The 230,686-nt window shown below is 41.8% G+C and carries 175 protein-coding genes, 10 tRNA genes and 1 riboswitch (2 of these 186 only partly in view); of the genes, 80 read left to right on the top strand and 105 right to left on the bottom strand.

Annotated elements, in window-relative coordinates; genetic code table 11:
* The 3 genes from dacB to R2Q66_RS03790 all read left to right on the top strand — a co-directional run.
* On the top strand, nt 1-1,212 hold the 3' portion of the coding sequence (gene dacB, locus R2Q66_RS03780) for a D-alanyl-D-alanine carboxypeptidase/D-alanyl-D-alanine-endopeptidase (RefSeq protein WP_316746668.1). It extends 204 nt beyond the left edge of the window; the window shows 1,212 of its 1,416 coding nt (coding positions 205-1,416); its start codon lies beyond the left edge, outside the window; its stop codon occupies nt 1,210-1,212.
* A 77-nt stretch (nt 1,213-1,289) separates the two neighbouring features.
* Nucleotides 1,290-3,248, top strand: a complete 1,959-nt coding sequence (locus R2Q66_RS03785; protein ID WP_316746669.1) for a beta-N-acetylhexosaminidase — start codon at nt 1,290-1,292, stop codon at nt 3,246-3,248.
* Between the two features lie 4 nt (nt 3,249-3,252).
* Nucleotides 3,253-4,053 (top strand): tRNA pseudouridine synthase A, encoded by an 801-nt coding sequence (locus tag R2Q66_RS03790; protein ID WP_316746670.1) that lies wholly within the window; start codon nt 3,253-3,255, stop codon nt 4,051-4,053.
* Here R2Q66_RS03790 and R2Q66_RS03795 read toward each other — a convergent pair.
* Nucleotides 4,046-4,705: a TetR/AcrR family transcriptional regulator gene (locus R2Q66_RS03795; protein ID WP_316746671.1), complete on the bottom strand. Its 660-nt coding sequence runs from the start codon at nt 4,703-4,705 to the stop codon at nt 4,046-4,048. The genes R2Q66_RS03790 and R2Q66_RS03795 overlap by 8 nt on opposite strands.
* 814 nt (nt 4,706-5,519) lie before the next feature.
* On the opposite strand from R2Q66_RS03795, the gene R2Q66_RS03800 reads away from it, so the two are divergent.
* Nucleotides 5,520-5,969 carry a DoxX family membrane protein gene (locus tag R2Q66_RS03800; protein ID WP_316746672.1) on the top strand — a complete coding sequence of 150 codons (450 nt, stop codon included), beginning with the start codon at nt 5,520-5,522 and terminating at the stop codon, nt 5,967-5,969.
* A gap of 70 nt (nt 5,970-6,039) precedes the next feature.
* The gene (locus tag R2Q66_RS03805; RefSeq protein WP_316746673.1) at nt 6,040-6,438 is read left to right on the top strand and encodes an acyl-CoA thioesterase; all 399 of its coding nucleotides are present in this window, start codon (nt 6,040-6,042) and stop codon (nt 6,436-6,438) included.
* On the opposite strand, the gene R2Q66_RS03810 is transcribed toward R2Q66_RS03805, so the two are convergent.
* Genes R2Q66_RS03810 through R2Q66_RS03825 form a run of 4 tightly spaced genes read right to left on the bottom strand, consistent with a single transcriptional unit; the run spans nt 6,435 to nt 9,698 of the window.
* Entirely contained in the window at nt 6,435-6,941 is a 507-nt protein-coding gene (locus R2Q66_RS03810) for a shikimate kinase (protein WP_316746674.1), read from the bottom strand. The genes R2Q66_RS03805 and R2Q66_RS03810 overlap by 4 nt on opposite strands.
* 2 nt (nt 6,942-6,943) lie before the next feature.
* Nucleotides 6,944-8,002, bottom strand: a complete 1,059-nt coding sequence (locus tag R2Q66_RS03815; RefSeq protein ID WP_316746675.1) for an ABC transporter permease — start codon at nt 8,000-8,002, stop codon at nt 6,944-6,946.
* A 2-nt stretch (nt 8,003-8,004) separates the two neighbouring features.
* Nucleotides 8,005-9,156, bottom strand: coding sequence for a BT_3928 family protein (locus tag R2Q66_RS03820; RefSeq protein WP_316746676.1), 1,152 nt, complete (start codon nt 9,154-9,156; stop codon nt 8,005-8,007).
* Complete coding sequence (locus tag R2Q66_RS03825; RefSeq protein WP_316746677.1) at nt 9,156-9,698, bottom strand: DUF1599 domain-containing protein; 543 nt, start codon at nt 9,696-9,698, stop codon at nt 9,156-9,158. Before R2Q66_RS03825 ends, R2Q66_RS03820 begins: the two co-directional genes overlap by 1 nt.
* Before the next feature lie 56 nt (nt 9,699-9,754).
* On the opposite strand from R2Q66_RS03825, the gene folP reads away from it, so the two are divergent.
* Together folP and cdaA are read left to right on the top strand one after the other, a co-directional pair.
* The gene (gene folP / locus R2Q66_RS03830; RefSeq protein WP_316746678.1) at nt 9,755-10,612 is read left to right on the top strand and encodes a dihydropteroate synthase; all 858 of its coding nucleotides are present in this window, start codon (nt 9,755-9,757) and stop codon (nt 10,610-10,612) included.
* A gap of 27 nt (nt 10,613-10,639) precedes the next feature.
* Nucleotides 10,640-11,431, top strand: coding sequence for a diadenylate cyclase CdaA (cdaA, locus tag R2Q66_RS03835; RefSeq protein WP_265843151.1), 792 nt, complete (start codon nt 10,640-10,642; stop codon nt 11,429-11,431).
* A gap of 91 nt (nt 11,432-11,522) precedes the next feature.
* Here cdaA and R2Q66_RS03840 read toward each other — a convergent pair whose 3' ends face one another.
* Nucleotides 11,523-11,933 carry a BrxA/BrxB family bacilliredoxin gene (locus R2Q66_RS03840; protein WP_316746679.1) on the bottom strand — a complete coding sequence of 137 codons (411 nt, stop codon included), beginning with the start codon at nt 11,931-11,933 and terminating at the stop codon, nt 11,523-11,525.
* Nucleotides 11,934-12,261: 328 nt separating this feature from the next.
* Between R2Q66_RS03840 and R2Q66_RS03845 the strand changes: the two genes are divergently transcribed.
* The 3 genes from R2Q66_RS03845 to R2Q66_RS03855 all read left to right on the top strand — a co-directional run bounded on the left by R2Q66_RS03845 (nt 12,262) and on the right by R2Q66_RS03855 (nt 13,771).
* Nucleotides 12,262-12,338, top strand: a tRNA-Asn gene (locus tag R2Q66_RS03845).
* 189 nt (nt 12,339-12,527) lie between these two features.
* Nucleotides 12,528-13,022 (top strand): hypothetical protein, encoded by a 495-nt coding sequence (locus R2Q66_RS03850; protein WP_316746680.1) that lies wholly within the window; start codon nt 12,528-12,530, stop codon nt 13,020-13,022.
* Nucleotides 13,023-13,063: 41 nt separating this feature from the next.
* Nucleotides 13,064-13,771, top strand: a complete 708-nt coding sequence (locus R2Q66_RS03855; RefSeq protein WP_316746681.1) for a hypothetical protein — start codon at nt 13,064-13,066, stop codon at nt 13,769-13,771.
* Between the two features lie 34 nt (nt 13,772-13,805).
* Here the strand turns inward: R2Q66_RS03855 and R2Q66_RS03860 are convergent, their stop codons facing one another.
* The gene (locus R2Q66_RS03860) at nt 13,806-14,897 is read right to left on the bottom strand and encodes a hypothetical protein (RefSeq protein WP_316746683.1); all 1,092 of its coding nucleotides are present in this window, start codon (nt 14,895-14,897) and stop codon (nt 13,806-13,808) included.
* A gap of 300 nt (nt 14,898-15,197) precedes the next feature.
* Between R2Q66_RS03860 and R2Q66_RS03865 the strand changes: the two genes are divergently transcribed.
* The 3 genes from R2Q66_RS03865 to ahcY all read left to right on the top strand — a co-directional run bounded on the left by R2Q66_RS03865 (nt 15,198) and on the right by ahcY (nt 21,343).
* Nucleotides 15,198-16,061: a type II CAAX endopeptidase family protein gene (locus R2Q66_RS03865; RefSeq protein ID WP_316746684.1), complete on the top strand. Its 864-nt coding sequence runs from the start codon at nt 15,198-15,200 to the stop codon at nt 16,059-16,061.
* A 114-nt stretch (nt 16,062-16,175) separates the two neighbouring features.
* Nucleotides 16,176-19,610 carry a pyruvate carboxylase gene (locus R2Q66_RS03870; RefSeq protein WP_316746685.1) on the top strand — a complete coding sequence of 1,145 codons (3,435 nt, stop codon included), beginning with the start codon at nt 16,176-16,178 and terminating at the stop codon, nt 19,608-19,610.
* A 416-nt stretch (nt 19,611-20,026) separates the two neighbouring features.
* Nucleotides 20,027-21,343, top strand: a complete 1,317-nt coding sequence (gene ahcY / locus R2Q66_RS03875; protein ID WP_316746686.1) for an adenosylhomocysteinase — start codon at nt 20,027-20,029, stop codon at nt 21,341-21,343.
* A gap of 94 nt (nt 21,344-21,437) precedes the next feature.
* Here the strand turns inward: ahcY and R2Q66_RS03880 are convergent, their stop codons facing one another.
* Complete coding sequence (locus tag R2Q66_RS03880; protein WP_316746687.1) at nt 21,438-23,015, bottom strand: mechanosensitive ion channel family protein; 1,578 nt, start codon at nt 23,013-23,015, stop codon at nt 21,438-21,440.
* 70 nt (nt 23,016-23,085) lie between these two features.
* Between R2Q66_RS03880 and R2Q66_RS03885 the strand changes: the two genes are divergently transcribed.
* From R2Q66_RS03885 to R2Q66_RS03905, 5 genes are all read left to right on the top strand, one after another.
* Entirely contained in the window at nt 23,086-23,805 is a 720-nt protein-coding gene (locus R2Q66_RS03885; protein ID WP_316746688.1) for a pyridoxine 5'-phosphate synthase, read from the top strand.
* Nucleotides 23,806-23,854: 49 nt separating this feature from the next.
* Nucleotides 23,855-24,427, top strand: coding sequence for a hypothetical protein (locus R2Q66_RS03890; protein WP_316746689.1), 573 nt, complete (start codon nt 23,855-23,857; stop codon nt 24,425-24,427).
* 75 nt (nt 24,428-24,502) lie between these two features.
* Nucleotides 24,503-27,382, top strand: a complete 2,880-nt coding sequence (gcvP, locus tag R2Q66_RS03895; protein WP_316746691.1) for an aminomethyl-transferring glycine dehydrogenase — start codon at nt 24,503-24,505, stop codon at nt 27,380-27,382.
* Between the two features lie 93 nt (nt 27,383-27,475).
* Nucleotides 27,476-28,066 carry a YceI family protein gene (locus R2Q66_RS03900; RefSeq protein WP_316746692.1) on the top strand — a complete coding sequence of 197 codons (591 nt, stop codon included), beginning with the start codon at nt 27,476-27,478 and terminating at the stop codon, nt 28,064-28,066.
* A gap of 142 nt (nt 28,067-28,208) precedes the next feature.
* Nucleotides 28,209-28,625: a response regulator gene (locus R2Q66_RS03905; protein ID WP_316746693.1), complete on the top strand. Its 417-nt coding sequence runs from the start codon at nt 28,209-28,211 to the stop codon at nt 28,623-28,625.
* Here the strand turns inward: R2Q66_RS03905 and R2Q66_RS03910 are convergent.
* Nucleotides 28,612-29,376: an MBL fold metallo-hydrolase gene (locus R2Q66_RS03910; RefSeq protein ID WP_316746694.1), complete on the bottom strand. Its 765-nt coding sequence runs from the start codon at nt 29,374-29,376 to the stop codon at nt 28,612-28,614. The two genes, R2Q66_RS03905 and R2Q66_RS03910, sit on opposite strands and share 14 nt — an antisense overlap.
* Nucleotides 29,377-29,554: 178 nt before the next feature.
* Between R2Q66_RS03910 and recJ the strand changes: the two genes are divergently transcribed.
* The 4 genes from recJ to R2Q66_RS03930 all read left to right on the top strand — a co-directional run bounded on the left by recJ (nt 29,555) and on the right by R2Q66_RS03930 (nt 34,066).
* Entirely contained in the window at nt 29,555-31,255 is a 1,701-nt protein-coding gene (recJ, locus tag R2Q66_RS03915; protein WP_316746695.1) for a single-stranded-DNA-specific exonuclease RecJ, read from the top strand.
* 41 nt (nt 31,256-31,296) lie between these two features.
* A complete protein-coding gene (gene lptB / locus R2Q66_RS03920; RefSeq protein WP_316746696.1) occupies nt 31,297-32,031 on the top strand; it encodes an LPS export ABC transporter ATP-binding protein in 735 nt (244 codons plus the stop codon).
* 18 nt (nt 32,032-32,049) lie between these two features.
* A complete protein-coding gene (locus tag R2Q66_RS03925) occupies nt 32,050-33,564 on the top strand; it encodes a GH3 auxin-responsive promoter family protein (protein ID WP_316746697.1) in 1,515 nt (504 codons plus the stop codon).
* Between the two features lie 73 nt (nt 33,565-33,637).
* The gene (locus R2Q66_RS03930; RefSeq protein WP_316746698.1) at nt 33,638-34,066 is read left to right on the top strand and encodes a CBS domain-containing protein; all 429 of its coding nucleotides are present in this window, start codon (nt 33,638-33,640) and stop codon (nt 34,064-34,066) included.
* Nucleotides 34,067-34,174: 108 nt separating this feature from the next.
* Here the strand turns inward: R2Q66_RS03930 and R2Q66_RS03935 are convergent, their stop codons facing one another.
* Nucleotides 34,175-36,217 carry a M13 family metallopeptidase gene (locus tag R2Q66_RS03935; RefSeq protein WP_316746699.1) on the bottom strand — a complete coding sequence of 681 codons (2,043 nt, stop codon included), beginning with the start codon at nt 36,215-36,217 and terminating at the stop codon, nt 34,175-34,177.
* 66 nt (nt 36,218-36,283) lie between these two features.
* Nucleotides 36,284-36,742: a GyrI-like domain-containing protein gene (locus R2Q66_RS03940; RefSeq protein ID WP_316746700.1), complete on the bottom strand. Its 459-nt coding sequence runs from the start codon at nt 36,740-36,742 to the stop codon at nt 36,284-36,286.
* 389 nt (nt 36,743-37,131) lie between these two features.
* On the opposite strand from R2Q66_RS03940, the gene R2Q66_RS03945 reads away from it, so the two are divergent.
* From R2Q66_RS03945 to R2Q66_RS03975, 7 genes are all read left to right on the top strand, one after another.
* Nucleotides 37,132-38,262, top strand: coding sequence for a metallophosphoesterase family protein (locus tag R2Q66_RS03945; protein WP_316746701.1), 1,131 nt, complete (start codon nt 37,132-37,134; stop codon nt 38,260-38,262).
* Nucleotides 38,263-38,327: 65 nt separating this feature from the next.
* A complete protein-coding gene (locus tag R2Q66_RS03950) occupies nt 38,328-38,936 on the top strand; it encodes an RNA polymerase sigma-70 factor (RefSeq protein ID WP_316746702.1) in 609 nt (202 codons plus the stop codon).
* A 35-nt stretch (nt 38,937-38,971) separates the two neighbouring features.
* Nucleotides 38,972-39,952: a FecR family protein gene (locus R2Q66_RS03955; protein WP_316746703.1), complete on the top strand. Its 981-nt coding sequence runs from the start codon at nt 38,972-38,974 to the stop codon at nt 39,950-39,952.
* A 108-nt stretch (nt 39,953-40,060) separates the two neighbouring features.
* Entirely contained in the window at nt 40,061-42,706 is a 2,646-nt protein-coding gene (locus tag R2Q66_RS03960; protein WP_316746704.1) for a TonB-dependent receptor, read from the top strand.
* A gap of 17 nt (nt 42,707-42,723) precedes the next feature.
* Entirely contained in the window at nt 42,724-43,518 is a 795-nt protein-coding gene (locus tag R2Q66_RS03965) for a DUF4249 domain-containing protein (RefSeq protein ID WP_316746705.1), read from the top strand.
* Nucleotide 43,519: 1 nt separating this feature from the next.
* Entirely contained in the window at nt 43,520-44,413 is an 894-nt protein-coding gene (locus tag R2Q66_RS03970; protein ID WP_316746706.1) for a sterol desaturase family protein, read from the top strand.
* A gap of 163 nt (nt 44,414-44,576) precedes the next feature.
* Nucleotides 44,577-45,857: an acetyl-CoA hydrolase/transferase family protein gene (locus tag R2Q66_RS03975; RefSeq protein ID WP_316746707.1), complete on the top strand. Its 1,281-nt coding sequence runs from the start codon at nt 44,577-44,579 to the stop codon at nt 45,855-45,857.
* Between the two features lie 158 nt (nt 45,858-46,015).
* Here R2Q66_RS03975 and R2Q66_RS03980 read toward each other — a convergent pair whose 3' ends face one another.
* The 3 genes from R2Q66_RS03980 to R2Q66_RS03990 form a co-directional block, all read right to left on the bottom strand.
* The gene (locus R2Q66_RS03980) at nt 46,016-46,297 is read right to left on the bottom strand and encodes a GNAT family N-acetyltransferase (protein WP_316746708.1); all 282 of its coding nucleotides are present in this window, start codon (nt 46,295-46,297) and stop codon (nt 46,016-46,018) included.
* 47 nt (nt 46,298-46,344) lie between these two features.
* Nucleotides 46,345-47,235: a pirin family protein gene (locus R2Q66_RS03985; protein WP_316746710.1), complete on the bottom strand. Its 891-nt coding sequence runs from the start codon at nt 47,233-47,235 to the stop codon at nt 46,345-46,347.
* Between the two features lie 127 nt (nt 47,236-47,362).
* Complete coding sequence (locus R2Q66_RS03990) at nt 47,363-47,983, bottom strand: NAD(P)H-dependent oxidoreductase (protein WP_316746711.1); 621 nt, start codon at nt 47,981-47,983, stop codon at nt 47,363-47,365.
* 216 nt (nt 47,984-48,199) lie between these two features.
* Between R2Q66_RS03990 and R2Q66_RS03995 the strand changes: the two genes are divergently transcribed.
* On the top strand, nt 48,200-49,111 hold the full coding sequence (locus tag R2Q66_RS03995) for a LysR family transcriptional regulator (protein ID WP_316746712.1): 912 nt from the start codon (nt 48,200-48,202) through the stop codon (nt 49,109-49,111).
* A 79-nt stretch (nt 49,112-49,190) separates the two neighbouring features.
* Here R2Q66_RS03995 and R2Q66_RS04000 read toward each other — a convergent pair whose 3' ends face one another.
* The 3 genes from R2Q66_RS04000 to R2Q66_RS04010 all read right to left on the bottom strand — a co-directional run bounded on the left by R2Q66_RS04000 (nt 49,191) and on the right by R2Q66_RS04010 (nt 50,649).
* Nucleotides 49,191-49,520, bottom strand: coding sequence for a multidrug efflux SMR transporter (locus R2Q66_RS04000; protein ID WP_316746713.1), 330 nt, complete (start codon nt 49,518-49,520; stop codon nt 49,191-49,193).
* Nucleotide 49,521: 1 nt separating this feature from the next.
* On the bottom strand, nt 49,522-50,409 hold the full coding sequence (locus R2Q66_RS04005; RefSeq protein ID WP_316746714.1) for a DUF3078 domain-containing protein: 888 nt from the start codon (nt 50,407-50,409) through the stop codon (nt 49,522-49,524).
* A 163-nt stretch (nt 50,410-50,572) separates the two neighbouring features.
* Nucleotides 50,573-50,649: transfer RNA gene (locus tag R2Q66_RS04010), tRNA-Asn, on the bottom strand.
* 145 nt (nt 50,650-50,794) lie between these two features.
* Here R2Q66_RS04010 and R2Q66_RS04015 point away from each other — a divergent pair.
* On the top strand, nt 50,795-51,715 hold the full coding sequence (locus R2Q66_RS04015) for a PfkB family carbohydrate kinase (protein ID WP_316746715.1): 921 nt from the start codon (nt 50,795-50,797) through the stop codon (nt 51,713-51,715).
* Nucleotides 51,716-51,823: 108 nt separating this feature from the next.
* On the opposite strand, the gene R2Q66_RS04020 is transcribed toward R2Q66_RS04015, so the two are convergent.
* The 4 genes from R2Q66_RS04020 to murB all read right to left on the bottom strand — a co-directional run bounded on the left by R2Q66_RS04020 (nt 51,824) and on the right by murB (nt 54,587).
* Nucleotides 51,824-52,054 (bottom strand): cytochrome b5 domain-containing protein, encoded by a 231-nt coding sequence (locus R2Q66_RS04020; protein ID WP_316746716.1) that lies wholly within the window; start codon nt 52,052-52,054, stop codon nt 51,824-51,826.
* Nucleotides 52,054-52,725, bottom strand: coding sequence for a lycopene cyclase domain-containing protein (locus R2Q66_RS04025; protein WP_316746717.1), 672 nt, complete (start codon nt 52,723-52,725; stop codon nt 52,054-52,056). Before R2Q66_RS04025 ends, R2Q66_RS04020 begins: the two co-directional genes overlap by 1 nt.
* Before the next feature lie 145 nt (nt 52,726-52,870).
* A complete protein-coding gene (locus tag R2Q66_RS04030; protein ID WP_062546813.1) occupies nt 52,871-53,401 on the bottom strand; it encodes an RNA polymerase sigma factor in 531 nt (176 codons plus the stop codon).
* Between the two features lie 169 nt (nt 53,402-53,570).
* Nucleotides 53,571-54,587 carry a UDP-N-acetylmuramate dehydrogenase gene (murB, locus tag R2Q66_RS04035; RefSeq protein ID WP_316746718.1) on the bottom strand — a complete coding sequence of 339 codons (1,017 nt, stop codon included), beginning with the start codon at nt 54,585-54,587 and terminating at the stop codon, nt 53,571-53,573.
* A 153-nt stretch (nt 54,588-54,740) separates the two neighbouring features.
* On the opposite strand from murB, the gene R2Q66_RS04040 reads away from it, so the two are divergent.
* The 5 genes from R2Q66_RS04040 to R2Q66_RS04060 all read left to right on the top strand — a co-directional run bounded on the left by R2Q66_RS04040 (nt 54,741) and on the right by R2Q66_RS04060 (nt 61,756).
* Nucleotides 54,741-55,355 (top strand): TetR/AcrR family transcriptional regulator, encoded by a 615-nt coding sequence (locus R2Q66_RS04040; RefSeq protein WP_316746719.1) that lies wholly within the window; start codon nt 54,741-54,743, stop codon nt 55,353-55,355.
* A gap of 121 nt (nt 55,356-55,476) precedes the next feature.
* Nucleotides 55,477-56,082 (top strand): TetR/AcrR family transcriptional regulator, encoded by a 606-nt coding sequence (locus tag R2Q66_RS04045; RefSeq protein WP_316746720.1) that lies wholly within the window; start codon nt 55,477-55,479, stop codon nt 56,080-56,082.
* A 48-nt stretch (nt 56,083-56,130) separates the two neighbouring features.
* Nucleotides 56,131-57,465 (top strand): TolC family protein, encoded by a 1,335-nt coding sequence (locus R2Q66_RS04050; RefSeq protein ID WP_316746721.1) that lies wholly within the window; start codon nt 56,131-56,133, stop codon nt 57,463-57,465.
* Nucleotides 57,462-58,526 carry an efflux RND transporter periplasmic adaptor subunit gene (locus tag R2Q66_RS04055; protein WP_316746722.1) on the top strand — a complete coding sequence of 355 codons (1,065 nt, stop codon included), beginning with the start codon at nt 57,462-57,464 and terminating at the stop codon, nt 58,524-58,526. The genes R2Q66_RS04050 and R2Q66_RS04055 overlap by 4 nt, the downstream gene beginning before the upstream one ends.
* Before the next feature lie 38 nt (nt 58,527-58,564).
* Complete coding sequence (locus tag R2Q66_RS04060) at nt 58,565-61,756, top strand: efflux RND transporter permease subunit (protein WP_316746723.1); 3,192 nt, start codon at nt 58,565-58,567, stop codon at nt 61,754-61,756.
* A gap of 150 nt (nt 61,757-61,906) precedes the next feature.
* On the opposite strand, the gene lpdA is transcribed toward R2Q66_RS04060, so the two are convergent.
* Nucleotides 61,907-63,313 (bottom strand): dihydrolipoyl dehydrogenase, encoded by a 1,407-nt coding sequence (lpdA, locus tag R2Q66_RS04065; RefSeq protein WP_316746725.1) that lies wholly within the window; start codon nt 63,311-63,313, stop codon nt 61,907-61,909.
* A 148-nt stretch (nt 63,314-63,461) separates the two neighbouring features.
* Between lpdA and R2Q66_RS04070 the strand changes: the two genes are divergently transcribed.
* The 3 genes from R2Q66_RS04070 to R2Q66_RS04080 all read left to right on the top strand — a co-directional run bounded on the left by R2Q66_RS04070 (nt 63,462) and on the right by R2Q66_RS04080 (nt 67,856).
* Nucleotides 63,462-65,336 carry a CocE/NonD family hydrolase gene (locus R2Q66_RS04070; RefSeq protein WP_316746726.1) on the top strand — a complete coding sequence of 625 codons (1,875 nt, stop codon included), beginning with the start codon at nt 63,462-63,464 and terminating at the stop codon, nt 65,334-65,336.
* 7 nt (nt 65,337-65,343) lie between these two features.
* Nucleotides 65,344-67,002 (top strand): M1 family metallopeptidase, encoded by a 1,659-nt coding sequence (locus R2Q66_RS04075; RefSeq protein WP_316746727.1) that lies wholly within the window; start codon nt 65,344-65,346, stop codon nt 67,000-67,002.
* Nucleotides 67,003-67,064: 62 nt separating this feature from the next.
* Complete coding sequence (locus R2Q66_RS04080; RefSeq protein ID WP_316746728.1) at nt 67,065-67,856, top strand: head GIN domain-containing protein; 792 nt, start codon at nt 67,065-67,067, stop codon at nt 67,854-67,856.
* A 60-nt stretch (nt 67,857-67,916) separates the two neighbouring features.
* Here the strand turns inward: R2Q66_RS04080 and R2Q66_RS04085 are convergent, their stop codons facing one another.
* The 8 genes from R2Q66_RS04085 to R2Q66_RS04120 all read right to left on the bottom strand — a co-directional run bounded on the left by R2Q66_RS04085 (nt 67,917) and on the right by R2Q66_RS04120 (nt 81,178).
* Nucleotides 67,917-69,746 carry a RagB/SusD family nutrient uptake outer membrane protein gene (locus R2Q66_RS04085; protein WP_316746729.1) on the bottom strand — a complete coding sequence of 610 codons (1,830 nt, stop codon included), beginning with the start codon at nt 69,744-69,746 and terminating at the stop codon, nt 67,917-67,919.
* 21 nt (nt 69,747-69,767) lie between these two features.
* The gene (locus R2Q66_RS04090) at nt 69,768-73,199 is read right to left on the bottom strand and encodes a TonB-dependent receptor (RefSeq protein ID WP_316746730.1); all 3,432 of its coding nucleotides are present in this window, start codon (nt 73,197-73,199) and stop codon (nt 69,768-69,770) included.
* Between the two features lie 169 nt (nt 73,200-73,368).
* The gene (locus tag R2Q66_RS04095) at nt 73,369-74,613 is read right to left on the bottom strand and encodes a FecR family protein (protein WP_316746731.1); all 1,245 of its coding nucleotides are present in this window, start codon (nt 74,611-74,613) and stop codon (nt 73,369-73,371) included.
* A gap of 65 nt (nt 74,614-74,678) precedes the next feature.
* On the bottom strand, nt 74,679-75,278 hold the full coding sequence (locus tag R2Q66_RS04100) for an RNA polymerase sigma factor (RefSeq protein ID WP_316746732.1): 600 nt from the start codon (nt 75,276-75,278) through the stop codon (nt 74,679-74,681).
* Nucleotides 75,279-75,441: 163 nt separating this feature from the next.
* Nucleotides 75,442-76,662 carry a 2-oxoglutarate dehydrogenase complex dihydrolipoyllysine-residue succinyltransferase gene (odhB, locus tag R2Q66_RS04105; protein ID WP_316746733.1) on the bottom strand — a complete coding sequence of 407 codons (1,221 nt, stop codon included), beginning with the start codon at nt 76,660-76,662 and terminating at the stop codon, nt 75,442-75,444.
* A 19-nt stretch (nt 76,663-76,681) separates the two neighbouring features.
* Nucleotides 76,682-79,474: a 2-oxoglutarate dehydrogenase E1 component gene (locus R2Q66_RS04110; protein ID WP_316746734.1), complete on the bottom strand. Its 2,793-nt coding sequence runs from the start codon at nt 79,472-79,474 to the stop codon at nt 76,682-76,684.
* A 64-nt stretch (nt 79,475-79,538) separates the two neighbouring features.
* Nucleotides 79,539-80,417 (bottom strand): MerR family transcriptional regulator, encoded by an 879-nt coding sequence (locus tag R2Q66_RS04115; protein WP_316746736.1) that lies wholly within the window; start codon nt 80,415-80,417, stop codon nt 79,539-79,541.
* A 56-nt stretch (nt 80,418-80,473) separates the two neighbouring features.
* Nucleotides 80,474-81,178, bottom strand: coding sequence for a LytTR family DNA-binding domain-containing protein (locus tag R2Q66_RS04120; RefSeq protein ID WP_316746737.1), 705 nt, complete (start codon nt 81,176-81,178; stop codon nt 80,474-80,476).
* A 336-nt stretch (nt 81,179-81,514) separates the two neighbouring features.
* On the opposite strand from R2Q66_RS04120, the gene R2Q66_RS04125 reads away from it, so the two are divergent.
* Complete coding sequence (locus tag R2Q66_RS04125; RefSeq protein WP_316746738.1) at nt 81,515-82,003, top strand: hypothetical protein; 489 nt, start codon at nt 81,515-81,517, stop codon at nt 82,001-82,003.
* Between the two features lie 18 nt (nt 82,004-82,021).
* On the opposite strand, the gene R2Q66_RS04130 is transcribed toward R2Q66_RS04125, so the two are convergent.
* Nucleotides 82,022-83,314 (bottom strand): DASH family cryptochrome, encoded by a 1,293-nt coding sequence (locus R2Q66_RS04130; RefSeq protein WP_316746739.1) that lies wholly within the window; start codon nt 83,312-83,314, stop codon nt 82,022-82,024.
* A gap of 152 nt (nt 83,315-83,466) precedes the next feature.
* Between R2Q66_RS04130 and R2Q66_RS04135 the strand changes: the two genes are divergently transcribed.
* The gene (locus R2Q66_RS04135) at nt 83,467-84,384 is read left to right on the top strand and encodes a TIGR01777 family oxidoreductase (RefSeq protein ID WP_316746740.1); all 918 of its coding nucleotides are present in this window, start codon (nt 83,467-83,469) and stop codon (nt 84,382-84,384) included.
* Between the two features lie 2 nt (nt 84,385-84,386).
* Nucleotides 84,387-85,694, top strand: a complete 1,308-nt coding sequence (locus R2Q66_RS04140) for a deoxyribodipyrimidine photo-lyase (RefSeq protein WP_316746741.1) — start codon at nt 84,387-84,389, stop codon at nt 85,692-85,694.
* 14 nt (nt 85,695-85,708) lie between these two features.
* On the opposite strand, the gene R2Q66_RS04145 is transcribed toward R2Q66_RS04140, so the two are convergent.
* The 10 genes from R2Q66_RS04145 to R2Q66_RS04190 all read right to left on the bottom strand — a co-directional run bounded on the left by R2Q66_RS04145 (nt 85,709) and on the right by R2Q66_RS04190 (nt 99,212).
* On the bottom strand, nt 85,709-86,617 hold the full coding sequence (locus R2Q66_RS04145; RefSeq protein WP_316746742.1) for an FKBP-type peptidyl-prolyl cis-trans isomerase: 909 nt from the start codon (nt 86,615-86,617) through the stop codon (nt 85,709-85,711).
* A 10-nt stretch (nt 86,618-86,627) separates the two neighbouring features.
* Nucleotides 86,628-87,095, bottom strand: a complete 468-nt coding sequence (locus R2Q66_RS04150) for an FKBP-type peptidyl-prolyl cis-trans isomerase (RefSeq protein ID WP_316746743.1) — start codon at nt 87,093-87,095, stop codon at nt 86,628-86,630.
* 150 nt (nt 87,096-87,245) lie between these two features.
* The gene (locus R2Q66_RS04155; RefSeq protein WP_316746744.1) at nt 87,246-89,036 is read right to left on the bottom strand and encodes an acyl-CoA dehydrogenase family protein; all 1,791 of its coding nucleotides are present in this window, start codon (nt 89,034-89,036) and stop codon (nt 87,246-87,248) included.
* Nucleotides 89,037-89,045: 9 nt separating this feature from the next.
* Nucleotides 89,046-90,224, bottom strand: a complete 1,179-nt coding sequence (locus R2Q66_RS04160; protein ID WP_316746745.1) for an acetyl-CoA C-acyltransferase — start codon at nt 90,222-90,224, stop codon at nt 89,046-89,048.
* A 26-nt stretch (nt 90,225-90,250) separates the two neighbouring features.
* A complete protein-coding gene (locus R2Q66_RS04165) occupies nt 90,251-92,656 on the bottom strand; it encodes a 3-hydroxyacyl-CoA dehydrogenase/enoyl-CoA hydratase family protein (RefSeq protein WP_316746746.1) in 2,406 nt (801 codons plus the stop codon).
* A 4-nt stretch (nt 92,657-92,660) separates the two neighbouring features.
* Nucleotides 92,661-93,095: a MarR family winged helix-turn-helix transcriptional regulator gene (locus R2Q66_RS04170; RefSeq protein WP_316746747.1), complete on the bottom strand. Its 435-nt coding sequence runs from the start codon at nt 93,093-93,095 to the stop codon at nt 92,661-92,663.
* A gap of 77 nt (nt 93,096-93,172) precedes the next feature.
* The gene (locus R2Q66_RS04175; RefSeq protein ID WP_316746748.1) at nt 93,173-94,009 is read right to left on the bottom strand and encodes a DUF6266 family protein; all 837 of its coding nucleotides are present in this window, start codon (nt 94,007-94,009) and stop codon (nt 93,173-93,175) included.
* A gap of 275 nt (nt 94,010-94,284) precedes the next feature.
* Nucleotides 94,285-95,601 carry a DUF6089 family protein gene (locus R2Q66_RS04180; RefSeq protein ID WP_316746749.1) on the bottom strand — a complete coding sequence of 439 codons (1,317 nt, stop codon included), beginning with the start codon at nt 95,599-95,601 and terminating at the stop codon, nt 94,285-94,287.
* A 124-nt stretch (nt 95,602-95,725) separates the two neighbouring features.
* Nucleotides 95,726-97,462, bottom strand: a complete 1,737-nt coding sequence (ggt, locus tag R2Q66_RS04185; RefSeq protein WP_316746750.1) for a gamma-glutamyltransferase — start codon at nt 97,460-97,462, stop codon at nt 95,726-95,728.
* A complete protein-coding gene (locus tag R2Q66_RS04190; RefSeq protein ID WP_316746751.1) occupies nt 97,428-99,212 on the bottom strand; it encodes a long-chain fatty acid--CoA ligase in 1,785 nt (594 codons plus the stop codon). The genes ggt and R2Q66_RS04190 overlap by 35 nt, the downstream gene beginning before the upstream one ends.
* 407 nt (nt 99,213-99,619) lie before the next feature.
* On the opposite strand from R2Q66_RS04190, the gene R2Q66_RS04195 reads away from it, so the two are divergent.
* Nucleotides 99,620-100,099 carry a hypothetical protein gene (locus R2Q66_RS04195; protein WP_316746752.1) on the top strand — a complete coding sequence of 160 codons (480 nt, stop codon included), beginning with the start codon at nt 99,620-99,622 and terminating at the stop codon, nt 100,097-100,099.
* A 101-nt stretch (nt 100,100-100,200) separates the two neighbouring features.
* Here R2Q66_RS04195 and R2Q66_RS04200 read toward each other — a convergent pair whose 3' ends face one another.
* Nucleotides 100,201-101,988, bottom strand: coding sequence for a M61 family metallopeptidase (locus R2Q66_RS04200; protein ID WP_316746753.1), 1,788 nt, complete (start codon nt 101,986-101,988; stop codon nt 100,201-100,203).
* A 239-nt stretch (nt 101,989-102,227) separates the two neighbouring features.
* On the opposite strand from R2Q66_RS04200, the gene R2Q66_RS04205 reads away from it, so the two are divergent.
* Genes R2Q66_RS04205 through R2Q66_RS04220 form a run of 4 tightly spaced genes read left to right on the top strand, consistent with a single transcriptional unit; the run spans nt 102,228 to nt 108,648 of the window.
* Nucleotides 102,228-103,304, top strand: coding sequence for an efflux RND transporter periplasmic adaptor subunit (locus tag R2Q66_RS04205; RefSeq protein WP_316746754.1), 1,077 nt, complete (start codon nt 102,228-102,230; stop codon nt 103,302-103,304).
* A 9-nt stretch (nt 103,305-103,313) separates the two neighbouring features.
* On the top strand, nt 103,314-106,448 hold the full coding sequence (locus R2Q66_RS04210; RefSeq protein ID WP_316746755.1) for an efflux RND transporter permease subunit: 3,135 nt from the start codon (nt 103,314-103,316) through the stop codon (nt 106,446-106,448).
* Nucleotides 106,435-107,775 (top strand): TolC family protein, encoded by a 1,341-nt coding sequence (locus R2Q66_RS04215; protein WP_316746756.1) that lies wholly within the window; start codon nt 106,435-106,437, stop codon nt 107,773-107,775. Before R2Q66_RS04210 ends, R2Q66_RS04215 begins: the two co-directional genes overlap by 14 nt.
* Nucleotides 107,776-107,793: 18 nt before the next feature.
* A complete protein-coding gene (locus R2Q66_RS04220; RefSeq protein ID WP_316746757.1) occupies nt 107,794-108,648 on the top strand; it encodes an N-acetylglucosamine kinase in 855 nt (284 codons plus the stop codon).
* 33 nt (nt 108,649-108,681) lie between these two features.
* On the opposite strand, the gene R2Q66_RS04225 is transcribed toward R2Q66_RS04220, so the two are convergent.
* Both R2Q66_RS04225 and R2Q66_RS04230 read right to left on the bottom strand, forming a co-directional pair.
* Nucleotides 108,682-109,197 carry a GAF domain-containing protein gene (locus R2Q66_RS04225; protein WP_316746758.1) on the bottom strand — a complete coding sequence of 172 codons (516 nt, stop codon included), beginning with the start codon at nt 109,195-109,197 and terminating at the stop codon, nt 108,682-108,684.
* Nucleotides 109,198-109,586: 389 nt separating this feature from the next.
* Nucleotides 109,587-109,778: a hypothetical protein gene (locus R2Q66_RS04230; RefSeq protein ID WP_316746759.1), complete on the bottom strand. Its 192-nt coding sequence runs from the start codon at nt 109,776-109,778 to the stop codon at nt 109,587-109,589.
* An 87-nt stretch (nt 109,779-109,865) separates the two neighbouring features.
* Between R2Q66_RS04230 and R2Q66_RS04235 the strand changes: the two genes are divergently transcribed.
* Entirely contained in the window at nt 109,866-110,876 is a 1,011-nt protein-coding gene (locus tag R2Q66_RS04235) for a type IX secretion system membrane protein PorP/SprF (RefSeq protein ID WP_316746760.1), read from the top strand.
* Nucleotides 110,877-110,933: 57 nt separating this feature from the next.
* Here R2Q66_RS04235 and R2Q66_RS23885 read toward each other — a convergent pair whose 3' ends face one another.
* On the bottom strand, nt 110,934-111,431 hold the full coding sequence (locus tag R2Q66_RS23885) for a gliding motility-associated C-terminal domain-containing protein (protein ID WP_410479380.1): 498 nt from the start codon (nt 111,429-111,431) through the stop codon (nt 110,934-110,936).
* Here R2Q66_RS23885 and R2Q66_RS23890 point away from each other — a divergent pair.
* On the top strand, nt 111,430-111,480 hold the full coding sequence (locus R2Q66_RS23890) for a hypothetical protein (protein WP_410479381.1): 51 nt from the start codon (nt 111,430-111,432) through the stop codon (nt 111,478-111,480). The genes R2Q66_RS23885 and R2Q66_RS23890 overlap by 2 nt on opposite strands.
* A gap of 3,156 nt (nt 111,481-114,636) precedes the next feature.
* Here R2Q66_RS23890 and R2Q66_RS04245 read toward each other — a convergent pair.
* From R2Q66_RS04245 to R2Q66_RS04255, 3 genes are read right to left on the bottom strand one after another with little or no spacing between them, the layout of a single operon-like run.
* A complete protein-coding gene (locus tag R2Q66_RS04245) occupies nt 114,637-116,631 on the bottom strand; it encodes an OmpA family protein (RefSeq protein WP_316746763.1) in 1,995 nt (664 codons plus the stop codon).
* 11 nt (nt 116,632-116,642) lie between these two features.
* Nucleotides 116,643-117,638, bottom strand: coding sequence for a PorP/SprF family type IX secretion system membrane protein (locus tag R2Q66_RS04250; protein WP_316746764.1), 996 nt, complete (start codon nt 117,636-117,638; stop codon nt 116,643-116,645).
* Nucleotides 117,639-117,655: 17 nt separating this feature from the next.
* Entirely contained in the window at nt 117,656-128,587 is a 10,932-nt protein-coding gene (locus R2Q66_RS04255) for a putative Ig domain-containing protein (RefSeq protein ID WP_316746765.1), read from the bottom strand.
* 301 nt (nt 128,588-128,888) lie between these two features.
* Here R2Q66_RS04255 and R2Q66_RS04260 point away from each other — a divergent pair, with 301 nt between their 5' ends.
* Nucleotides 128,889-131,411: a hypothetical protein gene (locus R2Q66_RS04260; RefSeq protein ID WP_316746766.1), complete on the top strand. Its 2,523-nt coding sequence runs from the start codon at nt 128,889-128,891 to the stop codon at nt 131,409-131,411.
* Nucleotides 131,412-131,493: 82 nt separating this feature from the next.
* Here R2Q66_RS04260 and R2Q66_RS04265 read toward each other — a convergent pair whose 3' ends face one another.
* The 5 genes from R2Q66_RS04265 to R2Q66_RS04285 all read right to left on the bottom strand — a co-directional run bounded on the left by R2Q66_RS04265 (nt 131,494) and on the right by R2Q66_RS04285 (nt 137,388).
* On the bottom strand, nt 131,494-132,267 hold the full coding sequence (locus tag R2Q66_RS04265) for a LuxR C-terminal-related transcriptional regulator (protein ID WP_316746767.1): 774 nt from the start codon (nt 132,265-132,267) through the stop codon (nt 131,494-131,496).
* A gap of 926 nt (nt 132,268-133,193) precedes the next feature.
* Nucleotides 133,194-134,054, bottom strand: coding sequence for a glucose-1-phosphate thymidylyltransferase RfbA (gene rfbA, locus R2Q66_RS04270; RefSeq protein WP_316746768.1), 861 nt, complete (start codon nt 134,052-134,054; stop codon nt 133,194-133,196).
* Between the two features lie 7 nt (nt 134,055-134,061).
* Entirely contained in the window at nt 134,062-134,925 is an 864-nt protein-coding gene (gene rfbD / locus R2Q66_RS04275) for a dTDP-4-dehydrorhamnose reductase (protein WP_316746769.1), read from the bottom strand.
* A complete protein-coding gene (rfbB, locus tag R2Q66_RS04280; RefSeq protein WP_316747040.1) occupies nt 134,915-135,973 on the bottom strand; it encodes a dTDP-glucose 4,6-dehydratase in 1,059 nt (352 codons plus the stop codon). The genes rfbD and rfbB overlap by 11 nt, the downstream gene beginning before the upstream one ends.
* 23 nt (nt 135,974-135,996) lie before the next feature.
* Nucleotides 135,997-137,388: an undecaprenyl-phosphate glucose phosphotransferase gene (locus R2Q66_RS04285; RefSeq protein WP_316746770.1), complete on the bottom strand. Its 1,392-nt coding sequence runs from the start codon at nt 137,386-137,388 to the stop codon at nt 135,997-135,999.
* Between the two features lie 270 nt (nt 137,389-137,658).
* On the opposite strand from R2Q66_RS04285, the gene R2Q66_RS04290 reads away from it, so the two are divergent.
* Genes R2Q66_RS04290 through R2Q66_RS04300 form a run of 3 tightly spaced genes read left to right on the top strand, consistent with a single transcriptional unit; the run spans nt 137,659 to nt 141,729 of the window.
* On the top strand, nt 137,659-139,068 hold the full coding sequence (locus R2Q66_RS04290; RefSeq protein WP_316746771.1) for a UDP-glucose/GDP-mannose dehydrogenase family protein: 1,410 nt from the start codon (nt 137,659-137,661) through the stop codon (nt 139,066-139,068).
* A 12-nt stretch (nt 139,069-139,080) separates the two neighbouring features.
* Entirely contained in the window at nt 139,081-140,160 is a 1,080-nt protein-coding gene (locus R2Q66_RS04295; RefSeq protein WP_316746772.1) for a mannose-1-phosphate guanylyltransferase, read from the top strand.
* Nucleotides 140,161-140,178: 18 nt separating this feature from the next.
* Nucleotides 140,179-141,729 carry a capsule assembly Wzi family protein gene (locus tag R2Q66_RS04300; RefSeq protein WP_316746773.1) on the top strand — a complete coding sequence of 517 codons (1,551 nt, stop codon included), beginning with the start codon at nt 140,179-140,181 and terminating at the stop codon, nt 141,727-141,729.
* A gap of 121 nt (nt 141,730-141,850) precedes the next feature.
* Here the strand turns inward: R2Q66_RS04300 and R2Q66_RS04305 are convergent, their stop codons facing one another.
* The 17 genes from R2Q66_RS04305 to R2Q66_RS04385 all read right to left on the bottom strand — a co-directional run bounded on the left by R2Q66_RS04305 (nt 141,851) and on the right by R2Q66_RS04385 (nt 161,782).
* A complete protein-coding gene (locus tag R2Q66_RS04305; protein ID WP_316746774.1) occupies nt 141,851-142,957 on the bottom strand; it encodes a DUF1972 domain-containing protein in 1,107 nt (368 codons plus the stop codon).
* A 6-nt stretch (nt 142,958-142,963) separates the two neighbouring features.
* Nucleotides 142,964-143,686: an SGNH/GDSL hydrolase family protein gene (locus tag R2Q66_RS04310; protein WP_316746775.1), complete on the bottom strand. Its 723-nt coding sequence runs from the start codon at nt 143,684-143,686 to the stop codon at nt 142,964-142,966.
* A 39-nt stretch (nt 143,687-143,725) separates the two neighbouring features.
* Entirely contained in the window at nt 143,726-144,421 is a 696-nt protein-coding gene (locus tag R2Q66_RS04315) for an acyltransferase (RefSeq protein ID WP_316746776.1), read from the bottom strand.
* 73 nt (nt 144,422-144,494) lie between these two features.
* Nucleotides 144,495-145,586: a glycoside hydrolase family 99-like domain-containing protein gene (locus tag R2Q66_RS04320; RefSeq protein ID WP_316746777.1), complete on the bottom strand. Its 1,092-nt coding sequence runs from the start codon at nt 145,584-145,586 to the stop codon at nt 144,495-144,497.
* 129 nt (nt 145,587-145,715) lie between these two features.
* The gene (locus R2Q66_RS04325; protein ID WP_316746778.1) at nt 145,716-146,921 is read right to left on the bottom strand and encodes a glycosyltransferase family 4 protein; all 1,206 of its coding nucleotides are present in this window, start codon (nt 146,919-146,921) and stop codon (nt 145,716-145,718) included.
* Between the two features lie 25 nt (nt 146,922-146,946).
* Nucleotides 146,947-147,831: a glycosyltransferase gene (locus R2Q66_RS04330; RefSeq protein WP_316746779.1), complete on the bottom strand. Its 885-nt coding sequence runs from the start codon at nt 147,829-147,831 to the stop codon at nt 146,947-146,949.
* A gap of 72 nt (nt 147,832-147,903) precedes the next feature.
* Entirely contained in the window at nt 147,904-149,163 is a 1,260-nt protein-coding gene (locus R2Q66_RS04335) for a glycosyltransferase (RefSeq protein WP_316746780.1), read from the bottom strand.
* Nucleotides 149,160-150,305 carry an O-antigen ligase family protein gene (locus R2Q66_RS04340; protein WP_316746781.1) on the bottom strand — a complete coding sequence of 382 codons (1,146 nt, stop codon included), beginning with the start codon at nt 150,303-150,305 and terminating at the stop codon, nt 149,160-149,162. The genes R2Q66_RS04335 and R2Q66_RS04340 overlap by 4 nt, the downstream gene beginning before the upstream one ends.
* A 184-nt stretch (nt 150,306-150,489) precedes the next feature.
* Nucleotides 150,490-151,731: a polysaccharide pyruvyl transferase family protein gene (locus tag R2Q66_RS04345; protein ID WP_316746782.1), complete on the bottom strand. Its 1,242-nt coding sequence runs from the start codon at nt 151,729-151,731 to the stop codon at nt 150,490-150,492.
* A gap of 26 nt (nt 151,732-151,757) precedes the next feature.
* Nucleotides 151,758-152,765, bottom strand: a complete 1,008-nt coding sequence (locus R2Q66_RS04350; protein ID WP_316746783.1) for a nitroreductase family protein — start codon at nt 152,763-152,765, stop codon at nt 151,758-151,760.
* Nucleotides 152,766-152,863: 98 nt separating this feature from the next.
* Entirely contained in the window at nt 152,864-154,411 is a 1,548-nt protein-coding gene (locus R2Q66_RS04355; protein ID WP_316746784.1) for a hypothetical protein, read from the bottom strand.
* Nucleotides 154,412-154,428: 17 nt separating this feature from the next.
* Nucleotides 154,429-156,771 (bottom strand): polysaccharide biosynthesis tyrosine autokinase, encoded by a 2,343-nt coding sequence (locus R2Q66_RS04360; RefSeq protein ID WP_316746785.1) that lies wholly within the window; start codon nt 156,769-156,771, stop codon nt 154,429-154,431.
* A gap of 34 nt (nt 156,772-156,805) precedes the next feature.
* Nucleotides 156,806-157,621 (bottom strand): polysaccharide biosynthesis/export family protein, encoded by an 816-nt coding sequence (locus tag R2Q66_RS04365; RefSeq protein WP_316746787.1) that lies wholly within the window; start codon nt 157,619-157,621, stop codon nt 156,806-156,808.
* A 101-nt stretch (nt 157,622-157,722) separates the two neighbouring features.
* Nucleotides 157,723-158,451, bottom strand: a complete 729-nt coding sequence (locus tag R2Q66_RS04370; protein WP_316746789.1) for a tyrosine-protein phosphatase — start codon at nt 158,449-158,451, stop codon at nt 157,723-157,725.
* Between the two features lie 223 nt (nt 158,452-158,674).
* A complete protein-coding gene (locus tag R2Q66_RS04375; RefSeq protein WP_316746790.1) occupies nt 158,675-160,270 on the bottom strand; it encodes a S8 family peptidase in 1,596 nt (531 codons plus the stop codon).
* A gap of 189 nt (nt 160,271-160,459) precedes the next feature.
* Complete coding sequence (gene cobA / locus R2Q66_RS04380) at nt 160,460-161,251, bottom strand: uroporphyrinogen-III C-methyltransferase (protein WP_316746791.1); 792 nt, start codon at nt 161,249-161,251, stop codon at nt 160,460-160,462.
* A 93-nt stretch (nt 161,252-161,344) separates the two neighbouring features.
* Nucleotides 161,345-161,782 (bottom strand): Rrf2 family transcriptional regulator, encoded by a 438-nt coding sequence (locus tag R2Q66_RS04385; protein ID WP_316746792.1) that lies wholly within the window; start codon nt 161,780-161,782, stop codon nt 161,345-161,347.
* Nucleotides 161,783-162,124: 342 nt separating this feature from the next.
* On the opposite strand from R2Q66_RS04385, the gene R2Q66_RS04390 reads away from it, so the two are divergent.
* Together R2Q66_RS04390 and R2Q66_RS04395 are read left to right on the top strand one after the other, a co-directional pair.
* Complete coding sequence (locus tag R2Q66_RS04390; RefSeq protein WP_316746793.1) at nt 162,125-162,436, top strand: hypothetical protein; 312 nt, start codon at nt 162,125-162,127, stop codon at nt 162,434-162,436.
* An 89-nt stretch (nt 162,437-162,525) separates the two neighbouring features.
* Nucleotides 162,526-163,854 carry a sigma-54 dependent transcriptional regulator gene (locus R2Q66_RS04395; protein WP_316746794.1) on the top strand — a complete coding sequence of 443 codons (1,329 nt, stop codon included), beginning with the start codon at nt 162,526-162,528 and terminating at the stop codon, nt 163,852-163,854.
* 5 nt (nt 163,855-163,859) lie between these two features.
* Here the strand turns inward: R2Q66_RS04395 and R2Q66_RS04400 are convergent, their stop codons facing one another.
* The 5 genes from R2Q66_RS04400 to R2Q66_RS04420 form a co-directional block, all read right to left on the bottom strand.
* A complete protein-coding gene (locus tag R2Q66_RS04400) occupies nt 163,860-166,379 on the bottom strand; it encodes an ATP-binding protein (protein ID WP_316746795.1) in 2,520 nt (839 codons plus the stop codon).
* Between the two features lie 72 nt (nt 166,380-166,451).
* Nucleotides 166,452-167,726: a YeiH family protein gene (locus R2Q66_RS04405; RefSeq protein WP_316746796.1), complete on the bottom strand. Its 1,275-nt coding sequence runs from the start codon at nt 167,724-167,726 to the stop codon at nt 166,452-166,454.
* 426 nt (nt 167,727-168,152) lie between these two features.
* Nucleotides 168,153-168,623, bottom strand: coding sequence for a hypothetical protein (locus R2Q66_RS04410; protein ID WP_316746797.1), 471 nt, complete (start codon nt 168,621-168,623; stop codon nt 168,153-168,155).
* A gap of 139 nt (nt 168,624-168,762) precedes the next feature.
* Entirely contained in the window at nt 168,763-168,927 is a 165-nt protein-coding gene (locus tag R2Q66_RS04415; RefSeq protein WP_316746798.1) for a hypothetical protein, read from the bottom strand.
* Nucleotides 168,928-169,080: 153 nt separating this feature from the next.
* Complete coding sequence (locus tag R2Q66_RS04420; protein WP_316746799.1) at nt 169,081-171,462, bottom strand: hypothetical protein; 2,382 nt, start codon at nt 171,460-171,462, stop codon at nt 169,081-169,083.
* A gap of 195 nt (nt 171,463-171,657) precedes the next feature.
* Between R2Q66_RS04420 and R2Q66_RS04425 the strand changes: the two genes are divergently transcribed.
* Nucleotides 171,658-172,971, top strand: a complete 1,314-nt coding sequence (locus R2Q66_RS04425; RefSeq protein WP_316746800.1) for a hypothetical protein — start codon at nt 171,658-171,660, stop codon at nt 172,969-172,971.
* A 73-nt stretch (nt 172,972-173,044) separates the two neighbouring features.
* Here the strand turns inward: R2Q66_RS04425 and R2Q66_RS04430 are convergent, their stop codons facing one another.
* The 20 genes from R2Q66_RS04430 to R2Q66_RS04525 form a co-directional block, all read right to left on the bottom strand.
* On the bottom strand, nt 173,045-174,730 hold the full coding sequence (locus R2Q66_RS04430; protein ID WP_316746801.1) for a LamG-like jellyroll fold domain-containing protein: 1,686 nt from the start codon (nt 174,728-174,730) through the stop codon (nt 173,045-173,047).
* 2 nt (nt 174,731-174,732) lie between these two features.
* Nucleotides 174,733-176,682 carry a M60 family metallopeptidase gene (locus tag R2Q66_RS04435; protein WP_316746802.1) on the bottom strand — a complete coding sequence of 650 codons (1,950 nt, stop codon included), beginning with the start codon at nt 176,680-176,682 and terminating at the stop codon, nt 174,733-174,735.
* A gap of 2 nt (nt 176,683-176,684) precedes the next feature.
* A complete protein-coding gene (locus R2Q66_RS04440; protein ID WP_316746803.1) occupies nt 176,685-178,400 on the bottom strand; it encodes a LamG-like jellyroll fold domain-containing protein in 1,716 nt (571 codons plus the stop codon).
* Nucleotides 178,401-178,422: 22 nt separating this feature from the next.
* On the bottom strand, nt 178,423-180,090 hold the full coding sequence (locus tag R2Q66_RS04445) for a DUF5008 domain-containing protein (RefSeq protein WP_316746804.1): 1,668 nt from the start codon (nt 180,088-180,090) through the stop codon (nt 178,423-178,425).
* 29 nt (nt 180,091-180,119) lie between these two features.
* Nucleotides 180,120-180,827 carry a fasciclin domain-containing protein gene (locus R2Q66_RS04450; protein ID WP_316746805.1) on the bottom strand — a complete coding sequence of 236 codons (708 nt, stop codon included), beginning with the start codon at nt 180,825-180,827 and terminating at the stop codon, nt 180,120-180,122.
* A gap of 11 nt (nt 180,828-180,838) precedes the next feature.
* Nucleotides 180,839-182,356: a RagB/SusD family nutrient uptake outer membrane protein gene (locus R2Q66_RS04455; protein WP_316746806.1), complete on the bottom strand. Its 1,518-nt coding sequence runs from the start codon at nt 182,354-182,356 to the stop codon at nt 180,839-180,841.
* 18 nt (nt 182,357-182,374) lie between these two features.
* Nucleotides 182,375-185,521, bottom strand: a complete 3,147-nt coding sequence (locus tag R2Q66_RS04460) for a SusC/RagA family TonB-linked outer membrane protein (RefSeq protein WP_316746807.1) — start codon at nt 185,519-185,521, stop codon at nt 182,375-182,377.
* 35 nt (nt 185,522-185,556) lie between these two features.
* Complete coding sequence (locus tag R2Q66_RS04465; RefSeq protein ID WP_316746808.1) at nt 185,557-186,576, bottom strand: DUF5007 domain-containing protein; 1,020 nt, start codon at nt 186,574-186,576, stop codon at nt 185,557-185,559.
* A gap of 6 nt (nt 186,577-186,582) precedes the next feature.
* Nucleotides 186,583-187,212, bottom strand: a complete 630-nt coding sequence (locus tag R2Q66_RS04470) for a hypothetical protein (RefSeq protein ID WP_316746809.1) — start codon at nt 187,210-187,212, stop codon at nt 186,583-186,585.
* A gap of 68 nt (nt 187,213-187,280) precedes the next feature.
* Nucleotides 187,281-188,852: a RagB/SusD family nutrient uptake outer membrane protein gene (locus R2Q66_RS04475; RefSeq protein ID WP_316746810.1), complete on the bottom strand. Its 1,572-nt coding sequence runs from the start codon at nt 188,850-188,852 to the stop codon at nt 187,281-187,283.
* 31 nt (nt 188,853-188,883) lie between these two features.
* On the bottom strand, nt 188,884-191,856 hold the full coding sequence (locus R2Q66_RS04480) for a SusC/RagA family TonB-linked outer membrane protein (RefSeq protein ID WP_316746811.1): 2,973 nt from the start codon (nt 191,854-191,856) through the stop codon (nt 188,884-188,886).
* Between the two features lie 540 nt (nt 191,857-192,396).
* On the bottom strand, nt 192,397-193,296 hold the full coding sequence (locus R2Q66_RS04485) for an alkaline phosphatase family protein (protein WP_316746812.1): 900 nt from the start codon (nt 193,294-193,296) through the stop codon (nt 192,397-192,399).
* 335 nt (nt 193,297-193,631) lie between these two features.
* A tRNA-Glu gene (locus R2Q66_RS04490) sits at nt 193,632-193,703 on the bottom strand.
* A 40-nt stretch (nt 193,704-193,743) separates the two neighbouring features.
* Nucleotides 193,744-193,819, bottom strand: a tRNA-Met gene (locus tag R2Q66_RS04495).
* 61 nt (nt 193,820-193,880) lie between these two features.
* Nucleotides 193,881-193,952: transfer RNA gene (locus R2Q66_RS04500), tRNA-Glu, on the bottom strand.
* Nucleotides 193,953-193,991: 39 nt separating this feature from the next.
* Nucleotides 193,992-194,067: transfer RNA gene (locus tag R2Q66_RS04505), tRNA-Met, on the bottom strand.
* A gap of 67 nt (nt 194,068-194,134) precedes the next feature.
* Nucleotides 194,135-194,206 (bottom strand) — tRNA-Glu (locus tag R2Q66_RS04510).
* Between the two features lie 39 nt (nt 194,207-194,245).
* Nucleotides 194,246-194,321 (bottom strand) — tRNA-Met (locus tag R2Q66_RS04515).
* Between the two features lie 70 nt (nt 194,322-194,391).
* A tRNA-Glu gene (locus R2Q66_RS04520) sits at nt 194,392-194,463 on the bottom strand.
* Nucleotides 194,464-194,503: 40 nt separating this feature from the next.
* Nucleotides 194,504-194,579 (bottom strand) — tRNA-Met (locus tag R2Q66_RS04525).
* Between the two features lie 111 nt (nt 194,580-194,690).
* On the opposite strand from R2Q66_RS04525, the gene era reads away from it, so the two are divergent.
* On the top strand, nt 194,691-195,569 hold the full coding sequence (gene era / locus R2Q66_RS04530) for a GTPase Era (protein ID WP_062546744.1): 879 nt from the start codon (nt 194,691-194,693) through the stop codon (nt 195,567-195,569).
* A gap of 47 nt (nt 195,570-195,616) precedes the next feature.
* Nucleotides 195,617-196,918 (top strand): ribosome biogenesis GTPase Der, encoded by a 1,302-nt coding sequence (gene der, locus R2Q66_RS04535; protein WP_265843278.1) that lies wholly within the window; start codon nt 195,617-195,619, stop codon nt 196,916-196,918.
* Nucleotides 196,919-196,926: 8 nt separating this feature from the next.
* Here der and R2Q66_RS04540 read toward each other — a convergent pair whose 3' ends face one another.
* Nucleotides 196,927-198,501 (bottom strand): S41 family peptidase, encoded by a 1,575-nt coding sequence (locus R2Q66_RS04540; protein ID WP_316746813.1) that lies wholly within the window; start codon nt 198,499-198,501, stop codon nt 196,927-196,929.
* A gap of 184 nt (nt 198,502-198,685) precedes the next feature.
* Between R2Q66_RS04540 and murQ the strand changes: the two genes are divergently transcribed.
* From murQ to R2Q66_RS04570, 6 genes are all read left to right on the top strand, one after another.
* Nucleotides 198,686-199,492, top strand: a complete 807-nt coding sequence (gene murQ, locus R2Q66_RS04545; RefSeq protein WP_316746814.1) for an N-acetylmuramic acid 6-phosphate etherase — start codon at nt 198,686-198,688, stop codon at nt 199,490-199,492.
* Nucleotides 199,493-199,504: 12 nt separating this feature from the next.
* Nucleotides 199,505-200,074 carry a hypothetical protein gene (locus R2Q66_RS04550; protein ID WP_316746815.1) on the top strand — a complete coding sequence of 190 codons (570 nt, stop codon included), beginning with the start codon at nt 199,505-199,507 and terminating at the stop codon, nt 200,072-200,074.
* A gap of 55 nt (nt 200,075-200,129) precedes the next feature.
* A complete protein-coding gene (locus tag R2Q66_RS04555) occupies nt 200,130-200,882 on the top strand; it encodes a Bax inhibitor-1/YccA family protein (RefSeq protein WP_316746816.1) in 753 nt (250 codons plus the stop codon).
* Between the two features lie 246 nt (nt 200,883-201,128).
* Nucleotides 201,129-201,239, top strand: a riboswitch (SAM riboswitch).
* 115 nt (nt 201,240-201,354) lie between these two features.
* Entirely contained in the window at nt 201,355-205,014 is a 3,660-nt protein-coding gene (gene metH, locus R2Q66_RS04560) for a methionine synthase (protein WP_316746817.1), read from the top strand.
* 34 nt (nt 205,015-205,048) lie between these two features.
* Nucleotides 205,049-206,005, top strand: coding sequence for a methylenetetrahydrofolate reductase (locus tag R2Q66_RS04565; RefSeq protein ID WP_316746818.1), 957 nt, complete (start codon nt 205,049-205,051; stop codon nt 206,003-206,005).
* A gap of 74 nt (nt 206,006-206,079) precedes the next feature.
* Nucleotides 206,080-206,511 carry an META domain-containing protein gene (locus R2Q66_RS04570; protein ID WP_316746819.1) on the top strand — a complete coding sequence of 144 codons (432 nt, stop codon included), beginning with the start codon at nt 206,080-206,082 and terminating at the stop codon, nt 206,509-206,511.
* Here R2Q66_RS04570 and thrC read toward each other — a convergent pair.
* From thrC to thrA, 3 genes are read right to left on the bottom strand one after another with little or no spacing between them, the layout of a single operon-like run.
* Nucleotides 206,489-207,808 carry a threonine synthase gene (gene thrC, locus R2Q66_RS04575; RefSeq protein WP_316746820.1) on the bottom strand — a complete coding sequence of 440 codons (1,320 nt, stop codon included), beginning with the start codon at nt 207,806-207,808 and terminating at the stop codon, nt 206,489-206,491. The genes R2Q66_RS04570 and thrC overlap by 23 nt on opposite strands.
* Nucleotides 207,809-207,813: 5 nt before the next feature.
* A complete protein-coding gene (locus R2Q66_RS04580) occupies nt 207,814-208,749 on the bottom strand; it encodes a homoserine kinase (RefSeq protein ID WP_316746821.1) in 936 nt (311 codons plus the stop codon).
* The gene (gene thrA / locus R2Q66_RS04585; protein WP_316746822.1) at nt 208,746-211,193 is read right to left on the bottom strand and encodes a bifunctional aspartate kinase/homoserine dehydrogenase I; all 2,448 of its coding nucleotides are present in this window, start codon (nt 211,191-211,193) and stop codon (nt 208,746-208,748) included. Before thrA ends, R2Q66_RS04580 begins: the two co-directional genes overlap by 4 nt.
* A gap of 431 nt (nt 211,194-211,624) precedes the next feature.
* Here thrA and rsgA point away from each other — a divergent pair, with 431 nt between their 5' ends.
* Genes rsgA through R2Q66_RS04600 form a run of 3 tightly spaced genes read left to right on the top strand, consistent with a single transcriptional unit; the run spans nt 211,625 to nt 213,357 of the window.
* A complete protein-coding gene (gene rsgA, locus R2Q66_RS04590) occupies nt 211,625-212,545 on the top strand; it encodes a ribosome small subunit-dependent GTPase A (RefSeq protein WP_316746823.1) in 921 nt (306 codons plus the stop codon).
* Between the two features lie 31 nt (nt 212,546-212,576).
* Nucleotides 212,577-213,029, top strand: coding sequence for a D-aminoacyl-tRNA deacylase (gene dtd / locus R2Q66_RS04595; protein ID WP_316746824.1), 453 nt, complete (start codon nt 212,577-212,579; stop codon nt 213,027-213,029).
* Between the two features lies 1 nt (nt 213,030).
* Nucleotides 213,031-213,357, top strand: a complete 327-nt coding sequence (locus tag R2Q66_RS04600; RefSeq protein WP_265843291.1) for a nucleotide pyrophosphohydrolase — start codon at nt 213,031-213,033, stop codon at nt 213,355-213,357.
* A gap of 4 nt (nt 213,358-213,361) precedes the next feature.
* Here R2Q66_RS04600 and R2Q66_RS04605 read toward each other — a convergent pair whose 3' ends face one another.
* Nucleotides 213,362-213,829 carry an Lrp/AsnC family transcriptional regulator gene (locus tag R2Q66_RS04605; protein ID WP_182957938.1) on the bottom strand — a complete coding sequence of 156 codons (468 nt, stop codon included), beginning with the start codon at nt 213,827-213,829 and terminating at the stop codon, nt 213,362-213,364.
* Nucleotides 213,830-213,986: 157 nt separating this feature from the next.
* On the opposite strand from R2Q66_RS04605, the gene R2Q66_RS04610 reads away from it, so the two are divergent.
* Nucleotides 213,987-215,117: a histidine decarboxylase gene (locus R2Q66_RS04610; RefSeq protein WP_316746825.1), complete on the top strand. Its 1,131-nt coding sequence runs from the start codon at nt 213,987-213,989 to the stop codon at nt 215,115-215,117.
* A 331-nt stretch (nt 215,118-215,448) separates the two neighbouring features.
* On the opposite strand, the gene R2Q66_RS04615 is transcribed toward R2Q66_RS04610, so the two are convergent.
* From R2Q66_RS04615 to rsmA, 4 genes are all read right to left on the bottom strand, one after another.
* A complete protein-coding gene (locus tag R2Q66_RS04615) occupies nt 215,449-215,856 on the bottom strand; it encodes an HIT family protein (protein ID WP_316746826.1) in 408 nt (135 codons plus the stop codon).
* 20 nt (nt 215,857-215,876) lie between these two features.
* A complete protein-coding gene (gene greA, locus R2Q66_RS04620) occupies nt 215,877-216,350 on the bottom strand; it encodes a transcription elongation factor GreA (protein ID WP_265843295.1) in 474 nt (157 codons plus the stop codon).
* Nucleotides 216,351-216,508: 158 nt separating this feature from the next.
* On the bottom strand, nt 216,509-217,438 hold the full coding sequence (locus tag R2Q66_RS04625) for a 2-hydroxyacid dehydrogenase (protein WP_316746827.1): 930 nt from the start codon (nt 217,436-217,438) through the stop codon (nt 216,509-216,511).
* 13 nt (nt 217,439-217,451) lie between these two features.
* Nucleotides 217,452-218,234, bottom strand: a complete 783-nt coding sequence (rsmA, locus tag R2Q66_RS04630) for a 16S rRNA (adenine(1518)-N(6)/adenine(1519)-N(6))-dimethyltransferase RsmA (protein ID WP_265843297.1) — start codon at nt 218,232-218,234, stop codon at nt 217,452-217,454.
* Nucleotides 218,235-218,448: 214 nt separating this feature from the next.
* On the opposite strand from rsmA, the gene pdxA reads away from it, so the two are divergent.
* The 10 genes from pdxA to R2Q66_RS04680 all read left to right on the top strand — a co-directional run bounded on the left by pdxA (nt 218,449) and on the right by R2Q66_RS04680 (nt 227,424).
* Nucleotides 218,449-219,528 (top strand): 4-hydroxythreonine-4-phosphate dehydrogenase PdxA, encoded by a 1,080-nt coding sequence (pdxA, locus tag R2Q66_RS04635; protein WP_316746828.1) that lies wholly within the window; start codon nt 218,449-218,451, stop codon nt 219,526-219,528.
* Between the two features lie 64 nt (nt 219,529-219,592).
* Nucleotides 219,593-220,129: a DUF177 domain-containing protein gene (locus R2Q66_RS04640; RefSeq protein ID WP_316746829.1), complete on the top strand. Its 537-nt coding sequence runs from the start codon at nt 219,593-219,595 to the stop codon at nt 220,127-220,129.
* An 18-nt stretch (nt 220,130-220,147) separates the two neighbouring features.
* Nucleotides 220,148-220,339: a 50S ribosomal protein L32 gene (gene rpmF / locus R2Q66_RS04645; RefSeq protein WP_073238280.1), complete on the top strand. Its 192-nt coding sequence runs from the start codon at nt 220,148-220,150 to the stop codon at nt 220,337-220,339.
* 101 nt (nt 220,340-220,440) lie between these two features.
* A complete protein-coding gene (gene plsX / locus R2Q66_RS04650) occupies nt 220,441-221,379 on the top strand; it encodes a phosphate acyltransferase PlsX (RefSeq protein ID WP_316746830.1) in 939 nt (312 codons plus the stop codon).
* Nucleotides 221,380-221,390: 11 nt separating this feature from the next.
* Entirely contained in the window at nt 221,391-222,380 is a 990-nt protein-coding gene (locus R2Q66_RS04655) for a beta-ketoacyl-ACP synthase III (protein ID WP_316746831.1), read from the top strand.
* 71 nt (nt 222,381-222,451) lie between these two features.
* Entirely contained in the window at nt 222,452-222,928 is a 477-nt protein-coding gene (accB, locus tag R2Q66_RS04660; protein WP_316746832.1) for an acetyl-CoA carboxylase biotin carboxyl carrier protein, read from the top strand.
* 60 nt (nt 222,929-222,988) lie between these two features.
* Nucleotides 222,989-224,329 carry an acetyl-CoA carboxylase biotin carboxylase subunit gene (gene accC, locus R2Q66_RS04665; protein ID WP_316746833.1) on the top strand — a complete coding sequence of 447 codons (1,341 nt, stop codon included), beginning with the start codon at nt 222,989-222,991 and terminating at the stop codon, nt 224,327-224,329.
* Between the two features lie 136 nt (nt 224,330-224,465).
* On the top strand, nt 224,466-225,356 hold the full coding sequence (gene tatC / locus R2Q66_RS04670; protein WP_316746834.1) for a twin-arginine translocase subunit TatC: 891 nt from the start codon (nt 224,466-224,468) through the stop codon (nt 225,354-225,356).
* Nucleotides 225,357-225,390: 34 nt separating this feature from the next.
* Nucleotides 225,391-225,813 carry a ribose 5-phosphate isomerase B gene (gene rpiB / locus R2Q66_RS04675; RefSeq protein WP_410479377.1) on the top strand — a complete coding sequence of 141 codons (423 nt, stop codon included), beginning with the start codon at nt 225,391-225,393 and terminating at the stop codon, nt 225,811-225,813.
* A gap of 21 nt (nt 225,814-225,834) precedes the next feature.
* Nucleotides 225,835-227,424, top strand: coding sequence for a M28 family peptidase (locus R2Q66_RS04680; RefSeq protein ID WP_316746836.1), 1,590 nt, complete (start codon nt 225,835-225,837; stop codon nt 227,422-227,424).
* A 175-nt stretch (nt 227,425-227,599) separates the two neighbouring features.
* Here R2Q66_RS04680 and R2Q66_RS04685 read toward each other — a convergent pair whose 3' ends face one another.
* The gene (locus R2Q66_RS04685; RefSeq protein ID WP_316746837.1) at nt 227,600-228,136 is read right to left on the bottom strand and encodes a GIN domain-containing protein; all 537 of its coding nucleotides are present in this window, start codon (nt 228,134-228,136) and stop codon (nt 227,600-227,602) included.
* A 297-nt stretch (nt 228,137-228,433) separates the two neighbouring features.
* Between R2Q66_RS04685 and R2Q66_RS04690 the strand changes: the two genes are divergently transcribed.
* Together R2Q66_RS04690 and R2Q66_RS04695 are read left to right on the top strand one after the other, a co-directional pair.
* On the top strand, nt 228,434-229,822 hold the full coding sequence (locus tag R2Q66_RS04690) for a LutB/LldF family L-lactate oxidation iron-sulfur protein (RefSeq protein WP_316746838.1): 1,389 nt from the start codon (nt 228,434-228,436) through the stop codon (nt 229,820-229,822).
* 2 nt (nt 229,823-229,824) lie between these two features.
* Nucleotides 229,825-230,686, top strand: the beginning of a protein-coding gene (locus R2Q66_RS04695; RefSeq protein WP_316746839.1) for a dehydrogenase E1 component subunit alpha/beta. 1,118 nt of this gene lie beyond the right edge of the window; the window shows 862 of its 1,980 coding nt (coding positions 1-862); its start codon is at nt 229,825-229,827; the stop codon falls past the right edge of the window.

The following is a 230,686-nucleotide window of genomic DNA, read 5'->3' on the forward strand; positions in this document are numbered from 1 at the left end:
GCTACGGCTTCTACCCTAAAAACCATTACCTCGGCCACGGCGTTCAGTATGCTGGGCAAAGATTTTCAATACCAAACCACACTTGCCTATAGTGGCAACATTACTGCGGATGGCACCTTACAAGGCGATTTGATCATTGTTGGCGGCGGAGATCCGACTTTAGGCTCCTGGCGCTACGCGAATACGAAAGAAAACTACATCCTGCAACAATGGGTCACTGCGATTCAGCGTGCAGGAATTAAAAAAATAGCGGGTAAAATCATTGGAGACGACAGCATCTGGGGAACTCAAACTACTCCTGATGGCTGGATCTGGCAAGATATCGGCAATTATTATGGCGCTGGTCCATCAGCACTCAGCTGGCGCGAAAACCAGTTCGATATCCACCTGAAAGCGAACAACACGCCTGATAAATCGGTATCTATCTTAAAAGTGGTTCCGGAAATGCCTTACCTTAAAATCAGGAACGAGCTGACGGCTGGTGCGGAAGGCAGCGGAGACCATGCTTATTCTTACCTTCCTCCGGATGGCAACGTGGCTTACCTACGTGGAACCTGGGCATTGGGAATTTCCAAACCGGGGGTTTCAACGGCCGTACCAAATTCTGCTTTTGATGCTGCTTACCGTTTACAGGATACCCTGAACCGCATTGGCATTCCTGTGGAACAGCCAGCAACCACGGCAAAATTACTGGCCATAGATCAGCAGAGCGTACCTGCGATTCAGCAGAAACTGATTACCATTACCTCCCCTACCTTATCAGAAATCGTTTATTGGTTCAATAAAAAAAGCGTCAATTTATACGGGGAGCACCTGTTGAAAACACTAGCCTGGAAAACGGGGAAAGTACCGACTACGATCAACGGCGCACAAACGGTGATCAATTTCTGGGCAGAAAAAGGTCTGGACAGATCTGCATTGAACATTACGGATGGCAGCGGATTATCGCCAGCCACCAGAGTGACACCAATGGCAATGGCAGAAATCCTGTTTCAATCACAAAAAGAAACCTGGTTTCCGGACTTCTATAAATCCCTGCCGGATAACAATGGCATGAAACTAAAAAGTGGCAGCATAGCCGATGTTTCTGCTTATGCGGGCTATCATACCGATAAAGGGGGCAACAAATACATCATTGTCATCAACATCAATAACTACTCCGGAAGCGGCATTAACAAGAAGCTCTTCAAAGTGCTGGACGCGTTAAAGTAGGGTCATTGCCGGATTATTTGCCTTTTTATGGTTAAATTGCGCGAGTTTTTAAATACATAATACGCTTACCCCCTGCTATGAAAAGATTATTCCTGTTCGTATTGTGCGGTCTGATCAGCGTTGCTGGTTTTAGTCAGGCACCAAATACTGAAAGTGCTGCTGAGCTGTTCCCATCAAACCCGCTTCCTACCGAAATTGCCATCATTCCAGAACCCGTTTCTGTGATTAAACAGGATGGTCATTTCATTTTACCGAAAAATGTAGTGATCCAGTCGCCGGCAAGTGCGGAATTGAAACAGGTTTCCAGCTTTTTACAGGAACGCTTAACTACCCCTACGGGAAGTTATGTGTCTATCGTAACTGGTCATACCGGAGATCATGCACAAATCAGGCTCCTGTTAAATGAAAAGCCGAATCCGCTTTTAGGAACGGAAGGTTATCAATTGACTGTAAAAGCCAATCAGATTCTGATCAGAGCCAATAAACCGGCCGGCTTATATTATGGCGCACAGAGTCTGGTGCAGTTATTCCCTAAAGAAATAGAAAGTAAAGATCCGGTGTCGAATATCCGCTGGTCTGCCCCATGCGTAGAAATCACCGATTACCCACGTGTGGGTTGGAGAGGATTAATGCTGGATGTAGCGCGTCATTTTTTCAGTAAAGAAGAAGTGAAGCAATACATCAATGCGATGGTTCGCTACAAATATAACCTCCTTCATTTACACCTCACCGATGATGAAGGCTGGAGAATAGAAATCAAGGGCTATCCGAAATTAACGGAAGTTGGTGCCTGGAGTGTGAAGAAAACCGGAGAATTTGGAAACTTTATTCCGCCTACCGCAGACGAACCCCGTACTTATGGTGGTTTTTATACGCAGGAAGATTTAAAAGAACTGATTCAATATGCTCAGGATAGATTTGTAAATATCATGCCCGAGATTGATGTTCCAGGTCATAGTTTAGCAGCGATTGCTTCCTATCCGGAACTTTCCTGTACGCCTGGCGCAGAAAATTACCGGGTTCGTTCCGGCGAAAGAATTATGGACTGGTCCAGAGGAGCGCCACCAACCGCTTTGGTTGATAACACGCTTTGTCCGGCAAATGAAAAAGTATACAGCTTTTTAGATACCGTGATTACCCAGGTTGCCGCACTCTTCCCTTTCGAATACATCCACATGGGTGGCGATGAAGCCCCTTTTAACTTCTGGCAGAAAAGCGATGCCATCAAAGCATTGATGCAAAAAGAAGGATTAAAGAACATGCACCAGGTACAGGGTTATTTTGAAAAACGCGTACAGAAAATTGTAGAATCTAAAGGTAAAAAGTTCATGGGCTGGGATGAGATCATGGACGGTGATCTTTCTCCAAGTGCAGCAGTAATGAGCTGGAGAGGCATGAAATACGGTACGGATGCTGCAATGAAAGGCCATGAAGTGGTCATGAGCCCGAGTACCTATGCCTACCTGGATTATATGCAGGCCGATCAGATTACGGAACCAAGGGTATATGCTTCGCTACGTTTGAGCAAAGCATATGAATTTGACCCGATTCCTGCCGGAGTAGATCCAAAATACATTAAAGGTGGACAAGCCAACTTATGGACGGAGCAGGTGACCAACATCCGCCAGGCAGAATACATGACCTGGCCAAGAGGAATGGCGATTGCCGAATCGGTCTGGTCGCCGAAAGAAAAGAAAAACTGGGAAAACTTTTTCGGACGCGTAGAACAGCATTTTCAAAGGCTGGACATTGCGGAAACTAAATACGCACCAAGTGTGTATGATCCGATATTTAAGGTGAGCAGATCTGCGGATAAGCAGCTGGTTATCGAATTGACAACAGAAGTAGCCGGACTGGATATCTATTACAGTTTTGACAACTCTTTTCCGGACCGTTTTTATCCGAAATATACGGAGAAACTCAACCCGCCAAAAGATGCGAAAATGTTAAGAGTAATTACTTACAGAGGCAAACAGCCGATTGGAAGGATGATGAATATGCCAATAGAAGAGTTAAACAAGAGAGCAAGAAGATAAGAAATTGAGGTATTTTGTACATATAGGCTACCATGGCCTTCATTTTAATGGCTGGCAGAAACAACCGGGGGTGATGAACGTTCAGGGCGTCATAGAAAATGCGCTGACACAGATTTTGAAAACACCGGTATTTATCAATGGCTGCGGCCGTACGGACGCGCATGTTCATGCCAGTCAGTTCTTTTTCCACATGGATATTGAACAAGCCTGGGATTTCGACCTGATCTTCCGTTTAAACAAGATCCTGCCGGGAAGTATTGCTGTTTTCGACATTATTCCAATGGAAGGTTTACCGCATGCCCGTTTTGGTGCCGTGCAACGCAGTTATGATTATTTTATCCATACGTATAAGAGTCCTTTTCTAAATGGATTGAGTGCTTTCTACCTGTTGGAGAACCTGCAATTTGATCAAATGAAAAAGGCAGCAGCCCTGTTGCCGCTATACAATGATTACCGTGGATTCTGCACCAGTCCGGAAAAATACGAGCATACGATCTGTTACGTGAAGTCGGCCGGACTAACCGTAGACAGCAGTGGCGACCGTTTACGCTTCCAAATCTCTTCTAATCGCTTTCTGGGCAAAATGATCCGCATCATTATGGGACAGTTGCTGAAAATCGGAAAAGGAGAACTGACTGTGGATGAATTTGAAAATTATCTGATCAATAAAGAAACACCGCGACTGATTACCCCTGCCCAACCGCAAGGGCTATATTTATCCAAGGTAACTTACCCTTACCTGGATCTGGCACCAAGAACCACCTTTTCGGCGATTCTACAGCCCCAGTTTGAAAGCTTTACGTAGTTTTATTTTTAGCTTTCCCTGCCTGAAATGCCCATTCGACAATGTGTCGGATGGATTTGTGCACTTCAGCTCTGCCTTCTTCGGACCTGATATCGAGTCCGCAGATGGTGCTGTCGTTTTTCTTAGCATGAAGTACCATATAATAAATTCCGGAAACCAACAGCGCTGATACCCCTCTTAAACTTACCGGAGAGTTTTTGAAATAGGGATCTGACATCTCCAGCAATACATCCCCTTGTTCCGCACGCACTTTACACATACTTTCCAGCAAGACTGTACGCTCAGATAGTTCCCATAAAATAATCTTTTGCATCTCTTCTTCGTTCCAGAAATACTCAAATTGTTTTTCAAGAAGCGAGGATATGGTGTCTATTAAGACGCTTTTTTTGTTGATCCCTTCAATATCACTCGAAATACTCTTTTTATAAGTTAGCCAGTAGTCCTTTTCGATCACATAAGTTTCAATCAGGCGGTCTACATTTTCAAAATACCGGTAGATTAATTTCTTGGTGACTTTTGCTTCTCTGGCGATTTCATTGACGCCCAATGCACGGTAACCTTTGGCCTTGATAATCGCACCAACGGCATCAATCAGCTTACGTTCCGTCAATAAACGGCTTTTAATTGCTTCTGTGGGTTCTTTTTTTACCATATCAACGGGGATTCTTATAAAGGACAAATGGAAAATAGCTAAAACGAAATGGCGTAGAAGAATATTTTAATACAAAAAATAAATATTAGACACAAATACAAAAACCATGCAATAAAAAGGAACTTTATTTAAAAACACTTTGATTTTTTTGGAAAAATAATAATAATTAATTATTTATTTAGTTAAAGTGACGAGTAAAGTTCCACAAAAACATGGCCTGGACTACCAAATGACTGATTTTCATTAGGGTATATTAATATATAATTTGTGATAAAGAGTTCATAAATAGATACAAAAGCGATAAAGGGCTAAAAAAAAACTCCATGGCGTTCCTACCGAATGCCATGGAGAGGGATAATTCAATATAGGGGGGACATATTGAATGGTTATTATTATGCGTTCTAATCACCCGTTTTGCAATAACGCACAATTGCAAAGCGGCAAATCAACAAAAATTTGAGAACGTTGATTAATGTATTAGAATCTCAAGATAATAGGGGATTATATTTTAATTCATACTGAGCAAATATAACCTACAAAAACTATCGAAGTGGTGACATGGAAAAATATTTTATATCATTCTAAGCGCTGTATGCCAGTATATTAAAATATTGCCCCTGTACAAAAAACACAACAGGTGTAAAAAACAAGGGTTTTAATACTTGCAATTCCTTTGATTTTCTTAGATTTTCATTAAGCTTTCAAATAAAAATAAGCCGCTGAACAGCAGTAAATTAAGGCCTGATCTGCCTTGTTAATCTTATTTATTTTCCTTAACTTCAACTAGCAATTTTTAAAAACAAGGAGGTATATCATGACTGTTATTCAAAAGATTGAGCACTGGGGAGACCTGCATCATGCCAAATGGCTGGATGCGGTTCGTATTATTCTGGGATTACTGATATTCGGTAAGGGCATTGCGATTGTGAGCAATACCGCGTCCTTACAGGATTTACTGTTACAAAACAATGTGTATAGTTTCTCCGGGATGATGGCCAGTCTGCTGGTGCATATTATTGGCTTTGTCCACCTGGTGGGTGGCTTATTGATTGTACTGGGTCTGTTAACCAGATTTGCGGTAGTCATTCAGATTCCAATCCTGTTGGGTGCAGTATTTTTCGTAAACCTATCCAGAGGATTTTCATTTTTAAACTCAGAATTATGGCTTTCCCTCCTGGTTTTGGCCTTGTTGGTCTTATTCTGGGTGATTGGCTCCGGCCCCTTCTCCGTAGACTATCAAATGAAGAAAAAACCGCGAAGGTAAGATAAGATTCTTTACACCGCTCTGAGATTCATGAGGTCTTAAATGATTAATTTTGAACAAAATAAGGCTTATGAATTTTCACACCAGAAAATGGGTAAAACCAGAAGATCTGAATCCTAACGGGACTTTGTTTGGCGGTAGCTTGCTCCGCTGGATCGACGAAGAGGCAGCGATTTATGCGATTGTACAATTGAACAATCCGAGGGTTGTTACCAAGTACATTTCGGAAATCAACTTTGTGAGTTCTGCCAGACAGGGAGACATCATCGAGATGGGCATTACTGCCACAGCCTTTGGAAATACCTCTTTAACCATGCGCTGTGAAGTGCGGAACAAGATCACCAGAAAAAGTATCCTGACCATCGATAAAATGGTATTCGTGAATGTAGATGAGGATGGAAATCCAGTACCACACGGCAGAACCCATATTAAATATATTGAAGAGCAGTTTGAGAAAGAAGACCTTTAAACGTCGGATAAAACCAATACTCTTAAGGCATCGGGCGTAAGGCTGATGCCACTTACCGTTTCCCTGGCCTGCTGATAGAAAGGATTACGCTCTTCCAGTTTAGCGGCAATAAAGGCGATCAGCTCTTCTTCGTTCATGTCTTTCAACAAAGGGCGTTTGTCCTTACCGCTTTCCAGGCGTTTTGCTAAAGCTGCGGGAGGCATTTCTATGTACACGGAAAATCCGTTTTCATTGATCCATTGCATGTTGTCAAAATAACAAGGTGCTCCCCCACCGGTTGCCACCACACAATTGTCCGGGTAATTGAATTCCTTTAAAGTTTTACTTTCAAACACTCTGAATGCAGGTTCACCATTGGCCGCAAAGTAATCCCCGATAGGCATGCCCGCAACCATTTCAATCTGGTGATCGAGGTCAATAAAATCATAACCTAGTTTAGTTGCCAGTTTTCTACCTAAGGTACTTTTACCGCAACCCATAAATCCAATCAGAAATATTTTCATTTTTATTCAGCAAGTTTAACTCTGGGATCAACCACACCATATAATATATCTACCAGAATATTGATCAGTACAAATATAAAGGCAATAAAAAGAATTGAACCCATCACCACCGGAAAATCTGACATTTCCAGCGCGGTAACGGTAGTTTTCCCTAATCCATTATAGCCAAAAATATATTCTACGAAAAAAGAACCGGCTAATAAACCTGCAAACCAACCGGAAATGGCGGTAATTACGGGGTTTAAAGCATTTCTTAATGCGTGTTTATAAATGATGGCATTCCTACTCAAGCCTTTCGCTCTGGCCGTCCTGATATAGTCCTGAGCCAGTACATCTAACATGGCACTCCTGGTTAACTGCACGATAATCGCCAGAGGTCTTAAACCCAAAGTAATCATCGGCAACCAGAGGTTTTTCAAGGTCATGACTTCCCCTTTAAAAGGGTCATAGCTATATAGACTTCCCGACATATTTAAGCCGGTATAATCGCTCCAAACAAAGCCAAATAGCCAGGCAATGATGATTCCAGCAAAAAATGAAGGAGCGGAAATCCCGAGAATGGCGAATGAATTTGCCGCTTTATCGATCCAGGTATCCTTGTGTACGGCAGAAACTACACCCAGAAAAACGCCGATAACGGTGGCGAAAATCATGGCAGATAAAGCGAGTACAAAAGTATTGGGAACGGTTTCTCTTAAGATTGTGCTCACTTCTCTTTTAGTCTGGTAAGACCTGCGGAGGTAAGGCCATTTTAGCACAACCACCTCATTTCCGACAGGCAATAATTTCAGGTAGTGATATTTTGCCTGATTTTCGGCGGTATTGCTATGAATACTCAAGGGAGAAAGGTCGTTCAGATAGAGAAAAAACTGAACTGGCCTGGACTTATCCAGGCCAAATTCTTTGCGGACAGCTTCCAGCGACTGTACATCGGAGCGTTGCCCCATGGTCATTCTGGCCGGATCGCCCGGTAATACATTAAACAGTATAAAAACGATACTCAATACGCCCAGCATGACCGCCAGTCCGTAGAAAAACTTCTTGAGGGCGTAGGAAAGCATCCTTATTTACTGAAATATTTTTCGGAAAGCACTTCAAAAGAAGGAACCGTATTGTAATGCCATTTGTTTATAATCACCCCGTTTTTAAGCAGGATTACGCCTGGATTAGCTCTGACCATGCTTTTTAAAGGCACAGCATCCGCATAAAAAACTTCGCTAAACAGCTTCATTTTTTTACTGAAAGCCTGTGCATCCTGCGCAGAATTGGAAGTCAGCAATACCGTTCTGATATTGAATTGTTCTGCGGCATTTAAAGCCAGTGCATTTAATTTCGCAATGGCCTCTTCATTGGTATCCTTTAAATTATAAGCTACAAAAACCAGGTTATAGTAAGGGTTTTCGATCAGTTCTTTTGTATAATCAGTACCGGAAGCATCGGAAATCAGTAAATCTTTGATTTTCGGTTCGTATCCTTTTTTGATCAGTTTCTTTTCAGGTGTACCTACGATTTCCCAGTTTTCATCTTTCCAGATTTCCGTTTTCAGGTAATCCTTATCACTCATCACCTTTTTCTCCCCGGTTTTCTTATTGCTCATATTGTACATGATTAAAAACTCATCAGGTTCAGCACCCGGAGGCGTAGCCATCAGTTCCGGAATGTTGGCACCGACTTTATAAGGTAGGAAATCCAGGATCGGCGACCTGCTGTAAGTATAAATACTAAACAGTAACGAAGCACAAAGCACAATGCCTAATGAGGCACTTTGCCAGCTGCGATTGGTGGTGACCGGGCGGATTAAATCTTTATGGATGAACAGGTAAATGATCAATGCCAACAGCACTAAATCTTTAGAGAAAGACTGCCATGGAGTTAGCGGAATCGCATCGCCAAAGCAACCACAAGAGGTTACTACTTTGAAAAATGCGGAAACGAAAGTCAGGAAGGTAAAGAAAACAATCACTGCCAATAAGCCCGAAGTGACCTTTTTAGACCAGAATCCGAGGAGTAGTAAGGCGCCCAATACAATTTCCATCACACAAAGTAAGATGGCAATTCCGGTAGCGCTGCCACTTAAAAAAGGCATATGGAACACTTCAAAATACTCCTGCAACTTATAACCGAAGCCCAGTGGGTCATTCGCTTTAATCAGTCCGGAGAATATAAACAGGACTCCAACAAATATTCTGGCAAAATTTAAGGCAATTTTCTTCATTATTTTAGTCCAAGTTTGATCAATGCAAAAACCGAATAATTGAGCATGTCCTGGTAATTGGCATCCACCCCTTCCGAGGCTAATGTTTTACCGGCATTGTCTTCAATCTGTTTTACTCTTAAAATTTTCATGAGGATGAGGTCTGTTAAGGAGCTGATGCGCATATCTCTCCAGGCTTCTCCATAATCATGGTTTTTAGCGAACATCAGGTCTTTGGTGAGCTTTACTTTCTCATCATATAGCTGCTCCGCCTGCTCCAATGGCAATTCAAAGGAATCTTCATCTGTAAATTCCAGCTGCAACATGCCCATCACACAATAGTTGATGATACCGATATATTCAGGAATAATTCCTTCATCTACCATAGACACTTTTTTTTCTTCCAGGGTACGGATACGCTGTGCCTTGATGAAAATCTGATCGGTAATAGAGGATGGCCTAAGTATGCGCCATGCCGTTCCATAGTCCTTTGTTTTCTTTATAAAAAGCGATTTACAAACCGCAATTACTGAATCGAATTCTTGAGATGTGTTTGTTGCCAAAACAATTAAAATATTTAGTTTAAAGCTATTTAAATACCGTATTTTTGTTTTATACGATGGCTAAAGATACATTTTTAAACCCAAAAACCACACTAAACCTGCAAGGCAGGCTTGTAGATATCAGCAAGCCCACAGTGATGGGAATCCTCAACCTTACACCGGATTCATTTTATAATAACAGCAGAGTCGACAATGTTGATGATGCCTTAAGACGAACGGAAACATTTCTAAATGAGGGCGCTAAGTTTATCGATATTGGCGCTTATTCTTCACGCCCTGGTGCTGCGGAAGTAAGCGAGGAAGAGGAACTGAGTAGAATGGTGCCTATTGTAGAAATCATCAGTAAAAAATTTCCTGAAGCATGGCTTTCTATTGATACTTTCCGGGCGAGAGTGGCAAAGGAAAGTGTGGAGGCCGGAGCACATCTGATCAACGATATTTCCGGTGGAGAACTGGATGAGGCGATGTTCCAGACCGCAGCGGATTTACAGGTTCCATATATTTTGATGCACATGCGGGGAACACCGCAAAATATGCAACAGCAAACCGGTTATTCTAACATCGGACTAGACCTGATTGATTACTTTTCCGAAAAAATAGCGACGCTAAAAAAACTAGGTGTAAAAGATATCATCCTCGATCCGGGCTTTGGTTTTGCCAAAACAACCGACGAAAATTACCAATTGCTGAACCAGCTGCAAGACCTGGATATTTTCGAATTACCATTATTGGTAGGATTCTCCAGAAAATCGATGATCTATAACTTTTTAGGGAATGATCCACAGCAAGCCTTAAACGGAACCACAATTCTGAATACCATTGCCCTGATGAAAGGCGCAGGAATCCTGAGGGTGCATGATGTGAAAGCCGCAGCGGAGTGTATTGCCCTTGTGGAAAAGACCAGGTCGCATTAATATCAAAAAATAGCTAACTTGGGCATAATGAAAGGATTTGATTTCGATTTTCTAAGAGTATCATTAACGGATGTGGTGGACATTATATTTGTCGCGCTCCTTATTTATTATATCTATAACCTGATTAAAAACACGCTGGCGGTCAATTTACTGCTGGGAATGCTGATCATTCTGATCATCTGGTTTGCGGTAGAGCAGCTCAACATGAGGTTACTTTCTACCATTATCAACAAATTTATGAGTGTGGGGATTATCGCCTTGATTGTGATTTTCCAGCCGGAAATCCGGCGATTCCTACTTTTAATTGGGAAAAACACCTTTTTACAGCAAAATAAAGCCTGGTGGGGTTATCTATTCGGTAGTAAAAACATCGAAAGAGACAATTTAGTGCGTATTAAGCCCATCATTGATGCTTGTAAAAGCATGAAAAAATCAAGGACAGGTGCTTTAATCGTGTTTGTAAAGTTTTATGACGACCAGCTTTTTGCCAATAGCTGTGAGATCATTGATTCAAAAATCTCCAAAAGATTACTGGAAAGTATCTTTCAGAAATATAGTCCGCTGCACGATGGCGCGGTAGTCATTGCCGAAAATAAGATCAAAAGTGCCAGTTGTATTTTGCCTTTAACAGACAATGACAAGCTACCTCCGCAATTTGGTTTACGCCACAGAGCTGGGATCGGTGTTTCCGAAACAACAGATGCCGTTGCGGTAATCATTTCAGAAGAAACCGGCGAAATCGCTTATGCGAAACAAGGGAGAGTTCGGATGAATGTCTCTTTCGGAGAGCTGGAAAAGCTACTTAACAAGGATTTTTAAATCTCAGGCAACAGAAATATTGCCGCAAAAAGAACAGGGGCTGGTTTCATAGAAACCAGCCCCTGTTTTATAATATCATATTTTGTACCGACTAGCAATATTGGTCAAAAGCACCGATTAAGCTATCAGCGATCATTTGTGCTGGTTTGCCTTCAATCTGGTGACGTTCGATCATGTGAACCAATTTACCATCTTTGAATAAAGCCATTGCTGGTGAAGATGGAGGGAAAGGCATCATATAACCTCTAGCTCTGTCTACTGCTTCTTTTTCCATACCTGCAAAAACAGTAATCAATCTATCAGGATGTTTTTCATTAGCTGCTGCTAATCTTGCTGCCGGACGAGCATTTGCTGCTGCACAACCACAAACAGAGTTTACCACGACAAACACGGTACCTTCAGCAGTAATTGCATTGTCTACATCTTCTGCAGTTTTCATTTCTGCAAAACCTACTTTAGTAAGTTCAGCACGCATTGGTTCTACTAAATATTCAGGATACATATTTTCTTTCTTTAATTCGTTAATCCATACAAATGTACAGCAACGGTCATTAGCATCAAAGAAATACCCCGGTATTGCCTCTGATTTGACCTTTCAATTACTTTGATTTTATCGGTTTTATGGCGCTCAGCCTCATTCCGGAGGTTTTCAGAAAATAAAAACTGAATTTTAATCCACACAGAATTAGGGGCTTAATTCAAAATCTAAAAAAAACTTACGGTTGTACTTTTATAATCGGAGAAAAACCCCTAATATTGCATTCCCAAAACGAACGAAACTTAATGTTGTTTTAAAGCTTCAAAAAGCCGTTTATTTTGGTAGCCAGTACTCCTTCTTAGCTCAGCTGGTTAGAGCATCTGACTGTTAATCAGAGGGTCGCTGGTTCGAGCCCAGCAGAGGGAGCCAAAGTAGAAAGCCTTTCAGTGAAAACTGAGAGGCTTTTTTGGTTTTAAACTAAAACCAAAAATCTGCGCCTGCGGAAATTTTGGCAGGCAAGTTTATAGAATCTTATATTCAAGATAACTTCATATTAGTGTATAATCAGCTTTTGATTTTATCATTAAAGCGTCGGAACGTATATCTATTCCTATATTCATGGAGAAAAGAGCTCATGTTGCAGAACAGATGAAGCGTCTTAAAAAATCAATAAATATGAAAAAATCAATATTCATTTTTGCAATTACTTTAACACTTGGCTGTGCAAGTAAGCCTGATTTAAAAGACGTAACTAAGATTCATGAAAAACTAATTGTTTTTGAAGAAGGTGAAGGAACTTATTCAGAAGGCAACATTACGCTAATAGATGGCGAAAGATGTGTTATTGAAAAAAAAATAATCTATGATAATGAAGGCAAATGTTTGTATTTATACACAGCAGGGTCTGAGGGGTTAATACCGCATTCAAGAAACTATTTTAGAGGTTATTTGCCTATTGAAGGAGCAGCACTTAATTATACGATTAAGATTGATAAAAAAAACAATTGGATTTTGGACAACGTTGATACCATACGAGTTTTCAAAGTTTTGGAAAATGAAATCATAACTGATACTGATAAAAAAACCGGCAGGTTTCGCGTGTATAAATATTAGGTGGATTTATGTCAGCCCAGGAAAAGAAACTCTTTTTGATTATGAAAACTACAATTCTAAAAAGTAGTGTTTTGATTATTTTGCTGCTTTCTTGCAATAAAACAATCATTACTTCTAAAAAAAATGAATTGATCACTAGAAAGGAGCAAGAGACTAGCAAACGTGCGATTGTAACCGATTCAAATGATCCAAATTTTATTTATGATTTAATAGCAACTCAAAAAGTTGCAAAAGGGGATACTATTTTATTCAGAGCATGGGAAGCACCGGAAAAAAAACCGGTGACCATTTATAATGAAAAAATAAAATTTAAAGTGTTTAATGATACGGTTTCCAGGTTCTATAAAACAGGAGAGCTGAGATTTTCAAAGGATAACATTACAGTTTTAAATACTTTAAGCAAAAAGTCCTTTAAGATATCCGCAATAGCTATTCTTGACAATGATGTTAGAGATGCTTATGATCTGAATCAAGCAAATTCATATTTAACCATAAAAAAAACATCAAAAACAGCAGGTGTATTTGATTTTGGCAGTCCGATGTATGGAACGTACTTAATGGCTTTTAAAGTAAAAAGTGATGCGGTACATATTACAAAAATATCAAATGTAAAATATTCCGCTGGAGTAGATTATGAATATCAATTAGATACACTCATTGTTTTACAAAACAATAGCCGTATTTATCCAGATTCATTACGTTCTATAGTGTGTAAAGAGAAAAATCGCATCCCTCCTATTAAAAGATAATAAAGCGTTAGCTGAATATGGTAGCTGATGTGAATTAAGGTTTAAATGGAGGTTTTTTTGTCACATAGATTTTCTCGAACAACTCTTTATTGATGTCTTTATCATGCGAAAACAACAGTTTAACCTGATAGTCTGGATTTTTGATTTCGAGGTAATCGGCAAATTTAACCTCATCATAGTCTACAATCTGATCCTTCCCAATCAGCTTCATGACATCAACTTTTCTGGAAAAAGGTTTTATCCCGTTTTGGAACGAGACCTTTACCTGGTTAAAATCCTCGATATAATAACCTTCTAAAATATTGACCTTTTGATTTTCGGCGCCACCATTATTCAGTGTAAACTGGAGAAAAATATGGTTCGTATTGTTTTCATAAATCACCTGCGGATGCGCATCATCCCACATCAATGTGCGCTCGAAAGATTGATTCAGGCTTGATTTCACAAAATCGGTTTCATTGGACTTCCCCAACACCAAGCCATCAAGGTTCCAGTTTTGATCTATTACCAGCGTCGGTTTTTCTTTTACATCAGCTACTTTTCTGGTGTTTTTCATCAATTCTTTACTGTAAACCTCTTTATCACAACCTCCAAAATCAATGGAACCATTCATTAAATCCCAGTAGCATGTTTTTGACAGGTTTGTATTGTTTAAAACAATCAGGCGGTCATAATCAGGTGCAAAAAAGATATACTGATGTTCCTTTTTTAAATTCCAATATAGTCCATTATCGGTGTTGGGGTTTTTAGTGCCTTTGCCATATTTACTTTCAATTTTCTTTAAAAGCTCTTTTTGCAGATTTTTATCTTCCATGACCACCCTAAAACCGTAGATCACCTGATCTGCCTTATATTTAGTCAGCACTGAATCTAGTTTTTCCTTATTTTCAAAAGATTCAACGTTGATATGCCCACCTCCAGCTTTGGTAATACTGTCTGTTTTAAGCGCTTCGGCATTGACCTGAAATAATACTTTCTGATCTTTTAAGTCTATGCCATCGAAACTAAATTTCGATCCATTTTCTACCTCAATAAATAAGGAAAAAGGATATTCCACAGTTTCTACACCGATTACATGCTTATCCTTGAAATCTATGAGGTTTGTAATTGGCTCTTCAAGAGTCAATTTAGTAAGATCTGTTTTAACCTGAGCCTTGCAGGAAAATAAAAACACTGTAAATAAAAGGAAAAGATACCGGGGGATCATCATATATATTATTTGTAAGCGTACTTGTAAATATAGAAAATATATATTCCTACCCCATTCTAATCACAGTCAGACGCCCTTGTAAAATACAAGCTACAGTTGTTCTGAGCTGAAGTAAATAACACTAGTTTAGTCCCCTTATCTATTTTAATAAAAAAAACAAAAAATATCATCAATACCGAACTACCTTAACCTATCAAACAGAACCACAATGCTTTTATGAAAAAACTATTTCCTAATACCATTTTACAATCTATTGGATTAATTATCATGGGAATGCTCTCTAGCACTCCTTTTTTCTTTTTACTAGAAAACAAGAATATTAATTTTACTTCCGATATCAAAAACACGATTCTTTTCATCATTCTTTGTTCAATAATCATCGGGCTAGCCTATTTTATAAACAGCAGAAGAAAAATAGCACTTGATTTAAATTTTAAAATCAGTAATCTGGTTCCGTTACCACTCCTGATGGCCTGCGTCTTTTTTTACGACATCGGATTCAGTTTCCCTTTATCTGAAACCCTATCCAATAATTTTCGGGCCATTCCGATATTGATTACTAAAAACCCGGTATTGATTAACCCTTTCGACCGGATGCCCGTTTTGCTTGGTTCCTTGATTTTAGCGCCGTTATTTGAAGAGATCATATTCCGCGGGATCATCTTAAGAGGATTCCTGGTTAATTATTCACCAAAATTCGCCATTATTGTTTCCGCAGTTTTATTTGGGCTCGTTCATGGGAAGCCGATACAAATTATTATCGCTTTACTCACCGGGCTGTTTTTAGGTTGGATTTACTACAAAACGAAAAGTTTGGGCACCGTAATGGCAATGCATTTTATGGCCAATTTCTCCAGCCAGCTTGCACTGTTTATAAACTATAAATACGGAAGCATTACCAATACCGGAGCTCAGCTATATGGCAGTTTTACCTATCCTGTCATCATCACATCTCTGATCTTATTTGGGCTATCTCTTTATTACGTAAATAAAAACACAAAACTGATCCCAGAAAACCCCGAACCCTTAATACTTCATGACCGCTCATTACCTGATACACCCCCTCCTCTAAATCAATAAAAAGCCGCCCGGATAGTGTAACTTATACAACATAACTAACTGATAATAAATTAATTTGGATAGAATAAATTCAAGAAGAATGTAATATTTTTGGTTTATACCTACAACCAGACTATGAACATTAAGAAAGTGTTAATTGCCAATCGCGGTGAAATCGCTATTCGTATTGAACGGGCTTGCAGTGAGCTAAACATCCAGACAGTGGCTGTTTACACCTACGAAGACAGGTACTCCCTACACAGGTACAAAGCTGATGAAGCTTATCAGATTGGCTCAGACCATGAACCCTTAAAACCTTACCTCGACATCAAAGGAATCATTGCCATGGCAAAATATTGCGAGGCAGATGCCATACACCCGGGATATGGTTTTTTATCGGAAAACGAGGAATTTGCTGCGCAGTGTGCAGCGAACGGCATCATATTTATCGGTCCCAGACCTGATGTCATGGCAGCATTGGGAGATAAAGTTACTGCAAAAAAGGTGGCTAAATCTGCAGGCTTGCCCATCATTGAAAGCAGTGAAGTAGATCTGGACACTATTGAACTGGCTTTATCCGAGGCCAACCAGATTGGATATCCGCTAATGATCAAAGCTGCTTTTGGCGGCGGCGGACGTGGAATGCGGATTGCACACAACGAGGAACAGCTCAGAAAGAGTTTCTTTGAAGCGCGTAGTGAAGCGAAGAATGCTTTTGGTGATGACACTGTATTTCTTGAAAAGTTTATCAATCGGCCAAGACATATAGAGGTCCAGATTGTTGCCGATAACTATGCAGAGGTGGTACACCTCTATGAACGCGACTGTTCTGTGCAGCGTCGTTTTCAAAAAGTCGTTGAAGTTGCACCCTCCTTAAATTTAAGCCAGCAAACCAAAGATCAGCTTTACCTCTATGCGACCTCCATTGCAAAAGCTGTAAAGTATAACAATGTAGGAACAGTGGAATTCTTAATTGATGAACAGGAAGCCATTTATTTCATTGAGGTAAACCCCCGGATTCAGGTAGAACATACCGTTACAGAGATGATAACAGGCATTGACCTGATCAAAACACAGTTGTTTATAGCAGACGGTTACCACCTGTCTGACCCGGAATTGGGTATTAAAAGTCAGGAATCTATCTCTTGTAACGGATTTGCAATGCAATGCCGCATTACGACAGAAGACCCTGCTGATAATTTCAAACCCGATTACGGAACCCTGATTACCTATAGAAATGCAACCGGATTTGGCATCAGGCTAGACGAAGGGAGCACTTATCCAGGGATGAAAATCAGTCCGTTTTTTGATTCCATGCTGGTCAAAGTCAGCACCAGTGGCCGTAGCCTGGAAGATGCAGCAAGGAAAATGCACAGAGCCTTAAGAGAATTCAGGATTCGCGGAGTAAAAAACAATGTTGAGTTTCTGGAAAGTCTGATCAGCCACCCCATCTTTATACAGGGAAAGGCCACAGTAAATTTTATACAGGAGCACCCTGAACTTTTTGAAAGTAAAAAGGGTCTGGATCGCGGAACGCGTATTTTGACCTATCTGGGAGAGGTTTCAGTAAATGGCAACCCAGACGTACTTGCCGTTGACGATAATAAACGACTGGAAAAACCAGTCGTACCAAAAGTCGATGTGCAATCGTACCCAAAGGGCAGCAAAGATCTGTTAACAGCACTCGGACCTGAAGAATTCTCTAAATGGCTTAAAGCGGAAAAGAAAATACATTATACAGACACGACATTCAGAGATGCGCATCAGTCTTTGCTAGCCACCAGAATGCGTACTTATGATATGCTAAAAGTGGCAGAAGGCTTTGCTAAGCATCACCCCCAAACCTTTAGCATGGAGGCCTGGGGCGGAGCAACCTTTGATGTTTGCCTGCGCTTTTTACATGAAGATCCATGGCGTAGACTGGAAAAATTACGTGCTGCAATGCCCAATATATTAATTCAAATGCTCATCCGTGGTTGCAATGGCGTTGGTTATGCAGCATACCCCGATAACCTGATTGAATCTTTTGTGGAGAAGAGCTGGGAAAAAGGAGTAGATATTTTCAGAATCTTTGATTCCTTAAACTGGATGGAGAACATTGCCCCCTGCATTGAAATGGTACGCAAAAAAACCAATGGCCTTGCAGAAGGTGCACTTTGTTATACCGGTGATATTCTTGATCCTAAACGCAATAAATATAATCTGGAATATTATTTAAAACTGGCCAAAGATCTCGAAAATGCAGGAAGTCACATTCTGGGGGTCAAAGACATGTCGGGCTTACTGAAACCATATGCTGCCAAAATTTTAATTGAAGCACTTAAGGATACCGTGAAAATACCAATTCACTTACATACCCACGACACCTCTTCCCTGCAACCCGCAACCTACCTGATGGCCATTGAAGCAGGTGTTGATGTTATCGACTGCTCCCTCGGGGCATTATCCGGCAGTACTGCACAGCCCAACTTCAATTCCATTGTAGAAATGATGCGCTTTCATGAACGGGAAAACCCTTATGATATCAAATCATTAAATGCCTATTCAAACTATTGGGAAACGGTAAGAGAGCACTATTATCCATTTGAATCCGGATTAAAAGCTAGCTCAGCTGAAGTTTATGAGCATGAAATACCAGGGGGCCAATATTCAAACCTAAAACCTCAGACTATTGCACTGGGTTTAGGTGATAAATTTGAACTCATCAAACAACGTTATGCGGAGGTGAACACCCTATTTGGTGATATTGTGAAGGTCACACCAAGCTCTAAAGTAGTTGGCGACATGGCCCAGTTTATGGTGGCCAACGACATTAGTCCTGAAGATGTGTTTACCAGAGGAGAGCAACTTGCTTTCCCGGAATCGGTCGTTTCCTTTTTTATGGGTGAAATCGGTCAGCCAACAGGAGGTTTTCCTCAAGCCTTACAAAAGATCCTGCTGAAAGGAAAAACGCCATTTACCGACCGGCCGAATAAACACCTGGAGGCCCTGAATTTAGAAGCCGAATTCGAAACATTTAAGCAGGATTTCGGTAGTGATTTAAACTATACCATGTACCTGGCCTACAAGTTTTACCCTAAAGTAACGGCAGAGGCAATCAGGATTTTCAGGTTATATGGCGATGTTTCTGTAATTCCAACACCCTATTTCTTTTATGGTATGAAGCCTGGAGAGGAAACCACACTTGAGATTGCCAAAGGAAAAACCTTACTGATTCGTTTGCTATCCATTGGCCCGGCGGATGATACAGGCATGCGTACCGTGTTCTTTAAACTGAATGGGCAAACGCGCAATATTGAAATTCTGGATAAATCTATCCAGGTCACCAGAAAGGAAAATCGTAAAATAGACAAGATGAATCCTGCACAGATCGGCTCTCCATTACAGGGATTACTATCGAAGGTATTCGTAAAAGAAGGTGATCAGGTGAAGAAAAACCAGGCCCTGTTTATGATTGAGGCGATGAAAATGGAATCGAATATTACGGCCATAGCAGATGGCGTGGTGAGGACCGTTGTTTTAACCGAAGGCACGATTGTCAATACGGATGACCTGGTCCTTGAACTTTAAAAAACCGAACAAATGACGCCTTAAAAAATGAATATACGTTGGACTCCGGTAGTGGTCGGGTTGTAGTCGGGAAGAGTGGCATATTGCAAAGGGGTATCGTACAATGCCCTCATATCTTGCTCATAGTTTGCTGTACCTATAAGTAACTGAACCCTTTCCTGGACTTACAGCAACCCTATCCAGAAAAAACACTCTTTCCGACCAATACAGGAACACAATCAGCGTATTTATTGCCATCCAAAGGTTATATTACAGTCCAGCGAATTCTTTAAAGTTCCAGCTTTTGAATTTGGCCAAACTATTGTGTAATTTTGTCGCATAATTAGCCTGTTTACAAAAAGGACCGCTGTAAAACTTCAGCCTACCTATAAAGAACAAGGTAACTAGTTTGCATTTAATCACTTAAATATAGAAATATGTCATCAGTAGAGACAACTTATGTCCCGTATAAAGTAAAGGACATTTCACTGGCGGAATGGGGTCGTAAAGAAATTGGACTAGCAGAAGCAGAAATGCCTGGTCTAATGTCATTGCGCGAAGAATTCGGTCCTTCAAAACCATTAAAAGGTGCACGCATCGCAGGATGTTTACACATGACGATCCAGACTGCGGTTTTGATCGAAACTTTAGTAGAACTTGGTGCAGAAGTAACCTGGTCATCATGTAATATCTTCTCTACACAAGATCATGCTGCTGCTGCAATTGCTGCTGCTGGTATTCAGGTTTACGCCTGGAAAGGTCTTAACGAACCAGATTTCGATTGGTGTATTGAGCAAACTTTACATTTCGGTCCGGAACGTCAGCCATTAAACATGATCTTAGACGATGGTGGTGATTTAACCAACATGGTTTTCGATAGATTCCCTGAGCTGATTGCGGATATCAAAGGTCTTTCTGAAGAAACGACTACTGGTGTTCACCGTTTATATGAGCGCATGAAAAATGGTACTTTACATTTACCTGCGATCAATGTTAACGATTCAGTAACTAAATCTAAATTCGACAATAAATACGGTTGCCGTGAGTCATTGGTTGATGCGATCCGTCGTGCAACTGACGTCATGATGGCTGGTAAAGTTGCTGTTGTTGCAGGTTACGGTGATGTGGGTAAAGGTTCTGCGGAATCATTAAGCTCACAGGGTGTACGTGTGATTGTTTCTGAAATTGATCCAATCTGTGCATTACAAGCTGCAATGGAAGGTTATGAAGTGAAGAAATTTGCTACTGCTGTTAAAGAAGCTGACATTATCGTTACTACAACTGGTAACTGTGATATCGTTCGTGCAGAACATTTCAGATTAATGAAAGATAAAGCAATCGTTTGTAACATTGGTCACTTTGACAATGAGATCGACGTAGCCTGGTTAAATACTAACTATGGTGATACTAAAATTGAGATCAAACCACAGGTTGATAAATATACCATTGACGGTAAAGATATCATCTTATTGGCTGAAGGACGTTTGGTAAACTTAGGTTGTGCTACTGGCCACCCAAGTTTCGTAATGTCTAACTCATTCACTAACCAGACTTTAGCTCAATTAGAATTGTGGACTAACACTGCAAACTATGAGAACAAAGTTTATGTGCTTCCTAAATATCTTGATGAGAAAGTAGCACGTTTACACTTAGCTAAAATCGGTGTAGAATTAGACGTTCTAGATCAGCACCAGGCAGATTACATTGGTGTTCCTGTAGAAGGTCCATTCAAACCTGAGGCTTACAGATACTAAGTAAAACGGGTATTCAAAGGATGAAAATCTGATGAATCCTTAAATATAAAAGGGATGTTGTTTCAAAAAAGCAACATCCCTTTTTTTTATGACCTTAAGAACCGGCCGGCGCTTCTTTTTGCTGTAAAGTACTGGCATTACCGTCTCTGATGGCCTGGTAATGTGGCGACATGATCTCTACCCCTGCCGCATCAAAAGCCTCATGAATATTTTTATGGAGTTCCGAATAAATCACCGCCATAATATCGGGTCTGGATACATAAGCATTGAGCTGATAAGAAACGTACCAGTCGTCCAGGCTGGTTTGCAACACAAAAGGTTGTTTCTCTTTGATCACCCCTTCTGTAGCCAATGCCGCATTGATCAGCAATTCATGGATTTTAGGCCAGGGAATATCATAGCCCAAAGTAAGCGTGGTATGGATAATCAAGCCATCATCTACACATAAGCTCGTATAGTTTACCGTATTCCCATTCAGAATCGCACTGTTGGGAATCGTAATGATTTCATTTTTAATCGTCTTTAACCTGGTCACCAATAAAGATTTCTCCAGAACCGCACCGGTAATGTCACCGATTTTTACGACATCGCCAACCCGGAAAGGCCGCATATAGGTAATCACCATCCCGGCTACCCCATTGCTGATTGCGGAAGAAGATCCAAAAGAGATCAGTACCCCTAAAAACACCGATACCCCCTTAAAAATCTCCGAATTCGAGCCCGGAATAAAAGGCCAGATCACCACCACCATAAACGCACTCAACACAATCTTGATGATATTATAGGTCGGTTTTGCCCAGTCCGGATAAAAGCCATTGATCTTCAGTTTTTCCGATTCAATCTCTTCTGCTAAGAATTTAATCAGCTTTTTGATATAATGAAAAACGAAGAAAATCATCAGAATCGCAATCAGATTGGGGATGAAATCAATCACCGCAGAAACCATGTTTCTGAGTGGATTGAGCACAAAATTCATCAAATGATCGCCCAATGGTTTTGTCCATGGGAAAAGGCGGAATACCAATGGCAAGGTCAGATAGACCAGCAAAAACATCAGTACAAATTTCACCAGATGCAGTACCTTATTGATCAGTGCAAGTTCATTTTTCTTGTTGATCAGCTCATAATCTTTGATCCTCAGCTGACTCAGCTTCTTATGGAGTCTTTTACTGATCCAGCCACGAAAGCGGTTGAAAAACTTGTTCAGGTAAAAAAGACAGGCGCCAAGCACCGATAAGATCAGAATCCCTAATCCGGCACGCTTCAACAGCTCTACCACATTGGTTTCCTTTTTATACTGCAATACATTATCTACGATGATCTGGCGGTAGGTTTTAGCCAGCACCTCCTTATCCATATTTACAGAATCGGCATCCAGGCTAGACAAGCTCATCAAGATATCGCCTTTATAATCGATATCCATCACCAGCGAATCTTTGACCACCTTCACCGAATCGGCCACAAACAACAGATCGTCGGCCAGTTTACTCACTTTTTCGGAAGTTCTTTCGGCACGTTCTTTTGCCGACAGCGAGCCTAACCTATTCTGAATAAAAAACAACGTGTCCAGGTGTGCTACCACAGGGAAACCCTTCGGCCCCGACTTTACTTCCTGTGCCTGTACCAGGCTTTGTAAACTCAACAGGCATAGAAATGTAAAAAGAAACTTCATGGAAAATGGCTTAAGAAATTAGGAGCATTGCTTAGAGCAAAATAAGGAAATAATCTGCTATTTTTACCTCATGGCAAATTTATCTGTAAACATCAATAAAATTGCGACTTTAAGAAACAGTCGCGGGGGAAATAATCCGGATTTAGTAAAGGTAGCGTTAGATTGTGAGCGCTTTGGAGCAGAGGGCATCACGGTACACCCGCGTCCGGACGAAAGACACATCCGTTACCAGGACGTCTTCGACTTAAAAGCAGTGATTGCTACAGAATTTAACATTGAAGGCAACTGTAAAGAGCAGAAATTTGTAGACCTGGTATTGGCCAATAAACCTGCACAGGTTACTTTAGTCCCTGATATTGAAGGACAAATTACCTCAAACCATGGCTGGGATACCATCAAACATAAAGACTACCTGAAAGAAATGGTGCAGTTGTTTCAAACGGCAGGCATCCGCGTTTCTATCTTCGTAGATCCGGTAGAAGAAATGGTAAAAGCGGCTGCCGAAAGTGGTACAGACCGTATTGAATTGTACACGGAAGACTATGCCCGTCATTTTCATCAGAACCGCGAGGAGGCCATTAAACCTTATATCGCCGCTGCGAAAACCGCAAATACATTAGGCTTAGGCATCAATGCCGGTCATGATCTGGACTTACAAAATCTGAAATATTTTGCGGCTAATATCCCGGGATTACTGGAAGTTAGTATCGGCCATGCCTTAATCAGCGATGCCCTATACCTTGGATTAGAAAACACCATACAAATGTACCTTCGTCAATTACAAAACTAAATAAAAGGGCTTATGATCCATTCATAGGCCCTGAAAAACAAGCCCTCTTATGAAAAACCTGAACCTCTTAACCATTTCCGCATTATTTCTTTTGTTGATTACGGGCTGTAAAGGCGCCGCAGAAAATCTGGATGAAAGCACCGCAACCGATGTGATCGCGGCCTACCTAAAAACCAATCCGGTTTATGAAACGGCAAAAATGGAAGTTGGAGAAATCAGGTTTAAGAGTAAGCAAGACAAGTTAGAACTGACAAAATACAAGAGCCTGGAGGAAAAGGGTTTAGTAGCGCTCGAACTCCAGGGTCAGAAAAAGAAATTCCTGTCGAAAGACAGCGTATTTACCTATAAAATTGCTTTAACGGACAAAAGTAAACCCTACATTTTAAAACAGAATGTATCGCAGGCTACGCTACGTGCCCTGGATTATGTGATGGATTCCGAAAAACCGATCACCATGATCAAGGGTGATTCCAAGGTTGCGCGTGTCACCGTATCTTTAAAAAAGGAACCTAATGATTTCGCTATCTTACTGAGAGACAAAGGGACAGCAAGTAACTACATTACTAAATCTTATAAATTAAAGTATAAAAAAGATAGCGGCTGGATACTCGTTGGAGAATAGCGATATATGATCAATTCCGCTTAGAGCTAAGTGTATTTTTTATTACCTTTGCGGAACTTTTTATATATAGATTTCATGAGCTTAAATATTCATTACAAAGAAGACTTTAAAGATCGTCACATTGCTCCTAACACAGAGGATACCAATGCCATGTTAGAAACCCTTGGTTTGGGTTCTGTTGACGAATTAATTGAACAAACGGTTCCACAATCGATCCGGTTAAAACAGCCATTAAACCTGCCAAAGGCGAAATCTGAAAAGGATTACCTAAGCAGCTTAAAGAAAACTGCTTCCTTAAACAAAGTATTTAAATCTTATATCGGTCAGGGATACTACGACACGACTACGCCAGGAGTAATCTTGCGTAACGTGATGGAAAATCCAGGATGGTATACTCAATATACGCCTTACCAGGCAGAGATTGCTCAAGGTCGTTTACAAGCCTTGTTAAATTTCCAGACTTTAGTAATTGACCTTACTGGAATGGAAATCGCAAATGCTTCGCTATTGGATGAAGGTACTGCTGCTGCTGAAGCGATGTTTATGCAGTTCAGTTTGCGTAAAAACTCAAAAGCAACGAAATTTTTCGTTTCTGAGTTGATCTTCCCACAAACTATTGACATTTTAAAAACCCGTGCCAATCCTTTTGGAATTGAATTAGTGATCGGTGATCACCAGACTGTTGCGCTTAACGAAGATTTCTTCGGTGCAATTATTCAATATCCAGCTGGTAATGGTGAAGTGTTCGATTATACTGGTTTCGCTCAGGCTGCACATGGTGTAAACGTAAAAGTTACTGTAATTGCAGACCTTTTAAGCTTAACCTTATTAACGCCTCCAGGCGAATGGGGTGCTGATGTTGTGGTAGGTACTACCCAACGTTTTGGCGTACCAATGGGCTTTGGTGGTCCACATGCTGCTTATTTCGCGACTAAAGATGAGTACAAACGCTCTATTCCGGGACGTATCATCGGTGTAACGATCGACAGCAATAACAACTATGCGTTACGTATGGCTTTGCAAACCAGGGAACAACATATCCGTAGAGATAAAGCGACTTCCAACATCTGTACTGCACAAGCATTATTAGCGATCATGGCGAGTTTCTACGCAGTTTATCACGGTCCAAAAGGATTGAAACTGATTGCAGAACGTACGCATGGATTGACGGTAACTTTAGCTGAATCATTAGAAAAAGCAGGTTATACGCAATTGAATAAATCTTACTTTGATACCATCCAGTTAGACCTTGGTCACCTTGTTGATTCTATCCACAGAGAATGTATCGACAATGAGATCAACTTAAACTACAACGGTAGCGTAGTAACCATCGCTTTAGATGAAACTACAGACCTTGAGGATGTGAAATTATTGGTGAAAATCTTTGCTAAAGTAAAAGGTATCGCTGCTGATAGCGTTGAAATGTCTGAGGAAAATCCAGCAACGGTTATTCCAACTGCTTTACAACGTACTTCTGCTTATTTAACGCATCCGTTATTTAACTCACACCATTCTGAGCATGAGATGTTACGTTACATCAAATCGCTGGAAGCAAAAGATCTTTCTCTTTGTCATTCTATGATTGCTTTAGGTTCATGTACCATGAAACTGAATGCAACTACAGAAATGATTCCGGTAACCTGGCCAGAATTCGGTAGAATCCACCCATTTGCTCCGGCAGATCAGGTTGCGGGTTACTACTCGGTATTCAATGAGCTAGACAGATGGTTAAGTGAAATCACTGGATTTGCTGCCATGAGCTTACAGCCAAACTCTGGCGCTCAAGGTGAATATGCAGGTTTAATGGTGATCAGAGCTTACCACCAGGATCGTGGTGATCATCACCGTAATGTTGCTTTAATCCCTTCTTCTGCACATGGTACAAACCCTGCTTCTGCAGCAATGGCCGGCATGAAAATCATCATCGTTAAATCTCTGGAAAACGGAAATATTGACGTTGCTGACTTAAAAGCAAAAGCTGAAGAGAACAAAGAAAACCTTTCTTGCTTAATGGTAACTTACCCATCTACACATGGTGTATTTGAGGAAAGTATCATCGACATCTGTAACATCATCCATGAAAATGGCGGACAAGTTTACATGGATGGCGCAAACATGAACGCACAGGTAGGATTAACAAGCCCGGGTAATATCGGTGCTGACGTTTGTCACCTGAACTTACATAAAACTTTCTGTATCCCTCACGGTGGTGGTGGTCCTGGTATGGGTCCAATCGGTGTAGCTAAACACCTTGTTCCTTACCTTCCTGCTCACGCTGTGGTAGATATCAACAAAGAAAAATCTATTCCTGCGGTATCTTCAGCTCCATGGGGTTCTGCTTCGATCTTAGTAATCTCTCATGCATACATCGCAATGATGGGTGGCGAAGGATTGATGAATGCAACGAAAAATGCAATTCTTAACGCAAACTACATGAAAGCGCGTTTAGAAACTCATTACCCGGTATTGTACTCTGGTGCAAACGGTCGTTGTGCACACGAAATGATCTTAGATTGCAGAGGCTTCAAAAACTTCGGTATCGAGGTGGTTGACATTGCAAAACGTTTAATGGATTACGGTTTCCACGCCCCAACAGTATCTTTCCCGGTAGCGGGTACGCTAATGGTTGAGCCTACGGAAAGTGAGCCGAAACATGAGTTAGACAGATTCTGTGATGCTTTAATCGCGATCAGAAAAGAAGTAACTGCAGTTGAAAATGGTGATTTAGATAAAACTGATAACCCATTGAAAAATGCACCACATACCGCTAAAATTGTAACGGCTGACGAGTGGAATCATGGTTACAGCAGACAAACTGCTGCTTTCCCACTTCCTTACGTTGCTGCTTTCAAATTCTGGCCTTCTGTTGGTAGAGTAAACGATTCCTTTGGTGATAGATCATTGGTATGCGCTTGTCCGCCAATTGAAAGTTACATGGAAGAAGAAACTGTTTAAAAGTTATTGGTTGGTTAAACCTTTTAATACATTTACGTCTTAGATGTATTAAAAGGTCTAAACCGACCTCTACCTAATTTATTAAACAAGGATATGAAACTAAAGTTAACCTCATTAGCACTGCTTTTAGTAGTGATGACCACCTCTGCATTTATTGCACCGGTTTTTAAAGCAGACACCTATAAAGTGGACGCTTCCAAATCTACCATCACCTGGGTAGGTAAAAAATTTACCGGTAGTCATAACGGAACCATCAATTTACAATCCGGTACTTTATCTTTCAATGGAAAGAAATTGGCTGGTGGTAATTTTGTGCTGGACATGAACAGTCTGAAAGATGCAGACAATAGTGCCAACTTAGAGAAACACCTGAAATCAGAAGATTTCTTTGGTACTGAAAAATTTCCAACTTCAACTTTTGTGGTCAAAAGCTTTACCGGAAATGGCGCAAACCTAACGGTAACAGGCGACTTAACCATTAAAGGCATTACCAAACCAATCAGTTTCCCTGCTACTATCGCATGGAATGCAGACGGTTCAGTAACTGCTACTGCCGACAAAATTATTGTAGACAGGACTAAGTATGACATCAACTTCAAATCGAAAACTATTTTTCCTGAGATTGGAAACAAAATGATTAATGATGAGTTTGAGCTCTCCGTTAAATTGGTAGCAAAAAAATAATAAGTTTTATCTTATAAAAAAAAGGCCATTATCATATAGTGGCCTTTTTTTTGTAACTTGACGGATATGGCTTCTACCATAGCTATATATTTCATAACTTTATATATTACACAACAATTTTCACAGTTACCCTTTGGATTTTATGATGACCTCAAAAATTAAACTACTAGTTATTGATGATGATGACATTAATATCTTCATTATAAAAAAAATAGTAGAAAAGACGGGGTACAACGTAGAAATGGTGGCCAAAACAAACGGACAAATGGCGGTTGATTATATCAACATGACGCTCTCTTTGCAGGAAAGCTTACCTCAGCTGATCCTGATCGACATCAATATGCCGGTGCTGAATGGATGGGAATTTCTGGATGCTTACGGAGCGCTGAATATCGACCAGAAAATAGACATGTATATGCTGTCCTCTTCCGTATACGAAAATGATATCGAAAAGGCGAAAACCTACCAGACTGTGAAAGGGTTTATTTCTAAACCACTTTCGATCGAACGCCTGTCGGAATTATTTAAAATAGTAGAACAGCAGTCTACTGAATCTTAAACTGCCCATCGGTTAGGCTGATAAAACCTGTTGCCCTGGATTTGCCATGATAGAATAAGCAATTCCAGTTTTCTGCCGCAGCCTTCTCCCCAAAAACTTTACGGAGTTCCATTGCTTTTCTGCCGTCAAAGTCATATTTAGCGATAAAATTTCTAAGTAACTCTTCCGGCTCCGGCAATACATCACCCCCGAAAAATACTTTATCCGTTCCGTCGTCCAGTAAAAACGTTTGATGAAATGGCGTATGTGCGCCCGTAAGTTCATAGCTGATCTCCGCAGTAAACTGTCCTGAACCTTCAATAAACACCAGTTGTGCGTTGCGTTGCAGGTATTCGAAAATCTCGGTATGGTAAGAAGAAGAGGTATTGGTAAAGGCATTCTCCCATTCTCCACGCTGAATAACATAAACTGCATTCGGGAAACTCAATTCCATCTTATCACCTACATGATGAATCATCCCACCGGAATGGTCGAAATGTAAATGAGACATCAATACCAATGTCACATCTTCAGGATTAAAACCCGCTTTTTTAATGTTCTCATGAAGGATCAACTGCCCATCTGCATTGCTATAGCCCAAACCCGTGTCCAACAAAATCAACTGATCTTCCATTTTTACTAAAAATGGCTGTACATTGATAAACAAGGATGCCGGACGGTCTTTTGGCTGATCTACAGCAGGATTAAATGGTAAAAACTTTTTAGTGGCATCAACAGAATAGGTCCCTTCGAACAATGTGAAAACTTGCAATGGCGTAGTAATTTTAAGAAGAAATAATTAAATGATATATTTACGAATCATTGCAAAGATAGGGAACCTGGCCGAAATCCGGTTCATACCAGCGTCAAAACCGTTGACCAGGGCCTGAGCAATCCGGAAATACCCGGGGCAAACAATCGGTAATTCGTTTAAAAGACAAGAGACACTAATGGAAAAAATATGGGTGCAGGCAGTAAATGAGGATTTTGAAACCATAGGCGAGCTTGCACAACAATTAAATATAGATCAGAGTTTAGCAGAGGTTTTAGTACAAAGAGGCATCGCTTCTTTTGATGAAGCCAAAGCTTATTTCCGTCCGGATATGACCCAATTACATGATCCTTTCCTCATGAAAGACATGGATAAGGCCATTGCCAGAATTGACCTCGCCCTGAGCAATCAGGAGAAAATCATGGTTTATGGTGATTATGATGTGGATGGAACTACTTCTGTTGCCCTGACCTACAGTTTCTTCAGCCAGTTTACTGATCAGATCGAATATTATATCCCCGACCGCCATAAAGAAGGTTACGGAATCTCTACGCAAGGCATCGATTACGCGAAACAACATGGAATCACCCTGATCATCGCCCTCGATTGCGGGATCAAGTCCGTAGATAAAATAGCTTATGCCAATACCTTAGGGGTAGATTTCATCATTTGCGATCACCATTTTCCAGGTGATGAATTACCGGCAGCAATAGCCATTCTGGACCCAAAACGTCTGGATTGCAGCTACCCTTTTAAAGAACTTGCGGGTTGTGGCATTGGCTTTAAACTTGCCCAGGCATATAGTATCCAACATCAATTACCCGCAGCAGGATACGAACAATATCTGGACCTGGTGATGGTAAGCATTGGCGCTGATATCGTTCCTATTGAAGATGAAAACCGGATATTAGCCTATCATGGGCTGATTAAGCTGAATACCAATCCCTCGAAAGGACTGGCCGCACTGATGAAAATCTCCGGAAAAAACAAAGACTATACCTTAACCGATGTGGTCTTTACCCTGGCGCCAAGAATCAATGCCGCCGGCAGAATGGACCATGCCAACGAGGCGGTAAAAATGCTGCTTTGTACGGAAGATGACCTGGCACTGGAACAAAGTGAATTTATTAACCTCCAGAATACAGATCGTAAAACCACAGACCATACGATTACCGCTGAGGCACTCGCCATCATCGCCGATTGCGAGATCTTAATCAACAAAAAAACAACCGTTATTTACGATGAAAGCTGGAATAAAGGGGTAATTGGAATTGTTGCTTCCCGGTTAACGGAAAAATATTTCCGCCCAACCATCGTTCTTACTTTGTCTAATGGCCTACTGACCGGATCGGCAAGATCGGTTCCGGGATTTGACTTATATGAAGCCTTATTAGGATGTCAGGATTTAATGGTTCAATTTGGTGGACATAAGTTTGCCGCTGGATTAACCATGAAGCCGGAAAATATTGACGCTTTTGCAGATAGATTTGAGCAAATTGTCTCTTCTACCATTACTGAGGATATGTTATGCCCGAAAATCAAGATTGATACCGAGCTGCAATTCTCACAAATTGATGGCAAATTTCAACGGATTATCTCGCAGATGGCCCCTTTTGGGCCACATAACGCGACCCCTGTTTTTGTGAGCCATGGATTAACACTGGTAGGAAAGCCACATGTTGTTGCGACAAAACATTTAAAATTGAACATAAAACAACAAAATTCAGTTATTTTTGAAAGCATTGGATTTGGGTTGGCAGAATATGAAGCCCTCTTGCAACCAAACTTACCTTTCTCCATTTGTTATACCATTGAAGAAAACGTTTGGAGAGACCAGCGACGTTTACAGTTAAACATCAAAGGAATAAAAATTAATTAGCGATCATTCGTACCATACACAACATTGAGATTAAGATATAAATGATATTAAGAGCTGAGAATCTAATCAAAAAGTACAAACAGAGAACCGTTGTAAATGACGTTTCATTTTCTGTGAGCCAGGGAGAAATTGTGGGTTTACTTGGGCCTAACGGAGCGGGAAAAACAACGTCATTCTATATGATTGTGGGTTTGATCAAACCTAATGAAGGCACTATTTTTTTAGATGACGAAGACATTACTTCTGATGCCATGTACAGAAGGGCGCAGAAAGGAATTGGTTATCTGGCGCAGGAAGCTTCTGTATTCCGGAAATTATCTGTGGAAGATAACATTATGGCCATCCTCGAAATGACTAAAATGGGCAAAGAGGAACGTCATGAAAAGCTGGATGAGCTGATCAATGAGTTCAGTTTACATAAAGTGCGTAAAAACCGTGGCGACTTACTTTCCGGTGGAGAACGTCGTAGAACGGAAATCGCAAGAGCCCTTGCCGCTAGTCCGAACTTTATCTTACTCGATGAGCCTTTTGCAGGGGTCGATCCCATTGCTGTTGAGGAGATTCAGGGTATCGTTCATAAACTAAAGCAAAAAAATATAGGTATCTTAATTACCGACCATAACGTGCAGGAAACCCTTTCCATCACCGACAGGGCCTATTTACTATTTGAAGGTAAAATATTAGAATCCGGAACACCAGAGGTACTGGCTGCCAATGAAATGGTAAGACGTGTATATCTGGGCTCAAACTTCGTGCTCCGTACTAAAAAATTATAACCCTTATTACCCCCACACATGGCTATAGTAAATTCGATTTTTACCTGGTATATGAAAAAGCGCGTCCATCAGATTGAGCTTTTCATGAAATATCCACATGATGTACAGGAGGAATGGTTTCAGAAACTGATTTCCAGTGCTGCTGATACAGAATGGGGAACCAAATATGAATACCGCTCTATTTTATCCCCCAGACAGTTCAAACAAAGGGTGCCGATACAAAATTACGACACCCTAAAACCATATATAGAAAGGATGCTCAAAGGCGAGCAAAATATCCTGTGGCCGACAGAAATTAAGTGGTTTGCCAAATCTTCCGGCACCACCAGCGACCGAAGTAAATTTATCCCGGTATCTGAAGAATCTTTACAGGAATGCCATTTTAAAGGTGGAAAAGACTTATTATCTATCTTTTGCAATAACCGTCCGGACAACCAGATTTTAACCGGAAAAGGATTGGTCTTAGGTGGTAGTCACCAGATTAACCAGCTTAATGAAGATTCTTTTTATGGCGATCTATCTGCCGTACTGATTAAAAACCTGCCGATGTGGGCCGAATATTACCGGACACCCAACATTTCCATTGCCCTGATGGACAACTATGAGGAGAAAATGGAAAAGATGGCCGAGGCTACCATCAAAGAAAATGTAACCAATATTGCCGGTGTACCTACCTGGACGCTTGTTCTGGCGAAAAAAGTACTCGAAATTACCGGCAAGAAAAACCTGCTGGAAGTATGGCCTAACCTGGAACTTTATATCCATGGTGCCGTTAACTTTAAACCTTACCGCGAGCAGTTCAAAGAATTGATCCCTTGTAACCAGATGTATTATCTGGAAACCTATAATGCTTCGGAAGGCTTTTTTGGTATTCAGGATGAAGTAGATTCTGATGAACTCCTTTTGATGCTGGATTATGGCATCTACTATGAGTTTCTACCAATTGAACTACTTGATTCCGAAAATCCGGATACCTTATCCCTGGATCAGGTGCAGCTCAATAAAAATTACGCCATCATCATTTCTACCAATGGCGGCCTTTGGCGCTACATGATCGGTGATACCGTACAATTTACCAGCTTATCCCCTTACCGCATTAAAATTACCGGTCGGACCAAACATTTCATCAATGCTTTTGGCGAAGAGGTGATTATCGACAATGCAGAACAAGCCATTTGTAAAGCCTGTACCGAAACCGGCGCCGTCTTTAAGGATTATACCGCCTGCCCGATTTATTTCAAAGGAGAAGAGGTTGGAGGGCATGAATGGATCATAGAATTTGATCAGCAGCCCAATGATTTTGAAAAGTTTATCGATATTTTGGATAATACCTTGCGGGAAGTGAATTCAGACTATGATGCGAAGCGTTTTAAAGATATGGCCTTACGCAGACCGAAGGTTCACAATGCGCCATACAATACCTTTTACAATTGGTTAAAGTCTAAAGGGAAATTAGGTGGACAGCATAAAGTTCCCCGATTGGCAAATGAGCGTACTTATGTAGAAGAAATTTTACCCATGATGGTTAAATAAAATTTTTTGGGTTGGACTTATTGGAAATTAGCTTTTATTTCGTTAAATTTAATTAGCTAATTATTAATGTGTTATGAAAACCGTAAAACAATTACTCAGCACTAAATCATCTAAAATTTTCTCTGTTTCCGCCGATGTATCGGTGTTAGAAGGACTGCAGGTCATGATGGAAAAAAACATCAGCGCGCTGCTCATTATGGAGGGGCGCAAATTATCAGGAATTTTTACAGAAAGAGATTATGCCCGAAAGATTATTCTTCAGGGGAAAACCTCTATTGATACCCCGATAAGTGAGGTGATGACTGCCGATCCGATTACGGTATATTTAGCAGATAGTCTGGATCATTGTATGCAAACCATGACGGATAAGCACATCCGCCATTTACCGGTAATTGAGAACCAGGAGTTGATTGGCATGGTCTCTATTGGTGATGTGGTGAAGTTTATCATCGAGGATCAAAAACAAACGATCTCACAGCTGGAGAATTACATCAGCAGTTAAATAGCCAGGGTTTTCCATCAGTAGCTTAATACAACCTATATGATATAACAAAGAAGGCGGTTCCGTGTAAACAGGACCGCCTTCTTTTTGACTTATTGCTAGTGTAGCTTACCAGATTTTAACACGTTTCTCTGGTGCCAGATATAAAGAATCTTTTGCAGTAACCTTAAAGGCATTATACCATTCAGGGATATTTCTTACCACGCCATTTACTCTAAACTGTGCCGGAGAATGCGGATCAGTACTCACCTGATTTCTCAGCGACTCATCATTTGATTTGTTCAACCAAACTTGTCCCCATCCAAGGAATACCCTTTGCTCACCGGTAAAACCATCCATTACTGGAGATTCTTTACCACCTAAACTAGCTTTATATGCTTTTAAAGCGATACTTAAACCACCAAGGTCTCCGATGTTCTCCCCTAAGGTAAATTCACCGTTTACTTTTAGATCCGGGAATACTTTAAAAGCACTGTATTGTGCGATCAAAGCCTGAGTTCTTTTTTTGAACTCTTCATTGTCTTTTGCAGTCCACCAGTTACGCATTACACCGTCACCGTCGAAAGTACTACCCTGATCATCAAAACCATGTCCTACTTCATGACCGATTACCGCACCAATACCACCGTAATTTACAGCATCTTCTGCATTTAAATCAAAGAAAGGAGGTTGTAAAATAGCCGCAGGGAACACAATTTCGTTCAAGGTCGGGTTGTAATAAGCATTTACAGTTTGTGGATTCATACCCCATTCTGAACGATCTACCGGTTTACCCAATTTATTCAGGTTGCGGTTGTATTCAAATTCAGAAGAACGTTTCTCATTTCCGTAAAGGTCTTTTTTAACTACTTTTAACGCAGAATAATCTCTCCATTTATCAGGATATCCGATTTTTGGCGTGAATTTGCTGATTTTCACTAAAGCTTGTTTTTTAGTCTCCGGACTCATCCAGTCCAGCTCTTTAATACTTACTTCATAAGATTTCAACAGGTTTTCTACCAGTTTCATCATACGCTCTTTTGCAGCAGGTGGGAAATGTTTCTCCACGTATAGTTTTCCAACCATTTCGCCAAGACTACCGTTTACCACATCTACCGCTCTGCGCCATCTTGGTTTCTGCTCTTTTACACCATAAAGTGTTTTTGCATAGAAATCAAAGTTTTCTTCATCAATAGCCGTAGTCAATGCAGACCCTGCTCCGGTTAAGGCACTCCATTTTAAATACGTTTTCCAGGTATCTATAGGTGTGTTTTTGAAAATTGCATTCAGGTCTTTCGTATAGGCCACTTGCGTGATCACGATACTATCCTGGTTTTTAACCCCTGCTTCTGCTAATAAAGTAGTCCAGTCGAAATCAGGAGTCAGTTTGCTCAGATCCTTGATGGCGTATTTATTATACAGGCCAGCCATGTTTCTGGTTTCCTCCTTTTTCATGTGTTTAGCCGCGATTGAACTTTCCAACGCCATGATCTGAGCCGCTTTTGCTTTCGCATCTGCAACACCTGCAAGGGTTAGCATTTTCTCAATGTGTACTAGATATTTGGCACGGATCTCTTTAGATTTAGCATCCTGAAGTAAGTAATACTCTCTTTCCGGTAAACCTAAACCACCTTGCCAGGTGAACAACATATATTTTTTAGGGTCTTTAAAATCTTCAATAACACCTACACTAAAAGGAATATAGTTTCCGATTTTATTCGCGTAAGCAAAATAACCAGCAAGGTCTTTATTGGAAGCAATGCCGTCAATCTTTTTGAATTCGGCTTGCATTGGCGCCAGCCCGATAGAATCACGAACTTTCATGTTCATATAAGCATCATAAAAATCACCGATTTTCTGCTGATCAGATCCTTCCGGAGACTTCTCTTTTGCTGCATTTTCGATAATTTCTTTGACATCTTCCTGCGCTTTATCGTTCACAATAGCACCTGCACCATAAGAAGATTTATCAGCAGGAATCTTAGTGTTTTTAATCCAGGTTCCATTTACGTACTCCATGAAATTATTTCCCGGAGCAACCGTCGTATCCATGTTTTTAAGGATAATTCCGGAGTGTAATTCGGTGTTTTTCTCAGAATTGCTACAGGCAGAAAGCAACAACATAGAGCCTGCAACCACCTGAATTCCAATCGATTTTTTGATATTTATCATAAAAAATTAATATAGGTATGTATCAAATTTAACAAAAGATATGGAATCCAGGTGAGCCTGTTGAAATTAGCGGACTGCGATGAAAATATCGACTTCCGCAGCTTCGCGATTTTGTGATTTCTCGCCATAAACTTCGAAATCAGTAGTATAAGCACGGGATACTCCTGATTTCCATATATCTATCCAGGCGTTGTAAACCAATCCTTCGTTCAGATTTCCTTTTAGGGCATGCTTTTGATAGGCTCCGCCTGCGATGGTTACCCCGCGCATTCCTTCAGGAATCTGATCCAGATTTTGAACTGCATAGCCGATAACCGTGGTATAAGGCTGGGTAAAATCGCCTTCATAATCTGTGTATATACTGTAGACCTCATCGCCTAGTTTATTGTCGAGTTTTGAGGCAATATTTTCAGAAATGAACCTCGCCCATAAGGCAGGGATATCAATTGCGGCTTTGCCCGGATCATTACTGGTGCTTACTGCAAGTCCGACTACAAAAAAGGGTGTTAGCGTTATGTTTTCCATGTGTTTAAGATTAATTGTTTTGCAATTTGTTCAGGTATAATTTTCTAATGATTGATAGGGCAAATTTAAAGGAGCTGGTGACAACCTTATGTCAGGAGTGTTTTGATTTTCTAAACAAATTGCAAAATAATAAAACTTTTAACGGCAGCAGGCTCAACACTTCTGCGGGTTCCGCGAGGTCTACCGGTTTAGCTGCATCAACTATTCCTCTGTTTCATCAGATGAGTAGAACCAAATCAACTGGTTCAGTTTAACACCTCAATGTCAACAATTCATAGAAATATGGCCCCGGATATGATCTCCCCTTTAAATTTACGTTAAATCTTTAGTGCTTAATGTCCAGTTAACATAAGCCTTATAACTTCATAGTAAATCAAAAACATAGGACGATGATCAGTACAAAGATTCTTTATAAAGCAGTTTTAAAAAAAGATCAGGTAGATGACAGTCATACCTTCCAACCCTTGCCACTACCCACCGGCAGCTACCCTTACCGCTTAAATCTGGAGCAAAAACCGGGTAATGAAAACCCTCAGGCCATGGTATTCCACATGGTAGGTGATACCGGCGGATTTAAACAGCCTGATTTGCAAAAACAAATCGCCAGTCAGATGGCACAACAATATTTGCAGGCCGCTAGTCCCGAAGAACGCCCTTGTTTCTTATATCATTTAGGAGACCTGGTCTATCATTATGGGGAACCCGATCAATATCAGGATCAGTTTTTGAAACCTTATGAAAGCTACCCTGGTCCTATTTTCGCCATTGCCGGAAACCACGATACGGACGTAAACCCAAATTCAACAGAGCACCATGAACCCCTGGAAGCTTTCTATACGGCTTTTTGTAATACTTGTCCGGCAACCCTGCATTTCGGAACAGAAGTAACCAGAAAGAGTCAGGTCCAACCTAATGTATACTGGACGATGGAAAGCCCTCTGGCCACAATTATCGGTCTTCATACCAATGTACCCAAGTTTGGTTGTATCAAAAAAGAACAACAGGACTGGTTTATTAAAGAGCTGAAACACGCCGCAAAGTACCGTTCAGAAAAAGCAATTATTGTGTGTATGCACCATGCCCCGTATTCGGCAGATGTGAATCATGGTTCCAGCATGGCTATGGTAGAATTTCTGGAAGCATCATTTGCTGCCGCAGGCGTAAAACCAGACCTGATTTTTAGCGGCCATGTGCACAATTACCAGCGCTTTACCAAGCATTATCCAGACGGAAAAACCCTGCCTTTTGTGGTTGCCGGAGCGGGAGGTTTTGATGAGCTTCATGCTTTAGCAGATCCGGAAGAACCTGGCTACCATACCGAAAATGAATTGTTCGATCAGGTGAGCCTGGAAAACTATTGCGACAACAGACATGGCTTCCTGAGAATTGCCATTGAAAAAACACCTTTTAAATTTACCATCAAAGGCGAGTACTATACACTTTCTGCCGAAAATCATGGAAATCAGGAGCAGGAAGCCCTATTATTTGATGAATTTAAGATAGACTTAACCGGAAGGTAAGCCTCCGCTGCCGCTCCCTCCTGCTGTTTTCTTGTTTATTTTTTATAACATTGGGCGGGATATTCATGGAAATACAAAGATTGGAGCAACTGGAAGACAAGGAACTACTCCTCAAATTGAAAGAGGGAGATGAGCTTGCTTTTGTAAAAATCTACAATCAATACCGGAATAAGGTATATAACTATGCGTATCAACTCAGTAAATCCCCGGATACGGCCGAAGAGATTGTACAAGAGGTCTTCATCAGGCTCTGGCAAAAACGGGAACAAATCAACACCGACTTCTCTTTTTCAGGATACATCAAGAAGATCACGTTAAATCATGTATTGAACCACCTGAAAAAGATTGCCCGTGAAAAGGCTTTACAGGAAGAGGTATTTCATCATATTTCCGGGAATACAAGTCGCGCAGAAGATCAGTTGCTCGAAAAAGAGCTTAGGAAAGTCTATGAAGCGGCCATTGCACAGCTCCCGGCACAGAAAAAGCTGATTTATCAAATGGTTCGTTCCGAAGAACTCAGTCATGAAGAAATCGCTGTAAAGCTTAATATCTCTAAAAATACAGTCAAAAACCATATGGTGGAAGCCAGTAAATCTGTGCGCGAATATGTGCGTAGAAATGGTGGCGTGATTTGTTTTATCCTTGCTTCCTCAAATTATTTTCATTCCAACTAGTCCTACCCGCCATTACAGTTGTATGGTAAGTAGTCATGGAAGAAAAAGAAGAATTAATCCGTCTATATCAACTGTATTTAAACAACCGCTGTACGGCGGAAGAGTTGAATCGTTTCCTGATCCTCATCCATAAAGGAGAAGAAGAGGAAAACCTCGTTCAATTGTTGTCGGCAACCTGGGACCAAACACCTATGGCTCCGGAAACCGGATTATTGCCTTATTTTCTTCCTGAAGAACAGCAAACCCTTCCTTTTTCAGCATCCTACCCGATGTTCCGCTACGTTGCGGCCATTGCGGCCATGCTAGTCCTGATTTGCGGTATTTACTTTTACCGTTCCGACTTATTAACAGGCCTTGGGGCTACTCCAGCTATGGAAATAGCCAGCGTTAGCAATACCCGCAAACAAATACAACTTTCTGATGGTACAAAAGTATGGCTGAGCCCGCATAGTAAACTGACTTACCCGGCCAGTTTTGCAGGCAACACCCGTTTGGTGAGCCTGGATGGTGAAGCTTTTTTTGAAGTAGCGCATGATACCAACCACCCTTTCATCATCCAGACAGGAAAAGTAAGCACCCGGGTTTTAGGGACCAGCTTCAGCTTATCGGCCTATGCTAACGAGGAGGATGTCAATATTACCTTGCTCACCGGAAAGGTAGCCGTAACACTTGATGCGGTCGGAAAAACCAAAGAAGCCATCATTACCGCCAATCAGCGCGTATCTGTGGATAAAAAACAAGAAACCATCAGCAGTATCAACTTCCCGGATGCCAAAGATTTCCTGGACAGACGTCTGGGACTTTTCGACTATAAGGGAACACTGCTACCGGAAGTGGTTGAAGATCTGGAAATGCAGTATCAGGTACAGATCAATCTTGCTCCTGAATTGAAAAACCACCGTTTTTATGGTCATCTGGATATGAATACCCCCCTGGCACAGTCCCTGGAAAAATTAAGTACGGTGATGGAAACTACCTGGAAAAAAGATGGAGGGCAATATGTAATTACAAAATAAATGTCCGGCTTCTATCAAAGAAAACCGGACAAGTACCTGAATCAATTTAAAAATGCCCACAGCCTTGAGAACTTAGGGGCATATAAAATCAATATTTAATATAAAGTTATGAAAAAATACGGACCTAAAAGGTTCCTGGCAGTTATCGCCTTAATGTTACTATTTGTACTCCTGATGCAACTGACTACCCATGCACAAACGCCATTGGAGCAGCGATTGACCATCAGCCTGAAAGAAGAACCCCTAAAAACCGCCTTAGATAAAATCAGTAAATTGAGTCAGGTTAAATTCACTTACAATGAGCAGGTAGCCAATAGTCCGGTAAAAATCACGGTAGAAGCTAAAAACAAAACCCTGAATGAAGTGCTGACCATGGCCTTTTCCGCACAGCCTTTTAAATTTAAGGCCCTGGATAAGGAAGTTCACATACAATATGACGCGACGAAAGGAAAAAAGCTGGTAGCCGATCCGGCGGCAAATCCGGCGAAAAACGCAGACAAGTACAGTTTAAGTGGTACGATCTCTTCTTCTAAAACCGGAGAAACACTGATTGCAGCTACCGTACGCTGGCTTGAAACCAAAGTTGCCACCCTCAGTAATGAATATGGCTTCTATTCGATCAGCCTTCCAAAAGGAACACAACAGATAGAAATTTCGGCTATTGGCTTCCGCAGTCTTACTAAAACTATTGAACTGAACGGCCCCATGCGTTTGAATATCGCTTTGGAAGAAGATGCAAATGAACTGGAAACCGTCAGTATTACGGCTACTTCGGCTAAAAGAAGTATAGACAACCCTCAGATGGGCATGGAACGCGTTAATCTTAAAGAAACGAAGAACATTCCAATGGTTTTGGGCGAGCGTGATGTGATCAAGACTTTACAATTACTCCCTGGTGTTAAATCATCCGGAGAAGGTGCCGGTGGCTTTTTTGTCCGGGGAGGAAGCGCTGATCAGAACATGATTCTACTGGATGAAGCTCCGGTATATGGCGCTTCTCACCTGCTGGGTTTCTTTTCCACCTTTAATTCCGACGCCATCAAAAACGTAACGCTTTATAAAAGTGGCATGCCTGCACAATATGGTGGTGGACTTTCTTCCGTAATGGATGTAAAAATGAATGATGGAAATCTTCAGAAATTCGGAGTAAGTGGTGGTGTAGGTATGATTGCGGCAAGATTAAACGTAGAAGGACCGATACAAAAAGAAAAATCTTCTTTCCTGATTTCTGCCCGCAGAACTTACCTTGATGCTTTCCTTAAACTCTCCAAAGATTCTGCCATCCGCAACAGCAGCCTGTATTTTTACGATGTAAATGCCAAAGCCAATTACATTCTAGGGGAGAAAGACCGTATTTATGTATCCGGATATTTTGGTCGTGATGTATTGTCGGCAGATAAACTGGCCGGTATCAACTGGGGAAATGCCACTGCTACCCTACGCTGGAATCACTTGTTTAGCAACAAACTATTCTCCAATACTTCCTTGATTTTCAGCAATTACAACTACAAAATCACCTCTGATGAGGAAGAAAGCTCCTTAACCTTATTTTCTCAAATCAGAGATTTTAACTTTAAAGAAGACCTGCAATGGTTTATCAACGATAAAAACACCCTCAGCTTTGGCTTAAACTCCATTTACCATACCATCAAACCGGGAGAAGTAAGGGCAGAAGGCAATTCAGGCATGGTTTCTCAGGATCTGGAAAACCGCTATTCTCTGGATAACGCCATCTATGCCAGCAATACCTGGAAAGTATCGGAAGGCTTTAGCCTAACCTATGGCTTGCGCTTATCCGCCTTTAGTATCCTGGGGAAAGGCACTTACTATGATATCAATAATGCCGGACAAGTGATCGGCGAAACCTATTATAAAAGAGGCGAAGTAGTGAAAACTTATGTGAACCTCGAACCAAGAATTGCGGCATCGCTACAACTTTCTGAGTCGGCTGCGTTAAAAGCTTCCTATGTGCGTAATGCGCAGAATTTACACTTGATTTCCAATTCCAATTCTGCTTCTCCGGTAGACCGCTGGACGGCCAGCACCAATATCATTAAGCCGGAACTCAGCGATCAGGTATCCTTAGGCTATTATAAAAACCTGGCCGGAGACCGTTATGAGCTGACCGTAGAAACCTATTATAAAGACTTAAAAAACCAGATCGACTACCGCAATGGTGCCGACATTTACACTAACAAGCCGATAGAAACGCAATTACTTTTTGGTAAAGGACGCGCCTACGGTGTAGAATGGCTGCTGAAAAAGAAAACCGGCAAGTTTACCGGATGGCTGGCCTATACCCTTTCCAAATCCGAAAGACAGGTAGATGGCATCAACAACAACCAATGGTACAATACCAGACAAGACCGGACGCATGACATTTCTATTGTGGGTATGTATGAGCTGAATAAAAAATGGTCCTTCTCTGCCAACTGGGTTTTTGCGACCGGCAATGCTGTTACCTTCCCGAATGCGAAATACACCTTGCTTGGAGAAAGTTATTTCTATTACTCGGCAAGGAATGCAGACCGTATGCCGGCTTATCACCGCCTGGATCTTGGCGCCACCCATATCCTGAAAAAGAGAAAGAACTTCTCTTCTGAGCTGAGTTTTAGCTTATACAATGCTTACGGCCGTTCCAATGCCTATAGAATCGGCTTCCGCGAAAATGAAAATGAACCCAACGTAACCGAGGCAGTCATGACCAGCTTATTCAGGTTTGTCCCTTCCATTTCTTACGATTTCAAATTTTAACCCACAGACCTTAACCCATGAAAAATATATCCTGCTTACTCTTATTAATCCCTGTATTATTCGGTTCCTGCGAAAAGGTAATTGATTTAAAATACACCGATAATGAAGTTAAATTTGTGATTGAAGGCACGCTGACCAATGAACCTGGCAGCTGTACCGTCCTGCTCAGTAAAACCAGAAACTTTAAAGACAGCAGTCCTTTTAGTGGCTTATCGGGTGGTATGGTTAAAATTGAAAATAACGGGACTACTTATACCCTACCGGAAACTAGTCCGGGGGTCTATAAGCTGTCTACCTTAACCGGTGTTCCCGGCCAGACTTATCATTTGACCGTTGCCGTGGAAGGCCAAACTTTCAGCGCTTCCAGCACCATGCCCTTACCGGTTCCTTTCGATGATTTTTACCTGAAACCGAAAGATTTCGACAGCCTGCGGACCATCACCTATGTGAAATATAAAGACCCCGCCAACCAGGCAAACTTTTATTGGTTTGAGCTGTTTGTCAATGATAAAAGACAACGAAATTTCAGCCTGATGAACGATCAATTCACTCCTGGTCAGGAAGTAAACACGCCTGTCATTTTTGAGAATAAAACCGATGATTTGTCAAGGAACTTTAAAAAAGGAGACAAATTAGCACTCGAAATGCATAGTATTGATGCTTCTGTTTACCTTTATCTCTTCAGTTTATCCGCTGCGGAAGGTTCTGATAATGGAGCCGCGCCAGCCAATCCACTGAGCAATTTAACCGGTGGTGCATTGGGTTTTTTCAGTGCGCAAACCACGCAAAAAAGAACGTTAGTGATCCCGTAAAATGAATGAGTTATTAGACAAAAATCTGAGCATTGTTACGCTATTTGGATTTGTAATCATCCTCACCTTAGTAGAAATGTACTTTAGCTACGTCCATGATAAAAAAATGTATCATGGACGTGATACTTTAACCAATGTTTACCTGATGGTGGCTGCCTTTGTAGTGAACCTCACCATGAAAACAGCAACTTTCTTCTTGCTGGATTACTGTTATACTTATTACCGCCTTTTTGAAATTTCCAATGTCTGGTTATATTGGATCGTGCTCATCCTGGCACAAGACCTCCTTTATTGGTTGTTGCATACCACCGGACATTATGTACGCTTATTCTGGGCGATGCATGTGACTCACCATTCTTCCGAGTTTTTCAACCTGACTACCGGTTTCAGGTCTACCGTATTTGAACCTTTATACCGCGTATTTTTCTATTTGCCACTCGCTTTTATGGGTTTCAATGCTTTTGACATCCTTTTTGCCTACCTGATCACTCAGATTTACGGCAATCTGGTACATACACAAGCCATCGGAAAACTACATCCCTGGATAGAATATATTTTTGTAACCCCTTCTCACCACCGCGTTCACCATGCCAGTAACATTAGGTATCTGGATAAAAACATGGGTATGGTGCTGATTTTATGGGACCGTTGGTTCGGTACTTTTCAGGAGGAAATCCCTGAAGAGGAAATTCATTATGGATTAACCTCACAACCGGAAGACCATGGCGCTGTAAATGTGATCTTTCATGAGCTGATTGCCCTTTCTAACGATGTAAAAAAGGCACCTGGCTGGAAAAACAAACTGAAATACCTGTTTAATCCACCTGGATGGAGCCATGACGGGGCCAGTAAAACTTCTAAAACACTACAGAAAGAGCTCCTGGATCGGGCCTAATGCTTTTTATCAGGTCTGAGTCTTTCTGATCAGCATCAATTATTCAAATGATTTTAATCAGCTCCGCTTTCGGAATTTGTCGGGAGATTTAGCACACAAAACCCCTGACATTTTGTTAGGTATAGAATTACCCGCTAAACTTCTTTAAAGCTGATTAAAATCTATGAATATCCCCAACTACAGTACTGCAGAACAAGCCGTACAAATCATTAAATCAGGCGACCGCGTATTTATTCATGGCAGCGCTGCTACACCGGTTCACCTGGTTAAAACCTTACAAAAAAGATATAACGAGCTAAAAAATGTAGAAATCACGAGTATTACCACGCTTGGGGATATAGATTTTAACCAAAGTCCTTACCGGGAAAGTTTTTTCGTGAACTCGCTATTTGTATCTGCGAATACCAGAGCAGTTGCCAATAGCCTGCATGGTGATTATATTCCCATTTTCCTGAGTCAGATTCCTAAATTATTCAAAGAAGGATTTTTACCGATTGATGTGGCCCTGGTGCAGGTATCAGAACCTGATGCCCATGGTTATTGCTCTTTAGGAACCTCGGTTGATATCGCCCGGGCGGCAGTAGATACCGCAAAACACATCATCGCACAGGTGAATCCAAGAATGCCAAGAACACACGGTGATGGCTTTATTCACATCAGCCAGATCCAGGCATTGGTTTATTTTGAACAGGAATTACCGGAAGTGGATTATTCGGCGAAGACCAGCGAAGCCACCATTACCATCGGTGCCCACATCGCTTCTTTAGTAGAAGATGGGGCCACGCTGCAATTGGGTATTGGCGGGATTCCGGATCAGGTATTGAAAAACTTAACCGGCCATAAAAACCTGGGCTTACATACAGAAATGCTTTCCGACGGTGTGATTCCATTGATTCAAAGCGGGGTGATCAACAATAGCCTCAAAAAGATAAACCGCGGTAAATGCATCACTTCTTTTATGATCGGTACCCGAAAATTATATGATTTCGTAAATGACAATCCCATCATCCGCGTGATGGATATTTCCTATGCAAATGATACCAGTGTCATCCGGAAAAACCCTAAAGTAACGGCGATAAATTCGGCTATTGAACTGGATTTAACCGGCCAGATCTGTGCAGATTCTATGGGTACTTATCAATATTCGGGTATTGGCGGACAAATGGATTTTATCCATGGAGCTTCGCTTTCTGAAGGTGGGAAACCAATTATCGCCCTTCCATCGGTCACCTCTAAAGGTGTTTCCAGAATCGTTCCCTTTTTAAAGGAAGGTGCCGGTGTAGTGACCACAAGGGGCCATGTACACTGGGTCGTTACAGAATACGGGAAGGTCAACCTCTTTGGAATGAGCTTAAAACAGCGGGCGAAAGCCCTGATCAATCTGGCACATCCAATGCATAGGGAAGAGTTGGAACGCGCTTTCCAGGACCGGTTTAATCATTAAATAAAATCTCTGTTGAAAATGACCGGAAGCCTTCAGATAAAATACCTAACGTTAGGTATTTTATCTGAAGTTTTAAGCACACATATTTGTAATGCTGATTCAAATTTAGGTTCATTCCATACCGGCGGTAACATGAGGGATTGCCGTCGGTTTTTAACTTAAAAGAGCACATCATTCAGACTTTCATCCTTATTAAAGATACTTTTCGCAAATGGGCATAAAGGAAGGATTTTCACTTTCTGTTGCCTCGCATAATCTACCGCGGCTAAAACCATTGCTTTTCCTAACCCTTGTCCGGAATAATCAGGTTTCACTTCCGTATGTTCTATCACCATTTTCCCCGGGCCAGCCCAGGCATAATTCATGATTGCTGCGGTCTTGTCCTCATTTACAGCTTTAAAATAGCCACCTTTATTTTCATTTAGATGTTCAATTTTCATAAGAATAAATTTATGGGTTCAAGGATGATTTGGTTTAAGTATGGAGCCTAATTTTTAATATTCCTTCCCTGTTCAGGTAAAGGCACGAAGTCGGTTTCTCCAGGCACCTTTTCAAAAGACTGTTCCAGCCATTTCGTTTTTGCCTGTTCAATGATATCTTTTGAAGTCGCTACAAAATTCCAGTAGATGAAACGCTCTTCCGGAAAAGGTGTACCTCCAAAAATGTAGACTGTCGTATTTTCCTGCATCACAAATTCACATAATTTACTGTCCCTGGCCACCAAAAGTTGCTTAGGTTCGTAAGTATGCCCCTCACTTTCAATCGCACCTTCCAAAATGTACAAGCCACTTTCTCCAAATAGATCTTCCCCGATTTTAACGGTTTTACGCTCCTTTGTTTTAAGTTCTAAAAAGTAAAGCGGACTAAAAACAGGCACCGGAGATTCCTTTCCAAAAGCAGTACCGGCAATCAGCTTAAAAGAAACACCATCACTTTCCCAGGCAGGGATTTGGGAGGATTCCACATGAAAAAATTCGGGTGCCATGTCTTCTATTTCTTTAGGCAAAGCCACCCAGATTTGCAGGCCATGCAGCATTTTATCGGAATCACGGAGGTAAGCAGGGGTTCTTTCCGAATGCACAATTCCCTTTCCGGCGGTCATCCAGTTTACTTCACCAGGTTTAATCTCTACCTCATTTGCCAGACTGTCTTTGTGCATAATACTGCCTTCGAAAAGATAGGTCAGGGTAGAAAGTCCGATATGTGGATGTGGAGGGACGTCAAGATTTTCATGGTCACTTAAGCAAACAGGGCCCATATGGTCAATAAAAGCAAATGGCCCGACCATTCTTTTTTCGCGGAATGGCAGTAGTCTGCCGACCATAAAATTGCCAATGTTACTTGCTCTTTCTTCAATGATCAGTTTGATATTCGACATAAGGAATTCTCTTTTATTCTAAGTTACCATTAAAAGAGGCGCAATTAAAGAATTAATTAAACTTTAACCTATAACTAAGAAAAGCCCCATCCCTTAACAGGACAGGGCTTTATAAGCAATAAATTGTTTAGTTTTCCTGTAGTTCTGCGACTTGCAGCTGCGGAGCGAACTGTTCCGCTAAATGCGCACGGTATCTTTTAAGATCCGTTTCCAGATCTGCATTCTTCTCTACATCATGGAAGTGAATACCTGGCAATGGTTTCATACCGGTAAAGGCATTCATGCGGTGGAATCCAAATAATGGCCCGTCATCCACACTTCTCTCGTTAAAGAACTCTCCGGGAAGCGTAAAAGCTTCTTTTGGTGCATTCCAGGAAGTCGTTAACATATATTTTTTACCGGTTAATAATCCGCCGGTACCATAGTTAATGGTTGGGTTTTCCGCAGAACGCCCGTCACTTTTATAAATCCCTCTGTTATGTCCAACGGTAAACACCACATCAATATATTTTTTCAATCCATGAGGTACCTGGAACCACCAGATTGGCGTATGGTAAATCACCACATCTGCCCAGGTGTATTTTTCTACCTCTTCAATCGGATCATAATCCTCATTTACATTCGTTATTTTTACTTCAAAACCAGGTTGGTCTTCAAAAAACCGAATGGTTTCTGCTGTTACTGTTGCATTAAAACGGCCACCGGAATGACCAAAAACTTGTCCCCCATTGATTACAAATACTTTCATTTTTATATCTTTTTACTAATGATTAAATCTTTAAGCGCTTTGTTGATCGCTGCCAGCTCATCTTCCTTGTTAAACTCCTTAGAATCTGAACCATGAATAGCCTCACGCTTTCTATGATACAAATTTAAGGAGCTTCTTTGTATAATTAAAATCACTTAAATCATATCTTTGTATCATAATTATAATACAAGGCTAAAAATTCTAATACAATAACAAATGGTAAATTTAGAGTGGTTCAGAACATTTAAAGCGATTTATGAAACCGGTACGCTAACTGGTGCCGCAGAAGTTTTATACATTTCACAGCCAGGGGTCAGCTTACACCTGAACTCACTGGAGGCCTATGTAGGCTATAAACTATTCGACAGAACTTCCCGAAAAATGGTCTCTACAGAAAGAGGAAAAGTGTTGTACAACTATATCCTGGATGCCATCACCAAACTGGAAACTGCCGAGCATCATTTTCATAAGAGCACCGAAAAAGATACCCCAACGATCAGCATCGGGATGTGTTTTGAGACTTTTCAATTTACGCTGGAATCTTATTTACCAAGCCTTCCCTTCAATGTGATCATCAAATTCGGAGAATATCCGGAAATGTTGAGCGATCTGGACAATGGCATCCTTGACCTAATCATCACCCCTCAGAAAGGAGATTCTAACAATATCAATTACCTCCCTTTTTCAAAAGAAAAGATTGTATTGGTTGCCGGAAGCCAGACGGAGACCGGTAATTTCGAAAAATTGCTTAAAACAGGAGACATGATGGAGGTACATGCTTGGCTTAAACAACAAACCTGGTATGGCACTACTGCGGATATGGAGCATTTAAGGCGTTTCTGGCACCTTAACTTCAATAAGCGCCCAGACTTCAAGCCCAACTACATTGTGCCCAACCTGAGCTCTATTGTGCGCTGCATTAGCGGACAAAACGGTGTAGCTATCATTCCTGATTTTTTATGTAGAAAAGAGATAGAAAGTGGTCAAATGAAAGTGATCTGGGAAGGGAATGATGTGATTGAAAACACGCTTTACTTTTCTACGCGGAAAAAGACCATCTATGCCGCAGAAATCAAAATCATTGAAGAAATCTTTATGAAGGAAATGGGTGGCTTGATCACCGCATAAAATCTAAAAAAGAGGGTAATCATCATTGATGATAAGCCCTCTTCTATTTTCAAAAGATAAATATATTGCCGTTGTTTAATTAATGCGCGGCTGTTTTTGAGAACACATTGATCACAATTACACCAGCAATGATCAATCCGATCCCCAGTAATGCAGGTAAATCCAGCGACTGCTTATACAGGAAATAACTTGCTGCGGAAACCAATACAATCCCTACTCCAGACCATAAAGCATAAGCAATGCCCACAGGAATGGTTTTTAAGGTTAAACTGAGAAAGTAAAAAGCAACCAGATACCCAACAACCACAATAATGGAAGGAAGGGGTTTAGAGAATTGCTCAGAGGCTTTCAAAGCACTTGTAGCAATTACCTCAGCAATAATCGCGATGAAAAGAAAAAGAAACTTCATGTTAGAATTTGTAAGTTAAACCGGCCCCAAAGATCTGTTTTATTTGCAATACCGGACGAGATTCTCCGGAACCATCATTTTTAGCAATTTTGGTCTTATCATCATAGAGAAATTGTGCCCCTGCATTTACGGAAACAAACTTGTTAACCTTCAGGAAGATATTGGCGGTATAATCTGTGTATATATTCTGTGGTTTATCCAGATAATTTGAATATAATTTCAGAATATTCTCAAAACTAATGTTCTCCATCAGGTTGATTTTATAATAGGCATCCAGGGAAGCTCCAAATTGGAAATCGCTTTTCTTACCCGGATCTACCCCATAGGCACCCGCATCAGAAAGCGCTTTATTGGTTACAAAAACCATTCTCACGGCGGCAGGAGAGATATTGATTCTGAAATTATCAGAACGTTTATACGCAAAACCTGGTCCGAAGGTTAGGTATGCCGGCGCAAAAGCCGTAGAAATCAAGGTTCTTCCAGTGCCGGAATAATTATAACCATCTGCAAACTGCGTTTGAAAGTTGGCATAAAAGGTATACATCCAATATTTAGCCGCTTTATAACCCACCAAACTATTCAGAATCACCTTGTCATCATTTTTACGAACACCAACCCCATCCTGTTTACTCAGGCCATAGCCTAGAATCACTTTATTGTCCCAACTCAGTTTATCCTTCTTATAGTTAAAATCGTAGTTGAACAGGATATTTCCGGCAAAGGCATTGACCCCTCCCGCTGCCCAGTTCGAAAAGGAACTCTGGTTAATCAAAAAGGTATTTTCTCCATGGATAGTCCACCTTTTAGCGGTGTCTATAGCAGCAGGGGTCTGAGCATAGCCAGACATACTGAAAAATGAAACGACAAAGAGTAGTAGTAATCTTTTCATAACTAAGCATTTAAAGGGTTAAAAAATAAAAGGCTGTTTAGGAAAAGACAAAAAACACGCGGAATTGTTCAGTTAAAATGGAGAAACATGGGGATGGCGCCGGATTTCGATTTGTTGTAAAACCAAAAAAGCCTCTCAGTTTTCACTGAAAGGCTTTCTACTTTGGCTCCCTCTGCTGGGCTCGAACCAGCGACCCTCTGATTAACAGTCAGATGCTCTAACCAGCTGAGCTAAGAAGGAGTACTGGCTACCAAAATAAACGTCTTTTTGAAGCTTTAAAACAACAATAAGTTTCGTTCGTTTTGGGAATGCAATATTAGGGGTTTTAATTTATTTATGCAATATTTGTAACGAAATATTTTAAAATAATTTTAAGAAAATATCTATGAGCCTGATAATCATAGGGACTGTGGCATTTGATGCTATTGAAACTCCCTTCGGAAAAACAGATAAGATAGTCGGAGGAGCCGCTACTTATGCAAGTTTAGCTGCATCTTACTTCTATGATAAGGTGAAAATCGTCGCAGTTGTGGGTGATGACTTCCAAAAAGAAGACATTGATACCTTCAATGCACACGGAATTGATACCGAAGGATTACAAATAAAAGAAGGAGAAAAATCTTTCTTCTGGTCAGGAAAATACCACAATGACATGAACAGCAGAGACACTTTAGTCACTGAATTAAATGTATTGGCGGATTTCGACCCGATCATTCCTGAAAATTACCAGGATTGTGAGTACCTGATGCTGGGTAACCTTACACCGGTTATTCAACGTACAGTAATCGAAAGACTAAAAAACAGACCAAAACTAATCGTTTTAGATACGATGAACTTCTGGATGGACATCATGATGGACGACCTGTTGGAAACGATCAAACTGGTAGACGTATTGACTATCAATGATGAAGAAGCCCGTCAACTATCAGGAGAATACTCTTTAGTGAAAGCTGCTAAGAAAATCCTGACTATGGGTCCAAAATACCTGATCATCAAAAAAGGTGAACATGGTGCATTGCTATTCCATGAAGATAAAATATTCTCTGCACCGGCATTGCCATTGGCAGAAGTATTTGATCCAACCGGCGCGGGAGATACTTTCGCAGGTGGTTTCATTGGCTATTTGGCAAAAGTAGGTACGATAAACTTCAATAACATGAAGAATGCAATTATCTACGGTTCTGCTTTAGCTTCTTTCTGCGTAGAGAAATTCGGAACAGAAAAGATCCTTAACCTGACAGACAAAGAAGTTGCTGATCGTATTCAGGAATTTGTAAAACTAAGCTCATTTACCATTGAGGCTTAATCAATAATTACAGATCATTTGAAAACAAAAAACGGAGTGCTGGACCAGCACTCCGTTTTTTTTATGAACTAAAATTAGAAATCAAACCCCTTTCCACAGGGGAAACCCTTATAATTTCCCTACAACTTTAAACTTCTCAAACACGCTTTCCGTATGCGGTGCATCAGCGAGTTCTTCCGTCAGGTCTTGTCCGGCCCAATGTTCATAATGCTTTCCATTACGCCATAAACGGCTTTCCGTAACCTCATAAATCAGCCCGAGGTAGGCCACCCAGATCTCCGGCTTGTCCTGTCCGTTACGCAGGGCCAATTGTTGTTTCGTATAAACAGGTAGCTCCATTAGACTTTGGATTTACTTTTCAACCATTCAAAAAGATAAACGCTCATTAATAACATTCCCATAAAATAAAAGTGACTTTCGAAAGGAATGGCACCGATTTTTAAGTCCAGTGTGTCCTGATAAGAGATCACTGGAAGGCTAGAAATAACCCCATAGGCTATAAAAAAGAGCAGTAGAGAAACCAGATAACCACGGTAAAACCGATAGCTAAAACGCAGTTTGTTGAGGTATTCTATGTAAAGGATCAATACGAACAGCAGTCCAAAAGTAACCGTACTGTACCATTTCAGGTGTGCAAAAAACAGCATGGCAATACAAATACCCAGCATCAGGTTGCTCATAGAAAGGCTGAACTTATCCAGTCCGTTCTCCGGAAAAAATGCATTTAAGCTTTGGTAGATGGCAATTCCTGCAAGGCAGCTGCTCAGGTAAAAAACACATTCTTCGATCGGAATGATCCAGAGTTTGGTTCCCGATACATAAGCCGGATTAAATACCCAGGCGCCAAAAATCACAAATAGTGTCGCACAAAAAGAGAAGATCAATGCGGTAATAACCGCTGCCGGAAGGGCAAATTTTATCGTTTGTTGGAAGTTTGTTTTTTTAACAAAGAGTAGCAGGATTGGAATCAGCAGGATGCCTAAAGCCAGCAACAGATAAGTAAGGTTCATTTATTAAATAGTTAAGCCCAAAAATATGATTTTGACCTCAGTTCCCAATTTTCTTTTTTCCAGCTACAACTTTTCTTTTTTTCACCACAAAAAAAACGCCTTAACGTAGGCGTTAAGGCGTTTTAAATATCATTCACAAGGAATATTACATGATCTCGGCTCCTAAAATCTCTTTAGAATAAGTCTTCAGATATTTTTTAAGGATCTGACGGGCAACATGAATTCTTGTTTTTACGGTACCAATTGGAATATCTAAAATCTCTGCAATTTCATGGTATTTGTATCCTTCAAAATATTTGATGAATGGCACATAATACTCTGGTTGAAGCGTGGCTAAAGCTTTATTGATATCGCCTATAATGAACTTACTATCGCTGGTATTTTTTGATGCACTATAGTGCAGATTAGCGGAAGAAATATCGTCTGATTTGGTAATTAAAGCGTTAGTTTTCACTAAGCGTCTGTAATTATTGATGAAGGTGTTTTTCATGATGGTGAACAACCATCCTTTTAAATTGGTACCTTCTTTAAATTTACTGTAATAGGTTACAGCTTTCAACATTGTGTCCTGTACTAAGTCATTTGCATCCTCAATATCTTTGGTAAAATTTAAAGCGAATGACTGCAACGAAACAGAATGATCGTTTAGTTGGAGGTTGAATTCATTTTTTGTCATAATGTTTTAAGTTTTAAGGTTAAAAAGGCAAACAAACAAAGATTTATGAGTGGCGCTCGCTAGTTTGTTTAATCTTACACACCAAATGCTATACAACATTAGTACCAAAAAATCAATAGCTATATTAAGAAATTGTTTTTCGGGGTTGGCTATGACAAAGAGCCCTGTGTCACAAAATATTTACTTCCCTTTCTAATCGGACCCCAAACTTGGCCTCCACGGTATTTATAATGTTTTCTGAAAAACTGTACACTTCCTGTCCAGTAGCCTGTCCATGGTTAACAAGCACCAATGCCTGATTTTTCCAGGTTCCGGTTTGTCCAACTACCTTACCTTTAAACCCACATTGCTCAATTAACCAACCTGCAGCAAGTTTCACTTTATCAGGAGGAACCTGATAATGAACAACTTCAGGAAAGTTCTCATAAACCTTTTTAAATTCAGACGCTGCAATTACAGGATTCTTAAAGAAACTACCAGCATTCCCAATAGTTGTAGGGTCAGGTAATTTGCTCACGCGGATATGCGCGACTACAGCGGAAACATCGGCGATGGTTGGCTTGCTAATGCCACGATTGGCCAGCTCTTGCTGAATCGCTCCATATTGCGTGTTAATTTTCGCTACACGACTTAAGCGGAAACGTACTTCTGTGATCAGATATTGCCCTTTTAACTCATTTTTAAAAATGCTGTCGCGATAACCGAACTTACAATCCGCATGATTAAAAGACCTCGCTACACCCGTACTAATTTCCATACCAATACAAGATTCGAAAACATCTTTCAGTTCTACGCCATAAGCACCAATATTCTGGATTGGCGAAGCGCCTACAGTCCCGGGAATCAAAGTCAGGTTTTCTACGCCGGCATAACCATGTTGTACACAATAACCGACAAAATCATTCCATACTACCCCTGCCCCTGCGGTTACGATCACCTCATCACCCTCATCCACTACCGAAATACCAGGAATACTCACTTTAACAGCCAATCCTTCAAAATCATGGGTAAACAACACATTGCTCCCCCCGCCTAAAATCAACAACGGTTGTGTGTTAATCAGCTCCGAAGCCAGAAGCTCCTGCAGGTCTGCTGGTGTCACTATCTCTGCGAAATAACGGGCTTTAACAGCGATACCAAACGTATTATAAGGTTTTAATGAAGTGTGTTGCTGGAAGATGGTCATACTTAAAATGTACTGATTTGCTATAGGCTACAAATGTAATTGTTCGGGAGGGGAATCAACATGATTAAATAAATATTTAAAAAAATTGACTATTTTTCGTCTCTATTGCTTAAATAGAGCTACTAACACCAGAAAGGGGAACAAAAAATTTAGATGGAAAATCAGGATAAAAAGAGAATTTTAATAATTGAGGCGGCATTAAAGCGCTTTGCACATTACGGTCTGGCAAAAACAACAATGACCGAAATCGCAAAAGACATTTCCTTCTCAAAAGCATTACTTTACTACTATTTCCCTGACAAACTAAGCCTCTATGTAAGTGCGATAGAACACCTCATGCAGATCATCAGCAGAGATCTGGTGAAGTCTATCGACAAAACAAAAACAGCTTCAGAAGGTATGCTGAAACTGCTACAAAAAAGACAGGCTTTTATCCAGAAATACTACAACATTCTCGAATCCAGCCAGATCATCGGCAATGAACTCCCTGAAAACCTCGCAGAGAAATTCCACAAAGCAAGAACTTTTGAAACCATCATTATCGGCTCCTTATTTAGCCGTGGTGTAGCCAGTAAAGAGTTTTTCATGAGCGACACCAAACTCGCCACAGAAATATTTATTGATGCCTTATCAGGTATTCATTTCAACATCCTCTCTAAAGATAAAAGCATGTTTCCGGGAAAAGAACAGTTCAAACTGATCTTTCAAAAGGAGAAAATGTTCGCCGATATCTTTTTAGAAGGCTTAAAAGCTAAACCACAAACCTAAATAGTTCTGTTTGTCATCCTAAAGTAAGTTTACCTGGATTTTCCTGACAAAATCCCAGTTACGGAATTATGGTAGTATTTTTGACTGTAGAAATAAAAAAGTCAGAAAGTAAAAAAGTAGAATGGTAGAGACAGATAAAAAAAGGGAATTGATTATTGAGGGGGCGATCAAGCGGTTTATTCATTATGGCATCAACAAAACCACAATGAACGAAATAGCAGACGATTTATCAGTCTCTAAACCTTCCCTTTACTATTATTTCCCGGACAAAAGCAGTCTGATACTCGGCGTAATTGAGAAAATTTTCTCCGATTACTTTGAGCTTATGGAAAAAGATCAGGCCTCCAAAAACACATTAGAAGAGTGTTTAGCTGCTTTCATTGAGATCAGACACAAGTTTTTCCAAAAGTATTACATGCTACACCTTTCCGGTGGTAGCCCGGACGCTTCCTTGAACTCGGATGCACTCAGAGCTGCATTCCTGGCGATGAAAGCTAAAAACGAAGATTTTCATGCGAAGGTTTTACAACGTGCCGTCGATCAGGGAGAAATCGCTGCGATAGATACCCCGAAAATAGCAGAACTATACCTGGAAAGCCAGGCCGGAATTACCTCCCTGTGTATTCTACATGGCAATAAAGAACTATTTCCAAGTAAAAAAGAGATGAAAACCATTCTGGAGAAACAACACAGCTTATCTAAGATATTCATCAAAGGATTAAAATAACAGACATCATATATCACATCGTACAATAGACTAAAAATTATAATCAACATGAATACTATAATTAAACAGGTAAGACTGATCCCACTACTACTGCTGGGATTGTTGTTATCTAATGTAGCAAGCGCACAGCAAACGCTGGTTCTCAAAGACGCACTAAACTACGCCATCCAAAACAGCGCAAATTCGCGCAAGGCGAAACTCGACATTGAAGGAGGTCGTTATAAAACCGAGGAAATCAGGGCTCAGGCACTTCCAACAGTAACTGGAAATGCTGGACTAACCTATAACCCAATCATCGGACAACTGGTAGTGGGACCGGATTTAGCATTCAAAATGGGAAGAGCATGGAATTCAAGCGCCGGTGTTCAACTGAATCAACAACTTTTTAATCAGCAGGTTTTCACAGGCCTGAAAGCGGCTAGAACCAGCGAAAGCTATTACAATGCCAGTGCTGAATTAACAGACGAGCAGATTATTGAGCAGGTAGCTAACAATTACTACCAGGTGTTGGTGAACAGACAACAGCTAAATGTGATTGATACCAATATCAAAAACGTAAAAGTTGTAGAAAAGATCATTGGCAATCAATATAAAAACGGTTTGGCCAGAAAAATTGATGTAGATAGAATTAAGGTAAACCTGACTAACCTGGAAACCAGACGTGAGCAAACCTTAAACGGTATCGTTCAATTAGAAAACCAATTGAAGTTTGCAATGGGTATGCCTGTACAAACGGTGATCATTTTACCTAAAACGGAATTAGACCGCAACCCAACACTTCCTAACTTCTCAGATTCTGTAAACATAGAAGGTAGAACGGAAATGAAGCTGTTAAACATCCAAAAAGAGTTGCTTACTTTACAACGTAAAGCTTATGTAGCAGAATACTACCCTACGCTTGCCTTAGCTGCAAACTATTCTTACACCGGACAAAGTGATAAATTTGATTTATTCAAGAAAAACGGTGAAGCTTTCTGGTATGGCGCCTCAGCAGTTGGTCTGACCTTAAAAGTGCCGATTTTCAATGGTTTCGCTACGCGTTCCAGAGTTCGTCAGGCAGATGTAGACTTGAAAAAAGCAACTGAAGACAGAAGAGAAACCCGCAACGCATTAAACTTATCTTTTGAGAATGCAAAGATCCAATTGAAAAATAGTGTAAACACCATTAATTCTCAACGCGCCAACGTCTTGTTGGCTCAGGAGATTTATAACAGCACTCAAAACAATTACAACAACGGTCTTGCAGCATTAACAGACTTATTAGATACTGAAAATGCGCTTACTGAAGCACAGAACAGCCATACCCAGGCCTTATTGAACTATAAGATCGCCGAAATACAATTAATCAAATCAAACGGAAATATAAAATCACTACTACAATGAAAAAAGGAATCATTACAGCCTTAATAATCATACTTGCCATAGCCGGGATCGCCCTGGTGTTGAAAAACAATAAAAAGAAAAATGCAGAAAAAACGGCAATTGTTGCAGAAGGTAGCGGTGCAGTTTCTGTTCGTACAGAAGTAGCGAAAAAGGAACCTATTAACCTCGACTTTAGCGTTAACGGAGTCTTTGCCCCTATTCAGGAGTTAATTTATATGGCGGAAATCGCAGGTCGTGTGACCCAGATTTACGTAAAAGAAGGTGATAGAGTAACTAAAGGTCAGCCATTAGCACGTATCGACGCTGAAATATTAAACACAGACAAAGAAACAGCAGAAGCAAATCTTCAAAATGCAATCAGAGATGAAGCAAGATATGCAAGCTCTTTCCAGACAGGTGGCGTAACACAACAACAATTAGATCAGGCGAAACTGGCCGTTAAAAACGCCAGATTAAGACTACAGAGCTCACAAAAAAGAGTAAGTGATGCCAACATGAGATCTCCTATCAATGGTATTGTGAACAAAAAATTCGTAGAAGTTGGTGCTTATGCAAATGCACAGGGTACACAATTGTTCGAATTGGTTGATGTTTCTAAATTGAAACTTAAAGTAAATGTAGACGAATCTCAGGTTGCTAACTTAAACCTTGGCGATCAGGTGCCGATTAAAGCAAACGTTTTCCCAACAGATAACTTTGAAGGAAAAATCACGTTTATCGCGCCAAAAGCGGATGCTTCTCTAAACTTCCCGGTAGAATTATTAGTAGAAAACAACAAGAAAAACACGATTAAAGCAGGTATGTATGGTACTGCTGTCTTCAAATTCCCACACCTTGCTCCTACGATTATTGTTCCTCGTGGTGCATTTTTCGGTAGTGTAAGTAGCAACCAGTTATTTGTATTGGGTGAAGGCAACAAAGCAGTATTGCGTAAAGTAGTTGCAGGTAGAATCCTTGGAGAAAACGTTGAAGTGCTGGAAGGTCTGAAAGAAGGCGAAACAGTGATCACCAGTGGTCAGATCAACTTAGTTGATGGAACACCGGTTGTTCCTGTAAAATAACCAACACTTTAGCATGACTATATAACAAAACTATTCTGATGAAAATAACAGAAATTTCTATAAAGCGCCCAACACTCGTTATCGTGGTTTTTACCGCGCTAACGCTGATGGGGCTATTGAGCTACTTTAGCCTGAGCTATGAATTATTACCAAAGTTCTCTAATAACGTAGTCTCTATTTCTACGGTATATCCGGGTGCCTCTCCTAATGAGGTAGAGAATACCGTAACCAAGAAGATTGAAGATGCCGTCTCCTCCATGGAGAACATTAAGAAACTAAACGCAGTATCTTATGAGAGTTTATCCGTAGTAACCATCACCCTGAATGATAAAGCCAATGTGGATTTATCATTGAATGAGGCGCAACGTAAAGTAAACTCTATCCTTGCGGATTTACCAACGGATGTAAAACAACCTTCCCTGAATAAATTCTCACTGGATGATTTACCGGTGATCACGATGTCGGCATCCGCCAAAATGGATGATGCTGCGTTCTACGATTTAATCGATAAACGTATTGCCCCGATCCTTTCCAGGGTATCAGGTGTGGCGCAAGTCAACCTGGTTGGTGGTTCAGAACGTGAAATCGTTGTCGGACTAAACGCCGCTAAAATCGAAGGCTACAACCTTTCTATCCCACAAATTCAACAAGCCATCCTGACTTCCAATCTCGATTTCCCTACAGGAAGTGTGAAAACGGAAAACCAGGACGTATTAATTCGTCTTTCCGGTAAATTTAAAACGGTTGATGAATTGAGAAATCTAGTGGTTGCAACCAGCAAAACTGGTGCACAAATCAGATTAAGTGATGTTGCTGACGTTCAGGATTCACAGAAAGAAGTAGAGAAAATTGCGCGTATCGACAGAAAAGGAGCGATTGCGATTCAGATCATTAAACAATCTGATGCGAATGCGGTAGAAGTAAGTAAAGGCATGCACAAAATTGTGGAAACCCTTGAAAAAGACTACAAAGCAAACGACCTGAAAATCATCATTGCGAACGACAGTTCCATCTTTACGCTGGAATCTGCTGATGCGGTAATCCACGATTTAATCATGGCCATTATCCTCGTAGCCTTCGTGATGTTGTTCTTCCTACACAGTTTACGTAACGCGGCAATCGTAATGGTATCCATTCCGGCTTCCCTGATTGCTACATTTATCGGAATGAGCATCTTTGGCTATACCTTAAACCTGATGTCCTTACTTGGACTATCACTGGTGGTAGGTATCCTGGTGGATGATGCGATTGTGGTACTGGAAAACATCTACAGACACATGGAGATGGGTAAAAACCGTGTTCGTGCTGCTTATGATGCAACCGCCGAAATCGGATTTACCGTAGTTTCCATTACTTTAGTAATTGTGGTGGTATTCTTCCCGATCGCAGTGAGCTCAGGATTAGTTTCTAATATCCTGCGTCAGTTCTGTGTGGTCGTAATCATTGCAACCTTATTATCATTAGTCACTTCATTTACCATCGTTCCTTTATTATCATCACGTTTCGGTAAACTGGAAAAAATTGAAGGTAAAAATGCTTTCGGACGTTTCATTTTATGGTTCGAGAAACAACTACATAAATTTACAGTTTGGGTAACTGGTATCTTAGAATGGACTTTACGTCATAAAGCCATCACCATTATCGGTGTATTTATGCTGTTATTGAGCTCATGTGGATTAACAATCGGTGGTTTCATCGGTACAGAGTTCTTCCCTAAGAGTGATAAAGGTGAGTTCTTAGTACAGATTGAGCTTCCTAAAGATGCTTCTCTGGAGAAAACAAACCAGTTTACACAAAGAGCAGAAGCGTTCTTAGCGAAGAAACCAGAGATCACGCAAATGATTACTACCGTTGGACAATCCAGTGGGGATATGGGTGCTTCTCAGGCTACCGCTTACAAATCTGAGATCAACGTAAAATTAGTAGAACGTAAAGAGCGTGCAGATGCTTCTGATATTTACGCCACGAAAGTGAGTCGTGAATTGTCGAAATTCTTAGTTGGTGCGAAAGTAAAAACAGTACCAATCAGTATTTTAGGTATCGCAGAAAATGCACCAATTGACCTTGTCGTAATGGGCTCCGATCTGGATAGCGCCATGAAATACGCAGAAGGTGCAATGGCCGTTTTAAAAGAGATCCCTGGTTCTGCAGAGGTGAAATTATCTGTAGAAAAAGGTAGTCCGGAAATTAACGTTCAGGTAGATCGTGATAAAATGGCTGCTTTAGGCTTGACTTTACAAACGGTAGGTATGACCATGCAAACTGCATTTAGTGGAAATACAGACGGTAAATACCGTAAAGGTGAGTACGAATACGACATCAATATCCAGTTCCAAAGCTTCGACCGTCGTAACATCGACGATGTAAGAAACCTGACGTTTATCAATGACAGAGGGGAGAAAGTGAAACTGATTCAATTCGCTGATATTAAAGAAGGTTCAGGCCCGAGTCAGCTGGAACGTAGAGATAAGAGTACCTCTGTTTCTGTAAAAGCACAGTCTATCGGTAGACCAACAGGTACCATCGTAACTGATCTACAGAATAAACTGATCGAACTTGAAAACAATGGTAAACTGAAAAAACCAGTAGGCGTAAGTTATGTATGGGGTGGTGATCAGGAGAATCAAAGTGAAGGTTTCGGTACTTTAGGTATCGCCATGATGGCTTCGGTCATCTTAGTATACCTGATCATGGTAGCCTTATATGACAGTTTCGTGTATCCTTTAGTGGTGATGTTCTCGATTCCTTTATCGGTAATCGGTGCCTTACTGGCCTTAGCGATCACCAACAACTCTTTAGGTATCTTTACGATCTTAGGATTGATCATGCTGATCGGTCTGGTAGCGAAAAATGCGATCATCCTGGTCGATTTTACAAACCAGATGAAAGCAGAAGGTAAATCAACGCATGAAGCGCTTATTCTGGCCAACCATGCACGTTTACGTCCGATCCTGATGACAACGATTGCCATGGTAATCGGTATGCTTCCTATTGCATTGGCCAGTGGTGCCGGTGCGGAATGGAAAAACGGTCTGGCCTGGGTAATTGTAGGTGGACTAACCAGTTCCCTATTCCTGACGCTGATTGTAGTACCGGTAATGTATCAGATCTTTGATAATATCTTAACCAGATTCGGCTTCAATGAAAAAGGCCCGTCGATGGAAGAACTGATCGCAGAACCATACGACCATAAAGATGTTAAAGAATACGACCTGGACGGTAAACACTAAACCATCCAGTTCATAAAAAAGAGGGATTTGCATCATGCAAGTCCCTCTTTTTTTATGACCAAAATCAAAACTCCTGCGCTAAATAAAACTGCCTGTAAACAAAGAAACCCCACATTGCTGTGAGGTTTCTCTTCTTATCAAAACAATCCCTTAAATATGGATCGCTCTGTTATCAGTTGCAGCCATAGCTGCTTCTTTTAATGCTTCTGTATAAGTTGGGTGAGCATGACAAATTCTCGCGATGTCTTCTGCTGAAGCACGGAATTCCATAGCTACCACAGCCTCAGCGATCATATCTGCTGCACGTGGGCCAATCATGTGTACACCTAAAATTTCATCGGTAGTCGCATCTGCCAATACTTTTACGAAACCATCCGTATCCATACTTGCTTTTGCACGTCCACTAGCTTTGAAAGGGAAAGAACCTGCTTTATAAGCTGTACCTTTTTCTTTCAGTTGTTCTTCAGTAAAACCTACTGAGGCAACTTCCGGCCAGGTATATACCACACCTGGAATCAGGTTATAGTTGATGTGTGGTTTTTGTCCGGCTAAAGTTTCCGCAACATAAATACCTTCATCTTCTGCTTTATGTGCAAGCATTGCACCTTTAATTACGTCACCAATGGCATAAACACCAGGAACCGAAGTTTCTAAATGATCATTTACAGGGATCTTGTTACCACGATCTTCTGTTTTGATGCCAATATTTTCTAATCCTAAACCTTCAGTATAAGCCGTACGACCCACTGCAACGATACAGTAATCAGCCTCAAGACTAACGACAACACCTTTTGCGTTTTCAGCAGTAACCGTTACACGGTCGCCTTTAGCAGTTGCACCAGTTACTTTATGACCCATAAAGAACTCCATGCCTAAAGATTTTTTCAACACACGTTGTAATTCTTTTCCTAAACCAGCATCCATCGTACCGATGATCGCAGGCATAAATTCAACAACAGATACTTTAGTACCTAAACGTGCATAAACAGAACCTAACTCTAATCCGATTACACCACCACCAATAACCACCATTTCTTTTGGTACTTCTTTGATGTTCAACGCTTCTGTTGAAGTAATGATTCTCTTTTTATCGATTGGTAAAAATGGCAATGCAGTAGGTTTAGAACCTGAAGCGATGATCACATTTTTAGCGGTAATGGTTTCTGTACTTCCGTCTTCTTTAGTGATTTTAATCGTGTTTTTGTCCACGAAAGAACCTAATCCCTGGAAAGAATCAATTTTATTTTTTTTGAAGAGGTATTGAATTCCGGCAGTATTCTGAGCCACTACATCATCCTTACGTGCAATCATTTGTGGCATATCCACAGACAGATCTTTAAGGTTAATTCCATGAGTCTGGAAAGTATGTGCAGCATTGTGGAAATGCTCTGAAGAGTCTAACAATGCTTTTGAAGGAATACAACCTACGTTTAAGCAGGTTCCCCCAAAAGTTTTATATTTTTCTATCACTGCCGTTTTTAAGCCAAGTTGAGCACATCTGATTGCGCCAACATAACCGCCCGGGCCGGAGCCAATAACAACTACATCGTATTGCATATTAAGGTTTTTTTTTGTGGAACAAAGTTAATAAACCTATCCCAATTATCCCCCTAAAAGCAATTCTTTCCTCATCTTTAATGTTACATACCTAAAAATGAAGTGCCGATTTCTGTATATTTAAGCTTCCATAAAAAACAATACCCACATGACCCGCTTTAAATTTTCATGGCTGGCCCTCCTGCTCCTCTTTACAGGAACTTCCGGCTTCGCACAGCTGTCTGATTCTGCGTATGTACGTCAGAATTACACAAAAATCGAACGCAATATCCCAATGCGCGACGGCATTAAATTGTTTACTGCCATTTATATCCCTAAGGATAAAAACCACAAATACCCCTTCATGATCAGTAGAACCCCTTATACGGTTTCCCCTTATGGTGAAGATAAATATAAAACTACACTCGGCCCCTCACCTTTATTCCTTAGAGAAGGCTTCATTTTTGTGTACCAGGATGTCCGCGGAAAATGGATGAGCGAAGGCGAATTTGTAGACGTAAGGCCTCATAACGATCATAAAAAAGGAAAAGAATTTGATGAAAGCTCTGATACCTATGATACCATCGAATGGCTGCTTAAAAACATCCCTGCAAACAATGGGAAAGCCGGATTGTATGGCACCTCCTACCCGGGTTTTTACTCCTCGGCAGCATTGCCAGCTGCCCATAAAGCACTAAAAGCAGTATCGCCACAGGCACCGGTTACCGACTGGTTTCTAGGGGATGACTTTCACCACAACGGTGCTTTTATGCTGGCGGATGCCTTTAGCTTTTACTCCTCTTTTGGCGTACCCAGACCAAAACCCATCACCCCGGATCAAGGCCCTAAACCTTTCCATTATGGCATTACCGATAATTACAGGTTTTACCTGGATTTAGGCGCCCTAAAAAATGTAAAACAGAAATACTTCGCCGATAGCATCCAGTTCTGGAACGACCTGATGGCGCATGGCAACTATGATGAATTCTGGAAAAACAGGAATATCAGACCACATTTAAAAGGCGTAAAACCAGCAGTATTGGTGGTTGGCGGATTCTTTGATGCCGAAGATGCGTATGGTGCATTACATACTTATAAAGCCATTGAAGATCAAAACCCGGGCGCCAAAAACAACCTGGTTATGGGCCCATGGTTCCATGGCGGCTGGTCAAGAAGTACCGGCGAAAGTTTCGGAGACATCAACTTCGGACAAGCAACAAGTACTTCCTACCAGAAAAACCTGGAGTTCCCTTTCTTCATGCAATACCTGAAAGATGCCACAGATGCTAAACTTGCCGAAGCCAATATCTTTGTAACCGGCAGCAACGAATGGAAAGGTTTCGAAACCTGGCCACCAAAAAACACCGAGACAAAAAACCTTTACTTCCAGCCGGAAGGAAAACTGAGCTTCGAAAAACCATCAGTTAATAACAGTTTTGATCAATATGAAAGTGATCCGAATGCACCGGTTCCTTATCAGGATGGCGTGCAAGCGAGAAGAACCAGAGAATACATGATCGATGACCAGCGTTTTGCTGCCCGCCGACCAGATGTACAGGTTTTTCAAACCGCTGTATTGACGGAAGACATGACTATGGCCGGCCCTTTAATGGCTAACCTTGTCGTTTCCACTACCGGAACGGATGCCGATTATGTCGTAAAACTGATTGATGTATACCCGGAGGACGCTCAAAAAATGGAGCCAAACCCTAAAAACATCATCATGGGTGGTTACCAAATGCTGGTTCGTGGCGAAGTGATGCGCGGAAAATTCAGAAACAGCTTTGAAAAACCGGAGCCATTTATCCCCGGACAAATCACCAAAGTAAATTACAGCATTCCTGATGTAGCGCATACCTTCAAAAAAGGCCACCGCATCATGATCCAGGTACAAAACTCCTGGTTCCCATTGGTAGACAGAAACCCACAGGTTTTCACAGATATCTACCATGCCGATGACAGCGATTTCAAAAAAGCAACACACCGAATTTACCACGATAACAATAATGCCTCAGCGATATCAGTAACCCTGTTAAAGCCCTAATTTAAAAATGAAGAAGATTATATACCTATGCCTGTCCTTATTGAGCTTCAGTCAGCTTAGTAAGGCACAGTTGCTGAAAGCGAAACCGACATTTAGTCGCGCGGATACCCTAAGAGGCACTTTAAGCCCTTTGCGCAGTTGTTACGATATCAATTACTACCACCTTGATGTGAAAGTAGATATTGACCACAAGTTCATCTCCGGCAGCAATGAGTTCCAGTTTACCGCTACTCAAAACTTCAACAAGCTTCAGTTCGACTTATTTGCCAACCTGAAAGTTGATAAAGTAGTCTACAAAAACGAGGAACTCCCTTTCACAAGAGAATTCAATGCAGTATTTGTCACCTTCCCTCAGACCATAAAAAAAGGCAGCAAAGAAAGTTTTACGGTGTTTTATTCCGGAAATCCGATCATTGCCAAAACACCACCCTGGGATGGCGGTTTCATTTTCAGCAAAGACAAATCCGGCAATCCATGGGTTTCTATGGCTTGTCAGGGATTAGGCGCCAGCAGCTGGTGGCCAACCAAAGACCACCAAAGTGATGAAGTAGACAGCATGATGATCAGCATTTCTGTGCCGAAAGGATTACAGGATGTGTCTAACGGTCGTTTAAGAAGCATCGTTGAAAAACCGGACGGCTATACCCAATACAACTGGTTTGTGGCTAACCCGATCAACAACTATAACGTAGCTCTTTATATTGGAAAATACGCGCATTGGACGGATGATTTTCCAGGTGAAAAAGGAAAACTCAGCATCGATTACTGGTCTTTAAAAGAAGACAGTACCAAGGCTCGTCCACATTGGGATGCCGATGTAAAACCGATGCTCAAATCATTTGAACACTGGTTTGGCCCTTATCCATTCTATGAAGACGGCTATAAACTGGTTCAGGCACCACACCTCGGCATGGAACACCAGAGCGCAGTTGCTTATGGCAACCAGTTTAAAAAAGGCTATTTAGGCAGAGACCTTTCCGGCTCAGGCTATGGCCTCAACTTCGATTTCATTACCATCCACGAAAGTGGTCATGAGTGGTTTGGAAATAACATCACCGCCAAAGACATCGCCGATATGTGGATCCATGAGAGCTTCACCAACTATTCTGAAGCCTTGTTTACCGAATCTACCCAGGGCAAAGAAGCCAGTACGGCCTATGTCATCGGCATCAGAAAAGCCATTGCCAACGACATTCCAATTATAGGAACCTATGGCGTTAACCAGGAAGGTTCGGGCGATATGTATTATAAAGGTGCCAATATGGTGCATACCATCCGACAACTCATCAACGATGACGAGAAATTCAGAGGCATCCTAAGGGGAATGAACAAAACCTTCTACCATAAAACCGTGACCACTGAAGAAATAGAAAAATATATCGCAAGACAAAGCGGATTGAAGCTCAATAAAATATTTGACCAATACCTGAGAACCACCATGGTTCCGGTGCTGGAATATAAAATTGAGGGCAACAAACTGACTTACCGCTGGAGCGATACCGTAAAAGGTTTCGATATGCCGGTAAAAGTAACGTTGAAACCCGGCGAATTCTCCCTGATTTATCCAACCGAAAAATGGAAAACCACCATGCTAAAAGATGGAATAACGCAGGCCAATTTTCAGGCAGATCCTAACTTTTATATAAAAACCAAAAATATATTATAAAAATTCGCAAAATACTGCAACAAAATGGATTAGCGCTGCGTCTTATAGAAAACCGAAAAAACATGAAAAAATTAAGTTTACTCTTATCCTTTGCCTTATTAAGCTTCGGATTATACAGTCAGGCTAATGCGGCTATAAGAATCAGCGCTACTCATCTATCTGATGAAGAAAGAAAAGTGAGCGGTTTCACAGGAATCGCCGTTGGCGGCTCCCTTAAAGTACTTGTAAAACTTGGAAACACGGAAAGCTTAAGGCTGGAAGGCGATCAGGAGGCGATAGACCAGCTGATTACGGAAGTCAAAGACGGAACCTTATCCATCCGACCTAAAAAAGCAGAATGGAAAGAATGGTTCAAAAAATATGGGAATACTAAGGTAACCGCTTACATCACCGCTAAAAAACTAACCAGTCTGGCGATGTCCGGCTCTGGAAGCATTGAAGTGGAACAACCTATAACCGCCAATTCATTTGATATGGCGCTTAGTGGCTCCGGCAGTATTAAAGCTACGGTGAATGCTCAGAAAGTAGATGCATCACTTAGTGGTTCAGGAAGTATTAAAGCGACTGTAAACGCTCAGAATTTTGATGCGGCTACCAGTGGTTCCGGCGGTATGACCATCATTGGAAAAGCTAAAAAAGCAGATATAGCCGTTAGCGGTTCCGGAGGATTTTCCGGCAGAGCATTCACTGCAGAGGAAGTTGATGCACACGTTAGCGGTTCCGGATCAGTCTATATCGACGTACAAAAACGCCTGGATGCAGCTACCAGTGGTTCCGGAAGTGTAAACTACACCGGAAATCCAACAGTAAGCAAAGCAGCTTCGGGTTCTGGAAAAGTAAGAAAAGCAAACTAATTAAACTGAAAAGGCCCCGTATCGAAATTTCGATACGGGGCCTTTTCCATTCACAGGAAATTACCAACCTGGATTCTGTACCAGATTCTTCCCTTTCTCCAATTCATTATAAGCAATCGGCTGAAGGTATTGTTTGGTTTCAAATACTCTGGTTTCTACCACTGACCTTTGAAAAAAAGTATTGGCATCACCGTTCATATTCATGCCATAAAAAGCACCTCCTTGTTTATCCTTTCCAGAAGGATTTTCGGCAATCATCCACCTACGCACATCAAAATAGCGCTGTCCTTCGGTACAAAGCTCTACCCTGCTTTCTCTTCTGATGGCTGCCCGTTGAAGCTCCTGATTCCCTGAAATCGAAGAATTAAGCGTTTCCAACTTCGGAATCCCTGCTCTCTCCCTAACCATATTCACATATTTAAGGATCAGAGCGTTTGAAGGATCCACTTCATTCAAGGCCTCAGCATAGAGCAAATGGAATTCTGCTAACCTGAAAATAATAGAAGGCCGGAACACATTAGCTACCCCCGGACTTGTTTTATGCACTTTTCTATTGAAACGTTTATAAAGCATATAACCGCTTACTGTATACTGACCGCTCCTGTCATTTGGGGAACCCACAAAGAAATTGATCTCCTTATTAGAGATATGCCACTTTCTTCCGGCAAAAAACACCGTATTATAAAAACGAGCTTCCCTGTTTACATACATATTTGACACATTAACACCGTTATAGGCACTTTTACCCGTCTCCGTATACAGTGGTGAAGCAGGTAAAAATCCAGCATCATTTATCGGAAGACCATCTTTCATATAGAAATCATCCACCAATTCCTGAAGCACACCGGTACTTCCTAAACCATTAGGCTCACTCCTGGGCGTAGACCTACGGTCTAACTGATCGCCATCCATACCCGCAAAACCATTTTTTGAAGTCGCCCAGATGATCTCTTTATTATAGACCTGGAAAAGATCATACACCGATTTATCGGGATCCAGCAGCCCATTGGTATAAGCCTTATACAACTCATAATTCCCCTGTTCGGCGAAATCTATAAATTCCTTTAACGCGGCAACAGCTTTCGTCCATTTGACAGGATCTTTTACCGGGAATAATCGCTTCCCATCCGGGTTGACCAGCGCTAAAGCCGGCGCATAACCACCGTTTAACAAAGGACTTGCGGCATACATCCAGAGCTTTGCTTTCACGGCCAGGGCCACACCTTTCGTCGGATTTGCCAGATATTGCTCATCTGTTATCGCCGACTGCGGCAGTAAGGTCGCGGCATTAGTCAGCTCCTGATCAATAAAAGCAATGACCTCATCCAGCGGTCGTCTTGGCAGATCAAGATCGGCATTAGGTTCCAGCGAGTGATCCAAAATTGGAATAGGGCCGTATTGTTCGAACAACAAATAATGATAATAGGCCCGCATAAACAGCGTATTTGCCCTCATTGTCTTAAATTCTGCTTCTGTAAGCTGATCTGCATCTGATCCGGTGGACATAATTGGCTTCCCTTTTTCCAGGAAAATATTGGCCTGACGAATCAACTGATACAACGTTCCCCACCTCTGAAAGCCCATATTCGTGCTGTTTTTAGCGGAAATATTATACCTTGCTGCATCCCCATAAGACACCGTAATTTCGTCGGCCATCGCCGTCCATGGATTTTGAAGCCCATTCATACCCCCGGCAATAATGTTGGAATAATCCGGCACTCCAGACATCACATTGGCATACCAGCGCTTGGTATAACCCGGGTTTTCAAAAATCTGATCTGTGGAAGTTAAGCCACCAGCCAATTCATCTGATACATCTAAATAACCTTTCTTACAAGCCGTTGTGGCCGACATCAAGAAAAGTACAATGACCCATATTTTTAATTTCATCTTTATCTTATTTATAGGTTTTTAAAAAGACACTTCTAAACCGAAGGTGTAAGTACTTGGCAAGGGATAAGCATTTCCCGCATTGATATTTCCAACTTCCGGATCCCAATATTTAATATCATCCCAAACAGCCAGATTATAGCCCATGACATAAACTCTTGCCGTTTGTATCATCAACTTATTTAAAAACGACTTGGGTATATTGTAACCAAGTTCTACGTTTTTAAGTCGCAGGAAACTGCCGCTTCTAAGCCAGAAAGTACTGGCTACCGTGTTATTGGCATTGTTAATACTCCCACTGTGTATTCTCGGCATCAGCGCATTTTGATTCGGATTGTCTGCGCTCCACCTGTCTAAGGCAAAAGTTCTATAGTTGGACTGGTCATTTCCCCAGGTAAAAGGGTACCAGCCTTCACCTGTTGCACCACCCAGAATAACCGAAGTATTCGAGGTTCCCTGGAGAAATGCACTGGCATAAAAGCCCTTATACTCTACATTTAACCCAAAACCATAAACCACTTCAGGCTTCTCCGGATAAGCAAGACCACCACGCTTCCGGTCAAAACCATCGATTTTCCCATCCCCGTTTAAGTCCTTATACTTGATATCGCCAGGGCCTAATAAACCGCCCAATGTTGGTGTTGGAAATCCAGGTTTTAGCTTATACGATTCTGTACCATTTGGATTCCTGGTAATGGTAAAATCCTCCCGCGTATATTGTCCATCCGCAACATAAAGGACCAGCTCTCCGACTCTTGTTCCGGTGGTTGCCATATATGGAAATGGCTGAGGCAACTCATCAAACTCCGTAATTTTGTTTCTGGCGAAAGTATAAGTACCTCTGGCACTCAATTTGAAATCACCGATAGTTTGCCTGGCATTAATCGTCCCGTCAAAGCCATGATTCTTTACCTTACCAAAATTTTGCCATGGCGCAGCTCTAAAGCCGGCTAAATTTGGGATGGTCTTTCTTTGCAATAAGATTCCGGTTCTTTCGGATTTGAAATAATCAGCTTCAATATCAACTCTTCCATTAAACAAGCCCAGGTTAAGGCCATAATTCTGTTTGTCTTCAATCTCCCAAACTAAATATGGCGCTTCAAACCTTCCTTCCACAATTCCAGCTCCTAAGCCATTTACACCTCCGGAAGAACTCATCCCCTGATTAAAACCTGCGGCATCCATGGCATAAGTCGGACGGTATAAAAACCGATCCGTCCCCGTATTGTCGTTACCGGTACGCCCGATGGAAGCGCGTAATTTCAGGTTTGAAACCACTTGTTTCAAGGCCTCCGGATAAAACTTCTCATTAGACACCTGATAGCCCAGACCAATAGCAGGGAAAAACCCAAAGCGGAAATCCTTTGCAAAAGTCTCACTACCGGTATACCCGAAGTTACCTTCCACAAAATAACGGTCGTCATAACCATAGGTTACCCTACCTACCACACTTTGTTTTCTAAAGGCCAGAGGATTATCCCAGTTCTGAGCTTCCTTTTGCATATATAAGGCCATTGCGCCTACCGTATGCTTGCCAAAAGTCCGGTTATAATTCAAAGCACTTTCAATGTAAATTTTCTTTATGGAGCTGCTTGATGCGGATGGACTTCCCAGATCCGGGGTTCCGGAAAAGGTTTTTGAGAAGATCAGTTTACCATTGGCATCTCTGCCGGTTGCAAAATAACGACTCGGATTATAGCCCCTGCGTGAACCAAAATCTCCGTCATAGTCATAACTGATATTCCCTCTTATAGAAAGTCCCTCGGTGATGAAATTCAATTTCTGGTTGATCCGTACATTAGATTGTATGCCACTTCTCCATTCCTTCGCATAACCAGAATTCATCAATTGATTGTATGGATTCCTCATGTTGTTATCGCGCTCCTGTTTATAGGTTGCAATGGTTCCATCGCTATACATCGCAGGAAATAAATAGGGTGGCGTCAACAACATCTGGCGAAAGATTGTTGCGGTTCCAACACCAGGATAACTGGTCATCAGGTATTGTCCGCTCAAATCTACACTGACAGTAGTCGTCTTAGAAATATCAAGATCTACATTACTTCTCAGGTTGTATCTTTTTAAACCAATATTAGTATCATATTTATTGTCCGGACTATCTTTAAAGATTCCATTTTCTCCGTAATAAGCACCCGACACAAAATAACGTGCCTTTTCTGAACCACCGCGGGCATTAATCGTGTACCTATGATTTGCTGTGGTCTTTTTTAACAACTCATCCATCCAATTTGTGTTCGGATAGAGATCCGGATCCGCATTGGTACGATATTTATCAATCAGCTCCTCAGAAAATATCGGCGACAAGCCATCATTGGCCAGGGCTTCATTGTATAAGTTCAGATAATCCACTGAGCCTACAAATTCCGGAAGCCGCGTTGGTTTCGCAATGCTATGTTCCGTCCGGAAAGTGATGACTGGCTTTTGCACTTTTCCTCTTTTAGAGGTGATCAGAATTACCCCATTCGCACCTTCAGCCCCATATACAGCCGTTGCTGCGGCATCTTTCAATACCGAGAAGGTTTCAATTTCATCAGGCTCTATGTCGCTGATTTTTCTTGGAACCCCATCGACCAGTACCAGCGGAGAACTCCCCCCGGCAAAAGTACTGATCCCTCTGATCCAAAAGTCGGAATTGTCATAACCGGGTTCACCAGAACGTTGAATAGCAAGTACTCCGGATACCTGACCGGCAATATTATTGGTTAAACTCCGCGTAGGAAAGCGCAGTTGATCTCCTTTTACACTGCTGATGGAACTCACTACACTTTCTTTTTTCTGTGTACCGTAACCCACTACGACTACATCTTTCAGGTTATTTTCATCGGCATGCATTACTACGTTGATATCGTCTATGCCACGCACCGCAATTTTTTGTGTTTTATACCCCACATAAGCAAAGACTAAACTGTCTTTCAGCTCCACTTCAATGGAATATTTACCGGTATTCCCCGTCACCGTACCTTTATCTGTTCCCATTACACGAACAGAAACGCCTGGTATAGGCAGGTCCATTTCATCTTTTACCAGTCCGGAAACCTTGAAATTAACGATACTCTTTTTTGAGGGTAAGGATGGTCTTTCTTTAACAATGATGGTTCCCGGCTCTAATACATAGGTTAGCGGTTGGTTGATAAAACAGGCAGCTAAAACACTTTCTAAAGATGCTTTTTTAACCTTTATAGTGACTGGGATGGCTGCATCAATATTGGTTGAGATAATGAGCAGATTATAGCCGGTTTGTTTTTTTATTGACTTTAAAACATTTTCAAGCCTGGCATTGGTCTCAGATAGGGTAACTTTTTTCTGAGCAATGGTGCTGGCGTTTACATGTAGTAGCACTGTGGTTAGCAGTATAACGATGAGCTTCATGCGGAGTAGAATTTTCTTTTTCATACTGGAATTCCAGTACGATTTAAAATCGTAAATTTTCATACATTTGAATAGTTTGGTTTAGGAAAATGAGGACAAAATTCTCCTCATCCGCTTTGGTTGCAGGTAAAATCGTTTGAATGTAATTGACTGGCTATTCCAAATTTTTGTAAGCCGGGGTGCACTAACACTCCGGCTTTTTTGGAAGCTCAGTAAGCGTAATAAAGTAGTTTTATGGCATCACTGAGACCCTCCTTCCTTGCACTTTAAATTTAAACTTGTCCGTTTTTTCCAGCATCCGGAGCACCTCCATCAAATCTGTATTTCGCGACACTTCACCAGTTACCTGAACGTGGTTCAGGCGACCATCGTAATCTATATCCACATCATACCAGCGCGATAATTTCTTTAATATCCCTTCGAGGTTGTCGTTTTCGAAAACAAAAAAACCATTCTTCCAGGCAATCACTTCTTCTACATCAATCTCTTTAATTCTCAAACCGGAATTGCTACGGACCGATTGCTGACCGGGAAAAAGCACCTGCGTTCCAGAAGTCCCAATCCTAACCGAACCTTCCAACAGTGTTGTTTTGAGCTTAGACTCATCCGGGTAACTACTGATATTGAAATGGGTCCCCAATACTTCTACGGTTTCCTTCAGACCGGCAGCAGCGGTTGCCATGACGCTAAAAGGCTTAAACTTATCTTTGACCACTTCAAAATAAGCCTCACCCCTGAGTTCCACTTCACGTTTTTTATGGTTTGCAAAACTTGCGGGAAACTTCAGATAAGAAGCGGCGTTGAGCCACACTTTGGTTCCATCCGGCAATACAATCTGATATTGTCCGCCTTTGGGTGTTTCCAATACATTATACTCCAGAGGAGCTTCCTTGTCTGAATTCTGCCCGGAGACTGGTCCGGTTTCCGAATCTTTCAGGGCCTGATAAATCAACTCCCCGTCTTTAGTTTTTACGATAGAGATCCCGGATTCCAGCGCAAGGTTACCATTTTTAATATCGTTCAAAAACAGTCTGGTGCCATCCGACAAGGTTAATATGGCTTCATTGCCCCCTGGAACAGGTAATTTTGCAGCAACAGGATTTACTGATACTAAAGCGTTCTTATTTCCGAAAAATACCAATGCAACAGAAACTGTTAATAAAACAGATGCTGCGATAGCGTATTTAAACATCCGGTATTTTTGCGGTACTTTAAAAATCCGGCTGCGAATGCTTTGTTTGCTTTCTATGTTTTGCTCAGTGGCTAAAATAAATTCTAAACGCTGATCAAGGCGTTTTTGCAGACTAGCATCTAATTCATTGGGATGAACTTCTGCGGCTAAATTATCCCATATTAACTGCCCGTAAATCTCCTGGTATTGCTCCTCATTTATTTTACGAAGGAAGTCTTCAAGTTCTGTTTCAGAACATTGATTATTCAATAACCGATAAAATTCATTTGAGATATGGTCCTTCATTTGCAAAGCATTCTTTGACTAAAGACGCTTCAAAAAATAATATGGGGGGGGCTGTTGTTTAATTTTTATCTGAGCAATACAAAAAGCAGAATACTCATCGAAATATCGAGGTGTTCTACCAGATACCCTTTGACCAGGAAGTTGGCCTTCGTTAAATACTCCTTTACAGTATGAACAGATATCCCCATTTCTTCGGCAGCTTCTTTATAGGTATAGCCCTCCATTTTACAGAGTTGATATACTTTCCTTTGTTGTGCCGACAATTTGTTTAATGCTTTTTCAAGCAGTTCTTCACTTTGTTTCAAATGCAGTGCTTCTTCGATATGCGAATAATACTCTGTAACCACACTGCGAAAGCGTTCCTGCATCTTTTGATTGCGCTGAAGTTTTCTAAAGAAATCGTAAACCAGATTTTGTCCTGTTTTATAGAGATAGGCTTTAAAATCGATGGCGTTATGAATCAACTCCCTTTTATGCCAGATTTTTGTGAAAAGCTCCTGAACCAGTTCTTCAGCAACTTGCCCGTCTTTCACCATCTTCAGGATATTCACATACATCTGCCCACTGTACATTTTATAAAAATGGGTAAATACCGATTTGTCGCCATTTTTAAGTTTAAGCAACAATTCTATCTGGCCAATATCTTTTAACTCTTCCCCAGGCATTCAGCGTAATATTTGTCTAAGTTGAGAACCAAATATAATAACTTAACCGGGACAATCCTGTCGAAATTCCAGGGAAAGCTGGAAAAGATCAGGCAAAAAAAAGAGGTTGCTCATCTTAGACAGATGATACAACCTCTTTTTCGAATATTATGAAAGCCAGAGCTTAGATACCTAATAGTAATCTAGCTGGATCTTCTAATAATTGTTTAACTCTTACTAAGAAACCTACAGATTCTCTACCATCAATGATACGGTGATCATAAGACAATGCTAAATACATCATCGGACGAATCACAACCTCACCTTTTTCTGCAATAGGACGCTCAATAATATTGTGCATACCTAAGATTGCTGATTGTGGAGAGTTGATGATTGGCGTAGACATCATCGATCCGAAAACACCACCGTTAGTGATGGTAAACGTACCGCCTGTCATCTCTTCGATTGTCAATTTGCTATCACGGGCTTTAGTAGCCAGTTCAATCACTGTTTTCTCGATTTGAGCCAAAGTCATGCTTTCTGCATTTCTGATGATTGGAACAACCAATCCTTTAGGAGCAGAAACAGCGATAGAAACATCTACGAAGTCATTGTAAACGATCTCTTCACCTTCTAATCTTGCATTTACTGCAGGGAAATCTTTTGCTGCTTCACAAACTGCTTTAGTGAAGAAACTCATGAAACCCAGACCAACACCATATTTTTCTTTGAACTGATCTTTATATTTTCCACGAAGGTCCATGATTGGCTTCATGTTTACCTCGTTAAAAGTAGTCAACATCGCTGTTTCGTTTTTCACGGCTACCAAACGTTTGGCAACAGTTTTACGCAATGGCGATAGTTTTTGTCTGCGTTCCGCTCTTGCGCCTGCAACAGCAGCAACAACCGGTGCAGCAGCAGGAGCAGCAGCTTTAGGGCTTGCTTTTTCTGCTTTTAACGCATCTTCTTTAGTGATTCTTCCGTCAACACCAGTACCTTTTACAGCAGCAGCATCCACACCTTTTTCTGCAAGGATTTTTCCTGCAGAAGGAGAAGGCGTACCGGTAGCATAGCTATCGCCAGACTTTGCAGCAGCTACAGGAGCCGCGGCTTTATCTTCAGCAACAGCTGCTTTAGGAGCTTCTTCTGCTTTAGCAGCAGGAGCAGCACCACCTTCTTCAATATTACAAACTACTGCACCAATAGCTAGGGTATCACCTTCGCCGGCAACAATTCTTAAAGTTCCAGCCTGTTCAGCAGTTAATTCAAAAGTTGCTTTATCAGATTCTAATTCCGCGATAACTTCATCCATTTCTACTGCATCACCATCATTTTTCATCCAACGTGACAAAACAACTTCGGTAATCGACTCGCCTACTGGCGGAACTTTTATTTCTATACTCATAACTGATGTATTATATTTTCTAATCTACGTTATATACTTTACTCACAGACTTTTTAGCAATATCCTGCTCTGTTTTAGACACCGCTACTTCAAAAGATTTCGCTAAAATATACGCTTGCTGATCTGCATGTTGTTTTGCAAAACCAGAAGCAGTACTGCTACTTTCTTTTCTTGAAATCACTTCAATATCACTAAAGATAGTTTTTCTTAACCTACGTAGCAAATATGGCCATGCGCCCATGTTCTCAGGCTCTTCCTGAACCCAAACGGCTTCTTTAGCATTTTTATATTTCGCATAAACGGCTTCCATTTGCGCTACCGGAGTAGGATACAATTGTTCCACTCTTACGATAGCTACATTTTTAACCTGATCTTTTTGTTGTTTTTCTAATAGCTCATAGTAAATTTTACCGCTACAGAATAACACTCTGGTTACCTCAGCAGTTTTTACATTCGCATCATCAATCACTTCCTGGAACTTACCTTCTGTAAAGTCGGCTAGTTTAGAAACACAGGCAGGGTGACGTAAAAGGCTCTTCGGTGTAAAAATTACCAATGGCTTTCTGAAATCACGTTTGAACTGTCTGCGGATCGCATGGAAGAAATTCGCTGGCGTCGAACAGTTGGCAATTTGCATGTTATAATCTGCACAAAGCTCCATGAAACGCTCAATACGTGCGGAAGAATGTTCCGGACCCTGACCTTCATAACCATGTGGCAATAACATCACCAAACCATTTTCACGTTGCCATTTCGTTTCTGCACTGGCAATATATTGATCTACTACAATCTGCGCACCATTCATGAAGTCACCAAACTGTGCTTCCCAAATCGTTAATGCATTTGGATTTGCCATGGCATAACCATATTCAAAGCCCAATACACCATACTCAGACAAGTGAGAATTGTAAATATCAAAAGAAGCCTGATCAGCAGATACATGCGCCAACGGGATGTATTCCTCTTCAGAATCTTCTAAAGTTAACACGGCATGACGGTGAGAGAAAGTTCCTCTTTCCACATCCTGACCGCTTAAACGAACGCGTTTACCTTCGGCCAATAAAGTACCGTAAGCCAGTTGCTCGCCCATTGCCCAATCAAATACATGCGTCGTATTTGCCATTTTCTTACGCTCCTCAAAAAGTTTCTCAATTTTCTTGAAGAACTTTCTATCAGCAGGTAAGGTACTGATGTTTTTAGCGACCGATAATAAAGTTGCCTCAGGAACCGAAGTATCCGGAGAAATTTCAAAATCTTTCACGGTAGCAATACGCATGTCTTTCCAGGCACCACCAAATTTCACATCTTCATAAGTAGAAGTGATCTCTTTAGCTTCATTTAAAGAAGCCTGCAAAATACTACGGAAGTCTTTTTCCATTGTTTTTGCGGCAGCTGCTTCTAATTTACCCTCTTTAATCAATTGCGCTACATAGATATCACGAGGATTTGCATGTTGCTCAATTGCTTTGTACAATAAAGGTTGGGTAAATTTAGGCTCATCAGACTCATTATGACCGAATCTACGGTAACATAAGATATCGATGAACACATCATTTTTATATTTCTGACGGTACTCCATGGCCAGATTAATCGCGTAAACCAAAGCCTCCACATCGTCGCCATTTACATGGAAAACCGGTGATAAAGTTACTTTAGCGATATCCGTACAGTAAGTACTCGAACGGGCATCTTTATAGTTCGTAGTGAAACCGATCTGGTTGTTGATGATCAGGTGAATGGTACCTCCGGTTTTGTAACCGTCTAAACCAGCCATCTGAATCACTTCATAAACAATCCCCTGACCAGCGATAGAAGCATCACCATGAATCAAAATTGGTGCAATGCGGGCATCATCACCATCGTATTTGAAATCTATTTTCGACCTGGTCATTCCTTCAACCACGCCGTTTACTGTTTCCAGATGCGAAGGGTTAGGACATAAACTCAAGTGAACATTTTTACCATCATTAGTCGTTACATCCGTAGAGTAACCTAAGTGATATTTCACATCACCACCAAACGGTGAATCTGCGCTATAGCCTTTACCTTCAAATTCAGCGAAGATAGATTTGTAGGATTTTTGCATGATGTTAGCCAAAACGTTCAGCCTTCCACGATGCGCCATACCAATCACAAACTCCTGAATACCTAAAGCAGCACCCTTTTCAATCACAGAGTCTAATGCCGGAATCAATGCCTCAGCACCTTCCAGAGAGAATCTTTTTTGTCCAAGGAACTTCGTACCTAAGAAATTCTCAAAGCCTACAGCCTCATTCAACTTTCTTAAAATCCTTGTTTTCTCCTCGATAGAGAAATTAGGCGTATTACGAACGCTTTCCATTTTGCGCTCAATCCAGGTCAATACTTCCGGGGTACGAACGTATTTGTACTCCGCACCGATAGAACGGCAGTAAGTCTGAATTAAGAAAGCAACGATTTCGCTTAGTTTTACCGGACCGATTCCCAGCTCGATACCTGCATTAAATACAGTATCCAGATCCGCATCCGACAAATTGAAATTTACCAGATCTAAAGTTGGCAAATGCTTGCGTCTTTCTCTAACCGGATTTGTGTGTGTAAACAAGTGGCCACGCTGACGGTAACCGTTAATCATGTTTAAAACACTAACTTCCTTCAGAAAATGATCGGGCGTTTCTTCTCCTGTAACCGGAGAGGAGCTTCTGCCGAAGTCAAAACCTTCGAAAAATTTCTGCCAACCAAATTCAACCGAATTGGGATCTTCCTTAAATGCTTGATAAAGGGACTCTACGTATTCGGCGTTTTCGCCGCTGAGATAAGATAAATTATCCATTATTTGTGAATATGCTATATTGAAGCAAAATTAGGATTTTACCTATTAAGTAGGGCAATTTTCTTTATAAATATTCCAAAAAATCCGTCATATCACGGACATTCTTTAGCGGCGTTAGCCGATCTTGAACAAGGATATCAAATTCAGAGATTAAACTGCCAGCAACTAACAGGGGCACGTTAAGGTGATCCATCACTTTGCTTATAATTTTATTGACATTTTTACCCAGGTTTAAGGAAGTTAAAACCGTAAAAGCGAAATCTGGCCGGTACGAATCTGCTACTTTCTTCAAATCTGAATAGGGTGTCTCTAATCCGAGGTACAAACTATCGTGCCCCCGGCTTTTCAACAGGTAACGGGCAAAAAGCAGGCCATTTTCATGCATTTCTGCCTCGGGAAGGAAAAGAAGGAATTTTTTAGAGGTAGCACGCTGAGGTTCCCCCACCTTATTAATCTCGATGATGATCCGTTCCCGGATCAGATTGGAAGCGAAATGTTCATGTGCAGGATCAATGGCGCCGGTTTGCCAAAGCATCCCTACTTTTTTCATGAAAGGGAAAATCACCAGATCCATTGCTTTAACCAGACCCATTTCTGCTATACAGCCATTTAAAAGCTTCACAAATTCCGTCTCATCATAAGCAATCATGGTTTTACATAAACTCATCAGCTGCAAGGACTCCGGGTTTAAATCGATTTTCAATTGCAGTACCAGATCGGAAATAACCTCCAGATTCATTCGCGCAATCTTACTGATTTTATAACCATGGTCGTTTAAAGCCGCAATATTGAGCAATGTGCGGAGGTCTTCCTCATTGTAAAAACGGATGTTGGTATGGGTTCTTTTTGCCGGGACCAGGTTATACCGCAGCTCCCAGGCCCTGATGGTGTGTGCTTTAATCCCGATCAGCCCCTCGATATCACTTATTGAAAATTTCCTCACGATACACAGACAACAAACCTCCAGGTGCTTTGTTTAAAAAACAATGCGGAACCAGGCTATCCTTTCATTAAAGAAAGTCGTTTTACCTGGGCTGCAAAACGCCTGCCTATCGGAATCTCAAGGTTATCTATCTCCACATCATAACTGGTAAAAGCGGTAATGCGTTTGATGGAAACAATAAAAGACCGGTGAATCCGCATAAACTGATGATGAGATAAGGTCGATTCCAATGCCGTTAAGGAATACTTGACCAATAATGGTGATTCCTGATCCCGGTATATTTTAACATAATCTTTGATGCTTTCTATATAGATGATATGGTCAACAAATACTTTTACCGTCTTCCGGTTGGCCCGAAAACAAATAAACTCCCGGTCAGCACCCGAATTCCGCTCTTCCGGAACAACACCTTTGTCGATCACTTTATTTACCGCTTTTAAAAAGCGTTCCAAACTAACCGGTTTCAATAGAAAATCCAGGGCATCCAGTTCAAAGGCCTCTACCGCATACTCCCCATAGGCACTAACAAAGATTACTTTTGGCGGATGTTGCAGCGTCTTGATCAAACTCGTTCCCAGCAACCTTGGCAGCTGGATATCCAGAAAGATCAAATCGACTTTCTCCGTCTTTAAGATTTCCATCGCCTGAAAGGCATTGCTACAGACCCCTACCAATTCCAGCTGATCCACAAGACCAATGTATTGCCGGAGTATCTTCTGCGCAATTAATTCATCATCTACTAGTAAACATTTCAAGTTCATACCTTACACCCTTTGAAAAATTATAAAAACATTGAACCACAGCTTGGAACAAAACCTTTGCAACAATCAGAATCAGGGATGAATTTTGTACCGTATTAAAACAGAAAACACCGGCAATTGTTTAATAACACTTCAGTGCGAAAAACGTTTTTCAATAAACGACAATAAAGCGCTCATGAACAACCTGATTTCGGCCTTCAATCACAATTTAAAGGCCACATCTCGTTTCAGACAGACAAACAGGTAGTCTAAACCTGGATATCCGGCATCCGGATAAATTTGATTTTTAGTGTGTTTATTCCCGCGATATTTACCCTACAATTAATCTATACTGAAATGAAAAAATTAATAATTTCCCTGGCAATGATCGCTTCCATGCTTTTCATGGGGCTGAAAAATGCCAATGCCCAGATCAATCTGGAAACCGTAACCATTAAGGGGAATGCGACAAAAGCAATGATTACAGAAAAGGTATCCAACTCATTCAATAAAATTTTTAAGGATGCTACGGAGCCCAGCTGGGTGGAAATCAACAAAAGGTTTGTGGTCAACTTCATCCTCAATGACCAAAAAAACAAAGCCGTATTTACAAAAAATGGAAATTTGGTTTACCACCTTGCTTATGGTACAGAAAAAAACATTCCGGACATCATCAGGGAACGAATTCAAAAAAATTATGAAGACTATGACATCACTTCCGCGATCAGGGTAAACACACCATCGGTATTAGTATGGGTAGTCAATATAGAAAATAACAAAAAAATTATCACCCTCAGGGCAACAGAAGACGATATTACGGAGATCGATACCCTCCCTAAATCCTAATTAAATAAGAAATAATGCTTAAGCGATGGAGGGCGTGTCTGAAATGAGTGTTTCCAATAATTTGATCTGTTTTTCCAGATCAAAAGTATTCTTCGACTTTAAGTCCTTCCCTACGCCGGCAACATTTGCCCAATTCCCCCAATTGCTTGCCGGCGCATAGTCAATCAGCTTTTCCTCAAAATAAACCGCCCCATTGGTCCAGTGAATTTTTAAAATATGGATCAGAAAAGTAGAAACCAGTAACCTTCCGGTATGGGGAATAAAACCATGTGCATTCAACTCCTGCATATAGCGGTCGATAATCGGATGCCCGGTATCCCCGTTTTTCCATTTCAGTAAATCTGGATTTTCGATATCCGCAGGACTAAAAAGCTCTTTTTCTACCGCTTCCGGCTCCTGAAAAAACGCAATACCATGCTTTTTAAACATGAACCTGAAATAGTCGCGCCAAAGTAAACCCAAAAGAATCTGATTGAAATTCGCATTGCCACCAAATTCAGCTTCCGCAGCTTTCAACATCCAATATACTTTCCTTGGGGATAAGCAGCCTAAAGAAAGCCATCCTGATAATCTGGAAGAAAAACCGGGCTTATCTCCGGCATTTTTCAATGGCTTTTGATGAATCTCCGAACCTTCCAGCAACAATTCTTTCAAATGTGCTAATCCGGCAGCTTCGCCACCCGTAAACACATCCGGCCCAAAATCATCGCTAACTACTTCAAAACCTAAATCAGCCAGTGTTGGCAAAGTACCCCAATCTTCATTTTCTACAAAGGTGATTTCCTCCGGACTCAGAAAACAAGCTTTCACCATCGCATCGCGCTCTGTTTTCTTCTTGAATTGTGCAAAAACGTCTGGAATATCCTTAATCGGAAAAGGAAGGTCTTCCTTATTATATAAGGTATGACCGATGAAATGTTTGAGGTTGATCTTCTGTTTCCATAAAAGATCCTCCATCCGGGTAGAGATTAAGGTCTCTTCCGGAGCCACCTCCCGATGGTGGTAGACTTCAGAAATGTCAAAATCAGTCACCAGTTTCGTCATAAAATCCTCCGGACTCCCATGAACCAACAAAATATCTCCACCCAACTGTTGAAAAGACAGCCTTAAAGCTGCCACACTTTCCAGTAAAAACTTCGCCCTTTGGACGCCTGTCTTTAAAGTTTCAAATCTAGTCTCCTGAAAATACTGAGGATCAAAAAAATAAACCGGTAAAATACTCTCAGATTTAGCAAGCGCTTCAACCAACATTTCATTGTCGTGTAATCGAAGATCATTTCTAAACCAGACTAGTATTCTTTTAGATTTCATTAAGGACTGAGTAACTGACATAACAATTAACAAAAATATACGAATTTTTAGCTTAGTACGAATCCATAAAGTAATATTTACATAAGCGAAACAAACATTTGCAGATAAATCAGCAATATTAAACTAAAACACAATTAAGGGGTTATATAAATATGAACAAGCAGGTCTTAATTACCGGAGCCACCGGGATGATTGGTCAGAAACTCATCCGGATTTTATTGGAAAAAGGTCATCAGGTAGCCATCCTTTCCAGGAAAATGGCCAATATAAAAGACGTAAAAGTCTATTTATGGGATGTCAGTAAAGCGACGATAGACCCGGATTGCTTAACCGGTGTAGACACGATTATTCACCTTGCCGGGGAAAACATTGCCTCAGAAAAGTGGACCAAAGAACGCAAACAAAAGATTGTCGACAGTCGGGTTTTATCCGCGCAACTCCTCTATAAAACCATCAAAGCGCAAAACGCCCCGGTAAAAAACTTCATCTCCGCTTCAGCAGTTGGTTATTATGGCGATGCCGGCAATGAAATATTAACCGAAGCAGATCCCAATGGAACCGGATTTCTGGCCAGTTGCTGCCGGCAATGGGAAGCTGCCGCAGATGAAGGCCTTGCGATGGGCATCCGTGTGGTCAAATGGAGGATAGGTTTCATCCTTGCCCACCATGAAGGGGCCCTCAAAGCGATGGAACAGCCAATCCGCTATTTTGCAGGGGCCGGACTAGGCAGCGGAAAACAATGGGTGCCCTGGGTGCATATCGATGATATCCTGGAGATGTTCAGTCAGTCTGTAGAAAACCAAAGGTTTGAAGGCCCATACAATGCCTGTGCGCCTCATCCGGCAAGCAATCTCGAGTTAACCAAAGCCATTGCCAAACAACTCCACAGGCCGGTATGGCCCATCAACGTCCCTGAATTTGTCTTAAAAATCATTCTTGGAGAACTCAGCGAAATTGTGCTGATCAGCAACAATGCTTCTCCCCGAAAATTACTGGATACCGGATTTAAATTTAAATATTCGCAATTGGAATCCGCTTTATCCGATATTTACAAGCCCAATAAACCCTAATCATGAAGCCGGAAATTAACATCTGCTGGTTGCGACGAGACCTGAGAATCGACGATAACGCTGCCCTTTACCATGCCCTGAAAAGCGAATACCCAACACTACTGCTGTTTATTTTCGATAAAAATATCCTCGGAAAGTTGGAAAACAAGCAGGATGCAAGGGTCAGTTTTATTCATCAAACCTTAACTGAACTTAACACGAAGCTCCAGGAAAATCAAAAAACGTCCATCCTGATTAAACACGGAAATCCGAAAGAAATCTGGGCAGAACTCTGCGAAACTTACCAGATCCATGCCGTATATACCAACCATGATTACGAACCTGATGCCATCAAAAGAGATGCCGCCATCCAGGCGCAAGTCCAGTTAAAAAACATCAGTTTCCACAGCTATAAAGACCAGGTGGTTTTCGAGAAAAACGAAATCACCAAATCCGACGGACTGCCATATACCGTCTTTACCCCCTATTTCCGTCAGTGGCAACAAAAGTTAAACAACTTTTACGCCAGTGCCTACCCCACAGAAAAATACTTTTCCAATTTCTGGCCAGCCGGCCCATTCCCGATTCCAACCTTAACCAGCCTCGGATTTGAAGCAACCAGTCAAACATTTCCAGGTAAAGATTTCGAGGATAAGCTGGAAGGTTACGAGCTAAACCGGGATTTTCCGGCCGCAGATGCCACCTCACATATCGGCGTTCACCTGCGTTTTGGCACCATCAGCATCCGTAAAGCCTTAAGAACAGCACGAACACAGCGCGCAGAAAAATGGATTTCGGAATTAGCCTGGCGGGATTTCTACCAGATGATTTTATGGCATTTCCCACATACCGCAGAACGCTCCTTTAAACCGAAATACGACCTCATCCAGTGGAGAAACCGACCGGAAGAATTTGAAGCCTGGTGCCAGGGAAATACCGGTTATCCCTTAGTAGATGCCGGCATGCGACAACTCAACCAAACCGGCTATATGCACAACCGCGTACGCATGGTGGTGGCGAGTTTCCTCTGTAAACACCTGCTCATCGACTGGCGTTGGGGGGAAGCTTATTTTGCAGAAAAACTATTGGATTATGAGATGGCCAGCAATGTGGGGGGCTGGCAATGGGCCTGCGGATCAGGGAATGATGCAGCCCCCTATTTCCGGGTCTTTAACCCGGAGCTTCAAATGAAGAAATTTGATCCTCAATTGAAATATGTAGACCATTGGGTCCCTGCCTATAAACAACTAAAGCACGTCCCACCCTGTGTGGAACATGCTTTTGCCAGAGAAAGGGTCTTGAAAGTTTTCAAAGCGGCATTAAATGAATAATGCCGCCCTATTTTTTATGGCGTTACCGCTAATATTTCTACCGTATAATCTAAGCAGGAGTTTGCAGGAAAAGAATTAGTCCCATCCTGAGCCCTATTTCCATAAGACAACACAGAAGGAAGGAACATCCTTACTTTATTACCTTTTTTAAATTTAGGCATCATAATTCTGAATGCCGGAATCAAATCTTTAGGCGCAAAGGTCGTGGTCGCATCCTGAGTTACACCGCCATCTAATGTTTTCAGGTTATAACTAAAATTCACCAATGAAATCAGTGTGATCGGATCAGTACCCGTAGCTGGCGCAAGGATTTGATAATAAATACCAGAAGCATCTTTAATCACATCAGTAAAGGAGTTTGCCGCGATATAAGCCTTCAAATGAACATCATCCAATTCTTTCTGCGATTCTTTATACGTGGTAATGCTGATGACCATAATTTCATTAGAAGGAATGTTCGCTGTTGGAAAACCATTTTTACCGAAAGCCAGATAAGAAGGCAGGTAAATTTTAGTGCTACCACCTGGTTTTAATTTATTCAACACCTGAGAAATCGCAGGAATTCCTTTACCATAAAATCCGAAGGTAGTCCCTACACGTTGACCTTCATTACGAAGTGCAGGCGTGCTCAGGTAAACGATTCCATTAGAGAAACCCGTTAAAGTAATGCTGTATCTTACCGAATCTGAAAGCTTATAAACCTCCGCAACAGGATCTCCCGGAACTGCTACCGGCTGATTAAGCACATAATAATAACCGGTCTTTGCTGAATCTGGAATCGCATTGATATTGTTTTTTTTGAAAAAGTCTGTCAGAATGTTTTCATCCATCATCTGAACAGTTGTATAATCCTTTTTGCAGGAACTAAAAATAACTATTGTCGCCAGTAAGGCAAAGGTATAAAGTGATAACTTTTTAATCATTTTGTATTTTCTATTTTATATGCATTAGCGTAACGGTATAATCTAATATGGAGAATGGCGGAATTCTGTTATCGGTACTCCCAAAATCCTTGTAAGCTAAAGCAGAAGGAATGATCATTCTGATCTGGCCTCCTGTTTTAATTTTTGGCATTCCGATTCGCCAGCCTTCCATGGCAGTCCCCAGTTTTAACGTCACAGAATCCGTGGCCGAAATGGACTGAAAAGCCGCCTCCTGGCCTAAAATACGCGCCTCAAAGCGAACCACAATACTATCTGCGTCTGTAGGGAAATCTGCTCCCGTTCCAATCGATATAATCCCATAATTCAACCCGGAAGGGTCTACGGTCAGATCCAGCAGTCCGGCTTTTTCCTTATATTTCTCTATGATTAAAGCATCCAGTTCCTGCTGTTTCACCACATCATAAGGAGGTGTTTTCTCGCATGCAGCAAATAAACCGCACAAAAGAAGTAAAGACAACAAAATCTTGTTTTTAAACATAATAGACAAAAATAGTCTTTTATTGGCTATGCCGCAATATTTAACCAATTTTAACAAATAGAAAAACCAGCACAAAAAAAACGCCCTTAATCAGATTAAGAGCGTCCAGTTTAATTATGAATCAATGCGTTAATAGCAATATTTATTGGCTGCAATCACCTGTTGTGCTACCTTTTGACGGGTTTCCTTCACATTGAAAGCTTCCATTTTGGTGAAGCGGCGTAAGCCCACCATCATCATGCGTTGTTCATCGCCATCGGCAAAAGCCCAAAGCGCTTCCTTACCTGCTTTTTGTACCGCATCCACAGCCTCTACAAAATAAATGCGCATCATGTTCAGCTGACCTTCGCAGGCCGCTTCTCCACGCAGGCTTACCAGTTTTTCGGTTCTCAGCATCGCTGATTCCGCTACATAAACGTAGCTGGCCATATCGGCAATGTTCATCAAAATCTCCTGCTCCTTAGAAAGGCTCATCATCAATTTCTGAACCGCAGCACCGGCCACCATTAAAGTCGCCTTTTTCAGGTTTTTAATGATTTTCTTTTCTGCGGCAAACAAGGCATCATCTTCCTCCCCGAAATCAGGAATAGACATCAATTCTGCAGCCACGGCCGTAGCAGGCGTCATCAGATCCAACTCCCCTTTCATCGCGCGTTTCAGCATCATATCTACAGTCAGTAACCTGTTGATTTCGTTGGTACCTTCAAAGATTCTGTTGATCCTGGCATCACGATACGCACGGTCCATCGGCGCTTCCGCAGAGAATCCCATACCTCCGTAAATCTGTACCCCTTCATCAACCACGTAATCCAATACCTCCGAACCCCATACTTTCAGGATCGCACACTCTACCGCATACTCTTCTGTAGATTTCAGTTTGGCCTTACTGGCATCCATTCCACCGGCCACCAAACGCTCATAAGCATCGTCAATGTTCTGACCAGCGCGATAATTTGCAGATTCTACGGCATATACTTTTGCGGCCATTTCCGCTAATTTGTAACGGATGGCCCCATATTTAGAAATCGGACGGTCGAACTGAATTCTTTCATTGGAATAATTAACAGCCGTATCGATCACCGATTTACAAGCACCAATCGCTGCGGCCGACAATTTAATCCTTCCTATATTTAAAATATTTACGGCAATTTTAAAGCCATTCTGGCGATCAGAAAGCATGTTTTCTAAAGGAACAGGGCAATCATTGAAGAAAACCTGTCTCGTAGAAGAACCTTTGATCCCCATTTTATGTTCTTCCGGATTCATGGTAATGCCCCCAAAATCACGCTCTACAATGAAAGCGGTTAAGTTGGCATCGTCATCAATTTTAGCAAACACAATAAAGATATCCGCAAAACCAGCATTGGTAATCCACATTTTCTGACCAGTGATCAGGTAATGCGTTCCATCCGCAGAAAGTTTTGCTTTAGTTTTTCCGGAATTGGCATCCGAACCAGAATTTGGCTCTGTTAAGCAATAAGCTGCTTTCCATTCACCCGTTCCCAGTTTAGGAATATATTTCGCTTTTTGCGCTTCATTACCATAATATAAAATCGGCAAAGTACCGATTCCGGTATGTGCAGAAAGGGCAACGGCAAAAGAATGACCTGCACCAATCACATCCGCAACCAGCATCGAAGTATTGAAGTTTTTCCCAAAACCACCGAACTCTTCGGGGATAGAAACACCTAAAATACCCAGGGCACCCGCTTTATCCATTAACGCAGGCATCAAACCTTCTTCCTGCGCATCAATACGCTCCAGGTTTGGGTAAACTTCCGCGGTCAGGAAATCGCGGCAGGTCTGCGCAATCATTTGCTGCTCTTCATCAAATTCTTCAGGAATAAATACATCCTGGAAATCGGTTTCTGTGATTAAAAACGCTCCACCGTTAATTGTCTTTTTGTCTGTAGTTTCCATAATATCTTATTAAAGCATTTCAAAAATTCCGGCAGCCCCTTGTCCGCTACCCACGCACATGGTCACCATACCATATTTCTGATCCCTTCGTTTCAATTCATTAAATAACTGTACGGATAATTTGGCGCCGGTACAACCCAGTGGGTGACCGAGTGCAATGGCACCACCATTTACATTTACCTTTTCGGTATCCAGCCCTAACGTGCGGATCACGGCCAGCGACTGAGAAGCAAAAGCCTCATTCAGCTCAATTAAATCCAGCTCTTCCAGTTTCATACCCGCCATTTTCAAGGCTTTTGGAATCGCTTCAATCGGGCCGATACCCATAATTCTTGGCGGCACACCGGCAATCCCATAACTTACTAAACGCGCAATCGGATCCACACCCAGTTCTTTCATTTTCTTTTCAGAAACCACCATTACAAAAGCAGCACCATCCGAAGTCTGAGAAGAATTACCGGCAGTTACACTACCGTTAGCGGCAAAAACAGGTCTCAGTTTCGCTAATTTATCCAGCGAAGTATCTGCTCTTGGCCCTTCATCCGTATCCACCACATAACTGCGGGTCTTCTTTTTCATGTTGGCATCCAGGTAATTTTCTACTACCGTGATGGGCGCAACACCAGCTTTCAGATGACCATTTTTAATCGCTTCCACCGCTTTCATATTCGATTGAAAAGCGAAAGCATCCTGATCTTCCCTACTCACTTTATATTCATTGGCCACCGCTTCAGCAGTTAAGCCCATTCCCCAGTACCAATCCGGGTTTTTCATCGCCACACCTGCATTTGGAACTACTTTCCATCCGCCAAAAGGCATGCCCGACATTACTTCTACGCCACCGGCAATGATACAATCTGCCATGCCACTTTTAATTTTTGCTACCGCAGTTGCGATCGTTTCCAAACCGGAAGCGCAATAACGATTGACCGTTACCCCCGGCACTTTATCCGTATCCAGGCCCATCAGCGAAATCATACGGCCAATATTAAGGCCTTGTTCTGCTTCCGGAGTTGCATTACCCACAATCACATCATCAATTTGTGTGGTATCCAGATTGGGCACCGAGGCCACCAGCTGTCTGATCACATCAGCTGCTAAATCATCAGCTCTGGTAAAACGAAATACACCACGTGGAGCCTTGCCTACTGCGGTACGATATCCTGCTATAATATATGCTTCTTGCATGATCTGTGTCTTTTAATAGAAAAAAATTAGTTTCTTAAAGGTTTCCCTTTGGTCACAATACTTTGAATACGTTCCAGCGTTTTACGTTCACCGCAAAGCGACAGGAAGGCCTCCCTTTCCAGGTCCAGCAGATATTGTTCTGTAACCTCCGTTGGTGCGGAAAGATCTCCACCACACATTACCCAACCCAGTTTTTCCGAGATTTTCTTATCATGTTCAGAAATATACTGACCAGAATACATGGTATTTGCGCCGGCATAAACGATGCCCAGCCCTTGTTTTCCCAATACCAGAATATCTTTTCTAGGCACCGGTTTCGTGTAACCGGCATCTGCCAGCTCAATAGCTTTTGCTTTCGCATCCGCGATCAACCTGCTTCTGTTCATCGTAATCGAATATTTTCCCTGTTGCAGGTAACCCAGCTCAAAAGCTTCTACCGCGGAAGTGGAAACTTTGGCCATACCAATCGTCAGGAACCGGTCTTTCAACACATTTTGTACAATCTGGTCGGCTTTATACTCATCAGAAGCACGCAACGCAAATTCCTTAGTACCGCCACCGCCAGGAATTACCCCAACACCAAACTCTACCAGTCCCATATAAGTTTCCGCATTCAACTGCACATGGTCGGCGTGTAAACTAAATTCACAACCCCCACCCAGCGCTAAATTATGCGGGGCAACCACTACCGGAATCGACGAATAACGGATGCGCATCGAGGTGTTCTGGAACATGCGGATCGCAAGATTCAGTTCCTCCCATTCCTGCTCCACGGCCATCATGAAAATCATGCCCACATTTGCACCGGCAGAGAAGTTGGCGCCATCGTTTCCGATCACTACCCCTCTATATTCTTTTTCGGCAAGGTCTATTGCTTTATTGATGGCCTGTAAGGTATCGCCACCAATGGTATTCATTTTAGAATGGAACTCTACATTCAGGATGCCATCGCCCAGGTCAATGATGGAAGCACCACCATTTTTCCAGATGGTTTTATTGGCTCTTAAATTATCAAGGATGATAAAGGCTTCCGTTCCCGGAACCGCTTTATAGCTTTTAGCAGGAATGTCGTAATATTTTTTTACGCCATCTTCTACTTTATAGAAGGTCGTATGACCGGCAGCCAGCATTTCATGAACCCATGGCGCAGCCTCGTGTCCGTATTTTTTCATGCCTTCGATCGCTTCGGCAATACCTACGGCATCCCAAACTTCGAAAGGACCTAAATCCCAGGCAAAGCCGGCACGCATGGCATCATCAATCCGGTACAGCTCATCAGAGATTTCCGGAATGCGATCCGATACATATTCGAACAATCCGAAGAAAGAGGCGCGGAACAATTCTCCGGCTTTATCTTTTCCTGCGGCAAAAACTTTCATTCTGTCTTTTACATTCTCTATAGATTTGGTGATATCCAGCGTAGCTGATTTCACTTTCTCCTGAGGACGGTATTCCAGGGTTTTTAAATCCAGGGCCAGAATTTCTGTTTTGCCATCAGCAGTTTTTGTTTTTTTATAAAAACCCTGTTTGGTTTTATCGCCTAGCCAGTTGTTGGCTTCCATTTTCTCTACATAAGCGGGAAGCTTAAAAAGATCATGGGCTTTATCATCCGGACAATTGTCGTAAAGTCCTTTCGATACTTTAATCATGGTATCTAAACCAACCACATCTGTGGTACGGAAAGTCGCGGATTTTGGTCTGCCTAATGCCGGACCGGTAAATTTATCCACTTCTTCAACGGTAAGATCCATTTTCTCTACCAAATGCAATAGCGACATGATCGAATATACGCCTACCCTGTTGGCAATAAATGCCGGGGTGTCCTTACATAAAACTGTTGTTTTTCCTAAAAACTTGTCGCCATAATGCATTAAGAAATCTACCAGTTCCGGATGGGTATCCGGCGTAGGAATAATTTCGAGTAACCTCAGGTAACGCGGTGGGTTAAAAAAGTGGGTACCGCAGAAATTCGCTTTGAAATCGTCAGACCTACCTTCTGCCATCAGGTGAATCGGGATACCCGAAGTATTGGAAGTCACTAAAGAACCCGGTTTACGGAATTGCTCTACCTGCTCAAATACTTTTCTTTTAATATCAAGATTCTCTACCACAACCTCAATGATCCAGTCGTATGTACTGATCTTTGACATATCGTCGGTAAAATTCCCTGTGGTAATTTTATTCAACACCTTTTTGGTATACACCGGAGCAGGATTAGTCTTCACCGTGTTTTGCAAAGCAGCATTTACAATTCTATTTTTCACTGCCGGGTGGTCCAGGCTTAGTCCTTTGGACTGCTCCTCCGCGCTCAGTTCTTTTGGAGCAATGTCCAGTAAAAGTACTTCAACTCCAATGTTCGCAAAGTGACAAGCAATACGTGAACCCATAATACCTGAGCCCAATACTGCTACTCTATTTATCTTCTTGTTCATAATTTTAAGTAGGAATTTTATATGCCAGTGTAAGTTTATTCAGTTTCTGTAAAGAAGAGATCAAATTGTTCTTTTCCTGCGTACTAAAATGGGTGTTCAGGTATTCATTAAAAGAGATCACAACTTCCCTTGCGAGCGCTCTTTTCTCACGGCCCAGATCAGTTAGAAAAACTTTCACCGAACGCTTGTCGCCGATAGAAGTTTCCCTATATATTAACCCCTGTTCTTCCATATTGTTTAGCATTCGTGATAAACTGGTTGCCTTAACGCCCAGTAATCCCGCCAGCTTGGAAACAGCGGTACCTTCTTTTTCAATATTGATCAGCACATAGCCAATGGCCTGCGTGATTCCGAACCCGGAAGCGATCTGATTATAAGTGTTGGAAACGTTCTGCCAAACCACCTTCAGGAAATAATCTACTGTCTCTTGTTGTTTCATTAATTACTATGCTTGCATAACAAAGCTATCGAATAAATAAATCAAATGCAAGCAAAGAAAAAAAAATTAGAAAAGGATCAGGAAGGCTTCCCGGGCAGGTGTGTCAGTTTATCTTTTAACACCAGATATTCCTTTTCCAGGTACCGGAAAGCTTTGCTCCCGACAGTCCCCTCCGCATAGTCCATCTTTTTCTTTTCATAATCCGCAGCAACCTGATCAAAACGGGATTTAACAGTCTGATACTTCGCTTTTTCTGCGATCTGTTCCGCAGTATCCGCAGCACCATTCAGGTTACCCACATAAAAACTATCAGAGATTAATCTTTCATTGGCGGATTTAAAACACACATAAACTTCCATTTGCTCCCTGATCATCCAGTCTTTATCCAGGGGGATAAAACAAGACCCATCTTCCCTTTTTCCAGCATTCAGAAAGGTACTGGCACGTTTTTTCCCCGGGTGACTAACCAGGACCAGCAGGAGATCATCCGGAAGCCCGTTTGCTTCAATACCAGAATCCCAGGTTAAGCGCAAGCCATCCCTTTCTTTGCTGACTTTCAGGTCTGCTGCCATTTCCAATGCACCCTTACTCAGCACAACTTTACTATAATCGACCTTAATGTTGGGATATACCCCGGTTAAAGCCTGTTTTTTATTGTAAGAAGTAGCCAGATTGTGCGGATTTCTAAGCGAACCTTCCGCCTCCAGCTTAAAACTCACATTGATAAAATCCTTCATGGGCTTCAACAATTCCATCGTTACCGCCATCTCCTCCCGGTTCCCCTTTTGTTTCAGCGTCGCTTTCCCCGGTTTACCCTTACTACGGCATAAGGCCTGTCCCCTTGACATATAAAACACCAGGTCTCCTATTTTTCCCGAAGGATGCCCAAATGGGCCTACTTTGCATACTGCCATGATATTATGGATTAATTCGTCTGTATTGACTTTAACCAAGATACTACTAAACAACAAGATATCCTATGGATTGGTGTTAAAAATACTAAATAAATTAGCAACCCTACACCAACCCGATGCAGGTCTAATTCAGGCCGTACAGGCAATTTTGCCCTGCAAGGCCCCAGAAACTTACCAGAAAGGCAGCACAGGAAATCACCAAACTAAAATCTCCTGCACAAAAAAACCGCCTTACCAGTTAAGGTAAGGCGGTTTTCAAATGATAAGAATACAGTCTAGTAAAGTGTAAATTCTACTCTTCTGTTTAACTGACGACCAGCGGCAGTTTTATTCGTTGCAATTGGTTGGTTTGGACCATAACCTACTGCTTCAATACGAGAAGGATTAGCACCCTGAGATACTAAATAAGCTTTTACAGCTTCTGCTCTTTCTTTAGACAAACGCATGTTTAAAGCCATAGAACCTGTATTATCAGTATGACCTGCTAATTTAAGCGCAAAGTTTTTCTCTACTAACAATGCCGCAACACGGTTTAAAGTAGGGTAAGATTTAGCACGGATTGTTGCTTTTCCTAAATCAAATTCTAAGTTTTTAATCGCCTCTTCTACTACCTTACGGTCAGCTTCAGTGATGATTACTTTTTCCTGAATTACCGGAACAGGGATTTTTAAAGCACAACCAGAACCATCAACAACGACTCCTGCTGGTGTATTTGGACATTTATCCAATTTATCAGCAACACCATCGCCATCTGTATCTTTCAACAGATCATTCATTTCAGCTCTCAATTTATCATTGTCGGCTTTTAATGAATTTGCAATTTGTTTAGCCGCTAATGCTTCTTCGTAAGTTAAAGCTACCGGATTGTTCCATGCTAGTTGTTTTGCACCTTTTTTGCCTAAAGCAAATTCTAAACCTGCATAGCCGTAGTTATATTTATCGTTGTTACCACGGTAAACACCATCAAGGTTATCACCATCAACAAAATTAACTGTCCAGCCTAAATCTAAGTTTACGCGTTCTGCCAATTTGAATTTAGCACCTAATCCAACAGGAATGATCAATTCAGAAATGGTTTTATCACCTGCATAATCCACTAAAGGACCATTAGCAGCTGCCGAAGTTTTCACTTTGTAACCTGCTAAACCAGCACCCGCAGAAGCGTACAATTGTACCGCACTGTTGGCATTGAACATGCTGATGTTAAATAAATTTACTACTGCATTTAAACTTCCTGAATAAGTAAGGTCAGTTTCGAAAGCATTTACAGCGCTTGTATTTGGCGCACCGCTTTTCCAGTTCTCCGAGTTATCACCTTTCAGTTTACCTCTAACCCCGTCTAAACGAAGGGAGAAATATGGAGTAATCTGATTCTTGATATATAATCCGTAACCCAGACTAGATTTCATATTAGAAAAATCATTTTTACCACCCAACGGAGATAATGGAGTTAAAACTCCGGCATTCACACCAATTGACCAGGTCGTCAATTCATTAGATTTTGCACCTGTTTGGTCCTGAGCCTGAACAGAACCTCCGATTAGGAGCGCAGCAATAGCTACAGGCAGGGTTTTAATAAAATTTTGTTTCATAAGATAAGTATTGAAATTATTATTACAATGTTTAATCACCGAACTCATTTCAATACTCAGGCCAATTATTTAAACTGCTTTAAACGACTGTAATTTGGGGGTAAGTGTGCAGAATTTTAGACAGCTACCAACCCAGCCATTGATCGTCGCCACGGGGGTCTGCGCCACCCTGGTAACTTCCATCTTTGGTTTTTAGAATCGCGTCTACCCTACCCATCGGGCCTCTTGGCTCTATTTTATAGCCTTTAGACTCCAGTTTAAGGCGGGTAAGGGAATCAATCGCTCCTTTCTCTGCATAAACCAAATCAGGCAACCATTGGTGGTGAAACCGCTTATTTGATACCGCCTGCTGCATATTCTGGTCAAATTCGACCACATTTAGAATGGTCTGAAAAACAGACGTTATAATCGTTGATCCACCAGGTGTACCCACCACCATAAACAGTTTCCCGTCTTTTTCGAGAATACAAGGGGTCATGGAGCTTAACATCCGCTTGCCGGGAGCGATGGCATTGGCCTCGCCACCAATTAATCCGTACATATTTGGCGCACCGGGTTTTACAGAGAAATCGTCCATTTCATTATTAAGCAAAAAACCTGCGCCTTTAACCAATACAACCGCACCATAGGAACCGTTCAAAGTAGTCGTTACCGATACCGCATTTCCCGCTTGATCGACAATAGAAAAATGGGTGGTTTCTTCGTGTTCTTTTCCTTTCGGTTCACCCGCTTTAACCGCGCTGCTCAAACTGGCTTTCGACCAGTTAAAACTGCTCATTCTATCTTTCACATATTGATCTGCCATCAGCCCCTGAGTAGGAACCTGATAAAAATCGGGATCACCAAGGTGAGTTGCACGATCTGCGTAAACCCTGCGTTCGGCTTCTACCATCAGTTGTACCGTAGAATCCTGCTGATAACCCCATCTTTTCAAAGGATAAGGTTCCACGGATTTAAGCAATTGAATGAGGGCAATACCACCACTGGAAGGCGGAGGCATGGTAATGATCTGGTATTGTTTGTAAGCACCGGTAATGGCTTTTCGCCAAACGGCCTCATACTGTTGTAAATCTGATTTGGTCAGGATCCCACCTCCACGTTTCATTTCGGCAATCAGCTGATCTGCGACTTTACCTTCATAAAAACCGGCTTTTCCATGGTCGCGGATCTGCTCCAGCGTACCAGCCAGCTCTTCCTGGATCAATAAGTCCTGCGGTGCCCATTTACCGGTTTTCAGTAAGGCCGTCCCATCGGGATTTAATTGTTGAAGCTGTGCTGCCAAACCGTTTAATTCATTGGCCTGCTGTGCGCTCAGTGGGAAACCTTTTCTGGCCAGCAAAATTGCCGGTTCCACAAGCTTTGCCCAGGGCAGCTTTCCATATTTCTGATGCGCGGCAACCATGCCGGCTACGGATCCAGGAATTCCGGATGCCAGTGGGCCATATAGGCTTTTATCTACGATCGGGGCACCGGATTGATCCAGATACATGTCTCTGGAAGCCGCAGCACCTGCTTTTTCTCTAAAATCAAGGGTATTGGTTTCGCCAGCAGCAGCACGGTAGACCATGAAACCACCGCCACCGATATTTCCGGCATTGGGATATACGACGGCCAGCGCAAACTGTATGGCTACGGCTGCATCTACAGCATTACCGCCTTTTTTCAGGATATCCAGACCTACTTTAGAAGCAAAAGGACTGGCGGTAACCACCATCCCATTGCGGTATGTTGATTTACTGTTTTTAACAGGCCCGCTGCCGGCACAACCTGAAAGCAGGAAGGCCGCAATCAGCACAAATCCATTAACTTTTAAAAACAACCTTTCTTTACTCACTAGTCTGTGCCTTATAATCTGCTGCATCCGTATATATTTTCTCGATCACTATTCCGTTTTTCTCCAGAATGACCTTTCTTTTTAAGCTTAATTTCGGGGTCAGTTCACCGCCTTCGATGCTCCATTCTTTGGAAAGCAAGGCTACGCGTTTCACTTGTTCCCATTTACCAAATTCTTTGCCGCTATAAGCCACAATTTCATCGAATTTTTTCAAGACCGATGGGTCTTTGATCATTAATTCATTGGTGGTATAAGGGATTCCTTTTTTCTCGCACCAGGCTTTTAAAGCCGCAAAAGTAGGAATAATCAAGGCCGATGGGAACTTTCTGTTTTCACCGAGTACCATCACCTGCTCGATTAATGGCGATTCTTTCAGTTTATTTTCCAGCATTTGTGGCGCTACATATTTACCGCCTGCAGTTTTAAAAATCTCTTTCTTACGATCTGTGATTTTTAAGTACCTGCCTTCGATCAATTCGCCAATATCTCCGGTATGGAACCAGCCATCTTTATCGATGGTTTCGGCCGTCATTTCCGGCTGGTTATAATAACCTTTCATGATGTTATGTCCCCGGGCCAGCACTTCGCCATCCGCAGCAATTTTAACTTCCACCCCGTCAATCGGAGGACCAACCGTTCCAAATCTGGCGGCACCGTGGTAGTTTACGGTAATCACCGGAGAAGTTTCTGTCAGTCCGTAGCCTTCAAATACCGGCATTCCTGCCGCCCAGAAGATACGGCATAAACGTGGGTTTAGCGCTGCACCTCCGGAAACGATCACCACGATTTCTCCACCCAGGGCTTCCTGCCATTTTTTAAAGACCAGCTTTCTCGCGATACTCAGTTTGAAATTATAAAAAGGCCCGTTATCAAATTCAAATTTCTCCGCAACAGCTAACGCCCAGAAGAAGATTCCTTTTTTGATCCCCGTCAGTGCTTTTCCTTTTTCCATGATTTTATCATAGACTTTTTCCAGCAAACGCGGAACGGTAGAGAAGGCATTGGGTTTCACGAACTGTATGTCGGCCACAATGGTTTCCATACTTTCTGCATAATAAATGGCTGATCCTTTAAACATATAAAGGTAAATGATCATGCGTTCAAAAATATGCGACAAGGGTAAAAAGCTCAGGGCTTTGTTTAGTCCTTCAGGCACCAATACAGAAGATTTTTCAAAGTTTTTCACCAGGTTATCATGCGTAAGCATGACACCTTTTGGCGTACCGGTGGTGCCGGAGGTATAGATTAAGGTTAAGATGTCTTCCGGTGTTACGGCTTTACGGTAGACTTCCAGGTCAAGGTCTGGCTGTGCTTTTCCGGCTTCAACCAGTTCTTCCCAGGAAGCCACGTCCTTCACCGGATTGAAACTGTAAACTTTCACTTCATGTTTCAGCTGCGCACATGCGGCTTTCACTTTTTCATAGATCAGCTCATCGGCAACAAAAACGGTAGTCACTTCCGCATTTTCCAGAATAAATTTAATATCATGTTCGGCAAGTGTCGGATATAAAGGAACCTGATAGGCGCCCAGCTGTACAATTGCGAAATCCGTAATGTTCCATTCCGGACGATTGGCAGACATAACCGCTACTCTGGAGCCTTTTTTTACCCCTATGCCAACCAGTCCTCTGCTCAAAGCATCAACCGTTTCACAAAAATGTGTTGTACTATATTTCTTCCACTCCCCTTTAACCTTACCACTGATAAACTCCGCTTTGGGAAAATTCTCTAAATTGTATTGAAGCAAATCAAATACGCGTGTGATATTTACAGCCATATGTGGTTATTTTTATAATTAATACCTGGTCCTTTCTCAAATCTAACAAATTATATGTGCTATTAAAACCAATTATTATAATGGTATGTTTTCTTTTGTACAGAATAAACAGGAGAAGATTTTGTGGCCCTGCCTGTATTTTAAAACCCGTTCAGCCGCGCAGATTTAAGCAGTATTGAAGGAGTAGCCTGGCTCAAAATATGGCTTTCCAGCATCCTGAGCGCAGTTATAAACCAAAAGTACGGCATCTGTAACCCCGGGTAAAACTATATAACCTTTCCAGATAAATCCCCGCACAAAACGACATAATCACGGGAAATATTACAGAAAAAACACTTTAGCATGACTTACGGCACAATAGTTGTAAGGCTAGGAATCGGTTACAAAAATTAATTAAAAACACAATTATGAAGAAATTACTTACTATTATTTGTTTATCAGTGATTGCTACGTTTGCATTCCAATCTACTTCAAACGCGCAAAGTTACAAGAATGCTATTGGTGGACGTTTTGGTGCGGCTAATGGCGTTACTTTTAAAACAACATTGGGTGGCAACAAAATGATAGATTTAATTGCCAACTTTAGATCAAGCGGTAACTATAGCTATTTCCGTGTAACAGGATTATACGAAATCTATAACCCAATCAGCAATGCTTCCGGCTTAAACTGGTACTATGGTATTGGTGGTACTGTAGGATCTGTGAAATACAAACCACATAACGAAAGCGATCTTTACTTAGGTTTAGATGGTGTTTTAGGTCTGGATTATAAATTTGCTGATGCGCCGATCAACCTTTCGTTAGACTGGAAACCAGCTATCGGATTGGTTCCTGAAACTGAATTTGACGCTTCTGGCGTAGGACTATCTTTACGTTTCACTTTCTAAGTCAACGTTATTCTAAAAAGGAAAAGGGTTAAGCGGTATGAATTTCATACTACTTAACCCTTTTCTATTTATAAAGCCGCTTTAATTAAAGCGGCTTTATTTTAAACGCCCATCCAGCCTTTACGTACGGCAACTTCTGCTGCCGTAGCATTCGGGTCGATAACTGCGATCAGTTTAACATTTGGGTTCGCTTTTAGCGTTACTTTGAAATCACGTATTTCGCCATCTCTTCTCACTCTCACGATAACCACATCACCAACTTTACTATCCGCAATTACCGGCATGCGCTCTAATGCCGCTTCTACCGGAATATCGTTTACGCTGATTACTTCATCATTTACATTTAGTCCATCTACCCAGGCAGCCGAATTTCTCGATACCGCAGAGATGTAGATTCTTCCTTCTGTTTTCTTAGAAGCGACACCGATATAAGGAATTTGTTTTCCTTCGTTTTCATTTTTCACGCGGATTCCAGCATAACCGAAGTATTTATCATACTCCAAAGGATGCGTTCCCGTTACATATTTAGCCCAGAAATCAGTAAAGTCTTTGCCACTGATTTTTTCTACCATCGCTTTAAATTCCGCATCGGTATAACCTCTATTCAGTTTCTTTCCCTGCAGGTACATGGCTTTCATCACATCATCCAGGCTTTTCTTTCCTTTAGTAGCATTGGCAATTTCGATGTCCATGATCAGACCGACAACTTCACCTTTACTGTAGTAAGAAACGCCGGTATTGCTTGAGTTTTCATTTGGTCTGTAACCTTTAATCCAGGCATCATAACTAGATTCTGCTGCGGATTGCACTTTAGCACCCGGTGTATTGGTTACCGTAGCTACTGCGGTGGCCAGGCCATCCACAAAAGTTGGCTGGTCTACAAAACCTGCACGCAATACCAGTTTATTCTCATAGTAAGAAGTGAAACCTTCAGATACCCATAGGTTAGTCGTATAGTTTTCATTGTCGTAATCAAATGGGCCTAAAGCAATCGGGCGCATTCTTTTTACGTTCCATAAATGGTAGTACTCATGGGCCACCAAATTCAGGAAGCCTAAATAACCATCTGGTTTATTGTAGGCATTGCGGGAAGCCCCAAGCACCGTAGAGTTCAAATGCTCTAAACCACCACCACCTCTTTCAAAGTTGTGTACAATAAAGGTATAATGCTTGTTTGGGTTTTCGCCGTAAATGGCTGTTCCCTGTTCTACAACTTTCGCCATATCTACTTTTAAGCGTTCTTTATCGTAGTTACCACCACCAAACATGGCTACGGTATGTTTTACACCAGAAGCATCAAATTCGAAGATGTCCTGATTTCCAACCTCTATCGGGCTGTCAAATAAGGTGTCAAAGTCTGCTGCTTTATAAGTGAATTTTTGTCCGGCAACCGGCTCTAAACCTGTAGACACCTGCGTCCATCCTTTATAAGGAATTACTTTTACCGTGCTCGGCAGGTTCAGCATCCCATCAGGATACATGAAAATTCCTGTACTAGATAAAAATGCGTGACGATCATCGATGAAAGAAGTACGCACAGAAACTTCAAATGCATACACTCTATATTTAATTTTAACGTTTTTTGCTTTTGCAGAATAGATTCTCCAGGCATTCTTTTTTACTTTCTCTACTTTCGCAGCTTTGCCGTTGGCAGTAGCTGTAAAATCTTCTACACTTTTCTCGAATTCGCGGATCAGGTAAGAACCCGGTGCCCATGTTGGCATCTTCACATCCACAAAATCTTTGGTTAGTCCGGAAATATTCATTTCCATTTCTACATAATGTGCTTGCGGCTCTATAAAGCTCAGTTCAAAAGCTACTTTTACCTGCGATTTTGCGGTCATACTTAATGATAGTAATACTACTAACCCTGTTAATGTTTTTTTCATTGAATTGTTTTCCTGCTGATTTATATATTCCCCTACACGCCTGTTTTCAAAGCGGCATTTTTTTTTGTGAGCTAAACCATCTGTCCTTTTCCCGGTCATACTGTTTCGCAAATTTATAATTTATCCGTTTCTGTTGCCTTTAAAATGGTAATTAAGCTGTAACATACTTAATACAAGCTATTAGAGGCGGTTTAAATAAATATTTTTGCTTGTTAAATTATCCTATTCAGCACACAAATATGAAACTAAGGTACATTATCTATACCCTCATCGCTCTAGGCATCGCCTATTTAGTTTACTACCGAATCTCTGCCAATAAAAAAATCGCCGGTGATGGTCCCGGAATGTCGAAAGGCAAAGGTGGTCCGGCAAAGGGATTACAGGTAAACGGGATGGTGGTTTCGACCAGTGATTTCAGCAGTAATCTGGACATTACCGGAACGCTGGAAGCCAATGAAACTGTAGATCTTCGTTCTGAGGTATCTGGATTGGTGACTAAAATTAATTTCAAAGAGGGTTCTAATGTAACGAAGGGTAGTTTATTGGTGAAGATCAACGACCGCGACATTCAGGCGCAACTACAGGATGCTTTAACTAAACAACGATTGAGTGCCACCAATGAAAACAGGTCTAAACAGCTGTTGGAAAAAGGAGCGATCAGTCAGGAAGAATATGATACTTCGCTTGCCAACCTGCAATCTTTAAAAGCACAGGTAAATCTGGTTCGCGCCCAGCTGGCAAAAACGTCTATATATGCGCCATTTAGCGGAAAAATTGGTTTACGCTCCATTTCGGAAGGCGTTTACCTGACCCCTACCATGGTGATTGCCAATTTATCGAGCATCAACCCTTTAAAACTCAGCTTTTCTGTACCGGAGAAATACATCGGACAAGTAAGATCAGGTGCAGACATTTCCTTTACTACGGATGGTTATCCGAAAACATTTACCGGTCGAGTGTATGCGATAGAGCCAGGCATCAATACCGCCACCAGAACTTTACAAATCAAAGCATTGGTTCCTAATGCAGATCAGGAACTTCGTCCGGGTTCTTTTGCGAAAATTAAGATCGACTTAACGACCACCAAAAATGCCATTCTGATTCCTAATGAAGCCATCATTCCGGTATTGAAAGGAAAAACCGTATTCATCAGCAAAAATGGAAAAGCAAATCAGGTTCCGGTAGAAGCGGGCACCCGTACTGCGGAAAACATTATGATCACTTCCGGATTAAAAGTTGGAGATACCGTATTAACAACCGGTGCCATGTCTTTAAAGCAGGATGCTCCTGTGAAAGTTACACTGGTTAAAAATTAAGTTTTATATATGAGTATTTCAACCACCAGTATAAAAAGGCCCGTTCTGGCCATCGTGATGAACCTGATGATCCTCCTTTTCGGAGTGATCGGCTATAATTTTCTGGGTGTCCGGGAATACCCGAACATCGACCCTACGGTAGTTTCTGTGCGGACTTCCTACCCGGGTGCCAACTCTGATATTATCGAATCGCAGATTACCGAACCCCTGGAGAAATCCATCAACGGGATAGACGGGATCAGAAACATTTCCTCTTCCAGTAACCAGGGAAGCAGTAACATTACCATAGAATTTAACCTGAATAAAGACATCGATGATGCCGCCAATGACGTTAGGGATAAAGTTTCCCAGGCAGCCAGAAGTTTGCCGAAAGACATTGATGGAAATCCGGTAGTCAGTAAGGCCGATGCCAACTCGGATGCCATCATCACCATGACCATTCAAAGTGATAAACGGAATGTAATGGAGTTGAGTGATTATGCAGAAAACGTGATTGCCGACCGCCTCCAGACCATTACCGGGGTCAGTAGCGTACAAATCCAGGGACAACGGAAATATGCCATGCGCATCCGGATTTCTCCGGATAAACTGGCTGCTTACGGTTTAACGACCCAGGATATTGTAACGGCATTAAACAATGAAAACGTAGAATTGCCTTCCGGAAAAATTACCGGTGCCAATACCGAACTGATTGTAAAAACATTGGGTAAACTAACCAATGAGGACGAATTTAACAACCTGATCCTGAAAAATGATGGTGATCAGGTGGTTCGTTTAAAAGATGTGGGCTATGCCGCTTTAGGTTCTGAAAACGAAGAAACGATTTTAAGAGAATCCGGAAAACCGATGGTTGCCGTTGGTCTGATTCCTCAGCCAGGGGCCAATTACCTGGAGATTTCTAAGGAATTTGACAAAAGATTTGAGCAGTTAAAGAAAGACATTCCGGAAGATATTAAACTGAATATCTCTTTAGACAATACGAAGTTCATCAAAATGTCGGTAACGGAAGTTGCGGAAACCATCATGTTATCACTGGTGCTGGTGATCCTGATCATTTACCTGTTTTTCAGGGATTGGGCCATTGCCATTCGTCCGCTGATTGACATTCCGGTATCCCTGGTTTTCACCTTCTTTATCATGTACATTTTCGGCTTCTCCATCAATGTATTGTCGCTCCTGGCGATTGTACTGGCTACCGGTCTGGTGGTGGATGACGGGATTGTCGTGACGGAAAACATTTTCAAAAAGGTGGAGGAAGGCTATTCGCCTTTCGAAGCCGCAATTAAAGGTTCCAATGAGATTTTCTTTGCCGTTATTTCGATCTCGGTAACGCTGGCCGCAGTATTCCTGCCGGTGATCTTTATGGAAGGATTTGTGGGGCGGCTCTTCCGGGAATTCGGAATTGTGATCGGCGCTGCCGTCCTCATCTCGGCATTTGTGTCCTTAACCCTGACTCCGATGCTGAATGCTTACCTGATGAAAAAAACAGGGCATAAGAAGTCTAAGTTCTACAACATGACAGAGCCTTTCTTTGTGAAGCTAAATGAAACTTATGCGGAAAACCTGAATAAATTCCTGGATAAAAAATGGCTGGCCATTCCGATTATTGTAGTCTGTGTGGCTATTATCGGACTTTTCTGGCAGCTTTTACCCAAAGAAACTGCTCCTTATGATGATAGAAGTGCCATCAATATGAGAGTAACTACTCCGGAGGGTTCTTCTTTTGAATATACGGATCGTTTCATGATGAAAATTGCGCAGATGATCCAGGATTCTATTCCGGAAAAGAAAGTAAACATTACGATTACTTCTCCGGGATTTGGTGGTTCGGGTTCTACCAACAGTGGTTTCATCCGGATGGGCTTAAGTGATCCGGGAGATCGTACGATGACTCAGGATCAGATCGCGGCAAAGCTGACCAAAATTACCAGAGGTTATACCGAAGGGAAAGTGGTGGTGACGCAACAGCCTACGATTTCTGTGGGCCGTCGTGGTGGCTTGCCGGTGAACTATATCATCCAGGCACAGAACTTCGAGAAGCTTCGTGATAAAGTGCCTTTGTTTATGGATGAGGTGGCTAAAGATCCAACGTTTACCACTTCTGATGTAGACCTTAAATTTAATAAACCGGAGATCGATTTAACCATCGACCGTGATAAAGCGAGAAATCTGGGGGTATCGGTTTCCGATATCGGCCTTGCCTTACAATTGGGATTAAGCGGACAACGTTTCTCTTATTTCTTTATGAATGGCAAGCAGTACCAGGTGATCGGGCAGTTTGAAATGAGTGATCGCAAAGATCCTTTAGACCTGAGTTCCGTATATGTGCGGAATGACAAAGGTGAGCTGATTCAGATTGATAACCTTGTGACGGCAAATGAAAAAAGTAGTCCGCCACAATTGTACCGGAACAACCGTTTCATTTCTGCCACGGTTTCCGCAGGTCTGGCACCTGGTAAAAGTATCGGTGACGGTATTGCGGCCATGGACAGGATTGCGGCAAAGGTACTCGACGAATCCTTCTCTACAGATTTAGGCGGGGAGTCCAGAGATTTCCAGGAAAGTTCTTCGAACACCATGTTTGCTTTTGGTTTGGCGCTCTTACTGGTGTACCTGATTTTATCTGCACAGTTCGAAAGTTTTGTAGATCCGGTCATCATCATTATCACCGTTCCACTAGCCGTTGCCGGTGCGTTTTTATCGCTATGGCTCTTCGGACAAAGCTGGAATATCTTTAGTCAGATTGGAACGATTATGCTCATCGGGCTGGTGACCAAGAATGGTATCCTGATCGTGGAATTTGCCAATCAGCTGAAAGAAACAGGCAAGAGTGTGCATGATGCCATTCGCGAAGCTTCGGTTTCCAGATTAAGGCCGATTTTAATGACCAGTCTGGCGATTGCCATTGGCGCATTACCAATTGCAATGGCTTTAGGTGCTGCCGCAAAAAGTAGAATGGGGATGGGTATTGTCATCGTTGGGGGAACTTTATTTGCCCTGATCCTGACCTTATTCGTGATCCCGGCCATTTACTCGTACTGGTCAAAAGAACATAAAGCAAATACAGAATTAGACCTTTCGCTGAAAGCCGCATTGGCAGAAGAAGCGTCAGAAAAACTAGCGAAGACACATGAACCAGCTTAATCACTTTCAGCTCCTGAAATTCAGGAAGCTATTGTTCCCCATTGCCCTGTTGCTGATTGGCAGTACCACTGGTTTTGCCCAGCAAAAACTGAGTCTGGAAGAAGCCATCAGCACGGCCTTAAAGAACAATTACGACATCAAGCTCGTGAACAATGATATCCGCATTGCGAAAAACAATGTGAACCCGGGGAATGCAGGGATGCTGCCACAACTGACCGCCGATTACAGCAAGGGCGGCAGCAGACAAAATACAGTGCAAACCGCAGCTACCGGGGTAGAGAAAAAATCAGATGGGGTACGGAGTACCAACCAGAATTATGGCGCTGCATTGGGCTGGACGATCTTTGATGGTTTCCAGATGTTTGCCAATTACGACCGCTTGAAAGAATTGCAGAAACTGGGTGAAGTAAATTCCAAAGGAACGATCTTAACCACTGTTGCCGATGTCATCAGCGGTTATTATGCCGTTGCCAGACAACAGCAATTGGTGATGGCCACAGATACTGCCCTCGACATTTCTAAAATGCGCTTAACCATTGCCCAGAATAAACTGGCCATCGGAAGAGGTTCCAAATTGGATGTACTTGCTGCAACGGTAGATTATAATGCGGATACTTCTGCTTACCTGCAACAGAAAAACCTGTTGAGGAACAGTATGGTGACCTTAAATCAAGTGATGGCGCGGGACCTGAACCTTGTTTTCCAGGTAGACGAAGCGATTAACATCGAACAAAACCTGAATTATACGGAACTGGTTGGTTTAACGGAACAGTTGAGCCCGACGCTACAATCTGCTTTTATCAATAAGAAAATTGCAGAATTAAACTTAAAGCAGGTCAAAGGACAACGCTACCCTACGGTTGGCTTAAACGGTGGTTATGAGTTTTCGAATAGCACCAGTCCGACGGGCTTTAACCAGAAGTTCCGCGCCCAGGGCTTCACCTATGGCGTTACCGCCAGTCTGAACCTGTTTAACGGCTTTTTACAGCGCCAGAATGAGCGCAATGCGAAAATAGAAATCAATTCTTCGGAGCTTAACCTGGAGAAAATGCGCCTGGATCTGAATGCGCAGTTATTGTCTGCTTTTCAAAATTACCAGACCAATCTGGAGCTTTTGAAAGTAGAGCAGCACAATCTGGACATTGCGAAACAGAATCTTGACATTACCCTGGCGAAATACCGCCTGGGCAGTATTCCTCCATTGGAGCTTCGGGAGGCCCAAAGAAACTCTATAATGGCGATTACCCGTTACCTGGATGCACAATACCAGGCAAAGCTGACAGAAATCAGCTTAAAAGAAATTAGCGGAACGTTAAATATTCAATAAGATTGTTATTTTTAGCGAATGATACTAGTAGCAGACAGCGGTTCTTCGAAAACAGACTGGATGGGATACACCCCGGAAGCAACCATTAGCTTTAGCACTCAAGGAATTAATCCTTATTTTCTAAATGCTCATGATATTTTTAAGCTTTTTTCGAAGAAGAAAGAAATTGCCGCTTATGCTGAACAGGTCAAAGAAATTTACTTTTTTGGTGCCGGCTGCTCTTCGCCAGACAAAGTAGAGGTAATTTCTAACGGGATTTCCTCTTTTTTCACCCAGGCTTATGTTTCTGTGGAGCATGATCTGATCGGCTCTGCGTATGCAACCTGTGGAGATCAGGAAGGTCTGACCTGTATTTTGGGCACTGGTTCCAACATTTCTTATTACGATGGACAAACTGTTCATCCCGGTCGTCATGGCTTAGGCTATGTATTGGGTGATGAAGGATCGGGTACTTTTTTCGGTCGCAAGATGATCACCGGCTACCTTTATGGAACCATGCCGGCAGAACTGCGTGTTGCTTTTGCTAAGGCTTATCCGGTGGATAAAGAAACGGTGGTGACCAACCTGTATCAGAAACCTTCGCCAAATACCTACCTCGCTTCCATCAGCCGTTTTATGGCAGACCATACCGATCATCCTTATATTATACAGATTTTAAGAGATGGTTTTCAGGAATTTGTGGATAGCAATGTGAAAGATTACGCCAATTATAAAACGTTGGATTGCCATTTTGTAGGTTCTATTGCTTTTTATTATCAGGATATCCTTCGGGAAATCTGTGCAAAAAACCAGGTGCATGTAGGTAAGATCTACCAGAAACCGATCACGGGCATTTTCAATTATATCTTAAGAAAAGAAGGCATTACTGTTTAGGTAATGCCCGCTTTAACTTATTCCCCTATTAAATTACTCCTGATTTTCTATTCTTCTGTTCATTTCTAGTCTGACCATCAGGGCCATCCGCTCTAATTTCTTACGGTCTTCTTCGCTGAATACCCTTGGGTTTTTATCTACGATACAAACCGATCCGACCCTAAAACCTTCATCTGTGGTAATGGCTGCTGCCGCATAAAAGCCCAATCCAGCTTCTCCCACAAACATTGGGTTCGAAACCAGGACCGGATTCTGTATTAAATCTTCAAATACGGTTACGCTTTCATTTAATATGGCTAATGAGCAGAGGCTCATTCCCCGTACCATTTCACTACCCGTCTGGCCATGCTGGTCTGCTTTTGTCCATACCACATCCCGATCCACAAAGTTGATCATGGCAATAGGTGTATTCATCATAGTTGCGGTGACCGCAGCCAGCTGATCAAAGAAAGGTTCCGTTTTGGTGTATAATATCTTGTATTTTTTTAAATTTTCTAATCTTGCCTCTTCATCCAATGAAATCAGAAGCCCCCCCATGTTGTTTTCCAATTTTTTAAGATCTAATTATTACCTTTTAACAATTACCATACCCGGGTATGGTCTATCTCTATGGTAGACAGGAAAAAATGTATATTGAAACCAAATCAATCCCTATAGCATCTTTGTGCAATAATTTCTGCCAAATGCAAAGACGCCGCTTGCTACTCGAATAACAACCGGCTCATAAACAGCGCATAACGACCTGGGTTTCACCGGGTAATTATTACTCAATCTGTTGATTTAATAGCCTATTTTACTACGCTACCTGATTCATAAAATACTTTATTAGCCTAAATATAAATAGAGGTGCCCTCACACCAATTCAGTGTATAACACTGAATATCAATCAAAAGTAATCAAATTCCTTAAGTTTCTTAAAAAATAATAATTAGACTGTTTTAACGAATCACTTTCTCCGATTTGCTAAATTCCCATACATTTTTAGCAGACTTCAGATATTCGACCTTGAAGCTCTCATTAGGAGGTAAAGTGAAGTGAAAAACCAGGATGGTTTCGTTAGGATCTTTGGGTAAAAAGCCGGGAAGTAAGGTATCCGCAACCATTTGTATGTGACTTTCTGGGTAATTCATATGCAAATCTAAGGATAGAAATCAGGATCATGTTCATTATGAGTAAAATTTATCTTATTATTGATGGTCATTTAGTAATTAGTTACAATGAAATCTAATATTAGCCTCTTAATGTTTTTGCTGTTAAGCCTTTCCGGGCTGGCACAGGAAAACCCACGGTCTACGCAATATATATTCAACAATTATTTGTTCAATCCTGCTGTTTCCGGAATCGACAATTACACGGATGTGAAACTCGGTTACCGGGCACAGTGGAAAGGATTGGAGGGGGCACCGGTTACCCAATATGTTTCTATTCATGCGCCTATAGGTGAAGATTTTGTAAGAAGCTCTGTGAACTCCTTTTCCGGTAGCGGAGAAAACCCGCTGAGTCGAAGTTATGTGAACTCTTATACCGCTGCCGAACCGCACCATGGGATTGGATTCTATGCGATTACAGATAAGGCCGGACGGGTACGCCAAACCAATGTGAATGCCACTTATGCGTACCACCTGGGACTGAGTTACGACCTGAATCTTTCGGTAGGGATTTCCGGCGGAATGGGTTCTACAAGTATTGATGTGAAAAGTGTAAATGTTGACAATAGCAGTGATCCTTTGCTGACGGCAGATTACAACAATAAGATCAGGCCGGATGTAGGTTTTGGCGTTTGGTTGTATAGTCCACGATTCTTTCTTGGCGGTTCTGCCAAACAGCTGTTAGGCTACCGCGCCCCAACTGAAGTAAAAAGCACCAGTTTATCCGCCTACCAGACCACCGTTTTCTATGGTACTGCCGGTTATAAATTCTTTGTAGATGAAGATATTGCCATGATCCCTTCTGCGCTGTTAAGTTATTGGATCTCTGCGCCACCTACCCTGGATGCCAGTGTAAAGATCGCGTATCAGGATAAATTCTGGGTTGGTGGAAGTTACCGCAACAATGACTCTTTCTCTGCCCTGGTGGGCTTAAACTTAGGCTCCTTCGTTAATGTCAGCTACTCTTATGATGTAACCACTTCTGCCTTAAGATCCGTGAATAACGGAACGCATGAAATCGTGCTGGGCATTTTGCTCAATAACAGGTATCAGGCAAAATGCGCCACCAGACAATTTTAATTTCCAAAGCCGGTTTGCTCCGGTTTGCTTAGTTTATTTCGGTTTACTTCTGCTTACTTAACGCAACAGCGTTAAGCTCCCTCCCAAAGGTTTGCAATCGGCCCTGAGGTCTATCACATAATAATAGGCTCCGGCAGGAAGGTCTTTTCCTCTAAAGCGGCCATCAAAAGGTTTGTTGTACTGACCCAATGATTCATAGACCAGTTGTCCACTTCTGGTATACAGCTTAATGTCTACGTTCACTTTTTCCGGTAATCCGGAAATCATCCAGTAATCATTCATCCCATCCCCGTTAGGTGTCATGGTGTTCTTGATATCGAGGTTGTCATTGGTGACTTCTACTTTCACTTTCCGGAACTCACTGGTACAGGTTCCCAGTTTGCGGCGAAGGTAATAATCAGCGGTTTTAGAGGCTTTAAAAACGAAACGTCCGTTGGTAGATTCCATGATCGGTGCGGAATCGTTTTCGTCCTGGAACAGCTGGTAAGTCCCTTCTTCAGGTGCCACCACAGGCAGCATAATTTCGGTAGCGTAACATACCCGAAGGTCGTTCATTACCGGGGTTGGAATTACGATCGCTGGATTGGCAATCGTAAAAACCTGACTCACCGCCAGGCCGCAGGCGGTCTGGTCTTTAACAGTCAGCGTATATTTTCCTTCCGGTACGCCAATCAGGTCTTGTGTTGATTGTACTCTGGCACCAGCTTCGTTAGTCCAGGTAAAGGCATAAGGAGGAAGACCTCCGTTGATGCGCACATCTTTAACCGACCCCCGCAGCAAAGTACAACCATCGTCTGTGGCTACACCACTGGAAGGTTCGATCACCAGTAAAGGAATATTGCCTATTACAAATGGCCCAAGCTTAACCACACAACCATTTCGGTCATAAGTGTATAAGGTATAGCTCCCCGCTTCCAGGTCTTTCAATTCCCGGAAGGTTCCTGCCCTGTCTATATTGTTGGCATCTTTCCATTGGAAATTAAATGGAATCGGAGAATCAGAAGCATAATCAATTAAGATTCTACCATTGATTTTTTCGCAGGTAGTTGGGCTGATCGTTGGATTGAACAGGTAGATCGGTAATGGCGTTGCCGCTACATTGAAGGTGGCGATCTGCGTACAGTTTGCATTGCTCAGGCTGGCCACCAAACGGTAGCCCCCTGCTTTCAGACCAGTTAATGGCGGAATGATACTTCCGGGGATATAACCAGTTACTTTTATAATGCTGGCTCCGGAAGGTGCAAACCATTCGTACTGATCTGCATTGATGATGGTCACATTGCTGATCTGTCCGTTATCTTCATTACAGGTTGTATTTCTGATTTGTCCCTGGCTGATGGCAATGGTATTGATGATCCCGATTGTATATTCTCTCATGACCGGAGAACAGGCTCCGTCGTCGTATACGGTTAAGCGGTACCGGCCGCCTTCCATACCTGTTAAATCCAGGGTATTGGCTATTCCGGGTGTAATCACATCTCCGTTGTTCGGATTTAATTTATCCCAGTTATATCGTAATGCTCCCGTCTCATCGTCGATCGTTAATCTGGTGATTGAGCCATTGGCCTGACCGCAGCTGGCCTGGGTAATGAGTATAGCAGAAGTATTGACAACCGGCATTGGTTTTCTGACGATAGTGGTAACCGGGGAAGTCTGCTCGCATCCAGCCTCATCTTTGGCGATCACATAATAACTCCCTTCTTCGAGACTAATCTGTCTCCCGGTGCCTATGGAAAGACCGGTCGCCTGATTGAACCATTCGTAAGTTACGATTCCTTTTCCCCGTTCGGCATTGGCGCTAAACGTAAATCGCCTGTCTCCGCAACCGGGTGCGGGAACAAAAATAGATGCTGCCCCCAGACGCTGGTCTTTAATCTCAAAAAGTGGCGCATGCTTAATCACTTTACAACCATCGTTGATGACCAGTTCATATTGTCCTTCTTTCAGATTCAGAATTTCCTGTGCAGTGCCCAGGTCCTGGCGCTGTACACCATCGGGCAAAATTTTATACCATTGGAAAGTAATCCCTTCCCTTGGTTCCAATACTTTTATAGAGCCATCACCCAAACAGGTTACATCTTCTACGATAGCTTCATTGGGTAGCAGATCTCCGTTTGCAAAAGGAGAAGTAGTCGTATTTTGTAAACTGGCAGTGGCGGTTACATTTCTATTTTGCGGCACCGGGGATTGCCAGCGGCCATCGCTTCCGGTAAGTACCGTTGCAAAATATTCCTTGCCCTCACAATTCGGACAATTGTCGGTATAAAACAGTTCTACTTCCGAGTTGGGCATCGCTTTCCCGGAAACAAAACCGTTGCGTTTTACGAGCAGCTGAATATAGGGTTGCAGAATAAAATTGGTTAATCCGATTCCGGTATTGACATTACAATAGAAACTGTTCCGTGTAATTCTTACGGGTTTATTGGATACCGATTCAAAACCGAAATCATTATAAGCAATGGTGTTTCCGTCTCCGGCATCACCACCACCAATGGTTCCTTTGCCTTCGGTTTCTATTTTGATCCCGATGCCGTTTTTCATGTTCTCCGTTCCTGCGGTACCCGTACCTATTTTATTTCCCGTCAATACAAAGTCTGCATTTTTGATCGAGATTCCCTGCGTCCTGTTCCCCGAAACGATATTATTCCGCATGGTTACATTGGCGCCGGGCGCATCTATTTTTACCCCTGAAATCTCCAGTCCGGCCGAAGAAAGAAATAAGGCCAATCGCTGATAATCGTTTGTTCCGGTATAGTTTGTTCCAATTTTATTGTTGATGATGTTAATCTCATACCTGACATTGTTGTATTGGTTGATCCGGTTGATGACCACATTATATTGGTTTGCAGAAATCACATTTCCTTCATTCGCGTTATCACCTCCGATATTGATGGAGGTTTCATCCAGACTTGCCCGGATTCCGGTTACATTTGATTTTGCGGTGATCCCGTCGTAATTGACTCCGATTAAATTGGACTGGATGCTGATCGGACTTACCGGGGCACCAAAGTTATAATAGGAGCTCATCATCTGGATTCCATTTAAGTTTCCACTGATCACATTCCCTTTTCCCGGGGCACCGATTTTGATGTTACTGGCTCTGTAGAGGATCACAATTCCGGAGCCCTGGTTTTGGTTCACATTTCTCAGGTCGGTAATCTGTGCAAAGTCTTTCAGATATAAACCATAGATTTCTACGTTAGACACCGGGACATAAGTACTATAGTCGTTCCCTATTGTTAATCCGGGAAAGGTGTTTCCGATCGGCCGCTCAGGTTCCAGGATTACTTTTGCACCAGACACGCCCAGCGTAGACCAGCTCTGTGTACTGGCATCAATAACTACATTGGAAGGGATGAGGGGCAAAGCACTACGCAAGCGAATGGTACGGTCGCCATCAGTGTTGGCTGGTCCTGGAATACTGAACTGAATGATATATGGAAGGGTTCTATTGGCGGGTATCGCTGCCAAAGCGGCTCTTAAAGAACCTGGACCCGCATCCAAAATGTTGGTTACCTGAACAGTTTGGGCATTAGCTTTCCCGAAGCAGAAGAGCAAAAATACCAGTATGGTATATATAGAGTAGCGCATAATTGAAAAATAAGGACCAATTTACATTATTATAGAATGCAGTGGTAAATGTTTTTTCAACAAAGTGTTGATTATGAACTGAAAAGTAAAAACCCCGGTTGATAAAAGCGCTTTTCAGGGCTTTCATCAACCGGGGTTTACCGGGAATTTATAATTAACCTTTAAGTTATTATCTCTTAGTGACGATAAACTCGGTACGTCTGTTTAAGGCGCGACCTTCCGGATTATCTTTTCCATTTTTAAATTTGTTTTCGGCGATTGGCCTGCTCATGCCATAACCTTTACTGGTCATGCGGCTTGGGTCGATCCCTTTACTCACCAGGTAATCCACACATGATTTCGCCCTTCTATCGCTCAGGTCGAGGTTATACTCGGGAGTACCTTTACTATCGGTATGGGCACTCAGTTCAATTTCAATCGTTGGATTATCGACCAGAATGGTATATAGGAAATCCATCTTCTCTTTGGAGGCCTCCGTCAGTTCGGCTTTATCAAATTCATAAAGCACATTTTTCAACTCGATAGGTCCCGGTGGCCATGGCACCAGACAAATATCTTCGGTTAATAAGGTATCTTTTTGTGCCAGCTGGTCATAAGAATAAGTCAGGATTTTATCAAAGAAGTCCTTTTTTGAAGCTGTAATTTTTAACTGGCGGTTGGTGTTCAGTTTGAAACTGTACTTTCCATCCGGGCCGGTTGTAAACATGAACCGCTGTAAAGAATCCGAGACGGTAATCATTACATTTTCCAATGGCTTGCCATCTTTACAGTTAAACACCTGACCTTTCAGGTTCAGGAATTCACGTTTCAGGTGGAATACTTCCAGGCAGCATAAAGACTCCCTGTCGGAACTGATATAACCTTCCTCATCCTCGTCATCTGCCGGAGTAAAGTAAAGATCATCTTTGGAAGAGTTCATTGGGTAGCCCAGGTTACGGGGATCAGACCAGCTATCGAAATCGCCTTCACTTTCGTAGAAGTCGAAACCACCAAGCCCTACTTTTCCATTGCTGCTGAACAGTAATTTTTTAGTTCTGACGTTGTAGTATGGTGCTTCTTCATCACCGGCAGTATTGATGGTATTGCCCATATTGACGGCTTGCCCAAAAGATCCGTCTGGACGAATGGCGCAATACCATAAATCATATTTACCAAATCCACCCGGACGATCCGAAGAGAAGATCATATATTTTCCATTTTTACTGACAAAAGGCTGCATGGAATTGAAGCCATTGATATTGATACTTCCACTCAGTTCTACCGGATCAGACCAGGCTGAAGTGGAAGAACTCCGGTTGGCCTGATAGATCTTTCTGGTTTCTTTTTCATTCCATCCGGTCAGGAACATCGCCTTTCCATTTGGAAGAAAAGCAGGTGCCGCAAGCTCTTTATCTTTTACATTGATGGCTACTTTGGTCACGGTGATTTTTTCCTTCATCAGGCTTCCGGTTGCTTCATAGATCGCATTGATATAAGGACTTTGTTTTCTGGTCACCTTTGCACCGCTTTTATCATCCGATAAGACTACGCTTTTACCTTTACTATCTACCGGTCTGGAAGAGGTAAAATATAAGGTACTGCCTCTTAGTAATGGCGTGTAATTAGAACCTGCCTGATTGATATCGTTGTTTAATCTGGCCAGTTTAAATAGTCTCGGGTGACTGACTTCATACAAAGCAAACTCGCAGGAAGCAATCCCTGTTTTCGCTTTTTCCTGGTATTCCCCCTGGCCGTTATTTTTCTTCAGAAAGGTTTTGAAAGCTTTAATTGCTTCCTCATAATTCTGATTGGCTCTTAGGGTAACGCCATAATAGAAATCGGCAAGTTTGTATTTAGGGTTGCTAAAAGTCATGGCAATGGCATACCATTTTTCGGCATCTCTATAGTTTTTATATTGTCTTAAAGACTCCGCCAGCTGGTAGACAGAATATTCGTAATCTTCTTTCTTCGGGCTATCTTTTGTCAGCTTATTTACGAAACCGTAAGGGACAACAAATCCGGCAGTATCCGCAGAAATCTGCAGGGCTTTTTTATAATATTCCGCAGCAGCATAATATTCTTTATTTTGGTAATAGATGTCTGCAACCCTTTTACTGTTGGTTACAAACTGAGCAGAAGCAATACTGCCAAGCAGCATAAAGACGAGTAATAATCTAAGTTTCATGATACGTAGGGTTATAATCTTGGACAAAAGAAATTAGGACCGATAATTCCTTTTCTTCGGGTAAAGGAGATCGACAACTCCAATCCTCCCTGACTTTGGGTGGCTTTATTGAGGCTGGAGGTATTGAAATCATAACTTACCCCAATCACCATATTTTTAATATTTACCCCAAAGAAGGCAATTGCAGCATCGTCTACCCTATAGTTTGTGCCGAACATCAGATCAGTTTCTGTATTGACCATTACTTTGGCATAAGCGCCAATAGAGGTTTCTTTGGCCGTACCTTGTTTCATATACAGGGCATTTGGGGTAATGTCAAGCATATCGGTTACCCTTACTCTTGCACCACCATGGGCGGCATAGCGGATCGGCATTTTAACATCAGCTCCTAAGAACTTATCTACCGGTCTGGTTAAGTGGGCAGCCATTGCACCACCAAACACATTCACGGTCTGGTCTGGATTTCCATCAAAATACATCACCCCTACATTCACATCAGGAACCAGCGTATTGGTGGCACCATAATTTTCGCCGATCCCAAAGCCCGGATCATAACCTGTTTCCGGGTTAAACTGACTTCCGAGGGTAATTTTGGAAGCGTTAAAACTTTTGTTAATGATCCCTGCCTGCACCCCGAAGTTGATCATATTCAATCCGGTTTGTCCGAAGTGAATGCGGTAAGCAGCAGAGGCGAGGGCACTCAGGTGATTGTAGCCGATATCTCCGGCATTCTGATTTAAGATCATTCCACCAAAGGCCAGGTTTTTAACGGGGGCCATATCAAATGACGCACCCCCGGTTAAAAACGAATTGGCAATAGACCCCCATTGTTGTTTTGCATTGATGGAGACACGATAGTCGCCATCTATAACCCCCGTCATGGCCGGGTTCAGCCATAACGGATTGGCATAATATTGTGAGAAGTGAGGATCGACTTGTGCCATAACCCTTTCTGCTCCCAGATTTAAAAACGCGCTTAGTATAATAATTCGAATTAGGTTCTTCATAAGAAATGTGTTTTTAATTATCTCAATAGGGTTATTGTTCCTTTTTTAGTTGTTTTAGTACCGTCGTTCAACTCGGCTTCGAATTGGTAGACATAGACCCCATTAGGCTGTACCTGCCCTTTGTAAGTTCCATCCCATCCATTCTGAACGTTAGTAGACTCGAAAAGGAACTGACCCCATTGGTTATACAGTCGGAATCTCATTTTCGAGATGGTGTTTCCGTACACATACAATACATCGTTTTTACCATCATTATTTGGTGTGAATGTATTTGGTATGAAGATCTGATTACCGGCAGGGTTGTCTGCATTTGAATTGATGGTTGTGGCATCACTCATCTGACAAGCCAACTGACCGGTTGCCCTCACCTGGATGGTTACACCCTGATTTGGTTTTAAGCCGTTAATCACATGCGTAGTTCCGGTTATTCCTGAGCTTGGTGTTGTCCAGTTGCTACCACCGTCTACTGATACTTCGTATCCTCTGGCGCCTGTTATTGCAGGCCAGCTGAAGGTGACAGTTGATGCGGTAGCCGATTGTACGGAAACTGATGGTGCGGCAAGTTTTGGAAGAATGGTAATCGTTACTGCGCTGCGGGTACTGCTCAGACATCCCGTAAGGGTGTTTACACTGCCTACATAATAAGTAGTAGTGGCCGTTAATGCAGGCGTAGTAAAGGTTGTTCCTTCTGCTAAATGCGTACCATTTGTTTCTACACTGTACCAACGGTAAGTTAATGCCGGATCAGGATTGTTGACCCTTAATACCGCAGTGTTGCTGCTACATAATGGATCTACTGCACCTGACACCGATGTTGGTGGCGTTGGTAATGCTGATGGCGTAACCACTACTGCGGTACGGCTTGTGCTCGTACAAGTAGCTGTTGCTGCTTCTGCATAGAAGGTGGTGGTTGTGTTAATTACCGCCGTTGTAAAGTTAACACCGGTTCCCAGTGGAGATCCACCAGTTGGGTTACTGTACCAGTTGTAAGTGATTCCGGTTACCGGGTTAGTAATCGTCAGCACTGTTGTAGATCCTGAGCAGGTACTTACTGCTGCTGAGGCTACCGACGGTACTGCTGGTTTCACATTCACAATTACGGTTACTTTAACTCTTCCGCTTGCGATACCACATCCGGAAGTATTGGTTGCTAACAGGTAATAATCTTTAGTCAGGTTTAATACCCCTGTTTGTAAAGTTGATCCGCTACCTAATAAGGTACCTCCTGTTGCAGCGTCGTACCATTGGTAGGTAGTTCCTGTTCTTGGGGTTTGTACACTTAAAGTAACGCCATCACCTGCACAGATACCAGCACCAGCTCCGTTCACAATCACCGGTACTTCCGGTAATGGATTCACGGTTACGGTAATCACTTTCGCGGTACCAGGTAGATTTTCACATTTGTTGGCCCCTTTAACCGTCACATAATAAGTGGTGGTTGCAGTGAATACTTTTTCAAGTATTGGTCCTGTAAACACGGCATTTGTTAATGCTTCGTCCGTGTACCAGGTAAATACCGGATTGGTTACGCTAGTACTTGCTGCAGTTAATTTTACAGAAGTACCCTCACAAACCGTAGTTCCTCCGCCTGATAAGATCAGGTCTGAAGCCGTTGCCGGTGGATTCACAATCAGGGTTACAATTTTGGCATCGCCAGCTACATTCTCACATCTGTTTGAACCGGATACGGTTACATAGAAGGTAGTCGTTACTGTAACTGTTGGTTCGAATACCGGACCGTTTGCCACAGGAACTTTTAAGGCAGCATCACTATACCAGGTAAATACCGGACTGGTTACTTTATCAGCCGTAGCGGTTAATAAGGCTTTGGTACCGATACAGAACGGTGCAGTGTTACCAGCTACACTAATGTCGCCGGATACGCCTGTTGGGTTCACTTCGATGGTTACTGTTTTAGCACCTGAAGCGATGGTGTTTTCACATCTGTTTGTTCCACGTACCGTTACATAATAAGTAGTACTGGCACTCAATACAGGTTCAAACACCGGACCGCTGAAAGCTACATCCGTCAGGTTGGCATCGTTATACCAGGTAAATACCGGGTTAACTACATTAGGACTGCTTGCAGTAAGCTTCGCAGCTGATCCTTTACAGTAATTGCTATTGATACCGGTGATTGTAATATCAGCTGCTGTACCAGGCGTGTTTACGATCAGTGCAACAACTTCTGCATTACCGATATTGTTAGGACATTTATTATCTCCGCTAACGGTTACATAGAAGGTGGTATTTACCGTTACTATAGTTTCATAAACATTACCTCTGAATACTTCTTTAGTTAAGTCTTTGTCGCTATACCAGATAAATTTAGGGTTATCTACGGTAGTACTGCTTGCTGTTAATGTTGCTTTAGCACCTGCACAGAAAGGAGCACCATTACCGGTTACCGCAAGATCAGCATCAGTAGCTGGCGTATTTACGGTAATGGCCACTTCTTTTCCAGTTCCGGGAAGGTTTGGACATTTATTGTCGCCGCTCACACTCACATAATACGTAGTGCTTACGGTAACTACCGGCTCAAATACAGGGCCTACAAATTCTGGAACACCAGTTAAATTCGCATTCGTGTACCAGCTAAATACCGGATTCACTACACTAGGGCTGGTTGCTCTTAAGGTTGCTTTTGCTCCTGCGCAGAATGCTGTAGCTGCACCGTTTACGTTAATATCCGTTGAAGTTGCAGGTGGATTCACGGTAATGATTACCGTTTTCGCATTTGCTGCATTGTTTTCACATTTGTTTGTTCCGGTTACGGTGACATAGTAAGTGGTACTTACCGTAACTGTTGGTTTATACTCTGGTCCGGTAAATATTGGAGCGCCACCCAAATTAGGGTCTGTGTACCATTTAAATATCGGGTTATCTACTGTGATAGAGCTTGCAGTCAGGGTAGCGATGCTACCATTACAGAAACCTTTATCTACACCTGTTACCGTGATATCGGCAGCTGTTGCTCCAGGATTTACTTTGATGGTGATTTTTGTTCTTGCCGCAGTGCTGGTACATGAATTTGCATTTACCGCTTCTACGAAGAAATCATGATCGCCAACACTAAGGTTTGCCGAAGTTGTATAAGAAGCTGTATTTGCAGCTAATAATGTACCACCGGTTAAAGCGTCATACCAGTTGTAAGTTACTCCTGCTACTGCAGTTACGGCCAGGGTAGTTGCTGGTGAAGCCGGACAAATGGTTGTCGGGTTTCCTGCTACTGCTACCGGTGCATCCGGTGCTGGCAATATGTTTACTGTTACTTTGGTTTTTGCACTTTCGCAATTGTCGCGGGTTACCGTTACAAAGTAATCATAAGTACCTACCGCAAGGTTAGCTGCTGTAGTAAATGTTGGACCTGTCTGAGTTTCCGGAGTTGTTGATGTTCCTTTATACCATTTATAAGTGGCCGCAGCATCAGGGTTAAGTACGCTTAAAATAGCGGCAGTACTCACACAAGCGGAGACTGTAGCGTTGGCTACTTTCGGTGCTACCTGTACACGTTGAACATAGTTCAGGTCTACAGAACTTAACACGGCTACCAGACCAGATCTCAACCTCAATTCTACCCCGTCAAATTGTTTTTGTGGAACAAAAGAAAGGATACGACTTCCGTCATTACTTAAGAGATCTAAGGTGATTAAAGGATTGCTCGCGGTAATCATGTCACCGTTACTCACCAGGTTATTGAAAGTAGTGATTTCAATGGCAGATAGCACAGCAACATTCAGCAATTTACCAGGTGAAGTGATGCGGATACGAACCGTATCTCCAACATTCGATAATCTGGTAAATCCAACTTGCTGGTAAACCGAAGCGCCCAGGGCACCTACCGGCATCACCAGTGAAGAAGCAGAATTTGCATCGTTGTCTACTGCTCTTTCTTTATTAAATACATCAGTTAGTAAGGCTACGCCATCTACTCCTGATTTTACAGCAACCGAAGCAAATTCGCAAGGTGCATCTACCGGTATTGTTGCCGGTAAAATTGTTACGGTCACATTGGCTGCGGCCGAAACACATCCGCCAGGAACCTGAGCCGTTACATAATAAGTATTATTGATATTGGCGCCTGTAGTATTGGTAATCGGACCAGTCTGGAAGATCGCATTCGTAGACACCTGGTTTGTTAGATCTGCATCCGTATACCAGGTAAACACTGCGCCTGCTGTACTTGAACTTGCCGTTAATACTGCAGGTGTACCCGAAGCTACTGTTAATGCTGATGGTGTGATGATTGGTAATGTTAAAGCACCAAGACCGATAGTTGCAGTTGCTTTTGCACTGGTAATTCCTCCGCAGGAAGTTAAGGATGCTTCTACTGAATAAGAATCAGCAGCCAGTACGTTCTGGATGGTAAAAGTTACGCCATCCTTACCTACCTGATAAACATCGGCACTGTTGTACCATTTATAGACTACGCCTACGATCGGATCTTTTACTTCCAGGATTACATCGCTTCCCGGACAGGTTACCACGTTAGCCGTTACCAGCGTTGGTACTTCAGGTTTTGGCGTTACCGTTACTGATACTTTAGTTTTATAACTTTCGCAGGTTGCGCTATTTGCAGATACATAGAAAATGGTATTGGCATTTACCGTTGGGCTATAGCTTGGTCCTGTGAAAAGAACCGTTGCACCTGTGGCATCATACCATTTATAAGTAATACCTGCCGCCGGGTTTTGAACCGTTAAAGTAACCGGCTGACCTGCACATGCGGTTGGATTAGCAACAGCTAATGTTGGTGCAATCAGGATTCTTTGTGCATAGTTTAAGTTTACCGTGGTTAATACACCAGCAAGACCTGCATTCAATCTGATTTCTACCTGATCGAAAGCTTTGGTCGGTACAAAAGTAAGTAAGGCCTGATTGTCGTTACTCAACAGTACCAGGTTAACCAGGTTGTTGTTGATCGCCACAGCGTCATTGTTACTTGCAGCTCCGTTAAGGGTTCCGATTTCAATATTTGATAATAAACCAAGAGAAAGTAATCTACCAGGTGTATTTAACAATACTTTAACGGTATCACCCACTGTAGAAACGCTGCCAAAGTTAAGGCGTTGGTACACATAGGCACCTAATGCGCCAACCGGCATCACCAGGGATGAACCTGTTTGTGTATCGTTATCGAATGCCAGCTGAGGGTTAAATACATCAGAAAGCAAGGCTACTCCGATCACACCATGTGTTTCAGAAATTGCAGCCTGACATGGCACCGGGTTTGGATTACCTCCATTGTTTACGGTAATCGAAACCTGTACAAGACTGGCAGAAAGACAGCCGGTCAGGTTTGATTTTGCTTCTACATAATAAGTAGTGTTTACCGATAGCGGTGGGGTCACATAAGTTGGACCAGTATACGCAAGGGTAGTTCTGTTGGCGTCAGTATACCAGTTATAGGTTACATCAGCTGTTACCGGATTGATGTTTAGAATTACAGTTTGTCCGGCATTTACTGTAGTTGCAGAAGCCTGAACTTGTGGTAGGGCCACGATTGGGTTAACCGTCACCGGTACTGCCGTACGTGTAGAACCGCCACATCCAGGGCTGATTGCTTCTACATAATAGGTTGTATTTGCTGTTAATCCAGGGGTTACAAAAGTTGCACCCGTGAATACCGGAGTACCTCCGGCAGCTAAAGTGTACCAGTTGTAATTTAAGCCCGCCACTGCATTGCTCACCGTAAGACTAGCTGCGCTGCCATAACATACCGGAAGTACGGTTGCCAATACCGGCGCTGTTGGTGCAGGAGTAATCGTTACCGTAACCGGTACGCGGGTTGGATTTGGACAGTTGCCTCTGCTTACTTCAATATAATAAGTAGTGGTTGCATTTAAGATCGGGGTCGTAAAAGTTGAGCCTGTGAATAAGACTGTTCCGCTGTTTGCAGTGGCATACCATTTTAAATCGGTACCACCATTTGCAGTAGCAGTTAAAGTGGTTGTACTACCAGCACAAGTCGTCTGACCTGTAGCGGCTACTGTTGGATTTGGATAAATCACGGTAGCGCCATAAATGTCAAGGCTGTTCAGGGCCGAAACCAGTGCACCAAAACGAATTTCTATGCGGTCATAAACGCCCGTTGCAGGGATGGTTAATTGCGCTCTGTTAGGATTTAACAGGGAAAGGTGGATCAATGACGAATTTAAAGGGTAGCTTTTTACAAGTGTAGTACCATTATAAATGTTAGCTACAGCACTACCCAATACACCTACATCAGCTAATCCAACAGAAGCACCAATATCCAGACGGATACTATCTGCAGCGTTACCTGGATTTGCAAAGATTAAACGTTGGTAACCGTTTGCACCTACACCTACCGTTAAATGAATGGTGGTAAAAGTAGCCGGATCTGCATCGGTAGAACCTCCCGCATCGTTAACGTTACACAACAGACAAATACCGTCTATGCCGGTTTCTTGTTTGTTTGCCGCATTACAATTCGCATTGGTTGGGATTGGCGTTACAGTTACAGTTACCGGAACTCTGGTTGCACTAACACAACCTGATGCATTTTGAGTTTGAATATAATAAGTAGTACTTCCTGTTAATGCTGGTGTAGTAAAGCTGCCACCAGTTTGTAAGGCTGTTCCGCCTGTTGAGTTGGCGAACCAGCTGATGGTATTTCCTGCATCAGCAGTAGCTTGTATCGTTGCTGTTTGTCCGGCAGAGATAATTTGATTGGCAGTAACCACTGCTAAAGCTGGTGCCGGGCTCACGGTGATCGTTACCGCAGTACGGTTACTCACTGCTGTACCAGAAACCGCTTCTACATAATACGTAGTGTTGGTTGTTAATGCTGGTGTAGTAAAGGAATTACCAGTAAAGACCGGTGTGTTTCCTGTTGCTCCGTACCATCTATAAGTAACGCCGCTTAGTATATTGGTTGGGGTTAATGTGGCTGTTGTACCGGCACAAGTGCTGGTTGAAGCGACTACCGGATCCCCTACTTTTACTTTAATGACAAAGTCGGTAGTTGTAGAATTGCCGGCTGCATCTTTAGCCGTGATCTGGAAGGTAAACGTTCCACCAGTTGTTGGCGTACCAGACAAGGTGTTTGTTGCCGGGTCGAAGTTTAATCCATTTGGCAGATTTGCCGCCGTATAAGTATAAGGTGCAGTTCCACCGCTTACTGATGGTAAGATTACCGGAGGATAGGCTGTGCCTACTGTTCCGTCAGCTAAAGTTGCTGATGGTAATGACAAAGCACCGATCACCCTTAAAGCATAAGTATTGCTTGCTGTAGTTCCGGCAGCATCTGTAACCGTTACAGAAACGCTGTATAAACCGGACTGTGCAGGTGTTCCGCTAATAATTCTGGTTAGTGGATCAAAGGTTAGGTCTAAAGGTAGGTTGGTTGCGGCATAAGTGTATGGTCCGGTTCCGCCAGTTGCAGCAGGAATAGTCTGAGGCGTATAAGGTATACCTACATTTCCATCCGCAAGTGTTGCCGGAGGAAGTACCAGTGCAGGGCCAACAGTTATTGGATAGTTGTTGGTTGCTGTTTTACCATCAGCATCGGTTACCGTAACGACTACCGTATATGGTCCGGCTGTAGTTGGGATTCCGGTTACTTCACGGGTACTGGTGTTAAAGCTAAGTCCTGGAGCAAGGCCAGTTGCCGCATAAGTATATGGGCCTGTTCCGCCTATAGCTTCAGGGATTCTTTGTGTAGGATAGTTGATGCCTACTGTACCATTAGCCAAAGTTGCCGGAGGTAATACCAACAGGTCTTTCACTACAATCGTATAATTCTGAGTGATGGTATTTCCATTGGCATCGGTTACCGTAACCAGGATCGGGTAAGTACCCGCTTTGGTTGGTGTACCGGAAATACCCGGAGTCGCATTATTAAAGGTTAATCCCGGAGGCGTATTGGTTGCCACATAGGTATAAGGCCCCGTTCCTCCTGTGGCTACAGGAAGGAGTTGGTTTGGATAAAGCACCGTTACCGTTCCATTAGGCAATGTTGCCGCAGGAAGCGTTAATGCTGAAGTTAGTTTTAAGTTAAAAGCGGTTGTTGCAATACATCCTTTGCTGTCTGTAGCAATCACCGAGAAATTATAATCGGTTGTTGCGTTCGCAGTTGGTGTTCCGCTGATCAATCCTGTGGTCGACAAGCTTAATCCTGCCGGCAGGTTGCCCAGTCCGGGAGCCAGCGTATAAGTGAAGGCTGGTGTACCACCGGTAGCCGCAGTAATTTGTTTTGAATATGGAGAAGATGCGGTTGCATTGTTTAAGGTACTTGCGGCAAATACAATCGCAGGGTTCACGTTTACCGTAACCGGTACGCGGTCTGTATTGGCACAACCTCCTCTGCTTACTTCTACATAATAAATCGTGGTAGCTGTTAGTCCGGTTGGCGAATAGGTATTACCCGTTGCCAGTGTTGCTCCTCCGCTTGGATTTGCATACCAGTTCAGGATGATCCCTGCTGCTGGTGTAGCTACCAGATTCGCTGTTGCTCCTGAACAGATGTCTTTTCCGGTAGCCGCGATTACTGGATTTGGATAGATGACTTCCGCAGCATAAACATACAATGAAGTTAATGCGGATACTACCCCACCCACTCTTAGTTCTACCCTGTCATAGATTGCTCCGGCAGGAATAGTGACTTTAGCGGTTTTATTGTCCAGCAATTGCAGGTTGATCAATCCGGAGTTCAGGTTATAAGTACTGACCACGGTATTGCCGTTCATCACATTCACCACAGTTCCTCCCAATACAGAAAGATCTGCTAATCCACCTGGTGTTCCCAAGATGAAACGGATGCTATCCGTAGCTACTCCTGCTACCGGAAAAATCAGGCGCTGGTAAGCTGCTGCGGCTACACCTACATTGACACGAATTTCGCTAAAGGTAGCTGGATCTGAATCGATGGCATTGATTGGATTGCTCACGCCACATAAAAGGCAAAGCAGGCCTTCCACTCCGTTGGTTTGTGCGGTTGGACTTTTACAGTTCAATGCAGGAACTACGCCCGCGATGGTTACTGTTACCGGCTTGCGATTTACACTCACACAACCACCCGCGCCAAGTGTTTCTACGAAATAGGTAGTTGCGGTTGTTAATGGAGGTGTAGTGAAGGTGGCGCCGGTTGCAATTGGTGTACCACCTGATGAAGCCAGGTACCAGTTGATGGTGCTCCCTGCTGTTGGTGCAATGGCGGTAAGTGTTGCCGTTTGTCCGCTACTGATGATGACATTGGTCACCGACAATTCTGCGTCTGCCGGAATGGCACTTACGGTAATGGTGGCTGCTGTTCTCCTCGCACTTAAACAAGTACCGCGAACACCTTCCACGTAATAAGTTGTATTTTCGGTTAAAGCAGCAGTGGTGAATGAACTACCTGTAAAAACAGGAGCGCCACCGCTGGAAGCCGTATACCAGTTGTAAACTACGTCTGCTTCTGCGTTGGTTACCGTAAAAATACCCGGCGAGCCCGCACAAATCGCATTTGCGGTAACTGTAGGTTGAACCGGAACCGCAGTTACGTTAACCGTTACACTGTCCAGGTCTGATTCAGAAACACATCCGGCTTTCTTTGCAGACACGTAATACGTGTAAGCACCCGGAAGCACTCCTGTTTCGGTGTAGGTTCCTGTATCACTCGTGCCACGAAATCCTTTAGTGCTGGTCGGAATTCTACGATAAAAGCTATACGTAAATCCGCTGACCGGGTTGGTCACGTTTAAAGTGACACTATTTCCGCAGACCGCAGCTAAGGCCGCACCATTGGTTGCTCCCGCAAAGGTTGGTTTGGCTACTGTTTGTTCTACCTCATGGACATTTAAACCACCAGCCAGCAAGTTTCCACCTACGTTAAGAAAGTTGGTGATGCTGATTTTAATACGATCAAATGGAAGACCCGGTGTAAAAAACACGGGAATTACTTTTTCATTGGCAAATAAGGTGAGCAGATCAAGGCCAATCAGAGAACTGATGGACCGCTCGCTACCTACTGGTGTATTCCCATTATAGGCCTGAAATTTTATATTGTTAAACAAGCCGAGGTTAAGCAGGCTTGCAGGAACAGAAACTGAAACTTTCGCCACATCGCTTGCCGTTGACAATTGATTGAAGAAAACAATTTGTGAAGTTGTATTTCCAAGTCCGACTAAACCCGTTTGTAATTGAGTTGCCGTACTTAATTGCTGATCTACTGAAAATGTAGGATTTTTTACCAAAGTCGATAGACTTACATTAACGCCTGTGCTCTCCCCTACACTGGCAAAAGCAGAAGTTCCGCAACTTGCTGATCCCATTGTAAAAGCATTATAAACGTTCATACTTACTGATCCATCAGTAATAGCCAGAAGCTTTGGTACGAAACTTAGCCTGATACGGACAGAATTATAGGCATCTGTTGAGGTAACTGCAAAATAATTATTGCCCTGGCCATCCTGAACAATCGCGGCCGTTACATTAGCGTCAGGCACTTTAGTTCCGACACTACCCGCTGCCGCCCCTGAATAAGCATCCAGCTTGACGATATCAGTCTTCAGTAAACCTGTCAGATCACTTACAAGACCTAATAAATCCAGGTTCAACCCAGCCTTTACGATTGGATCAAAACGGATAAACGTAGTTTGTCCGGGACTGAGGGGTTGTGGAAACTTGAGTTGCAACCATGCTTCTCCAACTGAACCCAGAACCAGGGTCGCAGAAAAGTTAGCCTTTAATGTTGCAAAAGTCAGATCGCCTATTGCCGCATTTCCTTCATTAACCACCGAACCTCCATCAGGATTAGGTGTAGGTGCAGACGGAAACAGCCCAATCGCAGCTTTCGTTACTCCGCTAGAGGGCGGTACTGTTGCATAATTTTTCGTCTGTGCATACGATTTAAAATTATTTAACGTTAATAAGACACAACTTATAAGAATAAAAATTATTACCTTTAAGTTTCTAAGCATGCCCGGGAGGGTAGATGTAGATTTCATAGGAGCGGAATTGGAACTATTTAATTATACTTTAGTGCAATTTTAGTCATACCTGCGTTCCTAAGGCTTGTTCGAATTGTTCATTTAAGCAAATTGGAATGAATTTCCTGTTCATTCTGTTCATTTTGCTGTGAGCCAATTTTCCGTTTTGCGTAAAAACCCGTATAAAAACCTAATCAGCAGGTATTTATACTGAACACACGTATTATGTTCGTTTTTTACTTGATTTACCCCTGTTCATTATTGTGTTGAAAGCATTATATTCGTTTAGTTTAAGCAATTAACGCCACTCAGCCTACTTATGGAGGATATATTTACCCTAAATGAAGTGAAGAGTCTTATTCTGGTGAAAACGGGAATTCGGACCATCACTCCTGCTGATTGTAAAAGGATCTCCATTGAAATCAGCAAAACACTCAATAAAAACGTCAGCGAGACGACCATCAAACGCTTGTTTGGTTTTGCTGTTGTTAAGCATAATTTTTCCAAATTTACACTGACTACCCTTGCGGAATATGTAAACAAGGAAGATCCAAAAAGCTGGACTAATGCCCTACCTGCCAACGCTCAGGCTCCTGTACAGACCTGGTCTGACATCCGTTCGAATGCGAAAAAAATAACAAACTTCACACTAAAAGGCATCAGGAACAGATCTGGTATTCCCTATGAAATGACGATCAGCAGAAAGTTTGCTGAACATGATTTTGAAGACTTCTTTAAAAGCGATCATAGTTTTACTTGTTTTATTTCCCAGCCAGGTTATGGCAGAACGATCCTGTTAAGCCATTTAATAGAACAGTTTTTTCAGGCGGAAACGGCTTCCCATTCAGACTCAACAGCCTTGTTCATTACGGCCAGTACTATTTTCAACCCGGATCAACACCACCTTAGTTTTGAAGACCGTCTGAAAATACAACTGGGCATCCCCCATCAGGAGAGCCTGCTGGAGCATATCAGTGAAAACTATAAAGCTACCGGCAAAAAATTCGTGGTGGTGATCGATGGTTTTTCTGAAGTGATGGTGAAACGGGATCTAAAAAAACAGATGTTTGAAAACATCATTAGCTTTATCTGTGCCATTGAACACAATGATGCTATAAAGTTGGTGATGAGTATGCGCTCTACCACCTGGATGAGGTTTTATGATTGTATCAGACATTCGGCTTTTTTAAGGTCTAAATGGTTTTCAGGGAATTATTTCAACCACAATGAAGTGTCTAATGTCCCTCCCCTAACGGGTCAGGAAATAGACCGGATCATTCATAAAATCAATAAATCGGATGTCCATGACTTAAATCCGAAGCTTAAAACACAATTAAAGTTCCCTTTATATATACAGCTGTATTATCAGCTGAAAGAAGAAGATCCTTATTTCAATTATTCCAGCAGCATTACTTTCCATGAATTGATTTCGAGATTCATTCAGGAAAAGATCTATAAATCCAATTATTACACGGAGAAGATCTTGTTTCTAAAGAAGGTAATTCAGCTCACAGAATATGGCAAGAAAGCAAATGCAGTTCCGAAAGACCTGCTGATTGCGGAGTTGTCGGCCTTTAAGAATGCCTATATGGAACTGGTTTCCGAAGGTATTCTAGTGGAGGAAAAAAGTCAGGATGATTACCAGCCAAGGGAATTTGTGCGTTTTATCTATCCGCATATCTTCGAATATTTTCTATTTATAGAGTTACTGGAAAAGTTTCATTTACAGGTCAACTGGACTTTCTTTGAATTTATCCAACGTAATTATGAGAGTAATAATGTACGTTTTCACCTGTTACAATGGACGATTCGTTTTATCATCAGGATTGGCGATTTCAGTGCATTAGCACATATATTTGATCTGGATCTCAATCATTTTGAGCGCAATTACCTGATTTTATTTATCGCTGAAAACATCAGATTCCGTTCCAGATACAGTCCGGATACGTTTAAATTGCTGACAGAACATAAGCTACATGACATCCTGATCAAACAACTGATCAATTTTGATTTTGTAGATTCCTGTTATAAAGAAGCCGTCAATGTACTGGCAGAGGTTGCCGACAGTGATGAGAACAGGGCTATTTATGAGAGTATTCTGGCCATTTTTGATGTACTGAGCATGGATCAGGACAATATTGCGATCAGGCTGACAAAAATCGCAGCAATGGATTTAGCCGGCTGGCCGATCAGTCCTTATGAGGTTTGCTGGCTGATTTACTTAAAACTTAGTAACCGGCCCGACACCTCCCACCCACTCATCCGTGATCTGGAAAACTTCAAATATCCAATGACGGAAAACAGAGCCGTCATTGACACCAGACAGGGTATTTCTTACCTGCTGCTGCTGATGCTCAATAAGTTCTATGGTCCGGAAGAAGGCACACTGAAAATCATTCAGCGCATCACGAAGCTGCATCCCAGAATGTTTTCGAGAAGGTCTCCTTTTTCCATCTTTATGATGACCATATTAGGCATCTCCAATTCTAAAGTTAATCCGGGAAAGAAAACAGATCAGCTGGAGCATATTTTAGCAAGAATCCATGAGAACAAGTCTAGATTCAGGCTAACAGAATACTCTGAATGTATGTTTAGGTTAATGATGGCCAATCAATTGAGGTTGCGTGGGGAATTTGTAAAAGCTTATGAGTATTCCAATGAAAGTCTACAGATTTTCAAAAGAAACGAACTCAATCTGAACTGCATTATGGCCTATGACCTGATGATTTCGATCTTCCAGGACTTGCATGATACGGTCAAGGTGAATGAGTATAAGTATGAAAGGCTATGTTTTATGGAGGAAAGAAAAATCCCGCATCGTTTATTAGTCACGGTGGGATAGTTTTCATTTGACTTATTATCAAAGTTCATTATCAATAGAAAAGGGCCTGCGCTTCAAGAACAGACCCTTTTCAATGTACAGGTTAAATCAACCCTTCTCTTACGCATAAACTGATCAGTTCAGAGCTGGTTTTTACGCCAGACTTCCTGATGATGTTTTTGCGGTGCGAATGCACAGTATGCAGGGAGATAAACAGCGTATCCGCGATCTCTTCACTTTTATTACCGAGTGCAATCAGCTTAATGATTTCCATTTCTCTTTTGCTAAACTGCAGGTTTAGAGATAGGTTTTCCGGTTCCGGATTAAGGGTGACCGGCCAGGCTTTCTTCGTACCCATGGTATCTACCAGGGAAGGAATGTAATTGTTTACCGAGGTAATGTGGTTCACATTGGTATGAATGTGCAATACCTGAGCAATACGGCCCGAATCATCTTTAGTAAGATAAACAGACTCATTATGAAAGAGTTCATAACTGCCGTCTGCCATTTTAAACCTCAGGCAATAAGAGGTTTTGTAATAAGTTTTAATGTTTTCTTTATTCATTTGATCCAACATGAAGCGGACGCTTGCCGATTCTGTCTGAGCCACATAATTGACATCCGCCGGATGTATGCGGCCTAAGATATCATCTACTGTGGCAGATGTTGGGTCCAGACCTAAAACGGCTGCAATGCCGGGATCTACATATTTGATTTTTTTATCGCAAAAATCTACTACATAGTAAAAGTTTCCGGAGCTAAGAAATGAGGGTAGATACTGATCTAAGTTCAATTCAGGCAGGGCTATAGTCGAACGTGTATAAAAATCACTATACCTGTTCCAGGTATCGTAAATGACGTTGTTATTAGATTCCATAAGGTTAATTAAATAGATTAAAAAAATAAAAAAGCTCGTTTTTTACCTTTTTTAAAAATGTAAAATTGTAGTGCGGAGGGTTAATCTAGCTTACCCCCTTGCGGCTACCAGATACAATTATTCATTAACAGATAGACCTCTAAAGATTGGTTTTCGTGTTGTGTACTGGTTTCGCTGACGACTCGTGAAGCGAAAGAATTAAGAGAAATTTTTAACATTGTAAATAGGGATTAGATTAATAATTATGGATTGATTAGATTCATATTTAAAAGGATATAACTCATGCTTTTTTTCATTTGCATCATCTTTTTCCAAATCAAAAACTATCATTTCCTGCCGGGATGCGCAAATAACGAGCAGCCTCCTCAGAAGGTATCAACAAAGTGACAATTGAAAAACGATACAAATGAAAGATTATTGCTTCGATTGAAGAGCAATAGCGATTGGAAAGGGTTAAACTAAAGATGAGCATCGGCATAAAAAACGAGTTATTTTAATTTAAAAGAAATTCAAGTGATTCACAAGCCCTGAGCATATATAGGCTCAAGGGATTTGAACTTCTAATGCGCAATGAACCGCAAAAATTAATCCAAGTACCCAAAAAAAGCATCCCTATAACTAGTGATTTTGTTGAACCTGGATTCGACAAATGGATTACACGTAGTTAAAAGGATGCTTTTATATTTATTTATGAAATTTTCGGGAGATTAAAACCCCCGGAATCTGATACTTACCGGAAATGACAGTTTTTAAAGCTCTATAATTGTGTCAAATAGCTACAAAACTGTCACGAAATCCGGAAACCTGCACACAAAGACCAGATATTCTTCTTCAAAAAAGTCATTAGAGAAAATACGACTAAAAATATTATAAACTATCCTGAAAATAAGAAGACAAAATAGTTAAATAAAATACACGAGATTTCTCTATTTAATCATTTTCAACAGGTAAGCTCCATAGCCACTTTTCACTAAAGGGGCAGCAATTGCCGACAGCTGTTCTTTGCCAATAAAGTTCATTCGGTAAGCGACTTCTTCAATACAGCCGATCTTTAGTCCCTGGCGTTCTTCGATGACCTGTACAAACTGACCAGCCTGCATTAAGGAATCAAAAGTGCCGGTATCTAACCAGGCTGTTCCACGGCTTAATACGCCGACTTTAAGCTTGCCCTGCTCCAGATAGACCTTATTTACGTCTGTAATCTCATACTCCCCTCTTGGAGAAGGTTTGATGTTCTTCGCAATTTCTACTACAGAATTGTCGTAGAAATACAGTCCGGGAACCGCATAATCAGATTTAGGATTTACTGGTTTCTCTTCAATTGATACTGCCTTTTTGTTTTCATCGAATTCTACAACGCCGTAACGTTCAGGATCTGAGACCTGATAAGCGAAAACGACCCCACCTTCAGGATCTGCGCTACTTTGCAGTAGTTTAGCCATTCCATCTCCGTAAAAGATATTGTCTCCTAAAACCAATGCCACTTTGTCTGTTCCGATAAAATCGGCACCAATCACAAAGGCCTGAGCCAAACCATTGGGTTGCTCTTGCACCGCATAAGAGAATTTACAGCCCAGCTGACTTCCGTCGCCCAGTAGTTTCTCAAAATTAGGCAGGTCATGCGGTGTAGAGATGATCAGAATTTCGTTAATTCCGGCAAGCATCAGTGTGGACAATGGATAGTAAATCATCGGCTTATCATAAACCGGCATCATTTGCTTACTCATCACCAGGGTTAAGGGATGCAGACGTGTTCCACTTCCCCCGGCAAGTATAATTCCTTTCATGTATTGGTTATTTTATGGCGTGAATACACTTAACCAGGCTGTCTCTCCAATAAGGAATCTCAAGGTTAAATGCAGTTTTTATTTTAGTTTTATCCATCACCGAGAAGGCTGGACGGCGGGCTTTGGTTGGGTAAGCACTGGTAGGAATGGGATAAACCCTGACTTCTGTTGCACTGATTTCGAAGATTGCTTTCGCGAAATCGTACCAGGAACATAATCCTTCATTACTATAATGGTAGGTTCCGTAAGCTTTATTATCGGAAGCAATTACGTTTAGGATCACTGCAGCCAGGTCTACACCATAAGTTGGCGTTCCTACCTGATCTACGATAATGCTCAGTTCATCGCGTTCTGCACCTAGTTTAAGCATCGTTTTTACAAAATTCCCCGCGAATTCTGAATACAGCCAGCTGGTGCGCAAGATATAATGCGCATCCAGCTGCTGCGCGATTTCCAGCTCCCCCTGGAGTTTTGTTTTCCCGTAAACATTGATCGGCACTGCCGGATCTGTTTCTTTTAACAAAGCCGGGATATTCCCTTCAAAGACAAAATCCGTAGAAATATGAATCAGCGTCGCCTTAAATTCTACACAAAGCAGGGCCAGATTTGCGGCCCCTGTACTGTTGATTTTTTCGCAAAGTTCAGGTTCGTCTTCGGCTTTATCTACGGCAGTATAAGCTGCACAATTGACCACAAACTCAGGCGATTCGCTGGTAAACACCCCCCTCAGTACTTCCAGATCCAGGATATTGCCTTCGATTTCATCGAGATAAACAAAATCCTGTAGCTTATGCGTTGTAGTTAATTTGCTGAGACATTGTCCAAGCTGGCCGATTCCGCCAAAAACGATTACCTTTCCTTTATTGCTCATTATATTCGTATTGTTGTTTATAGTAGTCCTGATAATTCCCTGAGGTTACATTTTCTAACCATTCGTCATTTTCAAGATACCAATCTACGGTTTTTGCCAGACCTTCTTCAAATTGTAGCGAAGGTGTCCAGTTCAGTTCAGTTTGTAATTTTCCAGAGTCAATTGCATAACGAAGATCATGCCCTGCGCGATCCGTTACATAGGTAATTAATGCGGCAGAACTTCCGGCTTCACGGCCTAATTTCTCGTCCATAATGCGGCATAATAAATGAATCAGGTCTATGTTTTTCCATTCATTATGGCCACCAATATTATAGGTATCGCCAGCTTTAGCCTGATGAAAGATCCGGTCTATGGCCGAAGCATGGTCTTCTACCCAAAGCCAGTCGCGGATATTCTCCCCTTTTCCATATACCGGAACGGGTTTATTATTCTTGATGTTATTGATCGCCAATGGGATTAATTTCTCCGGAAAATGATGAGATCCATAATTATTAGAACAGTTGGAAATCACCACATCCAGTCCGTAAGTATCATGGTAAGCGCGCACAAAATGGTCAGAACTCGCTTTTGAAGCTGAATAAGGGCTGTGTGGATCGTAAGCTGTGGTTTCTGTAAACATCCCTGTTTCGCCCAAAGAGCCATAGACTTCATCTGTACTTACATGGTAAAAACGGTGATTTTCATAATCGCCTTTCCAGCTTTCTTTTGCTGCATTTAACAAATTTACGGTCCCGATCACATTGGTCATCACGAATTCCATAGGGTTGCTGATGGAGCGATCTACATGCGATTCTGCCGCCAGATGAATCACTGCATCAGGTTTTTCAGCTTGAAAAAGTTCGCTTATAAATGCCGCATCAGTGATGTCTCCTTTGATGAAACGGTAATTAGGGGCATCTTCTAAATCGGTCAGGTTCAACAGATTCCCTGCATAGGTTAGTTTATCCAGGTTAATAATCTGGTAATCAGCATAATTTTTAATAAACTGTCTGACTACATGAGAGCCAATAAAACCCGCTCCCCCGGTAATTAAAATCTTTTTCATCATTCTTTATAGGTTAAAAGCTATTAGTAGGCATTATCTTCTCCTTTGATCATATTGATGACTGTCATAAAGACAATCTTTACTTCCAGCATAGCCGTCCAGTTTTCGAGGTACCAGATGTCGTGCTGAACACGTTTTTGCATAGATCCTTCTTCCTTGGTTTCCCCTCTAAGGCCGTTTACCTGGGCCCATCCGGTAATACCTGGTTTCAGAAAATGGCGCACCATAAACTGATTAATGATGGCGCGGTACTCCTCTGTATGTTTCAACATATGCGGCCTTGGCCCTACTACACTCATATTGCCCATTAATACATTAAAGAACTGCGGGAGTTCATCGAGACTGGATTTACGCAGGAATTTCCCGATTCCGGTGATGCGGTCGTCATCTTTAGTGGCCTGTTTCTGATCACTATCGTTGTTCACCTTCATGCTTCTAAACTTATAACAGTAGAACGGCTCGTCATTACGACCACTTCTCAGTTGTTTAAATAACACTGGTCCTCTGTTTTCCAGTTTAATCAGAATGGCAATTAAGGGGTATAACCAGCTCATCAGAAATACGATCACGCTAATGCTGAAAATCACATCGAAAGCCCGTTTTTTGAATCGGTTTCCGATACTTTCCAGAGGTTCTTTTCGTAGTGAAATGACCGGAAACTCCCCCCCTACATAACTAATGGTATAAGGTGAAGCGATGGTTGCGGCCATATCCGGGATAAATTTCACACGGAGACAGTGTTTATCGGCTTCCTGCAAAAAGGGCTGAACTAAAGCCATTTTATGTGGCTCTAAAGCCACATAGATGTCTTTAACCCCATTTAAGGCCGCTTTTCCCATTTTAGAAATGAAGTTTGTGGAGAGGCGACCGTTTTCATCCCCATAAATACGGCTGCCATCATCCAGGTATCCATAGAAATCTATATTGTATTGGCGATCGAAATAATGCGCAAGGCGGAGTCCCGTTGGATTTACCCCAATCAAGGCTACTTTCTTACTGACATTAAAGCGATGAACCAGTAGGGACTGGAAGGCCGTGCCCAGAAAACGATTCAGGATAAACCCGAACACTAACAGGGCATAGAAGACCACCAAAAAGGTTCTTGAAAATTCGATATCTCTGGAAAAAAGCAGATACAAGGCGAAAATCACCGCATGTAAGGCGACGCTGCGCCAGGTTCCCCTGTAAATTCTTTCCAATCTTCTGGAGCCATAATCGGTATAAAGACCGAAAATTGCCGAGTTAAACAACCATGCAAGGTTACAAACAACCATATAATGTTGCCATAACTCGTATGAAACTGTTTTTCCCAAATATTCCGTAAGATAATAAGCTAAAATGTAGATCAAATTAAGCATTACGACATCCGTAATAGGCAAAATATATCTAAGTAGGTACAAATAACGAGTCTGCATCTGGATTTGGATAAGTTAAAGTTGAATTATTAAAGTATTATCAATAAATAATGCTCAAAAAACATGTTATCTGAGAAAAATAACAGGAAATATTCCTGCTATAATAAAAACCCAATAACAATTACCAAAATTAACTCCATTACAGAATAAAAAGCTCCCCACAAATAGGTATTTTAACAAAAACAACAACATTAACAACATCCACAGGACTTCATTTCGCAAAATGATGGGTATTTTTACAATAAAATAAGATTAAAAAATATATCATTTATGAAAATCGCGGTAATAGGAACAGGGTATGTCGGTCTAGTAACCGGTACCTGTCTCGCTGAGACAGGAAATGAGGTGATCTGTGTAGACATCGATCAGTTGAAAGTTGAAAAGATGCAACATGGGATTATTCCAATTTATGAACCAGGACTAGACATCTTGTTTCTAAGGAATATTTCGCAGAAGCGATTGAGTTTTACAACCGATTTGGCAATGGCTATTAAGGATGCTCAGATCATCTTTATGGCCTTACCAACGCCTCCGGGAGAAGATGGCACAGCCGACCTTTCTTATATCCTGGGTGCAGCGGCCGATATCTCGAAACTGATCACTTCTTATAAGGTAATCGTCAATAAATCCACCGTTCCGGTAGGTACAGCCGACAAAGTAAAGGCGGTTTTTGAAGCGAATACTGAGGTTAGAGTTGATGTAGTTTCCAACCCTGAATTTTTACGTGAAGGTGTTGCCGTAGACGATTTTATGAAACCAGATCGCGTAGTGATCGGGACAAAAAGCGACAGAGCCATCAGACTGATGACCGAAATTTACGCCCCTTACGTGAGGTCTGGAAACCCGATTTTGTTTATGGATGAGAAGTCTTCTGAATTGACAAAATATGCAGCGAATGCCTTTCTGGCCACAAAAATCACCTTCATGAATGAGATTGCTAATTTATGCGAACTGGTTCATGCAGATGTAGATGCTGTGCGCCTTGGGATTGGTTCTGACGACCGTATTGGTAAGCGTTTTCTATTCCCTGGCCTTGGTTATGGCGGTAGTTGCTTCCCTAAAGATGTGCAGGCGTTATCGAAATCTGCCGAGGAGCACCTATATGATTTCCAGATCCTGAAAGCGGTAATGACCGTAAATGAGAAACAAAAAACCGTGTTGGTGGATAAGATCCTGAAGTATTATAAAGGGGACCTGAAAGGCAAACATTTTGCGCTATGGGGACTGGCTTTTAAACCGGAAACTGACGATATCCGTGAGGCACCAGCTTTATATATCATCAACAGATTGCTGCTTAATGGCGCTACAGTGACCGCTTATGATCCTGAAGGCATGAACAATATTAAGACTTTATTGGGTGATCAGATCAATTATGCAGACAATCAGTATGATGCATTAGCAGGCGCTGATGCCTTATTAATCGCTACAGAATGGTCTGTGTTTAGAAATCCTGATTTTGAAAAAATGGAAGAAATCATGAGTCATAAAGTCATTTTTGATGGCCGTAATCTTTATGATCTTCAAAAAATGATCGATCTGGGTTATTATTATAATAGTATTGGCAGGTCGCTGATTACCAATCCGGCAATACCTTACACGTCTGCTGCGACCACTACAGGTACTGTTAAAGGTTCTGCTACAGCAAAAACACAAAACCCAAACGAACTTGTGTCTTTATAACACCTGAAAAACATGGATAAAAACAATTATGTATTGATTATGGCTGGCGGTGTAGGCAGTCGCTTTTGGCCAAAAAGCCGTAATCATTTTCCGAAGCAGTTTTTAGATATTTTAGGAACAGGGAGGTCGTTGCTACAGCTTACGTACGAGCGTTTTCTGAAATTATGCCCGGCCTCCCACATTTATATTGTCACGAATAGCCAATATAGTGACCTTGTGCTGGAACAGCTGGCGGGTATTGCCCCGGAGCAACTCATTTGCGAACCCAGCAGAAATAATACGGCTCCATGCATTGCTTATGCCTCTTTTAAGTTGGCAGCACTGAATCCGGAAGCGAACCTAGTGGTGGCTCCTTCAGATCATTTTATCCAGTATGAGGCCATTTTTGTAGAGAAAATCCGCAGCGCTTTAGCCTATACTGCCAGTCATGAAGCATTGGTTACTTTGGGCATTAATCCAACCAGACCCGATACCGGCTATGGCTATATTCAGTATGGTCAGGAATCGGAGAAAGGCATCTATAAAGTCGAGAAATTCAGGGAAAAACCCAACCTTCCTACCGCAAAAGAATACCTGAAAGAAGGGAATTACCTTTGGAATGCAGGGATATTTATCTGGAAAGCGAAGTCGATTATCCAGGCGTTAAAACAGCATACTCCTGACATTCATGACCTATTTGAAAGTGGGAATGTCTATTATAATCAGCCCGAAGAGCGCGCTTTTATTGACCAGAAATACCCGCTGGCACCAAACATTTCTATCGATTATGCCATCATGGAACAGGCGGATAATATCTACACCATTCCTGCAGATTTCGGCTGGTCTGACCTTGGCACCTGGGCTTCTTTACATGAATCCGCAGACAAAGATGCGTCTGGAAACGTCATTTCTGCCAAACAGATTGATGTAAAAGACACTCAAAACAGTATCATTCAGATCAATGAAAACAAGCTGGCGGTAATCCGTGGGCTTGATAATTTCATTGTCGTGGACGATGGAAATGCTTTGCTGATTTATCCTAAAGATGAGGAACAGGAAATTAAAGAAGTCGTAAAGACTATGGCAGAAACTTATGGCAATCACTATGTATAAAAACTAAACACCTTCTCTATGAATGGCATCCCAAAAGTAAAACAAACGCTGCTCCCGACACTATTGCTTTTGACATTATCCAGTGTAGTACAGGCACAAAAGCCTGAAATTAAGTATTCACTGGAGGCACAAGCGATAGGCACGACGAACAAGGTTGTTCCTTTCTGGATGCGCTCCAACCAGTTTGGTTCCATCCCGCTTTCCGGTTTATCGGGAAGTTTTATTGGAAAAGCGGAGAAAGATTATAGTACTTACCTCCTATCCGACAGCCTTCGCAAAAAGAAACTTTTCGACTGGGGCTTTGGTTTTGAAGCCCGAGCAAATGCAGGAAAAGATGCGAACGTTCAATTGATTTCTGCCTATGCGAAGGCAAGAATGGGTGTCTTTCAGCTTAAAGCAGGCAGATCAAAAGATGTGATGGGCTTAAATGGTGATACGGTGCTGAGTTCCGGCAATTTTGCAGTTTCCGGAAATGCACCGGGAATCCCAAAACTAGAGCTATCCATTCCTGATTATTACACTTTACCGGTATTTGGCGGCCTCTTTGCGGTCAAAGGAAACTTTGTTCATGGCTGGATCGGGAGAACCCGCATCCTCGATAGTATCATTGCCGGACCCACGATTAAATACTATATCAAGGACACGAAACCGGTCAGCTATTTCCATCAGAAATCTTTATATGTGCGGTTAGGAAAAGCCGACTGGCGCTTTAAAGCCTATGGTGGATTCAATCACCAGGTGTTCTGGGGAAATGAACAGGCTGCTTATGGCGACAATTTCAAACTCTCCCCTGCCGAGACCTTTTTGTATGTGGTGCGCGGAAAATCTTACGGTACAAAGGGGGTTCCGACCTCCAAAATCGGGAATCAACTCGGTTCAATTGACCTGGGAATGGAGTACGACTTTAATGATATGAAGGTGATGCTCTACCGCCAAACCTTTTATGATGTTGGTGCTTTGTCAAAATTAGCCAATATCAAAGATGGTTTAAACGGGCTTTCTGTGGAAAATAAACGATTCAATCCACAGAGTTCCGGCTTTGCCTGGAAGAAAATATTACTTGAAGTCTTTTATTCAAAAGATCAGGCGGGATACCCCTGGTCTACGCCTACCAAATCGGGAGACGAAGATTACTACAACAACTTCTATTATAAAAATGGCTGGTCTTACCAGGGTATGGGGATCGGAAATCCACTGATCACGCCAAGACATGATGCCAGATCCGGACAAGCGGTAAAACCGGCTGATTACTTCATCAATAACCGCGTAGTAGCGCTTCATGCCGGACTTAGCGGAAGACTGTACAACTGGGATTTTATGACCAAAGTGACCTATTCAAATAACTACGGAACCTTTGGAACCAGTAAATACGGGAACTCCACCGGGAGTATCAAAAGCCCTGTAAACAGCGAAATATTTGAGACAGTTCCACAGTTCTCCTTTTATTTAGAAGGCAGTAAGCCCCTGAAAAACGGGTATAGTGCTGGTTTTGCGACAGCGGTGGATCAGGGGAAATTGCTCAACAATTCTTTTGGTCTGATGCTGAAATTGAAAAAGGATTTTCAATAGATAATAGCAGAATTTTCAATATTCCAGGCAGTATTGCGGCGCAACTCAATGGCGCTACAATACTGCTTATGGAAAACGCCCCCCAGCGCCTTTTAAACGTTTAATATTTTAGCTTTTAAAGCTACCTCGTCAATACGCCTTTGACACCTAAAAGGTGCTTTTCGTATTGGTCTACGATCAATTCCCAGTCGTATATTTCGGTAATCTTATCGCAGTTATTTTTCCTCATCATTTGATACTTTTCAAGGTCATAACGCACCTTTTTCAAATGATCTGCTACTTCATCCGCAGTCCTGAAATAAATGGCGTCTTCCCCTAGTATGTACCTGTTAAAAGGGTTGTCATTGGCACACATCAGACTATTGGAAGCCATCGCTTCCAGCAGTGAAGGATTTGTTCCACCAACGGTATGGCCATGGAAATAAATATTGGCGTAATACCGCAGGTTATTTAAAATATCGATGTTGTAAATACCCCCGATGAACTTAATCTGCGGATAAGCCTCAAACTTCTCTTTTAAATAATTACCATAGGTTGTTTCGTGTTTACCCACTACTAAAAACGGACGTTTAACATTTGCTTTTGCCACACCATCCAGGATAATTTCAATGCTGTTTTCCGGCTCCAATCTGGCAATCAGCATATCATACTGATAGGCAACCAGATCATAGCTTTTAAGAACTCCTATCGTAGGATCTTTAAATAAGGTTGCTCCATAGGCGATAAAAGTGGAATCTGCATTGTATTTTTCTTTCAGATAATCTTGTATTCCGATGGAATCAGAGATCAGGTGATCGCTATATTTTACCCCTAGTTTTTCTGCCCATTGCAGGAATTTCCTTACTTTATTAGAGTATTTGGTGCGTTTCCACTCCAGTCCGTCCATGTTTGTAGTCACGACCACTTTCTTTGGCAACAGCCATCCCCATACCGAACCACTGGTATAACCCAGTTGTAAAATCACATCACATCCCTGCTTCCTGACATCAAGAATGCAGTTCAGATCATAAATAAACTGACCGGCTGTCCCCAGTTTATACTCTGGATCATAGCAATGACGTAAATCAACACCATTCCACTTACTCTTTTGATAAGGGTGGTTATGCGAATTATAAACCAGGACTTCGTGTCCTTTTTTCACCAGACCCAACGCTAAATATTCTGCGCATTGCTCAAATCCTCCATAATGATTTGGGATTCCCCGGGTACCAATAATTGCTATTTTCATTATAGATTACTTAAATAAGTGTTGTATTTCATTCCAGATTCTATTCGTTATTTGCTCCATTCCAGCATCTGAAGGGTGCATACCTACCCCCTTATTTTGATAATGCTGAATGGCGGTATTTTTATTTCTATCTTCATATAGGCCCTGAAGGTCTACGTATATCCAGTTGTTACGGGCACAAGCGGCCTTCATGATTTGATCTACGTGCTGGTTGGGCCAGAAGCTTCCTGCCAGGCATATTTTAACCTGCTTTCCAGCTGACAGTTCTTTTACGAAACGATCCAGGTGTTCGCCCAACATATGCTTTACCGCAAGGGTATCATTGATGTTCTCCCCTATTTCCAGGATGATTAAATCCGGATTCCAGTCGCTGAATTTCTTGAAATCCTTTGACTCATATTTCCAGAATTTCCGTTCAAAGGAGTCTGCAATATTGGCCCATTGGAACTCCGTCTGAGGACTGGTTGCTTTTACCTTCCCCTTCAATAGGTGCACAAAGTCCTTTTCCGCAGCACTGGCTGCCATTCCCCAGTTGCCCTTCCAGCCAACTGCAGGTTTTGCCCCATGCCAGGCAATACTGTTCCCCAAAACCAATACTTTTAAAGGGATGGAGTCCGGCAAAGCTCGTCCAAAAGCATTGATGTTGACCGTAAAAAACAGGCTATAAAAAACGGTTAAGATTATACTTCTAAATAGTTTCTTCTGGTTAAATAGTGGCTCTGTTTTCATTTTCGTTTCTTTTTTGATCTTAACGGATGAGGTTCTTTACTAATCATAAGTCCCTTTAATTACCCGGGCAGGAACACCTCCTATAATAGAATTTGCTGGCATGCTTTTGTTAACCACTGCTCCCGCAGCTATGATTGAATTATCACCAATAGTGACTCCGGCAAGGATCGTCACCTTCGCCCCTATCCAGCAATTCTCCCCGATAGTAATTTTAGCACGGGTAGTGCCTTGATTTTTGATCAGTTTAGTTGGGTCATTATAATTATGGTTTTCCGGGTGACAGCTAAAATATTGCCCGATGATCGTGTTGTTTCCGATAGACACACCACCAGAACCACCAATGCTGGCAAATTGCCCGATTCCCACCTGCTTACCAATATGGATATACTCCCCCAAATTGTTAAATGAAGTAGAAATGACCACTTGGGAATAAGCGCCAATTCCGGAAGAATCACCGATGATCAGTTTCCCTTTGCCCAGCCCACTCAAATATACACCGGTATCAATTTTAACCCATTTTCCGATACTGATGTGTTGGTTATTGAAAGTCCGTACCCCTCTGCCTAAAAAGATAGGTTTTGGCTTTTTCAAATGAAAAATCTGGAACAACAATCCTCTTAAAAGCTCAAAGCTTTTGCTGGCCGCCAGATTGAACAAGGTTCGGCTACTGATGTTTTCATCAAATTTGAAAGAAGGGTTTCTCTTCCTGATTATCGATTGAAATATTGCTTTCATTAACGTATTATTTTTTTTCAAAGCTTTTAAACAAAGCTGTTTTTTGTATTCAAAATCCGGTTCAGGGCATCAACTAATCAGATGATCCTAAAGCTTTTTTTACGGCCTCTAAGAGCCCGTTTTTATAGGTCACTGAGGGTGTTAACCATGCCCCTTCCCCATATTCATTCCAGGCATAGAGTACTGCAATCTGATCTTTTGATCTGGTTGGATTGTTTTCCAGAACCCAATCTTTTAAGCCTTTAACCGACTGAAAAACTGAGGCCGGAGCATAACCTTTAAAATGCGGAGAAGGTCTTTTTATCTTATTTATTTCATCCCATGCACGAGGATCCCAGTTCAAAGTACTGACCGGTATGTAAGGCATATCGAACTTTAAAAACTGAGACCAGACTGCCTTTTCCCGCTTACTGATTGCCGTGATCGGACTAACCGACTGCCCATTGATTAGCGTCTGGTCATGGTAATTATACCCTGTCAGCACGTCAAATCCCGCTTGTTTAGCCAGTGCAATTTCCTTTTCATCAGGGCTGGTACTGATGCCGATACTGACCCCTTTTAATCCTCTTTTGACTGCCCCAGCTCTCAGTTGATCCAGTGCCACTTTAATTTTTGCAGCGGAACCAAATGAGCTCATGAGCATTTTAAGGCTTAAAAAGCTGATCAAAGGTTTATCATTAAATTTCAAATGAGCATTCATTTCAAAAAGATCGAGCCATATTTTAGATACTTTATCCCAATCGGCAGGGCCGATGATGTATCCATAATGATTGGCCACCAACAAATTGAATTTCAACCCCTGTTTATCTTTTGAGTTGACAAATATTTCAAGCGCATTATTCCTTGGTTCCGCTTTATTATGCTTTGAAAGTTCAGAATAATACCAGCAGAAAGTGAAAAAGTCGAGGTCTGCTTTTACTGCGGCCGTTACTTGCTTGCGAATGATGGCAGGCGTGCTGGTTACCCAACCCCAAACCGGAGCCCGTTCCTGATAATCTTCCTTCAAGGATCTGGAAATATGGCTTGTTTTACCCGTCCAGCCATCAAAATAATAAGCACCAACTTTCAATGGAGCAGCCGTATTGTTTTGCCCGTAAACACGCGCAACAGATGCTGAGCATAATGCCAGAGAAACCAGAAAAGAGCAGAAGATTGTTTTTTTCATTTGATTTTTATGTTATTATATTTTCAATATTGGTCTTCTTCAATGCTCGGTATTTCAATACCGTTTTTTTTATATGGGTCTTATCAATGATATTTTTTCTCATTCCTTTGACTTGAGGAACTGATATTTTTAGACCAGCTCTTTTTTAAAAGCTTCGTCCAGTTTATTGTAAAATCCGACTAAAGAAAACTTTTCTTCAAACACCGATCTGGCATTCCTTCCATGCTTTTTCAGCAATTCGCGATCCTCAATATACTGGCTGATTGCCTTGGTAAACTCCGTTTTATTATTTGGCTCGAATAAGAAACCACTATATCCATCTTCAATAATTTCGGGTAAGCCACCATGATTTGCCGCAATAACGGGCTTATTTAAACTCATTGCTTCAATAGCAATTCTACCAAAAGGCTCCGGTCTGATACTCGGCACAATGGCTACATCCGACCAGCTATAAATTTCTGCGGTATCCGAAACGAAGTCCATAAACTCCACTTTATCTGTTAAGCCAAGCTGCTTTACCTTTTTCTTTAAGTCCTGCACCATCTCCTCATTTCCGGCAGAAGTACTGCCAACGATTCTCAACAGCACATTTGCATTTGGTATTCCGGCCAATGCTTCAATGCTGAAATCCTGCCCCTTCCAACTGTTAATTCTACCAATCAGTAAGACCTTCAATGGTGCTTTTTCCGGCTGCTTAACTTCCGACCCGGTAATTTCCTTTGCAGCATCCACTTCTTTTGTAGTAGCCGCTTCTTTTGTAATATCCGCGCGTTCATTTCCAGGAGAAACTATCGGTATTCCTGCAGCATCTTTTTTCATAAAACCTTCAAATGCATTATGAATAACCAGACTTTGGGCCAAAGGACTAAAGCTCTTTAACGTAGATTGGGAGTTAAATATGATTTTAGCTTTCGAACATTTCAAAAAGAAAGACAGCACTTTGCTGATGATTCCATTTGGAATTTCCCTGATATGAATGATTTTCATTTGTTTCAGGAAGGGTGCCAACAGATAAAAATCCAGGATCACCGAAGTGTTCACATAGACCACATCATATTGATCAAACAGTTTCTTTTTAGCGGAAAATGAAAACAACGGAAAGATGATTTTCCCCCACTGGAGTTTCATCAAATAGGTTTTGCTTAATAAAGAAAGGTTCATGAAAATGATTTCCACCTTTAATTTCTTCAGCTCCTCAACCAAGGGTCCATTTCGTGGCAGAATAACAGTTATCTTTTGAAAATTGGGCGACAAGCTCAGGTAGTTTATAACCTGTAAAAAACTCCTGTCGGAACCATACATATCAGCACTCTGGTGTACACAAATAATATTCATTATTAAGCGGTTATGTTTTAAAATTCTATTTCAAGAATCTGAGATCCTGATATTTAAGCGCCAGTTTGAAAGAAACGGCCATACTGTAAAAATAAACCAGCACCCTTGCTACCGGCCTATCCGATAAAATCTTAGGCCAGGTACTCTTCAAATTCCTAAACCGACCTAGCATGACATCGGCAGAAGGATTTGACCACAATACCGTATCATGGTCAAATTTGATGGACAATACATACAACTGTTTTTCAAATTTTGAAAAGTTGAGCATAAAGCCAGTATCAATTCCATAAAGACTTAAGCGTTCATCGAATTTCATTTGATGAACACGGAACATCTTTTCAGAGATCACCATGCCACTGGTAATGGCCAGTACATTCTTTGCAGGAATAATCCCTGTTTTAATTCTTCCCCAATGTTTTCCTTTGAAATATACCCAGGAACCAGGGCTAACTACTTTTTCTTTATGGAGTACCAGGGGTAAGAAAAGCCCTATTTTCGGGAATTTAAACAGGGCCTCATTCAGCTTATCAAAATAATAAAGCGGAATATTTGTATCCTGATCTAACAGTAAAACATAATCATAAGTATTCGCACTAAGCACTTGATTATAGAGCTTAGACAACCAGGTGTTTTCCGGGCTCCAGCGGTATTGAAATTGATCAAAATCCTTTTCAAGTTCATTGACCTCAGCTTCGGTACCTTGCTCCGGACTGTTATCCCAAATCACCAGTTCGATCTCAAACAAATCTCTATGCTGTAGCAACAGCGTTTTAATCGTTGGAGACTCCGAAATCAGCTTTTTATACAACACCACTAAAACGAGTAATTTCGGTTTAGTAAACTGTTCTTTTATCCAGCTATCTGCTGTCTTTTGATGAAATCCTGTCGGCTGTTTTTCAATACTTTTCATTTCCTTATCATTTGTCTGCTACTGTCCAGGGGTGTAACCAGCTAAATTCCGGTTAAAGCTGATCAGGTCTTATTAATTATATATCGCCAATCTTTTGTCCATCAGCTTTTCATAAGAATTCTCTTCATTTAAGGTATTCAGCGCATTTTTTGACAAGCGGCTTCCTAAATCATGTGATTCAATCAACTTGGCGACAGAAGAACAGAACTCCTGGGCGGTATTTCCAATCAAACAATCTTTGCCATTTTGGAAACACAATCCTTCCACCCCTACTTCTGTAGAAACGAACGGGATACCCATATTTACAGCCTCAATAATCTTCATGCGAATACCACTACCAATACGAATCGGAACAATAAAAATGCTGTTCGCGAGTACCGAAGACAAGTCTTCTACATAACCCGGAAACTTTACAGCACCCAATTGCGCTGCATACTCATCGATGCTGGCCTGATGCCATTTTCCGACCACCAGTAACTCCAGTTTAGGATAGTTTGATTTCAATCCGGACCAGCAGTTTCTTAAAAACCAATCCAGTCCTTCTTTATTTGGAAAATGATCTTCTCCACCTAAAAAGACAAGTTTGTTGTCAAAAGAATAGTCCATTCCCGCGCTTAATGCTTTAATGGGAACGGGAGAAGAAACCAGTCGTGCTTTTTTAAGATCTTTTTCAAGGATAATTTTATCTACCTCTGAAAGTGTGCAGACCATATCAAATTTTTCCAGGGCAGACAATTCAAATGATTTATTCCTTTTATATACACGGTTTAGAAAAGCCGATTGAAAACTAAAAAGATCAAGTTCTCTTTTCTCTCTGACGAACCTCAACTCATGGTGTACGAAAATCCGGTAAGAACTCTGAGGGATATATTTTGCAAAAGAGATCAATTGATGAAATTCTACCTGTACAAATTCAAAGTTATTCTCCAACAGGACATTCCTGAAATGGTCAATAAATCCACGCGGGAAGCCAAAACTTTTCGACCTGAACAGCGTTGTATTTACCTTTAACAGGTGATCTAAATTTGTTTTACAAAAGGCAGAAAACACGCCCTTTCCAATTAACCGGTTCAGGAATTCCGAGAACCGGAACATCACCGAGCTGAACTTACCGGAAAGAGATTGTTCTGTAATCAGGTAAGGTTTAAACTTCACATTTGGCCACAATACTTTCAGCTGCTCTAAATCTTTTTGATCGGCGGCTTTCATGGTAAATGCGATGGTCATGTCAAAATGATGGCGCAACTCGTTATCGAATTCGAATTGGGCAATCCTGCCTCCCGAATTTAGAGGAAATGGCATATAGGGGGTAACAATTAATATCTTCCTCATTGCTGTCTATATTTAATTGAAAAAAAGGTGATGAAAAGAAACAGGGGTAAAATGGCAGTTGAAAATGGAGCCCAACCGCTAAGTCCATAAATAATGTAGGCTATAAACGTACCGATCATACTGAGGGAAAGGATTTGATTATGTCCCTCACTAATTTCTTTTTTAGCTTTAAAAATATTGCCAAATAAGAAGCCCAGCCATAAGATCATGCCCAAAATCCCCAGTTCAGCGAGGACAATCAGGTGAATATTATGGATGGGATTAATGGCAAAAAAATCGTCGGTTGTCATTTGATTGATGATTCCCAGATGTTGGGAGAGATAAGAAAGATGCCCGTTTAATCCTACGCCAATAATCGGCGAAACATCAAATAAATGAAAGGCCATCAGCCAGTGCACCATCCTGTTGTCGTATTGATCCGAAGAATCGCTACCCATGAAAAGTTCACTCAAAGGAGAATAGGCAATCAGATAAACCAATGCCAACACTGTTGGTACGACAAACTTCAGGACATTACCAAGGGAAAAAAGGTTTTTATGGGCATTTTTATTCAGGTAATAACAAGCAGAAAGGGTGATGATCAGCGCCAGATAAGAAGTCCTGGAATAGGTCAGAAAAATAATCGCGACACAAAGGATCAGCGCCATTTTACTCGCCTTTTTCCTAAAATCATAAAGATAGGTAGACAGGAAAAATGCGGAAGTAATCACCATGAATAAAGCCAGTCTGCCGGGGTGATTAAAGAACCCTACTGCTCCGCTTCGGGTATCCAGTCTGGTGGCCCATATCTCTGCGGATTCATGAAACAATTTTGTCACCGCCGAGATGCCCAATACCGGAAAACAAATGGCCAGAAAGAACTGAGCAGCAGTTAACAGCATCAGGCCATCAAAAAGACCATTCAACACATCATCCATACTCAGAAAACTGCTGAGTAGTTTAAATAAAAGTATGTTTGATAAGAAAAAGATCGCCATTACCCAGGTTCCCGTAGGAAAAGAATTGTAGGGATTCAGAAAAGATAAAATGAGTAACAGGCCAACGCAGTTGACCCAGTTATTTGGTTTAAAGGAATACTCCATCCATCTCCTTTTTGCAGAAGGCAATACCGCGATGATCAATCCTATGGTTAAGGAAATCATATAAATCGGCTGTATTGTTCCGGCTATCTCATTGAATTTCGGGGTATTTAATGCTTTTCCAAATTCAAATGGAATGCAAAAAATGAAAAAACTAACCCACAAAAATTTAGTATCCTTATTTTTAGATTTAAGGACTACCGATCTAAAGATATAGCAGAAGATGACCAGAAATAGCAGTATTCCTTTACCCATGCGTATAGTTGTTGGTGGTTTCCAGCTTTACGCTGTTGATGTTCTTTTTGACACTACTCTGAATAGCGGGGAAGTTCTCCGTGAACAGACGGATCTTTTCTTTTGAGTTGTCCAGCTTGTCATAATCAATCAGGCAGAGGTTCGGATCAATATCAAACAACTTCACCATGCCTTCAAATTTATTGGCGTAAGAAACGCCGAACATTGGCTTGGCATAAGTCAGTCCTGAAATCCCCAGATGCATTCTTCCGGTGATCGTAAAATCGACCAGGGAAACATAACCTTTCAGTTCCACTCCATTTTTAATTTGATCGGTAAAGAAACAGTCTACACCTTTAGCACTGAAATATTCGTTCAGAATATCACTGATGGTACTGTCGCTGGCCTCTTCACAAATCGGCCTGATGTCATGATAAAGAAAGACAAAAGCGTAATTACCGGTATCTAAAAATCCTGCTAACAAACTCTGGAAGCCGGATAGGTATTTATCAAAACCGATCTTTTTTGCCTGGATGGCATTCGGACAAACCCCGATGACTGTTTTACCATTTGCCTTTACCGCAGCTACCCATGTTTTATAGGCTTCATAAGTTTTACTCTGATAAACAGCCGGAAGATCCGGACAGATAAAAGCGATATCATTGGTGAGAATCAACCTGTCGGCAGGAATAAATTCCTTCATTCTTACATAAGATTCCACATCTCTGATTTTCAATTTAACGTCTTTTGATACTGCAATAAATTTAGCTTTCACTTCCGGCAGTATATTTTTGCTGACACTAAATCCGGAGATCTGAGCTTTTACACCGATGCGGTGCGCCAGCTCAATCACCCTCAGGCGGTTGATAGAATTGTGAACACGATACGTTCCATCCATGATATCTGCACCAATCACATAGACTAAAGCACAGTCTTTCATTAGAAACAACAACTTCAAAAAATTAACCTTTTCATTAAAGCCATCCAGAAACACCACATTTTTATTGATCGTTCTATAGTCTTCACGAATGATTTTATGACCGTTTAAAATAAAAACCTGCGCATCATTTGCGAAGTTATTGATAAAGGAAGTGATCATAATATCCTCCCCAAAACCACCATTTAAATTGGCAGCAGGAAGCACTAACACCTTCCTTGCATCCTTTTTACCCTTTACAAAAAGGGAACAAAAAAGGGCTAAAGACCAGAATAACTCGACATAGATCCCTTTAAATACTTCTTTTAACTTGTTCATCAATTATATATTAAAAATTAATTCTATTATCTTACTTCAACGATGTCTGCCAATGGTCTACGCTCTGAAATAGCCACACTATAATTGTCTTTGAGGTGGCCCACAGCTAAAAACATGATCGGGGCACAGTCGCTATCCATTTCCATGGAATTTGTAAATGCTTCGTACTGCTTTTTGGCATAACTGGTATTCAGGCAACAAACCCCTAATCCCTGTGCATGTAAGCCCAGAACGATGGACATCGCGAACATTCCTCCGTCGATATAAACCTGATTTCTTTCATAAGCGAAAAAAGAAGACAGCTTACCGGTGATCACAATTAAAGAGCTGATGTGTTCGCCAAAGCCCTTGTTCCCATTTTGCACGTTTAACAGTTTCCGCTTGAGTTCCACATTGGAGTGTTCAATGACATAGACCTTCCATGATTGCCTGTTACATACCGAAGGCGTATATCTGGCGGTATCAATTACTTTAAGTATCGTGGCCGTAGGCACTGGTTCATCAGAAAAATCTCTGACACTATTTCTGGATTTGAAAAAACGTTCGTAATCAAAATTCAGGGTGTCCAGAATTTCCTGTTTAGGAACCATCTTAGTCCCTCCGGTTTTGTTCAGCGTTGATTCATCACAGCGCAATAACAACCGTTCCAGTTTATCTTTTAATTCTGTGGATACCTGACGGTGGCCTTCATCAAAGTTCAGATATTCGCGAAGCGTGTAAGCGGTCATATCTGTAATCGCATCTACTCCATGCTTAGTCACATAATCATCCACGATATCAGCCAATGCTCCAATCCTTGGCCCACCAAACCCGGGACGCGGTTCGCGAAGAGCCAGTCCTTTTTCCACCGCATGATATTCCTTAAGGATATATGCCTGCATCATTTCTTTACTTCTTAGCTTAAATGAAGCCGATTCTCTTTTAAACTTCCGATAATCATATATATAATCTTTAATAATCGACAACTGAGTTTGCTTCGATCTATAAAGCCTTTTAGCTGATTTTGGAACGATTTTTTTAATTAAATTTTTCATTCGGAGTGTTATAATTTTTTAATGGTAGTCATGCTTAAATGCGCCGAAATCATTTTTCGGCGCTGGTTAAGTTCATCAGAGTTTATATTTGGTTGGTTTTATGTATGTTTCAATTGTTTCCTTGCCTGCAGTTTATCAAGCAAAGCGGGAATCATTTTTTTCAGGAATAACTTCTCATCGGCACACAATCCAAAAAGATAGATACTAGTTGCGAAGACCAATACCCCGGCAATTCCGGTAAAGAAAAATCTGAACTGGAAATGGAGGTAAGAAACTGACAAATAGCAGGTCAATATCAATAGGCAAAGTGGGGTGATGATTTTGAATATGACATTTGAGAAATACAGAGAGATAGACAATCCGGCAATACTTCTTAAGAAAAACAGTCTCAATGTACAGGCAATCAATTCAACGAAACAATAGCCGATAAACACAAAATAAGGCGGATAACCAGATTTTAACAGGGTATAAGCTAATGGTAAGGCCAGCAATAAGACGGAACCCACTACGATTTGGTAAGCTTTCACTTTTCCCGTAGCCTGTACTGCCGATTGCAAACCAATAGTCAGTTGATTAATTAACGTTGCGCATAACATTAAAGAGCAAAAAATCACGGTATATTCCGGAACATTCCTGAGCCATAAATTAAGGATGGTATTCATTTCAAAAATGCAGGGAACGGCTACAAAGGCCAGTAAAAAGAAACAGAATTTGCTTCCGATCATAGATAGTCTCAACATTTTCTCCCGGTTATCCGCACCTTCACTTTTCATAATTTGCGGGTTAATGGCACGTAGCAGGGTAAAGGAAAAAAAGTTAAGTTGCGCAGCAACCTGGTTGGCGATACCAAAAGCAGCATTGACCACGGTTCCTAAAAAGATATTCAATAGGATTGCAAGTCCTTCTACTCTTCCCAGGGCACATAAGGAGCCAAATAAATTCCAACCGGCAAAAGAAGTCAGCTCTTTCATCAATTTTGTATCAATTGAAAAAACGCCTTTCAAAGTACAATCTTCATATTTACGGAAGCAGTAAATGGCATATAGCAAAAAGCTGATGATACTGATTCCTGCTGTCAATAAGCCGTAAACAGCCAGTTTATCCTGAGCAACCACATACAATAGGTAAGCGATACCCAGTTTCAACAGGGTTTCCACCACATTCACAACGGCCACCCATAGCATATTCTCATGTGCTACGAGGGAACCGGTAAAAGGAACGGCAACAACTGTAAAGAAGACCGTGACCGACATAAAATGATAAATCATTTGAGCGATAGGTACCCTATCCGCCGGGATATTCAGGAAGCCATTGAATAAGAACAAACCTGCGATCTCCAGGCCTGCAACAATCAGGATTCCGATTCCAAGGTGCAGGACAATGCTGTTTTTAAAAACTTTTTTCTGCATATCCAGATCACTTTTCCCCTGGTAAAAGGAAAGGTAACGTTGGGTTGAGGTTGCCATGGCCGTATTCAAAAAAGAAAGCATGGCGATGAGTCCGGCGATCAGGTTAAATACCCCATAATCTACCGCTCCTAACGCGGTTAAAACCAACCGTGTTGCATATAATGAAATCCCCATGGTAATCAACATCCGCGCATACAATATGCCCATGTTCATCACTACCTTATTTCCTGATTTCATTTGATCTGATTCTTATTTTATTTGAATAATCTATTAAAAAAACCTGTTTTCTGAGGACTGGTACCATAGTCGCCATAGCTGTATCCATAACCATATCCCTTAGTTGCTTCGATATCGTTGATCACAATGCTTAAACCTTTCATTTTTTGACTTCTTTGCAAGTCATCCACAATCGTCAGTTGTTGTTTTAACGTGTAGTTTTGTCTCACCACATAGATGCAGACATCCGCATAAGAAGCCATCAATTGCGCATCTGTCACGATTCCAATTGGTGGTGCATCAATGATGATATAATCAAATTTCTGTTTCAATTCTTCCATCAGCGATTGCGTGCGTTCACTCAGCAGCAACTCTGCAGGATTTGGAGGAATCGGCCCTGAACTTACCATAAACAAGTTTTTCTGAATCTTCAGCGGCATGATAATATCATCGATATTGAGTTCGGGATTGGCGATATAATTCGTAAATCCAACCGTACCGGGAAGCTTTAATTTCGCGGAAAGACCTGGTTTACGTAAATCCAGTTCCATCAGCAATACCTTTTTATTGGCCAAAGCCAGAATGTGCCCCAGGTTAATGGCGACGAATGATTTTCCTTCGCCAGACATGCTACTGGTCAGCAGGATCACCTTCTCCTCTTTGTGCTTAAAGAAGAAGGAAAGATTCGTTCTCAAGGCCCTGAACTGTTCTGAAATTGCAGAACGGGAACTGTTGGCAATGCCCATACTTTCATCCTGGTGACTGATCTCTCCGATCACCGGAACTTTTGTAGCATTCGTCACATCTTCTTTCAATTGAACCTTATCATTTAAAAGGTCTTTCAGGTACATTAATCCCATTGGGATGGCTAATCCGGCGATCAATCCAAAAAGGTACAGGTAAGCTTTTTTAGGGCTAAATGGCTTGATTTCAGATTTAGCCGGATCTATTGTTCTTGAATTGGCAATGTTCGCTGTTTTCGAAATGGCAGTTTCCTCGCTTTTTTGCATCAGGAAGATGTAAAGCTCCTGTTTGATCTGTTGTTGTCTGGCAAGATTCAGGTAACTCCGCTCCATCTGAGGAACGTTTTTAACCTGGCCTTCTGCCTTTTTCATTTGATCATTAATACGGTCTCTGGAGATCACAAAACCTTTTAGCGTACTGGCAATATTAGTTTCAATATCTGCTCTGGCATTCCGGATTTCCTTATCCATCAACTGGATGGTCGGGTTCAATTCAGTTACCCCAATCATACGTCTGGCTCTTTCTAAAGTCAGAGTGTTATATTTCTCTACCACTGCATTGAACACCATATCGGTAGGGATCAATGAACTTGGCAGTACTTTTTTATTCTTGCCTTCATCTTTTAAATAGTCCTGTAAACTACTTAAAACACTAATCTGGGTTTCTATTTTCCCCAATTCATTCACATATTGTCCGGTAGTCTGTACCAGTAATTTAGATTGCTCAGACATATCTGACAGGCTATTCTTTTCCTTGAAATTTTGAATATTCCCTTCCAATCCACCCAACTCATTACTGATGTGCATCAATCGGTTATGGATAAACTTGACCGTACTATCGGCCACTTCATTCTTATCTCTAAGATTGGCTTGTACATACTTTTCGATGAGTTTCCCTAAAATATCTTCCCCTTTTTTCGGGACCGGATGATTCATTGACAGGTCAATAACGGTCACCAATTTATTTTTAACTTCTACCGTTAATGCAGACATCAGGTCAATTACCCTGGAATCCACAGACATGATGGTAAAGCTGTAATCTTCATTAGCAGGAGAAATCTTCGGATTTTCTATGATCTGCACCACTCCAACCTCTGGAATCGTAAAGGAACGATCAAAAGCAACCAGGGTATCCAGGCCATCAGCAGTCACTGCTATCTTTCCTTTTTCTACAAAGCTGACCTTTACTTCGGCCGACTTAATCGTATCCACCGGCGCTAAAACCTTCACTTGAAAAGGGGATTCATACATTTCCACACTCTTAATTGCCCCTTTTGTATAATAGGTAATGTTCAGGTTCATGTCCTTAACCACCCCTTCCATCAGGTTTCTGGTTTTAAGGATCTCCGCTTCATTATCTACGGTGCTTTTGGTACCTAAAAGCCCACCAAGATCACCTAACGTATCTCCCCCGCCTGATAATCCGGCTCCTTTTTTCTCATCATTTACCAGAACCCTGGCCGAAATTTTATAGTAGGGCGTTTTATACTTCCCATATAAATAAGAAAGCCCAAGGCAAAGGAATACGGATAACGCAATCCAATACCAATTGTCCAATAAGCGTAGTAAGAGCTGTTTAACATCCAGGCCATCTGAATTTTCATGCGCGGTTTTATCTTCAGAATTTATGTTCTTCATTTTTAAAGTCTAGCGGTTAATAAAGTAATGGCGGTTAAATCCTTGAAAACAACACAATTAAAACGGACAGGACTGTTCCGATGACGGCAAACGTTTGAGTTCTTGCCTGGTTCAATGAGGCTGCTTTACCTTTATTAGGCTCCACATAGAGTACATCATTCTGTTTCAGATAATAATACGGACTGTCAAAAATCCGGGAGGAATTGAGGTCTAATCGTGCAAACTCTTTTTTGCCGTCATTATCCCTGATTAATAATACATTTTCCCTTCTTCCAAAAATGGTGAGGTCACCAGCCATACCCAGGGCATCCAGTACACTCACCTTTTCATTTGGCAGGATATAAGAAGAGGGTCTTGCGACTTCCCCCAGTACAGTAACTTTGAAATTTGCATACCTGACCTGCACGTTTGGGTCTTTATAAAAGACGGCGGCTTTGGTTTTCAGGAGCTCACGGGCTTCGTAAGTGGTTAGTCCGGCGACTTTCACTTTACCAATGATGGAAAGGTCTACTTCTCCGTTTTTATCAACGAGGAAGCCACTGGCAGCGGAAGTACTGCTTCCTGCGGTTGCAACTGCAGCTACAACATTGCTACTTACCATCTGACTGGCCAATTGATTTACTGGCATACCGGTTATTGGGTCAACAGTTATCAAAGAAATCGATAAAATATCATCAGGATCTATAGTTAACCCTTTAAAAGCGGCAGAATTTTCAACACTTGATTGGCCAGTAGCAGTAATATCCTGAAAATAAGGAACTTTTTTCGTCGTAGAACAAGCGTTCAGTAAAATAATAGAGAAAATAGCCAAATAATTCAGGTATTTTCTTGATAACAAAACTTTAACCATAGTAATTTCGATCTAAAAAACGGCTTAATCACCAGAATCATGTGAAAGCAAAAATAATCGTTTTAAATTTCAATTACACCTAGCTACAAATGGGTATTTAGCTAGAAAAACAGCTCCATATTCTTGAAATCAACATTTCCGAGCTTATCGTGAAGTCGTCCGCTTTGTATTTCCCGGGTTAAAGCATGTAAATGTTTCTCATGGTGCAGGTCTGTTCCTGCCAGATCATAGTATTTTTTCTGAAGCAGGTACTCTGCAAGTCTTTTCACGTCTTTTCCATAATAGCCGGATACGGAAAGCAGGTTCAATTGAAACAATACGCCCATTTCTTTGAAGCGGTGAAAACGTTGGTGTTTGTCCTGATAGAAACTATAGCGTTCGGGATGTGCCAATACAACTACATATCCTTTAACCTGGAGGTTAAAAATGATCTGCTCAATATTTGGCATTTCAGAAATATAAGACATCTCTATTAAGATGTGCTTATTGGGAAGGCAGACAAGGTCATTGCTCACGTCGAAATCTTCATTCACCATATATTCGGCAGCAGCAGCGGTCTCGATGTGCAATGAGGTGGCTTTTAAAGCCGTTCTGGTACTTTCTAAGGTGTTTTCAATGATCTCCTTATTATTAGGATACAACTCCGTAAAAATATGAGGAGTAGCCAGCAATTTTTTAAAGCCAAGCTCCTGCAAACTTTTCATAAAATTCAGGGCCGATGCCATATCTTTAGCACCATCATCAATACCTGGTAACCAATGTGCATGCATATCCACACCTAACCATTCAATATGGTCGATGTGCGTTTTTTTGTTAAAAAAAGAAAACATCTTAGAATTTTTAATTTTTTTGAAAAACAAGCCCGCATTTCATAACCCCATACAAAATCTGCTTGTCGTTTTAACAAAAATACAATAGCGATAGATTACCTGCGTTATAATTTGTTGATTCCGCTTGTAATTAAGGAAATATACCCGGTAATGGGTAGAAAACAGGGCCATAAAAAAGGGCCTGACATCATAAGATGCAGGCCCTTTTCTAAAACTATGACGATTACTTCTTGTATTCAGCAGCCAATTGAAGTGCTTTATAAGCATTCACAATACCACCACTTACACAAAGATCAGCAAAAGGAATTTCGTTCACTTTATCACCTTGCTCTACTTTCACTACCTGATCTACTTTAACAACAGATTTCATAATGATGTCTTTAACTTCTGATGCCGTTAAATTAGGGTAGTAAGAACGGATTAAACCGGCCAGACCAGCTACCACCGGAGCTGCCATACTGGTACCATTCAGTTTTTGGTACTTAGAACCCGGAGTCGTAGAATTGATGTTTACACCAGGTGCAAAAACATCTACTTTAGTTTTTCCGTAGTTCGAGAAATCAGCTTTCACTGTTTCATCATTTTTCCATCCTGAAGCACCCACTGTGATCCATGAAGCAGCAACACCGCCATCCAGGTATTCCGGATTAGGGAAATTCTGTTCCTCATCCAGGTTCTTATTGTCATTTCCTGCTGCATGAACTAAAAGCACATCTTTTGATACTGCATATTTCACCGCATCATCAACGATCTTTTTATCCCATGCATAGCCTTTTCCAAAGCTCATGTTGATCACTTTTGCCCCATTATCTACCGCATAGCGAATACCGTTGGCCACATCTTTATCACGCTCATCACCATTTGGTGTATTACGAACCGGCAAAATCACCACGTTATCAGCTACACCATTGATCCCAATATTATTGTTTCTTTCCGCAGCAATGATTCCTGCAACGTGAGAACCATGTAACGCATCTGGTCCGGCAACATCATTATTACCATAGAAACGGTCTTTAACATCATTAGGATCATCACCAACGATTGATCTTGGATCAAAATCAATGTTCAGGTTATATTCCACCTGGTCTTTAAAATGATCTAACCCACCTTTAACCTGATCATCATAAAACTCCTTGAAGCTGGTGTTTTGCAATTGCTGCACCATGATTCTCTGAACGTTTTTTTCCATATCATTTGTAGGCTTGAAATTCTGGAAATCCGCAGCAGTAGGATTTTCCTTACCGATCTTTTTTACCAATTCATCAACTGCCATTTTCAACCCTGTATAACGCGCAAGGTTTTCTTTAGCTTCTCCAATTTGCTTTTCAAATTCTGCTTTGTTCTTTTGATACGCTTCAAATGCAGGAAGGTCTTCGGCTTTTACTGAGGTTGCATCCAGGTTTGCAAACCTTGCATTATCTCTGCGCACTAAACGTGTCAGCTCCAAAGTTTCGTAATTGATAGAACCCTTCTCAGATCCTAAGAAACTCCAGCCATTTACATCATCAATGTATCCGTTTTTATCATCATCTTTTCCGTTTGCGGCTTTCTCTTTTTTATTTACCCAGATGACCTTTTTAAGGTCTTCATGTTTAATATCAACCCCACCATCTAACACTGCAACGATCACAGGTTTAGATTTCTTCCCTTTTAACAATTCGTTATAAGCCTTTTCTGTACTGATTCCAAAGGTTGAATCTGCGCTAAGATCCAGATTCTGCCAATTTGGTTTTTGCGCTACTGACACAAATGGAACCATGGCCAATAAGGACAAGCTTAATATTCCACGATAGCAAAAGTTCGCTTTCTTCATATTCATATTATATAGATGTTTTGTGCAAAGTTAAATAATAATTGAGGAATGGTGTTCGTATCAAATGTGCGACGATCACCTATATCCTTCCCATAAACGTAAAAAAGCCGGATAGAGATATCCGGCTAATCTTCAAAATCAGGTTTAATAGTTATTTTGACAAAACCAGGAGGTTATTCCCTCCCCTGCCTTTGTTTATTGCATAGCGATCAGTTCATAGAAATTTTTGATTCTCGCAAAAGAAGGATGTAAAGAAACCACATCTCCAAACACCAATAGTGCCGGCGCAGAGATCTTATGGTCTTCAATCAGTTCGGCAATGGTGTCTACCACGCCTATCTTGATGTTTTCATTTACAGAGGAGCCATTTTCAATGACAGCAACCGGTAACCTGTTTTTTCCTTCCTGTTGAAAAATCGCAGTGATTTCTCTGATTTTCTCAATTCCCATCAATACCACTACGGTTGCTTTGGATTTCGCGGCTACTTTCAGATCCGGAGAAAGCTCCCCGGCAGCATTTGTACCACTCAACACCCAGAAGCTCTCGCTCAGTGAATCATAGGTCATCGGGATTTTATGTAAACCCGGAACTCCTAAAGCACTGGAGATCCCGGGGATGATTTCGGTTTGGATGTTATAAGATTCTGCATAGTCCACTTCTTCAAAACCACGGGCAAACACAAAAGGATCACCGCTTTTCAACCGCACCACATGGCCAAAGTTTAAAGCGTAATCGATCATCAGTTTATTAACCGCATCCTGAGAAAAGGAATCATCATCAGATTTACTACCTACAAATATCTTAATTGCTTTTTCAGGCGCATGGTTTAGCAACGCTTCATTCACCTGTGCATCATACAACACGACATCTGCTGTATTGATGGCTTTCACTCCCTTTAAACTGATCAGTTCAGGATCACCCGGACCAGCACCTACCAATGTAATTTTAGGTTCTTTTACACCACTTTCAATCTTATTTAAAATCATAGCCTTAGGTTTAAAGGGATTATATATTTGTATTGATTATACAAATATATAAAAAGACTATAGAAGTAGTAGACTTTATCTGTAAATATTTATTTACTCGATGAAGTGACCATCAGTTTCGCGTGCAATTACATCTGCAATAGAGGTTTGGGCCAACACCTTTAGCGTAGCATCACGAACATCAATAAAGGTTTTTCTGATTCCGCAAGTGACTTCATCATGGCATTCATCGCATTTGCGATAGAATTTAAGACTGGCACAAGGCACCATGGCAATAGGGCCATCAGTGATGCGAAGGATATCCGCCAGGTAAATATCACCTGGTTCTTTATTTAAAGAATAACCGCCACCGGCACCTTTCTTACTATATAGATAACCTGCATTACGCATATCCAATAGAATTTGCTCTAAGAATTTGCGGGGGATCATTTCCTGTTCTGCCAACCTTACGATCTGCATAGGAGGGTTTCCAGCATTTTTTCCGAGCGCAACAAGTGCCTTTATTGCATATTTAGTCTTCTTAGATAGCATAAAGCAAAGTTAAGAAAAATCCATTACTTTCTCATCAGGTAATAATTTGTCAGAAATGGCCGGCAATGCCGAATTATATGGCTAAACAAGTCATTATGGCCAAAGCAACTGTTATTTTTCTGCCCTGCTTCAGGCTTTAAGCCCTCCCTATCCCACCATTAGTGAGTCCTCCTGTTTCTTTTGACCACAAAGTGTGGAACAATGCAACAGTTTTTGTTTTGGCACAACCCGAATAAACACTGATTACAAGCTAGTTAGCACACATCCAACCGCTTTGGCACCATTATGAACCATATCTAATCGTAATTGAAACAAAAAGAATTTAAATTTAAATATAGAGTTATGAAAAAGATCATCTTATCAGCAGCAATTTTAGCATTCGCAGGGTTAACACAAGTAAAAGCAACAGACGTTAAAAACCCGGTTATCATTAGTGTAAAACAAGATAGCACAACAAAAACTCCGGTTGAATTGAAAGATCTTCCAGATGCAGTAAAAACTACATTGGCATCCGATAAATATAAAGAATGGACTCCAGCAGCAGCGTTTTTAATCGTTAATGCCGACAAAACTGAGTTCTTCCAGGTAGATGTTAAAAAAGGAGACGAAGCTGCTTCGTTAAAAATCACCAAAGACGGTGCTATTATTGAGTAAACCATCAATAAATAACAATTAATATAGTGTACGAAAGCCGGATGTCCCCCGGCTTTCGTATTTTTGCTATAATTACAAGCGAGATTCTTATGGCAAAAATACTGATTATTGAAGACGACCTTACTTTTTCGCAAATTCTGGAAGGCTTCCTAACCAAGCATGGACATGAACCTTCCGCAGTCAATGAAGTAAAGAAAAGTCTGAAGTTAACAGCAGAACAAAATTTCGACTTATTCCTGGTCGATTACCGACTTCCCGATGGAACAGGACTCGATGTTTTGTCCCATATCCGTGGAATGGGGATGACCCAACCGGTGATCATCATGACCAGTTTTAACGATGTCAGAACCGCTGTAAAATCCATTCAATTAGGTGCCTTCGATTACATTACTAAGCCTGTAAACCCTGATGAATTGCTGATGATCATCAACAATGCTTTAGGTAAAAAAGAAAAACCCGCTACCGGCAATTCGATCGAACATGCCGACGCCATCAAAGGAAAAAGCAATATTGCCGATAAATTATACGAACACATCAACCTGGTTGCCCCAACAGATATGTCGGTCATCATTCAAGGTGAAACCGGAACAGGCAAGGAATATGCAGCCAGAGCCTTACACATGCACAGCAAGCGGAAGGACAAACCTTTTATCGCCATAGATTGCGGCGCACTATCAAAAGAACTTGCCGCAAGTGAGCTGTTTGGCCATGCCAAAGGGGCCTTCACCGGTGCATTAAATGATAAAAAAGGTCAGTTTGAAGTAGCCAACGGGGGAACCTTATTTTTAGATGAGGTAGGAAACCTGAGTTACGAAGTCCAGGTCAAAATGTTACGCGCCTTACAGGAAAGAACCATTCAGCCATTAGGCAGCACAAAAAACATTAAAGTAGATGTCAGAATTATTACAGCTACCAACGATGACCTTAAAAATAGTGTGAGCAACGGGGATTTCAGAGAAGATCTTTACCACCGTTTAAATGAGTTTAAAATCCAGCTACCTCCATTGAGAGACAGGGGAAAAGATGTGGAATTGTTCATCAACCATTTCATTAAACTTTCAAATGAGGAGTTAGGCAGAAATGTAAAGCACCTTTCTCCGGCTGCCAAAGACCTCTTGCTTCAATACGACTGGCCGGGAAACCTGAGAGAGCTGAAAAATGTGATCAAAAGAATGGTGTTATTAACGCCACATGAAACTGCAGAAATTGAGTCTTTGCCGGAAGAAATGATCATTTCTATCAATCAGGTTCCTAAACCTAATGGCTCCGATCTTAAAGCCATCAATGAAGTCAACGAAAAGATGCTGATCATCGAGACCCTGATTAAAGTAAAATATAACAAATCAAAAGCTGCCAAATTACTGAATATTGATCGTAAGACCCTATACAGTAAAATGGAACGCTATGAAATAGAGTAAGCAGGCTACATCGCTCTGATCTGAGCGATGAGTTTCTTTAATTTTCCGGATAATTCCCTAAGCCTTTTCTTGCTGTTTTCATCAGGACTATCCTGTGGATGAAGCAAAATCTCCAGTTGTCGGAAATCCGAAGCCAGGGCTTTGGCACCAATCTGGGCGATACGTCCAGCCAGCCTGTGGCTCAGTAAACTGAGCGTTGCCGCATCCTCATTTGTTATCCCCTCTTCTATCTCCTCCAGATCATTTTCACAATCCAATGAAAACCTTGTCAGGATCTTTTTCAATTGATCTTCATCATCAAAAGTCATTTTTCTCAATGGCCCAAGATCCAGCTCAATTGTAGCATCAGGGGCAGGTTCCTCTTTTTCTTCCACAACTTCTTTTGAAAAAGAGGTTGCTTCCAGCTCTTCCGAGAAAACAGCTAGTAATTCATTTTCACGGAAAGGTTTCATCACCAACCCATCAAAGCCATTCTTCAAAAGAAACTCCCTTTCATCAGGCAGTACCTGCGCAGTAATGGCAAAAATCTTAACACTGGTTCCCAATTTCTCCCGCAGCAGACGGCAAAGTTCGATACCATTCATTTCCGGCATTCGCATATCCAACAGGATATATTTTAAACCTTCCGCAGCATCCGCTGCCTGCAGTAATTGCAATGGAGAATCGAAGCTTTTATAATCAATGTGATTGCGTTTAAAAATGATCGTGCAGAGTTCTAAAATCAGCGGATCATCATCCACCACCCAAACCTTAAATGGTTTCCAGCTCAAACGGTCTTTGGCTTGAGACAAAGTCTCTTCTATCGGCTTATCGGCAACTTTAAAGGTAAGGTAAACCGTAAACACACTACCTGAGCCTTCTTTACTTTTTACATAAATCCTACCGCCCTGGGTTTCTATCAGCGATTTAATAATGGTCAGCCCCAAACCGGTTCCAGCCTGATGTAGGATTTCCTGATTGTCTGCATTTACCTGCTCAAATTCATTAAAAATCAGCGCTTGCGAAGCATCTGAAATACCAATACCAGTATCCTTTACCATAAAAGTAAAATGCAGGCTTGCCCCTTGTCGTTTATAAAAGACGGATAAAACGACCTCCCCTTCATTGGTGAATTTGATCGCATTCCCTAGTAAATTATAAAGGATTTGCTTTAAGCGGAAAGGGTCTCCACTGATATATTTTGTTTCATGGAGCGAGAACTCTGTGCGTAGTTTCAGCGATTTCCGCTCTGCCTGGGGACGCATCACAAAGACCACCTCTTCCAGTAATTTAGCAATGTCAAATGGCTTTTCTACGAAGGTAAACTTCCCTGAAATGATCCGGTTATAGTCTAACACCTCATTTACGATCTGCAATAAATGTTCTGAGGAATGATAAATGGCATCAATATCCCTGGCTTTTGGTTTATCCTGCTGACGAATCAGTTCGGCATAACCAATAATCGATTGGAGTGGCGTTCTGATTTCATGACTCATATTAGAAAGGAAACGTTGCTTTGCCATCCCATGATATTCGGCCAGATCTCTGGCCTGCTCCAACTCATTTTTATAACGGTTACTTCGGGTGATGTCGGTTAAGATGAAATAAAGCATTAGGAGCATGAGCAAGAAAAACACGAGCATAATGATACTAATCGTATTGATGCCGGTATTGACCACATGTTTGGCCTGGATACCGTTGAGCTCAATCTGGGTCACCACCTCCGATTCCACCTTCCGGAGAATGTCCAGCATCTGATTGATCAAAAGATTGTTTGCATTGGCCAGCTCCGCTTCTTTATCCAAAAACCGCGCACTGTTCCGACGTTGTTCTTTTTCAATATTCCGGAGTGTTTCTTCGAGACTCTTAGACGTTTTATCCTCATTTGAAAGAGAGATGGTATCTACTTTCAAATTCTTTTCATTGATAATCTTATAGGATTTATTGTCTTCGCTTTCTTTCTTTTTTCCAAAAAGGCGACCAAAAAAGCCTCTGTTTTTATCTTCTGAGGAATAAATGGTGGTGGTAGATGTTTGCAACTGAGAAGCCAGAACGGTACTGTCGTTCCCTCCTTTATTCACCAGTTCACTCAGGTTTTGCACCTGGGTAGAGAAAGATTTGTTGTTTACCAGTCGTTCTCTAACCTTCAGGTAATTGACAAACTGGTTATCACGTTCCTTCAATAGTTTTTGAATACTGCTGATCCGCTGAAGTTGCACGGAATCTTTCGCATATAAATTAGATAAAGAATCCAGAGAAGCGCGTAGCTCCCTGGATTCTTTTAAAAGTTTACTATAATTTTTTGGATCATTGGAGGCTTGTGTTTTCTGTAACTGATCCAGCCGGCTGATCTTTAAAGAAATGAGGTTCACCATCCTCAGCCGTTCACTAGGCGTAGAAATGTTCTCTACGGTATTCAGCATTTCATTAAAAGCGACCTTACTCACCGCCCAGGCCATAATCAGCGCAAAACAGGCGAGTAGAACGGCTAAAATCACCTTTCCTTTGATCGCTTTAAATAAACTTTTCTTTGGGGTATCACTCATTTTCACAAACACAATTTCAAATGTACAGATAGAACAGCAAGGAACCTGCCATGATCTGTGATTTGAGAAAATTTAGGCGTTTCCGAACAAATAGAAGGCGATAACCAGCGTAATAATCACATTAAACAACTGCGCAATCAGGAAGGCATACAAAGGTTTTTTACTTTGATTACCGAAAAGATCCTTGAAATTGGTCTCTAAACCAATACTGGTAAATGCCAGTGCAAACCATGCGCCCTGCAGGTTTTTCAAGCTGTCTTTTACCCCCGCAATCGTGGCTTGCGGCAGGAAAAAAGAAAACAATAAAGAAGCACCGATGAAACCCAAAACGAACTTAGGGAAACGTTCCCAGATCACGCCAACAGTTGGTTTCACCCGTTCTCCATTTTCATCCTTATGATTGGTATAAGACCAGTAGATACTGATGGCAAAAGCGGCGATTCCCAGCAATACATTTTGCGAAAACTTAACGATTGTACTGATTTTTAAAGCCTCTTCTCCTACTAAACTTCCCGAAGCCACTACCGCACCGGAAGTATCAATACTTCCGCCTAACCAGGCACCGGTTACGGCCTGAGGGAAAGAAAAATAATGGGCGATATAAGGCATAAAAATCATCATCGGGATAGCGGTAATCAGTACCATCGAAATTACATAGGATAGTTTTTTAGAATCCCCTTTGATGGCTCCCGAAGTAGCAATAGCCGCAGACACCCCACAGATAGACACTGCACTGGAAATCATCATCGTTAACTCATCGTCTACCTTGAGTTTACGGCATAACCAGTAAGCGAAATACCAGACAGAAACCACGACCACCAAAGCTTGAATCAAGCCCAGAGAACCGGCTTTTAAGATATCTGCAAAGATGACTGTAGTACCCAGTAACACCAATCCGATCTTTACAAAAAGCTCCGTAGAAAGGGCTGAAGTAAACCATTTGGGAAGTTTGAAGAAATTACTGATCGCCAGGCCAATCATCAGACTGAAAATTACAGCTTCCAGATTCAGCGCACGCATGCTGGAACTCCCGGCAATTAATAAGGCAATAATGGTGAGTACATACACTACCGGAAAACCCATTAAGAAGTTTTTCACAGATTTACCCATGATGAATGCGCCTATAGCGCCAATCACGCTCATAAATACAAATTGTATTAAAATCGCGCTTAAATTATTCAACTGGAAAATTTTGTCGGTTAAACTGGCAGTGTTTTCCCATTTAAAAACAGGAATTGGTAACAGGAAAAAGAAAAGACTACTCAGGATCACGGCTGATCCGAGAATTACGACGGCCCAATCTTCATGAATTAGGAATTTGTTGGTTTTGGTTGAAATTTTGGTCATTTATAGGTTCATTTATTTGTGTGTTGTAAATTAATAATTAATTTCTGAATGATTCATCCCCAAAAACCTTGATTCCGGGGCGTCGGACAATAAAAAAGCCAGGTCATCCAACCTGGCTTTTAACCAAACAAAACTTAGATCTAACCAAACATCTAATATTTTTAAAGCATCAGTCCGGACGGACTGAGAATCAAATTCTTAAAGCTTTCTGGTTCAAATATAATAAAGTCTACTAATTTAATAGAATATATTTACAAATAGTTTTTACTCCAGGGAAACAACACTCATAATCACCCTTTAAAAGGCATTCAGAGGAATCAGATATGTACTTCCCTAACATATCAGCAAACAAGTTAAAAATCCGATGCAAAAAAAAGCTGCGAAAACATAGAATTTCCGCAGCCTTTTATAGTATAGTATATGTTTTTATTTTTTACAATCTACCGGAGCAAAAGTAAACCTTCCTTTATCGAAAGAAATCGGCTTTCCTTTTTCAAAATAAGACTTGCCTACAGAAGTTACAATCTGGCCTACACCTAATATCAATTTCCCGTCTTTCTTTAAAAATGCCAATGGATTTTTATAAACTTCTGGATTATTCTTACCTATTTTAAAGGTATAATCCACAAATAAGGTGTCGCCCTTAAATCCCCCGGCTATTTTACCTACATTATCTCCCTTATCCTTAAAATTGATCAAAAGATCTCCGGTAATTTTACCATTAGCACTGGTATTCAAATGAAGATCTGCAGTATCTACACCATCAATAGCCAGATAACACTCGCTACTAACTACTGAATCCGTTTTAGCCGCAGCTTTTTTTTCCGAATTATTGCCCTGACAGCTATACGCCAAAGGCACTGCCATACAGGCCAGATAAAGAATTGATTTTTTCATGATAAAATGATTTCGATAAGTAAATGGTTAATGGTCAATGATTAACTCAATATAATGAATAATTATTTTTAATGAAACTACTTGCCTTGTAAATTAGCAGATTCATTATCGAAATAAACAAGAAAACGAAAGTATTGTTCTATTTATTTAGCGCAAAAAGCGCCCAGCTGATCACAAAAAAGCCCAGCCCGGTAATCACTGGTGGCAACATCAATTTAGGTCCGGACATCCCCACAAAAATAATAGCAACCCCCAGGATGATTAACAAAAATGCGGAGATGGTTAAAACTGTTCTTTTTTCCATAGTCTTTAGAGTCAGCTGGCAATATATCGAACTTTATGGGGGATTGAAATTAAATGCGCTTAATTTAGAATATAGTACGCTGTTTATGGAAACATCGAAAACATGACCTTGATCAGGAAATGTTTTCGATGTGTAAATACCATTGTGCTCAACTTACTGGTAAGTAAACCAAACAGTAGCTTTACATCCTTGATCAGCTATTGCACGTACCCAGTGTGCACTAAAACCTGCCGGGAATTGATAATCAATGGTTTTCCCCGCTTTTACCTCAAAAGTTTTGTATTGATGAAAGCCGGTCAGATCAAAGTCGATCTCGAGTGTAATTTTGGTGTCTTTGTCTGCCGTTAACGATACCTTTTTCTGATCATATCCAGTCATTAAGTAAGGTAATGAAGGCTCATTGGCTTGTACATTACTGTTCTTCCATACGCCACCTTCTCCGGTCGCTTTACCCATTTTCCAGAGATCATCGATACCTCCGTACCACAACCCGTTAGTTGCCTCTCCAAAATAATGATCATCCTTTTTAGCATCCAGCTTAGTTCCACTCAACACCAATAAGCCTCTCCAGGTACAGAAGTCAATGATTTTCTTTTTATGTGTGGTAACCGGACGCGTAGCGATAAACCCGGATTCGCGACCCACCTCATAAAAAGTACCCTGAATATTCAACATAAAGCGTTCAGATTCTATTTCTCTTTTATCCCTGTAAGCAAAAGTCTCGTAATTAGCATTAGCTGGCAGACGAAAAGTACCCGTTTTATCTTTGATGATGACAGAAGCCTCATCCATCGTGTAGTTTTTCTTTATAGCCAACAGTCTTTTCATTTCCGCGGTACTATCTGCTGTATTGGTTAAAACCTGAAGTTTTTCATCAATTTCCGTGTATTTATTTTTGTTTGTATTGAATACCTGTAGATTCTTATTGTACCCGGAAGGGCGAATTAAATTCTCATTAATTTCCACCTTCTCGTTAATCCCTGCAAGGGTATTAAACATTGGATCCTGATTCTCGTGCATTTTACCTGTAAAGTGAAAAAATGCAGAAGCCTTACAATCGGCATCAGTTTTAAAACGTACCCAGGTTGCTTTAAAGTCGGCCGGAAAAATAAAAGAATGATAGGTATTGGCAGGAACAGCAATGGTTTTATAATTAACCCAGTTGTTATTACCTGATTTGTCGATCTCGATGCTGAAGTTTACCGTTTTGCTGGCATTTTGCGCCAGGTGTAATACTTTTTTATCGAAACCATTTACCAAAAACGGATCTGATGCGATACCGGCTTTTACATCATCATTATCCCATGGACCGCCCCAGCCTGTTGCCCCGCCCCAGTTTTTTAAATCGCTCCATTGGCCAAACCAAAGGTTAGATTGCGCCCGACCTGCCATAGGATTTTCCAATACCGTAGTTTCATCCGTAGCCAAGACAATTTGATTGTTCCAGCTACAAAAATCTGGAATGTATCGTAAGTGGCTACTTACCGGAGCAATACCGCCACTGTTTTTCCTGGAGAATGATTTAGGGAAATCGTACATCATACCATGCATGTCCATTAACATTTTTCCATTGCCCACCTCACGTATGCGTGGCCATTCCGTATACCATCCGCCTCTATGGTCGTAAGTACGTGCTGCTTTTGGCAACCTGTAGGTATACCATTGCCCATTGTCCAGTAGTTTTAGGATCACTGAACGTTTGTCCCATCCGATGCTCCAAAGGGGGCTTTTATCTGTTGGCGAGCCATAAATCCCTCCCGGACCGGTTACATCAGTAAACTGACGTCGTTCTATAATTTTCCAGGTCTTACCATCCCAGCTGGCCAGTACCCCCTTCTCTTCTTCATTCTTCGGCAAGTCCCCTGCCTCAAGCATCTCTTTTTTTAACTTAAAAACGGCTTCTTCCCCGTTATTAGCTACAATCAACTGATTTTGAGCAGTGTAAGCCCCTTTACCATGCCAACCCGGTACCGGTTTGTTGAAAAGCTTTTTTGCCGCGAGTGTATTCACATTAACCTCATAAAGCATACCTTCCATATCATAAAAGTAAACCATGTTTTTAGGATCGGTTAAATGACGTGCAGTGGCAGTCATCCTACCTGGCATGACCGAAAAAGGGATTGTTCTTATCTTGCCCTTATCATCAATAAGATAATTACTGGTGATCAATTGATTAGATTCCTTATGGATCATCCGGTTTGCCGGAGTACCACCAATACTTTCCGGATGTATGGTCACTTTTAGATTTTTATCTATGCTATACAGCTTATCGGAACTTCCGAGTGGTAAATGAGGAGAATAAGTGACCATCCACAATTGATTGGCCCATGGCGTAATTGCGCCAATACCATTTTCTCCTCCATCGCCATTCGTTTTCTTTTTACTTCCGGGCAAAGCCCAGCTTTCGTTAAAAGTTGCCAGATGTGGATAAACGCCGCTTACCTGTAAGGGCTTACCAGGATTTTGTGCCATAACATTTATTGCTAAAAAGGCAGAACCGAGTATAATGGGTAGTTTGAGTTTAAAGGTATTCATCAATTTATTAGTTAATTTTTGTGTGTTTTATTTTAGGTATTATTAAATCTTACAATGACTGCTGGTTGCTTTGAAATATTCAGCTTTTATGTAAATTTAAGAGCCAATAACCAGGCATATTCAAAAGAGATTATCCAAAGTACCAACCATTATTATTTACAAGCCAACAAACTAACCACCAACCTATTACCAACAATGAAAAGTAATTCTGTACAAGGCGAAAATTCTATTTTCTTCCAGCAATTAGATATTTGTTGCCAAAAAGTAGCCGAAAAGGCTAGCCAGGAAAGCATAGCAGATTGGAAAAACAGTGATTATGTTAAACTAAGCGGACTGCTACGTCGTGAAACGAAGGTTAACCTAAGTGAGAATACTTTAAAACGAATATTCGGGAAACTTAAAACATCTACCAGATACTATCCACAAAAAGCGACAAGAGATGCGCTGGCACAATTTATTGGTTATAGAGATTGGTATGAATTCGAACTGCTACATCCGGTAACCTTAGAAAAACCTAACCTCTTAAATGAACCAATAGAAAAACCAATACCGGAGGAACTAAAGAAAGAAAAGAAGAAGCGCTATATCCCATTCCTCAGCGTATTGATCTTAATCCTATTGCTTACAGGTGGTTACTTTTATGCGCAGAGCCTGGATGATGGCCTGATCACCAAGGTTAAATTGCTATGTGTGAACCCCAATGGACAAAGTCCGCACTCTGCCATTTTTCAGTTGCAGACATCAGGCGTATTACCGAATGCTACCTCTTCATTCTCTATAGATTTTGCAGATTCAAAACCTCGGAGATCAATCTTTAAAGACACATTAATCAACCATTATTATGAAACCCCCGGCCGGTATTTCCCTGTTCTTTATCACCATAACAAGAGGATAGATACCGCATCGGTATACCTGCAAAGTGAGGGTTGGAGCATCATATCAACGATGGAACACGATTCTTCCCGAGTATATCCCATTTTGCGGGAAGAGCCGGCTCATGTAACCAACCATTATGTTTCAGCAAAGGAAGTATTCAATGCCGGAGTAGATACCAGCAAAACGTTTTTTGTATCTTTTGCGCATGTCAAGCCCACCAATATCAGTGCGGATAACTTTGAATTCAGCGCCAATATAAAAACATCAGCAAACCGCCCCGGGATACGCTGTTCTCAAACAAACATCCACATCTATGCTGAAAATGACAACCATGCTTTTAGTATCATCAGACCAGAATGTGCGGCATGGAACTCTTTTAAATTTTCTGAAGTACAGCAGGATGGAGGAAAGACCGATTTAAGAGCCCTGGGCCATGACCTTAGAAAGGGAGGCCATCTTCGTCTGCGAATTGCACAGAAAAATGTTTATATCTACCTCGATGGACGCGAGATTTTTCAAACCAAATACAGCAAACCAATCGGCAAATTTATGGGTATAAAAATCGACTTCGCCGGAATTGGTTCTTTCTCAGACTTTAAACTGCAAGATCTTAAAACCGGAGAGAAATTCTAGAATTATAGTTTTAAACCAAAAAGCGCCTCTAAAATTTAGAGGCGCTTTTTTAGTAATATCCTATGGGCCTTGCTTATTTCAAAAATTCCTTCTCAAAATTGTTTAAGTAAGGTTTTCCATCATAATTAAAGTCAGGTAAAATATCGATTTTCATCCAGTAAAGCGACAAAGCAGCTACATCACTTACCGTGGTCGGTATAGACAGGTTCGACAAAATAGGTTCTGGCGTTGTACCAGGCGGGTAATTATCCGCCAGACTGGCCCATGAATAAGCGCCTGAAAGCGTCATGTTGTACCCTTGTGCTGCTTTATTATAATAAACGCTTTCCGCACCTTCGTCCATTGGCCAGTAACCAATCAAATTCTGGTAGTTTGGATGTTTACTCATTTCCTTTAAACTGACATTTGCACTGATCGTGCCTGGATCTAAAGCGGTATTAAAGATCAATAAATTGGCACTATTTAACGTCGAAAAAGCATTAACCCCATCTACCGTTCTTCTGCCAACTTTAAGTGGTTCATCAGAAGAAACGCTCAATCGGCTATGAATATTTACCGGAGTTCCTTTTAAAACACCATCTACATAAGCAGTCATGGTTCTAGTGGTCGCGTTTATCCTTTTCACGGTCATCGTTACCGTATGCCAGGTGTTATCAGATACCGGGCCAATACCCGTCAAATTGACTCTTCCTGTTGCTGCGCCATTTAGGTTTCCACCGGCACACATCGTCATATTTCCAGCGGATGACTGATACCACATCCAGCCAGTGAAATTAGTACCGGCGTTATTTGATTTGGATAAGAAAGCATTATTTGAAGTCACCTTTGCAAATTTCACCTGCATTTGCACTGTAAAATCCTGATCTGCTCCCATATTATACAGGCCTTGATCATCAGGGACTATGGCTTGCAGGCCGGCATTATTAAACAAGACAGAGTTAAAGCCTGACTTCTTTAATTCTAATGGTTTAAACGCTGGATTATATACCATTGTAAAACCATCTTTTGGCTGATTAACGTCACCACTATGGTTGCTCGTAATGATGATCAGCCAATCTTCGTTCCCGTAATTTTTTCTGGCTTTAACCGCAGCTAAAATCTGACCAACATAGTCATCTGATTGAACAATCGCTTGCTTATAGCCGGGGTTACCGGCCACAAATCCGCCATGAGTACCCGCAGCCTGAACCGCTCTGAAGTTTACAAAAATAGCTCCTAAGCTTTGCTGTGTTTGAATGATATGCACGGCACTATCTTTAGCCGCCACATCGGTACTCACCACAGGGCTGAAATCAGTGTTTTTTACGTAATCCCGTAAATTAGGCCAGGGCGTCACCAAAGCTGTTTTTACTGCCTTATACTGTGTAATATAATCGAATACATTCCTTTGCAGTACTATCGTGCCATGTTCATCATTATCCGGATCCTCAATTCTTTCAAAGTCATCAGACTCGATTTGATGCCTGCTGAAAGAAGTTCCTGTCACCATGGAGGCCCAGCCTCCTGCATCAGATCCCGTAGCCAGGGTCTGGTAGGAATATTTCGAGTTTTTTTGAAGTCCGGCAATATTTACCGGAGCAACAGCTTGCAGCTCAGCCCCGGTTAACCCGTCAATACTGATCACCAAAACCTTACGCTGAGGTGCCACATTATTGACTAATTCTTCAAATACAGGATCCGGATTCGGATACTTTTTGCAAGAAGAAAATATAACCATTGCAAGGATGGCCGATAAAATATAATCTGTTCTGATTTTCATAATTAAGGCTTTATAATATTGAACTCTGAAAGCGAGGTAAATGCATTTGTGGTAGACATGGTCACTGCATTTTTGATGACCAGCTTCACAAACCTTGCATTCGCTACAGCAGAGAAATTATAATTGAACTTCGTTGTATTTGCAGGCAAAGTAAATGTACCTACAGTGCTGTATTCACTGTCGTCATTACTAATTAAGACTTCCATATCTTTGGCATAATTCGCACTGCCTTGCTGCTGCGTAAGCGTAACTCCTTTAATGGCAATTGGAAATCTCGCTGCTTTGAGCACCAGGTTAATTGGAAAAGCATTACTGGCAGATATCGCTGGTGTTTTTTGCGAAATCCAATAAGTTGTCGCTTTATTATCTGTTAAATTATTGCCCGATCCTTCTGTTGAATTAATATTTGAAATGGTCTGGATATACGGGTAAGTGATTTTGGTTTTTCCTCCGGTATGGCTAAGTGGATTATACTCCCAGGTCTTATCAGTCATTTCAGGATACTTCGCCGCGACTTTGTCTTTCACTGCCCGACTTAAAGCAATTCCCCAGGCATCAAAAAACGGGGCAAAATCTATCTTTTTGTAATCACTCCATTTTTCGTAAACGAAGTTATGCTTCGCAATATCACTCCCATTTAGCCTTTCAGCATGCCTTGCCTGCGTATAAAGATAAGTCATCGCCTCATAACCATAGATTTCAAAAAACTGTACAAAGGGCACCAATCTGGTAAAAGGGCTGCTGATTGCCGGATCAGTCCCGTCAAAATTCTTTGGCAATAAGGTTGCGCCCCAGGCTAAAGCACCCGGCCACAATCTTGGCAGGGCTGAGTGCAGTACTCCGTAATTTGTGGCAGCCAACCTATTGGCATATTTGAAAGAAAAAAGATTATTACTGGTCTCCCCCAATGTACTCCAGCTCCAAACAGAGGGCTGCTGACAGTTGTGTCCAAACTCATGCAATGAGCCCCAGGAACCACCACTTGTCGTCACATCCAATGCCTTTACACTGGTAAAGCTATCAAACCAACCATAGGTATTTTGTGCCATAAACGGAAATCCGGAATGCGCACCTCCATTGGTAATTTGTATATCTAATGCTCCTCTCCAGGCTCCCTGAGGACTTCTATCTTTCTCATCTGCCGCGTTGTCCGACAAGCCCATCCAGGCATTATAATCCAGATCAAATATTTCATTCCATTTTGAAATGGCTAGCGTCGGATAAAAGGGCACTGTTGCCGATGACAATCTATTCAGGACCTTATCTCGCGGTACTAAAAAAATCACCCGTTTCGAACGTAATTCTAACCAGGGTACTTTAGAAGCAATTACCTTCGCTCTAAATTCAGCATCCGTTGTTTTTCCCAATATAAAATCCGGAGAAACGCAGGCATTGCTGATGATAAACTCTACCGGAACAGGAAAGGCTTTATTGGCCAGGAAATAAATCGTACCACCATACAGATTACGGACATAATTTACTCCTCCATAAAGTTGCTGACGATTGTAAATGACCGGATCCCTTAAAAGCGGTGATTTTCCGGAAAGATTATCCGTATGCCCACCTATCTGAACCCTTAATCCTTCAATACCTACAGGAACCTCAATTTTGATCAATTCACCTGGCGCAGCATAATATCCCGTGCTAAATTGTGGTTCCGGGGCTACCGTGATCCGTAAATTGCCAGCCGTTTGATCTGTGAAATTTAAATCCAGCGTAAACTTTTCATTTTGAACACGAGGTTCAGCAGGGTCTACAAGACCCGGAAAAACCTTCGCTTTGGCGTACATGGTTTTATCGATCCACTTCATATTGGTATCGATCGCTCCATCAGCAACATTCCCGGAATCATCAGCATATCCATCTGGAATGGTATAGCCATACTTTTTACATCCCTGACCAAAAAACAATAATGTGCAGGCACACATTGCTAAAAATAGATTCTTTCTCATAACTAGTTGTTTGGATAAGTTTTAGCCGGCAAATACAGTTTGCCCATAAGATTCCAGTTGTCTGGCACGATCACATTCATCCAGTTGAATATGGCATAGGGTATATCCACTCCATTTGGCACCACCGTGTAAATGGCTTCCGATAATTCAGGTGAAACATTCGCCGAGATATCACTGAATGGCTTCCAGGCAGGCGTCCCCGTAAAAGTGAAATCTGAACTTTTACCGCTCTTATCTTTAATTACAGCGCCCTGTTCCTCATCACATGGCCAATAGCCAACCAAATTGTTATAGTAAATATCAGTAGGGTATCTGACCGTTTTCCGCATATATGGAATCATTTCCGCTTCCGGGATGGCTACATTATAAATGGCCACATCTTTCATCAGCATATTAATAGATTTATTATCCTCATTAGGAATATAGCCAAGGGCTAAAGGAATAGCAGGCGCGGCAAAATTCGCCGTAATTGCCGATTCATCACCTGGAATTCCATCCGTATAGGTCCTCATTTTCCTCCCATTACTGGTGTAAATACGCAAGGCGATGGTATGCCACTTTCCATCTCTGATGACTGTATTTGCACGCGAAAAAGCACCACCGCCATTGATACGCGCTACCCAGCTCGTGCCAGAATAATACAGCACCCAACCTTTATTGGTGCTACTCGCCCATGCAAGTGTCTTTCCGATAAAGGGGGCAAAATCTGCACTTGCGTGATCCACCCTTATTTTCAACATCAGCGTAAAATCGCCACTGGCACCAAATTCTCCGGTGGTCGTATTTCCTAATTTCGCGTTCACAAAATTCGCACTGTTTCCAGAAAAATTAGGGGCTACACCCTGATATGGGAATTTATCTACATCCGGTTTATCAATACCAGCAGCCGAAAACTTAGGATTATAAAAAACTACAAAAGTGTTTCTGGATGCATCCAGATAGCGATTGGAACCTGTTGACCCTCCCGAACTGGCAGCCCCACCTTTATTAGAGGAGACAATGACTAACCAATTTTCTTTCGCATAATCTTTTCTACCTTTTAAGGCCAATAACATCTCCCCAACGTAGCCATCCAAAATATTAATCTGTGAGATATACGCCCCATTTACCTCCGTATAACCAGCCGCTTTACCTGCGATTTCAGCCCCATGAAATTGTGCAACGACCAAATCCGTATTACTTGCTGACAGATTTTTCAGTACCGCATCTTTAACTTTATTGTCCTCGCCTGGAAAAGTCTCCTTTATCGAGGCATCGCCAGCCAAATGGTCATTAAATGCTGCCGTAGCACTAAAAGAAGCAGTTGTATATTTTTTGGTCTGATCTTTTAAACGGCTAAATATGCTGGGTGCAGCCTGCGCATCAAAGCCTGCAAAATCTTCTGAGGTCACCTGATGTTTGGTGTAATCAACACCGGTTATCATATTTGCCCAGCCTGCTGCATTTGTTAAAACATTTAGTCTGCTATCACTTAAACCCACATAACTAAAAGTCGAATTTGCAGTGATACTGCTGATATTTTCCGGTGCTAAATTTTTAACAACCTCACCTCTTACACCATCTAAAATGATGTACAAGACCTTCCTTGATCCATTACCCAAACCTGAGGTGTCATTCTTAAATGAGCCTGGTAAGGTATTTTCAAAATCCTTATTGCAAGATGAACTCAGAAGAATCACACCTAAAACAATGAATTTTAATCTCAAAATCTTTTTCATAAAATATAAATAAATGATCCCCTTAATTTGAAATGATTAACCTCAGCACATTTTTAGGGAACATGGAGTTGAAGCGACTGATCTCTCCTACCAAAATCACCTGAGTATCGTTCCCGACAGCTGTTTCCATCATATCATAAATCCTTCCCTGAAAACCACCGGTATTGTTATAGCCAACTGCCAGTTTCCCGTTCGCTTCAAGAATCATAAAACCTTGTCTTAGGTAATTGCCATACTTGTTAAAAGAACCGGCAACAATGATTTTCCCATTGTTCAGTTGCGCGGCAAAAGTGGCCATACCTCCGGTAATCTGTTCCGTGTTAAAACTGTCTACATTAGAACCATCCGCATTTAATAAAGCGATACCTGAAGATGCTTTCCCGTTAAACCTGGTAAAACTGCCGCTTAAAGTAAATTTATTGGTGTTCTCATTATACCTGATGGAGTTGATATCGCCGTCTGCACCAAGCCCTGATTTGAAGGACAGATCCACAGAACCATCCAGATTTAACCGGACGAGTCTGTTTACGGTAACTCCATTGAAACTGGTAAAACTACCTGCCAGAATCAATTTGCCATCTGTTTGCATTGCAGCATCCAGAATCACCCCATTGGCAGCTGTTGCACTCTGACGATTTGCTTTATTGTAATGAAAAGTGGAATCCATGGAACCATCCTCGTTCACCCGTACCAATTGGAGCATCCTGGTCACATCATAGACCTTTTCATCATAAGTTGAATTGGGGTAATAGATCCTTTTGAAGTTTTGGAAATTCCCTACGATGTAAATCTGTTCTCCAAAAACAAAGGCTTTCCTAACCGGGCCATCTACACCGGCGTTGAACGTCGGAATGGTATCCGCATTCTTACTGATTTCCTGCGGCTTAGGATTGATGATTTCCGTAGTCACCATAGTATCTAACCTGCCATTGGCATTCAATCTGGCAATGTTATTTAAAGTCAGCCGGTTGTTCCGACTATTACTATACCCATTAAAACTACCGGCAACAATAAATTTACCTACCTGATTACCTTCTGAAATTCTGGAAATGGAATAAATTGTTTTGGCAGCACCCAGGGCAGCTTTACCAAAATTGACGTCTGTGGTTAGGTAAGCTCCATTTGCATCTAACTGTACAATCCCACCAATAGGTAAGGCCGTGGTTCCTTTTTGTTCGAAATTGCTGAATGAGCCACCAAGCCAGAACCTGCCGGAAGGCAATTTCTCCAGGTCATAAACCGTTGCTGTTCTTTCACCCTGGAGTGCTGCGGCACCATTGATAATTTTAAAGGTTGCGTCTACACTCACCTTCCCGCCTACCTTAAGGATTGGACCAAAAAATGTTTCCCCCTTGGAGGTAATCCAAACACTCCCCGTACTTGCCGTTAAGGGGACGGCGAATTGAATAGTGGTATCCGTGTAGCTTTTCAGTTCGGCCTCAACTTCATTTACGTAGAGCTTAAAGTCATCTTTTAAACTGGCTAAACCCCTAACCTGAAGGTTTAAAACAGTCCCCGCCACCACAATATCCGGGGTCGTGCTTTTTGAAACAAAGGCAAAAGGTGCAATTTTTCTACCTCCCGCATAGGGATCCGCTCCTATCCCCTGTTGCTTTTCACAGGAAGCCATGAGTATTGCACAAAGCAGTACCAAAGCGATTAAGGGATTATATTTTATGTTTGCTAACATTCCTAAATTAATTACTGATAATGAATTGATTATTTATTTGGAGGTAAAATCCCTGAAGACATGACCTGATCGATAAAAGTATCCGTGTTAAATCCCAGGTTATGCTTGCTTTTGGTGAGCACATGCAGTACGCCATTACTGGTTTGAATGTCTGAAGTGGCTACCGGATTATTTTGCAGAGCCACCTGTGGATTGGATAGATCAGGGATATAGGCCAGAAATAACTGTCGGTAACCTGCGTATTGTACACCCCCCGCATCATTAAATATCGCTCCAACGTTCATAATCCGCCCCCCTAAAGAGGAGTAATTCTGACCAGGGTAAGCGGTATACGCCAGGGTATCTCTTTGAGGATAGTCTTTCAACAGGAAGGATCCGGAAAAAATATACTGGGATAAAGTGTTCTTCCAAACCTCTGGTTTAATCTGATTTAGTGTCGCAACGGTATCCTTCCCAACACTTCTCAGCGCATTGTTTAACCTTTTTATAGACTTAAACACTGAGCCGGCTGGCGGAGCAAAGAAGGTTACATTTTCTTTGTCGAGCAACTCATCTAATCCCGCCAGGTTGATAATCGTAAGTGTGCTGTCAAAAACAGAGGGTTTTGATTTAAGGTATTGCAGGGTCGATCCTGCATACTTCGAATCGTGTATACCGGAATCAAAGTAGTATTTTTTGCAACTGCCAAATAGGATTAAGATTGATCCCAGTGCCAGTAATAAGGTTTTATTCTGCATTTTTTTATGAGTTAATTCCAAAAATTATTGCCAACTAAATGAGGGTTTGCCGCAGCTTCCGCCGGGGGAAGAATCAATGGCCAGGTCCATGCCCCGGCATTAAAATTCCCAACAGAGATCAATGCTTTAGAAAAATCTGTTTCGGTAGCCCTGCCTGTGCGTACCAGATCAAAAAAGAAATGCCCTTCTCCGATTAGCTCCCTGCACCTTTCTTCATAAATGTCCTTTTTCAACGTCGCCCCTGTAGAAGTAATTTCCGGTGCGGCAGCAGCGGCCCTTACCTGATTCAAATAACCCTGGGCAGTGCCCGGGTCGTTTAATTCCGCAGCAGCCTCCGCAGCAAGTAACAAGGCATCCGGTAACCTGAATATGATGGCACTATCATCATTACTAACCGTAAGCGCAGTACCCAAACCGGTGGCATATCTGTTGGCAAACTTTTTGAATTGAAAGGTTGTACTCCCGGAATTGTAATTTTCAAACCAGGTGGATAACCTTTCATCGCGTGTTCCGGGAGGAAAGAGCTTCGTAATGTATTCTTTATCATAAGACATAAAACTTGTCGTCTTTGACACCGTGCCACGATAGGGATAAGAAGAAAAAAAGAAAGAGTAATTGGCGAAAGTCGAAAAGGTTTCCCCGTAATTAAAATCCTGCAAAACGCCGAACAGGTTCTCCTCACTGCGCCCTTTGAAAATCCGCATGGTATTCTCCGTTGTAATCGGTAGCACACGATAATTAGTATAGGAAGCCAGCTCTTCCGCCAATTTCAATACCGAGGTATAATAGCCGTTTTTATTGGGCTCATCCCAGGCCGAAGCCCACATATTCAGGTGCATTAACAGCGCCACCGCGCTTGCTCTTGTTGGCCTGAAACCTTTAGATGCCGCATCAGCATAAACAGTAGGCAGGTCATCTTTAACTGCAGTCATATCGGCAATACAGTTTTTCATCACCTGTACCTGATTGGTTCTGGGAAGGGCTTTACTATTGTAGGCCTCCGTATAATAAATGGCATCACCAAAGATTTTGCAGATGAACATATAGCTCAGGTTGCGTAGAAATACCGCTTCCGCTTTATAACGCTTTTTCTCCACATCAGACAATTCTGAAGCAGGCACTTTATCGATCTCCACAATTAAGATATTGCTGGCGGAGATGATGTCATACCAGGGCTTCCAGTTCATCACCGTCTTCATCCGGGTATCGTAAGAAGTACTGGCTGTAACGATAGATTTTAGATTATTATTGATCAGATTGTTGACCACATTATTACCGCTTCCATCAATAGAACCTGTAGTCGATACATAATTGCCTCTCATTTCTAAGGCTGGCAACAAGATCGATTTGCCTACTTTATCCCTGAGTACCGTATAAATACCATTGGTAAAGCCCTCTATATCTTTCCTGGTTTTCCAAAAATTGTTACCAGACAAAGCATCAATCGGGGTGACATTTAAAAACTTTTTACAACCACTAAATACCATGATTATGGCCGTTAATGCGATGAAATATTTAATATTTTTCATGTGATTATTTAATAAAAATTAAAACTCGACGTTTAACCCTAATGCAAATTGTTTGGCCAGTGGGTAGCCACCGGAATCGTCCCTGCCCAATGCCGTTACGTTTTCAGGATTCGGGCCCGAGTACCTGGTGATGAAACCCAGGTTAGCTGCCGTCGCATTGATACTCATCCTGTTTACCCCGAACCTTCTGGTAAAGGCCTGATTTAAGTTATAATACACCTTTATGGAGTTCAGTTTAATGTAGGAGCCATCTTCCTGAAATAAGGTTTGTGCCGTTCTAAAAGGATTGATCACACCCGCCCTTACAAAGTCTAAAGCATTTCCATAAACCGCCTGATCACCTGGGTTCACATACACATTATATTGGTTCAATGGGGCTAATGCCGTTAATTGAGTAGGTGTGGTAAATCCTGCCAGCTGAGCCGCCAGACTGTTATTCAGGATATCACGGTTAAAAGTGAAAGAGGTATTCACTTCCAGGCTCCAGCTTTTCCACTGGAGTAATGTGGTAAAGCCCCCGGTAATCTGCGGTTGTGAATTACCCGCAATCACCTTGTCAAATTCATTTAATACATAATTACCATCCAGATCCGTAAAAACAGGATCACCGGCACGGAAATAATTTAAGGCTGAATTGCTACCGATACGATAAGGTAAACCAGTGAGCGGATCTACCGGCACCTGACTATTGCTGCCATACACCCCCTTGGTATTGTACAGGTAGTTCGACAAAGAATTGATCCCTAAGCGATAGTATATATCTTGTCCTAAAGCTGCATCTGTATAAATTTTCTCTCTTAAACCGTCCGGTAATGCGGCAAGCACTTCCCTGTTGATGGCTAAAGTTCCGGTTAAGGCCAGCTTAAATGGACTATTGGTACTCAATGGCCTTGCAGTAGCCTGAAATTCCCAGCCATAGTTCACATTGCTGATCTCTGTGGAGGCAATGGTGGCATACGAATTTGAAGTAGAGATGGCCTTCTCCTGATAAATATGATCATTCTGCTTATAGTAGGTATCAAAAGCCAGGGAAAACTTACCCCCGGATAAACCGATATCAAAACCGGCATTATAAGTGGTCGCTTTAGTAGGTTCCAGACTAAGATTTGGCAGGATGCTTAAGTCAGGCATGATGGATCCGCTATTGTTGTAGTTTGCGCCACCAACGTATTTACCATAGGCCTGATAAATGTTGCCATTCGGCTGAATATTTGAACCGTAACTCAAACGGATATCACCATATTCCAGCCAGGTTAAACCGGCTAAAAATGCTTCTTTATTGAAGTTCCATTTGGCAGAAATTGCCGGATTTTTCTTGTAACCTGCATTAGGACCGTTCGTAGAAAGCCCGTCGATCCGGTAATTCAGATCGATCACATATTTTTGTTTGTAATTGTAGGAGAAAGCCCCTGCAAATGCAATGGATCTTAAATCTGTATACCTCAATGTTCCCCCGTAGGATAAGCGCGAACCATCTCTAACGTTAGTTAAAGGCCCTCGCAACTGATCGTTTACGCCCCTGTCGTTCAGGATAGCATCCGATTTAAAGAAAGAAGACCTGAGCTCGGAGAAGGCAAACACGTTAAAATTATGCGCATCATTTATAGAATAAACATAACTCAGCTGGTTCCGGTTATAAAGCGTCGTTGCGCGATCATTATAGCTGTAATATTGAGATTGATTGGCATTCAACGCCGCAGGAGAGAAATTATCCTTGGTACCGGACTGCCCGTTATAACTGAGATAAGAACCTGCTTTAAAATTCTTAAAAAACTCATACTCCGCATTGACGGTCGCCGTAGTAATTAAAACTTTATTGTCATTCTCCGTCCTTAAAGCGGCCAAAACACTATTCACACTCGAATACAAGGATGGAGCAGGTAATAAAGAAGAGGTTCTGCTGCTGTTGGCCACCCCGGCATTCTGCAAGCCGTTCCCACTCCCTGTTTGTTGTTTCTGAATGGAGTTATTCAACTGTCCTTCCAGCTTAAACTTACGGTTTGGGTTAAAAGACATGTTCATATTCAGGTTATACCGGGAGTAACCGGTATTTTCCTGAATACCTTTTTCATCATACACCCCAACGGCAACTTTATAATTGAAGCCCAAATCACCACCTGAAACATTTAAGCTATGGTTTTGGTTAAAGGTTGGTCTGTAAAAATAAGATTGCCAGTCTGTAGAGTTGTTGTAATACACATTTAAACTGTCTGATAAAAATGGGGTATCATTAATCATTTCGAAAGCATGGTTCGCTGAGGTATCATTCCTTAGAATCTGGTCGATCCGGAGCAAACGTTCATATTTACCCCCGATTACCGAACGCAATTGTGGTACTGCCGACATAAACATGGAGCCACTATAACGGACTACCGGAACTTTTGAATTCCCTCGTTTTGTGGTAATTAAAATCACCCCGTAAGCACCACGTGAACCGTATAAAGAAGTTGCTGCCGCATCCTTCAGTACGGTAATATTCTCAATGTCTTCCGGAGGGATCTGAGAGGCCGGTGAAGTACCTGGTCCTGCAGTTTGAAATCCATAAGAAAAGTCCGCATTGTCATCTACAGGCACCCCATCAATCACATATAAAGGCGATGTGGGGGTCAGGAAACTTGAGTTACCAGAACCGGACACGTTAATATTTGAAATCCCACGAATGGTTACAGAGCCTCTGAAACCTGGCGCACCGGTACTATTCTGAATGTTCAAACCGGCTACTTTACCCTGCAAAAGAGAAATTACATCCCCGGCAGGTTGTCCTTGAAGCTCTTTACCGGAAATCATGACTGCCGATCCGGTATTTAAAGTCCGGCTTTTTGTTTGATAACCAGAGGTGATCTTTACTTCGTTCAGCGCCGTATTGTCTTCCTGCAGGATCACATCAATTACGGCTTTGTTGTTCACCTTAACCGTCTGCGGTTTATAACCTATAATTCTAAAAGTCAGGCTGGCATTACCACTCAGGGTAACTTTGAATTTACCATCAGTATTCGTTGTACCAATCACTTTATTATCACTTACAATCGTGACCCCTGGCAGGGTCTGTTTCGATCTGGTGCTGCCATCGTAAACGACGCCGGTAACCACCAGGCGCTGCTGTGCAAATGAGTTATTTTGATGACCAAAAATCAACAGCATAACTATGGTGTAAAAATACTTCATTGGAAATATGTTTTGTTTGAATCTATTTGCTTTCATTAGTCATTCCCGAATTTTGGCTTATCCCCGCTAAACCAGAAAGTCATCTCCCAATCGCCCTTTTCATAAATATTAAAATTGAAAAGGAGCGTGTGTTTTTGCAGAATCCCGCCAAAACCCAGTCGTTCAAACCGGAATACGATACGGGCCTGTTCTCCTGAAACTGAGGTATATTTAGTGGGATATGGAGTGCAGGGGATTGGATAGGCGACCTCATACTTTACCTGTTCCTGATCCTTTACCATGTTAAAACCATGCACCAGGTTCGCCCAATCGGTGGTCGCAAACTTATCCGGATTGATGGGATTAGATAAGGAATCAATAAACTTAAAAGTCAGGCTGTTTCCATTGCCTTTTTTCCGGAACAACACCTTTACATCCCTGGTATTTAAGGGCTGTCCCCGCTCCCCTGTAATATTTACAGCCGATGGGTTTACCGAAACCGAGGTCCCCTGGCCGGTGATCGGGTCTAAATTAGAAGGCTCATAACTCCGCTCCTTAAAAGGCTTTAACCGAAAATTCTGAAAGTACTTTCTTCCCCCGGAATTAGACATCTCCACATCAAACACATAGCCCGAATCAGGTTGAGCCTTAATCATATTTGAATTCGCGGAAGCCCACATCATAAAATCCCCGGAATGCGGTCTGATTTCAAATAGCGGATGATTCTCGATCACGCGTTTAGCTTCAATTTCTGCTAAAGATTTCTCGGTACCATCATAGATATTTTTCCATACCAGAACGGGGTATTTATCGGTCAGCTCCGGAGCAGCCTCGTTTGTAAATGACCGCATATTTACAATCTTAAAATCCAGGGGTCTGCTGGAACTTCCGTATTGAAAAACATTGGCAAACAAGGTGTTTCTTCCCAATACCGGTTGATATATAAATTGCGTGTATTTGGAATCATTTGCAATTGACAACCTTTCATCCGGCAAATTCTTTTTGCAGGAGGAAAACAAGATCATCCCAAAAAGAAGGGATAAAAATAGTTTCAAAGTATATTTATTATTTCTCATTATCGCTTATTGATCTAATAGGGAACTGAATTCACTGAAACCGAAATTGTGCAGTGGCGACAGGATATTTATCGTTGCATTATTCGTCTTGATATTCACCGCCTTGGTGAGGGTGGTGGTCCAGGCACTGACAAACGTAGAACCATGGGTATCACTGAAATTTAAAACCCCTGGCCCTCCGCCTACATAACCGGCAGCACTTAATTTCACATATTTAACATGCATAGGGTAATCGAACAGGATCGAATTTAACGGCAGTCCGTCTACAGCGCCAGCATAAAAATCAGTGTTTCTATTCCCCCTGATGATGTATTTGCTCATCATGAATAAAAGGGCGACCGGGTTGGCATTGGAGAGATACACAGGCGTTTTGCCCTCAGCGGCTCTTTTCAGATTGAGGTATTTAACCGAGGCCTGAAAATTCTTGTTGACAGGTGCAAAAAGGCTAACCTGCTGTGTGGTTAAAGAATCGGCCAGGAGCGGAAAGCGTGCCAATACCAATAGCAAAGAATCAAATGTACCTTTAGGCTGGGCCTTCAGATAATCCATTGCCGAACCTTCAAAATTCTGGACGGTATTGACGTATTCGTGGTAAACAGATTCATCTTTCTTACATGAACTGAAGTACATGCACATCAATCCCAAAAAAACAGCTATTATTATTTTATAAAATATATTTTTCATATCGTCTTTGGTCATAAGAATTATTGCCAGTATGGATTTTGTGTAATCATGGAATTGGCGGTGATGACCTCTTCCGAAACCGGCCAGTAAACACCTCCGGCAGCCTCAAACTGCTTAAAGCTGAGTTTCTGACCATTCTTTTCTATGAATGCCGCATCGCTGTTTTTAATTCTGTTGAGCCTCACCAGGTCATACCATCGCCAGCCTTCCCCCATCAATTCCCTTCTGCGTTCTTCAAAAATCGCCTGGATCACATCCGGCGTATTTGCGGTAGTAAAAACGATTCCCCTCAGTGCAGTGGCCCTGTTCAATTCCGTTAATGCCTGGTCTTTCTGACCTAAAACCGCCAGTGCTTCCGCACGGAGTAAGGTGATTTCTTCCAGTCGGCTAAATACCATGGTAGAATTGTAATAGGTTAGTTTCCCTTCCGCACTAGCCGGGTTAACCACTTTTATTTTCTTGAAAATCGGTCTTTCTGAATCGGTATCGTAGAAGTAATTAGCTCTGTACTTGCCTGAATTCTGGTCAATACTATAGCGCAGATCTGTAGGCCAGGTAAATATTTTCAAAATACTATCCCTGGAAACAAACATTTCCGGCTGTACTTTAGGAATAAAAGGGGCGGCAAGTGTCAGTTGTTCGATATGGCCATTCGCGGTGGATAAACCATTCACATAATCAAAAGGAAAACCCACGATGCATGTGGCTCTTTTGCCGGCAAAAGGACTGCTGTCAGAGTTTTCGGTAAGTCCGGTCATACTCAGGAACTCCAGATCCTCTACGCCTTTTCCAACCTGTTTGGAAACATTATCCAGTACAAATTTGGAATAATCCGCAGCATCCAGGTAGTTCCCTTCCCAGGCAGCGATATGTGCCAGAATTACATACGCAGATAACCTGGTCCAAAGACTGCCATGCCAGGTACTCCAGCTACCCGCATAATATGGACCAGGCAGGATGGGATCTGATCCACCATAGATAAAGGGTAGCACTTGTGCGGCTTCCAGTAATTCCCGGGTTGCAAAGGCCAGTACCTTTTGCTGAGGACTTCTACCCACTTTTATAAATTCACCATCATGAGAAGCCGTTAAAAGTGGTACATCTCCCCAGATTCTACACATATAGAAATAGGCAAATGCACGCAACATCTTTGCCTGTGCAATATCTACGTTGTGGTTCTGTTCGGTATAACGTTGTTCTACCTTACGGATTTCGCCGGAGCGCTCAATAAATAAGCTGGCGGCATTGATCACCGCATAAAAGCTGCGCCAATTGGTCATTCTATTGATCACAGGGTAAGAAGCATTCAGCTGACCTCTAACAATCGCCTTCATATCAGACCTGGTGGTTACCGTAAAATCTCCTTTTCTTAAATCCCCCATTAACCAGTATCCATTATCAGCAACTGTAGCGGAACGCAGCAAACCATAAACGGAGAATAAGTTGGCCCGCGCATCTTCCAGTGTTTTCCAATTGGTTTCATCTGTAGCTAACCTCGTCGACTTTACATCCTCAATCTTTTTGCAGGAGAAATTAATAACCCCTGACAAGCAGATTAAAACTCCAATCGAAATTTTATAATAACTATTCATGATGTTGAGTATTTAATTCAGTAATTATTCTTTATAAATCCAGTTTAATCCCCAGTACAATGGTGGTTGGAATCGCCAGATTGGCGCCATCGTAATAGCCGTTAAAGTTGATGAGTTCAGGGTCAACACCGGAAAATCTGGTGATCGTTAGCAGATTCATTGCAGTAGCATACAAATAAGCACGTTTGAAACCCGCATGGCGCTTCTTAAAAACACCAGATTTTGCGAAATCGTAACCCAGAGTTACCGACCTTAATTTCGCATAAGAAGCATTCTCCAGGAACAAATCCTGATCGGCTCTATACGCATCTACATCGCTGAAAGGGTTGTAAAGCGGATAGGTTTTCGCCTTATCAAATATCTGCCAGGATGAAACCTCCTTAACAGAGTTGATGTCATTATTGCTTTCTCTATTGATAAAACCGTAACGACTCGCCTCATATTGGTTGATTGCTTTTTGGCCCAGGGCAAAAATGAAGTTAAAGTTGAGGTCAAAATTCTTGTAGCTTATGGTGTTGTTCCATCCGCCCGTGAACTTTGGAAGTCGGTCGCCATTTAAAACTTTATCCTTGTTGTCGATCCGGTTGTCCGAATTATAATCCAGCCATTCAGGATCTCCTGCTTTCAATGGAATCCCATTAAAAGTTCTTCCTGCCGGAACCTCAGCATCGCTATTGTAAATCCCTGCATTGGTATACAACCAGAAACTACCTACCGGCTTGCCGACTACCAGTTTATTCTCACCAATTACGATTTCATTTAAACCACCAGGCAAGGCTTTAACCCGGTTCACATTATAGTTCAGGTTAAGTCCGGTATTCCAGATCAGCGATGAGGTATTGCCGATCACATTACCGTTTAACAAAAGTTCAACGCCTTTATTATTCAACTCCAATCCCGATTCATATTTCTGCGTATAGCCGGTTTCAAATGGCACTGGAATACCTAAGAGCTGGTTTTTATCATTTCTGTTATAGACTGTAATTGCCACATTTAAACGCTGGTTTAAGAAGGCTCCATCCAGGCTCAGGTCTGTTCTATCCACAAAAGGCATCTTGATACCATAACCCACGAAACCACTTCCATAAGGCCTGTTTATCCCCAGTCTACCGTTATATCCTGGTATGGTAGGTTCTTCAAACCAACCGTTTTCAGAGCGATATTGCGGACCTGCCGCAAATTTATCATCCAGAAATACCCGGATCGTTCTACCCCAGCCTCCGCTTAAATTAAGGCTATTAAAAACAGTAGAACTTTTGAAAAAGCTTTCTTTAAGATTGAAATTTGCACTAAAAGCCGGTGTAGTCACCCATCTGCTATCGGGTTGCCCATTGGAAGAACCGTCTCTTCTTAATATGGCACTCACAGACAGCAGGTTTTTGTAACTGTATTTCGCCGTTCCATAAAAAGAGAACAGGTTACTCACTGCCTTGTCTATGTATCTAAAAACCAGAAAGTCCCTGGCATGCAGGTAATCCGCAGCCAATGGATTGCCGCTAACCAAATTGATTTTTACATAGTCATTAGGGCCATTGTACCCTCTGCCGTAATTATATTTATAGGTATCGTCCTGAATATTTAATCCGGCCTCTACAGCTAGTTTGTGGTTCTTTTGAAGTTCAAAACTATAGGTTGCATGGTTATTTATGCCAATACGCTGGGTGTAACCAAAATAATTCGACAGAAAACTTACCCCATCCATCAAAGTAGATGGCATAAAATAATCCCTGCTGCCTTCATTGTAATCGAAGATCAGACTGGAAGCAATCGTCACTTTATTGATTTTACTGCTCAAAGTAAAGCTCCCGTTCAAAATGGTATTCCGGTTATTGTCTACCGCTTTACCGAGTTCTTCCAGATAGCCATTATACACTTCCAGATTTGGTGATAAGGGACTAGACAAATCTGGAATATACCTGGCTTCGGCAAAACGATCTCTTAAACTTTTATTCCTGACCCGGTCTAAACGTGCCGCATTAACCACACTCGAAACGGTAAGCCATTTGAATGGCGCCATGTTGATCCCAAAGAATAAATTGTATTTATCCAGACTGGTATCATCAGCATTACCTGCATTTTTAGTACCCGAACCAAAAAATCTGAAATTGGCCCTGTCACTACCTCCCGTAATTCCAAGATCCGCAGCATACACCGGACTGGTCTGATAAAACTTGTCGTTCCAATCTGAGGAACCGTAATAGGCGGTATTGGTAGAATCGCTTAAGTAGGAGGCATAACTTTCCTGATTTTCAGCAGTACCATACTTTTGATAAAATGGTTTTCTAAAATTATTCTCATAAACCCCATTTACGGTATTTACTTTTGGCGGACTAACAAATCCAAAATAAGTATTCAGGCTAATGTCTCTAACCCCGGCTTTTGCATTTTTAGTGGTAATATAAATGGCACCATTGGCGGCATTCGGCCCTAGCTTTGTCAGCTCAAAGGGGTCTTTCACCACGGTTATAGATTGGATGTTATCTATATTGAGTTGAGAAAGTAAGTTTGTTGCCGGACCAATCCGGTTAAAATCATACTTCTGCACATCAAATGCAAAGGGATTATCCTGTGCTAAAGGAACACCATTTAAATACACCGCAGGTTGTAAGGCGTAGATATCCCGCTTGGTAAACAAAACTCCCGAGGGGCCCCTAACGATCATACTTTGCTCGGTTCCGGGTTCACCATTAGGTTCCTGAACATATACCCCGGCTAAGTTTCCTTTCACAATTTGCTGCAGGGATAAATTTGGTACCGCGCTGATGGAGCGAATGTGAAGGGTATCACGTACATTTTTAAACTTTTGCAGGGCCATAACCATTTGCCCAATGGTATCTGTCTTTGCAATCTGAACGCTGTCTCGTTTAGTCTTTGTCGTATCTTGTTGCTGAGCAAAGTCATTAAACATACTTTTTGTATGCAAAACACGTTTGGCATATAAAGAATCCAGGCCAACACAAGACAATAACAAGGCAAAATAAACGCTTGTTGAAATTTTAAACATTATAATTTTTTTGATTAAATAATGATCAATAAAGAAGGTTGAAGGGTTTAAAGAAACCAGAAGGATCAATGATAAATCGATGTTTCTTTGCCTAAAATTTTAGGAGTAAAAGGTTCGTATAGTTCTCTACATAGAATTAATTAAGGTTTTGTATTTCCTAAATTATCATTACGGATTTAAAATATAATACAAGCCCTTATCCAAAAGGAATACAAACATATGGATAACCCATCATGTTGATTTACAGACAAATACATCTAAACACAAAAGCTTATGTATAATGGATTTATTCCATAACCACCACAAGGTGTATAAAAAACAAAGGGGGATCCGGGTTCAGGATTGAATCTATACCTTTCCTAAATAAAATATGCGCAGGCTAAGTTTAAATTCCTCTGCTTTACGGGATTGCAGGCGAATATTTAATTGTTGGGGAAACAATCCGGCATAAAAAAAAGAGATTGCCATTCAGCAATCTCTTTTCATCAGGGGGGGGAAATGCCATTGGTTATTGGCAGTAAATCAGGGGGATTTTTGATCTTATTTAAAGATTGTTTTTGGCACTGTTCCAGTCCAGGAAGCTGGAAGCTTGCTGACACCAAAAATCTTTGCCAGAACCAATGCCGTATTCTTATTGCTATTGAACTCCGTGATCAGGCCCAGTTTCTTGATCTTTGGTCCTGTAATTGCCCAGGGCACCTGCATCTCGTTCATCGTGGTACCACCATGGCCTTTACCTATACCTCCATGATCTGTGATGAGCATAAAATGTAAGTCATTGTACAATCCGGCGCTCTTTAATTTCTCCAGCAAAATACCAATTTCCACATCTGCTGCTTCAATCGAGCTAATATATTGCGGCGACATCCAGCCAAAGCCATGACCGGCATGATCGGTATGTACACTATATAAGAAGACCAGGGCAGGATCTTTTTTATGCTGCAGCAGGAAATCATACGCTTTATTATAGTTGTCTTTATACTGATCCTTCTCCTGAAAAGAGACTTCATCCAGGTAAGTTTTGTTAATCGGATAGATGAGTTCTTTCCAATTGTAATAATAGGCGATTTTAGTTTTAGGCTTTTCTGCTTTCAGCACTTTAAAAATAGAAGGATAATAACCATCCTTATCCGTTTCTATGGGCGTCAGAATATGCTTCTCCATGGTCCAGCCATTGCTCGTTACCCCATGTTCTTCCGGTCCGGAGCCCGTAAAATGACTGGTCCAGTTCGGTAAGGTAATAGAAGGCATCACCGGTCTGGTGGTTAAAGAGAGCACGCCATCTGCAATCATTTTATCCAGGTTTGGGTGTTTAGCTGTTTTGAAGCCTTCCGTGCTAAAACCATCCAGGCCTATAACAAGTACACGCGGCGACTTCTGAGCGATTGAATACAATGGGATTAATGCCAAAATCAGCATTCTTAAAAAAAGAGTTTTCATTTGTTTATCGTGTTTAATTTGTTGTGTTTATACGGAAAAATTGCTTTTCCTAAATTATCATTTCAGATTTAAATTCTAATAGAACTCGCCATCCAAAAAAATACAAACATATGGACAACAAAACAAACTAGTAATCAATCAATTACAATCATATTTAGAAATATATGTATAATAGCTATATGCTGCTAGCTTCCTTAAATTACCGTTAATGTATCAAGCTTTCAGTCTGGATAAAGAAAACAGAGCCCTACACACAGCTAAAATAGCAATCCTCCCGGGGGATTTGAAAATGCGTTAAACGCAAAAAGCCGCTCTACTTTCGTAAAGCGGCTTTGTAGCCCGTAGGGGAATCGAACCCCTATTTCCAGAATGAAAATCTGGCGTCCTAACCGGTAGACGAACGGGCCATTTAAGGTTGCCTTCAACTTAACGTTGACGAACCTAATTTGGTAGCGGGAACCAGACTCGAACTGATGACCTTCGGGTTATGAGCCCGACGAGCTACCAACTGCTCCATCCCGCACTCTATGTTAATGTTTAAAAAAAACGGAAAGAATGTGATCTCCACAATCTTTCCGTTTTTGTAGCCCGTAGGGGAATCGAACCCCTATTTCCAGAATGAAAATCTGGCGTCCTAACCGGTAGACGAACGGGCCATTTAAGGTTGCCTTCAACTTACGTTGACGAACCTAATTTGGTAGCGGGAACCAGACTCGAACTGATGACCTTCGGGTTATGAGCCCGACGAGCTACCAACTGCTCCATCCCGCACTCTATGTTATTACTATCCTACAACTAGTCTAGCTTATTAATATCTCCTTACGAATAAGAAAGATTGTAGCCCGTAGGGGAATCGAACCCCTATTTCCAGAATGAAAATCTGGCGTCCTAACCGGTAGACGAACGGGCCATTTAAGGTTGCCTTCAACTTGCGTTGACGAACCTAATTTGGTAGCGGGAACCAGACTCGAACTGATGACCTTCGGGTTATGAGCCCGACGAGCTACCAACTGCTCCATCCCGCACTCTATGTTATTACTATCCTACCACTGTAGTTTAGTTTATTAATACCCTCCTTACACGTAAGGAAGATCGTAGCCCGTAGGGGAATCGAACCCCTGTTACCAGAATGAAAATCTGGCGTCCTCACCCCTAGACGAACGGGCCATTTTGACTGCCACTAACTTTACAATTAGCGAATCAATTTTGGTAGCGGGAACCAGACTCGAACTGATGACCTTCGGGTTATGAGCCCGACGAGCTACCAACTGCTCCATCCCGCACTATATACAATTCCGATTGTGTTAATTAATTGGTTAACTCTTCCTCCGAATTGGAATGCAAAGATATAATTCGTTTCTTTGCGGTGCAAATTTATTTCAAAAAATATTTTCATGTCACATAAAGCAGGTTTTGTAAGTATAATTGGTAAGCCCAATGCGGGTAAATCAACGTTAATGAATGCCCTGGTGGGTGAAAAGCTTTCTATCATTACTCCGAAAGCTCAGACTACCCGTCACCGTATTCTGGGAATTGTCAATGAAGAAAATTATCAAATCGTATTTTCGGACACTCCGGGGATCATAAAACCACGTTATGGTTTACAAGATTCTATGATGAGTTCGGTAAAAGGTGCCCTTACTGATGCAGATCTTATTCTGTTCGTTACCGACATTAACGAAACACATGATGAGAACGATGTATTAGATAAGATCATTGATACCACCATCCCAATGATTGTCCTGATCAATAAGATCGACAATGCCACACAGGAAGAAGTGGAAGCTAAAATGACCTACTGGCAGGAGAAGTTAAATCCTAAACATATATATGCCATCTCTGCATTGCACCTATATAACTTAGACGGCATCATGGAAACGGTATTAGATCAGTTACCGGAACATGCTCCTTTCTATGATAAAGAAGATTTGACAGACCGTACACAAAGGTTCTTCGTTTCCGAAATCATCAGAGAGAAAATCTTCAATAACTACCAGAAAGAAATTCCATACAGTACAGAAGTTGTGATTACTTCCTTCAAAGAAGAAGAGAAAATTACCAGGATTAGTGCAGAGATCATCGTAGAACGTGATTCGCAGAAAAATATCCTGATTGGTAAAGGTGGCGCCATGCTTAAAAAGGTTGGTACTGAGGCCCGTAAGGATATTGAGAAATTCCTGGATCAAAAAGTGTTTTTAGAGACCTTCGTTAAAGTTGTTCCGGACTGGCGAAGTAAAAAGAACTATTTAAAAAGTTTCGGGTACGAAAATTAAGCTTACCTTTGCAACCCCTTAATAATTAATACAATTCATACATACACATGAGCAACATTATCGCAATCGTCGGAAGACCAAACGTAGGCAAATCTACCCTATTTAACCGCTTAACAGAGAGTCGTAAAGCCATTGTTGATGATTTTAGCGGTGTAACCCGTGATCGTCATTACGGATCGGCAGAATGGACTGATAAGCAGTTTACTGTTATTGATACCGGAGGCTATGTAGCCAATTCCGAAGATTTATTTGAAGCAGCTATCCGCGAACAAGTGGTAATTGCTATCGAAGAAGCAACTGTATTGTTGTTTATGGTGGATGTCGTAACCGGCATTACCGACCTGGATGACGAAATTGCACAGTTACTTAGACGCAGCAATAAACCTGTATTCATCGTTGTAAATAAAGTAGATAATACGCAATTACAAAATGATGCATCCGTATTTTACGGATTTGGTTTAGGTGAGATCTACCCGATCTCTTCTATGACTGGTTCTGGAACAGGTGATCTGTTAGATGATGTAATCAAACACTTCGAAGATATCGTAGAAGAAGAGAATGCATTACCTAAACTGACCATTGTTGGCAGACCTAACGTTGGTAAATCATCACTAATCAATGCACTGATTGGTAGAGAAAGAAATATTGTAACTCCAATTGCCGGAACTACAAGAGACTCTATACATATCCACTACAACCAATTCGGACATGAGTTCATGTTCATCGATACTGCAGGTCTTCGTAAGAAAACCAAAGTAAAAGAGAACATCGAGTTTTATTCTGTAATGCGTACCATCAAAGCTTTGGAAGAAGCTGATGTGGTGATCTTAATGATCGACGCTATGGAAGGGTTAGAATCACAAGATGTGAACATTTTCCATCTTGCTGAGAAAAACAAAAAAGGTATCGTAATCCTGGTTAACAAATGGGATTTAGTAGAAAAAGATTCAAAAACCACTAAGATTTTTGAAGAACAGATTCGTACTAAATTACAACCGTTCACTGACGTACCAATCGTTTTCACCTCTGTAATCACTAAACAACGTATCTTCCAGGCAGTAGAAACTGCTTTAGAAGTTTACAAAAACAGAGGGAAGAAAGTTCCAACCTCTAAATTAAATGATGTGATGTTGCCGATTATTGAAAAATATCCGCCACCATCATTGAAAGGAAAGTACATCAAGATCAAATACATCACGCAAATCAATGGTACTTCACCAATGTTTGCTTTCTTCTGTAACTTACCTCAGTACATCAAGGAACCGTATAAACGTTTCATTGAGAACAAACTACGTGAAAACTTTGATTTCTCCGGATCACCGATCCAGATTTATTTCAGACAGAAATAGAAATTGAATTACTGCAAACTGGATAATGCCTGTTTGACCATTGCATCACTCAAGTTGAGCGCTTTGTAATAACCGGCATCACCCAGGTGGTATTTACAAAGCAAAACTTTAACATCATTCAGGATTAAAGGTTTTGCTGCCTGTAGTAATTTAGGCTCTATCACAATATTCTTACTTTGAATATATTTAACTAAATCCTTGTAATCTGCATCATTTATGGTAAAGGTTGCAAGGTTTTGTTCTATAAAAGAAGGCGTATAACGATTTCCCAATACGTCGTACACAAAATCAAACAACACTTTCTTCGCAATCAGTTTCGCATAAAACCTGTTGAAACCACTGGTATCCATTTTTACATAGATATCCGGCTGAATGCCTCCGCCTAAAAAGGCCTTACTATTCTTCAGACTGTCTTTCGCGCTTACCGAAGTCAGCTCACCATCGTTAAAACGATCTTCAATCTCATTTTGATAGGCATTGTAGCCCTTCTTATAAGATTTCTGGATACTTCTACCCAATGGGGTGTAATACCGCGCTATGGTTAGGTTTAAAGCAGAGCCATCCACAAAAGGAAATTGCTCCTGTACCAGGCCTTTCCCAAAAGAACGACGGCCGATAATTACCCCACGATCCAGATCCTGAACCGCACCCGCTAATATCTCACTGGCCGAAGCCGAGTTTTCATTGATCAATATCGCCAGTTTCCCCTGTTCAAACTCCCCGCCACCGGTACTAAAGTAATCGGTACGTGGTTCATGTTTTCCCTGAGTATATACAATTAACTTATTTTCTGAAAGAATCTGATTCGCCAGACCGGTTGCCGCAGTCAGGTAGCCTCCCCCATTATCGCGGAGGTCTAAGACCAGCTTTTTCATGCCCTTCGTTTTCAAATTACGCACAGACTCAACAAAGTCCGAATCTGTATCCGCACCAAACTTACTGATGCGCACATAACCCGTTTCCGGATTCAGCATATAAGCGGCATCAATGCTGCTCACTTTTACCCTTGCCCGGTTCACAGACAGCAATACCGGCTGCGCAGTACCCGGATGTAAAATGCTTAATTTAACCGCAGTTCCTTTTCTACCCTTAATCTTACCGATCATTTGATCTCTCGGCAAATCTCTTCCACTCACAAACATGGTGTCGATTTTAAGAATTTTATCCCCCTGGCGGATTCCGGAAAGAAATGCCGGACCATCTTTAACCACATTAGTCACGAGTAAAGTGTCATTTAAAATGTAATACTCAATTCCGATGCCTTCAAAATTACCGCCCAGTGTCTCTGCAAATTCATTGGCTTTCGCCGGAGGCAGATACACACTGTGTGGGTCCAGCTGATGCAGTAAACTATCAATAGGCAAATGGTGCATACTGTCTGCATTCACCTCATCCACGTAGTTTTTATTGATGATATGAATGATTTCATCGACCTTCCTGCTGCTATCTGCCGCATAAGCCAATGGCTTTTGAAGCTGATACCCCTGATCTTTTAAAAACTTATAGCCAACAACCATCCCCCCTATTAAAGTAAGAGAATAGGTGAGTGCGATTAAAAGGTGGTTTCGGGTGGTCTTTTTCATGGTTTATTGCTGCGTAAAGTTATAAAATAACCCTATCATTTAGTAAATTAAGTCCTAATCATTCACAATTGTTTACGCTTTATAGGAATTAACAAGAATGTTGCAGCTTTGTTCCCAAATAAGCAATATCAACCTTGATTATTTCGTCTTTAAAAAGAAATTCCCGAGTTTTAACAAAAAAAACATGATCAGAGTAACGGAGCAGGAATCAACCTATCAAGGCATCGATCAGATGTCTGTCCTTGAAATTCTTCAGGGCATCAATAAAGAAGACCAGACCGTTCCACTTGCGGTTGAAAAAGTGATTCCGCAAATCGAAAAACTGTCTATCGCAGTCACCGAACGCATGAAAAATGGCGGCCGTTTATTTTACATTGGCGCAGGTACCAGCGGCCGTTTAGGCGTGGTAGATGCCTCAGAATGCCCGCCAACATTTGGCGTTCCATTCGACCGGGTGGTTGGGATCATTGCCGGTGGCGATACCGCCATCAGAAGAGCAGTAGAAAATGCGGAAGATGATGCGCAACAAGCCTGGATCGACCTTAATGAATATCAAATCAACGAAAAAGACTGTTTAATCGGACTTGCTGCTTCGGGCACTACGCCCTATGTGGTTGGCGGATTAAATACCGCGCGTCAACATGGCGTCTTAACCGGCTGTATCGTTTGTAATGCCGGTGGCCCGATTGCCGCAGAAAGCGATTTCCCGGTAGAAGTAGTGGTAGGCCCTGAATTTCTGACCGGTTCCACCCGTATGAAATCCGGTACTGCACAAAAACTGGTGTTAAATATGTTAAGTACCACCGTCATGATTAAGCTTGGCCACGTCAGGGGAAACAAAATGGTGGACATGCAGCTGACCAACCATAAACTGGTAGATCGTGGCACACAAATGGTAATGGAAGAACTAAACATTGATTACGCGAAGGCGGAGGACTTGCTTTTACGCTACGGCAGCGTACGTAAAGCAGTAGAAGCCGGCAGCAAATAACCGGAATATTATATGCACGAAATCGAACCTTTCTACCTGTGGCGTGATGATTATATCGCGGCGGAAGATGAACGTTCTCCATTTTACAACACCGAATACTCGGAATTCTATTTTGATAAACAGCTTTACAATTTCCTGATTCACCCGCAATGGGATGATTTCGGCTCCAACACCCTATACATAAAAGTCTTGTATGCGGATTACGACCGTAATTATGCGATTATTGAGTTTATCGGAGAATGGAATGATGCCATCGACAATGACATTATGCTCCTGAAAAGAGAAATTCTGGAACTGATGATCGACGAAGGGATCAACAAATTCATCCTCATCGGCGAAAATATCCTGAACTTCCATGCTTCCGAAGACAGCTACTATGAAGAGTGGTTCCAGGATGTGGAAGATGGCTGGATTTGCGGCATCAATTTCCAGGAACATGTCATCAAAGAATTCAGTGCTGCAAACCTGGATTACTACATCAACTTTGGTGGGCAACTTGACGATTTGGCATGGAGAACCTTAAAACCCATTCAAATTTTCAAGAAAGTAGAAGAAACGCTGACAAAAAGGCTTGGGGCATAAGTTTTGTAGGCCTGTAAACTAATTAGTATCTTTAACTATAAAATTTAAAAGAAAAATGGATAACAACAATAATTACCAATGGGCAAACAAATCAGTATTTGTCGAGCAGGAAAGAGGAGTCGTTGCTAAGAAATTCTTCGCAAATGTATTCTTATGGATGTTCGTTGCCCTGAGTGTCTCTACACTTGCGGCCTACGTAGTTTCAAGCTCACCGGCCTTATTAAGCCAGTTGATGAACCTTGAAACCGGAAAAAACACCGTTCTGGGCTGGATTGCCATGTTCGCCCCACTGGGATTAGTCATGTTAATGGGAGCCGGATTTAGCCGTCTTTCTTATGGCGCTCTACTGGGTGTATTTGTGCTTTTCTCGGTCTTATTAGGCGTAAGTTTAAGCTATATTCTATTGATATATACCTCAGGGTCTCTTGTAGCCTGTTTTGGTGCCGCAGCAGGTATCTTTGGGATCATGGCCTTTTTAGGATACACCACAGAGGTGGATCTAACCAAATTTGGCCCGATCCTAATGGTAGGTGTAGCTGGTTTATTTATCGCCAGTATCATCAATATGTTCTTAGGTAGCCCAACATTCAGCTACGTAATGAGCTTCTTCGGTGTAGCCATCTTTACGGCATTAACCGCTTATGACGTTCAAAAACTGAAACGTATCGGTGCAGGCCTGGAAGAAAGTGGTGACCCAATCGTACAAGCTGATGGTAAAAAATTAGCAATCATGGGTGCATTATCACTATACCTTGACTTTATCAATATCTTCTTATTCTTATTGAGAATCTTCGGAGACAGAAGATAAGAAGCTGTAAATTATACGCAAAAGGGCTGTCAATTTTTTGGCAGCCCTTTTTGCTACCTTATAATTCCTCTAGCTCCTGAAAATCCATAACGCAAACCAGCCTTTGCAACCCTGATTTTGAGCGTAAACCCACAGGTTTTCAGAATTTTATTCCGAACCGACAAACAATACCACCGGCTATTGCAATATTATATGCTTTAAGTGCTGTTTTTTTGGAAATGATTTTTCTTTGTTGCACTTTTGCAGAGCTTATAGAGAAAGACGGAGGGATTAGACCCTGCGATGTCTTAGCAACCTGTGCTTACAAGGTGCTACATTCTACTGGAAACCGGACCATTGGTTTCCGAAAGATAAGTTAAAGTCGACCCGATACCGGACTTTTCAATAAGCTTTTAACTGCGTACAAAACTTAACCGACAGGGCATTCCTATCCGGCTATAAAAAATTACGCGTTACCCGGAGAACTAAAAAAATGGATATTAGAGCAGAGTTAGAGAAACGCATTTTAATTATTGATGGCGCCATGGGTACCATGATCCAGCGTTATATCTTAACGGAAGAAGATTTTAGAGGTGAAAGATTCAAAGATCACCCTTGTGATGTAAAAGGCAATAATGATTTGCTGAACCTTACCCGTCCCGATATTATCAAAGCAATTCATACCGAATACCTGAAGGCCGGTGCAGATATTATTGAGACCAATACCTTCAGTACCCAACGCATTTCCCTGGCAGATTACCAGATGGAAGAGCTGGACTATGAAATGAGTTTCGCCGGTGCTAAAGTAGCACGTGAGGCGGTAGACGAGTTCATGGCTAAAAATCCAGATCGGATATCTTTCGTAGCAGGAGCCGTTGGCCCAACCAACAGAACCCTTTCCCTTTCACCGGATGTGAACGACCCTGGTTACAGGGCCCTAACCTTTGATGAGCTGGTATCCGCCTATGACCAACAGGTCCGCGGACTGGTTGACGGTGGTTCTGATGTGTTGTTAATTGAGACTATTTTCGATACGCTGAACGCAAAAGCAGCCATATATTCCATCAAAAAATACGAGAAAGAAATCGGTAGAACGATTGATATCATGATCTCCGGTACCATTACCGATGCTTCAGGAAGAACTTTATCCGGACAAACGGTAGAGGCTTTCTTAAACTCTGTAATTCATGCCAACCCAATCAGCATCGGTTTTAACTGTGCTTTAGGGGCAAAAGACATGAGACCTCACATTGAAGAGCTTTCTGCAAAAGCCACTTGTTATGTTTCTGCCTATCCAAATGCAGGATTACCTAATGAGTTTGGCGCTTACGATGAAATGCCACATGAAACTGCCCACCTGGTGGAAGATTTCATTCAGCATGGCTTCGTAAATATTGTAGGTGGTTGTTGCGGAACAACGCCGGAACACATTGCCTGCATCGCTGCTAAAGCTAGAAAAATTACCCCTAGAAAAATTCCTGTTGTAGCTCCATACCTGCGCTTAAGTGGATTAGAAGCGGTAACCGTGACTCCGGAAAGCATTTTTGTGAACATCGGAGAACGTACCAATATTACCGGATCTCCTAAATTCTCGAAACTGATTTTAGGTGGTGATTATGAAGCAGCCTTAACTGTTGCCCGTCAGCAGGTAGAAGGTGGTGCCCAGATCATCGATGTAAACATGGATGAGGGGATGTTAGATGGTGAAGCGGCCATGGTTAAATTCCTGAACCTGATTGCTTCGGAACCGGATATTTCCAAACTGCCAATCATGGTCGATTCCTCTAAATGGTCGGTTATTGAAGCCGGATTAAAGTGTTTACAGGGAAAAGGAATCGTGAACTCGATCTCCTTAAAAGAAGGCGATGAGAAATTCATTGAAAGTGCTAAAAAAATCATGAACTACGGCGCAGCGGTAGTGGTGATGGCATTTGATGAAAAAGGACAAGCGGATAACTTTGAACGTAGAAAAGAAATCTGTAAACGTTCTTACGATATCCTGGTAGATCAGGTTGGTTTCCCACCACAAGACATCATTTTTGACCCGAATATCCTGACCGTAGCCACCGGTCTGGAAGAACATAACAACTATGCCGTAGATTTTATCAATGCGACACGTTGGATTAAAGAAAACCTGCCTCATGCTAAAGTAAGTGGTGGGGTATCTAACATTTCCTTCTCTTTCCGCGGAAACAATACCGTGAGGGAAGCGATGCACTCTGCCTTCCTTTACCATGCCATTAAAGCTGGTTTAGATATGGGGATTGTAAATGCAGGGATGTTAGAAGTTTACCAGGAGATTCCACCGGCACTATTAGAACGTGTGGAAGATGTGCTGCTGAATCGTAGAGATGATGCCACTGAACGACTGGTAGAATTTGCCGAAACGATCAAATCTAAAGGTAAAGAGATTGTCAGAGACGAAGAATGGAGAAAAACATCCGTTGAAGAAAGACTTTCTCATTCTCTGGTTAAAGGTATTATCGAATACCTGGATGCCGATGTAGAAGAAGCGAGACAAAAATATCCAAAACCAATCCACGTGATCGAAGGTCCTTTAATGGACGGGATGAACATCGTTGGAGACCTTTTTGGTGCCGGAAAAATGTTCCTGCCACAGGTCGTAAAATCTGCCCGTGTGATGAAAAAGGCCGTAGCTTACCTCCTTCCATTTATTGAGCAGGAAAAACTGGACAATCCTGATGGAAAAACCAGCTCTTCGGCAGGAAGAATCCTGATGGCTACCGTAAAAGGTGACGTTCATGATATCGGAAAAAACATTGTAGGCGTTGTATTGGCCTGTAATAACTTCGAGATCGTAGATATGGGCGTGATGGTGCCTGCACAAACCATCATTCAGAAAGCAAAAGAAATCAATGCCGACATCATCGGATTAAGTGGTTTAATTACCCCTTCTCTGGATGAAATGGTACATTTTGCCAAAGAGATGGAGCGTGAAGGATTTACCATTCCTTTAATTATCGGTGGCGCAACCACTTCCAGAATCCATGCCGCTGTAAAAGTAGCGCCAAACTATTCTGGCCCTGCAATTCACGTATTGGATGCTTCCAGAAGTGTAACCGTTTGCAGTACCCTGATGAACCCGGAAACCAGAGGTGCCTATATTGATGGCATCAGACAGGAATACGATAAAGCAAGAGAAGCGCATTTAAACAAGCGCTCTGATAAACGCTTTAAAACACTGGAAGAAGCCAGAAAAGATCAGTTTCAGATTGATCTGGACCAGGTAGCACCTGCCCCTGCTTTTACCGGAACTAAAGTATTTGAAGATTATCCACTGGAAGATCTTGTTCCCTATATCGACTGGACGCCTTTCTTCCATACCTGGGAGTTGCGCGGCAGTTACCCTAAAATTTTCAACGATAAACTGGTTGGAGACGAAGCCAAAAAACTATTTGATGATGCTCAGGCCTTATTGAAACGTATTGTAGACGAGAAATTACTAACCGCTAAAGGGGTGATTGGTTTCTGGCCGGCAAATACCGTTGGCGATGACATCGTATTAGACGTTGAAGGCAAAGAAGTCACCATCCACACCCTTCGCCAGCAGGCGGAAAAAGTGGCCGGAGAACCTTACTATGCGCTGTCCGACTTTGTAGCACCAAAAGAATCCGGTGTTGCCGATTACTTCGGTGGCTTTGCAGTTACCACAGGTATTGGTTGCGATGAGCTGGTAGCAGAATTTGAAGCCAACTACGACGATTACAACAGCATCATGGCAAAAGCATTGGCCGACAGGCTTGCCGAAGCTTTCGCAGAAAGAATGCATGAGCTGGTCCGTAAAGATTACTGGGGTTATGCGAAAGATGAAAAACTGAGCAACGAAGACCTGATTAAAGAAGAATACGCAGGAATTCGCCCGGCACCAGGTTATCCTGCCTGTCCGGAACACAGTGAAAAAGGAACACTTTTTGAATTGCTGGATGCCGAAAATAAAATCGGACTTCGCTTAACAGAAAGCTATGCCATGTACCCTACTGCCGCTGTAAGTGGTTTCTATTTCGCCCACCCACAGTCAAGGTACTTTGGATTGGGAAAAATCACCAAAGATCAGGTAGCAGAATATGCCACAAGAAAAGACATGCCACTGGAAGAAGTGGAAAGATGGTTAAGCCCTAATCTGGCTTACTAATTAACAGATACCGAACCTAACAAGCCATATTTTAATGAAGATCGTAGACCATATCAGTAACGCAAAAGGAAAAACCCTTTTCTCATTTGAGCTCTTGCCACCTATAAAAGGACAAAGCATTAAAGGCATTTTTGACGCCATTGATCCTTTGATGGAATTTAATCCGCCTTTTATCGATGTGACCTATCTGAGGGAAGATTATATCTACAAACAACATGCTAACGGCCTGTTAGAAAAAGTTGCTTACCGCAAACGTCCAAGTACCGTAGCCACTTGTGCCGCCATCATGAACAAGTACAAAGTAGATGCGGTTCCTCATTTGATCTGCGGAGGTTTTACCAAAGATGAAACTGAAAATGCCTTAATCGATCTTCAGTTCCTGGGTATCGATAATGTCCTGGTTTTGCGTGGTGATGCCAGGAAAAGCGACAATGCCTTTATCCCTACACCGGATGGCCATGCCTATGCCTCAGAATTGTTACAACATGTACAAGACATGAACAATGGCCGCTACCTGCATGATGATATGGAGAACTCTGAAAAGACAGATTTCTGTATCGGTGTAGCCGGATATCCGGAGAAACATTATGAGTCGCCAAACCTGGATACTGATTTTAAATACTTAAAACATAAGGTAGATCTGGGTGCAGATTTCATCGTTACCCAGATGTTTTTCGACAATAAAAAATATAAAGCATTGGTAGATAAATGCCGTGAGAACGGGATTAACGTCCCTATTATCCCGGGATTGAAACCAATTACCAGCAGCAAACAACTGATCAGTTTACCTAAGATTTTCCACCTGGATATTCCTATTGAACTGAGCGAAGCAATCCAGTCTTGTAAGTCTGAAAAGGACGTAAAAGAAGTGGGTATCGAATGGATGATCAACCAATGTAAAGAGCTGAAAGAAATGGGCGCACCAGTGCTTCACTTCTATACGATGGGGAATCCAGAACCTACAAAAAAGATCGCCAACGCAGTGTTTTAGGCCTTCCTGATAGCCGATGGGTATTTTTTGGAATACTCTTTGTACCTTTCGGCTATCAATTAAATCCTAAGGCTATGAAAAGAATCATCATACTGGCAATCGTTGTGACCAGTACTTTCGCTGCATGCACCACCCTAAAACCTGGATCAATAGGAAATGGTGGCTTGTCTGAGCTGGGAGGAACCTGGGAGCTGAACTATATTTCCGGTCCGAGAATAGCCTTTAACGGATTGTATCCGGCAAAAAAACCAACCCTTACTTTCGATATTACCAACAAGAAATTCAGTGGCAACAACAGCTGTAATTCTTTTTCCGGCACTTTAGTGGCGGATGATAGCATGATCAATTTTACCCACCCGATGGCCATGACAAAAATGGCCTGTCCCGGTGAAGGAGAGGCCACTTTTATGGAGATGCTGAAAAAAACCAGCAGTTATTCGATCAGCGATAGCACCCTCAATTTCATGATGGGCGATATTGCCATTATGCGTTTTCGTAAAATTTAGCCAGGTAATTCTTAAAAGAACTATAGGCGGTATCCATTTTCTCTAGTTGCTTAGTTTTAAGATCCAGTTCCTGCACAACTGCCGGAATCTTGATCTTTGCCGCTAATTCAGGAGGAAATACATCCGGAAACTTACAGGCATGAGCCGTAGATAAAAACACACCCGCAGCATTATCCTGTGGGTTTTCTTTTTTATAATCCTGCAAAGCCAGGGCCGCAATCGCGGTATGTGGACAAGCGATATAGCCGAACTGGTCATAAACAGACTGAATCCCGGCCAGTGTTTCCGCATCGGTATAGGTATAGCTTTTCAAAATCGCTTTTATAGCAGTCAGGTCCTGATCAAAAAGATCCATGATCCGCACCCAATTGCTTGGCGCACCAACATCCATCGCATTTGCGTAAGTCTGTACGGAAGGCCTGGTTTCATAAACCCCGGTCTCCAGAAAACGTGGAACCGTATCGTTTACATTGGTAGCAGCGATGAACTGCTTCACCGGCAAACCCATTTTGTAAGCGAGTAATCCGGCCGCAATATTCCCAAAATTGCCACTAGGCACCGAGAAAACAACTTCCGTTTTCCCTGCCCTGCGCAATCTTGCCCAGGCATTGAAATAGTAAAAAGTCTGTGGAATCAATCTGGCGATATTGATCGAATTTGCAGAAGTTAAGCGCAGTTTCTGGTTGAGCTCCGGATCTGCAAAAGCCTGTTTCACCAAATGCTGACAATCATCAAAAGTACCATCAACGGCAATGGCATGGATATTATGGCCATTGGTACAAAGCTGTAACTCCTGGATTTCGCTCACTTTTCCCTGCGGATAAAGGATAGTCACCCTCGTATTGGGTACGCCAAGGAAGCCCAGGGCTACCGCACCACCGGTATCGCCCGAAGTAGCCACCAAAACATCCAGCATTTGCTCCCCTTCTTCCAGGAAATAAGCCATCACCCGGCTCATGAAACGCGCGCCAAAATCTTTAAAAGCTAAGGAAGGGCCATGAAACAACTCCAAAACATAGGTGTTTTCTGCCAGTTCCACTACCGGAGCATCAAAACTCAGTGTATCCTCAATGATTTTTTTAAGATCATCTACAGGAATTGCACCATCCAGTAAGGTAGAAGCCACTTTAAAAGCAATCTCCGGCATACTGTATTTGTGGATATTCTGAATAAATTCCTCCTCTAGCAAAGGAACATTTACTGGCATATATAAGCCTTTATCCAAAGGCATGCTGTTAAAAACAGCCGTTGGAAAGTCGACGTTTAGTTCGTGGTTGTTCGTACTGTATAATTTCATGCTGCTTAATCTAAGATAACAGGTCCTTTTTTATTTACTGATGACACAAAAGAAAGGCTGTTGATGCCGATTCCTTTTAAATGATGCTGAAGTTTTTGGGTGATGGCTCTTGCCGTATCCTCGTCTTTAGTTAAGGCGAAAACAGAAGGCCCGGAACCGGAGATTCCAAATCCAATGGCACCTGTTTTCATGGCCAGAGACCTCATTTTGTAGAAATCAGGAATCAGAATAGAACGCGTAGGTTCTATCAAAATATCCGTCATGCTGCGTCCAATCAGCTCATGGTCTTTTAAAAACAGACCACTCACCAGACCAGCCACATTTCCCCATTGGGTAACGGCATCTTTCAAAAACACCTTGGAACGAATCATCTGTCTGGCATCTTTGGTAGGCACATCTACTTCCGGGTACACGATGGCCGCGTATAAATCTTCCGGATGCGGCAAACTGATGATATCTAAAGGCTCGTAACTTCTGATCAGCACAAAACCGCCCAATAAAGCCGGAGCCACATTATCCGCATGTCCGTAACCGCAAGCCAGTTCCTCCCCTTTCATCGCAAAAGGAACCAGTTCTTTATTCGTCAACAAGTTATCAAACAGGTTGTTTACCGCGAACAATCCCGCTACCGTACTGGCAGAGCTGGAACCCAGGCCGCTGCCAATCGGCATTTTCTTATGCAGCTCAATTTCTATCCCCGTATCTGGTTTCCCGATATGGTTTAAATAATGTTGCACACTGGCACTAACCGTGTTTTTCTTCGGATCAAGGGGTAAACGCCCCTCATCACCGGTAATTTTTGTAATGGTGATTCCGGAACCACCAGTTAATTTCATGATCACTTCATCACCCGGTTCATTCACCGCGAAGCCTAAAACATCATATCCGCACACCACATTAGCTACAGTAGCCGGGGCAAAAACTTTTATAGATTCTCTCATCGTTTACCAACGTTTATAATATCAGCGAAAACACCTGCGGCAGTCACTTCTGCACCTGCACCAGGGCCTTTAACTACCAATGGACGGTCTTTGTAACGGTCGGTGGTAAATGAAATAATATTGTCACTACCCGATAACATGTAAAAAGGATGGCCTTCATCTACCATTTGCAAGGTGATTTCTACCTTCCCATCTTCCAGTTTCCCGATATAACGCAACACTTTATGGCCATCTTCGGCTTGTTTCTTTAAATTCTCAAAATAGGCGGTATTGTTTTCCAGTTCCTGATAGAAATCGGCTACGGTAGCTGCGGCCAGACAAGCTGGAGGAAGCATGCTTTCGATTTCGATATCTGATTCTTCCAATGGATAACCGGCATCACGGGCAAGGATCAACATTTTACGCATAAAGTCTTTTCCGTTCAGGTCATCTCTTGGATCTGGTTCGGTATAACCTTTATCCTGAGCTTCCTTCACCACTTCATGGAACAATTTATCGCCCTTATAATTGTTAAAAATATAAGAGATCGTACCCGATAAAATGGCTTCAATGCGGTGAATCCGGTCCCCGCTCATCATCAGATCTTTTAAAGTACGGATGATCGGCAGGCCTGCACCTACATTGGTTTCGTAATGAAAATCTACGCCATACGTTCTTGCCGCCTGTTTAAAGGCCACATATTGCTCGTAATCCGCAGAATTACCGATCTTGTTACAAGTAACCACAGAAATGCTCGATTGTAACACATCCTGATAAAACTGGATGGGATTGTGACTGGCGGTATTGTCTACAAACACACAATTCGGCAGGTTCATCGCTTTCATTTTTTTGATGAACAGCGGTAAATCTGCGGGTTCTCCATTGCTTTCTAATGTTTCTTCCCAATTGCTCAGGGCGATCCCATCTACATTCTGGTGCATTTTACGGGTATTACAAACCCCCATGACCTTCACCTGAAGGTCGTTATTGGTGGCCAGGAAATCCATTTGTGCTTCCAGCTGGGCAAATAAAGTCTTGCCGATATTGCCTGTTCCCAGACAAAAAACATGGAGTGTTCTTTTCAGATTGGCATAAAAAGCATCATGCACCGCATTTACAGCTTTCGACAAATCAGGTTTAGAGATGATCACCGAGATATTATATTCCGAAGAACCCTGGGCAATCGCCCTTACATTGACACCGTTTCTGCCTAAAGCATGGAACAACTTACCCGACATACCCGGGGTGCGTCTCATGTTTTCGCCTACGATAGCTAAGGCGGCTAATCCGTTTTCTACTTCCGGATATTCCAGTTTTCTCGCTTGTAGCTCTAATTCAAACTCTTTATTGATCAAGGCCAGCGCTTTTAAAGCATCGCCCGGTTTAACGGCAAAAGTGATGCTATGCTCCGAAGAAGACTGGGTAATGAGGATCACATTGATCTGCTCACGGGAAAGCATGGAGAACAATCGACCGCTAAAACCGGCTTTTCCTACCATTCCACTCCCCGAAAGGTTCAATACACTGATTTCATCGATAGAAGAAATCCCTTTGATCGGTAATTTTGAACTCCCGGCACCATGTTTAATATAAGTACCCGGGAAGTCTACATTGAAGGTATTTTTGATCACAATCGGAATGCGCTTTAGAAAAGCAGGGATCATCGTTGGCGGATAAATCACTTTAGCGCCAAAATACGACAGCTCCATGGCTTCGGTATAGCTCAACTCGGCCAGCGAAAACGCTTTTTTAACCATCCTTGGATCAGCAGTCAGCATCCCGTCTACATCCGTCCAGATCTGGATTTCCTGCGCATTCAGGGCAGAACCCCAGATGGCAGCAGTATAATCACTTCCGCCTCTGCCTAAAGTAGTCATTCTGCCTTCCTCGTTACTCGCAATAAAACCAGTTACGAACAACAATTTATCGGCATTGGATTCGTAAAAATCCTTGATTAACGTTTCTGTGAGGTAGGTATTTACTTTCGCCTGTCCGTAGTTATGGTCTGTTTTGATCAGTTCCGAACCGTCTACATAGCGCGCATTCGGGAAAGTTTGTTTGGCGATATGGCTCACCATCACTGCCGAACAACGTTCGCCATAACTTAAAATCAGGTCTTTGGTTTGCAGGCTCAGTTCTTTCAGGTTATAGACTGATTGCAAAATATCTTCCAGTTCATTGAAATAGATTTTAAGTTTGGTGAGTACCGGATTCTGAGCGCTTGCCGGCAACAGCGCACGGATGACCTCAAAATGTTTCTTTTCAATTGCGCTCAGTTCCTGGCCATAGCTTTTTCCTTTCCCGGCGTTTTCTGCCATGTCTACCAGGGCATTCGTTACCCCGCTCATGGCGGATAAGACGACGATAGGATTTTCAGCCCCTTGCTGCTCCTTTAAGATACCCAGCAAAGCAGTGATGCTTTCCAGGGAACCAACAGATGTACCTCCAAATTTTAAGATATTCATAATTTTAGGTTAAAAAAAAAGCGCCTTCCCCGATTAGAGGAAGGCGCTTTTTGTGGTTTTTATTTTTAGTATTTTATACCCATTAGCTATCCTCCCTCCGAGATATCCCGGTGGTAATAATAATGGAAATAATGGTTGAATTATTAAACATTGTAATTTTTACACTTAGTGTGCTGAGTCGTAAAGTAAAGTTATATTTTTCTAATTAACAAATGATTACAAATATATTTGCGCGAATTTTAAATAAATTGCGTCTAAAGGGGCTGGAGGTCGGTTTTTAACAGCAGCTTTGGTAAGCCCTTCATTTTCAACACCAAAAAACGGAAATCAGATACCAGCGGCCAGATTTAAGCCTCTTTTGCGGAAAGCAAACTTGAAGCGCTTGTAAACGCTGATTCCCGACAAACATTTTATTACCTTTGCAGTATCATATGCAAGGATTAGTCATAAAATCAACAGGAAGCTGGTATCAGGTACAGGCGGAAGACGGGAATAGATACGACTGCCGTATTAAAGGTAAGTTCCGGATCAAGGGCATTCAAACGACCAACCCGATTGCCGTAGGCGATCAGGTAGATTTTGAGCTGGAGCCAAATTCGGATAACGGAGTCATTCATAAATTACATCCCCGGAACAATTACATCATCCGTAAATCCATCAACCTCTCTAAACAGGCGCAAATTATTGCTGCCAATATGGATCAGGCCTTTTTGGTGGTGACCTTAGTTTCACCAAGAACCTCTTTGGGTTTTATTGACCGTTTTCTGGCAACTGCCGAAGCGTACCGCATTCCTGCCATCCTGATTTTTAACAAACTGGATTTGTTTAATGAAGAGGGACTCGAGGTTTTAGCAGAATACAAGCACATCTATGAAAACATCGGCTACCCTTGTTATACGGTATCGGCCTTAGAAGGAACCAATATCCCACAAATAGAAAGCCTGTTGAAAGATAAGACAACGCTGTTTTCCGGACACTCCGGTGTAGGAAAATCAAGTCTGATCAATGCTTTACTTCCCGATAGACACATCAAAACGGGAGAAATCTCGGAAGCGAGTGACAAAGGGCAACATACGACCACTTTTGCGGAAATGCATGTTTTACCTTTCGGTGGTTACCTGATTGATACACCGGGCATCCGTGAACTGGGTATTTTTGATATTAAACCGGAAGAACTGGGCCATTATTTCGTAGAAATGCGTGCCTTAATGAATAAATGTAAGTTTAACAACTGCCGCCACGTCAATGAACCAGGTTGTGCCGTACTCAAAGCGGTAGAAGATGGAGAAATTGAAATCAGCAGATATGAAAGTTACCTGAGTATTTTCCATGGTAACGAAACCCGGTCTTAAACCCAGGTCTTAACACCGCTTTTTAACCGCTATGAGAGCAATTATACAAAGAGTAACCGAAGCCAGTTGTGTGGTGGAAGGAGAAACTACCGGCCATATCGACACGGGTTTTCTGGTTTTATTGGGTATTGAAGATACCGATACCTCCGAAGACCTGGATTGGTTAAGTCAGAAAATTGTGAACATGAGGATCTTTGGCGATGAGAACGACCTGATGAATAAATCCCTGGCTGATGTAGGTGGAAATATTCTCCTGATTAGTCAGTTTACCCTCTTTGCAGCCACAAAAAAAGGCAACAGACCTGGATTTACCAGAGCTGCCAGACCCGACAAAGCCATTCCCTTATACGAGGAAATGATTGCCAAACTGTCCAATCTCCTGCAAAAAGAGATCAAAACAGGGATATTTGGGGCAGATATGAAAATCAGTTTAGTAAATGATGGCCCTGTCACCATCATGATGGATACCAAAAATAAAGAATAACATGACCATAGCAGAAGCCCAGGAAACCGTAGACCAATGGATCAATAAAACAGGAATCCGTTATTTCAATGAGCTCACCAATACCGCGATTCTGATGGAAGAAGTGGGTGAAGTAGCCAGAATCATGTCCAGGAAATATGGCGAACAATCCTTTAAAAAAAGCGATGAAGCGGTAGACCTTGCAGATGAAATGGCCGATGTGTTATTCGTATTGATCTGTCTGGCCAATCAGACCGGAATCGACCTGACCAGCGCTTTAGAAAAAAATCTGGTTAAAAAGACCATCAGAGATACCGACAGACACCGCAACAACGAGAAGCTGAAGTAAGCGACTACTTATCAATCGTATAAGCGGTATTGTGCTTGATTTCTGTCATCACAAACAAACTGTTTACGTTGGCAATGTTCTCAATGGCGGCCAGCTTATTCGTTAAAAAATCCTGGTATTTATTCATATCATTGACTACTACTTTGAGCAGGTAATCATAAGTTCCGGCAACGTGGTAACATTCCATCACTTCATCGAGCTTAGTCATTGCAGCTTCAAACTTTTTCAATAAAGGAAGGGAATGCACCTGTAGCGTGACGTTACAAAATGCCGCCAGGGTTTTTCCGATCTTTTCCCTATCCAGCAAGGTCACATAATTCTTGATCACCCCTGTCTTCTCAATCTTTTTCAAACGTTCGTAAGTTGGCGTCACGGTAAGCCCTACTTTATGCGCAATCTCCTTCGTATTTAGCCTTGCATTCTGTTGTAACGCATTTAATATGCGCTGATCCATCTTATCGAACTGTTCCATCTAGTTTAGTTTTTCTGATTTTTGCAGCAATTTGCCTCCATAAAGACGAATAAAACTACTTATCGCCAAAATTAAGTGTTTATTTTCTAATATTAAGCACATCTAAGGTCAATCGAATGGAGAATAATAGATTTGCAGTCTGAACCACCTACAGAAAATGACCAGCAACCTATCACCAGAAGATAACCAAAGGTTATCCGATCTTTACGAAAAAATACAGGATAAAACCCGTTTGTTTCTGGGGTATCCGGTTTCTAAAGATTTCGATTATACCGATCTTCTGCCATTTCTTCAATATCCAATCAATAACCTTGGAGATCCATTTACGGAATCCACGTATGCGGTGGATACCAGAGCCATGGAAAGAGAAGTGATTGAGTTTTTTGCAGATCTGTTCCGTGCACCTACCGACAATTGGTGGGGATACGTAACCAATGGTGGTTCTGAAGGCAACTTATACGGCCTTTATCTGGCCCGTGAGCTGTATCCAAAGGCCATGGTTTACTATTCTGACGCGACCCATTACAGTGTACAGAAGAACCTGTTGTTGTTAAACATGCCAAATATTGCCATTCGCTCGCAGGAAAACGGCGAAATGGATTATGAAGACCTGCACAGTACCTTATTGATGAACAGACACCTTCCGGTTGTGATTTTTGCCAATATCGGCACTACGATGACCGAAGCGAAGGACGATGTGCGCAAGATCAAAAGCATCCTGAAGAATCTGGCGATTAAAAATCACTATATTCATGCAGATGCTGCTTTATCCGGAAGCTATAGTGCCTTTATTGAACCCAGACCGGCATTCGACTTTGCCGATGGGGCCGATAGCCTGGCGATTAGCGGACATAAATTTTTGGGTTCACCGATCCCATGCGGCCTGGTGATTGTCAAGAAAACCAACCGCGACCGGATTGCACGTTCTATCGATTATATCGGCAGCATTGATACCACGATTACTGGTTCCAGAAACGGCCATACGCCATTGTTTCTCTGGTATACCTTAAAAAAACTAGGCCTGGAAGGTCTCCAAAAAAGAGCCTTACACAGCCTTGCTGTTGCTGCCTATGCGGAAGCGCAATTGAAAAGCATCGGAATAGCCGCCTGGAGCAATCCAAATGCGATCACCGTTGTTTTCCCTGCTCCAGCCAAATGGATCTGTCAGAAGTGGCAGCTAGCCTCAGAAAACGGCCTGTCCCACGTCATCTGTATGCCCAATGTAACTTGCGCGCAGATTGATGAACTGATAGCCGATCTTATCGCCCCTACATTTACCCCCCTATAGAAATCGGCTGCCCGGAATTCCCGGGCAGCCTTTCATTTTTCTTTCAAAAAAACTCAGAATTACGATATCGGGAAGTAGTCGGGTTGTGGTCGGGAAGAGTGGCATGTTCGGATAGGGTTGAGAAAGGGTTCAGCATAGGTTGCTGGTACTTTGGTACCCCTTTTACTATCCAGACCCCTTCCAAAAGGTTAGGCAACCCTTTCGCAACTAAGCGCTCTTTACGACCAGATCCAGAACACTATTCCGGCTATCAGTCACCTTATTCCACAAAAAAAGGGTGCCCGTTAAGACACCCTTTTCAATTCGGGTAAACACCCAATGCTTTTATCTGTTAAGCGGTCGTTTCATTCAACGCTGCTTTGATCTTTAATGCGGCTTCCTCCAGTTCTTCCTGCGAAGGTTTCAATTTTTCCTTACTAAAATTCATATCGTTCACTGCGTTCATAGGGATCAGGTGGATGTGTACATGCGGTACTTCCAGGCCGATGACGGCTACGCCTACTTTTTTGCAAGGGAACGCTTCTTTTAGCCCTGTAGCTATAATTTTAGCAAACATGGTCAGTCCAACATAGCTTTCCTCTTCCATATCAAAGATGTAATCAATTTCCTTTTTAGGAATCACCAGGACATGGCCCATCGTGAGTGGATTAACATCTAAGAAAGCCATGAATTCGGTGGTTTCTGCTACAATATGCGCAGGGATTTCACCAGCTACTATTTTTGAAAATATACTTGCCATAGAATTGGGGAGATTAAGGATTAACGGGTGATCTCTAAGATTTCAAATTCGATCATTCCCGCAGGAACCTGAATTTCAATGGTATCACCAACTGATTTACCAAGTAAACCTTTGGCAATCGGTGATTTAACGGAGATTTTTCCGGTTTTAAGATCCGCTTCACTTTCTGCTACCAACTGGTAAGACATGGTGGAACCGTTTTTTACATTTTTGATCTTAACTATAGATAATGCCAATACTTTAGAAGTATCCAGCTTCGATTCATCAATTAATCTGGCGGTAGAAAGTGTAGTAGACAACTTTGCTATTTTAGCTTCATGTAAACCCTGTGCTTCCTTCGCTGCATCATATTCCGCATTCTCGGAAAGATCACCCTTATCTCTGGCTTCGGCAATTGCCTTAGAGATCTGTTGTCTTCCGGTGGTTTTCATATGATGTAATTCTGCCTTTAGTCGGTCTAAACCATCTTGGGTATAATAGGTAACCTCTGTCATAGCTCAATTTATTTTATGTAGTACTATAAAAACAAACAAGACTATATCGGCTGTATATGCCTACATAGTCTTGCTTCAATAAAAACGAAGATAATGGGGTATAACCACAAAAACAAATTATTTAATTTGATTTTGGGCAGTTTATCAAAATTGTCTCTTTAAATGATGGCCGAAAGCTTATCCGCTAAAACTTCCGATATTTTACGGTAAGATTCAAAGGTCCAGCCCCCAACATGCGGGCTCAGGATTACTTTCCCTGCCGATTTAAGGTCCTTAAACCAAGGGGTATTTTGTAATGCCGGAAATTTCTCCACTTCCAGTACGTCTAAACCAGCCGCCAGGATTTTCCCGGATTGGATGGCTTGTAGAACGGCTTCCGTATTTACGATTTCGCCTCTGGCGGTATTGATAAAGAAAAAAGGTTTGCGGAAATGGAATAAGTACTCCTCATCCACCATCTGACGCGTTTCTGCAGTTAGTGGGAGGTGTAAACTCAGCACATCGCTTTGTCTCACGATCTCTTCCATACTCACCTCTTTGGCATAAGCATCGCTGAAACCAGTCTTATACTTATCATAAGCGATCACGTTTACTTCAAAACCAGCCAGCTTTTTTGCAAAGCTTTTGCCCATAAATCCGTAACCGACAATCCCGACAGTCTTCCCTTTCAGTTCATAACCACGGTTGCCTTCTCTGTCCCAGATGCCATTGCGGACCTCCATATCGGCGTTACGCAAGTTGTTCATCAATGACAACAACATCCCCGTAGCGTGCTCTCCTACGGCATCCATATTGCCTTCCGGCGCATTTAACAGTTCGATGTTCCTGCTTTTTGCATAATCCACATCAATATTGTCTAATCCGGCACCTGCTCTGGCAATAAATTTCAGCGCCGTTCCGGCAGCCATCAGCTCCTGATCAATTCTGAATTTCGTGCGCACAGCGATTCCCTGATAATTAGCAATTGCAGCCAGTGTTTGCTCCCGGGTATACAAGGGCAAATCATCCACTTCATAACCTAAAGCGATGGCACGCTCCTTAAAAACAGGATGTAACTCATCCACGATTAAAATTCTTCCTTTGCTCATAAATGCAGACTGATTATTGGGAAAGATGGGCTAAATGTTGGGTCAGCTCGATAAACTGAGCGACGCTCAATTGCTCGGCACGCTTGTCGAAGAAAATATGGTCGTCCATTTTCTCTTTTGGCACTACGCCCGATAAAGCATTTCTTAAGGTTTTTCTGCGTTGGTTGAAACCAGCTTTCACGGTACGCCAGAACAGTTTTTCATCACAAGGAAGTGTTTCCACGTCATTACGACTCAACCTGATCACGCCTGAATTTACTTTTGGCGGTGGGTTAAAGGTACCCGGTTTCACCGTAAACAGGTATTCTATATTATAATACGCCTGAATCAGGACGCTTAAAATTCCGTAATCTTTAGTTCCTTCTTTGGAAGCGCAACGTTCTGCCACTTCTTTCTGGAACATCCCAACCATTTCTACCACCTGACCTCTGTTCTCCAAAATTTTGAAGAGGATCTGTGAAGAGATGTTGTAGGGGAAATTGCCGATGATGGCATATTTTTCTTTGAAGATCGCCGAAAGGTCTAAGGCTAAAAAGTCGCCGTTGATTAACCTGTCGCCCAATTGCGGATATTTCTCCTTTAAGAAATGATAAGATTCCACATCGATATCGATCATGAAAGTTTCTAAATCTTCTCTTTCCAGCAGCAGGTCTGAAAGGATCCCCATTCCCGGTCCAACTTCCAGTACTTGTTTGTACTGATCGGTATGTACCAGACCGTTTACAATCTTCGCGGCAATCTTTTTATCCGTTAAAAAATGTTGTCCTAAATGTTTTTTTGCCCTTACCAAACTCATATATTCTCCTTCTAAAAGCTGCAAAATAAGCAAAGTTTTGCGAGTATCGGATCAACAATCGGCTAAAACAGCCTCTACACCCCTAAAATTAAGGATATCGTTTTCCTAACGTTTTCCTGACCCCCCTATTTTCCGGAATAGCACAAATACAAACGCCTAAAAAACCAACCATTTTAAAATGAATTCTGTAATTTGCGCTAAATTTTTTTGAAGTATGAGCAATAAGATTAAAATTGGAATCAGTATAGGAGATGTGAACGGTATCGGTTTAGAGGTGATCCTGAAGACCCTTGCGGAAAGCAAAATCCTCGATTACTGTACCCCTATCGTTTATGGACATACCAAAGTTGCTTCATACCACCGCAAGGCTTTAGGCCTGGGCGATTTCAACTTCAATGTGATTACTGAGGCTGCATTAGCCAATCCAAAGAAGGCGAATATGATCAACTGCTGGGAAGAAGATGTTAAAATCGAACTTGGCGTAGCCAATGAAACCGGGGGAAAATATGCGTTACTTTCTTTAGAAAAGGCTACAGAAGACCTGATCAAAGGAGAAATTGATGCCCTGGTCACTGCCCCGATCAACAAACACAACATACAATCTGAGACCTTTAAATTCCCGGGCCATACCGAATACCTGATGGAACGCAGTGGAAGCAACGACGTATTGATGCTTTTAGTGAGTGAAGACATTAAAGTAGGCGTAGTTACCGGACATATTCCAATCACAGAAGTTTCAAAAAGCATCACCATTGAGAAGATTGTGAAGAAACTGGTGCTGATGAATGAGAGTTTAAAGAAAGATTTCTGGATTGAAAAACCAAAAATTGCGGTAATGGGATTGAATCCACATGCTGGTGATAACGGATTATTAGGCACAGAAGAGGCGGATATTATTATGCCGGCGATTCAGCAAGCCTTCGATAAAGGGATCATTTGTTTCGGACCCTACCCTGCTGACGGATTTTTTGGCAAGGGAAGTTACAAGCAATTTGACGCGGTATTGGCGATGTATCATGACCAGGGATTAATCCCCTTTAAAACCATCGCTTTTGGCACTGGAGTGAACTATTCTGCGGGCCTAAAAATCGTGCGTACCTCGCCGGATCATGGCACAGGATACGACATTGCAGGAAAGAACCTTGCAGATCCGTCTTCATTTATAGAAGCCTTATTTGCAGCAACTCACATCGTAAGGAACCGTAGAGAACAGGAAGAATTATTGAAAAACCAGCTGAGAACCGGCGGAAAAATTATAGAAACTGCGTCCGATATAAAAGACGACGCAAATTAGAATGAAAAAACATTTTAATTCTATAAAATAATTCCTACATTTGCGGGCTAAAATTTTGTTACAATTGAAACCATTAAAACAATTCTCGATCCCCTTTACCGGCTTAAAAATTGGCAAGCATCAGTTTGATTTTGAGGTAGATAACACTTTTTTTGACACCTTTGAATACTCTTTAGTAAAAAAAGGAAACTTAAAAGTTAGCATTGAACTGGATAAACAGGAAACAATGTTACTTTTGTATTTCGACATTCAGGGAACAATCGTATTAGATTGTGACAAATGCTTGTCGGAGTTTAATGCACCGATTTCAATCAAAGAAAGGCAGATTGTAAAGTTTGCTGAAGATGAACTGGAAAGTGATGATTTAGAAATCATTGTCCTGAATAGAAAAGAGAGTGAGCTTGATGTATCACTTCCGATTTATGAACTCATCAATGTATCGGTACCTTATATTAAAGCCTGTGTGCAGGATGGCAGTGGCCAGAAATGCGACGAGGAGATGATTGCAAGACTGGAAAGTTTTTCAATCAATACACAAGAACAACAAGAAGAAAATAACGATAATGACCCGCGTTGGGCAGCATTAAAAAAATTAAAATAATAATTAAACAAATCAGCAATGGCACATCCAAAACGCAAGATTTCTAAGAGTAGAAGAGATAAAAGAAGAACTCACTATAAAGCAGTAGCTCCTTCTTTGGCTACTTGTCAAACCACTGGTGCAATTCACGTACCTCACCATGCATACAACGTTGATGGTAACCTATACTACAACGGCAAATTGGTTATTGAAAACACTTCAATAGGTTAATTTTCTTGAAAAATAGTTTGTGTTTTAAGTCTCTGAAAGTTTACCTTTAGCGACTGGAAACAAAGGCAATTTTGCCTTCTAACACAAACTGATTTTTTACTATGAAAATAGGTCTCGATATAATGGGCGGAGACTATGCTCCTAAAGCTAACGTTTTAGGAGCAATAGCTGCCCATCAATTGTTATCTCCCGGGGAGCACATAGTGTTGATCGGAGATACGCAGCAGATTAAGCCCCTTCTCACTGAAAACGGATTCAATCCGGATCACTTTGAATATGTTCATACCGAAGAAGTGATTGGTATGGGCGAACATCCCACTAAGGCTATTGTTCAAAAGCCTAATTCCAGCATTGCTGTCGGCTTTTCCTTACTTAAAGAAGGTAAAATCGATGCCTTTGCGAGCGCCGGTAATTCTGGTGCAATGCTTGTTGGTGCCGTGTTTAGTGTTAAAACTATCCCGGGAATCATCAGGCCATGTATCATTACAATTCTTCCAAAACTCAGTGGAGGCTTAGGTTTAATGCTTGATGTTGGCGCAAATGCCGATTGCAAGCCGGATACCTTGCTTCAATTTGGTGCTGTAGGTAGTTTGTATGCTGAATGTATGTTTGGTATTGCAAAACCTAAAGTCGCCTTATTAAACATTGGCGAGGAAGATGAGAAAGGCAATATGCTTAGTTTGGCCACTTTCCCTTTAATGAAAGATACCGAACTATTCAACTTTGTGGGTAATGTAGAAGGTAGGGACTTATTCAACGATAAAGCTGACGTGATAGTATGCGATGGATTTACAGGAAATGTGATGCTGAAACTGGCAGAATCATTTTATGTATTGACACTAAAAAGAGGATTAAAGGATGATTTCTTTGACCGCTTTAACTACGAAAACTATGGCGGAAGCCCGGTTCTAGGTGTCAACGCCCCTGTGGTCATAGGTCATGGCATTTCAAGTCCGACAGCAGTCAAAAACATGATTCTTCAGTCAAGAGACATGATCACTACTGGCTTGGTAGGTAAAATTCAAGCTGCATTTAAATAAGAACATTGAAAATGAATAAAATTCACGCTGCGATTACGGCTGTTAATGGTTACGTACCAGATTACGTACTAACTAATAAAGAGCTAGAATCCATTGTAGAAACTACGGACGAATGGATTTTATCCAGAACCGGGATCAAAGAGCGGAGAATATTAAAAGGTGAAGGATTAGGTACTTCAGACATGGCAGTTCATGCGGTGAATGGCTTACTTAAAAAACGTGGAATTACTGCGGAAGAGATCGAGCTGATCATTTTCTGTACTACGACTCCGGACATGCCTTTCCCTGCTTCGGCAAACATTCTTGCCGACAAAATCGGCGCTAAGAATGCCTGGGGTTATGATTTACAGGCTGCCTGTTCAGGATTCATCTTCGGATTATCCACAGGTGCTCAGTTCATCGAATCCGGTAAACATAAAAAAGTATTGGTTGTTGGTGGCGATAAAATGTCGTCTATCATCAACTATGAGGACCGTACCACCTGCATCATCTTTGGTGATGGTTGCGGTGCTGTTCTTTTAGAGCCAAATGAGGAAGGCATGGGCATCCAGGACTCCATCCTGAAAAGTGATGGTTCGGGACGTCAATACCTACACCAAAAAGCTGGCGGTTCTGCCCGACCGGCAAGTCATGAGACTGTTGACAATAATGAGCACGTGGTGCATCAGGAAGGCCAGGCAGTATTCAAATTTGCGGTTACGAATATGGCAGATGTTGCGGCCGAAATCATGGAACGCAATAACCTGACTTCTGATGATGTGACCTGGTTGGTTCCACATCAAGCCAATAAAAGGATCATCGATGCAACAGCATCGAGAATGGGCCTTGGTACAGAAAAGGTAATGATCAACATTCAACGTTACGGAAATACCACTAATGGAACAATTCCACTGTGTTTATGGGAATGGGAAAGCCAACTTAAAAAAGGCGATAACATCATCCTTGCGGCATTTGGAGGTGGTTTCACCTGGGGTTCTGTGTACTTAAAATGGGCTTATTAAATTTATAAAATAATTAATCTTAACTTAGATAATTGTTAAGACATACTGTTTTCTCTAAAAAACACCAAAAAATGGATATCAAACAAATTCAGGAACTTATTAAATTTGTTTCTCGTTCGGGCGTAAATGAAGTCGCTATTGAGCAGGAAGATTTCAAAATAACGATTAAAACCAATCAGGCTCCTACCTACGTTCAGGCAACGGTACCAGCTCAGATTGCTCCAGCAGTGGCTCCGGCAGCAGCAGCTCCGCAACCAACTACCCCAACAGAGACAAAAGCAACTGTTGCTGTAGAAGATGATTCTAAATACATCACCATTAAATCACCAATGATTGGTACTTTCTACCGTTCATCTAGTCCGGATAAACCTTCTTTTGTAAATGTAGGTGACGAATTCCCGGTTGGTAAAGTGATCTGTATTATCGAAGCGATGAAATTGTTCAATGAAATCGAAAGTGAAGTGTCTGGTAGAATCGTGAAGGTTTTAGTAGAAAATGCTTCTCCGGTAGAATATGACCAACCGTTATTTTTAGTTGAACCTATGTAATTCCTCTTGTAGGATTACTAATTATACCCTGAAAAATTCGGGGGGGAAAAGAAAAAATATATGTTTAAAAAGATACTAATTGCCAACAGGGGCGAGATCGCTTTGCGTATCATTCGTACCTGTAAAGAAATGGGCATCAAAACCGTAGCTGTTTACTCTACTGCAGACAGAGAAAGTTTACATGTACGTTTTGCTGATGAAGCTGTTTGCATCGGGCCGCCACCAAGTAAGGATTCTTACCTGAGCATCCCTAATATTATTTCAGCAGCTGAATTAACTAATGCAGATGCCATTCACCCGGGTTACGGTTTCCTTTCTGAGAACGCTAAGTTTTCTTCAGTTTGCCGTGATTATGGGATTAAATTTATCGGTGCTACACCGGAGCAAATCAACTCAATGGGTGATAAAGCTTCGGCAAAAGAAACGATGAAAAAAGCTGGTGTTCCTACTATTCCTGGTTCGAAAGGACTGCTTGAAAATTTCAAGGATGGTATTGCTATGGCTAATGAAATGGGCTACCCTGTGATCCTGAAAGCTACTGCCGGTGGTGGTGGCCGTGGAATGCGTGTAGTCTGGAAAGATGAAGATTTTGAAAATGCATGGGATAGCGCAAGACAAGAGTCGGGTGCTGCCTTTGGAAATGATGGTCTTTACTTAGAAAAATATATCGAAGATCCTCGTCACATTGAAATCCAGATCATCGGAGATCAATATGGTAAGGCTTGTCACTTGTCGGAACGTGATTGTTCTATTCAACGTCGCCATCAAAAGCTGGTTGAAGAAGCACCATCACCATTCATGACTCCTGAACTTCGCGAGAAAATGGGTGAAGCAGCCATCAAAGGTGCCATTGCGGTACAATATGAAGGTGCCGGAACGATTGAGTTCCTGGTAGATAAACACCGTAATTTCTACTTCATGGAGATGAATACCCGTATCCAGGTAGAACACCCGGTAACTGAAGAAGTAATTAACTATGACCTGATCAAAGAACAGATCAAAGTAGCTTCAGGCGTTCCAATCTCCGGAAAAAACTATTTACCAAATATGCACGCCATCGAGTGCAGGATCAATGCTGAAGATCCTTTTAACAACTTCAGACCTTGTCCTGGAAGAATTACCAATTTCCACTCTCCGGGTGGTCATGGGGTAAGGGTTGATACGCATGTATATGCTGGTTACCAGATTCCTTCTAACTACGATTCTATGATTGCTAAACTGATTTGTGTGGCTCAAACCCGCGAAGAAGCCATCAGTACCATGGAGCGTGCTTTAAGTGAATTTGTAATTGAAGGTATTAAAACAACGATTCCTTTCCACTTGAAACTGATGAAAGATCCGAACTTCAGAGCTGGTAATTTTACCACGAAATTCATGGAGACTTTCGAATTTTCTGAGTAAGAATATGGAATAGCATCAGCGGGATTTACAATATTACAAAGCAAATTCCCGCTAATAAAAACTATTTAGTAGATTTAAAACGTAAATACCATTCTAAACAAAATAGAATGGTATTTTTGTTTTACAAATAACGTACATGAGTGATACTAAAAAAAGGGACCTTATTGGTGCTATAAAAGAAAAAGGAAAAAGTTTAGAGGCAGAAATGTCTTTCTTTGATCATATCGATATCCTCCGCAAGCACCTCTTGCGCGCATTAGCCGTAGTTTTACTATTAACAGCCGGAGCTTTTTATTTTACTGATTACATTTTTAATACCATCATCATGGGGCCTAAAAACCCTAATTTCTGGACCTACAGAATGATGTGTAAACTGGTAGAGAAATTCCCTTCCCTGGGTTCTGATCTCTGTATTACGAAGATCGATGCCAAAATTATCAACACGGAAATGGCTGGTCAGTTTACGCTGCAACTGAATTCCTGTGTGATGGTGGGAATTATCTTAGGTATCCCCTACCTGTTATTCGAAATCTGGTTATTTGTGAAACCTGCCCTTCATGAAAATGAAAGAAAATCAGCAAGTGGCTTCGTTGCTTTCGCTTCTTTTCTTTTCTTCCTGGGGATTATGTTCGGTTACTTCCTGATTTGTCCGCTATCAATCAACTTCCTGACCAACTTTACGGTGAGTCCGGATATTGAAAATACGTTCACCATCGATTCTTACCTGTCCTCTGTAATGACCCTGACCATTGGTTCTGGTGTGATTTTCCAGTTGCCGGTAATCATCTACATCTTATCTAAACTAGGCGTCATGACTCCTGCATTTATGCGCGCCAGCAGAAGATATTCGTCGGTACTGATCCTGATTGTTGCTGCCGTAGTAACCCCTACAGCAGATCCATATACCATGCTTATTGTTGCTGCTCCGCTATTCCTGCTGTATGAATTCAGTATTTATATCTCAGCCGCGATTGAGCGTAAGCGTAACAAAGAACTTTATGGTGTAGCCAGAATTAGAAAATACTAACCCAATATTTTTCAAGATGTCAACAGCTCCAAAAATGAAAATTGCAATCGGCGCCGACCATGCCGGTTTTGAATACAAAGAACTATTAAAGTCTTTTCTTGCCGATTATGAGGTCAAAGATTTCGGGACCCATTCCAGCCAGTCTGTTGACTACCCGGATTTTGCTCACCCTGTGGCACTGGCCGTAGAAAGTCAGGAATATACCTTTGGTATCCTGGTTTGTGGCAGCGCTAACGGTGTGGCCATTACCGCCAATAAACACCAGCATATCCGTGCCGCCATTTGTTGGTTAAACGAGATTGCAGCTTTAGCAAGAGTGCATAACAATGCCAATATTTTATGTATTCCGGCAAGATTCGTGTCGGAAGAACTGGCCAAAGAAATGACCACTACCTTCTTAAACACGGAGTTTGAAGGCGGCCGACATGAGCTTAGGGTCAACAAAATATCCTGCTAATTATTAACTGAAAATAACCAGATGAAAAAACATTTATTGTACGCCAGTCTCGTACTTACGATGGCCTGTTCTGCTACTGCCCAAAATAAGGATGCAGTGAAGTTCAGCAAAACCATCAACAAAGAAAACGCTTATAAACACCTTTCTGTATTGGCTTCTGATGCCTATGAAGGTAGAGAAACCGGTAAAAAAGGAGGTTGGATGACCGCTGATTATATCAGGGACTTTTTCCAGAAACTGGGTTTAAAAGGCCCGGTAAACGGTAGTTATTTCCAGCCGATTGATATGGTCACCATTTCGCTTTCCCAGGTATTAACCATCAACGGACAGCCGGCTGAACCTTTGAAAGATTTTTATATCACGCCAAACACAGTTTCTGGTGCAGGTTTCGGCTTCAATGTAAGCAATGTTTTATTTGCAGGTTATGGGGTAAAAAAAGAAGGTTACAATGATTTTGAAGGTGTAGATCTTACCGGAAAAGTGGTGATGATCTTCAAATCAGGGGAACCTGGTGCGGCTACCACTGCTGGAAAAAGCAGGTCTGCAGCCCTTCTAAAAGTTAAATATTTAACGTCACAAAATGCAGCAGCGGTATTGCTGATCGACCCTACGGTAGATGCGATGCCTGAAAATCTTAGGGCTTACCTAAGCTCAGCGGTCATGGTGATGAAAACTAAGGAAGAGCTGGAAAAAGCAGAAGGTCCTCAGGAAACTCCGGTCATCAATATCGGAACCGCCTTAGCCAATCAGATTCTTGCAGCAGCAAAAACTAATGTAGCTGACGTTCAAAAGAAAATCGCTGAAACGGGTAAACCTGCAAGTCAGGAAATCAATGTTTCGGTTTCTGCTTCTGCAAAGAGAGTAGAAGAGAAAGTAAGAGCAGAAAACGTATTGGGCTTCCTGGAAGGTTCTGATCCGAAACTTAAAAAAGAAGTTTTAGTAGTTACTGCCCATTATGACCATATCGGAATTACGCCGGAAGCTAAAGGCGCTGATAAAATTAACAATGGTGCTGATGATGATGGTTCTGGTACTACTGGTGTATTGATGATGGCAGAAGCCTTCGCCAATGCGAAAAAAGCTGGTAAAGGTCCTAAAAGAAGCATCTTGTTCATGACCGTTACCGGTGAAGAAAAAGGTCTTTTAGGTTCTGAATGGTATTCTGAACACCCTGTATTTCCTTTAGAAAATACCATTACCAACCTGAATATCGATATGATCGGTCGTGGTGATAAAGACCATCCGGACAATAATTTTGTATATATCATCGGTTCTGATATGTTGAGTTCTGAATTAGATCAGATCGGTAAGAAAGCAAATAAAACATATGTGAACATTAATCTTGATGAGCGTTACAACAATAGAACTGACCCTAATCGTTACTATTACCGCTCAGATCATTACAACTTTGCGAAACATGGTATTCCTGTAATTTTCTATTTCAACGGGGTTCATGAGGATTACCACCAACCAGGAGATGAAATCAGCAAGATCGATTTCCCAATGTTGGCTAAAAGAGCGCAATTGGTTTACTTTACCGCATGGGAACTGGCCAACCGCGCCACTCGTCCGAAAGTAGATAAGAACGAAGACGGAAGCAAAAAGAACTAATCAAAAACCTGCCTCGTGCAGGTTTTTTTATGGGCAAAAAAAAACCACCCTGATGTAGAGCGGTTTCTTCGTAATGGGGCTATTTGTGTGTATCAGCGCTGCTTTGTATAGGTCCAGATGATCTTATGCTTTCCGGACCGGCTCTTTAGGTGTGTGGGCTGTGTAGGATTGAAACTTACAATTTTGCGATTACAAAATCATGCTGATCTAACTTAGCAAGGCCTTTGTTTACCAATTGGTGATCTGCTGTTGATCCGCTTAATTTAAGGTCAGACTGGTCGCTTAAATCGGTATAAAGACTTTTTACGGTTGCATTCACATTTGCTTTAGCATCATCTTTTAAGAAGATCTGAAGTACCGCAAGGTCAAAGTTACCTTGTGTTTTAACACTTGCTGTGTTGGCCGCTTCAATTCTTTGTAAGTCTTTTACCTGGATATAGATCGTGCTTTGATCGGTAGAGTTGATGTATAAAGTATATCCTTTTTGTTTTACACTGGTATTGTTTTGATCCAGGTCATCGTAGCTGTTGATGGCTTCTCTGTTTCCTTGTACCAATACGACCTTAGCATTTCCGGTAACTACCACTTTATTGAATTTTACCGGCGCAGCATTGGCTGGTGATTTCTCTTTAGCGAATGTTGTCAATGCTGAAGAAGTTAAAACGATAGCTGTTAATGTAGAAGCGATTAGAGTTTTGATTGCAGTTTTCATATCTTTTTGTTTTTAAGTTTTTATGGTTGTTTTGTAGATAAGACGTGCCCGATGGAGAAACGTTTCAGCGGTTTTCGTCGCTTTAGACCACAACAGTGTACCTCTCGACGAAATGCCGGAACTTCTCGACCAATCGACGAAATTATTTCGTCGATACTCCTCTTCCTTTCCTTATATTGGGTTTTAGGCCCGGGAAATTCCTTTGAAACCGCTTTTCAGCTTTGCTTAATTGCTTTTGAGCTTTAATTGTTGAAGCAGGTCACACCCGAAGCTTAATTATTTTTATATTTGAGGACGATGAAGATATCTGATGAATTTTTGGTTAAGGCCGATGAAAAAGCCTTTGATTTAGGGCATCGCAAGACAATTAATCATAATATTGGCAAGTATAATGTTGCGGTAGAGCGAGGTGTATCGAAGTTCGAGAATTTAGAAAACTCGAAGAAGAAAGCGCATGTGATTAAATGGAGGGTGATGGAGAACCTTGATAAGTTTCTTCCTGAATTTGAATCCAATTTTCAACGTAGAGGCGGAAAAGTAATCTGGGCAAATGATGTAGAAGAGGCTCAAAGAGAAATCTTAAACATCATCCAGAAGAGTGGCGGAAAGACGGTAATCAAGTCGAAATCCATGACCACCGAAGAAATTCACCTCAATGATTTCCTGGAGAAAAACAACATTGAATCCTTAGAGAGCGACCTTGGCGAATATATTGTTCAGCTGTTAGGTCAGGCTCCATACCATATTGTTACCCCGGCAATGCACCTCAGTAAAGAGGAAATTGCCAAGCTGTTCCATGATAAATTTGGCACTCCTATAGATGCTACACCTCAACAACTGACTCAAAAAGCCAGAGAATTGTTAAGGGAAAAATACCTGAGAGCTGATATCGGCATCTCCGGAGGGAACTTCTTAATTGCCGATACCGGCAGTATCGCCTTAACGGAAAATGAAGGAAATGCAAGGTTGTGTACCACCTTTCCTAAAATCCACATCGCGATTGTTGGTATTGAAAAGGTAATTCCCTCTATGGCTGATCTGGATTTGTTCTGGCCGCTGCTTTCGAGTCACGGAACCGGACAAAATCTAACCGTTTACAATACCATATTGAGCGGTCCGAGACAAGCCGGAGAAACTGATGGCCCGGAAGAAATGTATGTAGTGCTGCTGGATAACGGCCGTACTAACCTGCTGGCACAAAAAGAACAACGTCAGGCTTTATATTGTATCCGTTGCGGGGCCTGTTTAAACGCTTGTCCGGTCTATAAAAATATAGGCGGTCATACGTATAATACCACGTATAGTGGCCCGATTGGTTCGATCATCACCCCACATTTACAGGGTATGAAGGACTTTAAACACCTCAGCAATGCTTCCAGTTTATGCGGTAAGTGCACGGAAGTTTGCCCGGTAAAGATTGATGTACATAAGATGTTGTTGCTGAACAGAAGAGACGCTGTGGCCGACAATCTAAATACCAAAGTAGAGGAAATCGGCTGGAATGCCTTTACCACTACGATGCAGAAAAGGTCGAGAATGGATATGTTAGGTGGAAAGATGAAAAACTTCTTTCTCAAATTTTTCTTCAAGAAGACCTGGGGTAAATACCGGAACATGCCGGAAGTTGCTCCTAAGTCCTTTGCGAAGCTTTACGAAGAGAAAAAGAAAGCAAACAAAACCACTTAGCTATGCAATTCGACAGAAAAGATAAGAACGATGCGGTATTACTAAATCTATACACGCAATTGCTTTACCCCAGAATGGTAGAGGAAAAAATGCTTATCCTATTACGTCAGGGCCGGATTGGCAAATGGTTTTCGGGCATCGGTCAGGAAGCCATTGCCATTGGAAGCACGCTGGCCATGGAGGAAAACGAGTATATCCTCCCAATGCATAGAAATTTAGGGGTATTTACCGCGCGTAATATCCCTTTAAAAAAACTGATGGCCCAATGGCAGGGGAAACTGAACGGCTTTACCAAAGGCCGCGACCGCTCCTTCCATTTCGGTACGCAGGACTATAAAATCATAGGCATGATTTCCCATCTGGGCCCTCAAATGGCTGTTGCAGATGGGATCGCCCTTGCCGACCTGATCTCCGGTCAGGAAAAAGCAACCTTAGTATTTACAGGCGATGGCGCCACCAGTGAAGGTGATTTTCATGAGGCCATCAATGTGGCCGCCGTATGGAACCTTCCGGTGATTTTCCTCATAGAAAACAATGGCTACGGCCTTTCTACCCCGACCAGCGAGCAATATAAATGTAAGGATCTGGTAGACCGGGCGATTGGTTATGGCATTGATGGCGTTCAAATCGACGGTAATAATGTGCTGGAAGTCTATGATACTTTAGCCGCAATTGCTACGGAAATCAGAAAAAACCCGAAACCGGTATTGGTGGAGTGTTTAACGTTTAGAATGAGGGGCCATGAGGAGGCTTCAGGCACTAAATACGTTCCCCGGGAACTGATGGATGCCTGGGCTGAAAAAGACCCTGTAGCGAACTTTGAACGCTTCCTGCTGGAGGAAAACGTATTGACCCCCGACCTTA

It is taken from the genome of Pedobacter gandavensis (assembly GCF_032677645.1).
Lineage (GTDB): Bacteria > Bacteroidota > Bacteroidia > Sphingobacteriales > Sphingobacteriaceae > Pedobacter > Pedobacter gandavensis_A.

What these genes read in the sequence shown, in the direction of transcription:
- R2Q66_RS03785 (WP_316746669.1), top strand. Translation starts at nt 1,290, where the DNA reads ATGAAAAGATTATTCCTGTTCGTATTGTGCGGTCTGATCAGCGTTGCT.
- R2Q66_RS03795 (WP_316746671.1), bottom strand. Translation starts at nt 4,705, where the DNA reads ATGGTAAAAAAAGAACCCACAGAAGCAATTAAAAGCCGTTTATTGACG.
- R2Q66_RS03800 (WP_316746672.1), top strand. Translation starts at nt 5,520, where the DNA reads ATGACTGTTATTCAAAAGATTGAGCACTGGGGAGACCTGCATCATGCC.
- R2Q66_RS03805 (WP_316746673.1), top strand. Translation starts at nt 6,040, where the DNA reads ATGAATTTTCACACCAGAAAATGGGTAAAACCAGAAGATCTGAATCCT.
- R2Q66_RS03810 (WP_316746674.1), bottom strand. Translation starts at nt 6,941, where the DNA reads ATGAAAATATTTCTGATTGGATTTATGGGTTGCGGTAAAAGTACCTTA.
- R2Q66_RS03815 (WP_316746675.1), bottom strand. Translation starts at nt 8,002, where the DNA reads ATGCTTTCCTACGCCCTCAAGAAGTTTTTCTACGGACTGGCGGTCATG.
- R2Q66_RS03820 (WP_316746676.1), bottom strand. Translation starts at nt 9,156, where the DNA reads ATGAAGAAAATTGCCTTAAATTTTGCCAGAATATTTGTTGGAGTCCTG.
- folP (WP_316746678.1), top strand. Translation starts at nt 9,755, where the DNA reads ATGGCTAAAGATACATTTTTAAACCCAAAAACCACACTAAACCTGCAA.
- cdaA (WP_265843151.1), top strand. Translation starts at nt 10,640, where the DNA reads ATGAAAGGATTTGATTTCGATTTTCTAAGAGTATCATTAACGGATGTG.
- R2Q66_RS03840 (WP_316746679.1), bottom strand. Translation starts at nt 11,933, where the DNA reads ATGTATCCTGAATATTTAGTAGAACCAATGCGTGCTGAACTTACTAAA.
- R2Q66_RS03850 (WP_316746680.1), top strand. Translation starts at nt 12,528, where the DNA reads ATGGAGAAAAGAGCTCATGTTGCAGAACAGATGAAGCGTCTTAAAAAA.
- R2Q66_RS03855 (WP_316746681.1), top strand. Translation starts at nt 13,064, where the DNA reads ATGAAAACTACAATTCTAAAAAGTAGTGTTTTGATTATTTTGCTGCTT.
- R2Q66_RS03865 (WP_316746684.1), top strand. Translation starts at nt 15,198, where the DNA reads ATGAAAAAACTATTTCCTAATACCATTTTACAATCTATTGGATTAATT.
- R2Q66_RS03870 (WP_316746685.1), top strand. Translation starts at nt 16,176, where the DNA reads ATGAACATTAAGAAAGTGTTAATTGCCAATCGCGGTGAAATCGCTATT.
- ahcY (WP_316746686.1), top strand. Translation starts at nt 20,027, where the DNA reads ATGTCATCAGTAGAGACAACTTATGTCCCGTATAAAGTAAAGGACATT.
- R2Q66_RS03880 (WP_316746687.1), bottom strand. Translation starts at nt 23,015, where the DNA reads ATGAAGTTTCTTTTTACATTTCTATGCCTGTTGAGTTTACAAAGCCTG.
- R2Q66_RS03885 (WP_316746688.1), top strand. Translation starts at nt 23,086, where the DNA reads ATGGCAAATTTATCTGTAAACATCAATAAAATTGCGACTTTAAGAAAC.
- R2Q66_RS03890 (WP_316746689.1), top strand. Translation starts at nt 23,855, where the DNA reads ATGAAAAACCTGAACCTCTTAACCATTTCCGCATTATTTCTTTTGTTG.
- gcvP (WP_316746691.1), top strand. Translation starts at nt 24,503, where the DNA reads ATGAGCTTAAATATTCATTACAAAGAAGACTTTAAAGATCGTCACATT.
- R2Q66_RS03900 (WP_316746692.1), top strand. Translation starts at nt 27,476, where the DNA reads ATGAAACTAAAGTTAACCTCATTAGCACTGCTTTTAGTAGTGATGACC.
- R2Q66_RS03905 (WP_316746693.1), top strand. Translation starts at nt 28,209, where the DNA reads ATGATGACCTCAAAAATTAAACTACTAGTTATTGATGATGATGACATT.
- recJ (WP_316746695.1), top strand. Translation starts at nt 29,555, where the DNA reads ATGGAAAAAATATGGGTGCAGGCAGTAAATGAGGATTTTGAAACCATA.
- lptB (WP_316746696.1), top strand. Translation starts at nt 31,297, where the DNA reads ATGATATTAAGAGCTGAGAATCTAATCAAAAAGTACAAACAGAGAACC.
- R2Q66_RS03925 (WP_316746697.1), top strand. Translation starts at nt 32,050, where the DNA reads ATGGCTATAGTAAATTCGATTTTTACCTGGTATATGAAAAAGCGCGTC.
- R2Q66_RS03930 (WP_316746698.1), top strand. Translation starts at nt 33,638, where the DNA reads ATGAAAACCGTAAAACAATTACTCAGCACTAAATCATCTAAAATTTTC.
- R2Q66_RS03935 (WP_316746699.1), bottom strand. Translation starts at nt 36,217, where the DNA reads ATGATAAATATCAAAAAATCGATTGGAATTCAGGTGGTTGCAGGCTCT.
- R2Q66_RS03940 (WP_316746700.1), bottom strand. Translation starts at nt 36,742, where the DNA reads ATGGAAAACATAACGCTAACACCCTTTTTTGTAGTCGGACTTGCAGTA.
- R2Q66_RS03945 (WP_316746701.1), top strand. Translation starts at nt 37,132, where the DNA reads ATGATCAGTACAAAGATTCTTTATAAAGCAGTTTTAAAAAAAGATCAG.
- R2Q66_RS03950 (WP_316746702.1), top strand. Translation starts at nt 38,328, where the DNA reads ATGGAAATACAAAGATTGGAGCAACTGGAAGACAAGGAACTACTCCTC.
- R2Q66_RS03955 (WP_316746703.1), top strand. Translation starts at nt 38,972, where the DNA reads ATGGAAGAAAAAGAAGAATTAATCCGTCTATATCAACTGTATTTAAAC.
- R2Q66_RS03960 (WP_316746704.1), top strand. Translation starts at nt 40,061, where the DNA reads ATGAAAAAATACGGACCTAAAAGGTTCCTGGCAGTTATCGCCTTAATG.
- R2Q66_RS03965 (WP_316746705.1), top strand. Translation starts at nt 42,724, where the DNA reads ATGAAAAATATATCCTGCTTACTCTTATTAATCCCTGTATTATTCGGT.
- R2Q66_RS03970 (WP_316746706.1), top strand. Translation starts at nt 43,520, where the DNA reads ATGAATGAGTTATTAGACAAAAATCTGAGCATTGTTACGCTATTTGGA.
- R2Q66_RS03975 (WP_316746707.1), top strand. Translation starts at nt 44,577, where the DNA reads ATGAATATCCCCAACTACAGTACTGCAGAACAAGCCGTACAAATCATT.
- R2Q66_RS03980 (WP_316746708.1), bottom strand. Translation starts at nt 46,297, where the DNA reads ATGAAAATTGAACATCTAAATGAAAATAAAGGTGGCTATTTTAAAGCT.
- R2Q66_RS03985 (WP_316746710.1), bottom strand. Translation starts at nt 47,235, where the DNA reads ATGTCGAATATCAAACTGATCATTGAAGAAAGAGCAAGTAACATTGGC.
- R2Q66_RS03990 (WP_316746711.1), bottom strand. Translation starts at nt 47,983, where the DNA reads ATGAAAGTATTTGTAATCAATGGGGGACAAGTTTTTGGTCATTCCGGT.
- R2Q66_RS03995 (WP_316746712.1), top strand. Translation starts at nt 48,200, where the DNA reads ATGGTAAATTTAGAGTGGTTCAGAACATTTAAAGCGATTTATGAAACC.
- R2Q66_RS04000 (WP_316746713.1), bottom strand. Translation starts at nt 49,520, where the DNA reads ATGAAGTTTCTTTTTCTTTTCATCGCGATTATTGCTGAGGTAATTGCT.
- R2Q66_RS04005 (WP_316746714.1), bottom strand. Translation starts at nt 50,409, where the DNA reads ATGAAAAGATTACTACTACTCTTTGTCGTTTCATTTTTCAGTATGTCT.
- R2Q66_RS04015 (WP_316746715.1), top strand. Translation starts at nt 50,795, where the DNA reads ATGAGCCTGATAATCATAGGGACTGTGGCATTTGATGCTATTGAAACT.
- R2Q66_RS04020 (WP_316746716.1), bottom strand. Translation starts at nt 52,054, where the DNA reads ATGGAGCTACCTGTTTATACGAAACAACAATTGGCCCTGCGTAACGGA.
- R2Q66_RS04025 (WP_316746717.1), bottom strand. Translation starts at nt 52,725, where the DNA reads ATGAACCTTACTTATCTGTTGCTGGCTTTAGGCATCCTGCTGATTCCA.
- R2Q66_RS04030 (WP_062546813.1), bottom strand. Translation starts at nt 53,401, where the DNA reads ATGACAAAAAATGAATTCAACCTCCAACTAAACGATCATTCTGTTTCG.
- murB (WP_316746718.1), bottom strand. Translation starts at nt 54,587, where the DNA reads ATGACCATCTTCCAGCAACACACTTCATTAAAACCTTATAATACGTTT.
- R2Q66_RS04040 (WP_316746719.1), top strand. Translation starts at nt 54,741, where the DNA reads ATGGAAAATCAGGATAAAAAGAGAATTTTAATAATTGAGGCGGCATTA.
- R2Q66_RS04045 (WP_316746720.1), top strand. Translation starts at nt 55,477, where the DNA reads ATGGTAGAGACAGATAAAAAAAGGGAATTGATTATTGAGGGGGCGATC.
- R2Q66_RS04050 (WP_316746721.1), top strand. Translation starts at nt 56,131, where the DNA reads ATGAATACTATAATTAAACAGGTAAGACTGATCCCACTACTACTGCTG.
- R2Q66_RS04055 (WP_316746722.1), top strand. Translation starts at nt 57,462, where the DNA reads ATGAAAAAAGGAATCATTACAGCCTTAATAATCATACTTGCCATAGCC.
- R2Q66_RS04060 (WP_316746723.1), top strand. Translation starts at nt 58,565, where the DNA reads ATGAAAATAACAGAAATTTCTATAAAGCGCCCAACACTCGTTATCGTG.
- lpdA (WP_316746725.1), bottom strand. Translation starts at nt 63,313, where the DNA reads ATGCAATACGATGTAGTTGTTATTGGCTCCGGCCCGGGCGGTTATGTT.
- R2Q66_RS04070 (WP_316746726.1), top strand. Translation starts at nt 63,462, where the DNA reads ATGACCCGCTTTAAATTTTCATGGCTGGCCCTCCTGCTCCTCTTTACA.
- R2Q66_RS04075 (WP_316746727.1), top strand. Translation starts at nt 65,344, where the DNA reads ATGAAGAAGATTATATACCTATGCCTGTCCTTATTGAGCTTCAGTCAG.
- R2Q66_RS04080 (WP_316746728.1), top strand. Translation starts at nt 67,065, where the DNA reads ATGAAAAAATTAAGTTTACTCTTATCCTTTGCCTTATTAAGCTTCGGA.
- R2Q66_RS04085 (WP_316746729.1), bottom strand. Translation starts at nt 69,746, where the DNA reads ATGAAATTAAAAATATGGGTCATTGTACTTTTCTTGATGTCGGCCACA.
- R2Q66_RS04090 (WP_316746730.1), bottom strand. Translation starts at nt 73,199, where the DNA reads ATGAAAATTTACGATTTTAAATCGTACTGGAATTCCAGTATGAAAAAG.
- R2Q66_RS04095 (WP_316746731.1), bottom strand. Translation starts at nt 74,613, where the DNA reads ATGAAGGACCATATCTCAAATGAATTTTATCGGTTATTGAATAATCAA.
- R2Q66_RS04100 (WP_316746732.1), bottom strand. Translation starts at nt 75,278, where the DNA reads ATGCCTGGGGAAGAGTTAAAAGATATTGGCCAGATAGAATTGTTGCTT.
- odhB (WP_316746733.1), bottom strand. Translation starts at nt 76,662, where the DNA reads ATGAGTATAGAAATAAAAGTTCCGCCAGTAGGCGAGTCGATTACCGAA.
- R2Q66_RS04110 (WP_316746734.1), bottom strand. Translation starts at nt 79,474, where the DNA reads ATGGATAATTTATCTTATCTCAGCGGCGAAAACGCCGAATACGTAGAG.
- R2Q66_RS04120 (WP_316746737.1), bottom strand. Translation starts at nt 81,178, where the DNA reads ATGAACTTGAAATGTTTACTAGTAGATGATGAATTAATTGCGCAGAAG.
- R2Q66_RS04125 (WP_316746738.1), top strand. Translation starts at nt 81,515, where the DNA reads ATGAAAAAATTAATAATTTCCCTGGCAATGATCGCTTCCATGCTTTTC.
- R2Q66_RS04130 (WP_316746739.1), bottom strand. Translation starts at nt 83,314, where the DNA reads ATGAAATCTAAAAGAATACTAGTCTGGTTTAGAAATGATCTTCGATTA.
- R2Q66_RS04135 (WP_316746740.1), top strand. Translation starts at nt 83,467, where the DNA reads ATGAACAAGCAGGTCTTAATTACCGGAGCCACCGGGATGATTGGTCAG.
- R2Q66_RS04140 (WP_316746741.1), top strand. Translation starts at nt 84,387, where the DNA reads ATGAAGCCGGAAATTAACATCTGCTGGTTGCGACGAGACCTGAGAATC.
- R2Q66_RS04145 (WP_316746742.1), bottom strand. Translation starts at nt 86,617, where the DNA reads ATGATTAAAAAGTTATCACTTTATACCTTTGCCTTACTGGCGACAATA.
- R2Q66_RS04155 (WP_316746744.1), bottom strand. Translation starts at nt 89,036, where the DNA reads ATGGAAACTACAGACAAAAAGACAATTAACGGTGGAGCGTTTTTAATC.
- R2Q66_RS04160 (WP_316746745.1), bottom strand. Translation starts at nt 90,224, where the DNA reads ATGCAAGAAGCATATATTATAGCAGGATATCGTACCGCAGTAGGCAAG.
- R2Q66_RS04165 (WP_316746746.1), bottom strand. Translation starts at nt 92,656, where the DNA reads ATGAACAAGAAGATAAATAGAGTAGCAGTATTGGGCTCAGGTATTATG.
- R2Q66_RS04170 (WP_316746747.1), bottom strand. Translation starts at nt 93,095, where the DNA reads ATGAAACAACAAGAGACAGTAGATTATTTCCTGAAGGTGGTTTGGCAG.
- R2Q66_RS04175 (WP_316746748.1), bottom strand. Translation starts at nt 94,009, where the DNA reads ATGGCAGTATGCAAAGTAGGCCCATTTGGGCATCCTTCGGGAAAAATA.
- R2Q66_RS04180 (WP_316746749.1), bottom strand. Translation starts at nt 95,601, where the DNA reads ATGAAACAAAATTTTATTAAAACCCTGCCTGTAGCTATTGCTGCGCTC.
- ggt (WP_316746750.1), bottom strand. Translation starts at nt 97,462, where the DNA reads ATGCAGCAGATTATAAGGCACAGACTAGTGAGTAAAGAAAGGTTGTTT.
- R2Q66_RS04190 (WP_316746751.1), bottom strand. Translation starts at nt 99,212, where the DNA reads ATGGCTGTAAATATCACACGCGTATTTGATTTGCTTCAATACAATTTA.
- R2Q66_RS04195 (WP_316746752.1), top strand. Translation starts at nt 99,620, where the DNA reads ATGAAGAAATTACTTACTATTATTTGTTTATCAGTGATTGCTACGTTT.
- R2Q66_RS04200 (WP_316746753.1), bottom strand. Translation starts at nt 101,988, where the DNA reads ATGAAAAAAACATTAACAGGGTTAGTAGTATTACTATCATTAAGTATG.
- R2Q66_RS04205 (WP_316746754.1), top strand. Translation starts at nt 102,228, where the DNA reads ATGAAACTAAGGTACATTATCTATACCCTCATCGCTCTAGGCATCGCC.
- R2Q66_RS04210 (WP_316746755.1), top strand. Translation starts at nt 103,314, where the DNA reads ATGAGTATTTCAACCACCAGTATAAAAAGGCCCGTTCTGGCCATCGTG.
- R2Q66_RS04215 (WP_316746756.1), top strand. Translation starts at nt 106,435, where the DNA reads ATGAACCAGCTTAATCACTTTCAGCTCCTGAAATTCAGGAAGCTATTG.
- R2Q66_RS04220 (WP_316746757.1), top strand. Translation starts at nt 107,794, where the DNA reads ATGATACTAGTAGCAGACAGCGGTTCTTCGAAAACAGACTGGATGGGA.
- R2Q66_RS04230 (WP_316746759.1), bottom strand. Translation starts at nt 109,778, where the DNA reads ATGAATTACCCAGAAAGTCACATACAAATGGTTGCGGATACCTTACTT.
- R2Q66_RS04235 (WP_316746760.1), top strand. Translation starts at nt 109,866, where the DNA reads ATGAAATCTAATATTAGCCTCTTAATGTTTTTGCTGTTAAGCCTTTCC.
- R2Q66_RS23885 (WP_410479380.1), bottom strand. Translation starts at nt 111,431, where the DNA reads ATGAACGACCTTCGGGTATGTTACGCTACCGAAATTATGCTGCCTGTG.
- R2Q66_RS04245 (WP_316746763.1), bottom strand. Translation starts at nt 116,631, where the DNA reads ATGAAACTTAGATTATTACTCGTCTTTATGCTGCTTGGCAGTATTGCT.
- R2Q66_RS04250 (WP_316746764.1), bottom strand. Translation starts at nt 117,638, where the DNA reads ATGAAGAACCTAATTCGAATTATTATACTAAGCGCGTTTTTAAATCTG.
- R2Q66_RS04255 (WP_316746765.1), bottom strand. Translation starts at nt 128,587, where the DNA reads ATGAAATCTACATCTACCCTCCCGGGCATGCTTAGAAACTTAAAGGTA.
- R2Q66_RS04260 (WP_316746766.1), top strand. Translation starts at nt 128,889, where the DNA reads ATGGAGGATATATTTACCCTAAATGAAGTGAAGAGTCTTATTCTGGTG.
- R2Q66_RS04265 (WP_316746767.1), bottom strand. Translation starts at nt 132,267, where the DNA reads ATGGAATCTAATAACAACGTCATTTACGATACCTGGAACAGGTATAGT.
- rfbA (WP_316746768.1), bottom strand. Translation starts at nt 134,054, where the DNA reads ATGAAAGGAATTATACTTGCCGGGGGAAGTGGAACACGTCTGCATCCC.
- rfbD (WP_316746769.1), bottom strand. Translation starts at nt 134,925, where the DNA reads ATGAGCAATAAAGGAAAGGTAATCGTTTTTGGCGGAATCGGCCAGCTT.
- rfbB (WP_316747040.1), bottom strand. Translation starts at nt 135,973, where the DNA reads ATGAAAAAGATTTTAATTACCGGGGGAGCGGGTTTTATTGGCTCTCAT.
- R2Q66_RS04285 (WP_316746770.1), bottom strand. Translation starts at nt 137,388, where the DNA reads ATGCAGACTCGTTATTTGTACCTACTTAGATATATTTTGCCTATTACG.
- R2Q66_RS04290 (WP_316746771.1), top strand. Translation starts at nt 137,659, where the DNA reads ATGAAAATCGCGGTAATAGGAACAGGGTATGTCGGTCTAGTAACCGGT.
- R2Q66_RS04295 (WP_316746772.1), top strand. Translation starts at nt 139,081, where the DNA reads ATGGATAAAAACAATTATGTATTGATTATGGCTGGCGGTGTAGGCAGT.
- R2Q66_RS04300 (WP_316746773.1), top strand. Translation starts at nt 140,179, where the DNA reads ATGAATGGCATCCCAAAAGTAAAACAAACGCTGCTCCCGACACTATTG.
- R2Q66_RS04305 (WP_316746774.1), bottom strand. Translation starts at nt 142,957, where the DNA reads ATGAAAATAGCAATTATTGGTACCCGGGGAATCCCAAATCATTATGGA.
- R2Q66_RS04310 (WP_316746775.1), bottom strand. Translation starts at nt 143,686, where the DNA reads ATGAAAACAGAGCCACTATTTAACCAGAAGAAACTATTTAGAAGTATA.
- R2Q66_RS04315 (WP_316746776.1), bottom strand. Translation starts at nt 144,421, where the DNA reads ATGAAAGCAATATTTCAATCGATAATCAGGAAGAGAAACCCTTCTTTC.
- R2Q66_RS04320 (WP_316746777.1), bottom strand. Translation starts at nt 145,586, where the DNA reads ATGAAAAAAACAATCTTCTGCTCTTTTCTGGTTTCTCTGGCATTATGC.
- R2Q66_RS04325 (WP_316746778.1), bottom strand. Translation starts at nt 146,921, where the DNA reads ATGAATATTATTTGTGTACACCAGAGTGCTGATATGTATGGTTCCGAC.
- R2Q66_RS04330 (WP_316746779.1), bottom strand. Translation starts at nt 147,831, where the DNA reads ATGAAAAGTATTGAAAAACAGCCGACAGGATTTCATCAAAAGACAGCA.
- R2Q66_RS04335 (WP_316746780.1), bottom strand. Translation starts at nt 149,163, where the DNA reads ATGAGGAAGATATTAATTGTTACCCCCTATATGCCATTTCCTCTAAAT.
- R2Q66_RS04340 (WP_316746781.1), bottom strand. Translation starts at nt 150,305, where the DNA reads ATGATTTCCTTAACCATAGGATTGATCATCGCGGTATTGCCTTCTGCA.
- R2Q66_RS04345 (WP_316746782.1), bottom strand. Translation starts at nt 151,731, where the DNA reads ATGAACAAGTTAAAAGAAGTATTTAAAGGGATCTATGTCGAGTTATTC.
- R2Q66_RS04350 (WP_316746783.1), bottom strand. Translation starts at nt 152,765, where the DNA reads ATGAAAAATTTAATTAAAAAAATCGTTCCAAAATCAGCTAAAAGGCTT.
- R2Q66_RS04355 (WP_316746784.1), bottom strand. Translation starts at nt 154,411, where the DNA reads ATGAAATCAGGAAATAAGGTAGTGATGAACATGGGCATATTGTATGCG.
- R2Q66_RS04360 (WP_316746785.1), bottom strand. Translation starts at nt 156,771, where the DNA reads ATGAAGAACATAAATTCTGAAGATAAAACCGCGCATGAAAATTCAGAT.
- R2Q66_RS04365 (WP_316746787.1), bottom strand. Translation starts at nt 157,621, where the DNA reads ATGGTTAAAGTTTTGTTATCAAGAAAATACCTGAATTATTTGGCTATT.
- R2Q66_RS04370 (WP_316746789.1), bottom strand. Translation starts at nt 158,451, where the DNA reads ATGTTTTCTTTTTTTAACAAAAAAACGCACATCGACCATATTGAATGG.
- R2Q66_RS04375 (WP_316746790.1), bottom strand. Translation starts at nt 160,270, where the DNA reads ATGAATATGAAGAAAGCGAACTTTTGCTATCGTGGAATATTAAGCTTG.
- cobA (WP_316746791.1), bottom strand. Translation starts at nt 161,251, where the DNA reads ATGATTTTAAATAAGATTGAAAGTGGTGTAAAAGAACCTAAAATTACA.
- R2Q66_RS04385 (WP_316746792.1), bottom strand. Translation starts at nt 161,782, where the DNA reads ATGCTATCTAAGAAGACTAAATATGCAATAAAGGCACTTGTTGCGCTC.
- R2Q66_RS04390 (WP_316746793.1), top strand. Translation starts at nt 162,125, where the DNA reads ATGAAAAAGATCATCTTATCAGCAGCAATTTTAGCATTCGCAGGGTTA.
- R2Q66_RS04395 (WP_316746794.1), top strand. Translation starts at nt 162,526, where the DNA reads ATGGCAAAAATACTGATTATTGAAGACGACCTTACTTTTTCGCAAATT.
- R2Q66_RS04400 (WP_316746795.1), bottom strand. Translation starts at nt 166,379, where the DNA reads ATGAGTGATACCCCAAAGAAAAGTTTATTTAAAGCGATCAAAGGAAAG.
- R2Q66_RS04405 (WP_316746796.1), bottom strand. Translation starts at nt 167,726, where the DNA reads ATGACCAAAATTTCAACCAAAACCAACAAATTCCTAATTCATGAAGAT.
- R2Q66_RS04410 (WP_316746797.1), bottom strand. Translation starts at nt 168,623, where the DNA reads ATGAAAAAATCAATTCTTTATCTGGCCTGTATGGCAGTGCCTTTGGCG.
- R2Q66_RS04415 (WP_316746798.1), bottom strand. Translation starts at nt 168,927, where the DNA reads ATGGAAAAAAGAACAGTTTTAACCATCTCCGCATTTTTGTTAATCATC.
- R2Q66_RS04420 (WP_316746799.1), bottom strand. Translation starts at nt 171,462, where the DNA reads ATGAATACCTTTAAACTCAAACTACCCATTATACTCGGTTCTGCCTTT.
- R2Q66_RS04425 (WP_316746800.1), top strand. Translation starts at nt 171,658, where the DNA reads ATGAAAAGTAATTCTGTACAAGGCGAAAATTCTATTTTCTTCCAGCAA.
- R2Q66_RS04430 (WP_316746801.1), bottom strand. Translation starts at nt 174,730, where the DNA reads ATGAAAATCAGAACAGATTATATTTTATCGGCCATCCTTGCAATGGTT.
- R2Q66_RS04435 (WP_316746802.1), bottom strand. Translation starts at nt 176,682, where the DNA reads ATGAGAAAGAATCTATTTTTAGCAATGTGTGCCTGCACATTATTGTTT.
- R2Q66_RS04440 (WP_316746803.1), bottom strand. Translation starts at nt 178,400, where the DNA reads ATGAAAAAGATTTTGAGATTAAAATTCATTGTTTTAGGTGTGATTCTT.
- R2Q66_RS04445 (WP_316746804.1), bottom strand. Translation starts at nt 180,090, where the DNA reads ATGTTAGCAAACATAAAATATAATCCCTTAATCGCTTTGGTACTGCTT.
- R2Q66_RS04450 (WP_316746805.1), bottom strand. Translation starts at nt 180,827, where the DNA reads ATGCAGAATAAAACCTTATTACTGGCACTGGGATCAATCTTAATCCTA.
- R2Q66_RS04455 (WP_316746806.1), bottom strand. Translation starts at nt 182,356, where the DNA reads ATGAAAAATATTAAATATTTCATCGCATTAACGGCCATAATCATGGTA.
- R2Q66_RS04460 (WP_316746807.1), bottom strand. Translation starts at nt 185,521, where the DNA reads ATGAAGTATTTTTACACCATAGTTATGCTGTTGATTTTTGGTCATCAA.
- R2Q66_RS04465 (WP_316746808.1), bottom strand. Translation starts at nt 186,576, where the DNA reads ATGAGAAATAATAAATATACTTTGAAACTATTTTTATCCCTTCTTTTT.
- R2Q66_RS04470 (WP_316746809.1), bottom strand. Translation starts at nt 187,212, where the DNA reads ATGTGCATGTACTTCAGTTCATGTAAGAAAGATGAATCTGTTTACCAC.
- R2Q66_RS04475 (WP_316746810.1), bottom strand. Translation starts at nt 188,852, where the DNA reads ATGAATAGTTATTATAAAATTTCGATTGGAGTTTTAATCTGCTTGTCA.
- R2Q66_RS04480 (WP_316746811.1), bottom strand. Translation starts at nt 191,856, where the DNA reads ATGTTTAAAATTTCAACAAGCGTTTATTTTGCCTTGTTATTGTCTTGT.
- R2Q66_RS04485 (WP_316746812.1), bottom strand. Translation starts at nt 193,296, where the DNA reads ATGAAAACTCTTTTTTTAAGAATGCTGATTTTGGCATTAATCCCATTG.
- era (WP_062546744.1), top strand. Translation starts at nt 194,691, where the DNA reads ATGTCACATAAAGCAGGTTTTGTAAGTATAATTGGTAAGCCCAATGCG.
- der (WP_265843278.1), top strand. Translation starts at nt 195,617, where the DNA reads ATGAGCAACATTATCGCAATCGTCGGAAGACCAAACGTAGGCAAATCT.
- R2Q66_RS04540 (WP_316746813.1), bottom strand. Translation starts at nt 198,501, where the DNA reads ATGAAAAAGACCACCCGAAACCACCTTTTAATCGCACTCACCTATTCT.
- murQ (WP_316746814.1), top strand. Translation starts at nt 198,686, where the DNA reads ATGATCAGAGTAACGGAGCAGGAATCAACCTATCAAGGCATCGATCAG.
- R2Q66_RS04550 (WP_316746815.1), top strand. Translation starts at nt 199,505, where the DNA reads ATGCACGAAATCGAACCTTTCTACCTGTGGCGTGATGATTATATCGCG.
- R2Q66_RS04555 (WP_316746816.1), top strand. Translation starts at nt 200,130, where the DNA reads ATGGATAACAACAATAATTACCAATGGGCAAACAAATCAGTATTTGTC.
- metH (WP_316746817.1), top strand. Translation starts at nt 201,355, where the DNA reads ATGGATATTAGAGCAGAGTTAGAGAAACGCATTTTAATTATTGATGGC.
- R2Q66_RS04565 (WP_316746818.1), top strand. Translation starts at nt 205,049, where the DNA reads ATGAAGATCGTAGACCATATCAGTAACGCAAAAGGAAAAACCCTTTTC.
- R2Q66_RS04570 (WP_316746819.1), top strand. Translation starts at nt 206,080, where the DNA reads ATGAAAAGAATCATCATACTGGCAATCGTTGTGACCAGTACTTTCGCT.
- thrC (WP_316746820.1), bottom strand. Translation starts at nt 207,808, where the DNA reads ATGAAATTATACAGTACGAACAACCACGAACTAAACGTCGACTTTCCA.
- R2Q66_RS04580 (WP_316746821.1), bottom strand. Translation starts at nt 208,749, where the DNA reads ATGAGAGAATCTATAAAAGTTTTTGCCCCGGCTACTGTAGCTAATGTG.
- thrA (WP_316746822.1), bottom strand. Translation starts at nt 211,193, where the DNA reads ATGAATATCTTAAAATTTGGAGGTACATCTGTTGGTTCCCTGGAAAGC.
- rsgA (WP_316746823.1), top strand. Translation starts at nt 211,625, where the DNA reads ATGCAAGGATTAGTCATAAAATCAACAGGAAGCTGGTATCAGGTACAG.
- dtd (WP_316746824.1), top strand. Translation starts at nt 212,577, where the DNA reads ATGAGAGCAATTATACAAAGAGTAACCGAAGCCAGTTGTGTGGTGGAA.
- R2Q66_RS04600 (WP_265843291.1), top strand. Translation starts at nt 213,031, where the DNA reads ATGACCATAGCAGAAGCCCAGGAAACCGTAGACCAATGGATCAATAAA.
- R2Q66_RS04605 (WP_182957938.1), bottom strand. Translation starts at nt 213,829, where the DNA reads ATGGAACAGTTCGATAAGATGGATCAGCGCATATTAAATGCGTTACAA.
- R2Q66_RS04610 (WP_316746825.1), top strand. Translation starts at nt 213,987, where the DNA reads ATGACCAGCAACCTATCACCAGAAGATAACCAAAGGTTATCCGATCTT.
- R2Q66_RS04615 (WP_316746826.1), bottom strand. Translation starts at nt 215,856, where the DNA reads ATGGCAAGTATATTTTCAAAAATAGTAGCTGGTGAAATCCCTGCGCAT.
- greA (WP_265843295.1), bottom strand. Translation starts at nt 216,350, where the DNA reads ATGACAGAGGTTACCTATTATACCCAAGATGGTTTAGACCGACTAAAG.
- R2Q66_RS04625 (WP_316746827.1), bottom strand. Translation starts at nt 217,438, where the DNA reads ATGAGCAAAGGAAGAATTTTAATCGTGGATGAGTTACATCCTGTTTTT.
- rsmA (WP_265843297.1), bottom strand. Translation starts at nt 218,234, where the DNA reads ATGAGTTTGGTAAGGGCAAAAAAACATTTAGGACAACATTTTTTAACG.
- pdxA (WP_316746828.1), top strand. Translation starts at nt 218,449, where the DNA reads ATGAGCAATAAGATTAAAATTGGAATCAGTATAGGAGATGTGAACGGT.
- rpmF (WP_073238280.1), top strand. Translation starts at nt 220,148, where the DNA reads ATGGCACATCCAAAACGCAAGATTTCTAAGAGTAGAAGAGATAAAAGA.
- plsX (WP_316746830.1), top strand. Translation starts at nt 220,441, where the DNA reads ATGAAAATAGGTCTCGATATAATGGGCGGAGACTATGCTCCTAAAGCT.
- R2Q66_RS04655 (WP_316746831.1), top strand. Translation starts at nt 221,391, where the DNA reads ATGAATAAAATTCACGCTGCGATTACGGCTGTTAATGGTTACGTACCA.
- accB (WP_316746832.1), top strand. Translation starts at nt 222,452, where the DNA reads ATGGATATCAAACAAATTCAGGAACTTATTAAATTTGTTTCTCGTTCG.
- accC (WP_316746833.1), top strand. Translation starts at nt 222,989, where the DNA reads ATGTTTAAAAAGATACTAATTGCCAACAGGGGCGAGATCGCTTTGCGT.
- tatC (WP_316746834.1), top strand. Translation starts at nt 224,466, where the DNA reads ATGAGTGATACTAAAAAAAGGGACCTTATTGGTGCTATAAAAGAAAAA.
- rpiB (WP_410479377.1), top strand. Translation starts at nt 225,391, where the DNA reads ATGAAAATTGCAATCGGCGCCGACCATGCCGGTTTTGAATACAAAGAA.
- R2Q66_RS04680 (WP_316746836.1), top strand. Translation starts at nt 225,835, where the DNA reads ATGAAAAAACATTTATTGTACGCCAGTCTCGTACTTACGATGGCCTGT.
- R2Q66_RS04685 (WP_316746837.1), bottom strand. Translation starts at nt 228,136, where the DNA reads ATGAAAACTGCAATCAAAACTCTAATCGCTTCTACATTAACAGCTATC.
- R2Q66_RS04690 (WP_316746838.1), top strand. Translation starts at nt 228,434, where the DNA reads ATGAAGATATCTGATGAATTTTTGGTTAAGGCCGATGAAAAAGCCTTT.